Annotated in this window: 182 protein-coding genes and 7 tRNA genes (1 of these 189 running past the window's edge); 107 read left to right on the top strand and 82 right to left on the bottom strand. The window is 65.8% G+C overall.

The window, feature by feature from the left end; all coding sequences use genetic code 11:
• Both fliD and BMX85_RS17350 read left to right on the top strand, forming a co-directional pair.
• On the top strand, window positions 1–248 hold the 3' end of the coding sequence (fliD, locus tag BMX85_RS17345; protein WP_090320852.1) for a flagellar filament capping protein FliD. Its footprint begins 1,138 nt before the window's first position; only the last 248 of its 1,386 coding nucleotides appear in the window; its start codon lies off the left edge, out of view; its stop codon occupies window positions 246–248.
• A 107-nt stretch (window positions 249–355) separates the two neighbouring features.
• Complete coding sequence (locus BMX85_RS17350; RefSeq protein WP_090320854.1) at window positions 356–1,468, top strand: polyamine ABC transporter substrate-binding protein; 1,113 nt, start codon at window positions 356–358, stop codon at window positions 1,466–1,468.
• A gap of 263 nt (window positions 1,469–1,731) precedes the next feature.
• Here the strand turns inward: BMX85_RS17350 and sixA are convergent, their stop codons facing one another.
• Window positions 1,732–2,199, bottom strand: a complete 468-nt coding sequence (gene sixA, locus BMX85_RS17355) for a phosphohistidine phosphatase SixA (RefSeq protein ID WP_090320857.1) — start codon at window positions 2,197–2,199, stop codon at window positions 1,732–1,734.
• Window positions 2,200–2,272: 73 nt separating this feature from the next.
• On the bottom strand, window positions 2,273–4,372 hold the full coding sequence (gene ppk1, locus BMX85_RS17360; RefSeq protein ID WP_090320860.1) for a polyphosphate kinase 1: 2,100 nt from the start codon (window positions 4,370–4,372) through the stop codon (window positions 2,273–2,275).
• A gap of 316 nt (window positions 4,373–4,688) precedes the next feature.
• Here ppk1 and pstS point away from each other — a divergent pair, with 316 nt between their 5' ends.
• From pstS to phoR, 7 genes are all read left to right on the top strand, one after another.
• Window positions 4,689–5,735 (top strand): phosphate ABC transporter substrate-binding protein PstS, encoded by a 1,047-nt coding sequence (pstS, locus tag BMX85_RS17365; protein ID WP_090320863.1) that lies wholly within the window; start codon window positions 4,689–4,691, stop codon window positions 5,733–5,735.
• Window positions 5,736–5,883: 148 nt separating this feature from the next.
• Complete coding sequence (gene pstC / locus BMX85_RS17370; protein ID WP_090320865.1) at window positions 5,884–6,882, top strand: phosphate ABC transporter permease subunit PstC; 999 nt, start codon at window positions 5,884–5,886, stop codon at window positions 6,880–6,882.
• Complete coding sequence (gene pstA, locus BMX85_RS17375) at window positions 6,879–7,787, top strand: phosphate ABC transporter permease PstA (RefSeq protein WP_090320868.1); 909 nt, start codon at window positions 6,879–6,881, stop codon at window positions 7,785–7,787. The genes pstC and pstA overlap by 4 nt, the downstream gene beginning before the upstream one ends.
• Before the next feature lie 42 nt (window positions 7,788–7,829).
• The gene (gene pstB / locus BMX85_RS17380; protein WP_090320871.1) at window positions 7,830–8,633 is read left to right on the top strand and encodes a phosphate ABC transporter ATP-binding protein PstB; all 804 of its coding nucleotides are present in this window, start codon (window positions 7,830–7,832) and stop codon (window positions 8,631–8,633) included.
• Between the two features lie 32 nt (window positions 8,634–8,665).
• Window positions 8,666–9,382, top strand: coding sequence for a phosphate signaling complex protein PhoU (phoU, locus tag BMX85_RS17385; RefSeq protein ID WP_090320873.1), 717 nt, complete (start codon window positions 8,666–8,668; stop codon window positions 9,380–9,382).
• An 8-nt stretch (window positions 9,383–9,390) separates the two neighbouring features.
• Complete coding sequence (locus BMX85_RS17390) at window positions 9,391–10,080, top strand: response regulator (RefSeq protein WP_090320876.1); 690 nt, start codon at window positions 9,391–9,393, stop codon at window positions 10,078–10,080.
• A gap of 24 nt (window positions 10,081–10,104) precedes the next feature.
• Window positions 10,105–11,418 (top strand): phosphate regulon sensor histidine kinase PhoR, encoded by a 1,314-nt coding sequence (gene phoR, locus BMX85_RS17395; protein WP_090320879.1) that lies wholly within the window; start codon window positions 10,105–10,107, stop codon window positions 11,416–11,418.
• Between the two features lie 117 nt (window positions 11,419–11,535).
• On the opposite strand, the gene BMX85_RS30175 is transcribed toward phoR, so the two are convergent.
• The 9 genes from BMX85_RS30175 to BMX85_RS17435 form a co-directional block, all read right to left on the bottom strand.
• Window positions 11,536–12,192 (bottom strand): hypothetical protein, encoded by a 657-nt coding sequence (locus tag BMX85_RS30175; RefSeq protein ID WP_177196798.1) that lies wholly within the window; start codon window positions 12,190–12,192, stop codon window positions 11,536–11,538.
• Window positions 12,119–12,469 carry a hypothetical protein gene (locus BMX85_RS17400; protein ID WP_090320882.1) on the bottom strand — a complete coding sequence of 117 codons (351 nt, stop codon included), beginning with the start codon at window positions 12,467–12,469 and terminating at the stop codon, window positions 12,119–12,121. Before BMX85_RS17400 ends, BMX85_RS30175 begins: the two co-directional genes overlap by 74 nt.
• Before the next feature lie 206 nt (window positions 12,470–12,675).
• Window positions 12,676–13,077 (bottom strand): VOC family protein, encoded by a 402-nt coding sequence (locus BMX85_RS17405; RefSeq protein WP_090320886.1) that lies wholly within the window; start codon window positions 13,075–13,077, stop codon window positions 12,676–12,678.
• A gap of 226 nt (window positions 13,078–13,303) precedes the next feature.
• Window positions 13,304–13,954 (bottom strand): IS110 family transposase, encoded by a 651-nt coding sequence (locus tag BMX85_RS17410; RefSeq protein WP_229210535.1) that lies wholly within the window; start codon window positions 13,952–13,954, stop codon window positions 13,304–13,306.
• Between the two features lie 1,338 nt (window positions 13,955–15,292).
• Window positions 15,293–17,176 (bottom strand): AI-2E family transporter, encoded by a 1,884-nt coding sequence (locus tag BMX85_RS17415; RefSeq protein ID WP_229210536.1) that lies wholly within the window; start codon window positions 17,174–17,176, stop codon window positions 15,293–15,295.
• A gap of 142 nt (window positions 17,177–17,318) precedes the next feature.
• On the bottom strand, window positions 17,319–17,615 hold the full coding sequence (locus BMX85_RS17420) for a hypothetical protein (protein ID WP_090320890.1): 297 nt from the start codon (window positions 17,613–17,615) through the stop codon (window positions 17,319–17,321).
• 129 nt (window positions 17,616–17,744) lie between these two features.
• Window positions 17,745–18,089, bottom strand: coding sequence for a YkvA family protein (locus BMX85_RS17425; RefSeq protein WP_229210537.1), 345 nt, complete (start codon window positions 18,087–18,089; stop codon window positions 17,745–17,747).
• Between the two features lie 202 nt (window positions 18,090–18,291).
• Window positions 18,292–19,167, bottom strand: a complete 876-nt coding sequence (locus tag BMX85_RS17430) for a CPBP family intramembrane glutamic endopeptidase (RefSeq protein ID WP_090320893.1) — start codon at window positions 19,165–19,167, stop codon at window positions 18,292–18,294.
• Window positions 19,168–19,217: 50 nt separating this feature from the next.
• On the bottom strand, window positions 19,218–20,006 hold the full coding sequence (locus BMX85_RS17435) for a MipA/OmpV family protein (RefSeq protein WP_090320896.1): 789 nt from the start codon (window positions 20,004–20,006) through the stop codon (window positions 19,218–19,220).
• Window positions 20,007–20,174: 168 nt separating this feature from the next.
• Between BMX85_RS17435 and BMX85_RS17440 the strand changes: the two genes are divergently transcribed.
• Window positions 20,175–20,837, top strand: coding sequence for a glutathione S-transferase family protein (locus BMX85_RS17440; protein ID WP_090320899.1), 663 nt, complete (start codon window positions 20,175–20,177; stop codon window positions 20,835–20,837).
• 99 nt (window positions 20,838–20,936) lie between these two features.
• Here the strand turns inward: BMX85_RS17440 and BMX85_RS17445 are convergent, their stop codons facing one another.
• Both BMX85_RS17445 and BMX85_RS17450 read right to left on the bottom strand, forming a co-directional pair.
• The gene (locus BMX85_RS17445) at window positions 20,937–21,467 is read right to left on the bottom strand and encodes a phasin family protein (RefSeq protein ID WP_090320903.1); all 531 of its coding nucleotides are present in this window, start codon (window positions 21,465–21,467) and stop codon (window positions 20,937–20,939) included.
• Window positions 21,468–21,625: 158 nt separating this feature from the next.
• On the bottom strand, window positions 21,626–22,945 hold the full coding sequence (locus BMX85_RS17450; RefSeq protein ID WP_218147366.1) for a M24 family metallopeptidase: 1,320 nt from the start codon (window positions 22,943–22,945) through the stop codon (window positions 21,626–21,628).
• Between the two features lie 78 nt (window positions 22,946–23,023).
• Between BMX85_RS17450 and BMX85_RS17455 the strand changes: the two genes are divergently transcribed.
• Complete coding sequence (locus BMX85_RS17455; protein ID WP_229210538.1) at window positions 23,024–23,806, top strand: alpha/beta fold hydrolase; 783 nt, start codon at window positions 23,024–23,026, stop codon at window positions 23,804–23,806.
• A 39-nt stretch (window positions 23,807–23,845) separates the two neighbouring features.
• Here BMX85_RS17455 and BMX85_RS17460 read toward each other — a convergent pair whose 3' ends face one another.
• Complete coding sequence (locus BMX85_RS17460) at window positions 23,846–27,145, bottom strand: discoidin domain-containing protein (RefSeq protein ID WP_090320912.1); 3,300 nt, start codon at window positions 27,143–27,145, stop codon at window positions 23,846–23,848.
• Window positions 27,146–27,303: 158 nt separating this feature from the next.
• Here BMX85_RS17460 and BMX85_RS17465 point away from each other — a divergent pair, with 158 nt between their 5' ends.
• The 6 genes from BMX85_RS17465 to BMX85_RS17490 all read left to right on the top strand — a co-directional run bounded on the left by BMX85_RS17465 (window position 27,304) and on the right by BMX85_RS17490 (window position 34,554).
• Window positions 27,304–28,224, top strand: a complete 921-nt coding sequence (locus BMX85_RS17465; protein ID WP_090320915.1) for a patatin-like phospholipase family protein — start codon at window positions 27,304–27,306, stop codon at window positions 28,222–28,224.
• A 48-nt stretch (window positions 28,225–28,272) separates the two neighbouring features.
• Window positions 28,273–28,683 (top strand): GlcG/HbpS family heme-binding protein, encoded by a 411-nt coding sequence (locus tag BMX85_RS17470; RefSeq protein WP_090320919.1) that lies wholly within the window; start codon window positions 28,273–28,275, stop codon window positions 28,681–28,683.
• A 425-nt stretch (window positions 28,684–29,108) separates the two neighbouring features.
• Window positions 29,109–30,272 (top strand): glutamine-hydrolyzing carbamoyl-phosphate synthase small subunit, encoded by a 1,164-nt coding sequence (gene carA / locus BMX85_RS17475; protein WP_090320922.1) that lies wholly within the window; start codon window positions 29,109–29,111, stop codon window positions 30,270–30,272.
• 1 nt (window position 30,273) lies between these two features.
• Window positions 30,274–33,504, top strand: coding sequence for a carbamoyl-phosphate synthase large subunit (gene carB / locus BMX85_RS17480; RefSeq protein ID WP_090320925.1), 3,231 nt, complete (start codon window positions 30,274–30,276; stop codon window positions 33,502–33,504).
• 91 nt (window positions 33,505–33,595) lie between these two features.
• A complete protein-coding gene (gene greA / locus BMX85_RS17485; protein ID WP_090320927.1) occupies window positions 33,596–34,072 on the top strand; it encodes a transcription elongation factor GreA in 477 nt (158 codons plus the stop codon).
• Window positions 34,072–34,554, top strand: coding sequence for a DUF4149 domain-containing protein (locus BMX85_RS17490; RefSeq protein ID WP_090320930.1), 483 nt, complete (start codon window positions 34,072–34,074; stop codon window positions 34,552–34,554). The genes greA and BMX85_RS17490 overlap by 1 nt, the downstream gene beginning before the upstream one ends.
• Window positions 34,555–34,613: 59 nt before the next feature.
• On the opposite strand, the gene BMX85_RS17495 is transcribed toward BMX85_RS17490, so the two are convergent.
• Window positions 34,614–35,084 carry a YhbY family RNA-binding protein gene (locus BMX85_RS17495; protein ID WP_090320933.1) on the bottom strand — a complete coding sequence of 157 codons (471 nt, stop codon included), beginning with the start codon at window positions 35,082–35,084 and terminating at the stop codon, window positions 34,614–34,616.
• A 43-nt stretch (window positions 35,085–35,127) separates the two neighbouring features.
• Between BMX85_RS17495 and BMX85_RS17500 the strand changes: the two genes are divergently transcribed.
• The 6 genes from BMX85_RS17500 (at window position 35,128) to BMX85_RS17525 (ending at window position 40,547) form a co-directional block, all read left to right on the top strand.
• Window positions 35,128–35,820: an RlmE family RNA methyltransferase gene (locus BMX85_RS17500; RefSeq protein ID WP_090320937.1), complete on the top strand. Its 693-nt coding sequence runs from the start codon at window positions 35,128–35,130 to the stop codon at window positions 35,818–35,820.
• A gap of 211 nt (window positions 35,821–36,031) precedes the next feature.
• Window positions 36,032–37,915, top strand: coding sequence for an ATP-dependent zinc metalloprotease FtsH (ftsH, locus tag BMX85_RS17505; protein ID WP_218147367.1), 1,884 nt, complete (start codon window positions 36,032–36,034; stop codon window positions 37,913–37,915).
• An 82-nt stretch (window positions 37,916–37,997) separates the two neighbouring features.
• Window positions 37,998–38,837, top strand: a complete 840-nt coding sequence (gene folP, locus BMX85_RS17510; RefSeq protein ID WP_090320942.1) for a dihydropteroate synthase — start codon at window positions 37,998–38,000, stop codon at window positions 38,835–38,837.
• 50 nt (window positions 38,838–38,887) lie between these two features.
• Window positions 38,888–40,240, top strand: coding sequence for a phosphoglucosamine mutase (gene glmM, locus BMX85_RS17515; RefSeq protein ID WP_090320945.1), 1,353 nt, complete (start codon window positions 38,888–38,890; stop codon window positions 40,238–40,240).
• Between the two features lie 82 nt (window positions 40,241–40,322).
• Window positions 40,323–40,399: transfer RNA gene (locus BMX85_RS17520), tRNA-Pro, on the top strand.
• Window positions 40,400–40,470: 71 nt separating this feature from the next.
• A tRNA-Arg gene (locus tag BMX85_RS17525) sits at window positions 40,471–40,547 on the top strand.
• 126 nt (window positions 40,548–40,673) lie between these two features.
• Here the strand turns inward: BMX85_RS17525 and BMX85_RS17530 are convergent.
• The 3 genes from BMX85_RS17530 to BMX85_RS17540 all read right to left on the bottom strand — a co-directional run bounded on the left by BMX85_RS17530 (window position 40,674) and on the right by BMX85_RS17540 (window position 45,373).
• On the bottom strand, window positions 40,674–40,883 hold the full coding sequence (locus BMX85_RS17530) for a hypothetical protein (RefSeq protein WP_090320948.1): 210 nt from the start codon (window positions 40,881–40,883) through the stop codon (window positions 40,674–40,676).
• Window positions 40,884–41,196: 313 nt separating this feature from the next.
• Window positions 41,197–43,296, bottom strand: a complete 2,100-nt coding sequence (locus BMX85_RS17535) for a TonB-dependent receptor (RefSeq protein ID WP_090320951.1) — start codon at window positions 43,294–43,296, stop codon at window positions 41,197–41,199.
• Window positions 43,297–43,420: 124 nt separating this feature from the next.
• Window positions 43,421–45,373 carry a CocE/NonD family hydrolase gene (locus BMX85_RS17540; protein WP_090320954.1) on the bottom strand — a complete coding sequence of 651 codons (1,953 nt, stop codon included), beginning with the start codon at window positions 45,371–45,373 and terminating at the stop codon, window positions 43,421–43,423.
• Between the two features lie 318 nt (window positions 45,374–45,691).
• On the opposite strand from BMX85_RS17540, the gene BMX85_RS17545 reads away from it, so the two are divergent.
• Window positions 45,692–46,279: an FxDxF family PEP-CTERM protein gene (locus BMX85_RS17545; RefSeq protein ID WP_090320957.1), complete on the top strand. Its 588-nt coding sequence runs from the start codon at window positions 45,692–45,694 to the stop codon at window positions 46,277–46,279.
• Between the two features lie 365 nt (window positions 46,280–46,644).
• The gene (locus tag BMX85_RS17550; RefSeq protein ID WP_090322109.1) at window positions 46,645–47,268 is read left to right on the top strand and encodes a flavin reductase family protein; all 624 of its coding nucleotides are present in this window, start codon (window positions 46,645–46,647) and stop codon (window positions 47,266–47,268) included.
• 8 nt (window positions 47,269–47,276) lie between these two features.
• Here the strand turns inward: BMX85_RS17550 and BMX85_RS17555 are convergent, their stop codons facing one another.
• Window positions 47,277–48,299 (bottom strand): type II asparaginase, encoded by a 1,023-nt coding sequence (locus tag BMX85_RS17555; protein WP_229210570.1) that lies wholly within the window; start codon window positions 48,297–48,299, stop codon window positions 47,277–47,279.
• Between the two features lie 199 nt (window positions 48,300–48,498).
• Here BMX85_RS17555 and BMX85_RS17560 point away from each other — a divergent pair, with 199 nt between their 5' ends.
• Window positions 48,499–48,858 (top strand): hypothetical protein, encoded by a 360-nt coding sequence (locus BMX85_RS17560; RefSeq protein WP_090320963.1) that lies wholly within the window; start codon window positions 48,499–48,501, stop codon window positions 48,856–48,858.
• Window positions 48,859–48,906: 48 nt separating this feature from the next.
• Window positions 48,907–50,601: an FAD-dependent oxidoreductase gene (locus BMX85_RS17565; protein WP_090320966.1), complete on the top strand. Its 1,695-nt coding sequence runs from the start codon at window positions 48,907–48,909 to the stop codon at window positions 50,599–50,601.
• 12 nt (window positions 50,602–50,613) lie between these two features.
• Here BMX85_RS17565 and BMX85_RS17570 read toward each other — a convergent pair whose 3' ends face one another.
• The gene (locus tag BMX85_RS17570) at window positions 50,614–51,735 is read right to left on the bottom strand and encodes a patatin-like phospholipase family protein (protein ID WP_229210539.1); all 1,122 of its coding nucleotides are present in this window, start codon (window positions 51,733–51,735) and stop codon (window positions 50,614–50,616) included.
• 106 nt (window positions 51,736–51,841) lie between these two features.
• Here BMX85_RS17570 and BMX85_RS17575 point away from each other — a divergent pair, with 106 nt between their 5' ends.
• The gene (locus BMX85_RS17575) at window positions 51,842–52,318 is read left to right on the top strand and encodes a coiled-coil domain-containing protein (protein WP_090320972.1); all 477 of its coding nucleotides are present in this window, start codon (window positions 51,842–51,844) and stop codon (window positions 52,316–52,318) included.
• A 12-nt stretch (window positions 52,319–52,330) separates the two neighbouring features.
• On the opposite strand, the gene BMX85_RS17580 is transcribed toward BMX85_RS17575, so the two are convergent.
• The 3 genes from BMX85_RS17580 to BMX85_RS17590 all read right to left on the bottom strand — a co-directional run bounded on the left by BMX85_RS17580 (window position 52,331) and on the right by BMX85_RS17590 (window position 56,592).
• A complete protein-coding gene (locus BMX85_RS17580) occupies window positions 52,331–54,478 on the bottom strand; it encodes a TonB-dependent receptor plug domain-containing protein (RefSeq protein WP_090320975.1) in 2,148 nt (715 codons plus the stop codon).
• Between the two features lie 114 nt (window positions 54,479–54,592).
• Window positions 54,593–56,200: a M23/M56 family metallopeptidase gene (locus tag BMX85_RS17585; protein WP_090320978.1), complete on the bottom strand. Its 1,608-nt coding sequence runs from the start codon at window positions 56,198–56,200 to the stop codon at window positions 54,593–54,595.
• Window positions 56,197–56,592 (bottom strand): BlaI/MecI/CopY family transcriptional regulator, encoded by a 396-nt coding sequence (locus BMX85_RS17590; RefSeq protein ID WP_090320981.1) that lies wholly within the window; start codon window positions 56,590–56,592, stop codon window positions 56,197–56,199. Before BMX85_RS17590 ends, BMX85_RS17585 begins: the two co-directional genes overlap by 4 nt.
• A gap of 292 nt (window positions 56,593–56,884) precedes the next feature.
• Here BMX85_RS17590 and BMX85_RS17595 point away from each other — a divergent pair, with 292 nt between their 5' ends.
• From BMX85_RS17595 to BMX85_RS17620, 7 genes are all read left to right on the top strand, one after another.
• Complete coding sequence (locus BMX85_RS17595) at window positions 56,885–57,502, top strand: PAQR family membrane homeostasis protein TrhA (RefSeq protein WP_090320983.1); 618 nt, start codon at window positions 56,885–56,887, stop codon at window positions 57,500–57,502.
• A gap of 21 nt (window positions 57,503–57,523) precedes the next feature.
• Window positions 57,524–58,405: a LysR family transcriptional regulator gene (locus BMX85_RS17600; RefSeq protein ID WP_090320986.1), complete on the top strand. Its 882-nt coding sequence runs from the start codon at window positions 57,524–57,526 to the stop codon at window positions 58,403–58,405.
• A gap of 183 nt (window positions 58,406–58,588) precedes the next feature.
• Window positions 58,589–58,750: a hypothetical protein gene (locus BMX85_RS30545; RefSeq protein WP_177196799.1), complete on the top strand. Its 162-nt coding sequence runs from the start codon at window positions 58,589–58,591 to the stop codon at window positions 58,748–58,750.
• 122 nt (window positions 58,751–58,872) lie between these two features.
• On the top strand, window positions 58,873–59,250 hold the full coding sequence (locus BMX85_RS17605) for a LiaF transmembrane domain-containing protein (protein ID WP_090320988.1): 378 nt from the start codon (window positions 58,873–58,875) through the stop codon (window positions 59,248–59,250).
• Window positions 59,247–59,966, top strand: coding sequence for a LiaI-LiaF-like domain-containing protein (locus BMX85_RS17610; RefSeq protein WP_229210540.1), 720 nt, complete (start codon window positions 59,247–59,249; stop codon window positions 59,964–59,966). The genes BMX85_RS17605 and BMX85_RS17610 overlap by 4 nt, the downstream gene beginning before the upstream one ends.
• A 2-nt stretch (window positions 59,967–59,968) precedes the next feature.
• Window positions 59,969–61,051 carry a sensor histidine kinase gene (locus BMX85_RS17615; RefSeq protein WP_090320991.1) on the top strand — a complete coding sequence of 361 codons (1,083 nt, stop codon included), beginning with the start codon at window positions 59,969–59,971 and terminating at the stop codon, window positions 61,049–61,051.
• A 17-nt stretch (window positions 61,052–61,068) separates the two neighbouring features.
• Window positions 61,069–61,812 (top strand): LytR/AlgR family response regulator transcription factor, encoded by a 744-nt coding sequence (locus tag BMX85_RS17620; RefSeq protein WP_090320994.1) that lies wholly within the window; start codon window positions 61,069–61,071, stop codon window positions 61,810–61,812.
• Between the two features lie 6 nt (window positions 61,813–61,818).
• Here BMX85_RS17620 and BMX85_RS17625 read toward each other — a convergent pair whose 3' ends face one another.
• The 7 genes from BMX85_RS17625 to BMX85_RS17655 all read right to left on the bottom strand — a co-directional run bounded on the left by BMX85_RS17625 (window position 61,819) and on the right by BMX85_RS17655 (window position 69,916).
• Window positions 61,819–62,127, bottom strand: coding sequence for a PEP-CTERM sorting domain-containing protein (locus tag BMX85_RS17625; RefSeq protein ID WP_090320997.1), 309 nt, complete (start codon window positions 62,125–62,127; stop codon window positions 61,819–61,821).
• Window positions 62,128–62,252: 125 nt separating this feature from the next.
• Entirely contained in the window at window positions 62,253–64,592 is a 2,340-nt protein-coding gene (locus tag BMX85_RS17630) for an ATP-dependent DNA helicase (RefSeq protein WP_090322116.1), read from the bottom strand.
• Window positions 64,589–66,229: a VRR-NUC domain-containing protein gene (locus BMX85_RS17635; protein ID WP_090321000.1), complete on the bottom strand. Its 1,641-nt coding sequence runs from the start codon at window positions 66,227–66,229 to the stop codon at window positions 64,589–64,591. Before BMX85_RS17635 ends, BMX85_RS17630 begins: the two co-directional genes overlap by 4 nt.
• Window positions 66,230–66,319: 90 nt before the next feature.
• Window positions 66,320–66,874 (bottom strand): phasin family protein, encoded by a 555-nt coding sequence (locus tag BMX85_RS17640; RefSeq protein WP_090321004.1) that lies wholly within the window; start codon window positions 66,872–66,874, stop codon window positions 66,320–66,322.
• Between the two features lie 65 nt (window positions 66,875–66,939).
• Window positions 66,940–67,158, bottom strand: a complete 219-nt coding sequence (locus BMX85_RS17645; protein WP_090322120.1) for a hypothetical protein — start codon at window positions 67,156–67,158, stop codon at window positions 66,940–66,942.
• Between the two features lie 67 nt (window positions 67,159–67,225).
• Window positions 67,226–69,424 (bottom strand): ATP-binding protein, encoded by a 2,199-nt coding sequence (locus tag BMX85_RS17650; protein WP_090321007.1) that lies wholly within the window; start codon window positions 69,422–69,424, stop codon window positions 67,226–67,228.
• Between the two features lie 72 nt (window positions 69,425–69,496).
• Window positions 69,497–69,916 (bottom strand): winged helix-turn-helix transcriptional regulator, encoded by a 420-nt coding sequence (locus BMX85_RS17655; protein WP_090322124.1) that lies wholly within the window; start codon window positions 69,914–69,916, stop codon window positions 69,497–69,499.
• A gap of 125 nt (window positions 69,917–70,041) precedes the next feature.
• Here BMX85_RS17655 and BMX85_RS17660 point away from each other — a divergent pair, with 125 nt between their 5' ends.
• On the top strand, window positions 70,042–70,890 hold the full coding sequence (locus BMX85_RS17660) for an NmrA family NAD(P)-binding protein (protein WP_090321010.1): 849 nt from the start codon (window positions 70,042–70,044) through the stop codon (window positions 70,888–70,890).
• A gap of 245 nt (window positions 70,891–71,135) precedes the next feature.
• On the opposite strand, the gene BMX85_RS17665 is transcribed toward BMX85_RS17660, so the two are convergent.
• Both BMX85_RS17665 and BMX85_RS17670 read right to left on the bottom strand, forming a co-directional pair.
• A tRNA-Leu gene (locus tag BMX85_RS17665) sits at window positions 71,136–71,220 on the bottom strand.
• 196 nt (window positions 71,221–71,416) lie between these two features.
• A tRNA-Leu gene (locus tag BMX85_RS17670) sits at window positions 71,417–71,501 on the bottom strand.
• Window positions 71,502–71,724: 223 nt separating this feature from the next.
• On the opposite strand from BMX85_RS17670, the gene BMX85_RS17675 reads away from it, so the two are divergent.
• The gene (locus tag BMX85_RS17675) at window positions 71,725–73,344 is read left to right on the top strand and encodes an ATP-binding protein (protein ID WP_090321012.1); all 1,620 of its coding nucleotides are present in this window, start codon (window positions 71,725–71,727) and stop codon (window positions 73,342–73,344) included.
• A gap of 73 nt (window positions 73,345–73,417) precedes the next feature.
• Here BMX85_RS17675 and BMX85_RS17680 read toward each other — a convergent pair.
• Window positions 73,418–73,502: transfer RNA gene (locus BMX85_RS17680), tRNA-Leu, on the bottom strand.
• A gap of 344 nt (window positions 73,503–73,846) precedes the next feature.
• Here BMX85_RS17680 and rnr point away from each other — a divergent pair.
• From rnr to BMX85_RS17700, 4 genes are all read left to right on the top strand, one after another.
• A complete protein-coding gene (gene rnr / locus BMX85_RS17685) occupies window positions 73,847–76,363 on the top strand; it encodes a ribonuclease R (protein WP_090321014.1) in 2,517 nt (838 codons plus the stop codon).
• A 3-nt stretch (window positions 76,364–76,366) separates the two neighbouring features.
• The gene (gene rlmB / locus BMX85_RS17690) at window positions 76,367–77,110 is read left to right on the top strand and encodes a 23S rRNA (guanosine(2251)-2'-O)-methyltransferase RlmB (RefSeq protein WP_090321017.1); all 744 of its coding nucleotides are present in this window, start codon (window positions 76,367–76,369) and stop codon (window positions 77,108–77,110) included.
• 147 nt (window positions 77,111–77,257) lie between these two features.
• Window positions 77,258–78,004 carry a serine O-acetyltransferase gene (gene cysE, locus BMX85_RS17695; protein ID WP_090321020.1) on the top strand — a complete coding sequence of 249 codons (747 nt, stop codon included), beginning with the start codon at window positions 77,258–77,260 and terminating at the stop codon, window positions 78,002–78,004.
• Window positions 78,005–78,015: 11 nt separating this feature from the next.
• Entirely contained in the window at window positions 78,016–78,690 is a 675-nt protein-coding gene (locus BMX85_RS17700; protein ID WP_090322128.1) for a YceH family protein, read from the top strand.
• A 225-nt stretch (window positions 78,691–78,915) separates the two neighbouring features.
• Here BMX85_RS17700 and BMX85_RS17705 read toward each other — a convergent pair whose 3' ends face one another.
• The 4 genes from BMX85_RS17705 to BMX85_RS17720 form a co-directional block, all read right to left on the bottom strand.
• On the bottom strand, window positions 78,916–79,869 hold the full coding sequence (locus BMX85_RS17705; RefSeq protein ID WP_090321022.1) for a hypothetical protein: 954 nt from the start codon (window positions 79,867–79,869) through the stop codon (window positions 78,916–78,918).
• Window positions 79,866–80,723 (bottom strand): ABC transporter ATP-binding protein, encoded by an 858-nt coding sequence (locus BMX85_RS17710; protein WP_090321024.1) that lies wholly within the window; start codon window positions 80,721–80,723, stop codon window positions 79,866–79,868. The genes BMX85_RS17705 and BMX85_RS17710 overlap by 4 nt, the downstream gene beginning before the upstream one ends.
• Window positions 80,720–81,091: a GntR family transcriptional regulator gene (locus BMX85_RS17715; RefSeq protein WP_090321027.1), complete on the bottom strand. Its 372-nt coding sequence runs from the start codon at window positions 81,089–81,091 to the stop codon at window positions 80,720–80,722. Before BMX85_RS17715 ends, BMX85_RS17710 begins: the two co-directional genes overlap by 4 nt.
• A 110-nt stretch (window positions 81,092–81,201) precedes the next feature.
• Complete coding sequence (locus BMX85_RS17720; protein WP_090321030.1) at window positions 81,202–81,912, bottom strand: DUF72 domain-containing protein; 711 nt, start codon at window positions 81,910–81,912, stop codon at window positions 81,202–81,204.
• Between the two features lie 573 nt (window positions 81,913–82,485).
• On the opposite strand from BMX85_RS17720, the gene BMX85_RS17725 reads away from it, so the two are divergent.
• The 5 genes from BMX85_RS17725 (at window position 82,486) to BMX85_RS17745 (ending at window position 88,014) form a co-directional block, all read left to right on the top strand.
• On the top strand, window positions 82,486–84,690 hold the full coding sequence (locus tag BMX85_RS17725; protein WP_218147368.1) for a bifunctional SulP family inorganic anion transporter/carbonic anhydrase: 2,205 nt from the start codon (window positions 82,486–82,488) through the stop codon (window positions 84,688–84,690).
• Window positions 84,691–84,746: 56 nt separating this feature from the next.
• Entirely contained in the window at window positions 84,747–85,319 is a 573-nt protein-coding gene (locus tag BMX85_RS17730; RefSeq protein ID WP_090321033.1) for a DUF1439 domain-containing protein, read from the top strand.
• A gap of 53 nt (window positions 85,320–85,372) precedes the next feature.
• On the top strand, window positions 85,373–86,560 hold the full coding sequence (locus tag BMX85_RS17735) for a GAF domain-containing sensor histidine kinase (RefSeq protein ID WP_090321036.1): 1,188 nt from the start codon (window positions 85,373–85,375) through the stop codon (window positions 86,558–86,560).
• Between the two features lie 102 nt (window positions 86,561–86,662).
• Complete coding sequence (locus BMX85_RS17740; protein ID WP_090321039.1) at window positions 86,663–87,169, top strand: DUF6622 family protein; 507 nt, start codon at window positions 86,663–86,665, stop codon at window positions 87,167–87,169.
• A gap of 92 nt (window positions 87,170–87,261) precedes the next feature.
• Window positions 87,262–88,014: a tetratricopeptide repeat protein gene (locus BMX85_RS17745; protein ID WP_090321043.1), complete on the top strand. Its 753-nt coding sequence runs from the start codon at window positions 87,262–87,264 to the stop codon at window positions 88,012–88,014.
• 16 nt (window positions 88,015–88,030) lie between these two features.
• Here BMX85_RS17745 and BMX85_RS17750 read toward each other — a convergent pair whose 3' ends face one another.
• From BMX85_RS17750 to BMX85_RS17760, 3 genes are all read right to left on the bottom strand, one after another.
• Complete coding sequence (locus tag BMX85_RS17750) at window positions 88,031–88,807, bottom strand: UDP-2,3-diacylglucosamine diphosphatase (protein WP_090321046.1); 777 nt, start codon at window positions 88,805–88,807, stop codon at window positions 88,031–88,033.
• A 40-nt stretch (window positions 88,808–88,847) separates the two neighbouring features.
• Window positions 88,848–89,342 carry a peptidylprolyl isomerase gene (locus BMX85_RS17755; RefSeq protein ID WP_090321049.1) on the bottom strand — a complete coding sequence of 165 codons (495 nt, stop codon included), beginning with the start codon at window positions 89,340–89,342 and terminating at the stop codon, window positions 88,848–88,850.
• A 61-nt stretch (window positions 89,343–89,403) separates the two neighbouring features.
• On the bottom strand, window positions 89,404–90,042 hold the full coding sequence (locus BMX85_RS17760) for a peptidylprolyl isomerase (RefSeq protein ID WP_090321052.1): 639 nt from the start codon (window positions 90,040–90,042) through the stop codon (window positions 89,404–89,406).
• Window positions 90,043–90,341: 299 nt separating this feature from the next.
• On the opposite strand from BMX85_RS17760, the gene cysS reads away from it, so the two are divergent.
• The 6 genes from cysS (at window position 90,342) to BMX85_RS17790 (ending at window position 96,541) form a co-directional block, all read left to right on the top strand.
• The gene (cysS, locus tag BMX85_RS17765; RefSeq protein WP_090321055.1) at window positions 90,342–91,733 is read left to right on the top strand and encodes a cysteine--tRNA ligase; all 1,392 of its coding nucleotides are present in this window, start codon (window positions 90,342–90,344) and stop codon (window positions 91,731–91,733) included.
• The gene (locus BMX85_RS17770; RefSeq protein WP_090321059.1) at window positions 91,733–92,392 is read left to right on the top strand and encodes a DNA-3-methyladenine glycosylase family protein; all 660 of its coding nucleotides are present in this window, start codon (window positions 91,733–91,735) and stop codon (window positions 92,390–92,392) included. Before cysS ends, BMX85_RS17770 begins: the two co-directional genes overlap by 1 nt.
• 84 nt (window positions 92,393–92,476) lie before the next feature.
• The gene (locus BMX85_RS17775) at window positions 92,477–93,451 is read left to right on the top strand and encodes an acetyl-CoA carboxylase carboxyltransferase subunit alpha (RefSeq protein WP_090321062.1); all 975 of its coding nucleotides are present in this window, start codon (window positions 92,477–92,479) and stop codon (window positions 93,449–93,451) included.
• A 61-nt stretch (window positions 93,452–93,512) separates the two neighbouring features.
• Window positions 93,513–94,943: a tRNA lysidine(34) synthetase TilS gene (tilS, locus tag BMX85_RS17780; RefSeq protein ID WP_090321065.1), complete on the top strand. Its 1,431-nt coding sequence runs from the start codon at window positions 93,513–93,515 to the stop codon at window positions 94,941–94,943.
• Between the two features lie 143 nt (window positions 94,944–95,086).
• The gene (locus BMX85_RS17785; RefSeq protein ID WP_090321068.1) at window positions 95,087–96,334 is read left to right on the top strand and encodes an aspartate kinase; all 1,248 of its coding nucleotides are present in this window, start codon (window positions 95,087–95,089) and stop codon (window positions 96,332–96,334) included.
• 114 nt (window positions 96,335–96,448) lie between these two features.
• A tRNA-Ser gene (locus tag BMX85_RS17790) sits at window positions 96,449–96,541 on the top strand.
• Window positions 96,542–96,595: 54 nt separating this feature from the next.
• On the opposite strand, the gene BMX85_RS17795 is transcribed toward BMX85_RS17790, so the two are convergent.
• A complete protein-coding gene (locus BMX85_RS17795; protein ID WP_090321071.1) occupies window positions 96,596–97,369 on the bottom strand; it encodes a thioesterase family protein in 774 nt (257 codons plus the stop codon).
• A gap of 234 nt (window positions 97,370–97,603) precedes the next feature.
• Here BMX85_RS17795 and BMX85_RS17800 point away from each other — a divergent pair.
• Window positions 97,604–97,696, top strand: a tRNA-Ser gene (locus tag BMX85_RS17800).
• A 268-nt stretch (window positions 97,697–97,964) separates the two neighbouring features.
• On the opposite strand, the gene BMX85_RS17805 is transcribed toward BMX85_RS17800, so the two are convergent.
• Window positions 97,965–98,750, bottom strand: a complete 786-nt coding sequence (locus BMX85_RS17805) for a PAS domain-containing protein (RefSeq protein WP_090321074.1) — start codon at window positions 98,748–98,750, stop codon at window positions 97,965–97,967.
• Window positions 98,751–99,305: 555 nt separating this feature from the next.
• On the opposite strand from BMX85_RS17805, the gene BMX85_RS17810 reads away from it, so the two are divergent.
• The 9 genes from BMX85_RS17810 (at window position 99,306) to BMX85_RS17850 (ending at window position 112,390) form a co-directional block, all read left to right on the top strand.
• Window positions 99,306–99,716 carry a biliverdin-producing heme oxygenase gene (locus tag BMX85_RS17810; RefSeq protein WP_218147369.1) on the top strand — a complete coding sequence of 137 codons (411 nt, stop codon included), beginning with the start codon at window positions 99,306–99,308 and terminating at the stop codon, window positions 99,714–99,716.
• Window positions 99,713–102,058, top strand: coding sequence for an ATP-binding protein (locus BMX85_RS17815; RefSeq protein ID WP_090321080.1), 2,346 nt, complete (start codon window positions 99,713–99,715; stop codon window positions 102,056–102,058). Before BMX85_RS17810 ends, BMX85_RS17815 begins: the two co-directional genes overlap by 4 nt.
• Before the next feature lie 7 nt (window positions 102,059–102,065).
• The gene (locus BMX85_RS17820; RefSeq protein WP_177196800.1) at window positions 102,066–102,509 is read left to right on the top strand and encodes a response regulator; all 444 of its coding nucleotides are present in this window, start codon (window positions 102,066–102,068) and stop codon (window positions 102,507–102,509) included.
• Entirely contained in the window at window positions 102,506–105,253 is a 2,748-nt protein-coding gene (locus tag BMX85_RS17825; RefSeq protein ID WP_090321083.1) for a response regulator, read from the top strand. Before BMX85_RS17820 ends, BMX85_RS17825 begins: the two co-directional genes overlap by 4 nt.
• A 185-nt stretch (window positions 105,254–105,438) precedes the next feature.
• Window positions 105,439–105,804 (top strand): Arc family DNA-binding protein, encoded by a 366-nt coding sequence (locus BMX85_RS17830; RefSeq protein ID WP_090321086.1) that lies wholly within the window; start codon window positions 105,439–105,441, stop codon window positions 105,802–105,804.
• A 104-nt stretch (window positions 105,805–105,908) separates the two neighbouring features.
• On the top strand, window positions 105,909–106,280 hold the full coding sequence (locus BMX85_RS17835; protein ID WP_090321090.1) for a DUF2946 domain-containing protein: 372 nt from the start codon (window positions 105,909–105,911) through the stop codon (window positions 106,278–106,280).
• A gap of 162 nt (window positions 106,281–106,442) precedes the next feature.
• Window positions 106,443–108,587, top strand: a complete 2,145-nt coding sequence (locus tag BMX85_RS17840) for a TonB-dependent receptor (protein ID WP_090321093.1) — start codon at window positions 106,443–106,445, stop codon at window positions 108,585–108,587.
• 12 nt (window positions 108,588–108,599) lie between these two features.
• A complete protein-coding gene (locus BMX85_RS17845) occupies window positions 108,600–110,177 on the top strand; it encodes a PepSY domain-containing protein (protein ID WP_090321096.1) in 1,578 nt (525 codons plus the stop codon).
• A complete protein-coding gene (locus BMX85_RS17850) occupies window positions 110,174–112,390 on the top strand; it encodes a formylglycine-generating enzyme family protein (RefSeq protein ID WP_229210541.1) in 2,217 nt (738 codons plus the stop codon). The genes BMX85_RS17845 and BMX85_RS17850 overlap by 4 nt, the downstream gene beginning before the upstream one ends.
• A gap of 169 nt (window positions 112,391–112,559) precedes the next feature.
• On the opposite strand, the gene BMX85_RS17855 is transcribed toward BMX85_RS17850, so the two are convergent.
• Window positions 112,560–113,501 (bottom strand): isoaspartyl peptidase/L-asparaginase, encoded by a 942-nt coding sequence (locus tag BMX85_RS17855; RefSeq protein WP_090321102.1) that lies wholly within the window; start codon window positions 113,499–113,501, stop codon window positions 112,560–112,562.
• A 204-nt stretch (window positions 113,502–113,705) separates the two neighbouring features.
• On the opposite strand from BMX85_RS17855, the gene BMX85_RS17860 reads away from it, so the two are divergent.
• The 4 genes from BMX85_RS17860 to BMX85_RS17875 are packed head-to-tail and all read left to right on the top strand — an operon-like array spanning window position 113,706 to window position 117,846.
• Window positions 113,706–114,263 carry a (2Fe-2S)-binding protein gene (locus tag BMX85_RS17860; protein WP_090321105.1) on the top strand — a complete coding sequence of 186 codons (558 nt, stop codon included), beginning with the start codon at window positions 113,706–113,708 and terminating at the stop codon, window positions 114,261–114,263.
• A complete protein-coding gene (locus BMX85_RS17865; RefSeq protein ID WP_218147370.1) occupies window positions 114,260–115,288 on the top strand; it encodes an FAD binding domain-containing protein in 1,029 nt (342 codons plus the stop codon). The genes BMX85_RS17860 and BMX85_RS17865 overlap by 4 nt, the downstream gene beginning before the upstream one ends.
• Window positions 115,285–117,579, top strand: a complete 2,295-nt coding sequence (locus tag BMX85_RS17870; RefSeq protein WP_090321109.1) for a xanthine dehydrogenase family protein molybdopterin-binding subunit — start codon at window positions 115,285–115,287, stop codon at window positions 117,577–117,579. The genes BMX85_RS17865 and BMX85_RS17870 overlap by 4 nt, the downstream gene beginning before the upstream one ends.
• Before the next feature lie 18 nt (window positions 117,580–117,597).
• Window positions 117,598–117,846 carry a hypothetical protein gene (locus BMX85_RS17875; RefSeq protein ID WP_090321112.1) on the top strand — a complete coding sequence of 83 codons (249 nt, stop codon included), beginning with the start codon at window positions 117,598–117,600 and terminating at the stop codon, window positions 117,844–117,846.
• A gap of 251 nt (window positions 117,847–118,097) precedes the next feature.
• On the opposite strand, the gene BMX85_RS17880 is transcribed toward BMX85_RS17875, so the two are convergent.
• Complete coding sequence (locus BMX85_RS17880) at window positions 118,098–118,700, bottom strand: acyl-homoserine-lactone synthase (protein ID WP_177196802.1); 603 nt, start codon at window positions 118,698–118,700, stop codon at window positions 118,098–118,100.
• A 113-nt stretch (window positions 118,701–118,813) separates the two neighbouring features.
• Between BMX85_RS17880 and BMX85_RS17885 the strand changes: the two genes are divergently transcribed.
• The gene (locus tag BMX85_RS17885; protein ID WP_090321119.1) at window positions 118,814–119,518 is read left to right on the top strand and encodes a helix-turn-helix transcriptional regulator; all 705 of its coding nucleotides are present in this window, start codon (window positions 118,814–118,816) and stop codon (window positions 119,516–119,518) included.
• Window positions 119,519–119,639: 121 nt separating this feature from the next.
• Window positions 119,640–120,752, top strand: coding sequence for an SGNH/GDSL hydrolase family protein (locus tag BMX85_RS17890; RefSeq protein ID WP_090321122.1), 1,113 nt, complete (start codon window positions 119,640–119,642; stop codon window positions 120,750–120,752).
• Window positions 120,753–120,769: 17 nt separating this feature from the next.
• On the opposite strand, the gene BMX85_RS17895 is transcribed toward BMX85_RS17890, so the two are convergent.
• Complete coding sequence (locus BMX85_RS17895) at window positions 120,770–121,372, bottom strand: DUF6630 family protein (protein WP_090321125.1); 603 nt, start codon at window positions 121,370–121,372, stop codon at window positions 120,770–120,772.
• A 269-nt stretch (window positions 121,373–121,641) separates the two neighbouring features.
• On the opposite strand from BMX85_RS17895, the gene BMX85_RS17900 reads away from it, so the two are divergent.
• On the top strand, window positions 121,642–123,969 hold the full coding sequence (locus BMX85_RS17900; RefSeq protein ID WP_090321128.1) for a glycoside hydrolase family 2 TIM barrel-domain containing protein: 2,328 nt from the start codon (window positions 121,642–121,644) through the stop codon (window positions 123,967–123,969).
• 75 nt (window positions 123,970–124,044) lie between these two features.
• On the opposite strand, the gene BMX85_RS17905 is transcribed toward BMX85_RS17900, so the two are convergent.
• Window positions 124,045–125,457, bottom strand: coding sequence for a bifunctional enoyl-CoA hydratase/phosphate acetyltransferase (locus BMX85_RS17905; RefSeq protein WP_090321131.1), 1,413 nt, complete (start codon window positions 125,455–125,457; stop codon window positions 124,045–124,047).
• 151 nt (window positions 125,458–125,608) lie between these two features.
• Between BMX85_RS17905 and BMX85_RS17910 the strand changes: the two genes are divergently transcribed.
• Window positions 125,609–127,342, top strand: coding sequence for a PHA/PHB synthase family protein (locus BMX85_RS17910; RefSeq protein ID WP_090321134.1), 1,734 nt, complete (start codon window positions 125,609–125,611; stop codon window positions 127,340–127,342).
• 82 nt (window positions 127,343–127,424) lie between these two features.
• Here BMX85_RS17910 and BMX85_RS17915 read toward each other — a convergent pair whose 3' ends face one another.
• The 3 genes from BMX85_RS17915 to BMX85_RS17925 all read right to left on the bottom strand — a co-directional run bounded on the left by BMX85_RS17915 (window position 127,425) and on the right by BMX85_RS17925 (window position 130,097).
• Window positions 127,425–128,663, bottom strand: coding sequence for a sugar MFS transporter (locus BMX85_RS17915; protein WP_218147371.1), 1,239 nt, complete (start codon window positions 128,661–128,663; stop codon window positions 127,425–127,427).
• 220 nt (window positions 128,664–128,883) lie between these two features.
• Window positions 128,884–129,390 (bottom strand): hypothetical protein, encoded by a 507-nt coding sequence (locus BMX85_RS17920; RefSeq protein ID WP_090321140.1) that lies wholly within the window; start codon window positions 129,388–129,390, stop codon window positions 128,884–128,886.
• 206 nt (window positions 129,391–129,596) lie between these two features.
• On the bottom strand, window positions 129,597–130,097 hold the full coding sequence (locus BMX85_RS17925; RefSeq protein ID WP_090321143.1) for an FxDxF family PEP-CTERM protein: 501 nt from the start codon (window positions 130,095–130,097) through the stop codon (window positions 129,597–129,599).
• 331 nt (window positions 130,098–130,428) lie between these two features.
• Between BMX85_RS17925 and BMX85_RS17930 the strand changes: the two genes are divergently transcribed.
• The 3 genes from BMX85_RS17930 to BMX85_RS17940 all read left to right on the top strand — a co-directional run bounded on the left by BMX85_RS17930 (window position 130,429) and on the right by BMX85_RS17940 (window position 134,696).
• Complete coding sequence (locus tag BMX85_RS17930; protein WP_090321146.1) at window positions 130,429–131,364, top strand: Gfo/Idh/MocA family protein; 936 nt, start codon at window positions 130,429–130,431, stop codon at window positions 131,362–131,364.
• On the top strand, window positions 131,364–132,383 hold the full coding sequence (locus BMX85_RS17935; RefSeq protein WP_090321149.1) for a glycoside hydrolase family 53 protein: 1,020 nt from the start codon (window positions 131,364–131,366) through the stop codon (window positions 132,381–132,383). Before BMX85_RS17930 ends, BMX85_RS17935 begins: the two co-directional genes overlap by 1 nt.
• 156 nt (window positions 132,384–132,539) lie before the next feature.
• Window positions 132,540–134,696, top strand: coding sequence for a hybrid sensor histidine kinase/response regulator (locus BMX85_RS17940; RefSeq protein ID WP_229210543.1), 2,157 nt, complete (start codon window positions 132,540–132,542; stop codon window positions 134,694–134,696).
• Window positions 134,697–134,726: 30 nt separating this feature from the next.
• On the opposite strand, the gene BMX85_RS17945 is transcribed toward BMX85_RS17940, so the two are convergent.
• Entirely contained in the window at window positions 134,727–136,829 is a 2,103-nt protein-coding gene (locus tag BMX85_RS17945; protein ID WP_090321156.1) for an EAL domain-containing protein, read from the bottom strand.
• Window positions 136,830–137,092: 263 nt separating this feature from the next.
• Between BMX85_RS17945 and BMX85_RS17950 the strand changes: the two genes are divergently transcribed.
• The 4 genes from BMX85_RS17950 to BMX85_RS17965 all read left to right on the top strand — a co-directional run bounded on the left by BMX85_RS17950 (window position 137,093) and on the right by BMX85_RS17965 (window position 145,035).
• Window positions 137,093–141,322: an ATP-binding protein gene (locus BMX85_RS17950; protein WP_229210544.1), complete on the top strand. Its 4,230-nt coding sequence runs from the start codon at window positions 137,093–137,095 to the stop codon at window positions 141,320–141,322.
• A 153-nt stretch (window positions 141,323–141,475) separates the two neighbouring features.
• Window positions 141,476–141,769, top strand: a complete 294-nt coding sequence (locus BMX85_RS17955; protein ID WP_090321159.1) for a hypothetical protein — start codon at window positions 141,476–141,478, stop codon at window positions 141,767–141,769.
• On the top strand, window positions 141,766–142,728 hold the full coding sequence (locus BMX85_RS17960; protein WP_090321162.1) for a class I SAM-dependent methyltransferase: 963 nt from the start codon (window positions 141,766–141,768) through the stop codon (window positions 142,726–142,728). The genes BMX85_RS17955 and BMX85_RS17960 overlap by 4 nt, the downstream gene beginning before the upstream one ends.
• Before the next feature lie 21 nt (window positions 142,729–142,749).
• Window positions 142,750–145,035: a Mur ligase family protein gene (locus BMX85_RS17965; RefSeq protein ID WP_143068022.1), complete on the top strand. Its 2,286-nt coding sequence runs from the start codon at window positions 142,750–142,752 to the stop codon at window positions 145,033–145,035.
• A 26-nt stretch (window positions 145,036–145,061) separates the two neighbouring features.
• On the opposite strand, the gene BMX85_RS17970 is transcribed toward BMX85_RS17965, so the two are convergent.
• Complete coding sequence (locus tag BMX85_RS17970; protein WP_090321168.1) at window positions 145,062–145,958, bottom strand: ZIP family metal transporter; 897 nt, start codon at window positions 145,956–145,958, stop codon at window positions 145,062–145,064.
• A 457-nt stretch (window positions 145,959–146,415) separates the two neighbouring features.
• On the opposite strand from BMX85_RS17970, the gene BMX85_RS17975 reads away from it, so the two are divergent.
• From BMX85_RS17975 to BMX85_RS17985, 3 genes are all read left to right on the top strand, one after another.
• Entirely contained in the window at window positions 146,416–146,811 is a 396-nt protein-coding gene (locus tag BMX85_RS17975) for a KGG domain-containing protein (protein WP_090321171.1), read from the top strand.
• A 191-nt stretch (window positions 146,812–147,002) separates the two neighbouring features.
• Window positions 147,003–147,899: an SPFH domain-containing protein gene (locus BMX85_RS17980; protein WP_090321174.1), complete on the top strand. Its 897-nt coding sequence runs from the start codon at window positions 147,003–147,005 to the stop codon at window positions 147,897–147,899.
• 12 nt (window positions 147,900–147,911) lie between these two features.
• Window positions 147,912–148,106, top strand: a complete 195-nt coding sequence (locus BMX85_RS17985; RefSeq protein WP_090321177.1) for a type II toxin-antitoxin system antitoxin — start codon at window positions 147,912–147,914, stop codon at window positions 148,104–148,106.
• Between the two features lie 78 nt (window positions 148,107–148,184).
• Here BMX85_RS17985 and BMX85_RS17990 read toward each other — a convergent pair whose 3' ends face one another.
• Entirely contained in the window at window positions 148,185–150,125 is a 1,941-nt protein-coding gene (locus BMX85_RS17990) for a sensor histidine kinase, YfiR-like protein-associated (RefSeq protein WP_090321180.1), read from the bottom strand.
• Complete coding sequence (locus BMX85_RS17995; RefSeq protein WP_177196803.1) at window positions 150,125–150,778, bottom strand: TOL_0243 family YfiR-like periplasmic protein; 654 nt, start codon at window positions 150,776–150,778, stop codon at window positions 150,125–150,127. The genes BMX85_RS17990 and BMX85_RS17995 overlap by 1 nt, the downstream gene beginning before the upstream one ends.
• A 245-nt stretch (window positions 150,779–151,023) precedes the next feature.
• Here BMX85_RS17995 and BMX85_RS18000 point away from each other — a divergent pair, with 245 nt between their 5' ends.
• Entirely contained in the window at window positions 151,024–152,979 is a 1,956-nt protein-coding gene (locus BMX85_RS18000) for a hybrid sensor histidine kinase/response regulator (protein WP_090321187.1), read from the top strand.
• 33 nt (window positions 152,980–153,012) lie between these two features.
• Here BMX85_RS18000 and cphA read toward each other — a convergent pair whose 3' ends face one another.
• The 4 genes from cphA to BMX85_RS18020 form a co-directional block, all read right to left on the bottom strand.
• Window positions 153,013–155,280, bottom strand: a complete 2,268-nt coding sequence (cphA, locus tag BMX85_RS18005) for a cyanophycin synthetase family protein (RefSeq protein ID WP_090321190.1) — start codon at window positions 155,278–155,280, stop codon at window positions 153,013–153,015.
• Window positions 155,277–156,194 carry a cyanophycinase gene (locus BMX85_RS18010; protein WP_229210545.1) on the bottom strand — a complete coding sequence of 306 codons (918 nt, stop codon included), beginning with the start codon at window positions 156,192–156,194 and terminating at the stop codon, window positions 155,277–155,279. Before BMX85_RS18010 ends, cphA begins: the two co-directional genes overlap by 4 nt.
• Window positions 156,195–156,292: 98 nt before the next feature.
• A complete protein-coding gene (locus tag BMX85_RS18015) occupies window positions 156,293–157,765 on the bottom strand; it encodes an iron-containing redox enzyme family protein (protein WP_090321196.1) in 1,473 nt (490 codons plus the stop codon).
• A 189-nt stretch (window positions 157,766–157,954) separates the two neighbouring features.
• Window positions 157,955–160,585 (bottom strand): NAD(P)-binding protein, encoded by a 2,631-nt coding sequence (locus tag BMX85_RS18020; RefSeq protein ID WP_090321199.1) that lies wholly within the window; start codon window positions 160,583–160,585, stop codon window positions 157,955–157,957.
• Window positions 160,586–160,824: 239 nt separating this feature from the next.
• On the opposite strand from BMX85_RS18020, the gene BMX85_RS30180 reads away from it, so the two are divergent.
• The 7 genes from BMX85_RS30180 to BMX85_RS18050 all read left to right on the top strand — a co-directional run bounded on the left by BMX85_RS30180 (window position 160,825) and on the right by BMX85_RS18050 (window position 167,608).
• Entirely contained in the window at window positions 160,825–161,040 is a 216-nt protein-coding gene (locus tag BMX85_RS30180) for a hypothetical protein (protein ID WP_143068023.1), read from the top strand.
• Window positions 161,027–162,814, top strand: a complete 1,788-nt coding sequence (locus BMX85_RS18025) for a glycoside hydrolase family 2 protein (RefSeq protein WP_090322145.1) — start codon at window positions 161,027–161,029, stop codon at window positions 162,812–162,814. Before BMX85_RS30180 ends, BMX85_RS18025 begins: the two co-directional genes overlap by 14 nt.
• 156 nt (window positions 162,815–162,970) lie before the next feature.
• Window positions 162,971–163,240, top strand: coding sequence for a GlsB/YeaQ/YmgE family stress response membrane protein (locus BMX85_RS18030; RefSeq protein WP_090321203.1), 270 nt, complete (start codon window positions 162,971–162,973; stop codon window positions 163,238–163,240).
• Window positions 163,241–163,386: 146 nt separating this feature from the next.
• Entirely contained in the window at window positions 163,387–164,388 is a 1,002-nt protein-coding gene (locus BMX85_RS18035; protein WP_229210546.1) for a sulfurtransferase, read from the top strand.
• Window positions 164,376–165,506 carry a glycosyltransferase gene (locus tag BMX85_RS18040; RefSeq protein WP_090321206.1) on the top strand — a complete coding sequence of 377 codons (1,131 nt, stop codon included), beginning with the start codon at window positions 164,376–164,378 and terminating at the stop codon, window positions 165,504–165,506. Before BMX85_RS18035 ends, BMX85_RS18040 begins: the two co-directional genes overlap by 13 nt.
• On the top strand, window positions 165,496–166,245 hold the full coding sequence (locus tag BMX85_RS18045; RefSeq protein WP_229210547.1) for a DUF2334 domain-containing protein: 750 nt from the start codon (window positions 165,496–165,498) through the stop codon (window positions 166,243–166,245). The genes BMX85_RS18040 and BMX85_RS18045 overlap by 11 nt, the downstream gene beginning before the upstream one ends.
• 55 nt (window positions 166,246–166,300) lie before the next feature.
• Window positions 166,301–167,608: a right-handed parallel beta-helix repeat-containing protein gene (locus tag BMX85_RS18050; RefSeq protein ID WP_090321209.1), complete on the top strand. Its 1,308-nt coding sequence runs from the start codon at window positions 166,301–166,303 to the stop codon at window positions 167,606–167,608.
• A gap of 41 nt (window positions 167,609–167,649) precedes the next feature.
• Here BMX85_RS18050 and BMX85_RS18055 read toward each other — a convergent pair whose 3' ends face one another.
• The 3 genes from BMX85_RS18055 to BMX85_RS18065 form a co-directional block, all read right to left on the bottom strand.
• Entirely contained in the window at window positions 167,650–169,230 is a 1,581-nt protein-coding gene (locus BMX85_RS18055) for a catalase (RefSeq protein ID WP_090321211.1), read from the bottom strand.
• A 131-nt stretch (window positions 169,231–169,361) separates the two neighbouring features.
• The gene (locus BMX85_RS18060) at window positions 169,362–170,060 is read right to left on the bottom strand and encodes a potassium channel family protein (RefSeq protein ID WP_177196804.1); all 699 of its coding nucleotides are present in this window, start codon (window positions 170,058–170,060) and stop codon (window positions 169,362–169,364) included.
• The gene (locus BMX85_RS18065; protein ID WP_090321217.1) at window positions 170,050–171,378 is read right to left on the bottom strand and encodes a TrkH family potassium uptake protein; all 1,329 of its coding nucleotides are present in this window, start codon (window positions 171,376–171,378) and stop codon (window positions 170,050–170,052) included. Before BMX85_RS18065 ends, BMX85_RS18060 begins: the two co-directional genes overlap by 11 nt.
• Before the next feature lie 196 nt (window positions 171,379–171,574).
• Between BMX85_RS18065 and BMX85_RS18070 the strand changes: the two genes are divergently transcribed.
• The 7 genes from BMX85_RS18070 (at window position 171,575) to BMX85_RS18100 (ending at window position 186,739) form a co-directional block, all read left to right on the top strand.
• Complete coding sequence (locus tag BMX85_RS18070) at window positions 171,575–174,496, top strand: ligand-binding sensor domain-containing diguanylate cyclase (RefSeq protein ID WP_177196805.1); 2,922 nt, start codon at window positions 171,575–171,577, stop codon at window positions 174,494–174,496.
• Between the two features lie 212 nt (window positions 174,497–174,708).
• Window positions 174,709–175,998, top strand: coding sequence for a dicarboxylate/amino acid:cation symporter (locus tag BMX85_RS18075; protein WP_090321222.1), 1,290 nt, complete (start codon window positions 174,709–174,711; stop codon window positions 175,996–175,998).
• Window positions 175,999–176,073: 75 nt separating this feature from the next.
• On the top strand, window positions 176,074–177,066 hold the full coding sequence (locus tag BMX85_RS18080) for a porin (protein WP_090321225.1): 993 nt from the start codon (window positions 176,074–176,076) through the stop codon (window positions 177,064–177,066).
• 54 nt (window positions 177,067–177,120) lie between these two features.
• The gene (locus BMX85_RS18085; RefSeq protein WP_090321228.1) at window positions 177,121–179,016 is read left to right on the top strand and encodes a sensor histidine kinase; all 1,896 of its coding nucleotides are present in this window, start codon (window positions 177,121–177,123) and stop codon (window positions 179,014–179,016) included.
• A gap of 4 nt (window positions 179,017–179,020) precedes the next feature.
• Window positions 179,021–180,352, top strand: a complete 1,332-nt coding sequence (locus BMX85_RS18090; RefSeq protein WP_090322151.1) for a sigma-54-dependent transcriptional regulator — start codon at window positions 179,021–179,023, stop codon at window positions 180,350–180,352.
• Between the two features lie 118 nt (window positions 180,353–180,470).
• Window positions 180,471–182,894, top strand: a complete 2,424-nt coding sequence (locus BMX85_RS18095; protein ID WP_229210548.1) for a beta-L-arabinofuranosidase domain-containing protein — start codon at window positions 180,471–180,473, stop codon at window positions 182,892–182,894.
• Between the two features lie 104 nt (window positions 182,895–182,998).
• Entirely contained in the window at window positions 182,999–186,739 is a 3,741-nt protein-coding gene (locus BMX85_RS18100) for an ATP-binding protein (RefSeq protein WP_090321231.1), read from the top strand.
• On the opposite strand, the gene BMX85_RS18105 is transcribed toward BMX85_RS18100, so the two are convergent.
• Complete coding sequence (locus BMX85_RS18105) at window positions 186,736–187,716, bottom strand: GlxA family transcriptional regulator (protein ID WP_090321234.1); 981 nt, start codon at window positions 187,714–187,716, stop codon at window positions 186,736–186,738. The genes BMX85_RS18100 and BMX85_RS18105 overlap by 4 nt on opposite strands.
• A complete protein-coding gene (locus tag BMX85_RS18110; protein WP_090321237.1) occupies window positions 187,713–188,687 on the bottom strand; it encodes an SLAC1 family transporter in 975 nt (324 codons plus the stop codon). The genes BMX85_RS18105 and BMX85_RS18110 overlap by 4 nt, the downstream gene beginning before the upstream one ends.
• 269 nt (window positions 188,688–188,956) lie before the next feature.
• On the opposite strand from BMX85_RS18110, the gene BMX85_RS18115 reads away from it, so the two are divergent.
• The 3 genes from BMX85_RS18115 (at window position 188,957) to BMX85_RS18125 (ending at window position 191,652) form a co-directional block, all read left to right on the top strand.
• On the top strand, window positions 188,957–190,399 hold the full coding sequence (locus BMX85_RS18115) for a sensor histidine kinase (protein WP_373923829.1): 1,443 nt from the start codon (window positions 188,957–188,959) through the stop codon (window positions 190,397–190,399).
• Window positions 190,377–191,036 carry a response regulator transcription factor gene (locus BMX85_RS18120; RefSeq protein ID WP_090321244.1) on the top strand — a complete coding sequence of 220 codons (660 nt, stop codon included), beginning with the start codon at window positions 190,377–190,379 and terminating at the stop codon, window positions 191,034–191,036. The genes BMX85_RS18115 and BMX85_RS18120 overlap by 23 nt, the downstream gene beginning before the upstream one ends.
• 214 nt (window positions 191,037–191,250) lie before the next feature.
• The gene (locus tag BMX85_RS18125) at window positions 191,251–191,652 is read left to right on the top strand and encodes a response regulator transcription factor (RefSeq protein ID WP_090321249.1); all 402 of its coding nucleotides are present in this window, start codon (window positions 191,251–191,253) and stop codon (window positions 191,650–191,652) included.
• Here BMX85_RS18125 and fur read toward each other — a convergent pair.
• Window positions 191,615–192,067: a ferric iron uptake transcriptional regulator gene (gene fur, locus BMX85_RS18130; protein WP_090321252.1), complete on the bottom strand. Its 453-nt coding sequence runs from the start codon at window positions 192,065–192,067 to the stop codon at window positions 191,615–191,617. The genes BMX85_RS18125 and fur overlap by 38 nt on opposite strands.
• A 140-nt stretch (window positions 192,068–192,207) precedes the next feature.
• On the opposite strand from fur, the gene BMX85_RS18135 reads away from it, so the two are divergent.
• The 3 genes from BMX85_RS18135 to BMX85_RS18145 all read left to right on the top strand — a co-directional run bounded on the left by BMX85_RS18135 (window position 192,208) and on the right by BMX85_RS18145 (window position 198,852).
• Window positions 192,208–195,435 carry a hybrid sensor histidine kinase/response regulator gene (locus tag BMX85_RS18135; protein WP_143068024.1) on the top strand — a complete coding sequence of 1,076 codons (3,228 nt, stop codon included), beginning with the start codon at window positions 192,208–192,210 and terminating at the stop codon, window positions 195,433–195,435.
• A gap of 256 nt (window positions 195,436–195,691) precedes the next feature.
• Window positions 195,692–196,144, top strand: a complete 453-nt coding sequence (locus BMX85_RS18140) for a type 2 periplasmic-binding domain-containing protein (RefSeq protein WP_229210549.1) — start codon at window positions 195,692–195,694, stop codon at window positions 196,142–196,144.
• Window positions 196,141–198,852 carry a bifunctional diguanylate cyclase/phosphodiesterase gene (locus tag BMX85_RS18145; protein ID WP_090321258.1) on the top strand — a complete coding sequence of 904 codons (2,712 nt, stop codon included), beginning with the start codon at window positions 196,141–196,143 and terminating at the stop codon, window positions 198,850–198,852. The genes BMX85_RS18140 and BMX85_RS18145 overlap by 4 nt, the downstream gene beginning before the upstream one ends.
• Before the next feature lie 31 nt (window positions 198,853–198,883).
• Here BMX85_RS18145 and BMX85_RS18150 read toward each other — a convergent pair whose 3' ends face one another.
• Window positions 198,884–201,022: a TonB-dependent siderophore receptor gene (locus BMX85_RS18150; protein ID WP_090321261.1), complete on the bottom strand. Its 2,139-nt coding sequence runs from the start codon at window positions 201,020–201,022 to the stop codon at window positions 198,884–198,886.
• A 259-nt stretch (window positions 201,023–201,281) separates the two neighbouring features.
• On the opposite strand from BMX85_RS18150, the gene BMX85_RS18155 reads away from it, so the two are divergent.
• From BMX85_RS18155 to BMX85_RS18165, 3 genes are all read left to right on the top strand, one after another.
• A complete protein-coding gene (locus BMX85_RS18155; RefSeq protein ID WP_229210550.1) occupies window positions 201,282–202,397 on the top strand; it encodes a polysaccharide biosynthesis/export family protein in 1,116 nt (371 codons plus the stop codon).
• Window positions 202,398–202,404: 7 nt separating this feature from the next.
• Window positions 202,405–204,615, top strand: a complete 2,211-nt coding sequence (locus tag BMX85_RS18160) for a GNVR domain-containing protein (protein ID WP_090321264.1) — start codon at window positions 202,405–202,407, stop codon at window positions 204,613–204,615.
• Between the two features lie 266 nt (window positions 204,616–204,881).
• On the top strand, window positions 204,882–207,230 hold the full coding sequence (locus BMX85_RS18165) for a DUF1565 domain-containing protein (protein WP_090322165.1): 2,349 nt from the start codon (window positions 204,882–204,884) through the stop codon (window positions 207,228–207,230).
• A gap of 64 nt (window positions 207,231–207,294) precedes the next feature.
• Here the strand turns inward: BMX85_RS18165 and BMX85_RS31495 are convergent, their stop codons facing one another.
• From BMX85_RS31495 to BMX85_RS18235, 14 genes are all read right to left on the bottom strand, one after another.
• On the bottom strand, window positions 207,295–209,163 hold the full coding sequence (locus BMX85_RS31495) for a sugar transferase (RefSeq protein WP_090321267.1): 1,869 nt from the start codon (window positions 209,161–209,163) through the stop codon (window positions 207,295–207,297).
• Window positions 209,157–210,368, bottom strand: coding sequence for a DegT/DnrJ/EryC1/StrS family aminotransferase (locus BMX85_RS18175; RefSeq protein WP_090321270.1), 1,212 nt, complete (start codon window positions 210,366–210,368; stop codon window positions 209,157–209,159). Before BMX85_RS18175 ends, BMX85_RS31495 begins: the two co-directional genes overlap by 7 nt.
• 19 nt (window positions 210,369–210,387) lie before the next feature.
• A complete protein-coding gene (locus BMX85_RS18180; protein ID WP_090321273.1) occupies window positions 210,388–211,629 on the bottom strand; it encodes a glycosyltransferase family 4 protein in 1,242 nt (413 codons plus the stop codon).
• Window positions 211,630–211,699: 70 nt separating this feature from the next.
• On the bottom strand, window positions 211,700–212,488 hold the full coding sequence (locus tag BMX85_RS18185) for a polysaccharide deacetylase family protein (RefSeq protein ID WP_229210551.1): 789 nt from the start codon (window positions 212,486–212,488) through the stop codon (window positions 211,700–211,702).
• Complete coding sequence (locus BMX85_RS18190) at window positions 212,485–213,192, bottom strand: hypothetical protein (protein WP_090321275.1); 708 nt, start codon at window positions 213,190–213,192, stop codon at window positions 212,485–212,487. The genes BMX85_RS18185 and BMX85_RS18190 overlap by 4 nt, the downstream gene beginning before the upstream one ends.
• A 7-nt stretch (window positions 213,193–213,199) precedes the next feature.
• Window positions 213,200–213,907, bottom strand: coding sequence for a hypothetical protein (locus BMX85_RS18195; protein WP_090321278.1), 708 nt, complete (start codon window positions 213,905–213,907; stop codon window positions 213,200–213,202).
• Between the two features lie 24 nt (window positions 213,908–213,931).
• On the bottom strand, window positions 213,932–215,203 hold the full coding sequence (locus BMX85_RS18200) for a hypothetical protein (RefSeq protein WP_143068025.1): 1,272 nt from the start codon (window positions 215,201–215,203) through the stop codon (window positions 213,932–213,934).
• Window positions 215,190–216,572, bottom strand: a complete 1,383-nt coding sequence (locus tag BMX85_RS18205; protein ID WP_177196807.1) for an oligosaccharide flippase family protein — start codon at window positions 216,570–216,572, stop codon at window positions 215,190–215,192. The genes BMX85_RS18200 and BMX85_RS18205 overlap by 14 nt, the downstream gene beginning before the upstream one ends.
• A 9-nt stretch (window positions 216,573–216,581) precedes the next feature.
• Complete coding sequence (locus tag BMX85_RS18210; protein ID WP_090321284.1) at window positions 216,582–217,670, bottom strand: DegT/DnrJ/EryC1/StrS family aminotransferase; 1,089 nt, start codon at window positions 217,668–217,670, stop codon at window positions 216,582–216,584.
• Between the two features lie 29 nt (window positions 217,671–217,699).
• Window positions 217,700–218,284, bottom strand: a complete 585-nt coding sequence (locus tag BMX85_RS18215; RefSeq protein ID WP_090322174.1) for an acyltransferase — start codon at window positions 218,282–218,284, stop codon at window positions 217,700–217,702.
• 40 nt (window positions 218,285–218,324) lie between these two features.
• Complete coding sequence (locus tag BMX85_RS18220; RefSeq protein WP_090321287.1) at window positions 218,325–219,386, bottom strand: Gfo/Idh/MocA family protein; 1,062 nt, start codon at window positions 219,384–219,386, stop codon at window positions 218,325–218,327.
• A 77-nt stretch (window positions 219,387–219,463) separates the two neighbouring features.
• Complete coding sequence (locus BMX85_RS18225) at window positions 219,464–221,485, bottom strand: polysaccharide biosynthesis protein (RefSeq protein WP_229210552.1); 2,022 nt, start codon at window positions 221,483–221,485, stop codon at window positions 219,464–219,466.
• Window positions 221,486–221,702: 217 nt separating this feature from the next.
• The gene (locus BMX85_RS18230) at window positions 221,703–222,323 is read right to left on the bottom strand and encodes a helix-turn-helix transcriptional regulator (RefSeq protein ID WP_090321289.1); all 621 of its coding nucleotides are present in this window, start codon (window positions 222,321–222,323) and stop codon (window positions 221,703–221,705) included.
• On the bottom strand, window positions 222,320–223,588 hold the full coding sequence (locus tag BMX85_RS18235) for an MFS transporter (protein WP_090321292.1): 1,269 nt from the start codon (window positions 223,586–223,588) through the stop codon (window positions 222,320–222,322). The genes BMX85_RS18230 and BMX85_RS18235 overlap by 4 nt, the downstream gene beginning before the upstream one ends.
• Window positions 223,589–223,719: 131 nt before the next feature.
• On the opposite strand from BMX85_RS18235, the gene BMX85_RS18240 reads away from it, so the two are divergent.
• The gene (locus tag BMX85_RS18240) at window positions 223,720–224,244 is read left to right on the top strand and encodes a hypothetical protein (RefSeq protein ID WP_090321295.1); all 525 of its coding nucleotides are present in this window, start codon (window positions 223,720–223,722) and stop codon (window positions 224,242–224,244) included.
• On the opposite strand, the gene BMX85_RS18245 is transcribed toward BMX85_RS18240, so the two are convergent.
• The 4 genes from BMX85_RS18245 to BMX85_RS18260 all read right to left on the bottom strand — a co-directional run bounded on the left by BMX85_RS18245 (window position 224,192) and on the right by BMX85_RS18260 (window position 228,360).
• The gene (locus BMX85_RS18245; RefSeq protein WP_090321298.1) at window positions 224,192–224,833 is read right to left on the bottom strand and encodes a Vat family streptogramin A O-acetyltransferase; all 642 of its coding nucleotides are present in this window, start codon (window positions 224,831–224,833) and stop codon (window positions 224,192–224,194) included. The genes BMX85_RS18240 and BMX85_RS18245 overlap by 53 nt on opposite strands.
• A gap of 9 nt (window positions 224,834–224,842) precedes the next feature.
• Window positions 224,843–225,868, bottom strand: coding sequence for a transporter (locus BMX85_RS18250; protein WP_090321302.1), 1,026 nt, complete (start codon window positions 225,866–225,868; stop codon window positions 224,843–224,845).
• Window positions 225,869–225,926: 58 nt separating this feature from the next.
• Entirely contained in the window at window positions 225,927–226,766 is an 840-nt protein-coding gene (locus BMX85_RS18255) for an HDOD domain-containing protein (RefSeq protein WP_090321305.1), read from the bottom strand.
• A 310-nt stretch (window positions 226,767–227,076) separates the two neighbouring features.
• Window positions 227,077–228,360 carry a D-amino acid dehydrogenase gene (locus BMX85_RS18260; RefSeq protein WP_090321308.1) on the bottom strand — a complete coding sequence of 428 codons (1,284 nt, stop codon included), beginning with the start codon at window positions 228,358–228,360 and terminating at the stop codon, window positions 227,077–227,079.
• A gap of 97 nt (window positions 228,361–228,457) precedes the next feature.
• Between BMX85_RS18260 and BMX85_RS18265 the strand changes: the two genes are divergently transcribed.
• Both BMX85_RS18265 and BMX85_RS18270 read left to right on the top strand, forming a co-directional pair.
• The gene (locus BMX85_RS18265; RefSeq protein ID WP_090321311.1) at window positions 228,458–228,949 is read left to right on the top strand and encodes an Lrp/AsnC ligand binding domain-containing protein; all 492 of its coding nucleotides are present in this window, start codon (window positions 228,458–228,460) and stop codon (window positions 228,947–228,949) included.
• A gap of 67 nt (window positions 228,950–229,016) precedes the next feature.
• Complete coding sequence (locus tag BMX85_RS18270) at window positions 229,017–230,573, top strand: hypothetical protein (protein ID WP_090321314.1); 1,557 nt, start codon at window positions 229,017–229,019, stop codon at window positions 230,571–230,573.
• Window positions 230,574–230,686: the final 113 nt, after the last annotated feature.

Raw genomic sequence — 230,686 nt, forward strand, 5'->3', positions numbered from 1 at the left:
TCGCCGATTTGATGTCGTCCAAGGCGTCGGCGTTCACCGCCTCGACCAGCGTGATCAGCAAGGAAGCCAAGCAGATGAACACCGAAATCGCCAGCATCAACGGCAAGCGCGCCGTGCTGACCAAGGCGCTGACGGCGCAGGCCAACGCGCTGGTGGCGTTGTACTCGGCCCAGGCGCAGACCGGCGCCGGCAGCGCGATCAACGGTTCCAGCGGCGGCACCGGCACGTTGTTCGATATGCTGGGCTGACGATCGGGGTCGACGATCGGGGTCTATTTCTAACGAACTCCCTTGCGTGGAAACGGTGGATGCCCGATCATCACGGGTTGTGAATGAATCCACTTTTCGGAGGTGCTATGGCAGGGAAGTTCGTTGGCGCGGCGCTGGTCGCCGCAGGTTTGATGGCCGCCGCGGGGCAGGTCGCCGCCCAGGCGCCAGAGGAAAAAGTCCTCAACATCTATAACTGGTCCGATTACATCGCGGAAGACACGGTTAAAAACTTCGAAAAAGAGACGGGCATCAAGGTCCGTTATGATGTTTTCGACAACAACGAGATTCTCAATTCCAAGCTGGTGGCCGGCAAGTCCGGTTACGACATCGTGGTGCCGACCGCGCCGTGGGCGCGCCTGCAGATCGAAGGCAAGCTGCTGCGCAAGCTGGACAAGTCCAAGCTGCCGAACCTGAAAAACCTCGACCCGGCGATCCAGGCCAAGCTGGCCAGCATCGACCCGGCCAACGAATACCTGGTCGACTGGCTGTGGGGCTATACCACGGTCGGCATCAACGTCACCAAGGTCAAGGCCGCGCTGGGCAGCCTGCCGATGCCGGAGAACGCCTGGGACCTGCTGTTCAAGCCGGAGTATGTGTCCAAGCTGAAATCGTGCGGCGTGTCGTTCCTGGATTCGCCGTCGGAGGTGTTGCCCGCCGCGTTGATGTACCTGGGCAAACCGGCGTACTCTAAAAACGCCGGCGACTACGCCGAGGCCGGCAAGCTGCTGACGGCGATCCGCCCGAGCGTGACGTTGTTCAGCTCGTCGGGCTATATCAACGACCTGGCCAACGGCGCCGTCTGCGTGTCGCTGGGCTGGTCCGGCGACATCAACATCGCCCGCCAGCGCGCGGTCGACGCCAAGAACGGCAATGTGATCGAGGCGCTGATCCCCAAGACGCCGGCGGCGCTGATGTTCGACACGATGGCGATTCCGGCCGACGCGCCGCATCCGAACAACGCGCATTTGTGGATCAATTACATCATGCGTCCGGAAGTGCACGCCAGCCTGACCAACAAGGTGTTTTACGCCAACCCGAACACGGCCAGTTTGAAGTTCGTGCGCAAGGACATCGCCGCCAACAAGACGATTTTCCTGTCCGAGGCGGACAAGCAGCGCATGGCCGCGCCCGAGGCGGTGCCGGCGGATATCCGCCGCGTCATCACACGCACCTACACCAAGTTCAAAACCGGTCGGTAACGCCAGGCCGGCCGTAAACGAACATCGGCGCCAATTGGCGCCGAGCGGGCTTCGTACGAAGCGAAGTGCTATTCGTGATAGCGGTCGGTCAGTTTATGTTTGCTGCCTGCGGTCTCCTGGATCAGTTCGTAGACAACAAGGGCGATCATTCCTCCGAAGATCCCCATCGTGAGCAAGGTAAACATCGTATCCCCCCTGGTTGGTACGATTTAACTTTAGCAGATCATTGCCGGTTTGCAAGCTCGACCATGCTCCCGCCGTCGTTATTTCACCACCAGGTCGGCCGCCATCACCGCCTTCAGATACACGCTCATGGCGTTGCCGGGATCGCGCTGCGCGAACCACCACGCGCTGGCCTTGCGGATGTCCCATTCGAGATCGTCGCCCGTCAACAGCAGCGAGGCGACCTGGCCCAAGGTCGGCTGATGGCCGACCACCAGCACCGAATCCTTGCCGCCGGGCCAGTTGGCCGCCTTCAGGATGTCGGAGGGGTCCGCGCCCGGCGCCAGGTCGGTGTGGATTTTGTACTTGCGCCCCAGCGCCTCGACCGTTTGCAAGGTGCGCACGGATGGGCTGGCCAGGATGCGGCAACTGTCGGGCAATTGGGAATCGAGCCATTGCCCCATGCGGCGCGCCTGCTTGACGCCCTTGGTCGTCAGCGCGCGTTCCAGATCGGACATGCCGGGGGCGGCATCCTCGGCCTCCGCATGCCGCCATAAAATGAGATCCATGCTTTTCTCCTGACTATCATTAGAAAAAGATCCCAGCGGCGGACCTCCCGGCCCGCCGTGCGTTGTTGTTGTTTTAACTGTCGCCGAGGTTCGTCCCCGGCGTGCCCAGTGTTTCCATCAGGTGCTGCTGGGCGCTAAAGCCGATCTGCTTGGCGCGCGTCTTGCGTCGCGTGTAATGTCCGTCGGCTTCCAGCTCCCAGGCGTTGACGTTGTCCTTCAGGTACGGATTCAAACCCTCGGCCAGCACCCGGCGCTTGAGCGTCTTGTCCAGTATCGGGAACGCCACCTCGATACGGCGGAACAGGTTGCGGCTCATCCAGTCGGCGCTCGACAGCATCACGTCGTGCGCCAGATCGTTGCGGAAGTAATAAATGCGGCTGTGCTCGAGGAAACGGCCGATGATCGAGCGCACGCGGATATTTTCCGACAGGCCCGGCACACCGGGCTTCAGGGTGCACGCGCCACGCACGATCAGGTCGATCTTGACGCCGTCCTTGGAGGCCGCGTACAGCGCGCGGATCACCGATTCGTCCACCAGCGCGTTCATCTTCACAATAATACGCCCGGGACGGCCGGCGCGCGCGATCCGCGCCTCGTTGCGGATGCATTTGATGATCTCGTTTTGCAACGCGAACGGCGCCAGCCACAAATGCGTCAGGCGGTGCGGCTTGGTCAGGCTGGTCAGGTGGATGAACACCTCGTTGACCTCCTGGCTGATGCCCGGATGGCAGGTCAGCAGGCCGAAATCGGTATAGAACTTGGTCGTCGTCGGGTGGTAGTTGCCGGTGCCGAGGTGGGCGTAGAAGCGCAGCTTGCCTTCCTCGCGGCGGATCACCAACGCCACTTTGGCGTGGGTTTTCAGGCCGACCACGCCGTAAACCACCTGGGCGCCGGCCTGTTCGAGCTTGTCGGCCCAGTTGATGTTGGCTTCCTCGTCGAAGCGCGCCTTCAGCTCGACGATGACGGTCACTTCCTTGCCCATGCGCGCCGCCGTGATCAGCGACTCCATCAGGTCCGAGTTCATGCCGGTGCGGTAGATGGTTTGCTTGATCGCCACCACGGCCGGGTCCAGCGCGGCGCTGCGGATGAAGTCGATCACCGTCTGGAACGACTGGAACGGGTGGTGCAGCAGGATGTCGCCCTTGCGCAGCGCGGCGAAGATGTCGGCGCTGCCCGGTTTTTGCGCGATGCCCGGGAAGAACGGCGGGAAGCGCAGCGCCGGGTTGTCGACGTGGTCCATGATCTCGGTCAGGCGCACCAGGTTGACCGGGCCGTTGACCGCGTACAGGCGGCTTTGGTGCAGGCCGAACTGGTCGAGCAGGAACTGCGACAGTTCCGGCGGGCAGTTCTTGGCCACTTCCAACCGCACCGAGGTGCCGAACTGGCGGCCCTGCAACTCGCCCTTGAGCGCCTGGCGCAGGTTCTTGACCTCGTCCTCGTCGACCCACAGGTCGCTGTCGCGGGTGACGCGGAATTGCGAGTAGGCGATCACTTCGCGCCCGGCGAACAGGTCCGAGATGTGCGCGTGGATGATCGACGACAACAGGCAGAACGAGACGCCGCCGCTGTCGGACAGCTCGTCGGGCAGGCGTATCACGCGCGGCAGCACGCGCGGCGCCTTGACGATGGCGATCGCGGTGCCGCGGCCGAAGGCATCCTTGCCGTTCAGCGAAACGATGAAATTGAGACTTTTATTGACGACCTGCGGGAACGGGTGGGCCGGATCGAGGCCGATCGGCGTCAGCAGCGGCCGCACCTCGGTGTCGAAGTATTCCTTGACCCAGGCGCGCTGGGCTTCGTTGCGCTCGTTGTGGCGCACCAGGTGGACGCCGTTGGCGGCCAGTTCGGGCAGCACTTCCTGGTTGAGGATTTCATATTGATGCTCGACCAGCACGTGGCATTCCTCGCAGATGCGCGACAGCGTGGCGACCAGGGCCGGGTGGTTGGCCAGCGAGCCGTCGACGCTGCCGGCGGCCAGCAGGCTGGCCACGCGCACCTCGAAAAACTCGTCCAGATTGCTGCTGGCGATGCACAGATAACGCAGGCGCTCTAATAGTGGAATGTTCTTGTCTTCGGCCTGCGCGAGAACCCGCCGGTTGAACATCAGTTGCGACAGTTCCCGGTCCAGAAAAGCAGAGTTCTTGTTTACTTCAGCATGCAAGTCAGGCTTCATGTCTTTTTAATCACTTTGCAGATGGTGTAATTCTAGCCTGTATCGACTGAATAATGATTGCAACAGTGTAAATACAAATTATGACAACTCTGTGACATGGCGTGTCATAAATGGCGCAGGCGCTTGTCACAATTGTGACAAGAGGGCGTAACATTGGCCGTTCCGTTTGTGACATCTTAGATGTTCTCATAGGGAGCAGGGCGCGCGAAACATGGACACATGGTTATTTCCGAGATTTTTTTGGCATGTCATAAACCTGTCATATTGGCCCGGTAGACTGCGCAGCATCCTAACCTGTCATAACAAAGGACTTGAAATGCGAATCAAACAATTGATCTCTTCCCTGGTAGTGGGCGTGTCTGCCGTGATGGCATTCTCGTCGGCCGCCACCGCCGCCGATATGACCGGCGCCGGCGCCACTTTCCCGTACCCGATCTACGCCAAGTGGGCCGAGCAGTACAAAGCCGCCACCGGCAACGGCCTGAACTACCAGTCCGTCGGCTCGGGCGCCGGCATCAAGCAGATCAAAGCCAAGACCGTCGACTTCGGCGCGTCGGACATGCCACTGAAAGCGGAGGACCTGGACGCCGAAGGCCTGATGCAGTTCCCGGCCATCATGGGCGGCGTGGTCACCATCGTCAACCTCGACGGCATCACCCCTGGCCAGCTGAAAATGACCGGCCAGATCGTCGGCGACATCTACCTGGGCAAGATCACCAAGTGGAACGCCCCTGAAATCGCCGCCGTCAACCCTGGCGTCAAGCTGCCGGCCGAAGACATCACCGTGGTGCACCGCGCCGACGGTTCGGGCACGTCGTTCCTGTTCACCGACTTCCTGTCGAAGACCAATCCCGAGTTCAAGACCAAAGTCGGCTCCGGCACCGCCGTGAAGTGGGTGGTTGGCGTGGGCGGCAAGGGCAACGAAGGCGTCGCCGCCAACGTTCAGCGCATCAAGGGTTCGATCGGCTACGTCGAGTGGGCCTATGCCAAGAAGAACAAAATGTCGCACACCCAGCTGAAGAACAAGGATGGCAACTTCATGCAGCCTGACGACGAGTTCTTCAAGGCCGCCGCCGCCAACGCCGAGTGGACCAAGACCCCGGGCTTCGGCGTCGTGCTGACCGACCAGGCTGGTAAAAACTCGTGGCCGATCACCGGCGTGTCGTTCATCCTGATGCACAAGGTGCAGGCCGACGCGGCCAAGGGCAAGGAAGTCGTCAAGTTCTTCGACTGGGCCTTCAAATCGGGCGGCAACGCTGCCGTCGAACTGGACTACGTTCCACTGCCGGCGTCGGTTGTCAAACTGGTGCAGGATTCCTGGAAAGCCAACCTGAAAGACGCTTCGGGCAAGGCCATCTACTAATCCCGACTCCCTTGCCGCCCGGCGTTCAAGGCGGCGAGGGGGTTAGCCTGCTGCGTCCAACCGGACGCCGCAGGCTAGCCTACATCAACGAGATAACAATATGAGCGCTGATATCACTTCCACGCCACGTCCAAAACCGGAGCAGTCGATGCACACCAGCACAGCCCAGGCGACCGCTGCCGAGCAAGCTGCCACGCAAGCGATGCACCGCACCATGCGCAACCAGCGCATCCAGGATTTCTTCTTCCACAAAGTGACGATGACGTTCGCGCTGTCCGTGCTGGCGGTGCTGCTTGGCATCATCATCTCGCTGATGGTCGGCGCCTGGCCGGCCTTCAAGGAGTTCGGCCCGGCCTTCATCACCACCGTCGAATGGGACCCGGTCAACGATAAATATGGCGCCTTGATCGCCATCGTCGGCACCCTGGCCACGTCCGGCATCGCGCTGCTGATCGCCTTCCCGGTCAGCTTCGGCATCGCCTTGTTCCTCACCGAAATCTGCCCGGCCTCGCTGCGCCGCCCGCTCGGCACCGCCGTCGAGCTGCTGGCCGGCGTGCCGTCGATCATCTACGGCATGTGGGGCCTGTTCGTGTTCGCGCCGCTGTTCGGCGACCACGTCCAGCCGCTGCTGAAAGCCGTGCTGGGACCGCTGCCGATCATCGGCCCGTTCTTTTCGGGTCCGACCATGGGCATCGGCATCCTGACCGCCGCGCTGATCCTGGCCGTGATGATCATCCCGTTCATCTCGTCGGTGATGCGCGACGTGTTCGAGATCGTGCCGGCCGTGCTGAAGGAATCGGCCTACGGCCTGGGCTGCACCCGCTGGGAAGTGGTGCGCAAGATCGTGCTGCCTTACACCAAGACCGGCGTCGTCGGCGGCGTCATGCTCGGCCTGGGCCGCGCGCTCGGCGAGACGATGGCCGTCACCTTCGTCATCGGCAACGCCAACAAGCTGTCGTTCTCCTTGTTCGCCGCCGGCAACTCGATCGCCTCGACCCTGGCCAACGAATTCGCCGAGTCCGACACCGTGCTGCACACGTCGTCGCTGTTCGCGCTGGCGCTGATCCTGTTCGTCATCACGTTTATCGTTCTGTCCGCCGCCAAGCTGATGTTGGCCGGCATGTCCCGCAAGGAAGGCATCAAATGAACCAAGCCGCTATCAATTCCGCGAATTCCGCGCACGCATCGATTCCCCCCGCGGCGCCGGTCAACAAGGTCTACCGCAAGCGGCTGCTCAAGCACCGTATCGGCATTGCGCTGTCGGTGTTCGCCATGACGATCGGCCTGGCCGTGCTGTCGTGGATTCTGATCACCTTGATCATCAAGGGCTTCGGCGCGCTGAGCGTGAACATGTTTACCGAAACCACGCCGGCCCCCGGCAGCGAAGGCGGCGGTCTGGCCAACGCCATCTTCGGCAGCTTCATGATCGTCGGCCTGTCGACGTTGCTGAGCACGCCGATCGGCATCCTGGCCGGCATCTACCTGGCCGAATACGGCGAAGAGAACAAGATCGCCGCCATCACCCGTTTCGTCACCGACATCATGCTGTCGGCGCCATCGATCGTGATCGGCATGTTCGTCTGGGCCATGTACGTGGCCACCACCAAGCATTATTCCGGTTACGCCGGCTCGATCGCGCTGGCGCTGATCGCCATCCCGGTCGTGGTGCGCACCACCGACAACATGCTGCGCCTGGTGCCGAACAGCCTGCTCGAGGCGGCCTTCGCCCTCGGCGCGCCGCGCTGGAAAGTGGCCATGCTGGTGCGCCTGCGCGCCGTCAAGGCCGGCGTCATCACGGGCGTGCTGCTGGCCGTGGCCCGCATCTCCGGCGAAACAGCGCCGCTGCTGTTCACCGCGTTGAACAACCAGTTCTTCAGCAAGGACATGAACGGCCCGATGGCCAACCTGCCGGTGGTGATCTACGGCTTCGCGATGAGCCCTTACGACAACTGGCGCGACCTGGCCTGGGGCGGCGCGCTGCTGGTGACGTTTAGCGTGCTGGCGCTGAATATCGTCTCGCGCACCCTGTTCAGCCAGAAAATCCCGAACTAACGCATCGGCACAACCTTCGACCACTAGAAAAGCGATCGACAAATGAATACGCAACTGAGCCCGGAAAACACCGCCGTCTTGAGCGGTAACAAACGCAAGACCATCGAAATCAGCGGACTGAATTTCTTCTACGGTAAGACCCAGAGCCTGACCAACGTCAACCTCGACATCCACGAGCGCCAGGTGACGGCCTTCATCGGCCCGTCCGGCTGCGGCAAGTCGACCCTGCTGCGCACCCTGAACCGCATGTACGACCTGTACCCGGGCCAGCGCGCCGAAGGGTCGATCATGTACCGCGGCCGCAACATCCTCGAAGAAGGCCAGGACGTCAACATGCTGCGCGCCAAGGTCGGCATGGTGTTCCAGAAGCCGACGCCGTTCCCGATGTCGATCTACGACAACATCGCCTTCGGCGTGCGCCTGTACGAAGACCTGTCGAAGGGCGAGATGGACGAGCGCGTCGAATGGGCGCTGAAGAAGGCCGCGCTGTGGGGCGAGGTCAAGGACAAGCTGACCAAGAGCGGCCTGTCGCTGTCGGGCGGCCAGCAACAGCGCCTGTGCATCGCGCGCGGCGTCGCCGTCAAGCCGGACGTGCTGCTGCTGGACGAGCCGACCTCGGCGCTGGACCCGATCTCGACCTCGAAAGTTGAGGAGCTGATCAGCGAACTGAAGCAGGATTACACGATCGCCATCGTTACCCACAACATGCAGCAGGCCGCGCGTTGCTCGGACTACACCGCCTACATGTATCTGGGCGAGCTGGTCGAATTCGGCGAAACCGATCAGATCTTCATGAATCCGGCCCGCAAGGAAACCCAGGACTACATCACCGGCCGCTTCGGCTGATTGCAATTATAATATCGGATACGGAGAAGAATATGATCGGTGAGCACTCATCCAAACAGTACGACAATGAATTAGAAGCCATCCGCTCCAAGGTGTTGCTGATGGGCGGCATCGTCGAGACGCAGTTCCTCGACGCCATGACCTGCTTCCGCATCGGCAACCCCGAGCGCGCCGACCGCGTGATGCGCGAGGACGACACCGTCAACCAGCTGGAAGTGTCGCTGGACGACGCCTGCAGCCACCTGATCGTGCGCCGCCAGCCGGCCGCCAATGATCTGCGCACCATCATGGCGACGATCAAGGTCATCACCGACCTCGAGCGCATCGGCGACGAAGCGACCAAGATCGCCCGCACCGCCAAGGCGCTGCACGCGCGCGGCGCGGTCACCGTCAACCATTACGAAATGGTGCGCGGCATCGCCAACAACACCAGCGACATGCTGCACGACGCGCTCGACGCGTTCGCCCGCAACGACGGCAAGCAAGCCTTGCAGCTGATCGCCCAGGACGCCGTGATCGACCACGAGTTCCGTTCGATCATGCGCAACCTGATCACCTTCATGATGGAAGATCCGCGCACCATCTCGGCCGCGCTGGACACGCTGTGGGTCGCCAAGGCGATCGAGCGCATCGGCGATCACGCCAAGAACATCGCCGAATACGTCATCTACGTGGTTGAAGGCAAGGATATCCGTCACACCAAAACCGTGCAGCCGATCCCTGACGACGTCCCGGCGCAAAGCGAGTAAAAGAAGAAATGGCATCTGATAAAACCACAGTACTGATCGTTGAAGATGAACCGGCGATTGTCGAACTGGTGACGTTCTCGCTGCGCGAGGCTGGCTGGAACTGCTGCGCGGTGCAAAGCGTGGGCGAGGCCTGGGACTTCATCCAGACCCGCACGCCGCAGTTGATATTGCTCGACTGGATGCTGCCGGACCAGACCGGCCTGCGCCTGCTGGCGCGCATCCGCTCGGACCGTCAGTTCAACGAGATCCCGGTGATCATGTTGACGGCCAAGAGCATGGAAGAGGACAAGCTGGCCGGCCTCAACAGCGGCGCCGATGACTACGTCACCAAGCCGTTCTCGCCGCGCGAGCTGCTGGCGCGCGCCAAGGCGCTGCTGCGCCGCAAGAGCCCGGAGCATGCGCAAGCGACGATGCGCGCCGCCAACGTCATGTTGGACCCGGTCAGCTGCACGGTCTCGATGGACGAGCAGAAGATCGACATCGGCCACGCCGAATACAAATTGCTCAAGTTCCTGCTGGCGCATCCGGAGCGCGTGTTCTCGCGCAGCCAGCTGCTCGACAAGGTCTGGGGCGACCACGTCGTCATCGAGGAACGCACCGTCGACGTGCACGTTCTGCGCCTGCGCAAGGCCCTGAAGGAAGCGGAGCATTTGATTAAGACCGTTCGTAGTGTAGGCTACATGCTTTCGGAAAAATAAGTCTCACACATAAGTCTCGCAAAAATGAATCCAAAACTGGTGTTCTGGGTGCCGGCAGCATTGCGCACCGCTCTTATTCTGGCGGTGTGCGCCTTGCTGGGCTGGATGTTCGGATGGATGACCGGTCTGGTGGTCGCCCTGGTGGCGATGCTGGTGATGGTGTTCGTGCAGCTGTCCTACCTGTACCAGCTGAGCAACTGGATGGACGATCCGCAAAGCGCCAAGCTGCCCGACGGCTGGGGCGCCTGGACCAACATCTTCTCGCGGCTGTACCGCATGCGCCGCGACGACGAGAAAAACCAGGCCGAGCTGACCGAATGGCTGGCGCGCTTCCGCCAGGCCATGCACCTGCTGCCGGACGGCGTGGTCATCATGGACGACGTGCTGTTCCTGGAATGGTGCAATCCGGCCGCCGAAAAGCACCTGGGCCTGACGCACGAGCGTGACAAGGGCATGCGCGTGACCAACCTGGTGCGCAATCCCGACTTCATGGATTACATCATCCTCGGCCGCTACGAGCAGCCGCTGACGATCAGCTTCCGCGAGCGCAAGCTGATCGTGCACATCATTCCGTTCGAAAACCGCCGCCAGATCCTGGTCACGCACGACGCCACCGAGACCGAGCGCATCGAGGAGATGCGCCGCGACTTCATCGCCAACGCCTCGCACGAGCTGCGCACGCCGCTGACGGTGATCGTCGGCTTCCTGGAGATCGCCGCGTCGGAAGGGCTGGACGTGGCCACGCGCTCGGCGCACCTGAAGCTGATGACGGAGCAGGGCCACCGCATGCAACACCTGATCGAGGACATGCTGACCTTGTCGCGGCTGGAATCGGTCGATTATCCGATGCGGCCCGAGCACCTCGACGTGCGCAAGCTGATGGAGCAGGTGCTGCGCGACGCCCGCGCGCTGTCGGCCGGCAAGCACGAGATCACGATGGAGTTCGACGGCCCGGACATCATGGGCAGCTACGAGGAATTGCACAGCGCCTTCGGCAACCTGGCGTCGAACGCGGTGCGTTACACGCCGGCCGGCGGCAAGATCAACCTGGTCTGGCGCGAGTTCGACGGCGGCGTCAAGTTCAAGGTCGAGGATACCGGCATCGGCATCAGTCCCGAGCATATCTCGCGGCTGACCGAGCGCTTCTACCGGGTCGACAAGAGCCGCTCGCGAGAGACGCAGGGCACGGGTCTGGGCCTGGCGATCGTCAAGCACGTGCTGCTGCGCCATGGCAGCACCTTGCAGATCAAATCGGAAGCGGGCAAGGGCAGCAGCTTCATCGTGTGCCTGCCGAAGACGGCCATCGTGCAGCGCCAGCCGGAGTTGATGCTCAACTAAGACCCGGGACCGAACAAATCCCCACGGAGACACGTAGGGCGGATTAGCGTAGCGTAATCCGCCATGCATGCGTCACCAGCGGCACACGGAGCACTAGCGGGATGAAAGGTGGCACGTTTACCTTTTTGGTTCGAAATACGGGTTAAATGCCTTTCGCAACTCGGGTGGCAAGGCCTCGAAGTCCACACGCTGGGCTTTGAGTTCCAAGACGAGCCTGTCACGACCGCCGAATGCCCTGACAGTTCGTGCCGCAAGATCGACCGCAAGCATTTTCAACACGCGATCAGGCACGTTCCCGTCGCTGTCGGCGTTTGGGTCGTGTAACCAAAAAGTTTCATCTGCCCCGTCGCCGCCGCACTTGTCGCCCGTTACGGTGAATACTGTTCCTTGTTTGGCAATCTCGTATTTTTGTCTACCAGGGCCAGGATTACTCCGCTTGTAATAACCTGCCAGAACGTAATACGAACTTGCTGCGTCCTTTGCTCGGCCAAATATCCACATATGGGCCGTGTATCGTTGGTCATCATAAAGCTGCGGGCATTTTATCCGTACATCTTCTGGGAGCGGCTCAACGTTTATCCCTTCGAGCGGCACACGTAGGCCCAACACCGGGACCGTTAGGAACTGCGGTGGCTTATCACGCCCTGTTGCCGATGCCGCCGCCGTGCTGATGGCAATTAGAGCCGCAGTGGCGACTCGCTTAATAGCGGTAGACGGCATATTGAGGCCTCTCGCTCCGGTATTTTTTGCCCGCCCAAAAATCAGGTTGGACAAAATCTGAAATCCATTTCTGGCCGTCATAACCGGCGACATGTCCGGCAATACTGCTTTTGTGGGGTTGCATCACCATCACGTCGCCGCGAATAAAATTGTAGTGGTCAGGATCGTCCACCTTAATTTCGTGAAAGCCGAGCCGTTCCAAGGTCAGGCAATAAAGCTTGCCATAATGAGGAGGGCTATATTCAATAAAAATGCGCGCCGCCCGCTTGAAGGGCTTTTCTGACGTATTCGCCGCACTTCCCATGTCCCGGCGGGCCATCGTCAGCCGCATCACGCAAATGGTTGATGAATTTTTCGATATTTACCGGCATGGCGCACCCTTTTGCGATCTTGTTCGACCCGATAAGTATTGCATTCTGGAATGGGCCGCGCATTGTGTGATGTCAAGCGTATGGCACTGCCGGGGAAGACAGCCATCCCGAAGCAGCAGCTGGAGTTGACGCGCAGCTGAGGCATGCCTTCATCTTACTGCTGATGTCAAGTACCCTGGTTGATTTTCCACGGAACGCCAAAACGGTCGACCACGATGGCATAGCATGGCGACCAGAATGTTCTCTGCGGCGAGAGCACGACGTCCCCGTCGGTTTCTAACGCGTCGAAGATGGATCTGACCTTCGCCTCGGAGTCGACACCGAGCAGCACATAAAAGCCTTTCGGCTTCTCGTATCTGGTCGGATCCACATCCGCACCAGCCAACTCAACACCATCGATGCGGATATTCGCATGGACGATTCTATCCCCATGCGACGCCGACGCTGCGGGGAGCGGGGCGTCTTTAACCCGAAGCATCGTGCCGATCGTTCCGCCCAGGTGCTCGGCGTAGAAGTTAAACGCCTCCTCACACTGCCCGTTGTAATCGATATGAAATGACAAGCTCATCTTGAGTGCATCCTTAAAAGTTACGTCCCTTTGCTCTGCAGCGCCTTCACGCAACTCTGCAACGCATCTTCGAACGAATGGGACACGTGATCTGCCTGTTCGAACCTGCACTCCCGTAAGTCCAGCAACGGGGGTCAAGTCTGTCATTCGGACACAAGCTCAGCAACGGGGGGCACAACGGGGGTCAAGTCTGTCATTCGGACACAAGCTCAGCACTGAAAGGCTTCTATTGTTCAGGCTGTGTCCGAATGACAGACTTGACCCCGTCCTGGAAAATCGGCGTCACGCTTGAGCCCGGGGTGGCGGTCGATGTGGTCGTTGATGTCATTTTCAAGCTTATCGATTTCGGCGTCGCGCCAGTCGACATGCTGCTTGACGTGCTAAGCGACCTCGTCCATCCCGCCATGTCCAGCGCCTCAAGCCGATTTTGTTCCTGCTGGCGAATATCTTTCAAGGCCTGCGCGCGCAGCGACCATGTCCGCAGCTGGCGTTGTTCAAGCGGCGGCGGGTTCAAGGGCGCGGGTTTCATCGCGCTGCGGTAGCGCGCGATCAGGGCGGCATCAATGCCGTCATTTTTGTTGCGGATGTTCTCGCTATGGCCAAAGCCTTTGATGCAGGCCGGGTTGACCACGCTCACGCGCAGCCCGGCTTGATGCAACGCCAGCGCCGCCGGTTCGGAATACACTCCCGTGGCCTCCATGCAAACATGCAGTGCCGACAGCGGCACCTTCGCCTTGCCCAGCCACTCGATCAACGTCTGGTGGCCCTTGGCGCAATTTTCCACCACCTTGGCTTTGATTTTTTCGTCTATCAGCAACGCCATATCGAGCTTCTTCTTGCTGACATCTATCCCTACTGCTCCATACATCGTATCCATTTTTGACCTTCCTCGTATGCGGGCTTACGCATGAAGCGATGGCCCAAGATACCGTTCGGACTTATAAAATGAAACAGGCGGAGGCACCTATCTGACCCGCGTGCTCCATGGCACTAAGTCTGGTCGGTGTCACTCTGCCCGGCCGTTTCAACATCGGTATTATCCAATGGCGACGCGGTATGCTCAGTATACGAAGTCTGTCATTCGGACACAAGCTCAGCAACGGGGGTCAAGTCTGTCATTCGGACACAAGCTCAGCACTGAAAGGCTTCTATTGTTCAGGCTATGTCCGAATGACAGACTTGACCCCGTCCTGTGATTTGCGGAGGCGCCGACGGGCCCAGGATTTTGGTATCCTCGCCGCGTGAAGCTACCGATCACCGCATTGCTGGGCGCTTGCGTCCTTCCCGCCTTGGCCGCCGCGCCGGCGGGTATCCGGTTCGTCCATCAGGATTGGGAACTCGCCTGCGACAACACGCGCGCCTGCCGCGCCTGGGGCGCCGTCGCGCCTCATGGGCGCCTGCGTGGACGCCAGGGAATGGGTGTGGGATGGACGCCGCTTTGCGCAAACGCTGGTGGCAGACAGCGGCATGAGTCGGACGCCGGGATTCGAAGGCCTCTGGAACCTGCCGACCTACGTGGCAAAGGTGACGCGCGGCCCGCGCTAATCGCCGTGCGACGCGTCCCGGGAGCTTTCGGCCCTCGCCGCCCAGCGCGATGGCGGACCTTCCCGTGGCTACGGCTCCCGCTTTCGCAGGTCATTTCCCCAACTTTGCCGACCGTCGTCGAGCGACGGGGAAAGGTGTCGATAAGTTCGCATTGCATGTCGACCGAATCAAGGGCCCAATTTTTTGCGGGGTGTACGATACGATGGGATTCCTCGACCGGGGCGGCCGCACCACCAACCCAGTGATATTGCGCCCGCGAGCGAAGCGATCACAAGCGCGTACCCTTGAGGGTTCGTTTCTTTGGAACCGAGAACCGAGCAGTGCAGTCCTGATTTATCACGAGGAGCCAACGCTTCGCACAGTACCTTTTGTCCTGACCTCGAGAGGTATCCTTTGCCTGGCTCGGCAAACGACATGTCAATCAACAATGAAGTCAAAAAAAGAATCGCCACAAACAATAGTAGCTGAACGAGCATCCACAGCGGCCGATAAGGGAGGCCTACCATAGCGATAGGTGGTGGCGGCGCCTCAAAACCGGGTTGGAACTATGCTTCCTGCAAACGAGCATCCAGGTCTTCGTACTCATAAGGTCCGCCTCATAATAATTTCGGTCGTCGATCGATAGTATACAACGCGTAAGCGGACGGCCGGGGCGATCTGGTATCCCCCGTCACGCCCCCTTGCCTTGCAGCGCCTTCACGCAACTCTGCAACGCATCTTCGAACGAATGGGATACGTGATCCGCCTGTTCGAACCTGCACTCCCGTAAGTCCGGGTTCTCGAACGGACTCGGCAACAATACCGCGAACTGCTTGCAATGCGGCAGGTCTTCGCGGAACCGGCGGATCGCCTGGTCCATCTTCTCGCGGTCGTTGAGTGGATCGATACTGACCAGACAGACGATCGACACCAGCTCCGGCGATGCGTCCGGCGGCGGCGGGTCGTCCAGCTCCTCCATGCTCGTGCTGCGGGCATCGATTTTCTGTTCGCGCAGCACGCGCACAAGAATCTCCGTGGCCAGTTCGTCGAACTGCCCGCTGAGCCCGACGGTAAGCACCAGGCTGCCGGCCGGCACGTCGAACGACCCCTGCCACTCGCCGGTGGCGGAGATGCGGCTGTCGCGCAGCTGGCGGCCGATGCCGACCCCGGCCAGCGCCGACGCGCTCTTGCGCCGCTTCCACCACTTCGGATCGCCGCTGAGAGCCTCAATGACGGCGATCACGGCCGTGCTGACCTTGACTTCCTCCTCCGGCGTGATGGCGTTGTCCTTCAGGTCGAAGTGGGCCAGGTGCAGCGCTGGCGCCAGCACGCCGTCGCAATAGGCGGCCAGCGACTTGTGTTGCATGTAGCGCTTGGCGCTGGCGACGATCTCGTGGGCGTCGCCGGACAGGATGCGCTGATAGAAATTCTGCGGCATCGTCAGCGCCGGCAATTCGCCGAACATGATCTCCAGCACCTTGAGCGCGCGGATGTAGCGGCCCGCCACCACCAGGCACAGCGTCAGCGGCGTCGAGAGCACCAGCCCCACCGGCCCCCAGATCGCGCTCCAGAAGATGGCCGCCACCACCACCGACAGCGGCGACAGGCCCGTGGTGTGGCCGTACAGCTTGGGTTCGATGGTCTGCGCGACGATGATGTCGACCACCAGGAACCAGCCGAACGTCATCAGCGCCAGCGACCAGCCCGGATCGATGGCGGCGGCCAGCAAGGTGGCGCAGAACGCGGACATCCAGAAGCCAACGTACGGGATGAAGCGCAGCACGGCGGTCATCGTGCCCCACAGCAGCGCCTGCGACAGGCCGATCACGCTCAAGCCGATCCAGATGGCGATGCCGGTGCAGGCGTTGACGGCGAATTGCGAGATGAAGAAGCGCGATAACCGCTCGCCGGCGTCGTTGACGGCGATGGTGGTGGCGCGCAAGTCGGCGCCGCCGGCCAGGCGGATGAAGCGGTCGCGCAGCGCTTCGTGTTCCAGCAGCACGAAGATCAGCACGATGAAGACGATGCCGGCCATCTCCAGCGGCGGCCAGACCGAGGCGATGATCTTGCCCAGCAATTGCAAGGGTTTGAGCGCGGGCTCGTGGATTTCGACCGGTACCGGCGTGCGGCTGGCCCCCGGCAGGCCGGGCCGCGCTTCGAGCGGCGTGCCTGGAACGTCTTGCGTGAAATGTTCGATCAGCTGGCCGGCCGGCCCGCCGAGGCTGCCGATGGTGCCGCGCGTGAGGCTGTCGAGCGCTTCGACCTTGGCGGCGATGGTGTCCTGGTACCGCGGCAGGCTGGCGCCGAGGCGGCTGACCTGCGAGATCATCACCGCGCCGATCATCAGCAGCGCGGCGGTGACCAGCAGCACGCCGGTCAGCACCGACGCGGTCTGGCCGAGGCCGATGCGGCGCAGCGAGCGCACGAACGGCGCGATCAAGAAGCTGAAGATGAAGGCGAGCGTGATGGGGATCAGCACGTCGCGGCCGAAGTACAGCAGGCCCAGCACGGTGGCGGTACCGACCAGGCCGACGACAGCGTTGGGCAATGCGCGGGCGGGGAGTGAATCTGACACGTGGTCCTTGTGGGTAGTCTGCGGAGGCAGGCTGCAACAGCCTGCTTTCCGAGCCTAAATTAAGGGCTATCGTGTGTCAATGCTTCTTACGTAGTTTGACGCGAGCCGCCGGGCGGATGGGCGCCGGCGGGGCGTGAGGGGGTCAGGTGGTGCTGCGACGCAGGTAGTTGGCCGGGGTCGAAATCGGCAGGTCGGAGACGGTGACCGAACTGGCCAGGGCCACCTGGTCCGCTTCGCGCAATTTGGCGTCGGGGGCGAGGACGCGCGCGATGACTTGCGGGTTGATATTGATGCTCTGTAAAAACTCGACCGCGCTTGGCGTGCCGATATCGCGTTGGACTTCCAGCGCTTGCCGGACGATGAATTCCAACGAATGCCAACCCGCCGTTTCCGACGTCTCCGGCGGCCGGCTCTGACGTCTGTCGTGCTCTGGACTCATGTCGTGCTCCTTGCAACGGGGATGAAATTAGATCGGAAGAAATTCGAATGAGCCCAATTGTAGCCTAACTCGCGGCCGTGCAACACCTTACATCGCGACGATTTGCGGGTCGCCGAAACTAGTCGCTTACTAGTTGCCGAACCATTGTTGCAGCGTGTCCCTGGCCTTCTGCACATGCTCGTCCTTGATGTGCGCGGCCACGGCGGTGGCGGCGGCGATCAGCACGCCGATGTCGTCGGTGTAGCCCAGCGCCGGCAGCAGGTCCGGTATCGCGTCGATCGGCGAAATGAAATAGCCGAGCGCGCCATAGATGGTGGTCTTCGCCCACAGCGGCGTGTCCGGATCGGTGGCGGAGTAGTACATTTTCAACGCCTGCTCGAGCACTTTTTGCCCGGCGGTCTTCGCGTGGGTCTTTATCTTGTTCCAGAAGCCGGCATCGGAATAGTGCGACGCGTACTCGGTTTTGGCCATCATTGTTCTCCCTCAAGCACAGCATTGAACTGCAAAGTGGTAGCCAGTGTAGCTTGCCGCGACGTAAAGCTCAAAATCCTACGGAACATGGGAGCGGCGGCCGCTACGCCCGCCGAAGCCGCCACGGAACTGGACGAGTTGCCGGGAAGGCTGGCGGCGCGCGCGGCGGGCGGTTGACGTGGGGCGCCGGGGTTGCCGGCGCATCTCAACGCAGGGCGGGGTAACTGAAGCCGATGAAATGTGCGGCGTTGAGCGCGATGTGCAGGAAGATCGGCGCCTCGATGCGCTGGGTGATGTGATAGGCATAGGCATAGCCGAAGCCTGCGATGGTGGCCAGCAGCGCATACGCCGCGCCGCCGGGCAGATGGGCCAGTCCGAACAGCAGCGCCGAGCAGACCAGCGCGATCCACTTGCCGCTGCGCCAGCGCGCCAGCGACGCCGCCAGGCGGTGCTGGAGGAAGCCGCGGAAAAAGGCTTCCTCCGCCACCACCGTGAAGAACAGATTGACCGCGATAAATTGCATCGTCAGTTGCGACAGCTTCAAGTCCGGCCGCACCGCGCCGATCGCCGTGGCCAGACCCAGCACGGCCACCAGGGTGGCCAGCAGCACCGGCAGCGACCGCTTGATGACGCCGCCGAACTCGTTCCACGAGCGGGCCCGGCTGCACAGGAACGCCAGCAGGATCAGGCCGACGGCGCCCTTGTCGAAGTTGGCGTACTGCGTGAAAGGCGCTGCGCCGGGGGATATCGTGACGGCGTCGATCACCACCGCGTTGTTGAAGCCGGGCAGCTTGTGGATCGCCAGCGCCAATGCCAGCACCGCCGTGACGACGCCGGAAACCACGCGCACGTATGGCTGCGGCGCGCGCGCCGTCATGTACGCCGTTCCGGCCAGCGCCGCCAACGCGACGATGGCCGGCGACCGCAGCACGCCGGCCGCCATGCCGAGCCCGAGCGCGGCGGCAAAAAACGCGGTCCAGGGCGCGATGGTGACGCGCCCGAGGGCGGCCGGTTTGGCCCACGCGGCGCAAACCGCGGCGGCAAGCAGAATATAGGTGGCGAGTGTGGTGTCGGAGATCATTGCGCGAGGTGGCTAATTTTCGCGCAATAATATCACCCGGGCAACCTCAGTCAAAACTTGTAGCTGATCCCCGACATGACCAGCGGCGTGGTCTTGCGGAAGGTCAGCGGACTGTCGGCGGCGTCCCCGGTCAGGCGGGTCACGCCCACGGCGGCGTAGGACGACCAGTTGCGGTTGATTTCGTGGCTCCAGGTGACGGCGGCGCCGACGCTTTCCAGGCCGGCCTTGGCGCGGTACGGCCGATAGCCCGAGCGCGCGCCCTGGACATCGGTGACGCCGAAATAGGTCTGCATGTGCTTGTTGTCGCCATACACGGCCGACGCGCTCAGGCTGACGTTGTGGCCGCCGCCATTGTAGAGCGGCATGGAGGCGCCCAGCGTGTAGGTCGAACCATTCTCGCGCTTGCCGACGGCCTGCGTCGTGCCAAGGCTCAGGCCGACCGTGCCAAGCTGGTAGCTGGCCGTCAGCACGGCCTGCAGGCCGCCGTCGATGTCGCCCATGCCGCGCAACGCGTCCGAACCGGCGGCGAAGGTGCGCTTCTTCTCGTCGCGCGCGCCGCCGTAGCCGAGCGCGCCGCTCAGGTTGACCGCGCCGACATTGGTTTGGTAACCGAGGCCGCGCCGGGTGCTGATGAAGAAGCCGTTGGCCCACGTGCGTTCCAGGAACGGCAGCGGCACCACGCGGCTGTCGTCGCTGCCGGCGTACTCGGGCACGTAGGCGGCGCCCAGGCCGACCGTCAGGCTGTCGCCGTCGGGCGCGTCGGCGGCGCTGCTGTTGGCGCCCAGGGCGCACAAGGTGGTCAGGGCGAAGGCGAGCTTGAGGTTCAGGGCGTGGCGCATGGTGGTTTTCCTGTCGGTGGTGGATCGAGGTCCGCCGGTGCGTGATTGCCCGGTTCGGAACGGGCTGAAGTGTGGCAACATTTGCGGTCCGCCGCTATCGGCTTGGCTGAAGTATCATTTGCTGAATTCTCCGGTATCGCGTGGCGGTGCCGGCACCCAGGAGCTGACATGTCTTTGACCCTTTACTACCATCCGCTGGCCTCGTTCTGCCACAAGGTGCTGATCGCGCTGTACGAGAACGGCACCCAATTCGACAAGCGCATCATCAATCTGGGCGAGGAGAGCGACCGCGCCGAACTGCAGGCGATGTGGCCGCCGTGCAAGTTCCCGGTGATCCGCGACCACGAGCGCACCCGCGACGTGCCGGAGACGTCGGTCATCATCGAGTATCTGGACCGCTATTTCCCCGGCGAGAAGCCGCTGATCCCGGCCGACTGGGACGCGGCGCTGGACGTGCGCCTGTGGGACCGCTTCTTCGACAATTACGTGCAGGAGCCGATGCAAACCATCGTCAACGGCCATCTGACCGGCTTGCAGTGCGACCAGACCAAGGAGCGCACCAAGCTCAAGACCGCCTACAAGATGATCGAGAAACGCATGACGAGCAGGATATGGATGTGCGGCGACGACTTCAGCATGGCCGACTGCGCGGCGGCGCCGGCGCTGTTCTATGCCAGCACGATCTTGCCGTTCCCGGAGGAGTACAGCCAGCTGCAGGCGTACTTCGAGCGGCTGGTGATGCGGCCGTCGTTCAAGCAGGTGTTGGAGGAATCGAAACCGTATTTCTCGATGTATCCGTTCGTGCAGGATATTCCGGACCGCTTCCTTTAAGCGGGCAGGGGCGGCCCGGCGCCAGCAAAACAAAGGGTCGTACCCGTGTGGGTACGACCCTGGGATGGATCGCCGTGCGGGGTGGGACCAGGCGTTGGATTAGCTCTTGTTGCCTTTGTTTTCGTCGCTCTGCATCGATGCCGGCTGCTGCATCGCGCGGTTTTGCGCCGCGACCTGGGCGAATTGGGTCGCCTGGTCGAGGATTTCCTTGCCGGCGGCCTTCTGCATGCGCAGTTGCTGGTCGGTCTGTGCGGCGGCCTTTTGGGTCACCACGTCGGCCAGCTCGGTGGCGGTGCGCGCCGTTTGTGGCACGTGCTGTTGCGCAACCTGGTTGATGTTCGTCTGGAAGTCGCTGGTGATCTTCACCAGTTGCTGTTGATAGGTCTGCAGTTTCTGCGCGACCGCCTCGACGGATGGGCTGGCATCGGCGCGCTCGGTGGGCGGCGTCAGCAGTGCCGTTTGCAGCATTTGCGTGGAATCCTGCATCCAGCTGCGGCTGAACTGCAGGTTCACTTCTGCCAGTTCGCGCATCGTCTGCACCATGGCAAGCGACACATCGTTAAAGTAAGCGATACGTGCTTCGATGTGATTTTTTGCTGCTGGCGATATGGTTTCCACAAACGAATTCATATTAATCTCCTCATTCAAATAGCGGCCAAAATGTGAGGCGACACAGGCGCTTTGGCCGGACGCCGGAAGCGATATTCTCGCAGGTGTGCGGAAATATTGACACACCAGAGCCTGCCGGCACTATTCGTTTTGCGGAGTCAATAAATGCTATTTTTCACTCAATTGCCGGAAGGCGCGCCGCCAGTGGCGCGCGGGATCAAATACATGCTTTTCTGCCGGCCGTCGAGGTAGCGGATGCCCGATTCGTCGAAGTACGCATCCTCTTCCAACATGATATTCACCGGCGCCGGCCAGCCCGGCAAAACCGATGCCGCGCTCAGTTCGATCGAATACGCGGTGCGTGGGCGAAGGGCCTCGTCGCCGCTTCCCGGTACGCCGTTTTGCATAGCCCACATGCCGATGGCCGGACCGGCGGCATGGCCATGGTAGCCCAGCGGATGGCTGTAGATGGTCGGCTTGATGCCCTCCGCGCGCGCCTGCGCCAGCGCCCCGGCCAGCATCTGGTTGCCGCTGCGGCCTTCCTTGAACTGCGCCAGCAGGATGTCCTGCAAGCGGTTGGCCTGGCCGAAGGCCTGCGCCAGCGCCGCCGGCGCCGCGTGCTCTCCCGGCTTGAGCACATACGCGTGCTGCTGCACGTCGGTGTTCAGGCGCAGGTAGGTGATGCCGATATCGACGTGCAGCAGGTCGCCCGGCACGATCACGGTCGGATCGGCCAAGCCTTTGCCGCTGCGCTGGATTTCCACCGACGGGTGGAACCAGGTGTCGTAGCCGAGATCGCGGATCTTCTGGCGGAACCACCACACCACGTCGTCGGTGGTGGTGATGCCCGGCGTGATGACGCGCTCTGAAAAGCCTTCGTCGATGATCCTGTGGGTGGCGTTGACCAGCTGCGGGTAGATCTGCATTTCGCGCTCGCCGCGCGTTTCGAGCCAGCGGATCGCCAGGGGCTCGGCCGGGACGACCTTTTGCTTGTAGGCGGCGGGCAGCGCCTGCAGCAGCTCGATGTAGTCGGTGTGGTCGATGCCGTCGGCGTGGCCGAAATGGCGCGAGGTGTTCAGCGCTATCTTGTTCGGATTGCGGGTTTTGATGATATCGACCAGCGCGTCCCACTGGTCGGGGAATTTTTTCATGTCCCAGGCGGCGGCGATGCTCTTGCCGACCGCATAGCGCGCCACCGCCAGCTTTTCCACCGTTTTCTTGACCGGATCGCGGTGGAACACGATGATGGTGCGGCGGCGGGCGTTGAGCCATTCGGCCGGCAGCATGGTTTTGAGCACCGGATCTTCGTTGTACTCGCGCGAGACCAGCACCCACATGTCGATGCCGGTCTGCTCCATCATCCCGGGCAGCAGATTGTCCAGCCGGTCGGCCAGCACCTCGTTGACGACGGTGGCCTGGTCGCGCGGCGAGAGCGCGGCGGCCTGGCAGGCGGTGGACATAAGCAGGGGGAGGGCGAGCGCCAGCAGATATTTTTTCATGCTCAGATGTTGACGGCAGATTACAATGAAGTCAACGCTTTGCATACCAACCAACCAACTAAACTGGAGGATCACCGAGTGCAGCCACCGACGATATTCTATTTGCATGGCGGGCCGGGTCTGGGCACCGCGTTCGAGCGCCAGCGCTACCCGGACGCCGACAACGTGCACTGGTGGCAGCAGCCGTCGGCCGTGTCCTGCGCCACGCGCCCGTATCAGGATTTGCTGGCCGCGACCGTGGCCGAGTTCCGGCTCGGCGTCGACATGCTGGGCGGGCCGATGACGATCATGGCCAGTTCCTTCGGCGCGCATCTGGCGGTGCACCTGGCGCGCCAGATGCCGGAATCGATCGCCCGCATCGTGCTGCTGGCGCCGACCTTCAATCCGGAGGAGGCCGCGCTGCGCCTTGCCCGCCACGGCCTGGCGCTGCACGCGCAAGACGCCAACGCCGGCAAGCTGGTGGCGGCGCTGGCGGAGTACGAGGCCGCGCCGGGCCGCGCGCGGTTCTGGGACGTGATGGGGGCATTGTGGCTGCTGCCGAACGTGACGTCGCTGTACTTCGGTCCCAATTCGGGCGATGAGCCGCAGGTGTTCGCCTATCTGCTGCAGCAGCCGGGCGTGTTCGACGGGCCGTCGTCGGTGGCGACGTCGGACGATTTCGCCGCCGGCTCGCTGGAACCGGTGCGCAGCCCTTACCAGGGCCCGGTGTCGGTGATTTTCGGGGAATTCGATCCGATGGTCGATCCGGTTCGCGATTGCGAGATCTGGAAGGAGGTGTTCCCGCAGGCCGCCGTGCATACGCTGCCGACCGGGCATTTCCCGCTGTTGGAGCTGTCGATCGAGGCTTGTCTGAATCCGTGAATCCCGGGGATGCAGGCAGGGCCGATTACGGCGTTCCGCCTAATCCGCCCTGCGTGGTTCCGTAGCGGGTGCGATGTTCTCGTCGATGTCGCTCGAGGCCGACTTTACGCGCCGATACGTCACGCCCGCGCTGTTTTCCGGCAGCGCCGGACCGGTATGGAGCAGCGCCAGTTCGGCGATGGCCGCGGTGTTGTCGCCGCCGAAGCCACTGAGCGCGATGAAGCGCAGCTGGCGCGCTTTGACGTTCTTGCCGAATTCGATGCGTTGCTGGTCGTAGGTGGAGACCAGCGCGCCGCGTTTGATCTCCTTCCAGGTATCGCCATCGTCGCTGGTTTCGATCAGGTATTCGCGCACGTCGCCTTCATGGTCGCGGTGGTTCTGGCGCGGCATCAGCAGCAGGCCGGAGAAGGAGGCCGGCGCCGGGAAGCCGATTGTCAGCGTCTGCGGGGTGCGCGGCGCCGCCTGCGTGCCGGCGCTCCAGAAGGTGTTCGGATCGCCGTCGATGGCGTTGGCCGGGTTGTTTCCGCCGCTGGCCCCGGCGGCCAGCTTCTTCATCACCAGCGTATCGAACAACGCCTTGCGGAAGTCGGCGGCGCTGATGGCCGTCTGCGGATTGAAGCTGTCGCTGGCCATGTAGTCGAGCACCGACTTGCGCAGCTGGCGCGCGACGATGCGCTTATCCAGCCTGGTTTCCAGGTCCGGACTGGCGACCATCAGGCGGCCGTCGCCCACCTTCGCCTCCAGCAGCAGGCCCAGTTTGAAATTGCGGTTCCAGTCGTCGACCGGTTGCACGATCGGTTGCAGCGCCGGCGGCAGCCGGTCCAGATTGACGGTGCGCGCGCCCCTGATCAATTCCGACCATTGCCAGTCGTTGAAGCGGTCGGTGGGGAACTGCGTCAGCGCCGGGTGCTTGTTGTCGATCCAGACCCCGAGCGTGCGGCTCCAGGCGGGATTCATCAAGCGGTTCCAGAACACCGGCACGCTGTCGAGCGGCGGGCCGCTCCAGTCCAGATCCGGCGCCAGCGGCAGGTAGAGCACTTTGCCTCCCGCCGCGAGGCTGGCCTCGGCCGCCGGCCAGCTGTGCGTGACCAGCACGTCGGCCGGTTCCGGCGTGGTGATGTTGGCGGGGTAGAGCCAGATGTTCCAGTCGTTTTCGGCCAGCGGCTCAACCGCCGTGCCGACGCCGACCTGGAGCCGGTACGCCAGTGGCGCCGCCAACTCCTTGAGGGGCAGCTTGATTTGTCCGAGCGGGATGTTCTTGCCGATGTCGATCGTGCGGCGTGCGAATTCGCCGCTGGCGGCGACGCGGCCGGTGGCGTCGATCAGCTTCCACCAAGGCTGCGCGTCGGCCAGGGCGGCGGCGCCGAAGTGGGCGATCTCCACGTCCGCCGTCAGCGTTTCGTTGGTGTTCCAGGTGCGCTTTAGCAGCCGCGCCAGCGGCACGGTCTGGCCGTTGAAGCGCCGGAATTCCTCGGCCGTCGCGTAGCCTTTCGGCTCCCAGAACGCGTCCAGGATGCCGACCAGCGCCGTGCCCTGGCCCAGATAGTCGTGCAGGTCGAGAAGTTGATAGCCCATCAAACCCGGGGTGCGCAGGTTCGCTTCGATCTCCTCCTTGTAGGCCTGCACCTGGAATTTCCCCGAGGCCCAGGCGAAGTCCTTGTTGCGCGCGGCCATGCCGTGGCGGGCCAGCGAGTCGCGGAAGATCTCGTAATTACCCGGCCGCAGATAACCCCTGAATTTGCGGATGATGTCGTAGTCGGGATAGGCCGCCCACTGGCCGGTTTCGTGCGACACCACCGGCACGTTGACGCCGGCCAGCGAAGCGCCGTAGTCGCGGCCGAACCAGCCTTTGTCGCCGCGCAGCGGTTTTGGACCGATGCGCTGCATCGCCAGGAAGTCGGTGCCGTCGGCCAGGCCGGGGACTTCCTTCTCGGTGTGACCGGTGCCGTTGGAGTACAGCCGGCGCGGATCGGCCTTGCGGTAGTGGGCGATCCAGGCGTCGAAGGCTTCCTTCCAACGGCCTTTCGGTTCGTTGGCTGGGCTGAGCAGGATGAAGGATGGATGGTTGCCGTAGGCTCTGATCATGCGCTCGGTCTCTTCGTACAGCATCTTGTCCATCGGGGTGCCTGGCGAGACCTCGTTCCACATGCCCGGTTCCGGCTGCAGGTACACGCCCAGTTCATCGGCGGCCTGGAACGCCGCCTCCGGCGGGCAGAATGAGTGGAAGCGCATGTGGTTGATGCCCCAGTCCTTGTTGATCTGGATGATCTTGCGCCAGTAGGCGACGTCGGTCGGCGGGGAGCCGGTCAGCGGAAAGTCGCCGCCGTGGTGGGTGCCGCGCAAAAACAGCGTTCGCCCGTTCAGCAGGAATTGATTGCCCTTGGCGGCGATCTGCGCGAAGCCGAAGCTGACGTCGCGCGTATCGGCCGCGCCCGGGCCTTTGAGCTGAACGCGGACGTTCTGCAGCGCGGGATTGAACTCGTCCCACGTTTGGGTGTTCGCAGGGAAGCGCACCTTGATCTCGGCACCGCCGCCTTGCGCGCTCCATTTGACCTTGTGCGCGACGCCGTTGGCCGTGACGGTGCCGCTGCCTGCGCGGCCGCTGGCGTTGCCGATGCTGATCTTGACGCGTGCCGTTTTTGTCTTCACGTCCGGGTAGACCTGGGCGTCGTCAAGCCACACCGGCGAGGTGGCGCGCAGCTCCATTTTGCCGACGATGCCGTTCCAGCTCATGCCGAGCGAATCGGAGACGCTGTGGGCGTCGGGCCGGTAGGCCATCAGCATGCGGTTGTCGACGCGGACGGAGATCCGGTGCCGTCCCGGCGCCAGCAGCCCCAGATCGTATTCGTGTCCGGCCACCAGACTGAGATTGCTGCCGACCTTGCGCTCATCGACCCACAAGGTCGATCCCCAGCGCGGACGTTCCAGCAACAGGGCGACGCGCTTGCCGCGCCAGGCGGCGGGAACATCGATGTCGCGTTGGTACCAGGCCGCGCCGAGGTAGTGCTTGGGCGGCTGCGACAGGAAGGGGACCTTGACGTTGCCGGCGGCGGTATGGGTTTTGTAGTCTTCGCGCTGGTCCCAGTTCTTATCGTACAGCGACAGCACCCACGGCGTTTTGGCGGTGATGTCGTCGCCGTAGCCCTGCGCCTGCAGGATGCCGGGGAGGGCGATGCCGTCCTTCAGATCGCGGGAGAACCATGCCTGGTTCACGCCGTCGTCGTTGCGGTCCATGGCAAAGCGCCACTCGCCCGAGAGGTCGCGCGATTCGGCCGCGTGCAGGATGCGGTGGGCGTACAGGGGGAGGCAAAGGAGGGCGATGGCGAGGATGCGGAGCATGGAGTGCCTTGCAAGACAGGGGTAGCGTGAGTTTATCAAGCAATTCAACCAATCCGCATGCGGCGTTCACTCAAATGCGTGCGCGTTTGCAGTCGTCCGGGCCTATTCAGTTACAATCTGCTGCGCCAAATCAGCCACCATAGCCACTATACCAACACATGCAACTACGCCGTCTCACCCTCGCCGCTTTAGCCATCTTCGCCGCAACCGCCATCGTCGGCTGCAAAACCACGCCAGTGATTGAAACGCCGGTCCAGCCGATCGCCTTGCCCGAGCCGCTACCGCCGCGCAAGATCAAGATCGGCCTGGCGCTGGGCGGTGGCGCCGCGCGCGGCTTCGCCCACATCGGCGTGATCAAGGCGCTCGAGGCGCAGGGTATTTATCCGGATATCGTCGTCGGCACCAGCGCCGGCAGCGTGGTCGGCGCCCTTTACGCGGCCGGGAACACCGGCTTCCAGCTGCAAAAACTCGCCTTCGACATGGATGAAGCGGCGATCTCCGATTGGGCCATGCCGCTGTTCGGCAAAAGCACCGGCGTGTTGAAGGGCGAGGCGCTGCAGGCCTACGTCAACAAGGTGGTCAACAACCAGCCGATGGAAAAGCTCAAGGTGCCGTTTGGCGCGGTGGCGACGGATTTGAAGACCGGCCAGCCGATTCTTTTCCAGCGCGGGAATACCGGCATGGCGGTGCGGGCGTCGTCGTCGGTGCCGGGCGTGTTCCAGCCGGTGACGATCAGCGGCCGCTCGTATGTCGACGGCGGGTTGGTGGCGCCGGTGCCGGTGCGCTTCGCGCGCGACATGGGCGCGGACTTCGTCATCGCCGTCAATATCTCCACGCAGGCCGACGTGCAGGCCACCGTCAGTTCGGTCGACGTCATCATGCAGACCTTCAGCATCATGGGCCAGCGCATCAACCAGTATGAATTGAAGGACGCCGACATCGTCATCGCGCCGAGCCTGGGCAAGATGGCCGGCAACGACTTCGCCGGCCGCAATCAGGCGATTTTGGCCGGCGAACAGGCCGCCGCGCTGGCGATGCCGCAGATCAAACAGAAACTCGAAGCGCGGCGCAAGCCGTAGGCGTTACCGCATCCTCTATTATCACCGCTTGAAAAATAAGGAAGAACCATGCAAACCAAACCATATTTGTCGCTCGCCGACGTCAAGAAAATCGCCGCCGCCGCCGAGGCCGAGGCCGCCGCCAACAAATGGGCGGTCGTGATCGCCATCGTCGACGACGGCGGCCATCTGCTGTGGCTGCAGCGCCAGGACGGTGCCGCGCCGCTGTCGTCGCACATCGCGCCGGCCAAGGCGCGCGTGTCGGCGCTGGGCCGCCGCGAATCGAAGATCTACGAAGACATGATCAACAACGGCCGCGTCTCGTTCCTGAGCGCGCCGGCGCCGCAAACCGATGGCATGCTCGAAGGCGGCGTGCCGATCATCGTTGATGGCCACATCATCGGCGCGGTCGGCGTCTCGGGCGTCAAATCGGCGGAAGACGCGCAAATCGCCAAGGCCGGCATCGCCGCGCTGAATTAAGTTCCACGCTGAACTCCAGGGTCAGGTCCGTCATTGCTACACAGGCTCGACATTGGGAGGGCTACACGGGCCGTCGGCGGCGCATGCATGGCGGTTTACGCTTCGCCTATTCCTACGCGGATCTTCGACGGATCAGCCCGTCTAGCGATGGAGGACCGGATCCCGGAGTGTGACATGTTGATCTGGCAAGGAAAAGAAATCGTCCGCTCAGGGCGATTTTTTTTGCCGCGATTTCGCCGGCCTTCCATTGCCAAGCAGGTGGGATTTGGTTATAATTCAAAGGTTTAGCCAATCTCACCTCTACCGTAGCCGACTACCACTCACTCCATATTCAATCTGACCATCCACCCCGGCCTGCGACGGCGGGGGACACACGACGGTCGTCTGACGTGGCGCAGCTACGGTAACTTTATCAGGAGTTACCCTTGCCGCCATTTTTTTCTGGCCCCGCCGTTCCAGCCATACTGGCCCTCGCCGACGGAACCATTTTTAAAGGTTTTTCAATCGGCGCCGCCGGCCATACCACCGGGGAAGTCGTTTTCAATACCTCCATGACCGGCTATCAGGAAATCCTGACCGATCCCAGCTATTGCCGCCAGATCGTCACCCTGACGTATCCACACATCGGCAACACCGGCGTCAATCCAGAAGACGTCGAGTCCTCCAAAGTCCACGCGGCCGGCCTAATCATCCGTGACCTGCCGTTGATGGCGTCGAACTTCCGCTCCACCCAGTCGCTGGCCGATTACCTGAAGGCCGAGAACATCGTCGCCATCGCCGGTATCGACACCCGCAAACTGACCCGCATCCTGCGCGAAAAAGGCGCACAATCCGGCGCCATCCTGGTCGGCACGCAAGGCAACGAGCCGTCCACCGCGCAAGCGCTGGAACTGGCCCGTTCCTTCCCCGGCCTGGCCGGCATGGACCTGGCCAAAGTCGTCTCGACCAAGACCGCCTACGAATTCACCGAAGCGGAATGGACGCTCGGCGAAGGCTACGGCAAACTCGCGGAGCCCAAGTTCCACGTGGTCGCGTACGACTACGGCGTCAAGCGCAACATCCTGCGCATGCTGGTGGAGCGCGGCTGCAAAGTGACGGTGCTGCCGGCGCAAGCTACCGCCGCCGACGCGCTGGCCCTGAACCCGGACGGCGTGTTCCTGTCGAACGGCCCGGGCGACCCGGAGCCGTGCGATTACGCGATCGCCGCCACCAAGGAATTGATCGACAAAGGCATCCCGGTGTTCGGTATCTGCCTGGGCCACCAGATCATGGCACTGGCCTCCGGCGCGAAAACGCTGAAGATGAAGTTCGGCCACCACGGCGCCAACCACCCGGTGCAGGACCTGGACAGCAAGAAGGTGATGATCACCTCGCAGAACCACGGTTTCGCCGTGGACGCCGCGACGCTGCCGGCCAACACCCGCGTAACCCATAGCTCGTTGTTCGACGGCTCGCTGCAGGGCTTCGCCCGCACCGACAAACCGGCGTTCTGCTTCCAGGGCCACCCTGAAGCTTCGCCCGGCCCGACTGACGTCGCTTACCTGTTTGACCGCTTCATCGGCATGATGGAAGCAACGGAGAAAAAATAAGATGCCTAAACGTACAGACATTAAAAGTATTCTGATTATTGGCGCTGGCCCGATCATTATCGGCCAGGCTTGCGAGTTCGATTATTCCGGCGCCCAGGCCTGCAAGGCCCTGCGCGAAGAAGGCTACAAGGTCATTCTGGTCAACAGCAATCCGGCGACCATCATGACCGACCCCGAAATGGCCGATGTGACCTACATCGAGCCGATCACGTGGCAAGTCGTCGAGAAAATCATCGCCAAGGAAAAGCCGGACGCGATCCTGCCGACCATGGGCGGCCAGACCGCGCTGAACTGCGCGCTGGACCTGCATCGCCACGGCATCCTCGACAAGTACAAGGTCGAGCTGATCGGCGCCACGCCGGAAGCCATCGACAAGGCCGAGGACCGCTCCAAGTTCAAGGACGCGATGACCAAAATCGGCCTGGGTTCGGCACGCTCCGGCGTCGCCCACTCGCTGGACGAGGCGTGGGCCGTGCAGCGCGACGTCGGCTTCCCGACCATCATCCGTCCATCGTTCACGATGGGTGGCAGCGGCGGCGGCATCGCCTACAACGAAGAAGAATTCGAAGCGATCTGCAAACGCGGCCTGGAAGCATCGCCAACCAACGAGCTGCTGATCGAAGAATCGCTGCTGGGCTGGAAAGAGTACGAGATGGAAGTGGTGCGCGACAAGGCGGACAACTGCATCATCATCTGCTCGATCGAAAACCTGGACCCGATGGGCGTGCACACCGGCGACTCGATCACCGTGGCGCCGGCGCAGACCCTGACCGACAAGGAATACCAGATCATGCGCAACGCCTCGCTGGCGGTGCTGCGTGAAATCGGCGTCGACACCGGCGGTTCGAACGTGCAGTTCTCGATCAACCCGGCCGACGGCCGCATGATCGTCATCGAAATGAATCCGCGCGTATCGCGTTCGTCCGCGCTGGCCTCGAAGGCCACCGGCTTCCCGATCGCCAAAGTGGCGGCCAAGCTGGCCGTCGGCTTCACGCTGGACGAGCTGCGCAACGAGATCACCGGCGGCGCGACCCCGGCCTCGTTCGAACCGTCGATCGACTACGTCGTGACCAAGATCCCGCGCTTCACGTTCGAGAAATTCCCGACCGCCGACCACCACCTGACCACGCAGATGAAATCCGTCGGCGAAGTGATGGCGATCGGCCGCACCTTCCAGGAATCGTTCCAGAAAGCCCTGCGCGGCCTGGAAGTCGGCGTCGATGGCTTGAACGAAAAGACCAAGGACCGCGAGAAGATCGAAGAGGAACTGGGCGAGCCGGGTCCGGAGCGCATCTGGTATGTGGGCGACGCCTTCGCCCAGGGCTTCACGCTGGAGGAAGTGCACCAGCTGACCAAGATCGATCCATGGTTCCTGATCCAGATTAAAGAGATCGTCGACCTGGAACTGTGGATGGACACGCAGAAACTGGAACAGCTGGACAAGACCGTGCTGTACAAGCTGAAGCAAAAAGGCTTCTCGGACCGCCGCCTGGCCTTCCTGCTGCAGACCGACGCCAAGGCGGTGCGCGCGCGCCGCCATGAACTGAACATCCGTCCGGTGTACAAGCGCGTCGACACCTGCGCGGCCGAGTTCTCGACCAACACCGCGTACATGTACTCGACCTACGATGAAGAGTGCGAGTCCAATCCGACCGACAAGAAGAAGATCATGGTGCTGGGCGGTGGCCCGAACCGTATCGGCCAGGGTATCGAATTCGACTACTGCTGCGTGCACGCGGCGCTGGCGATGCGCGAAGACGGCTACGAGACCATCATGGTCAACTGCAATCCGGAGACCGTGTCGACCGACTACGATACCTCCGACCGCCTGTACTTCGAGTCGCTGACCCTGGAAGACGTGCTGGAAATCGTCGACCTGGAAAAGCCGGTCGGCGTGATCGTTCAATACGGCGGCCAGACCCCGTTGAAACTGGCGCTGGACCTGGAAGCGAACGGCGTGCCGATCGTCGGCACCTCGCCGGACATGATCGACGCCGCCGAAGACCGCGAGCGTTTCCAGAAGATGCTGCAAAAGCTGGACCTGCGCCAGCCGCCGAACCGCACCGCGCGCACCGAAGCCGACGCCCTGGCGCTGGCGCAGGAAATCGGCTACCCGCTGGTGGTGCGTCCTTCGTACGTGCTGGGTGGACGGGCGATGGAAATCGTCCACGAGCAGCGCGACCTGGAACGCTACATGCGCGAAGCGGTCAAGGTATCGCACGATTCGCCGGTGCTGCTGGACCGCTTCCTGAACGACGCCATCGAGTGCGACGTCGATTGCATCTCCGACGGCGAGACCACCTTCATCGGCGGCGTGATGGAACACATCGAACAAGCCGGCGTCCATTCGGGCGACTCGGCGTGCTCGCTGCCGCCTTACTCGCTGGCGCAGGACACCATCGATGAACTGAAGCGCCAAACCTCGCTGATGGCCAAGGGCCTGAACGTGGTCGGCCTGATGAACGTGCAGTTCGCGATCCAGAAGCAGGACGTCGACGGCGTGTCGAAGGACGTCGTGTATGTGCTGGAAGTGAATCCGCGCGCCTCGCGCACGGTGCCGTTCGTGTCGAAGGCAACCGGCCTGCAACTGGCCAAGATCGCGGCGCGCTGCATGGTCGGCCAGACCCTGGCGCAGCAGGGCATCACGACCGAAGTCGTGCCGCCTTACTACAGCGTCAAGGAAGCCGTGTTCCCGTTCGTGAAATTCCCGGGTGTCGACACCATCCTCGGACCGGAGATGAAGTCGACCGGCGAAGTCATGGGCGTTGGCAAGACCTTCGGCGAAGCGTTCGTCAAATCGCAGATGGGCGCCGGCGTCAAGCTGCCGAAGTCGGGCAAGGTGTTCCTGTCGGTGAAATCGTCCGACAAGCCGCGCGCCGTCAAGGTGGCGCGCGACCTGGTCGAGATCGGCTTCTCGCTGGTGGCCACCAAGGGCACCGCCGCCGTGATCTCGGCGGCCGGCATTCCGGTCACCGCCGTCAACAAGGTGGTCGAGGGCCGTCCGCACATCGTCGACATGATCAAGAACCACGAGATCGTCCTGGTGATCAACACCGTCGAAGAAAAGCGCAACGCCATCACCGATTCGCGCGCGATCCGCACCTCGTCGCTGGCCTCGCGAGTGACGACGTACACCACCATCGCCGGCGCCGAAGCGGCGGTCGAGGGCATTCGTCATTTGGACGAACTGCAAGTGTACGATTTACAAGGGCTGCATAAAACCTTACACTAAGGCTTAGCAGTACTTTTGAACCACAGAGCTCGCGCTGCAGTTGGCGTGGCCTCTGTGGTTTTCCATTGTAAAACCAGAGTAAATAAACAACATGACTTCAGTTCCACTTACCAAGTACGGCGCCGAGCTCTTGAAAGAAGAGTTGCACCAGTTGAAGACCAAAGAACGCCGTATCGTGATCGACGCGATTGCTGAAGCGCGTTCGCATGGCGACCTGTCGGAAAACGCCGAGTACGACGCCGCCAAGGAGCGCCAGGCGTTCGTCGAAGGCCGCATCGCGGAATTGGAAGGTAAGCTGAGCGCCGCGCAGATCATCGATCCGACCACCCTGGACGCCGAAGGCCGCGTCGTGTTCGCGTCGACCGTCGACCTCGAAGACCTGGAATCGGGCGCGAAAGTGACCTACCAGATCGTCGGCCTGGACGAGGCGGATCTGAAATTGAGCAAAGTATCGGTGACCTCGCCGATCGCCCGCGCGCTGATCGGCAAGTCCGCCGGCGACGTGGTGGAAGTGCAGGCGCCGTCGGGCCCGCGCGAATACGAAATTCTGGAAGTGCGTTACATCTGATGCTACTTGCGCGTATCCGTTTGCTGGTCGCGACCTTGTGGGCGGGCAGTTTGTGGGCGATCGGCTATCTGGCCGCCCCGACCCTGTTCGCCACCTTGAGCGACCGCGCGCTGGCCGGCACCATCGCCGCCAGCCTCTTTAACAACCTCGCATGGCTGTCGATCGCCTGCGCCGCGATCATGCTGGTGCTGGTGTGGGTGAGCAAGGGCACGGAGACGGCCGGGATCTTCGCCGGTTCGGCCCGCAACTCCGAGGTCAAGTCGCGCCGCACGTTGATGGCGGTGATCCTGGTGATGCTGGGGTGTACGCTGGTGTCGCACTTCGGCTTGCAGCCGATGATGGGCGCGTTGCGTGCCGCGGCGGGGCCGGGCGGTGTGATGGAATCGGCCGCCAAGAACGAGTTCGGCATCCTGCACGGCATTTCCAGCGGTCTGTTCTTGGTGCAGAGTTTGCTGGCCGCGTGGCTGGTGATCAAGCAATAACTAAGCAATAATGTAGTGTTTTCGTCCTTTCCCCGCCGGGGAAAGGACGATGCCCGGGTTTATTTCGAACCCAGAGCGCTCTTCTTCGAGGATTTCTGCTGTGGCTTGGCGCGCTTGATGTTGCCGCCCTGGGTCACGCGTTCATTCCCTTTCAACAGCACCTTGGTCACGGACGGACGCTTGGTGCCGCTCGGGCTAGGCTTGACGATGGTCACTTCCCGCAGGCCTTTGCCCGACGTCGAGCGTTCCTTCGTGGTTTCCACTTTCGGACGGTACAGGACCAGCAGCTTGCCGATGTGTTGCACCGGCGCCGCGTCCAGTTGCTCGCAGATGGTGTCGTACATGGCGGCGCGCGCTTCGCGGTCGTCGCCGAACACGCGCACCTTGATCAGGCCGTGCGAATCGAGGCCCAGGGCGATTTCCTTGAGGACGTTGGCGGTCAGTCCCGCTTCGCCGATCAGAACGATGGGCTTCAGCGCGTGAGCTTCGGCGCGCAGGGCGCTGCGCTCAACGGGTGTAAGTTTTTGCATAATATATTTTTAGTGGTTCCCTTAAAGGCAGTATTCTACGCGAATGAAGAAGAAGAAATTAAACAAAAACTGGTTGCACGACCACATTAACGACCCTTACGTGAAATTAGCGCAAAAAGAGGGCTACCGCGCCCGCGCCGCTTTCAAGCTCAAGGAGATCGACGAGGACGAGCACCTGATCAAGCCCGACCAGGTCATCGTCGACCTCGGTTGCACCCCCGGCAGCTGGGGCCAATACGTGCGCCGCAAGCTGGCCGGCAAGGATGGCGGCGGCATCAACGGCACCCTGATCGGCCTCGACATGCTGCCGATGGAGCCGATCGCCGACTTCCATTTCATCCAGGGCGATTTCCGCGAGCCGGACGTGTTGCAACAGCTCGAAGACGTGGTCAAGGGCCGCAAAGTTGACGTTGTGTTATCGGATATGGCGCCCAACCTGTCCGGCATCGCCAGTGCCGACGCCGCGCGCATGGAACATCTGATCGATCTGGCAATAGAATTCTCGCAGGCGCATTTGAAACCTAGCGGTTCCTTGCTGGTCAAATGTTTTAAGGACATGGGTTTTAACGATATCGTGTTGAAGTTTCGCCAAGAGTTTAAAACCGTGGTGCAAAAAAAACCGAAAGCCAGCCGCGACAAATCGTCCGAGATTTTCCTGCTCGGCCGTGGTTTGAAAAACCCCACCGATGGCATGGCGTCGGCGCAACCGCTCGAATCCGACCAATTCCGTCCTTGATCGCCCTTGTTTTTTACCGTACGGGCCGCACATCCAGCAAGGAAGCGTACTTTTGTCTTGATCCGCACCAAATTTTGATCAAATAATGTGCGTTTCTGCTGGGTTTACACCCCTGCGCACGGGTGGGCTTCTGGCACCGCCTGCTTATTACGAGTAAAATCGGGTTTCTAGCCCTAGGTTAAAAGATGCGCCCCGCATCCAAGGAGTTTTCGTGAATAACATGTTTTCCAAATCAGCCATCTGGGTAGTCGTCGTACTGCTCCTGCTCATGCTGTACAAGCAGTTCGATAGCCATGGCGTTGCAGGCGGCGCCAAACCCATCGCTTACTCCGATTTGCTGGATGACGTGAAAGCCAAGCGCATCAAGGATGTCGTGATCGAGGGTGGCAACATCACCGCGACCCGCACCGATGACACCAAGGTCCGCACCACCGCCACGATCCTCGATCGCGGCCTGGTCGGCGACCTGCGCGACAACGGCATCCGTTTCGACGTGAAACCACCCGAGGAGCCATCGTTCCTGCAGCAGGTATTCGTCTCGTGGTTCCCGATGCTGTTGCTGATCGGCGTATGGATCTTCTTCATGCGGCAGATGCAGGGCGGCGGCAAGGGCGGCGCGTTCTCCTTTGGCAAGTCGAAGGCGCGCATGATGGACGAATCGAACAACACCGTCACCTTCGCCGACGTCGCCGGTTGCGACGAGGCGAAGGAAGAGGTCAACGAGATCGTCGACTTCCTCAAGGACCCGAGCAAGTTCCAGAAACTGGGCGGCCGCATTCCACGCGGCGTGCTGATGGTCGGTCCTCCGGGCACGGGTAAAACCCTGCTGGCGCGCGCCATCGCCGGCGAAGCCAAGGTGCCGTTCTTCTCGATCTCCGGTTCGGACTTCGTCGAGATGTTCGTCGGTGTCGGCGCCAGCCGCGTGCGCGACATGTTCGAGAACGCCAAAAAGCATTCGCCTTGCATCATCTTCATCGACGAGATCGACGCGGTCGGCCGTCACCGTGGCGCCGGCATGGGCGGCGGCAACGACGAACGCGAACAAACCTTGAACCAGTTGCTGGTCGAGATGGACGGTTTCGAAGCGTCGTCCGGCGTGATCGTGGTCGCCGCGACCAACCGCGCCGACGTGCTGGATAAGGCGCTGCTGCGTCCGGGCCGTTTCGACCGTCAAGTCTCGGTCGGCCTGCCGGACATCCGCGGCCGCGAGCAGATCCTGAACGTGCACATGCGCAAAGTGCCGATCGGCACCGACGTCAAGGCCGACATCCTGGCCCGCGGTACCCCTGGCTTCTCGGGCGCCGACCTGGCCAACTTGGTCAACGAGGCGGCCCTGTTCGCCGCGCGCCGTAGCAAGCGCCTGGTCGATATGATCGACTTCGAGGATGCCAAGGACAAGATCTTCATGGGTCCGGAGCGCAAGTCGATGGTCATCCGCGAGGAAGAGCGCCGCAACACCGCGTATCACGAGTCGGGCCACGCGGTCGTCGCCAAGCTGTTGCCGAAGGCCGACCCGGTGCACAAAGTGACGATCATGCCGCGCGGCTGGGCGCTGGGCCTGACCTGGCAGCTGCCCGAGCACGACAACATCTCCGGCTACAAGGACAAGATGCTGGAAGAGATCTCGATCCTGTTCGGTGGCCGTATTGCCGAGGAAATCTTCGTCGGCCAGATGTCGACCGGCGCCTCGAACGACTTCTCGCGCGCCACCAAGGTGGCCCGCTCGATGGTGACCCGCTTCGGCATGTCCGACGCGATGGGCGTGATGGTCTACGAGGACAGCCAGAACGACGGCTTCTTCGGCGGCGCGTCGAAGACGATTTCCGAGGCGACCCAGCAAATGGTCGACGCCGAGATCCGCAACATCCTGGACCAGCAATACAAGCTGGCCCGCTCGCTGCTCGAGGCGAACCGCGACAAGGTCGAGGTCATGACGAAAGCGCTGCTGGAATGGGAAACCATCGACGCGGACCAGATCAACGACATCATGGCCGGCCTGGAGCCGCGGGCGCCGAAGCCGGGCGTGACGATCCGCAAACAGCCGCCCAGCGACGGCGGCACCGGCGTGACGCCAAGCGTGACGGCGCCAGCCTAAGCGGTGGGCCGCACGGTCCGCTAGCAAAGACAAGGGTGAGGAGAAATCCTCGCCCTTTTTCATTCCCCCACCCGTTTTCTTCATGCGATCCACACTACAGTTCGGCCGATTCAATTACCCCCTGCAAGGCGAGTCCGCGCGCGCGCGCGTGATGGGCATCCTCAACGTCACCCCCGATTCGTTTTCCGACGGCGGCCATTACCAATCGCTGGAGTTCGCCATCTCGCGCGCCGAGCAAATGATCCTGGATGGCGTCGACATCATCGACGTTGGCGGCGAATCGAGCCGCCCCGGCGCGCCGCCGCTGCCGCTGGAAGACGAGCTGCACCGCGTGATGCCGGTGCTGTACGCGCTGCGCGACCAGGGGCCGGCGATCTCGGTCGACACCTACAAGCCGCAGGTGATGCGCGAAGCCATCATTGCCGGCGTCGATATGATCAACGACATCAACGGCTTCCGCGCGCCGGGCGCGTTGGAGGCGGTACGCGACAGCGACTGCGCGCTGTGTATCATGCACATGCAATCGGACCCGCAACACATGCAGCTGGCGCCGTCGTACACCGACGTGGTGGCCGAGGTGATCGCTTTCTTGCGGGAACGGATCGATGCCATGATCGCATCGGGAATTGATCCGCGTCGATTGTGCATCGATCCCGGCTTTGGCTTTGGGAAGACGGTGGAGCATAATTACGCCTTACTCCGGGCCACAAGGCGGTTGATTGCGGAACTGGATATGCCGTTGCTGGCCGGCCTGTCGCGCAAATCGATGGTCGGCGCGGTGACGGGCAAACCGGTCGAGCAGCGCATGGCCGGCAGTGTCGGCGGCGCGCTGGCGGCGGTGGCGCACGGGGCGGTCATCGTCCGCGTGCACGACGTCGCCGAAACGGTCGACGCCCTCAAGGTATGGCAAGCTGCACATTGAACCAATAAAGTAATAACATAATAACAACGCGACGATAAAGAGCACACAACATGGCACGTAAATATTTTGGCACCGATGGTATCCGTGGTCTGGTCGGCGAATCGCCGATCACGCCTGACTTCGTTATGCGCCTCGGCTACGCGGCCGGCAAGGTCCTGGCGGGCGTCCCGCGCACCGGCGGCAAGCGACCGACTGTCCTGATCGGCAAGGACACGCGCATCTCCGGCTACATGCTGGAAGCGGCGCTGGAGGCCGGTTTCTCGGCGGCCGGCGTCGACGTCATGCTGGCCGGCCCGATGCCGACCCCGGCGATCGCCTACCTGACGCGCGCGCTGCGGCTGTCGGCAGGCGTGGTCATCTCGGCGTCGCACAACCCGTTCCAGGACAACGGCATCAAATTCTTCTCCGACCAGGGCACCAAGCTGCCCGATTCCGTCGAGCTGGACATCGAAGCGGCGCTCGACCTGCCGATGGTGTGCGTGCCGTCGGAAAAACTGGGCCGCGCCAAGCGCCTCGACGACGCCCAGGGCCGCTACATCGAATTCTGCAAGAGCACCTTCCCGAACGAGCTGGACCTGCGCGGCATGAAACTGGTGGTCGACTGCGCGCACGGCGCGGCCTACAACATCGCCCCGCACGTGTTCCACGAGCTCGGCGCGGAAGTAATTGCCATCGGCAACAAGCCGGACGGCTTCAACATCAACCTCGGCCATGGCGCCACCGCACCGGAAGCGATGGCGGCGGCGGTGCGTGCCCACGGCGCCGATCTCGGCATCGCCCTCGACGGCGACGCCGACCGCCTGATCATGTGCGACGCCAACGGCCGCCTCTACAACGGCGACGAGCTGCTGTACCTGATGGTGATGGACCGCATGGCCACCGGCCCGGTGGCCGGCGCCGTCGGCACCCTGATGACCAATATGGCGGTCGAGGTGGCCTTGAAAGAGAAGGGCGTCGGCTTCGCCCGCGCCAAGGTCGGCGACCGCTATGTGCTCGAAGTGATGCAGGACAGGGGCTGGCTGCTGGGCGGCGAAGGCTCGGGCCACCTGCTGTGTCTGGACAAGCACACCACCGGCGACGGCATCATTTCGGCGCTGCAGGTGCTGTCCGCGCTCAAGCGCGCCGGTAAATCGCTGGAAGAGTGCACGGCCGAGCTGGTGCTGTTCCCGCAGACCTTGGTCAACGTCCGCGTCGCGCCCGGGTTCGACTGGACCAAGAACGCCGCCATGGTGGCTGAAAAGGAAAAGGTCGAGCGCGAACTGGAAGGCAGCGGCCGCGTGCTGATCCGCGCGTCGGGCACGGAACCTTTGATCCGGGTGATGGTCGAAGCACGTAACGCCAAGGACGCCGATTCGATGGCTCAGCGCATCGCCGACAAGGTCGAAGCGCAGCTGGCGGCATAGGGCGGCAACTGAGTTCAGTAATGAAAGATTAAGCTGGCCCTTTCATTGACGGCGAGGGCGCCAGGCGTTAGAATACTGTCTTCGGAGTGTAGCGCAGCCCGGTAGCGCACCTGGTTTGGGACCAGGGGGTCCAAGGTTCGAATCCTTGTACTCCGACCAAGAACTTTTAAAACGGGTTGTCTCTGACAACCCGTTTTTCATTTCCGCGACGAGTTCTCGTCGTGTTATCTCTGCCCATAGCTCAGTTGGATAGAGCATCAGCCTTCTAAGCTGAGGGTCGCAGGTTCGATTCCTGCTGGGCAGGCCAAAACATTTCTTATCTCGTTGCTTATCTCGTTGATCTCACGCCGGTGCCGCGATTCATTAATTGGATCTTGCTGCCGCCGATGCTACGCCTGAAATCGCAACCATTGGTACTAATAAATTCGGCACGTTAGTTTAAGAACTTAGCAGCGGCGAATGCCAAACTCGTCATTGTGATAGCCGTTCCTACAAACCATTTGAGTAAAGTGCCCTCGGATCTTGCGATGTCTTCTTTTGTCGCATAGTTCGCTTTGATCACGGCTACGTCAACCTCAAGCATGGTTAGTCGCTCCAGCGTTTTTTCAGCAATCGATTCGAGTGCGGCTACACGAGCTTCCATTCACGCCTAGTCCCTGTTTTTATTTCCATCGTCAACTAGTAATTCTGGCGGCGGATGTGGTCTCCTGCGTTTATCCGACGGCTTCATGGCTGGACCAATAAGTAAGACATGGTTTAGGCTTTAAAGTTCGAAATACCGTTTGATAATACTTGTAAAGCGGCGCAGGAGTGGTCTCATCAACATATCAGTATCGGACCCACACTGCTAGTGATCGATCAAAGTTTGGCTGGAACTTAACCTCTCGGTACAGGTCGATCGGTCCTGATTGTGCCAAAAATCAGCGCGATTGCACCGATTTTTGGCACGTTTTTCCCTAGAATCGATAGCGGGCGGTGAGTTGTACGGAACGGGGCGCGCCCGGCAGGTTCAGGTTCTTGCTGCTGCCGTGGCCTGCCACGATGTAAGCGCGGTCGAACAGATTTTTAAAGTTCAAGGTCAGATCGACGCCGCCCTGGCGATAATAGGCCATCCCGTCGGCCGTCACGTAACTTGGCAGCGTTACCGTATTACCTGGATTGGCCATGCGATCGCCGACATAATTCACACCGCCGCCGACACCGAAATGCCCAGCCAGCGCTTTACTGACCCACAAATTAGCGCCGTGTTTCGGTGTTAATGTCGGACGCTTTCCCTGAACGGCTTGACCATCATCGCGGGCAATGGACGAAATCATTTCGGCGTTTAAATAGGAATAACCGGCCCAGGTATTCCAGCCATTACCCAGGTCGCCGTTGAATGTCAGCTCTACACCCTGGGTGCGCTGCGTTCCAAGCGGCAAAACTCGCTGCGTCAACGGATCGGTGGTTTTAATATTGGTGCGCTCCAGCCGGAATATCGAAACGCCGGTAAATGCGCGGCCGTTGAATAAATCGTATTTGGCGCCGACTTCCTTGTTTTTGGTAATCTCCGGTGCGATCTGCGCATTGGCAGCGGTTAATGCAAAGCCTTCACCCGATGGCTGGAACGAACGGCTAAACGATGCGTAATACGATTGCACCGCGTTCGGCTGGTAAACCAGGCCCGCGCGCGGACTCCAATTCCGGTCGGTGCGACTGACATTCGGCACGCCGGCGCGTCTTTCGACATTTTCCTGTTCAAACCGGTCGTAGCGGATGCCGGCCAGCGCTTTCCATTGCGGCGCCAAGGTCACCATATCCTGCAAATAAGCGCTGGCGATTTTAAAGATGCCGAGGTTATTCGACGTCGGCGCGCCGCCGGCGGTGAACGGGACCACAGGATTGACCGGATTAAACAACGACACTGTCGCGACATTGGCTTGCGAGCGTACCAGTTGGTTTTTGTTCTGTTTGCCGAATTCCACGCCGTAGAGGATCTGGTGCTGCATGCCGGCCAGTTCCGCCAGTTGTGTCAATTCGGTCTGATTCGAGTAGCCATCTTCGTCGCGGGCGACATTGCCCCGGGTGAGGGAGGCGGTGCGTGCAGTTTCGTTAACCGAGCCGACCAGCGTGTTGTTGCGGTCGAGCGAGTAGTCGTAGTGGCGGAAGGCGTTGCGCAGCGACAGCTGCGGATTGAAGCGGTGATCGAGGGTGAAACCGTAGGCCTTCACTTCCGACTCGCTGTAGTCGAAATCTTTGGCGTTGGCCGCGCCGTAATAGGTGCCGGCCGGAACATCGACCGCGCGTCCCTGATAGGAAGGGATGCCGAAGTCCGTCAGGCGTTTATCTTTCAGATATTCGGCCTGCAACAACAACAGCGTGTCGGCGCCGAGTTTGATTTGCACCGATGGCGCCAGCGCGTGGCGCTTGAGGAACTGCTGGTCGCGATAGCTGTCCGAGTCCTCGGCCGCGCCCGTCAGCCGGAAGGCGGCCCCGTTGTCGGTCAGATTGCGCGCCAGATCGAATTCGCCGCGCTTCTGGCCCCAGCGGCCCACCGTCACGCCGACCTCGCTTCGGTCGATGCCCGGTTTTTTCGTGATGCGGTTGATCATGCCGCCGGACGAGCCGCGGCCATACAGCACCGACGCCGGCCCCTTGATGATCTCGATTTGTTCGACGTTCGACAGGTCGCGGAAATACAGCGCATCATCGCGCATCCCGTCGACAAACTGGTCGCTGATGGCGCTAAATCCGCGAATGGTGACCTGGTCGCGCTGGCCGTCGCCGTGCGACAGGCCGATCCCCGGCACCGCCCTGAGCACGTCCTGCATCGAGCCGGCGGCTTGATCGCGCAACAGTTGCTGCGGTACGACGTTGATGGTTTGGGGAATATCGCGCAGCGGCGCGTCGATCTTTGTGCCGGTGGTTGAGATCGTGGGGCGATATCCGTCCGCCTCGCCGCTGACGGTGACGACCGGCATGGCCTGGTCGGGCACCGCGCCGGTCTGCGCCAGCGCGGCGTGGGAAAAGGAAAGGCTGGCCAGCATCAGGGCCAGCGGTGTCTTGGTCGGTGTCATGTAAGTCCCGTGAAGTAGTTGTTGGCTGGCTACTTGGGTCGCATGACACCTCGCTGGCTAAATAGGAATGATTATCATCTGATTATCCTCCTAAGATGCTAGTAACGCAAGAATCGGCGCCGCATCAACGCGGCGCTGGCAACAACTGCACCTCGATGCCCGAGTACATCGACGGCGCGCGATAAATCCGCTGCGTCGCCTTCTGGAAGTCGTCGGGCTTGGCCTTCGGAATCTCGACAAAGGTCTGAGGATTCAAGTCCACCAGCGGGAACCACGAGCTCTGGATCTGCACCATGATGCGGTGCCCGCGCCGGAAGGTATGGTTGACGTCGCTCATCGTGTAGTTGACCGGCTCCACCTTGCCCGGCGTGAACGGCTGCGGGTTCTCGAAGCCGTTGCGGAACTTGCCGCGCAGCGGATCGCCGCGCACCAATTGCTGATAGCCGGCCATGGTCAGCGCCGGTTTCGGCACGTCGGTGTGGTGCTCGTCGCTTTGGCCGCTGTTGGGATAGCTCGCCGGATACACGTCGATCAGCTTGACGACCCAGTCGGCGTCGGTGCCGGTGGTGGAGACGAACAGGCGCGGCTTGACCGGGCCGCTCAAGGTCACGTCCTCTTCCAGCACCTCGCTGCGGTAGGTCAGCACGTCCGGCCGGGTGGAGGCGAAGCGCTGGTCGCCCACCATGTATTCCTTCGGCACGCCGGTGGCCGGGTAGGCGGTGTACGGCACCGGCTTGCGCGGATCGGCCACATATTCGTCGAAGGCCTGGGCGGCGCCGGCGGCGGGCTGCTTCCAGTCGAGCGTGCCATTCGGGCCTAGATACAGGGTGCGGGCCTGGGCCTGCTTCGGCGGCCAGGCCGCGTAGGTGCGCCAGACGTTGCTGCCCGTTTCAAACGCGTACACCTCGGACACGTCCTTGTTCGGCACGCCTTTCAGATGCTGCTCGAAGAACGGGAATTCGATCTTGCTACGGAAGTAGTCGCCGGTCTTCGAGTCGAACTGGACATGGCCCAGGCTCTTGCCGTCGTAACGGCTCCAGCCGCCATGCGACCACGGCCCCATCACCAGGCCGCTGTAGATGCCGGGATTGTTGCGCTTGATCGTGCCGTAGGTGGTCAACGGCCCTTGCAGATCTTCGGCGTCGTACCAGCCGCCCACCGTCAGCACGGCCGCCTTGATATTTTTCAGGTGCGGTGCGATGTCGCGCGCTTTCCAGAAGTCGTCGTAGGTCGCGTGTTCGATGGTGGGCATCAGCAGCGTGCGCTGGTTGGCGGTCATCGCGTTGGTGATGTTCGACAGCGTCAGGTGCGACAGGAAGAATTCGTAGGCGTCGGCGGTGCCGTAGTCGAAGCGGGTCCAGCTTTTCGGCAGCGGCGTCGGGTTGGGCACGTCGACGAAGGCGGAATAGAAGTCGAAATTGGCCGACAGCATGAAGGCGCCGCCGTGATACGAGTCGTCGTTCATGTACAGGTTGGTCACCGGCGCCTGCGGCGAGGCGGCCTTGATGGCCGGATGCGAATCGATGATGCTGGCCGACGTGTAAAAGCCCGGATATGAGATGCCCAGGATGCCGACCTTGCCATTGTTGTTGGGGACGTTCTTCAACAGCCACTCGACGGTGTCGTACATGTCCTCGCTTTCGTTGCCTTCGCCTTTGGCGCGCTTCGGGTTGACGTGCGGCGTCATCTCCTGCCACTTGCCCTCGGACATGTAACGGCCGCGCACATCCTGCTGGACGAAGATATAGCCGCTTTGCTCGAACTCGGGCGACGGCCCGACATGGTCCGGATAAAAATCGACGCCGTAGTGCAGCTCGTCGTCGATGTCGACGCCGGCGCTGTAGGGCGTGCGTTCCATCAGGAAGGGATAGCGCTTGCCGGCATCCTTGGGCACGTAGACGGCGGTGAACAGGCGCACGCCGTCGCGCATCGGGATGCGGTATTCGTACTTGGTGTAGTGCTCGCGCAGATTGTATTTGGCCGGGGCCTCGACGGCGGCGGCGGCGGCCGGCAAGCAAAGTCCGCCCAGCACGAGCGTGTTGACAGCAAAGGCGAGGGCGGTAAGGCGCGATTTCATGGATTCCTTGTGATCTGAAAGGCAAAGATGCGTAAGTGTAATGCCAGTGGATAACTTTGGCTGCGACAAATTTGCGCACCAACTTAATTCTCTTTAAAAACATCAACTTGCCGGAAGGGGTTGAGGCTTGTTAACAGCCTTATCCACAGAATTTGTTAACAACCGCGCGCATTGTTAATCCGGCAATAATTTGTACTTTTCGACATTTATGTTGGCTACCGCACAGTTGACGCTGAGACAAAATTATATTCTCCGCATCACCGAATAAGGGTGTTCGGGAACTCTAATTGCACAATAACTAACTACGCGGAACTAAAAATGAAAATCAAAAATATCTTGCTCGCATCGATGATCGCCGGCGCCAGCCTGTTCGGCTCGGCCGCTTTCGCCGCGAACGTGGGACAAACCGTCACGATCGACCTGGACGCGGATGGCGCCGGCGGTTACAACGCACACTTCGGCAACACCTACGGTAGCGCCGACCGCACCAACACGTTCACCGACAAGTATATGTTCGTCCTGAACTCCAATTTCGATTCGTCGACTTCGCTGACCTCCAGCTACCTGGCGTCGAGCACCGTCAAGGACCTGCAAATCACCTCGTTCAGCCTGGTGAAATATGACCCGATGACCAGCGCGGTGCTGGGCACCTACGCGGGCACCAATACCACCGGTGGCGGCGCGCATCCGACCGATCGTTGGGAGTTGACCGCGACCGGCCTGTCGGCAGGCAGCTATTTCGTTCAAGTTGACGGCCTGGTGGCCGGCACTGGCGGCGGCGCTTACGGTTCCGACCTGACCATCGCCGTCTCCGCGGTGCCGGAACCAGCGACCTACGGCATGATGGCCGCCGGCCTGGGCCTGCTGGGCTTCGTCGCCCGCCGCAAGCAAGCCAAAAAAGCTTAACCTACTAGGGTAGGTGTTGTCCGACGCGTCTGAGCCTACGAACTCAGACGCGTTTTTTTATGGCCGCAAGCTATCGATCAACGCCCTGCAAGCGGCCGACCTGCGCTCCAGCCCCATCGGCGTGCCCGCGAGTGGCGCTGGACCGCGAGTCGATCACCGGCCAAGATCCGGCGTCGGCGTCGGCTCCGGCGTCGGCGCTGGCGGACCAGCGGCTGGCGCGCCTGAAGGTGGCGCGTGCCGGTCGCGCAAGCTTGGCGCCAGCGGTATTTCGCGCGTGTCCGGACCAGCCCGCTAAAAAGCGCAAGTCGCATGCTTGTGCGAAAATCGGTCATGGCGCCGTGGCGCGCCGCATCCACCGGAACCTTATGACCGAACGTTATTTTTACCAGCCATCCCAAGGCCACGGCCTGCCGCACGATCCGTTCAACGCCATCGTCGGGCCGCGTCCGATCGGCTGGATTTCCTCGCGCGGCGAACAGGGCAACCTGAACCTGGCGCCGTATAGTTTTTTCAACGCCTTCAACTACACGCCGCCATTGATCGGCTTTTCCAGCCAGGGCCGCAAGGATACGCTGCGCAATATCGAGCAGACCGGCGAGTTCGTCTGGAATCTGGCCACGCGCCCGCTGGCCGAGGCGATGAACGCCAGCTGTGCGCCGGCGCCACCGGAGGTGGACGAGTTCGTACTGGCGGGGCTGACGCCGGCGCCGTCGCGCCTCGTCGCGGTGCCGCGCGTGGCGGAAAGTCCGGTCGCGTTCGAATGCAAATGCACACAGATCATCCGCCTGCAAAGCGCGGCGGGCGAGCCGACCAATGGCTGGCTGATCATGGGGGAGGTGGTGGGGGTGCACATCGCCAACGAACTGCTGCGCGACGGCGTCTATGACACGGCGGGCTCGCAAACGATCTTGCGCGGCGGCGGCCCGGCCGATTACTTCGAGATTGGACCGGATAGCCTGTTCCGCATGCGGCGGCCAGACTATCCGTAAGGCTTAAATTAATACGTGTAGTACATCTTTTGCACGGCCTTGCTGTCGGTGGTTTTGGTCAAGGCCAGCATCAGCAGGATGCGCGCCTTTTGTGGATTGAGCGTGTCGGCGGCGACGAAGTCCAGCTCGTCGTCGTTGGCTTCGCCGTTGCGCGCCAGGATGCCCTGGCCGACGCGGCTGGCGCGCACGATCATCACGCCCTGTTTGCGGGCGGCGATGAGCGCGCTCTTGACCGGGGCCGCCAGGCTGCCATCGCCGACGCCGGCGTGGATGATGCCCTTGGCGCCGGCGGCGACCAGCGCGTTCAGCGCGACAGGGCCGACGTTGGCGTAGCCGTAGACGATGTCCACTTGCGGCAGTTTGTCGAGCTTGCTGATGTCGAACTCGGTCTCAGCCGTGTGCTTGCGGGTCGAGGCGCGGTAGAAATACGGCTTGTTGCCCTGGATGTAGCCCAGCAGGCCCAGTTCGGTGGTCTTGAAGCTGTCCGGGGTCGAGGTGTTGGTCTTGCTGACGTCGCGGGCGCTGTGGATCTGGTCGGCCATGGCCACCAGTACGCCCTTGCCGGCGGCTTCGGCACTGCCGGCGAGCAGCACGGCGTTGTACAGGTTGATCGGGCCGTCGGCCGACAGCGCGGTGCCCGGGCGCATGGCGCCGACCAGCACGACCGGTTTTTTGCTCTTCACGACCAGATCGAGGAAGTATGCGGTTTCTTCCAGCGTGTCGGTGCCGTGGGTGATGACGATGCCGTCGACGTCCGACTGCGCCAGCAGCACGTTGACGCGCTTGGCCAGGGTCAGCCAGTGTTCGTTGGTCATGTTTTCGCTGGCGATCTGGAACACCTGCTCGCCCTTGACCTGGGCGACTTTGGACAGTTCCGGCACAGCCTTGATCAGGGTGTCGACGCCGACGGTGGCGGCGGTGTAGCCGACCGTGGTCGTGCTGCTGGCGCCGCTGCCGGCGATCGTGCCGCCGGTGGCGAGGATGGTCACATTGGCCAGTTTGTCCTGTGCCTCCGCATAGCTACCAAGCATCAAGGTGCAGGCCAGCAAGGCTTGGTAGATACGGGCGGGAATATTATGGTTATGTAACATGCGATCTCCTGATCAAACTGTAAAGCTTGGGATAGTAACAAATACACAGTCTGTCAACAATGCGGGGTGTTGCGGCGTTACGGTTGACAGACCTGCTATATTAGAGGTGATTTCGGGGAATTACAAAAGAGAAAACATTATGACTTTAGCAAACACCCTTCGCCGGGGTGCGGTGCTGTCGGTGGCGCTGGCGCTACTGGCCTGTGTGACCGCCTGCGGCAAGAGCCAGGCGCAAAAGCAGCAGGAAGAAGTCCTGACACTGACCAGTTTGGGCGAAAAATATGTCAGGGAAAAAGTCCGCGACCCGGGCTCGGCGCAATTCCGCAACCAGTTCATCGGCAAGGGCGGCGCGCCCTGCGGCGAGGTCAACGCCAAGGATGCCTTCGGCACCTACATCGGCTTCCAGCGCTACATCTCGGTGGCGCGCGAGTTGACCCTGCTGGCGCAGGATGTCGCCCCGGCCGAGTTCGAGGAATCGTGGCGCGAGCTGTGCCGCTAGCCGGTGGCCTCCGGGCCACCCAATATCATCGACCTGTTTAGGACACGCATGGAACAGCAGCCCGGCGCCGGCACGGCGATCAGCCCGCATTTGGCGTCATCGGACATCGGCAACCGCCGCCACCAGATTTTCCCCACCTTGAGCGACCGCCAGTTCGAGGTGCTCAGCCGCTACGGCGAGCGCCGCGCCATCGCCGCCGGCGGCGTGCTGTTCCGCCAGGGCGACCGCCATATTCCCATGTACGTGCTCATCTCCGGCACGATCGAGATCGAACGCGCCTCGGCGCTGGGCACGACCGTCATCGGCACCCACGGACCCGGTTCGTTCACCGGCGAGATGGGCACGCTGGCCGGGCGCGCCGCCGTCGCCACCGCGCGCGTGCTCACCGATGCCGAGGTGATCGTCATCAGCGAGGAATCGCTCGGCACCCTGGTGGTGTCCGAGGCCGATTTGAGCGAAACCATCATGCGCGCCTACATCCTGCGCCGCGTCGCGTATATGCAGGACCAGAGCGGCGGCCTGCTGATGTTCGGCGCGCGCGACTCGGCGCCGACCCTGGCGCTGCGCCACTTCCTGACCCGCAACGGCCAACCGGCCGCTTATTTCGATCTCGACCTGCACGAGGAGACGGCCGCGCTGATGGCGCGCTTCGGCGTGACGGCGGCCGACATTCCCGCCGTGGTCACGCCCATTGGCGAGGTGCTGCGCAATCCCACCTTGCGCCAGCTGGCCGACGGCATCGGCCTGAGTTCCGACCGCATCGACGGCCGCACGTTCGACCTGGTGGTGGTCGGCGCCGGGCCGGCCGGTTTGGCCGCCGCCGTGTACGCGGCGTCGGAAGGCTTGAGCGTGGCGGTGCTGGACGCCAAGGCGCCGGGCGGACAAGCCGGTTCCAGTTCCAAGATCGAAAACTACTTCGGCTTCCCGACCGGCGTCTCCGGCCAGGCGCTGGCGGGGCGGGGGCTGTCGCAGGCGCGCAAGTTCGGCGCCGAGGTGGCCGTGCCGGTCAAGGTCAGCGCGCTCAATTGCGACGGCGCGGAATTCGATATCGCCATCGACAGCGGCGAGCGGCTGCGTGCGCGCTCCATCGTCGTCGCCACCGGCGCGCGTTACCGCAAGCCGGACTTGCCGGGGCTGGAGCGCTTCGAAGGGCGCGGCGTCTATTACAGCGCCTCGTTCATGGAGGCCACCTTCTGCGCCGACGAGGAAGTGGTCATCGTCGGCGGCGGCAATTCGGCCGGCCAGGCGGCGGTGTTTATGGCCGGGCACGCGAAACATGTCCACATCGTGGTGCGCGCCGACGGCCTGGCCGCCAGCATGTCGCGCTACCTGATCCAGCGCATCGAGGCGGCGCCGAATATCACGCTGCACACGCGCAAGCAGATCGTCGAGATGGTTGGCGGCGAGCGGCTGGAAAGCATCGTCTGGCAGACGGCGGGCGGCGCCGCGCGGGCGTCGCCGGTGCGCCATGTGTTCCTGTTCCTGGGCGCCGAGCCCAATACCGCGTGGCTGGGCGACTGCGTGGCGCTGGACGAGAAGAACTTCGTGCTCACCGGATCGGACGTGGCGCCGGGCGCCTGGCCGCTGGCGCGGGGCCGGCATTTTCTGGAGACCAGCCATCCGCGCATCTTCGCCGTCGGCGATGTGCGCAGCGGCTCGGTCAAGCGGGTGGCGGCGGCCGTCGGCGAGGGCTCGGCGGCGGTGCAGGCGCTGCATCAGGCGCTGGCCTCCGACTTCCTCTGATAGGCGCGGGGCTCACGCCTCGCGCAGGCGCTTGCTGTACTTGGTCGCGCGGCGCACCGGCGGATGCTGTCCGGCCGGATGCGCCAGCGCCTCCGTCGCGCGGTCGTAACCGTACTGCCACTGGTCGTTCATGTGCTGCACGAAGATCTCGTAGGTCGACGGCATCGCCAGCTCGATGCGGTTGCGGCGCCAGTGCAGCTTTTGCCGCAACTGCTGTTTGGCCAGCACCCGCGATACATCCGACGAATCGATGCGCAGGTCCGCCAGATAGGTGTTGGCATACCGCAGACGCGCATTGCCGTTCAATCCCAGCACCGCGCGCCAGGCCGGAATCGAGAACACCTGGTCGAACGCCTCCTTGAATTCCATGATCACCTCTTCACCGAGCCGGCGCGCGATTTCGACCGGGAACAGATCCAGCACACCGCCGATATATTCGTCGCCACCATACTGGCGGCAGCGGAAGTAGATCATGTCGGCGATCGAGATGCGGGCCGCCTCGGTGAGTGGCACGCCGCCGTCGATCAGCAGCTCGGGGGAGACCGCGTGCTCGCCCCAGCGCGCGTCGGCCAGGGGCGAGCGCATATCGCGCAGCGCGGCGGCGGCGCGCTCGCCACAGAAAACGGTTTCCGCGAACAGCTTGCGCTGGCCGCGCGGCCGGCCCACATCCGAAGGGTCGAACAGCAGCTTGCCGCCGATGATGGCGACATCGACCTCCGGCGCGCCGCTGGCGGACGGGAAGGGCAGTTGCGGCGGAATGTCGAACAGGTAGTCGCCGAACAGGTCGGGGATGACGGGCACGCTGGCCGGCGACAGCCTGCGCTTGGCGGCGCGCGCCAGGGTGCCGACCAGCGCCGCGTGGCGCGTCGATTTGAGCCCGCACCAGAAGTCGTACATATCGCGCGAGGCCAGCCACGCGCGCTGCTGGTTTGGATCGGGCAGGTTGTTGATGATGGTCGCGGCAATGGCGCCGCCGCAGCTGGCGAGCAGAATGTCCGGCGCCTTGCCGGCCTGGCGCAGCGCCGCGTACATGCCGATGTAGATGCCAAACCGGAAGCCGCCGCCGCCCATGACCATGCAGCGTTTATACGGTTTATAGACTTCTTGTAAAGGTTGGGTTTGTGCGGGCGTCATGGATGAAACCTTACCACAGCACAGCCTCAATCCAGCAATTTGATCCAGTCGATATTGCGGTTCGGTGCCGCTTGACGTTGTATCGTGCGGGGCGAATCATGGAGCGATGGACGATTCCCGATACGTTGCGATTCAAGAAGCTCTGCGCGCCCTGCAAGCGAGCAACGAAGCCTTGCATGCGGGCTCTGTGCTCGTGCGCAACGAGGTCGCGGCGGTGCACAGCACGGTCAACAGGCTTCAAGGCGATGTCAATAAACTCCAGACCGATGTCGACAGGATCCACAGCGATGTCAGCACCATCCAGAGCAATGTGAGCAAGGTCCAGAGCGATGTGAGCAAGGTCCAGAGCGAGGTCGCATCTCAACAGGGATCGTTGACGCAAGTGCAAGCCGAAGTCACGATTTTGAACGGCAAGTTCGATTTTTTCATTGAACATTACGCTAAAAAGGTGGACGTCGAAATGGTGCGCACAGAATTCTACAAGGCGATGGAGGCCCAAACGTGGAGGCTGATTACGTGGATGACCGTGGTCTGTTCGGGACTAACCGCCGCAGTCTACTTTATCGCCCGCAACGTCCATTAGCCGCATGCCCCGTCACAATTGATATTCCAGCATCACGCGCAGCGTGGCGCTGCTGGGCGTGACCGTGACCCGGCGCCGCACGCTGTCGGCGTCGACGTAATCGTGCCACTCGGTCGCGGTTTGCCGCAGCAGGTTGCTGCCGGCGATGCGCAGTTGGGTTTTCCCATCGATTTTCCACAGCGCGTACACATCGAGCTCCCGTTTCGGACTACTGCCCAGCCGTACCTGGCCCGCCTGCCGCACCGCGCCGCCGGCCTGGTAATTCAGATTGCCGCCCAGCGTCAGCGCCGAGTCATCGGGGCGGAAGTCCGCGCCTAGATTGGCGGTGAACGGCGTTTGCGTCTCCAGCCGGTTGTCCGGTCCCGGCACGTTGTCGACGCGCGACCAGTTGCGGGCCAGGTTGGCCCGCAGGTCGACCGCCGGCGCGCCCCGCACCAGGCGGCGCAGCGGCAGCTTGGCTTCCAGCTCCACGCCGCGCACACTGGCGTTGCCGTTGTTGGAGGGCGCCTCGACCCATTCGCCATCCTGCTCGAACAGGCGCGTGATGGTGACGTCGCGTATCCGCCGCAGATAGGTGCTCACGCTGACCAGCGCACCGTCGCCCAGATAGTGTTCGTAGGCCGCGTCCAGCCCCCACGCCAGTTCCGGGCGCAGATTTGGATTGCCCTGTTCATCGGGATTGGTGGGGTTGTTGTTGTTATCGTTGGTGTAGCGGCGCGGCACCAGCTTGGCCAGCGGCGGCGCTTTGTAGGTGCGGCTGATCGCCAGGCGCAGCACGTCCTTGTTCGGCAGCGCATAGCGCGTTTGCAGCGACGGGCTCCAGACCGCCGAGCGCGAGTCCAGCGCATCGGGCGCGTTGGCCGCGTCGGCGCGGCTCGCGGTCTCTAGCCGCTCGTGGCGCAAGCCCAGATAGAGCGAGTAGTTCTTGGTCACCTCCCATTCGTCCTGCACGAAGAGGGCCAGGCGATTGACGTTGGCGCGGTAGTCGGCGTTGTTGGCGCCGGTCTGTTCGCCGCCGGGGCCGAACGTCCTCTCGTTGCGGTCCTCATCGCGCACTGCGCGGCTGACGTCCCAGCCCAGCGCCAGCGCATGGCGCTCGCCAACGGGATGGCGATAAGTGCCGCTGGCCGTCACGCTGGTCTCCGACGGGCCGGAATCGACAAAGTGCCGCGCCTTGGGATTGCCATCGACATCCATGCCGTAGAAGTCGAAGGTGCCGCTGCGACGGTTGCTGTTTACGCCCAGTTTCGTTTCCAGCCTGGCGCCGTTGGACATCAAGTGGGTCCAATTGACATCGCTGCGCAGCATGACGAAGTCGGCGACGAAGTCGGCGAAGTTGCGCGGGTACTCGCTGTTGTCGCCGACCAGCGCCGTCTCGTTGGCGCGGTTGCGATTGTCGACCCGGCGCAAATTGGCGAAGCTTTGCCAGCTCACCGTGTCGCCGCTCGCCAGCGTCCAGTTCAGGCGTGGCGTCAGCGTCAGCGAATCGGTGCGGCCGGAATCGGTTTGCGGGGTGCGCCGCAGCAGCAGCAGGGCGCCATGCGGGTCGCGCTGCTCCTCCCGATCGGTGAAAGGCTTGTCCGTGTGCTTGCGCTGCACCGTCGCCGCCAGGCTGTATGAATAGCCTTGGTCCTGGTCGGACAGCTGCGCCGTGAGCGTCGGCGTGGTCTCGCCGCCCTGGCGGGCGACGCTGGCGCTGAGCGAACGCTGGCCGCGCTTGACGGCCTTTTTCAGGATGACGTTGATGGCGCCGGCCACCGCCTGGTTGCTGAACTCCGCCGTCGCGCTGCGCATGATCTCGACCCGCTCGATCATTTCCGGCGCGATGGAATCAAGCGAAAACCCGGCCGCCACCGGCTCCCCGTTCAGCATGATCTGTGTGTAGCCGTTGCCCAGGCCGCGCATGCTGATGGCACCGCCCTGGCCGGGCGTGCCGGAGATGCTGATGCCCGGCAGGCGCTTGAGCGCGTCGGACAGCGACTGGTCGCCGTGGCGCACCAGTTCCTCGTGCTGGATGACGATGGCGGTGGTTGTTTCACGTTGGCGCTGGTCGGCGCGGGCGCCCGTGACCTGCACTTGCAGCGGCTCCGGCAGGTCGGCGGCGCTGGCGCCGGCGGCGGAGATCAGCAGCATGCTGGCGGCGATTCGGTGTAACGGCATGTCGGTTCCTCGATGGTCGCCGCCAAATTTTGGGCGGCAGTTCGCCTTGCCGCGACCCGGAGGGGACGCGGCTTACCGGCAAAGAATGTTGAAAGGAGAGTGGGAGGGGGCGGCCTAGTAGCCTTGCTGCTGGCGCCTGGCTTTCAGCGCGCGCCGGGTGGCGTGGGCATCGAGGCCGGCGAGCAGCGTCGCCGGATCGATGGTCCGGTCATCCTGGCGCACTTCGAAGTGCAGATGCGGTCCGGAGGCGAACCCGGTTTCGCCGACGGTGCCGATCGACTGGCCGGCCGTCACGCGGTCGCCGGGCTTGACGGCGACGCTGTTCAAATGCGCGTACAGCGTTTGCCGCGCGCCGGTTTCGATGATGACAGAGGTGCCGTAGCGGCCATGGTTTTCCGCCAGCTCGCCGGCGGCGATCACCGTGCCGGCGGCCGCCGCGTGGATCGGCGTGCCTTTGGGCGCGGCCAGGTCGATGCCCGGATGCGGCTTGTCCGAGATGGCGCGCCGCACGCCGAAGAAGCCGGACACGCGCATCCTGTCGAGCGGCTGGCGCCACGCGGCGGCCGGCGCCGCGTTATCGGCGGCAGCCGGTTCGGCCGTGGCCTGCCGCTCGACGTTGAACGCCAGCGCGGGCTGCAACATGGCGCCCGCCGCCAGCACCGCCGCCATCAGCGCCGCGACGGTCCACGCGGCGGCGGTGCCCAGTGCCGGCAGCGAGGTTTTTTGCATGTGCAGGATGCGCGCGGCGATGGTGTCGCCGTGAATGCCGCCGAACGCCAGGCCGCCGCCTGGCGGCATCGCCGCCTGCGCCTGCCACTGTCGCAGCAGCGCGGCCGCATAGCGCTTGCGCTGTTGTTGCGGGCGGCCGGCCAGCACGCGCTGGTCGCACGCCAGTTCCAGCGCCCACGTCATCCTCGCGGCCAGCCAGCGCAGCGCGGGATTGAACCAGAATACCGTTTGCAGCACGGTCGACACGCCCAGGCAAAGTGGATCGCGCGCGCGCCAGTGGTGCAGTTCGTGCGCGACGATCATCTGCTGCTGATCGGCGCCGAACTCGCGCAGATGGCGCGGCAGCAGCAGTATCGGCCGGCGCAAGCCGATCAACATCGGCGAAACCGCGGCCTCGGTTTCCATCACCGCCAGGCGGGAGCGACCGATCTCGGATAGCTGATCGGCGCTGAACGCGCCGTGCGCCAGCAACTCGCGCGGCGTCAGGACGCGCGCGGCCACCAGCAACCGCCGCCACAGCATGCGCGCGCGCAGGAGCCGCGCCAGCGCATGGGCCAGACCGCAGGCATACAAGGCGGCCCACAGTATCGGCAGCCCCACGGCCAACGCCGCCATGGAGCGCAACCGCCACTGGGCATCGACGGCGGCTTCACCGGCCGCGTCGCGCGGCGCGGTGCTGGCATGGACGGATGGCCGCGCGTCGCCGTGCGCATCGGCGCCTTCGTCCAGCGCCAGAATGCGTATGGCCGACGACTGGCGCGCGTTCAGCGTGACCGCCGGCGCCACGCTGATTTGCTCGCCGTGCGGCAGGAAGGGCAGCAGCGCCGCGCCGGCGACGACCAGTTGCGCGGCCAGCCACACCGCGCGCCGCGCCGCCAGCGCCGGCCACACGCGCTGCGCGGCGTGCAGCAGCGAATACATCGCCAGCCCCGCCAGCGCGCAGCTGACGCCGGCCAGCAGCCATTTGAACATCATCACGTAGACCGGCATCATGGCTTGGACGCTTCGTCGTCGGGCCACTCTTGCAGCATCTGCTCGAGCCGCGCCAGTTCCTGCTGGTCGACCAGTTTGCTGCCGGTGAACATGGTGACGGGCAGCGGCGCGTCCATTTCCATCACGCGGCGGCCGAAGTCGTGCGCGAACGCCGCCAGCGTGCCGACTTTTTCCAGCTGCGCGCTGTAGACGTTGATGCCATGGACCGTCTGCAGGCCGACCATGCGTTTTTCCAGCATGCGGTCCAGCGTCTTGCGGGTCGACGAGAACGACCACGCCAGTTCGTCGGCGGCGGCGTCGTGGATTTCGCGCGCGCTCAGCGGCTGTTGCTTCCACAACGTTTTCAACAATGTCAGCTCGCTGACGGAGGGAATCTGGGTATTGGTGGACATGGTTAGACCTTTTCTGCGACGATTGGGATGATTATGCGACATCTGTCGCAAGCGGGTCAACCCCATTTGCATGATTTTGTAACATTGCTTTGAATTAATTCCTAATATGCTACGATTGAGTTTTTGCTAACTGCAAATAAAGTACGGTCGACGCAGAATGGACCAAAGGTATCGCGGCGCGGGGACATGGATGAACGCGTGGTGAGCGCGATCGCGGCGGGCGGCGATGCGCTATACAATGCACGTGGCCACAGCGCTCCCTGCCGTGGCCACACCTGCATTGGAAGCACATATGTATTACGGAGAGCGCTTCAACAGCATCACGCACGTCATCGGCGCGGTGCTGGCCGCCATCGGCGGCACGCTGCTGATCGTGATGGCGGCGCGCAGCGGCGACCCCTGGAAAGTGGTCAGCTTCAGCGTGTACGCGGCCACTTTGCTGGGACTGTATCTGACCTCGACGCTGTATCACAGCACGCGCGGCCGCGCCAAGGACGTGCTGCGGCGGATGGACCACTGCGCCATCTACCTGCTCATCGCCGGCAGCTACACACCGTTTACGCTGGTCAGCCTGCGCGGACCGTGGGGCTGGTCGTTGTTCGGCGTGGTCTGGGGCCTGGCCATCGTCGGCATCCTGCAGGAGATCTGGTATGCCAAGGGCGCGCGCGTGCTGTCGCTGGTGATCTATGTCGCCATGGGCTGGGTCGGCGTGATCGGCGCCAGTCCGCTGATCGACGCGCTGGGCTGGAATGGCTTCATGTGGCTGGCCGCCGGCGGCGTGGTCTACACGGTCGGCATCGCCTTTTTCGTCACCGACCACAAATGGCGCTACGGTCACGGCGTCTGGCATTTGTTTGTACTTGGCGGCAGCGCATGCCATTTCGGCGCGGTGCTGCTGTATGTGGCGTAACGATACTTTTGAGCTGAAAACGTGGATATCAATTCCGACGATCTGAAAACTTTTATCACCGTGATCGACAGCGGCACGCTTAGCGCGGCGTCGGTCCACCTGGGCCAGACCACGTCCGGCGTCAGCCGCGCCCTGTCGCGGCTCGAGGACAAGCTGGCCACGTCGCTGCTGACGCGCACCACGCGCCGCATGGAGCTGACCGAGGAGGGCCATCTGTTCCTCGAACGCGCGCGGGCGATCCTGGGTGCGATGGAGGAGGCCGAGGAGACCATCCGCATCCGCCGCCAGAAGCCGGCTGGCCGGTTGTGCGTGGACGCGGCGTCGCCGTTCATGCTCCATTGCGTGGTGCCGCATATGGCCGAGTTCCGCGCGCTATACCCGGAAATCAAGCTCGAATTGAGCAGCAACGACCAGATCGCCGATCTGATCGAGCACCGCACCGACGTCGCCATCCGCATCGGCGCGCTGACCGATTCGACCCTGCACGCGCGCGCGCTCAGTTCCAGCCCGCTGTACGTGCTGGCCAGTCCCGAATATCTGGCGCAGCACGGCACGCCGCAAACGCCGGAGGACCTGGCGGCCCATTCGCTGGCCGGCTTTGTCCAGTACGAGCAGGGCAACAGCTGGCCGCTGCGCCACGCCACCGGCAACAGCTTGCAGATCACGCCGTCCATCTCGGCCTCCAGCGGCGAGACCTTGCGCCAGTTGGCACTGGCCGGGCAGGGCATCGTGTGCCTGGCCGAGTTCATGACGCGCGCCGATCTCGACGCCGGCCGCCTAGTCAAGGTGCTCGAGGACAGCTACACCGGCTACCGGCAGCAGATCCACGCGGTGTATTACCGCAATACCCAGCTGGCGCAGCGCATCAGCTGCTTCCTCGAGTTCTTGCAGCGGAAGTTGTGAAGGTAGCCGGGAGGTAAGCTTTGATGCCTGCCAGTGTGTGGCGGCGTACAGATATCGATAGCGCGGCGACGTACACTGGCCTTGCGTGCTTGGAGCGCATCGTCAGATGAAAGCTCAGCAGCAGGTAAGCCGGTAGCCTCAAGTACCGGCACCAACAACAGGGTTGCTGACTGGGAGAACATCATGTCGCAGACTACTCATCCATCCAAGCATCTGGTCCGGGCCTACCTCGAGCGCCGCACGCGCGACGTCCAGCCGCCGCCCAAGCCCGAGGAAATCCGCCGCCAGCTTGGCTGGGGCATGTTGATGTTCGAGCCCAAACTGGGCAACGGCGGACGCTCCTGAAGCACGGCGAGCGCGCCCGCGTTTCGCCATTCACCGCCTCTTTTCCGCCATTCGCCGAATAGCGGTTCCCCCGCCCGCGGTTCCCCGGTATTGTTATGTTCATACCGACTTGGGGAACTCACATGAACGCAGAAATTGCTTACCAATGGCGCAAACAGCTGGTCTGGGGATTGCTGATGATCGCCGTCGGCAGCGCCTTCCTGCTGGAACGCGCCGGCTACCTTGACTTCGACGTCGACATCATGCGCCTGTGGCGCTACTGGCCATGGCTGGTCGTCATGACCGGCGTCATACAAATCATTCCACCCACCACGCCGCAGTATCTACTGAGCGGCCTGGCGAACATCTTTTTCGCCGGCTGGTGGTATGTCTCCTTCAACCGCATCTGGGGCTGGGGCTTCGGCGACACATGGCCGGCGCTGATCGTCGCCTTTGGCGTCGGCCTGCTGCTGCGCCCACTGCTCGATAACATCTTCGCCGCCGCCAGGGAGCAAAAATGAACGCCTTCGCCAAAACCGACCCTAAATCGCAGATGGCCATCGGCATCGCCGTGATTGTCATCGGCTTGCTGTTCCTGGTCGATAACCTGGGCTGGATCGACCTCGATTTCCGGCGCCACCTGCTGCCGACGGCGTTGATCTTCTTCGGCATCCTGAAACTGCTGCAAACCCGTACATCGTCGGGCAAGCTAACCGGCGGCGGCTTGATCGCGGCGGGCTTGCTGATCTTCCTGGGCCGCTCCGGACTGTTCGACATCAGCTGGCATTCGCTGTGGCCGATCCTGCTGATCGTGTTCGGCGTCGCGGTGGTGTTCAAGTCTGGCACCGGCCGCTCGGTGTTCAGACAGCACGCCGGCGGCGCCAAGCCGGACCCGGACAGCGAGTTCGATCAAATGGGCGTCGACATCACCTCCTTCATGGGCGCCTTCAAGCGCCGCATCATCACCGCCGATTTTCGCGGCGGCGAGATCACCGCGCTGATGGGCGGCTGCGATCTCGATCTGCGTCAAAGCTCGATCAACGGCGAAGCGGTGCTCAACGTGTTCTCGCTGTTCGGCGGCGTCACCATCAAGGTGCCGGTCGACTGGACGGTGGTCTTGCAAGGCACGCCGATCATGGGCGGCTTCGAGGAAAAGACCGCGCCGCCCGCCACCCCGGGCAAGGTGTTGTACGTGCGCGGCTACGCCATCATGGGTGGACTGGAAGTGCGTAACTAAGGATGCAGGAGAACTCCCCCGGCCCGCGCGGCGCGGCCATCTACATGGTGGTGTGGCTGTTCATAGGCGTCGCGCTGGGCGCCGTGATCGCGCTCTCGAGCGACACGCCGATGGCCAACGCCATGCTGTTCGCCATTCCGATCAATCTGGTGTACGCGTTCGCCGCCGGCTACTCGGCCTACTATCTGTGCCGCGCCTATCCGTTGGGCAGCCGCCGGCCGCTGTCGATCGCGCTGGTGCTGATGGCGTCCGCGGTGGTGTGCGGCATATTATGGCTGCTGCTGGGGCACGCCTGGAACGGCTTGACGTTGCTGCTCGGCGCCGGCTGGGCCGGCATCGTCATCACCGGGCAGCTGTCGGCGCTGATCGTCGGACTGGGCATCCTGCTGTACGGCTTCGCGGCGGCGCTGCATTACATGGTGATCGAATTCCTGCGCGCCAAACACGCCGAGCAGCGCGAGCTCGAATCGCTGCTGATGGCGCAGGAGGCCGAGCTGCGCATGCTGCGCACGCAGATCGATCCGCACTTCCTGTTCAACAGCCTCAATTCGATCAGCGCGCTCACTTCGCAGGACCCGAAGGCGGCGCGCCGCATGACGCTGGAGCTGGCCAGCTTCTTCCGTCAAAGCCTGGGCATGGAAGCGCACAGGAAGGTCACGCTGGGCGAGGAGATGGTGCTGATACGGCACTTCCTCGCGATCGAGCAGGTGCGCTTCGGCCAGCGGCTGCTGGTGGAGGAGGCGCTGGAAGACGCGGCGTTGGCGTGCCTGGTGCCGCCGATGATCATCCAGCCGTTGGTGGAGAACGCCGTCAAGCATGGCATCTGCAATATGCCGGAAGGCGGCACGGTGACGATCGGCGCGCGGCGCGCCGGTTCGATGCTGTACATCCGCGTCGACAATCCGGTCGACGCGGACTCGCCGCCGGCGGCAGCCGACCAAGGCAACGGCATCGGCCTGGCCAACGTGCGCCAGCGGCTGGCGGGCGCTTACAAGCACGAGGCCAGCATCCATTGGGGCTTCAACGAGAACGGCTTCGGCGTGGAGATCGCCATGCCGGCGCAAACGACCGAGGGTGGAGAGTAAACGATGGAGATCGAAGCATGCGTATCGTAATCGTCGACGATGAAATGCTGGCGCGCGCCGTGGTGCGCGAGTACTTGTCCGAGCACGCGGACGCCGAGATCGTGGCCGAATGCGCCAATGGCTTCGAGGCCGTCAAGGCGATCGCCGAGTTGTCGCCCGATCTGGTGATCCTCGATATCCAGATGCCCAAGCTGGATGGTTTCGAGGTGGCCGAACTGGCCGGCGCGAAGACCCGTTACATCTTCGCCACCGCCTTCGACCAGTATGCGATCAAGGCGTTCGAGTACCACGCGCTCGACTACCTGCTCAAGCCTTTCAGCCAGCAGCGCTTCGACCAGGCGCTGGCGCATGCGCGCGCCGCTATCGGCAAGAGCGACGGCGCCGCCGATCCGGCGGTGGAGAACATGGTGCGCGAGGCGGCCGGACGCAACAAGCCGCTCGGCCGCGTGCTGATACGCGACGGCGCCAAGGTGCATGTCATCGGCAGCGACAAGATCGACTATATCGAGGCGCAGGACGATTATGTGCGGATCCTGGCGCAGGGAAAATCCTATCTGAAGAACCAGCGCCTGACCGAACTGGAGGGGCAGCTCGACGGCGAACAGTTCCTGCGCATCCATCGCTCATACATCGTCAATATCGCCTGCGTGGAGCGCATCGAGCAAGCCACCAAGGACAGCCACGTGGCGATCCTGCGTGACGGCGGCAAGCTGCCGATAAGCCGTAGCGGCTATCAGAAAATCAGGGACGCGGTCCGGTAGGGGAGGTTAAAACGGCTTGCTTTGTTTGCGCGCCGCGATGCCCAGCACGCTCAGGCCGAGCATGACGGTCAGCACCGCCGACGGCTCCGGCACGGAAGACACGGGCAACACGAGTAGCGTGTCGTTGCCGGTGGCGATCACGTTGCCGGCGTTGTAGTCGTATTTGGACAGGTAAGCCTGCGGATCGATGCTGGCGTTCCAGACCGGCGAAGGACCGGTGGCGAGTTCGTCGTTGGCGACGATGATCACGGCGGCGAATGACGGCGAGCTGATCAGCAATAGCGCACACAGCATGAAGCGGATTGTCTTCGGCATTGGCATACACCTATTGTCAGTTATAAACATGGGCCTCGTGAGCCCAGTCAGTCATCATACTATGGAATAATTATCATTATATTATTTAATTTTCCCATGGTGACAATCATCGCAATAGTGTGCGGCTATGGTGTGGGGACTGCGGATTCAATCCGCCACCATGCCGGCATCAGTTGCTGGATCTCCGGGCGGCCGAAGCGGTCGTCGATCAGATAGACGGTGCCCTGGTCGGACTGGGTGCGGATCACGCGCCCCGCCGCCTGCACCACCTTCTGCAGGCCGGGATAGGTGTAGGTGTAGTCGTAGCCGGCGCCGAAGATGGCGTCCATGCGCAGGCGGATTTGCTCGTTGACGGGATTGATCTGCGGTAGCCCCAAGGTGGCGACGAAGGCGCCGATCAGGCGCGCGCCGGGCAGGTCGACGCCTTCGCCGAAGGAGCCGCCCAGCACCGCGAAGCCGATGCCCTCGCTCTCCAGGGTGAAGCGGGCGAGGAACTGCGCACGCGCGGCTTCGTCCATGCGGCGCGACTGGCGCCATACCGGCACCTCCGGATAGGCCTCGGCGAACTGGTTGGCCGCCTTCTCCATGTAATCGAAGCTGCTGAAAAAAGCCAGGTAGTTGCCGCGCTGGCGCTGATACTGGCCACCCATCAAGGCGGCGATGGGACGCAGCGATTGCTGGCGGTGCTGGTAGCGCGTGGAGATGTGCGACGCCACCTGCACCGACAGCTGTTCGGCCACGAACGGCGATTCGACGTCGACCCAGGCGGTGGTGTCGGGCATGCCGAGCATGTCGCCGAAGTAGTTCCAGGGGCTGAGCGTGGCCGAGAACAGCGCGGTGGTGTGCGTGCTCTCGAAGCGCGGCTTGAGGAAGGGCGCGGGCACGATATTGCGGATGCACAGCACCGAGTTGGAATGGCTGGCGCGCGCGCCTTCGCTCTTTTCGATGTCGAACAGCGCGTGGTCGCCGAAGCTCTCGGCCAGCCGTGCGAACAGCAGGGCGCCGAAGTAGAACTCCTGCAGGTCGGCGTCGACATAGCTTGGATGGTCGGCCATGTAGTCGGAGATCGCGGTGGCCGCCGTTTGCAGCGCGCCCATGAACTTCTCGGGCAAGGTGGCGTAGCACTGGTATTCGGCCGTCTGGTCCTTTTCCAGCTGGTTCCATTGACGGTGCACGCGGTCCAGCGGCTTTTTCAATTCCTCCGGCACGACCTTGCGCAGCATGCGCAGGCCGGCGTGCTCCATCTCGGCCGAATACATCTTGCGCGCGCGAGAGACCATGTTGTGCGCCTCGTCCACCAGCACGTTGACCTTCCAGTCGTTGAGCAGGGTGAGGCTGTGCAGCATGGCGCTGATGTCGAAGTAGTAGTTGTAGTCGCCGATGACGATGTCGCACCAGCGCGCCATTTCGCTGCTCAGGTAATACGGGCAGACGTCGTGCGCCAGCGCGACGGCGCGCAAGGTTTCGCGGTCCAGCGCAAGGAACGGCGCCCGCGCCGCTTCGGCGCCAGCGGGCGACGGCGCCGGCGGCAGCATGATGTCCAGCGCCGCCTGGCGCGCGGCCGGCAGGCGGTCGTAAAAGCCCTTGGCCAGCGGGCACGATTCGCCGTGGCAGGCCTTGTCCGGATTGACGCAGGCGGTGGACTTGGCCGCCAGCTCCAGCGTGCGCAAAGGCAGCAGCGGCGCGCCCGCGCGGATGATGTCGACGGCGTCGAGCGCCATCTGCCGGCCGGAGGTTTTCGCGGCCAGGAAAAACACCTTGTCGACGCCATGTTTGGCGCTCGCCTTCAGCATCGGGAACAGGCTGCCGACGGTCTTGCCGATGCCGGTCGGCGCTTGCGCCAGCAGGCACACGCCGCGGTTGCTGGCCTTGTACATCGCCTCGGCCAGCTGGCGCTGGCCGGGACGGAAATCGGCGTGCGGAAAACGCATCGCCTTGAGCTGCGCGTCGCGCGCCTCGCGGTGCGCCATCTCCTTCTCGGCCCAACGCAGGAACAGGCCGCACTGCTTTTCGAAGTAGGCGCGCAGGGCCAGCGCCGTATGCTCTTCGTGCAGCAGGGTTTCCTTCTGGCTGCCGATGTCGAAGTAGACCAGCGCCAGATGCACCTTGTCGAGGCCCTGGTCTTTGCACAGCAGATGGCCGTAGATCTTGACCTGCGCCCAATGGAGCTGGCGCTGGTTGTCCGGCATATTCTTCAAGTCGCCGCGATAGGTCTTGATTTCCTCCAGCCGGTTGGCGCGGCGGTCGTAGCCGTCGGCGCGGCCGCGCACGTGCAAGGGGCCGAAGTCGCCGGACAAGGCGATCTCGGTTTCGTAGTCGTCGTCGCGGCGCGAGGTCACCAGCGCGTGGCCGGCGATGCCTTCCTGCGCGGTGGGCGAGGGCGTGAAGCGCAGATCCAGGTCGCCGGTCTTGGCGGTGAACTCGCACAGCGCGCGCACGGCGACGGTGTAAGTGGCGCCGTTCATGCCGCCCATTGCAGATAGCACACCGAGATCGGCATCTGGTGCGTGGCGCAGTATTCGATCCAGCGCAGCTGGTTGTCCTGCAGGCGGTCGCCGGGACCCTTCACCTCGATCATGTTGTAGCGCCGCTCGGCGGGCCAGAACTGGATCAGGTCGGGGAAGCCGCTGCGGTTGGCCTTGATGTCGAGCAGGATGCGCTCGAAGGCGCGCTTCAGGTGCAGCGGCGGGATGCAGTCGAGCGCCAGCCCGATCAAGTCCTCGTCGAGCGCCTCCCAGTACAGGAAGGGCGACTGGATGCCGGTCTTGGCGGCGTAGTTGGCCAGGATGGTGGCGCGGTACTGGTCGCCGTCGAGCTGCGCCAGGCAGTCGGCGAATTGCTGCGCGCGGCGGCGCTGGAAATCGGCGCTGTGCAGGTCGGCCGGCCCGCGATGGTAGGGATGGAAGAAGGCGCCCGGGATCGGGCAAAACACGGCGTCCCAGCACAGCAGGCCGAACAGCGAGTTGATCAGCGAATTTTCGACGTAGTAGACCGGCGCGTCGTCGCGCGCGAGGTGGTCGCGCACGACGAACTCGACGTAGCTCGGTTCCTGCGGCGGCGGCAGGCTCAGGTCGATGCGCAACGCCTGCGCCAGCGGCGTGCGCGGCAGCTTGGCGTGGCCCAGCTTGCGCGCCAGGCGCGGCGCCATGCGCAGCAGTTGCTGGCGCTCGGCCTCGCTCTCGGGCTGTTGCAGCGCGACCTGCAGCAAATCGAAGGCTTCGCGCGGCTGCTCGTCCTTCTCCAGCACGCGGATGGCGCGCGCGCGGGCGCCCGGATAGTGGCAGCCTGCATAGAGCGCGTGCGCGGCCTTCCAGTCGGCCAGCTTTTCGACGTGCTGGGCGATGGTGAAGGTGAGCTTGTCGCGCCGGCTGCGCAGCCACTCGTTATCGTCCGAGCACGGCGGCAGGTCGCGGATCACGCCGGCCGGGTCCTCGCCGTCGACGAAGCGCTCGTGGCACTGGTGCAGCATCAGGAAATCGTCGATGTCGCGGCGGCTGCGGAAGCCGCGCGCGGCCGGCGAGAACGCCACTTTTTCGTACTGGTAGATGCCCAGGTCGGACAACACGAACTCGGTCCAGTCCTGGTGGTAGTTGCCGAAGAAGATAAGGCGCAGGCGGTCGCACAGCTGCTGCGTCAAATGGCTGTAGACATGGTCGCCGGAATTCTCGTACCAGTTGGAAAAGCGGTGCTGGCCGTCGTACTGCTCGCGCAGCGCCTCGAGCTGCTCGCTCTTGCGCAACTGGCGCAGGTACGGCGCCAGCTGGAAGATCTTGCCGATCTCCGGCTTTTGCAGCAGATCGAACAGTTGCTCGAGGTCCAGCAGCGGGTCTTCCTCGATCAGGCCCAGCGCCGCCAGCGGCCGGGCGGCCTCGTGCGCGCTACCGATTTCGGCGTAGGCCAGCTTGCTCGCGCGGAAAAGCGTGCCCTTGCGCATGACCATGCGCACCAGCAGCGCGCGCGACGCCTGTGGCAGCGTGGGAAAGCCGGTGATGAAGTCGCGTTCCTCGGTGGTCAGCAGATCGTCGTAACGGTCGCCTATCCACGTCAGCACCTGATGGAAGTTATCCAGGTAATAAAACGCGTTGTCGAGAACTTTGATCATTGCAGGGGAAACGGAAGCGAGAAGAGCGATAAACTGTATTTATATACAGTGTATCGCTTTCAGCACCGCTTGCCCAGCAAAATCAACCGATCAGGCTTGCTTGGCGGCGGGGGTGTTCTTTTCCACCATTTCGCTGGCTTTGGCGATTTGCGCCTCCACCGACTGCACCGCCTGCTTGGTGGCCTTGGTCACCTGCTCGTAGCCGTTGAAGGCGTTGTCGATGGCGGTTTTGACGATCTGCACCGCGTTTTCCGAGCCGGGACGCACGTTTTTGGTGACGTCGTAGATCAGCGCGCTCAGATTGCTCTTGGCCTCGGCCACATGGGCGTCGGCCGCGCGGGTGAACTCTTCGCGGATCTCGGCGATGATCACGCCCAGCTGCTGGTTGTAGGCGTTGGCGCCGGCGACGCCGGGCTGCAGCTTGGCGGCGGCCAGCGTCATTGCCGCTTTCGGGTCGGCCGCCTGGCTCATTTCCTTGCCGGTGGCCAGGCCTTCCTCCAGCTGCGACTTGGCGGTGGCCATGTTCAGCGCGACCACCTGCTCGACGCCTTGCACCGCTTTGCTGGTGAGCGCGTTAAAAGTTTCTAATTGGAATTCAAACAGGGCTTTGGTCGCGTTGGCAAATTGCTCGGGATTCGTAAACATACAGTCTCCTCATTATGATGATGGTATGTAATGCCCCGGGGTTCTCCCGTGTTGTTGTGGGTCCATTATTTAGCAAGAACTAACTTTTCGCAACGGCTATCTTTGTACGGCCCCGCGACTTTCTCCCAGCCGGCACCGAGCGGGGTTTGCGAACACGCCAGCTTGCCGTCGATTTTGCTGCGGTACTGCCACCAGGGCGCCGGGCCGGCGCTGAGCTGGCCGCAGCACAGCGCCAGTGTCAGCAGTATTAGCAGCGGCGCGGCACGCGTATTGATATTCGTCATGGTTTGAGCGTACAGCAATTCGGCGCCGCTGGCGATGCCTGCCGGTCCGCCATCATGGCCAGCCAGCTCATAGCGGCGCCACCTTGGGCAGCCGCAGGGTGAAGCGCGCGCCTCGGCCCGCTGTGCTGCTGACGTCGATGCGTCCGCCGAGCACGCCGGTGACGATGTTGTGGGTGATGTACAGCCCCAGCCCGGAGCCGCCCGAGCCAAGCCGGGTGGTGAAGAACGGATCGTAGATGCGCGCCAGGTTGGCGGCCGGGATGCCGGCGCCGTCGTCGGCGACCTCGATGACGAGCTCGCCGTTGCCGCCATCGCGGGCCGACAGGGTGATCGTGCCCGAAGTGCGGCCGTCGAAGCCGTGCAGCACGCTGTTTTCGATCAGATTGTGCAATGCCTGGCTGAGCGGACCAGGATAGCTGTCCATCTCCAGCATGTGGTCGACATGCTCCTCTAAGGTCAAGCCGTGCCGGCGCAGGTCGTTGTCGAGCGGTTGCAGCAGCTGCGCGATCGGGTCGCCCAGCACGAAGCGGGCGCGCTGCGAACTGGCGCTGTCGACGGCGATGTGCTTGAAGCTGGCCACCAGCGCCGCCGCGCGGGTCAGGTTGCGCACCACCACTTCGTCGGCGCTGGCGGCCTCGCGCAGATAGCTTTCCAGCGCCGAGCGGCGCAGGCCGGTGTCCATGTCGCGCCGCAGTTCCGCCGTGCGCTCGCTCATGCTGCTGGCCATCACCAGGCTGTTGCCGATCGGCGTGTTGAGCTCGTGCGCGACGCCGGCCACCAGCGCGCCCAGCGCCGCCAGCTTGTCGCGCCGCACCAGCTCGTCCTGGGTCAGGCTGAGGTTGTCGAGCGCGGTGGTCAGCTCTTCGTTGATGTGCTCGGCTTCCTCCTTGGCTTGCAACAGCTCGGCCGTGCGCGCGGCCACCAGTTCCTCCAGGTGCTCGCGGTGGCGCCGCAGTTCCTCCTCGCGGCGGGTGCGGACGATGGCGATGCCGGCGATGTAGGTGGCCGCGCCGATCAGGCTCAGATCCTCGGGGCCGGGCGTGCGCACCTCGCGGTAGTACATCGCGAACGAGCCGAGCACGGTGTCCTTGTCGAGCATGATCGGCATCGACCAGCACGCGCGCAGGCCGTAGTGCGCCGCACCCTCGCGGTAGCCGGTCCACAGCGGATCGTTCATGATGTCGGCCACCACCACCGTTTGCTTGCGGTGGATGGCGGTGCCGCACGAGCCGGCGGCCGGGCCGACCGCCAAGCCTTCGAGCGAGGCCAGGTACCCGGGCGGCATGCTGGGCCCGGCGCCGACCTGGATGTGGACACCGTCCGGCGCCAGCAGCATGGCCGTGCACGTCACGTCCTCGGACTGCGATTCGATCAGCAGCATCAGGCTGTTGAGGATGTCGCGCAACGGCGCGCCGCGGGCGATCATCTCCAGCAAGCGGTTCTTGCCGTCGCGCAGCGCCTCGGCCAGCTTGCGCCGCGTGACATCGACCACCCGCATGTGCATCAACCGGTGCGGCCCGGAGTTGAGCGGCACCATGCGCAGTTCGCAGCACACCGCGCGGCCCAAGCTGTGCCGCATGGTCAGTTCGAACACCTGCACGCCGCCCGCCATCACCTGCTCGACGTGCGCCTCGAACACCTGCGACGACGGGCGTCCGTCCGGCTGCGCGGGCGGGCATAGCGACAGGAAGTGCGCTTGCACCAGTTCCGTTTCGGTCAGCCCGAACAGCTCGCGCGTGCGCCGGTTGACGTCCAGGATGCGGTAGCTGCCGCGCTGTAGCAGCAGGATCGCGTCCGGCGAGCCGGACAGCATGGTGTGGTAATTGACCTCCAGCGTGGACATGGCCGGCAGGTCCGCCATGACCGGCGCCGGCTCGATGACCTTCAGGCGCAGCAGGATTTTTTCGGACAGGTCGTCGGCGTTGAAGCTGAGCGGCAGGTAGGCGTCGGCGCCGACGGCCTGTGCGCGCTCGCGCTCGTCCTCGTTGGGCGCGCTCGACAACAGGTAGATGGGCACAGCGGGGCCGCACACCTGGCGCAGGCGCTGGCACAGCTCCAGTCCGGCGCTGCCGGCCAGGGCCGCGTCCAGCACGGCCAGGGCGATGCCGCCGGCGGCCGCCCTGGCCAGCGCTTCGTCGCCGCGGCCGACGGCGCGCACGTCATAGCCGTACCTGCCGAGCGTTTTGCCCAGGGTGACGTGATCGTACGCGGCGCTGGTGGCAATCAGTATCGTGTGCGGCTGATCGGGTGGGAACGGCGGCATCATGGGCGTGGGTCCGGTTCCGCGAAGCGGAGGAGAAAACCAGTGTAGTACAAGATGGGCGGGACCCGCCAGCGTTTATGCCGCCAGCCCGGTGGCCGCCTCTTGCGCCTGTTTGATTTGTGGGAAGTTGTCCTCTATCCAGTCGACCAGCACCTCCAGCCGCTCGGCGGCCCCGCGCCCCAGCGGGGTCAGGCTGTACTCCACGTGCGGCGGCAACACTTGTTGCGCCACGCGCAGCACCAGGCCATCGCAGGCCAGCGCGTCGAGCGTCTGCGCCAGCATTTTCTCGCTGACGCCGCCGATCGCGCGCCGTAGTTGGCTGAAGCGGTGGGTGCCGTCGAGCAGCACCACCAGCACCAGCACGCCCCAGCGGCTGGTGATATGGGACAGCACGGCGCGCGACGGGCAGTCGGCGGCAAGCAGTTCGGCGCGCTGGGCGTCGTCGAGGCCGGCAAGGCTGTTGCGCAGGGATTTGCTGGTTTTCGGCTCGGTCATCACGGTTTCCAATCGGGGTAGGGGTACTTACTAAATTGTACGTACTTACAATTCGAAAGTATAGGCTCTATGATAGTCCCAACCGCGCGGAATGTCCCTGTGGCGCTTAATTCAAAGGAAAAATCATGATTATTGTTACTGGTGCAACCGGCCAACTGGGCCGTCTGGTGATTGCCAGCCTGTTGAAAACCACGCCGCCGGCGCAGATCGTCGCCGCCGTGCGCGACGTCGCCAAGGCCGCCGACCTGGCCGCGCAGGGCGTGCAGGTGCGCCATGCCGACTACAACGACCCCGCCTCGCTCGACAGCGCCTTCGCGGGCGCCACCAAGGTCCTGCTGATCTCGTCGAGCGAAGTGGGGCGGCGCGTGCCGCAGCACCGCGCCGTCGTCGACGCCGCCGCGCGCGCCAAGGTCGGGCTGTTCGCCTACACCAGCGTGCTGCGCGCCGATAGCAGCCAGCTTGGGCTCGCCGGCGAGCACCGCGAAACGGAAGCGCTGATCCGCGCCTCCGGCCTGGCCTACAGCCTGTTGCGCAACGGCTGGTATGTGGAAAATTACACCGCCGGCCTCGGTGGCGCGCTGGCGCACGGCGCCTTGGCCGGCGCGGCGGGGGAAGGGCGCATCGCCGCCGCCGCCCGCGCGGACTATGCCGACGCGGCCGCCGCCGTGCTGTCGGGCGCCGGGCCGGTCGAGCAAGTATATGAACTGGCCGGCGACACCGCCTTCACGCTGGCGGAGCTGGCGGCCGAGTTGTCGCGCCAGTCCGGCAAGCAGGTGCCGTTCCACAACTTGCCGCAGCATGAATACCGCGAGATGCTGATCGGCGTAGGCTTGCCGGCGCCGGTGGCCGACCTGATCGCCGATTCGGACGCCGCCGCCGCCAAGGGCGCGCTGGACGACAGCGGCCGCGCGCTGAGCAAGCTGATCGGTCGCCCGACCATTACGCTGGCGGACGCGGTCAAAGCGGCGCTGTAGTTGTCAGAAATCGAGCTGAGCGGTGGTGTTACCCGGTAACGCGGCTATTTTCTCGACGGAGGCCGGGCGCGGGTCGGCGCTCGCCTCCTGCCTGGCGTAGGAAGGTTGGGGCATAGCGGCGTTGCGATTTGAAGCGACTATTGTCGTTGGATTGCGTGAGTGCACCTTGCGAACAACCTGGCGCCAATGAAAAAAGCCCCATCGAACCTTTCGGCGGATGGAGCTTTTTTGCGTATCCGGTAGAGTGGTGCCCACGGAGGGACTCGAACCCCCACACCTTGCGGCACATGGACCTGAACCATGCGCGTCTACCAATTCCGCCACGTGGGCACTGAACTGCTTGCTGCTTCTTGCTTACCGCTGCGTGTTCTGCAACAGAGGCCCGAATCTTAAAGGACGGCTGTCACCTCGTCAATAGCAATGTCGGTGCTTGGGTGAAATTATTTCAACGTCGCGGGCGCGGTCACCAATGAAAAAAGCCCCCAGTGCGCCGGAAGGCTACTGGAGGCTTTTTTGCGGAATTTTGTGGTGCCCACGGAGGGACTCGAACCCCCACACCTTGCGGCACATGGACCTGAACCATGCGCGTCTACCAATTCCGCCACGTGGGCACTGTACTGCTTACTGCGTCTTGCTTCGCTGCCGCGTGTTCTGCAACAGAGGCCAGAATCATAAGTGAGCGGCCCACCGCAGTCAAGGGAGAAACCATTTTTTTGTGAAAGAAATTCGCGCGCCACACCGGGCGGGGTGGACGGGATTTCGCGCTTGCTTGTTGAGCCGCACTTTCGTAAGCTCCAGTTTGCTCACTCGGCATCCAAACATACGGAGACAGTCATGGAGATGTTGAACAACTGGTTTAACAGCCAGGGCTTCATGCCGCACGGCCACTGCTTTTTGTGGATACCGTCGATCCTGTGGACCAGCGTCATCGCCGACGCGCTGATCGCACTGGCCTATCTGACCATCCCGGTCACCCTGATCTACTTCATACGCCGCCGCCGCGACATGCCGTTCAACTGGATGTTCGTCGCCTTCGGCGTGTTCATCCTGGCCTGCGGCAGCACGCACCTGGCCGAGATCTGGGTGGTCTGGCGTCCCGACTATGTGCCGCTGGTGATCCTCAAGGCGATCACGGCGGTCGCTTCGGTGGTGACGGCGGTCGCGCTGGTGCGGCTGGTGCCGGTGGCGTTGCTGATACCCAGCCCGGCGCAACTGGCCGCCGTCAACGCCGAACTGCTGCAAGCGAACCAGGACTTGCGCGCGGCGATGGAGCGCGCCGAAGTGGCCAACCGCGCCAAGTCCGCCTTCCTGGCCGCGATGAGCCATGAGTTGCGCACGCCGCTCAACGCCATCCTCGGCTACACGCAAATCTTGAAGCGCGACAAGCAACTGTCGCCGTCGCAGCAAACCGGCCTCGGCACGATTCACCAGGGCGGCCACCACCTGCTGGCGCTGATCAACGACGTGCTGGACCTGTCGCGCGTGGAGGCGGGCAAGATGGAGTTCCATCCCAGGCCGGTGCGGCTTGGCGAGTTGCTGACGGTTGTCGCCGACATCATGCGCGTGCGCGCCGAGCAGCGGCACTTGCATTTCGAGCTGGAACTGGTCGGCGGCCTGCCGCTGGCGATCAGCGTCGACGAGACGCGGCTGCGGCAAGTGCTGTTGAACTTGCTTGGCAACGCCGTCAAATTCACCGATCGCGGCGCGGTGCGCCTGCGCGTGGCGCCCGCGCCGGCCGCGGCGGTCGAACGCTCGGGCGGTGTCGCCGCCGTGTCCGAGGCGACGGCCATGCTGCGCTTCGAGGTGCTGGACGAGGGCGTCGGCATCGACGCCGCCCAGCTGGAAAACATATTCAATCCGTTCGAACAGGTCGGCGAGGCCGCGCGCCGCGCCGGCGGAACCGGCCTGGGCCTGGCGATCAGCCGCCAGCTGGTGCGCCAGATGGGTGGCGATGTAAAAGTGGAGAGCGTGCCGGGACGCGGCAGCCGCTTCTGGTTCGACGTGCCGGTGCCCGTCGTCGACGCGCCCGGCGCCGCCGTCGGTGGCGATGCCATCCCGGGCGGCTATCTGGGCCCGCGCAAAACCTTGCTGGTGGTCGATGACGTCGCCACCAACCGCGCCTTGCTGCGCGATCTGCTCGGTCCGCTCGGCTTCCGCATGCTAGAGGCCGACAACGGCGCCACCGCGCTGCGCCAGGCCAGGCTCGAGCCGCCCGACATGGTGTTGATGGATATGGTGATGCCGGACATGGACGGCATCGAGACGACGCGCCGGCTGCGCGCCGAGCCCGGCACCGCCACAACGCCGGTGCTGATCATTTCGGCCAGTTCGACGCCGGAGGAGGGGCGGCGCGCGCTGGCCGCCGGCGCCGACGCCTTCCTCGGCAAGCCGGTCGACGAGCACGCCTTGCTCGGTGAAATCGGCGCGCGCCTGAACCTGCAGTGGACAACGTAGGGGGGGCGGCTGCGCAATGAAAAAAGCCCCCGGCGCGCCGTGAGGCTAGCCGGAGGCTTTTTGCGGAATTTTGTGGTGCCCACGGAGGGACTCGAACCCCCACACCTTGCGGCACATGGACCTGAACCATGCGCGTCTACCAATTCCGCCACGTGGGCACTGATACTGCTGAACAACAACTGCTATTATAGCGACAGGGTGAGTTTCGCGCCAGATGAACTTGCGTTCCATACTGCGCATCAACCCGGTCTAGCAGTTTCTCGGTTAAACTTTGTTTTTCAACATTGTCGCTGCGAGAGACCAAGATTATAGAGCAATCCTGCGCAATGTCAAACACCAAATTCGGAATCTGTCTGAAAAATCCTGCAGAGGGGCGGCAAATTAGGCTATCGCGGCGTTTCCAAGTACACTACGCCTGTCGTCGTGTCATATATATGCACCCGACGATTTTGCCAGGCCGGATTTCCTCTGAACACTGTCAATAACAACTACAGAAATACTTTTGAACCAAACTACCCACACCATTCCCAGCCGGGAGGAAATTCTCGGCATCTTCCGCAGCGCCAAGGCGCCGCTTGACCTGCTCGCAGTAGCGAAGTCGCTCAAAGTCGCCAACGACGCACAAGCCGTGCTCTCGCGCCGGCTCAACGCCATGCAGCGCGACGGCCAGATTGTCGCCGACGACACCGGCCACTTCTCGCTGGCGACCGAGACCGGCTTTGTCGCCGGCCGCGTCAGCAGCCACCGCGACGGCTTCGGTTTCGTCATCCCGGACGAGCCGGGCGAAGACCTGTTCCTGCCCGAGAAGGAAATGCAGAAAGTGCTGCACGGCGACCGCGTGCTGGCCAAGGTCATCGGCGTCGATCGCCGCGGCCGGCCGGAAGGCACCATCGTCGAAGTGGTCCAGCGCGCCAACACGCACGTCATCGGCCGCCTGCTCAACGAAAACGGCGCCTGGATCGTCGCGCCGGAAGACCAGCGCATCGCCCAGGACATCCTGATCGAAGGTTCGATCGGCAAGGCCAAATCGGGGCAGGTCGTCAGCGTCGAGCTGACCGAGCAGCCGATGCGCTTCAAGCAGCCGGTCGGCAAGATCGTTGAAGTGCTGGGCTCGCTTGACGATCCGGGCATGGAGATCGAAATCGCCGTGCGCAAGTTCGGCGTGCCGCACGTCTTCTCCGACGCCGCGCTCAAGCAAGCCAACAAGCTGCCCGACGTCGTGCGCGAGATCGACCTGGCCGACCGCGTCGACCTGCGCGATATTCCGCTGGTGACCATCGACGGCGAAGACGCGCGCGACTTCGACGACGCGGTCTACTGCGAGCCGGTCAAGATCGGCCGCGCCAACGCCTACCGCCTGATCGTCGCCATCGCCGACGTCAGCCACTATGTCAAGCCGAACGACGCGCTCGACACCGACGCGCTCGAACGCAGCACCTCGGTCTACTTCCCGCGCCGCGTGATTCCGATGCTGCCGGAAAAACTGTCGAACGGCCTGTGCTCGCTGAACCCGGCGGTCGACCGCCTGACCCTGGTGTGCGACGCCGTCATCACCGCCAAGGGCGAGATCAAGGCCTACCAGTTCTATCCGGCCGTGATCCACTCGGCCGCGCGCCTGACCTACACCGAAGTGGCCGACATCCTCGGCAACACCAAGGGACCGGAAGCGGCGCGCCGTCCGGGCATCGTGCCGCATCTGCTGAACCTGTACGACGTCTACCAGGCCTTGTTGAAGGCGCGCAGCGAACGCGGCGCGATCGACTTCGAGACCACCGAAACGTACATCGTCTGCAATCCGTCGGGCAAGATTGAAAAGATCATCCCGCGCACCCGCAACGAAGCGCACAAGCTGATCGAAGAGTGCATGTTGACCGCCAACGTCTGCGCGGCCGACCTGCTGATCCGCCACAAGCATCCCGGCACCTACCGCATCCACGCCAGCCCGACCGCCGAAAAGCTCAAGCAGGTGCGCACCTTCCTCAAGCAGGTGAACCTGAACCTGAACGGCGGCGACAAGCCGACCGCCGGCGATTACGCCGAGCTGATGCGCCAGGTCAAGGAGCGTCCGGACGCGTCGCTGCTGCAAACCATGCTGTTGCGCTCGATGCAGCAGGCGGTCTACTCGCCCGACAACATCGGCCACTTCGGCCTGGCGTACGAGGCGTATGCCCACTTCACCAGCCCGATCCGCCGCTATCCGGACTTGCTGACGCACCGCGCCATCAAGGCGATACTGCTCGGTAAAAAATACGAGCCGAAGATCCCGTCGACCAGCGTACTGAACACCAACGTCTCGAACGCCACGCGCAAGCAGCAGGCCAAGGACAAGGCCGACGGCAAAGAGAAAAAAGCCGCCGTCGACCTGACCGTGTGGGACGCGCTGGGCGTGCACTGCTCGGCCAACGAGCGCCGCGCCGACGAAGCGTCGCGCGACGTCGAAGCGTGGCTCAAGTGCTACTTCATGCAGGACAAGCTGGGCGAGGAATTCACCGGCATCATCACCGGCGTGACCAGCTTCGGCATCTTCGTCCAGCTGGACCAGTTGTTCGTCGAGGGCATGGTGCACATCACCGACCTCGGCACCGACTACTTCCAGTACGACGACGCCCGCCACGAACTGCGCGGCGACCGCACCGGCAAGCGTTTCCAGCTGACCGACAAGGTCGACGTGCAAGTGGTGCGCGTCGATCTGGAATCGCGCAAGATCGACCTGCGCCTGGCCGGCGTCGACGCGCCGCCGCCGCGTCCGGAAAAGTCGTCCAAGGACAAGGATCGCAAGGGCAACATCAAGCCGGGCCCGACGACGTCGCAGCGCCACGAGGTCAAGACCAGCGGGTCGAAGTCGGCGCCGTCCAAGCCGTCGCAATCGGCCCAGCCGTCGCCATCGTCGGCGTCGCAGCCGGCCGCCAAGCCGGCGTCGCGCTCGCGTGGCGGCCGCGGCAAAAACAATGCCGCGGCGGGTGCCGCGGTAGCACCCCGAGCAGCGCAGCCTGCCTCAAAAAGTAAGAAGAAGCGATAAATAATGAAGAACAAAATGATTTTTGGTTTCCATGCGGTGACCTCGCGTTTGCGTCATGAGGCCTCCTCCGTGGAAGAGATTTTCATCGACGCCACGCGCGACGACCGCCGCATGAAGGATCTGGTCGCCAACGCCAAGGCGGCCGGCGTGCGCGTCATGCCGGTCGACTCGGGCCGGCTCGACAAGATCGTCGGCACCCGCCGCCACCAGGGCGTGATCGCCTTCGCCTCGCAGCTGGCGCTGGCGCGCAACCTCGATGAACTGCTCGACGCCATCGAAGGCCCGCCGCTGCTGCTGGTCCTCGACGGCATCACCGATCCGCACAACCTGGGTGCCTGCCTGCGCGTGGCCGACGGCGTCGGCGCCCACGCGGTGATCGTGCCGAAGGACCGCGCCGTCGGCCTGAACGCCACGGCCGCCAAGGTCGCCAGCGGCGCGGCCGAAACCGTGCCCTACATCACCGTCACCAACCTGGCGCGCACCTTGCGCGACCTCAAGGACCGCGACATCTGGCTGATCGGCACCTCCGACGACGGCGAAAAAGGTTTGTACGAAGCCGACTTCACCGGCCCGACCGCGCTGGTCATGGGTTCGGAAGGCGAGGGCATGCGCCGCCTGACCCGCGAGACCTGCGACATGCTGGTCAGCATCCCGATGTTCGGTTCGGTCGAGAGCCTGAACGTCTCGGTCGCCTCCGGCGTCTGTCTGTACGAGGCGCGCCGCCAGCGCCTTGCCAGGGAAGCTTAAACAGCATCCCGGCAAAGCAGTTCCGGCGGCCCGCTTCGAGGGCCGCCGCTGTTTCCACCAGCTTCGTCCCCTCCAAGTCTGCCGCTTCTTAGCAACCTCCAACCGGATACGCTAACATGGGCGTTTCGGTTGTCATTCCGTACAGCTATGTTCAACCACCTGCGACAAGACATCAACAGCATCATCGAACGCGACCCCGCCGCCCGCAACACATGGGAGGTGCTCACGTGCTATCCCGGCCTGCAGGCGATCGTCATGCACCGCTGGGCCAGCTGGTGCTGGTGGCACGGCCTGAAGTGGCTCGGCCGTTTCATCTCCTACCTGGCGCGCATCATCACCGGCATTGAAATCCATCCGGGCGCCACTATCGGCCGGCGCGTCTTCATCGACCACGGCTTCGGCGTCGTCATCGGCGAAACGGCCGAAGTCGGCGACGACTGCACCATCTACCAGGGCGTGACCCTGGGCGGCACCTCGCTGCACGCCGGCAGCAAACGCCATCCGACACTGGCGCGCGGCGTCATCGTCGGCGCCGGCGCCAAGGTGCTGGGCGGCTTCACGGTGGGCGAGTACGCCAAGGTCGGCTCGAACGCCGTGCTGCTCAAGCCGGTGCCGGCGGGCGCCACGGCGGTCGGCAATCCGGCGCACATCGTGCAGAAGGAAGCGGCCGCGGCGGTCAGCGCCAGCGCGCACTTGTTCTCGGCCTACGGCGTCACGCCGAACGGCGACGATCCGCTATCGAAAGCGCTGCACGGACTGATCAACCACGCCGTCCAGCAGGAGCAGCAGATCGAGCGCATCCTGGCAGTGCTGAAGGGGGCGGGCTTGCCCTGTCAGGGAGTAGCCGAATGTGATAAATTGAATTCCGACCAATTAAACAAGCTCGTCGAATAAGGATCATGGACATGGAATCACCCGCAGGCGCAGAAGTACTGGACCCGTTTGAAATTCGCGTGCTGGCCGTGCTGGCCGAAAAGGAAGCGCTGACGCCGGACAACTACCCGCTGTCGCTGAACGCGCTGGTCAACGGCTGCAATCAGTTGTCGAGCCGCGACCCGGTGATGTCGATCTCGGAAGAAACGGTGGCCGACGTGTTGCAGCGGCTGATGCAGCGCAAGTACGTCAACGGCATCACGCAGGCGGGCGCGCGGGTGACCAAGTACGAGCACCGCATGCGCATCAAATGGTCGCTCGAGCAGGACAAGCTGGCGGTGCTGACGATCCTGATGCTGCGCGGCCTGCAAACGGCCGGCGAGATCCGCACCCGCACGGGCAGGTTGCACGACTTCAAATCGGTGGCCGACGTCGAAAACGCGCTGCAATTCCTGATCGACAAATATCCGCCGCTGGTCTCCAAGCTCGCCCTCGCGCCCGGCACCAAGGAACCGCGCTACGGCCAGTTGCTTGGTGGCGAAGACGCGCTGGCGCGTGAAGAAACGGCGGCCGGGCTGGGCGGCTCGGTCAGCTCGGCCTCGTCGGGCGGCCGGGTCGCCGCGCTGGAGCAGGAAGTACAGCAACTGCGGCGCGACTTCGAAGACCTCAGCGCCCAATTCGCCGAGTTCCGCAAGCAGTTCGAGTAACACCAACCCCGGGGTCAAGTCTGTCTTTCGGACACGGCCTGATCCGTCGACATTATTTTGGCGAGATCAATGAACGCCGGGGTCAAGTCTGTCTTTCGGACACGGCCTGATCCGTCGACATTATTTTGTCGAGATCAACGCCTCGTCGGGGCGGGTTGCCGGTCGGGAAGGCGCAGGACTTGCCGCCTCCATATACTTTCAGCGGCAACGGTTGGCCGCCCCGTATCAGCCTTCCTCGCGGCGGCGGCGCATCCAGATGGCCACCGCGATCATGGCAACTCCGGCGGCCACGCCGATCCACACGTTGGCATTGCCCAAGGTCGCCCACGATTCGCTGAAAATCGTTTGCGGCACCGGCAACCGGCGCGGCGCGTGATCCATCGCGATGTGGGCCTCATCGAACAGCAGCCAGGCGCCCGGCACCACGCTGAGCAACAACCGGCTGACGATATTGCTGACGAACCAGGCCGAGTTGATGCCGATGTGCATGGCCTTCTCGGCCCACAGCAACAGCAGCGCCGTCACCAGCGGCGTGCCGACCGCCCACAGGAACACCTTGGAGCGCGCCATGCTCGACACCATCAGCAACCAGCCCACGGTCGGCAGCGCCCACATCACATACAAAGGGAGCAGGCCAAGCATGCGCAGCGGCGTCAGGTACAGATCCGGCGTGAGGAACAGTTCGCCGAACACATTGGTGCCGTGCGTCAGCAGCAGGACGGCGCCGATCAACAGGATCAGCAGCGACAGCACGAAACCGATGCCCAGTGTGATCAGCGGCGCCACGACGGCGGCGAGCAAGACCTTCGACAGCACCGTCATCGAGTCCGACACCGGCAGCGATTTCCAGAACAGCAGGCTGCGGTCGCGCCGTTCGTCGTGCAGCGCGCCGAGGCAGTAGAAGAACACCAGCACGCCAAGCACAAGCAGCACCGGCGCGGCCGAGGCCATATACGCCTGCGCCATCGTTTCGACGACTTGCGTGCGCACCTTGCCCTCCAGCGTGACGGACATCATTTGCGATGGCGAACCGTCGCCGTTGATGCTGATGTTTTTGTCGAACGTGGCGGCGACCAGCGCCAATACCGCGATCAGCGCGGCGATCACCGTCGGCGCCCACACCAGCATGCCCTTGTGTTCCCACATCTCGCGCTTGATCAGCCATTTCATGGTTTTCATGCGTAGGTTCCTTTCATGGTGGCGACAAACAGATCGGCGACGCTGGGCGTGCGCAGCTCGCCGAAGTTCGCCAGTTGCTCGCGCGATACCCCGTCGAACAGCATGATCGATTTGCCGAACACGGTACGCTGGGTCATCGGCCGCAGCGCGTTGGCGGCGGCGATGAACGGTCCCTCGACCATCACCTCGGTGAAGCGCTCGCCGACTTCGTCCATCGTCGCCGCCAGCGAGATCTTGCCGTCCTGGATGAACATCAGGTCGGTCAGGATGTGCTCGACCTCTTCGATCTGGTGCGTTGTGATGACGATGGTTTTGTTCTCGTCGAAATAGTCCTCCAGCAAATTCTGGTAGAACTGCTTGCGGTACAGGATATCCAGGCCCAGCGTCGGCTCGTCGAGCACCAGCAGCTTGGCGTCGATCGCCATGACCAGCGCCAGGTGCAGTTGCACCACCATGCCCTTGGACATGGCCTTGACCTTCATCTGCGGATTCAACTTGGTGATGGCCAGATACTTCTCCGCCTTGCTGCGGTCGAAGCGCGGATGCACGCCTTCGACGAAATCGATCGCATCCCCAACCTTGAGCCACTTCGGCAGGATGGCGACGTCGGCGATGAAGCACACCTCGTTCATCAGCGCGTCGCGCTGGGTGCGCGGGTCCAGGCCCAGCACCGACAGCTCGCCGTCGAACTGGGTCAATCCCAGCAGCGCTTTGAGCGTGGTGGTCTTGCCCGACCCGTTGGGGCCGATCAAGCCGACGATGCGGCCTGACTCGACCGTGAAACTGACGCCGTCCAGCGCGGCCTGCTTGCCGTATTTCTTGCTGAGATTGGTCGCGGTGATAATGGCGCTCATGCCGCACCTCCGGGCGTTGCCGCCTTCAGCAGCGATTCCGGCTCGAGGCCGAGCCGGCGGATCCGTTCCAGCATGGCCGGCCATTCCTCGCGCAGGAAGCGCTCGCGTTCGCTGGCCAACAGTTTTTCGTGGGCGCCATCAGTAACGTACATACCTAATCCCCTTCTTTTTTCGACCAAGGTATCGTCCACGAGCTCTTGATAGGCCCGTGATACGGTAATCGGATTGAGTTGATAATCGGCGGCAACTTGCCGGACCGAGGGCAGGGCGTCGCCCGGCTTGAGGACGCCATCGAGCATCATGCCGATGACCTTGTCCTTCAGTTGCCGGTAGATCGGCGCGTTGTCATTCCAGCCTATCGTGGACATACATGTGGTCCCCTTGATGTGTGTTAATGAAGTGGTGTTGTAGTGAACTATAACAGTGATGCTGCAAAAAGCAAGCGGAAACAGCGAGCCGGCTGCTCGCGGCCGCGCGCCTAGCCGAGTTTGGCGATCAATTCGAGCGCGTTGGGCAGCGCCGCACCGGACGCGGTGTTGTCGAAGATGCACCACCCCGGATGTTTTTTGAGATAGTCGGCCACCTGATCCAGATAATTTTGTTGATACGGCGAATAATAAATGCGGGGACTGCCATGCAAACGCGCGTAAACCATGTCCGTGGTCGGCACGAAAACGCCGGCCTGGCCCGCCGGCGGGTCGGCGATGACGCGCGTGACGCGATGACGTTTCATCAACGCGGTCGCGTCGTCGCCGAACCAACTTCCATGGCGCGCTTCGCAGGCGAAGGCGCAGGTGAAGTTTCCGTGCAGGCGCTCGAAAAAGCCGTCGGCAACGTCCGGATCGAACACCAGACTCGGCGGCAACTGCACCAGGATGCAGCCGAGTTTGTCGCCGAGCGTGCCGGCCTCCTCCGCAAACCTTGCCAATAGATCATCAACGTCCGCCAACTTTTGATAATGGCTGATGCTTCTCGGTAACTTAACCGAAAACCGGAACGTCTCCGGCACGCTGTCGGCCCAGCGCGCGTAAGTCGAGTGCTGGTGCGGCTTGTAGAAGGATGAGTTGATTTCCGCCGCGTTCAGGACGGTGGCGTAACGCTGCAAATGACTGCCTTCGCCAGGAAAGCGCGCCGCCGATTCCCGGTCGATACTCCAGCCGGCGCACCCAATACGTATATTTGAAATCATTATTATCAATCCTGTTCAAAAAAGACCACTCCGGTCCATCGTAAAGCCAGGCTGAAATCGGCAGCGCCCAATTCAGCGGACCGGCCGGGACGCCGAAGCGATCATCTTTTTGATTATTAGGGCCGGCTAGCAATCGCGTACTTTCCGAATATATCCGGTATATGAATTGTATATTATTCGGACCACATAAGTAGAATACCGGACTTGACATATTAAACGGCACCAAATTGGTGCGCGAAATTGAATGTCATTAGGAAAGGATTGTTTAAAATATGAATTATCGAACAATGTTGCCATCGCCGAAAAGTCCGTGCTATATTGTTTTCACCGCCGAAGCCTTTGGTTGTCCTCATTCGCGCTGTTATCAATCACGATAGCGGTGGCGATGAGATAGTCCAATTTTCCATACGCCTGCGCAGGCGTCCGGGTTAATTGGCAGTGCTGCCCTCGATAACCTCGTGTTTAAATCTCTTCCAATTCGATGTCATCTTGATCATCGGTGGATGATGGCTGGCGCCTGTCTGACTAATCATAGTCATCCGTTTAAATCATTCATCAGCATGGATATTGATTATGAATAAACTCAAGTACGATATACCGGCCGCTATCGTGGTCTTCCTGGTGGCGCTACCCCTTTGTCTGGGCATCGCGCTGGCGTCGGGGGCGCCGCTGTTCTCGGGCATCATCTCCGGCATCATCGGCGGCATCGTCGTCGGGATGATCAGCGGCTCGCAGACCAGTGTCAGCGGGCCGGCCGCCGGGCTGGCCGCCGTGGTGCTGGCGTCGATCACCAAGCTCGGAACCTTCGAGATCCTGCTGGTGGCGATATTGATCGCCGGGGTATTGCAGCTGGCAATGGGCCTATTCCGGGCCGGCTTCATCGCTAATTATATTCCCTCGAATGTGATTAAAGGACTGCTCGCGGCGATCGGTATCCTGTTGATACTGAAACAGATCCCGCACGCCATCGGGTACGACAAGACTGATGTCGATAATTTCTCGTTCACGCAGGGGAACGGTGAGAATACATTCTCGGCCATTCTCAACGCGTTGAGTGTCATCACACCCGGCGCGCTGATTATTTCCCTGCTGTCGATTTTGATTCTGGTTTATTGGGATAAAACCCCGTTCAAGCGATTCAAGCTGTTGCCGGCGCCGCTGTTTGTGGTGGCGTTGGCTATTCTGTTGAATATCCTTTTCAATAAGTACGTTCCAGCGCTCGGCATAGAACAAACGCATCTGGTGGATATTCCACCGATCGACACCGATAATCTCGGCGCCTATCTGCATTTACCAGACGTTATCCATTTCGGCAACCGCGACGTCTGGTTCGTCGGGATTACCATTGCCATCGTCGCTTCGCTGGAAACGCTGCTGAATGTCGAAGCGGTGGACAAGCTCGATCCCCACAAGCGTGAAACGCCGCCAAATCGCGAACTGGTGGCACAGGGCGTGGGCAATATCTTCGCCGGCCTGCTGGGCGGCTTGCCGGTGACGTCGGTGATCGTGCGGAGCTCGGTCAACGTTCAGTCCGGAAATAAAACCAAGGCGTCCGCCGTATTGCACGGCGTATTCATGCTGGTCAGCGTTGCATTGTTGAGTCCGTTATTGAATCTCATTCCGCTGTCCGCGCTCGCCGCCATCCTGATCACCACCGGCTATAAATTGGCCAAGGTATCGTTGTTCCGCGACATGTATCAAAAAGGCTGGTCGCAGTTCGTTCCCTTTGTTATTACCGTGCTGGCAATTGTTTTCACCGATTTGTTGATGGGCGTGCTGATCGGCCTGGCGGCGGGCGTGTTTTATCTGATGCGCAGCAATTTCCGCAATCCTTACTCCATGGAGCAATATCGCCTGCACATCGGCGAAGTGGTGAAGATGGAATTGCCCAACCAGGTCTCGTTCCTGAACAAGGCCACGATCAAAACCGCGCTGTGGGAAATTCCGCACGGCTCGAAAGTGTTGATCAATGCCGGCAATGCCGATTTTATCGATCATGACGTTTTGGAAACTATCCAGGACTACCGCGTCGTCGCCGCCGAACGCGACGTCCAGCTCAATATCATCGGCCTGCGCGACAAATACGCGCTGAACGACCCGATCCAGTTCGTGCCCGTGCTGGACCAGGAAACCCAGAAAAAGCTGCGTCCGGATGAAGTGCTGCAGTTGCTGCGTGATGGCAACGAGCGCTTCAAGGCCGGCCGCTGCTTCGAAAAATACTACTTGCATCAGGCCGATGCGACCGCTTCCGGCCAGCACCCGATGGCGGTGGTGGTCAATTGCATCGATTCCCGGACGTCGCCGGAGATCATTTTCGATGCGGGCCTGGGCGATTTGCTGACCATCCGTATCGCCGGCAACGTGATCAGCCAGGAAATCATCGGCAGCCTGGAGATCGCGCACAAGCTGGGCGCCAAGCTGATCGTCGTCAAGGGCCACTCGTCATGCGGCGCCATCGGCCTGGCGATGGCGAACGAGCATGCGCACAGCATCGGCGCGATCACCGGCAAGATCCAGATGGCGATACACCAGTGCTCGGGTCACGGCGTGGCCGGCAGCAAGGAGCTGCGCGATCGGATCGCCCGCCAGAACATCGAGAACTCGCTGTCCGCGGTGATCAACGGCAGCCAACACCTGCGCGACTGCATCCAGCGCGGCGACATGGGCCTGGTCGGCGCGTATCACGATATCGCGGCCAGAACGGTGCAGTTCGGCGAGCTGGTCACCGGCGACAAGGTGCAGCGCTACCGCGCGTCCGATAGCGATCTCGCCGCCTGACCCGGGACGCCGCAGGTCGGTCATAATGTCGACGAGCCCATCTCGAAAAGGACAATATGACCGACCTTAAACGCTCCCTCAAGTTTGCCTTCCCGCTGCTGGCGGCCGCGTTGCTGCTGGCCGCCTGCGCCTCCCTGATCGGCCCGCGCGAGGTCGATCTGCCCCAGGAACGCCTGCAACACAATCTCGACCGGAAATTCCCCATGCGCCAGCGCGTGCTGGGCGTGTTCGAAGTCGAGCTGAGCCATCCTCAACTGGCCATTCTGGCCGAGAACAACCGCATCGCCTTGAACGTCGACGTGAACGTGACGCCGCTGCTGGCGCGCCAGGCCTGGCGCGGCAACATGACCGTGTCCGGCCGGCTCAATGTCGACAGCATGAACAACACCGTCTACCTCAGCGAGGCCCACGTCGATCGCTTCGCCATGGACAACATGGACGCGGGCAAGCAGACGCAGCTCGCCAGCGTCGCGAACTTGTTGGGCGACAATATCGTCAAGGATATCGCTGTGCATACCTTCGACCCGAAAGAGTTGCGCTATGCGGGCGTGCAATTCGTCTTGACCGGCATCGGCACGCGTCCCGGCGGCCTGGTCGCGAGTCTGCGGCCGGCGGAGCAATCGCGCTAGCATCGCGCTGCTTAGCGGGTAAGATGTCACCTCACTCGTCAAGGACATCCTGCATGCAAGCAAAGATCGCCGCCGATATCGCCGTCATCCAGTCAATGGCCGTCGTGCCGACGATACTCGAGACCGTCGCGGCGCTGACCGGTCTGCGGTTTGTCTGCGTGGCGCGGGTGACCGCCGATTCCTGGACCACGTGCGCGGTGCTGGACAAGCTCAACTTCGGTTTGAACGTGGGCGACGGACTCGACGTCACCACCACCATTTGCGAGGCGGTGCGCGACACCCGCCACCCGGTCGTCATCGACCACGTGGCGCAGGACGAGCGCTACCGCGACCATCACACGCCGCGCCTGTACGGCTTCCAGAGTTATTTTTCGATCCCGCTGTTCCGCCGGGACGGCGATTATTTCGGCACCTTGTGCGGGCTCGACCCGGTTCCCAACGAGTTGTCGACGCCCAAGGTGAGCCAGACGCTCGCGTTGTTCGCCCAGCTGATTTCCGCCCAGCTCGAAAACGAACGCGAGCTGGCCGAAACGCGCACCGCGCTGCTGAACGAGCAGGCCAGTGCCGAGCTGCGCGAGCAGTTCATCGCCGTGCTGGGCCACGATTTGCGCACGCCGCTCAGTTCCATCGTCACCGGCGCCGATGTGCTGGGCATGCTCGACATGCCGCCGCAGGTCGTCAAGGTGGTCGAACGCATCCGCCGCAGCGCCATGCGGATCGCCGGCCTGGTCGATGATGTGGTCGACTTCACGCGCGGGCGCATGGGCGGCGGCATCGCGATCGAGCTGAAGCTGGAGGGCAATCTGAAAGCGGCCTTCGAGCAAGTCATCGCCGAGTTGCGCGGCGCCCATCCGGGAACCGAGATCATCGCCGACATGTCGCTGGGCGGCCCGTTGATGGTCGATGCCGGGCGCATGGCGCAGTTGCTGTCGAACCTGCTCAAGAACGCGCTGGTGCATGGCGACGCCAGGCGTCCGGTGCGCGTGCACGTCACGCAGCAGGGCGGGGCGCTGGAAATCATCGTCGCCAACGAAGGCCCCGCGATTCCCGAGGAAACGCTCAGCCAGCTGTTCAAGCCGTTCTGGCGCGGCAAGCCGGTCTACGGTCAAAAAGGCCTGGGCCTGGGCTTGTTCATCGTGTCGGAGATCGCGCAGTCGCATCATGGCGAACTGGATGTGATCTCCACCGACGACGCCACCTCGTTTATTTTTCGCATGAACGAACCAGTTCACGCCGGCTGACGGCATTTCGCGCCGCCGTTCGGCGTTTCGTCGCATCGCGCGTTTCCGGCCCGTGGCCGCAGGCATAGTGGTGACAACTTAACCAGCCCTGCGGAGCCCGCCATGATTCAGCAAATTATTTCCCACACGCCAACCTATGTCTGGGCCTTGCTGGCCTTCCTCGTTTATCGCGGCGTGCTGGCCGCCAAGGACCGGCAAGTACCGCTGTCCAAGATGTTCATCATTCCGGTCGCCATGCTGGTGATGTCGCTTGCCGGCATCAACGGCCACGGCCCGCTGGGCGCCGGCGTCTGGGCGGTGTGGCTGAGCGGCATGCTGGCCACCGTCGCCATCATCTGGACCACGGGTAAGGGCGGCATCGCCGTCGATCGCGCCACCGGCACCGTGCTGCAGCGCGGCAGCTGGACGCCGTTGGCGCTGATGGTCGCCATCTTTGTCACCAAGTACACGGTCGCGGTGCTGTCGGCGATGCATCCCGAGTTGCAGCGGCAGATGCTGTTCGTGGTTGCCGTGAGCGGCTTGTTCGGGGTGTTCAACGGGGTCTTCATCGGCCGCCTGCTGCGCTGCGTGGCAGCGTATGCGCGCCAGCCGGCGGCGGCACTGGCTTAGTTTAGCGAAGCCTTAAACGGAGCGGCCTTCCTTGTGGTCGATGGCAAGAGCTTTTACAATGGGCCGCATCGATGACATTGTTGGGGCGGTTTATGTATATATTCGGGATCGGCATCCACGTGCTGGTGGCGATTTTCTTCGCCATCCACGTGGTCCGCAGCGGTCAGCAGATGTATTGGCTGATGATATTGTTCATGTTTCCCGGTATCGGCAGCGTCGTGTATTTCGTCGCCATCTATTTGCCGAACTCGAAGCTGCAACACGGCGCGCGCAAGGTGGTGACGGTGGCGGCCAAGACGCTCGATCCGGGCCGCGAGCTGCGCGAGGCGCGGCAAGCCTACGAGTACACGCCGACCGCGCAGAACCAGATGCGCCTGGCAAGTGCGTTGCTGGAGGCGGGCGACGCGGACGAGGCGGCGGCGACCTACGAGGCGTGCTTGCAGGGACCGTTTTCGGGCGATCTGGAAATTCGGTTCGGCGCCGCGCGCGCGACGTTGGCGTGCGGCAGGGCGGACGCGGCGGTGACGCATCTGCAAACCATCCGCGCCGCCAATGGCAATTTCCGGCCGGAGCAGGTGTCGTTGTTGCTGGCGCAGTCGCTGGCGGCGGCGGGGCGCCAGGACGAGGCGCGGGCGGAGTTCGATTACGCGCTGAGCCATCACAATAGTTTCACCACGCAGGCGGAGTGCGCGATCTGGGCGGCCGGCGTGGGGGATGCGGCCAAGGCCAATCAGCTCGATCAGGAATTGCAGCGCACGATACAGCGCTGGACCAGCCATACGCGGGAGTTGAACCAGCCGTTGATAAAACGCTTGAATGCCGCGCTGGCGGCGGTGCGCCGTTGATCCCTGCGACGGCGCCTTACAGGACGGCGCCGTTCAGGTCGTGGCGGGTGATGGCGCCGTTGGCGTCGATCGCGATCCAGCCGCCGCGCGGCGGCGTCGCGTCCGGTTCCCAGTCTGGCAGCACGTAGCGGCGCGTGGCGCCGACCTGGTGCAGGGCGGGGCGGTGCGTGTGACCGTGGATCATCACTTCCGTGCCCGTTTGCGTGAACACGTCGCCGATCGCCTGCGGCGTCACGTCCATGATTTCGTACGATTTGGCGCCTTGCTCGCTGCGGCTGCTTTCCCGCATGCCGGCGATGATGGCCTTGCGCTGCGCCAGCGGCATCGCCATGAATTGCGCTTGATAGGCCGGCTGCCGCACCATCGCCCGGAATTCCATGTACTTCACATCCTCGGTGCACTGGGCGTCGCCATGCAACAAGACCAGGCGCTGGCCGCCGATCTCGGTCACATAGGTTTCCGGCAGCAAGGTCAAGCCGGCCGCCTCGGCGAAACCGGCGTTGACCAGGAAATCGCGGTTGCCGCCTATCCAGTAGACGCGCGTGCCGCCATCGCTCACTTTGCGCAGCGCGGCGACGACTTGCGCGTGGAAGGGATCGCCGATGTCGTCGTCGCCGGCCCAGAATTCGAACAGGTCGCCGAGCAGGTACAACTGTTGCGCGCGCCGCGCATGCCGCTCCAGGAAGTCGAAAAACGCTGCACTGGTGGCGGGATGCGCGGGCTGCAAATGCAGATCGGAGATAAACAGCGCGAGAACGTCGTTCACGCGCTCGCCGGTCTGGGGTTGGCTCATTGAGTCTCGCTTACCTGGTGTTCTTACTGGGTAACTGCAATCAAGCGGCCAGCTCGATGCTTTCGATGATGACGTCTTCCGCCGGCACGTCGGCGAACATGCCGCTGCGGGTGGTCTTGACTTTCTTGATGGCGTCGACGACTTCGGTGCCTTCGGTGACTTTACCGAACACGGCGTAGCCCCAGCCGTCCTGGCCTGGATAGTCGAGGAAGGAATTGCCCTTGACGTTGATGAAGAACTGCGCCGACGCCGAATGCGGCGCCGAGGTGCGGGCCATGGCCAGCGTGTACGGCTCGTTTTTCAGGCCGTTCTTGCCTTCGTTTTCCACGGTGGCGTCGGCCGGCTTTTGCTTCATGCCCGGCTCGAAACCGCCGCCCTGGATCATGAAACCGTCGATCACGCGGTGGAAGATGGTGTTGTTGTAGTGGCCGGCGTTCATGTAGGCCAGGAAGTTTTCCACGGATTTCGGGGCTTTTTCGTCGTTCAGTTCGACGGTCATTTTGCCCATGTTGGTGGTGATGATTACGTTGGTCATGTTGTTATCCTGTGTGGTGACGGGTAATAAGTAAGGTGTTTTGATGCCGCAGGCCGCTATTTTACAGTTTTGGCTGGATCGGGGTCTTCAAAATCGTCGCGGACTTCACGACCACCGGAATCACCGGGATGTTCTGGAAGATACCCTTGTCGTCGACCAGCACGCCCTTGATCTTGTCGACCACTTCCTGGCCCTGGATCACCTTGCCGAACACCGTGTAGCCGAAGCCGTCGCGGCCCGGATAGTTCAGCGCCTCGTTGTCGGCGACGTTGATGAAGAATTGCGAGGTGGCCGAGTTCGGGTCGCCGGTGCGCGCCATCGCCAGCGAATAGGTGACATTGGTCAAGCCGTTTTGCGACTCGATCGGCACCGGCTTGTTGGTCGGCTTTTGCTTCAGTTTTTCGTCGAAGCCGCCACCCTGGATCATGAAGCCGTCGATCACGCGGTGGAAGATGGTGCCTTTATAAAAGCCCGATTTGACGTAGCCGAGGAAATTTTCCACCGATTTCGGCGCTTTTTCGCGGTCGAGTTCGACCACGATATCGCCCATCGTTGTCTTGATCTCGACCTGCGGCGTGGCGCTCGCGGCCGTCGAGTTGGCCTGCGCGGCGGGCGTGGCCGCCAGCGCCGCGCCGGACAACGCAACCCCCGCGAACATGGTCATCAGTTTGCCGAACAGCGATGTCTTTGATGTGTACATTCTTGCTTCCCCATATAGATTTTGTTGGTGACGATCGGCCCGACGAGCCAAAATCCTCAGTCATATCGGGCCAATACGATTTTTATCAATGCTATACTTCTCCAATACATTCCATTCTACCCGCTGTCCGGTGGAATGAAATAACGCAACGAGATAACGAAATAACTATACCGAGGGTCTGTCAGTCTCCACGGCATGCGATGAAATATCCGGTGCGCCCCGCTTCTGTGGCGCCGCGCCAGGTTCTCGTATTGCCCGGAGACGGCGGGCGCTTCTATAAAAGAATACCCAAGAGTCCGATGAGCAATTTAAAGATTTACAACACGCTGGCGCGTGACAAGCAGACGTTCGTTCCCATGGAAGCCGGCAAGGTCCGCATGTATGTCTGCGGCATGACCATCTACGATTACTGCCATATCGGCCACGCCCGCATGATGATGGCGTTCGACGTCATGTACCGCTGGCTGATGGCGTCCGGCTACGACGTCACGTACGCCCGCAACATCACCGACATCGACGACAAGATTATCAAGCGCGCGGTGGAAAACGGCGAAACGATCTCGCAATTGACCACCCGTTTCACCAAGTACATGGACGAGGACACCGGCGCGCTGGGCATCTTGCCGCCGACGCTGGTGCCGCGCGCGACCGAATACGTGCCGCAAATGCTGGCGCTGATCGAGACGCTCGAAAGCAAGGACCTGGCCTACCAGGGCACCGACGGCGACGTCAATTACGCGGTGCGCAATTTCCCCAACTACGGCCGGCTGTCGGGCAAGTCGCTCGACGACCTGCGCGCCGGCGAGCGCGTCGACGTCAACACCGGCAAGCGCGACCCGCTCGACTTCGTGTTGTGGAAGGCGTCCAAGGAATCGGAGCCGGAAGAAGTCAAATGGGACTCGAAGTGGGGCAAGGGCCGTCCGGGCTGGCACATCGAGTGCTCGGCGATGTGCTCGGCGCTGCTGGGCGAACAGTTCGACATCCACGGCGGCGGCGCCGATTTGCAGTTCCCGCACCACGAGAACGAGATCGCCCAGTCCGAGGGCGCGTTCGGCCACGCCATGGTCAACTACTGGGTGCACAACGGCTTCGTGCGCGTCGATAACGAAAAGATGTCTAAATCGCTGGGCAACTTCTTCACGATCCGCGACGTGCTGAAGAAATACGATGCCGAAGTGATCCGCTTCTTCATCCTGCGCGCCCACTACCGCAGCCCGCTCAATTACTCGGACGCGCACCTGGACGACGCCCGCGTCGCGCTGACGCGCCTGTACACCGCGCTCGACGGCGTGGAAGGCGATGGCGCGGCGCTGGACTGGCAAGAGCCGCACGCCGCGCGCTTCGCCGAGGCGATGGACGACGACTTCAACACGCCGGTCGCGTTGGCCGTGCTGTTCGACCTGGCCAGCGAACTGAACCGATCGAAATCGCCCGCCGTGGCGCGCCAGCTCAAGGGCCTGGCCGACGTCATCGGTTTGCTGGCGCGCACGCCGCAGCAATTCCGCCAGGCCGCCGTCGGCGACGCCGACGTCTCCGGCGACGCCGCCATCGACGCCGCCATCGCCCGCCGCATCGAAGCGAAGAAGGCGCGCAACTTCGCCGCGTCGGACCAGATCCGCGCCGAGCTGCTGGCCGCCGGCATCATCCTCGAAGACAAGCCTGACGGCACCACCAACTGGCGCCGCGCATAATGGTCACCGCCAAGGATAACGAGGGCGCGGTCAGCCCGGTATCGGCCGTGCCGCCGTACTGGGAGGAGGCCAAGATCGAGCTCATGAAGCGTGACCGCATCATGAAAAAGCTGATCCCGCAATTTGGCGACCTGCACCTGGTCGGCCATGACGACCCGTTCACCACCTTGGCGCGTTCCATCGTCGGCCAGCAAGTCACGCCCAAAGTGGCCGACGCCGCCTGGCACAAGCTGCTGCTGGCCTGTCCCAAATGCACGCCCGCGCAAGTGATCAAGGCCGGCGCCGAGCAACTGTCGGCCTGCGGCCTGTCCAAGCGCAAAACCGAATACATCCTCGACCTGGCCGACCACTTCAAGAATAAGCGCGTCCACAGCGCCCAGTGGGGCCAGATGGACGACGAGGCCGTCATCGCCGAACTGGTGCAAATCCGCGGCATCGGCCGCTGGACGGCCGAGATGTTTTTGATCTTCAACCTGCTGCGCCCCAACGTGCTGCCGCTGGACGACCCCGGCCTGATCCAGGGCATCAGCCAGAATTATTTCTCGGGCGAACCGGTCTCGCGCAGCGACGCGCGCGAGGTTTCCGCCAATTGGGAACCATGGCGTACCGTCGCGACATGGTACTTATGGCGTAGTTTGGACCCGGTTGCTGTAGAATAATCACTCTAATCGCTGCGCGAGGCCTTTTTGTGCGCGTCACAAGATCGCAACTGAGCCGCAGCTGAGAATAAACTCGGAGGTACAATGACCAAAACGACTTTCCTCAATTTTGAGCAACCGATTGCCGAACTCGATGGCAAAATCGAAGAACTACGATTCGTCCAGGATGATTCGGCCGTCGATATCTCGGAGGAGATCGACCGCCTGGCCAAGAAGAGCCAGCAACTGACCAAGGACATCTACGCAAAGCTGACCCCTTGGCAGGTCGCGCAAATCGCGCGTCACCCGCAGCGTCCATACACCATGGACTATGTGAATGAAATCTTCACCGACTTCCACGAACTGCACGGCGACCGCACCTACGCCGACGACCTGTCGGTCGTGGGCGGCCTGGCGCGCTTCAACGGCCAGGCTTGCATGGTCATCGGCCATCAAAAGGGTCGCGACACCAAGGAACGCGCGATGCGCAACTTCGGCATGCCGAAGCCGGAAGGCTACCGCAAGGCCATGCGCTTGATGAAGCTGGCCGAGAAATTCGGCATCCCGATCTTCACCTTCGTCGACACCCCGGGCGCCTTCCCCGGCATCGACGCCGAAGAGCGCGGGCAGTCCGAGGCGATCGGCCACAACCTGTACGTCATGGCCGAACTGAAAGTGCCGCTGATCGCCACCATCATCGGCGAAGGCGGCTCCGGCGGCGCGCTGGCGATCGCCGTCGGCGACGTCGTGTTGATGCTGCAATACTCGACCTACTCGGTGATCTCGCCGGAAGGTTGCGCCTCGATCCTGTGGAAGACCTCCGAGCGCGCGGCCGACGCCGCCGAAGCGCTGGGCCTGACCGCGCACCGCTTGAAAGCCATCGGCCTGATCGACAAGATCGTCAGCGAACCGCTGGGCGGCGCCCACCGCGATCCGAAGCAGATGGCCACCTTGCTCAAGCGCGCGCTGGCCGACTCGCTGCGCCAGTTCCACGGCATGAAAACCAAGGACCTGCTGGAAGCGCGCCACGAGAAGTTGATGAGCTACGGCAAATTCAAAGAAACCACGCCGCAGGAATAATCCAGCCGGCATCGACACCGACCGGGAGCGCTGCTCCCGGTTTTGCATTTTGGAGCAGCACTTGAAGAAGCAGCAAATCCCGACCCTGGCCCATATCTTCGAACTAGCCGCCGACGCCGCGCGCACGCGGCTTGGCGACGCGCGGACGGAAGGCGAGGGCGGACGCATCGCCATCGCCCTCAGCGGCGGCCTGGACTCGTCCGCGCTGCTGCACCTGGCGCACGCCTACGCGCGGGCGCACGGCGTCGCCTTGTACGCCTTCCACGTCCACCACGGCCTGAGCGCCAACGCCGACGCCTGGCTGGCGCATTGCGGGCAAGCCTGCGCCGCGCTCGGCGTCACCTTCGAGGCGCGCCGCGTCGAGCTGGTGCGCAAGGAAAAGACCGGCACCGAGGAAGCGGCCCGCAAGTCGCGCTACGCCGCGCTGGGCGCGCTGTGCCGCGAGCACGGCGTGCAACTGCTGTTCACCGCCCACCACCAGGACGACCAGGCCGAGACCGTGCTGCTGCAACTGCTGCGCGGTTCCGGCACGGCCGGCCTGTCCGGCATGGACGCCGCCAACGCCGCGCCGGACTTGCTGGCCAATCCCGATGTCGTCATGGTGCGCCCGCTGCTGCCGGCCTCGCGCAAGCAACTGGCCGCCTATGTCGCCGAGCACGGCATCGCGTACGTCAACGACGAATCGAACGACGACCCGCGCTTTGCCCGCAACGCGCTGCGCCACAAGGTCATGCCGGCGCTGGCCGAAGCGTTTCCCGGCTTCCAGGAGCGCTTCGCCCGCAGCGCCCAGCACGCGCAATCGGCGCAGCGGCTGCTGACCGAGCTGGCGCAGCAGGACCTGGCGCTGTGCCTCGATGGCGACTGCATCGTCATCGCCAAACTGCGGACGCTCAGCACCGACCGCAGCTACAACCTGCTGCGTTACTGGTTCGGCACGCGCGACCTGCGCATGCCGAGCGCGGCCTGGCTGTCCGAAATGCTCACGCAATTGCTGGAGGCGCGCGACGGCGCCCAGCTGCTGGTCACGCATCCGGACTGCCACGTGCGCCGCCACCGCGACCGCCTGCACCTGACGCCCAAGCTGGCCGACCTCGAAGGCACGCGCGAGGACGAGTTCGACCAAACGCCGGGCACCTCGTTCGCGTGGACCGGCGAGACCGAGATGGCGTTCCCGGCCTACGGCGGCGTGCTGCATTTCGACGTCGCCGCCGCCGGAGCCGGGCTGGACCCGGACTGGCTGCGCGGGCAAAAGCTGGTGATCGAATTCCGCAAGGGGGGAGAGCGGCTCAAGCCGGCGCACAACCGTCCGACCCGCGGGCTCAAATACCACTACCAGGCGCTGGGCATTCCGGCCTGGGAGCGCGGCCGCCTGCCGCTGGTGCGCGCCGACAAGCAGATGCTGTTTGCCGCCGGCATCGGCATGGATTGCAACCAATTGGGCGACGCGGACGAGGGCGCGCCACGTGTCACCCTGCGTTGGCAAGCGACATAAAAATTCCCTTGCATTCGCCGAATTTTGTATGTGCATATGCTTATAAGGTATGACTTTATGAGCTTTTTGACTTGTTATTTTGCACTGCGGCATGTAGAGTTAAGGGTTCCATTTACCTTTATTTGAGCGGAAACCTCACTGTTATGGCTTTAATCGTGCACAAATACGGCGGTACGTCGATGGGTTCGACGGACCGTATCAAGAACGTCGCGCGGCGTGTCGCCAAGTGGCATGACGCCGGGCACCGCATCGTCGTCGTGCCATCGGCCATGTCCGGCGAGACCAACCGCCTGATCGGCCTGGCCAAGGAAATCCAGGCGCAACCGGACCCGCGCGAGCTGGACATGATCGCCTCGACCGGCGAGCAAGTCTCGGTCGGCCTGCTGTCGATGGCCTTGCTGGCGATCGGCAAGAAAGCGGTCTCCTACGCCGGCTGGCAAGTCGCGATTAAAACCGATTCCGCTTTCACCAAGGCCCGCATCCAGTCGATCGACAACGAAAAGGTCAACCGCGACCTCGACGACGGCAAGATCGTCATCATCACCGGCTTCCAGGGCGTCGACGACAACGGCAACATCTCGACCCTGGGCCGGGGCGGCTCGGACACCTCGGCCGTGGCCATCGCCGCCGCCATGAAGGCGGCCGAATGCCTGATCTTCACCGACGTTGACGGCGTGTACACGACCGATCCGCGCGTCGTCTCCGAAGCGCGCCGGCTCAAGGCGATCACCTTCGAGGAGATGCTGGAGCTGGCGTCGCTGGGCTCGAAAGTGCTGCAGACCCGTTCGGTGGAATTCGCCGGCAACTACCGCGTGCCGACCCGCGTGCTGTCGTCGCTGACCGATCCGCTGCTGGATATCGAAGAAGAAGCCAACTCTGGCACCCTGATTTCGTTTGAGGAAGATACAAACATGGAACAAGCAGTCATCTCCGGTATCGCGTTTAACCGCGATGAGGCCAAAATCACCGTGCTGGGCGTGCCGGACCGTCCTGGCGTCGCCTACCACATCCTGGGACCGGTGGCCGACGCCAACATCGAGGTCGACATGATCATACAGAATCAGTCGGTCGACGGTAAAACGGACTTCACCTTCACCGTCTCGCGCAACGACTACCAGCGCGCGGTCGACGTGCTGACCGGCACCCAGGCCGAACTGGGCGCGGCCAGCATCACCGGCGACGCCAAAGTGTCGAAGATCTCGGTCGTCGGCGTTGGCATGCGCAGCCATGTCGGCGTGGCCTCGCAGATGTTCCGCACCCTGTCGGAAGAGGGCATCAACATCCTGATGATCTCGACCTCGGAGATCAAGATCTCGGTGCTGATCGACGAAAAATACATGGAACTGGCCGTGCGCGCGCTGCATAAAGCGTTCGAACTGGAAAAGGCTTAATTTTTTCGAAAAAAATGGTCTGGTTTCCTTGACCAGATCAATCCCGGTCTATACCATTGCGGTCGTCTGCTCTGGTGAAGTTTGACCGGATGGACAAGGTTGAGCAATCAACTGGGAGACGTGGCCGAGTGGCCGAAGGCACATCCCTGCTAAGGATGCATACGGCTTATACCTGTATCGTGGGTTCGAATCCCACCGTCTCCGCCAAGAATCAGAAAAAAAGCCCCGGCGACGGGGCTTTTTTTCGTCCATGCCATCGGCTTAACCGATGTTCGGGCGTACGGTCAGAATTTGGGCCAGCGTGCCGATCGGCCCCGTTTCATCATAAATGGTCGAGCTGGTCAGGCCCAGGCCATCGGCGCCGAACGAGACCGACGTGTCGAAACCCAGCCACTCACCGCGCGGTGTCGCGAACAGGTGCGCCGTCAGGTCCAGGTTGGGGAAGGCCACTTCGGTCGGCGCCGCGCGCACCGCCATGCCGTTGGCGATATCAAACAGCGACGCGGCGCGGGCCAGGGCGCCGACCGGTTCGTCCGCCAGCAGCGGTTGGCGGGCGCGGGCCCAGTACGCCGCCCGGCCGGGTTCCTCCGAGGCGCGGTGAACGTCGATCGAGGCGATGAAGCCGCCCGGCCACACCGTGCTGGCGTCCCAGCGCGGCATCGTGTCGGGACCGGGGATGGGGCGGATGGCGTGCCCCGCGATGGCGCCCGTATCGTTCGGCTTGACCAGCCAGGCGCGCGCCCGCAGCGCCGGGCGCCCGTTGTGCATCAGCGTCGCCTCGACCAATTCGATGGTGCGGCCCGAACGCAGCGACTGGACGTCGGTCTGTACCTCGTCGATCGGGATGACGCCGAGGATATCGAACGCCAGGCGGCCGATCTTGAATCCGTTGCCGCGCCGTGCGCAGTCCGTTTCAATAACGTGCGTTAGCAGCCCCATCGGCGCCGCGATGTGTTGTTCGGTGACGCTCCAGGCCCCGCCGGTATGCTCGGTGGCGCGGAAATTTGTATTGCTGAGGCGGGTAAAGTAGGCCATGTCCGGTATCCGTGTCGAATGCGATCCACAATGGCCGCAGGATTGATTAAATCGCTATCATAAGCCAAGGTTGTCAAAGCGGGAGAACGGCGGCCGGTGCGCGGCGTCGGCATGGCAAGCGCCCGGCGTCACATTTGTCGGGCGTACCCTTGACCAACCGGCTACCGATCTATATCATAACTCGCGTCCACATTGCTGCTTCACGGCAAGTGGTCATAGTTGAGCGATCGACTAGGAGACGTGGCCGAGTGGCCGAAGGCACATCCCTGCTAAGGATGCATACGGCTTATACCTGTATCGTGGGTTCGAATCCCACCGTCTCCGCCAGGTTACTGTCTAGTTAGCCAGATGGACATGAAAAAAACCGCTGTCTCCACTCGGGGGCGGCGGTTTTTTTTGTTTTAAAGTCCGTCCTATGGCTTCCAGCGGAGCCAGCCTATCGGGAGGGCGGTTACCGGGTCGCCAGACCCTGAACGCCGCTAAGTCGGCTGCATTTGCTCGATGTGCTGAAGCATACGTATCGAATGCTGTCGCCCCGATTATCCGCTGGTCGATGCTTCGAATCGTGATGTCCCGGCATAGGCGCGGTCAGCGTTCAGCGCCTCGCGGACGTTGGCGCTATTCCGTCGAGGCTTGCCTTATTTACCGAAAGAGCTGGCGCCTCGCGAGGCGTTATCTCCGCAGGGAACTGATCATTCGCCGGGGTCAGAGTCGTTGCCGTTTCGGGAGCGGCGCTTACCTCGTAAACTCCGTCGATTACGCCGTCTGATCGCGTATGAAACCCCAACGCTTCGTGCGCAAGCACATCGATCATTTTACGAACGCTCGCCGCGCGCGAACTGTCGCGTTCCCCAGAATCCTCTACTCTTCTCACGGTCGACAGTGAGACTCCGGACCTTTCGGCAAGCATACTTGCTGACCAACCCAGCATTGCCCGAGCTGCGCGCACGGCGCCAGGGGTAATATCGACGTAGGTCGTTTTGTCGATAACTGCTGCCAATGCTGGACGCCTTCCGCCACTGGAACCGGAAATAGGGAGCAAAACCCCGATCCATTGCTGCACTTTCCCTTCCACATCGACAATGGAAACTGCGCGCGAGTTGAACCACCGATACATGCCGTCGGCACAGCGCAGGCGGTAGTCGGTGTTGTAGTGTAAGCCGTGCGCGACGGCAGCGGCCCACACCGCTCTTACCCGTTCAACATCTTCAGCGTGAATCGCACTCATCCAGCCGTCGCCAGCGATTTCTTCTTCCGACTGACCGGTTAATGCAGACCACTCAGGCAGATCCACAACGTAGCCGTCGGCGCCCACTACCCATGTTACCGCCGCTGTCTCGCGGATCAGATAGAGGAGCCAAGCAGAATAAAGTGTTTTCATGGTCAAATTTACGGAGCAATCCCAGTAAGTATAGTAATCCGGTTTTTTCGGAGCGACCTAGAAGCGGAGCTGGGAGCGGCCAATGCGCATCACTGCCCGCCAGTACTAGGCCGCACCGCTTTTGAAGGTCGATATTTTAGGGCTGCGCGCGGGCAGTGGCAAATCCCTGCGTATCGGCAGTTGAAAAGGGCGATGAAGACGAATCGTAACGCATAGCGCGGCATGCCCGCGCTCGAATGCTTCTGCTGTGCTGACACGTCAAAAAACGAGGCTCAGCCTTGCTGCGTGGCACTTCTAATGGTGGAATTTCGAATGCATATTTCTGCCTGCAATCTTTCCCATAAGAGATAAAATATTCATTTATATCGTTTTTTTGATTAAAAAAGAGTCATTTTGGCTCTTTTTAATTAGTGTTTGATGTAAAATTGTTCTCGTTGTAGAATGTGCAAAAATGACCATGTGACGATCCGATGGCATTTTCGGCGGCGTGGAACACCCGTTTTAGTTGAGCCCGAAGCGCTTGCTGCGGTTTCGCACGATGTATTCAATTGTTCCATGTCTATGCCCAATGTCGAGACTCTCCGTGCGCACGAAATGACTCAGGAACCTCCTGACGGCTTACTCGTGCGCGTCAAGTTGGAGACCCGGGCCGAGCACGAGGCGCTAGAGCAAACGTTGGGTTTGACCCAGGTGGCGCTCACTGGCGCCGCATACCTGGAGGGGGCGACACTCGGCGGGCAATTCATCAGCCAGCATGTCCGGCAGGTCCTCGGCGTGACACCCGCGACCGGCGGCAGGTTCTTCCACGGCTACGGCCACAGAACCGGCCAGATGTGGCAGCACTTCCGCGCGACCGTGACGGACTTTTCCATGCCACCAGCCATTCAAGATGCGACGGTGGCGGCCGCGAAAGACACCTTCCAGAAACTTCACCGCTGGACCGCAGCGCAAGGCGAATCACCATGACCCACTCCGCGCTTCAAACCGACTCACCTTGGATGCACGCTGGCCAGCCATACAGTATCAAGCGTCACGGCCTCACCCTCAGCAATTGCGACAGCGAACCGGTACAGACGCCGGGGTGCGTGCAGGCGCACGGAGCGTTGCTTGTCCTGCGACTTGCTGACTTGACGGTCCTCCAAGCCAGCGAGAACAGCGAAGACGTGCTTGGCCACGCGCCGGCAGCGCTACTCGGGTGCCCGGTCGGGGCCGTTCTCGGTCCCGAGGGGGAGGGGCAACTGCGCACGTTTCTCGCAGCCGAGAAGGCAGACCGCAATCCGCTCTATCTCCTCACCTTGCCGGTGCGGGGGGCGGTGCCGCCACTCGACGTAACGGTGCATACAATCAACGGCGTTGCGGTACTCGAGTTCGAAGCTACCGGGCAGTCCACCGGTGGCGAGCCGGACTATTACGCGTTGGTCAAGACAACGGTGAGCCGGCTGCAGACCGCCGACACGCTGCGACAGTTCTGCGACATCGCCGCAGAGGAAGTACGTATCCTCACCGGCATGGACCGGGTGATGGTGTACAAGTTCCATCAGGACGGGCACGGTGAAGTGTTTGCCGAGAGCCGACGGGCCGAACTCGATCCATGGCTGGGGCTGCATTACCCCGCAGAAGACATCCCCAAGCCGGCGCGCGACGTGTTCACGAAAATCTGGATCCGCCCAACGCCGGACGTGGACGGTGGACTGAGCGAAATGGTGCCGCTGCTGAACCCCGATGACGGGCAGCCCCTTACCATGACCTATTGCGCGCTGCGCGGGGCGTCGCTGATGTACACCGAATACCTGAAGAATATGACAGTGACGGCCGGACTGACCATGCCGATTCGCCAGGCGGATGAATTGTGGGGGCTGATCGCCTGCCATCATTACGCGGGCCCACGCTTCATTCCTTACCAGGTTCGTGCGGCGTGCGAGTTCCTGGCGCAAGTGGTATCGCTCCAATACAAGGCCGCCAGCGAGCGCGAACACTTCGTCTACCAGCTTAAACTCGACGGCGTGCACCAGCAGCTCGTCGCGCAAGCCGCCCATGAGGGCGGGCTGTCCGCCGTGACCGACGGCGATCCGGTCTTGCTTGACGGGATCGCCGCCGGTGGGGCGGCCCTGTACCACAGCGACCGCTGGTGGCTGATCGGCACTACACCAACCGAGGCCGAGCTCGACGCCCTCGCGACGTGGCTCTTCGCCCGACCAGAATTTGGTTTGACCGGGCTTCCGCTCTACGTCACCGAAGCGCTCGGCCGTGACTACGCGGCCGGGGCGGCGTTCGCCGACGTGGCCAGCGGGCTACTTGCGTTCCCTCTATCGAGAACGGGGCGCAACTTGATGCTCTGGTTTCGCCCGGAGACGATTCACACCATCCACTGGGGCGGAAACCCGCACGAGAAACCAACGGTGCTTGGACCGCACGGCTCCCGCCTTACCCCACGGGTGAGTTTCGACCTATTTGCCGAGTCTGTACAAGGGCGGTCGCTGCCTTGGTTGGCGGTCGAAATCGAAGCCGCGGCCCGATTGCGGGTCCTGCTCATGGAGCTGGTAGTGAACCGGGCCGATCTGCTTGCCAACCTGAACGCCGACCTGACGCGCTCGAACGACGAGCTCGACGCGTTCGCCTACGTCGCCAGCCACGACCTCAAGGAGCCGCTGCGGGGCATCCACAAATACGCGCACCAGCTGCTCGAGGATGCCGCTGTTGTGGAGGAGGAACACCGCAAGAAGCTCGAAGGGCTGATGCGGCTGACCGTGCGGATGGACGGCCTGCTCGACTCCCTCCTGCATTTCTCCCGCGTCGGCCGCACCGCGCTCCAGCTCGAAGAGACGGATCTGAACGAGGTGCTTGCCGAGGCGGTGGAGATGGTCGGCGCGCGTGCCGCTGACGGGCAATCGGAGGTGCACATCCCCCGTCCGCTGCCGCGCGTTCGGTGCGACCGGGTGCGATACCGTGAAATTCTGGTCAACCTGCTGTCGAATGCATTCAAATATACCGACCAGGCACACAAGCGGATCGAGGTCGGATACATCGACGTGAACGAGGACCACCTCCGGACCGGATGTCCGGACGGGTCCGCCCGCCACGCGATTTTTTACGTCAAGGACAACGGCATCGGCATCCACGCGAAGCACCACGACCAAGTGTTCAAGATGTTCAAGCGCCTGCATGGGCGAAACGAGTATGGCGGTGGCACCGGCGCCGGGCTAAGCATCGTCAAGAGGTTGGTCGAGCGGCATGGTGGCCAGGTCTGGCTTGACTCCGCCCCGGGCGCCGGGACCACGTTCTACTTTACGCTGCCTTTCCAGGAGTGAACCTAATATGCGCACCGTATCGAGTCTTCGCACCATCATCGTCGTGGAGGACTCTGACGAGGACTTCGATACCGTCTCCCAGGCCGTCCACCACGCCGGCCTCATGGTCAATGTGCAGCGGGCAATGACCGGGGGCGACTGCCTGGACCTGCTCGGCGCCAGATCTGCGATCCGTCCGGCGGTGGTGCTCATGGACCTCAACACACCCGGCGTCGACGGCCGCGAGGCGCTGGCGGCGATCAAGGGGGATAGCGTCCTCAAACTGGTTTCGGTGGTGGTGTTCAGCACTTCTGACGATCCACGGGACCGGGCGTTCTGTTACGCCGCAGGCGCGAACGCTTACCATGTGAAACCCATACGCTATCCCGACCACCTGCAGCTGCTTATCGATGTTCTCTTGTACTGGCTGAAACGGGTAACCCTGCCGTATCTCGATGGAGCGAGTGCATGACTGCCACCGCCTCCTTGCTAGCGGCGAAAACGTGGCAGGTGTTGGTCGTTGATGACAGTCCCGACGACAGGGCCGAGGTCCGCCGCCTTCTGCTGAGGGGGTCCGAGCGCCGGTATGACCTTGCTCAAGCAGAAACCGGGGCCGCCGGACTGCGGGCGGTGCTCGACGCCGATCGCCTGCCTGATTGCGTCGTGCTCGATTACAACCTGCCCGACATGGATGCGGTGGAGGTACTCGCGGCGCTGGTCGGCCCGGACGGCTTGGCGGCCTGCCCGGTCGTGGTGCTGACGGGCAGCGTCAGCCAGGAATACAGCAGGGCAGTGCTGCAGGCGGGGGCGCAAGATTTCCTCGGCAAAGGGTGGATGACTCCCGAGAGCCTGACGCGCGCGGTGGAGAACGCGGTGGAGCGATGGGCGATGGCCCGGGAGCTGCTTGAACATAAGGCCAACATCAAAGCGAACGCGGAGCGGTTGCAATTGGTGATCGGACTCGCTGGACTCGGTGTCGTTTCCATCGACTATGCCGCCCGCACCTGCACACCGGACGCTACCGCGGCGTTGCTGTTCGGGCTGGAGCCCGGCGTGCCGGTGCCGCCGTCGGCGATCCATGACCGCTTCCACCCGGACGACCGTGCCGCCATCTTGCGCCTCGATGAGTTAGGGCTCGACCCGTCCGGCGACGGGACCATTGCGATGGAGCACCGGGTGGTTCGGCCGGATGGCTCGACCAAGTGGTTGAGCGTCAAGAAACAGATCGTATTTGCAAACACCGCTGGCGTACGCCGGCCGGTGTCGGGCGTGTTGGCGGCAGTGGACGTCACCGCCAAGAAGCTGGCCGAAGCCGAGTTGCAGGCCAGCGAACAGCGGACGCGCATGGCCACGGAGGCGGCCCGTGTGGGCATATGGGAATGGAACCTGCGCAACAATACGATTCGCTGGAATGCGCAGATGTTTTCCCTGTACGGCATCGCCCCGACGCCTGGCGGGATCGTCGATTACACCGATTGGAGCGGCGCGTTGCTGCCGGACGAATTGGACAATAACGAGGCCAGTTTGCAGGCCACCATTCGTAGCTGTGGGTCGAGCACCCGCAGCTTTACGATCCGGCGGCGCACCGACGGCGAGAGCCGCGAGGTCGAGTCGGTGGAAACTGCTCGCAGAAACGCCGACGGCAATGTCGAATGGGTCCTTGGCACCAATCTCGACGTCACCGACCGCAGCCGGTCCGAACGCATCTTGCGCGAGAGCGAGGCCCGCTTGCGCGGCATCCTGCAGCATTCGCCGGCCGGCATCATCCAGACCGACGCCGCCGGCTGTTTCATCCTGGTCAACCCGCGCTGGTGCGAGATGTTGGGTTACGCCGAGGTGGAGATGCTGGGGCGCAGCATCTTCGCGATCACGCAGTCCTCCCACGTGGCGCTCACTCCGGCCGCGTTCGCCCGCCTGGCGGCAGGCGGGCCGGACTTTCACATCGAAGAGATCTACAAGCGTAAGGATGGCTCGGTGCTCAATGCGCAGGTCAACATCGCCGCAATCCGGTCGCCGGCCGGCGAGTTCCTCGGTATCATCGCGGTGATTCTGGATATCTCGGAACACCTTCAATCGAAGGCAAAGCTACACCGGCTCGCTGCCGAATTATCCGAAGCCGACCGGCGCAAAGACTTGTTTCTGGCGACATTGGCCCATGAATTGCGGAACCCGCTCGCCCCGCTGTGTAACGGCCTGCAGGTGATGAAGCATTTGTGGAACAACGACGTGGCGCTTGAGAAGGTGCGCGCCATGATGGACCGACAACTGTCGCAGTTGATCCGGTTGGTAGACGACCTGCTCGATGTGAGTCGAATCACCCAGGGGAAGCTGGAATTGCGCAAAGCGCGGATCGACCTGCGGGCTGTGGTCGAGGCCGCCGTGGAAACGAGCCGGCCAGTCATCGACCAAGCGGGCCACGACCTCGCCATCGATGTACCGCGCGAACCGCTCTTTGTCGTCGGCGATGCCGCGCGCCTGGCCCAAGTCCTGTCCAATCTGCTCAACAACTCCAGCAAGTACACCCACCGTGGCGGGCATATCCGGCTGACGGTTGAGCGTGAGCGTGGTACGGTAAAGTTATCGGTCAAGGACGACGGTATCGGCATTCCGGCGGCAATGCTAGAAAAAGTGTTCGGGATGTTCACCCAGGTGGACCGTACGTTGGAAAAAACGACAGGCGGCCTGGGGATCGGATTGTCGCTGGTAAAAGGGTTGATCGAGATGCACGGCGGTACCATTCAGGCCAGCAGCGATGGCGAGGGAATGGGTAGTGAGTTCGTGTTCCGTCTACCAGTCATGACGGGCATCGGGGCCGCGCCGGATTATGACGGCGAGCAAACCATTGAGGTGGTGCCGAGCGCCCTTAGGCGTATCCTCGTGGTCGACGACAACGTGGACGCCGCGCATTCGCTCGGCGAATTGCTGGCGATGATGGGCAACGAGGTGCGTACCGCGCACGACGGGGAGGCCGGCATAGAGGTGGCGGCACAGTTTCGTCCACATGTCATGTTGATGGACATCGGAATGCCGAAGCTCAATGGATACGAAGCCGCGCGCCGCATCCGGCAGCACGCGTGGGGCCACGGTATGCTGCTGGTGGCTTTGACCGGCTGGGGACAGGAAGACGAACGGAAGAAGAGCGCAGAGGCCGGCTTCGATCATCATCTGGTGAAGCCCGTGCGAATTGACGCATTGACCAAACTGATGTCTGCCTAGTGTGCGGCCTGGAATGAAGCCGTCTGCTGCATGCGACGCGATCGTCGTCACCGAGCCTGGCATGGAAGGGCAAAAGAACGCAGACGGAGGTGCCCACCGGATGCATCCGGCATTTTCCGCAGTTGTCACTATTTTGCTGCTTTCAGTCACTAGCTAGTTGTTCGGAATGCCGTCAAGATAACGTTATGCCCAATATTTACCGTAGCCAGTTCCGTATGCCCATTGCGCTCTTCGAGAAGCTCAAGTCCGAGGCCGGAAAATCGAAACGTAGCGCGAATGCTGAACTGGTGGAGCGGCTCGAACGCAGCCTGGCAGACAGCTCCAACGAGATCGATATCAAGATCCTTTTCGAAACGCTTGAGCGACTTTCCACGCGCAACCCGGAAATGCGCTACAGCTTTGGCGTGAATTTCAACGGTTCGCTACACGAACGCCCCGCTGAGATTATTGCTGGACAATGGGTTTTGGCGAGCGAGCCAAGTAAGGCTACGAATGAACAGGACCACGCTCCTGTCACAGCGGACTCTTCCGCGCGGCACACCAAAAACTGACAACCGTCATATTGTCGGACCGATCCTTTACCGCCGGCGGCGGACGGGGCCACCGTCCCCACGAGGTTCCGCCCGGGCATGGCGCGACGGTGTAAAATAGTCAAATGTTCATTTCCCGACAGCGACGAAGGTACCTCGCATGGCTGCTCTGCGCATCCATGCTGATGACGGCATTGATGCCGGCGTTCTCGCGATCGTTCGCCTCGGATGGCGCGGCGAATGCCGTGCTGCTCGAGATGTGTTCCGCCATGGGCGTCACCTACACCAAGACGCCGGATTCGGACGGCAAGCAAGCCGGTAAGATGAACGACTGTCCTTATTGCCGGGTTCATTTCGACGTGCCCGTGCCGCCGCCCGCGCCGGCGCAGCTTCCACGCTTCGAGATCGCCGCGGAACGGCCCGCGCTGTTCTACCGTTCGCCGACGCCGCTGTTTTCGTGGGTCGTCGCGAATCCCCGCGGTCCGCCCGCCGCCTGATATCCGCCCTACGTGCCGGGGACCGCACCCGCCCGCGCACGCTCGTTATTCCAGACGACGCATGCGACAGCGCCGCCCATGAAGGCAGCCGCTGGCCTGCCACGCCGTCTGGCCGAGGGCCGCCCCATGGCGGCCTGGATATCCATTTCGCGTAGCCATACCATGAACACTACTTCCCGTTTGCCCATCGCCCGCACCCGCGTCGCCACTGTTTGCGCGCTGGCGCTGCCATTATTGGCGGCCAACGCCATCGCCGCCTCCGCCGCCGAGGACGCCACCCTGCCCACGGTCGTGGTCTCCTCGCGCGCCGACGACGGCGGCCTGCGGTCCCAGACCGCCACCGGCTCCAACCTCGACCTGAGCCGCTTCGACACGCCGGCCAGCGTCGACGCCATCACCCGCGACCAGCTCGAACGGCGCGGCGACACCGGTCTGCTGGACGCGATCACCCGCGCGCCCGGCATCAGCGCCATGCCACACCCCGGCAATGGCGGCTCCTCGGTCGCCGCGCGCGGCTTCACCGACACGCTGTCGGTGATGCGCCTGTACGACGGCATGCGCCAGTACGGCGGCGCCGGCCTGACATTCCCGTTCGACACCTGGGCCGTCGAGCGCATCGAAGTGCTGCGCGGACCGGCCTCCGTCATCTACGGCGACGGCGCGATCGGCGCCGTGATCAACGTGGTGCCGAAGAAGCCGACGCGCGGCGCCATCCAGACCGAGTTGCAGGCCGGCCTGGGCACCGAGCACAGCCGGCGCTTCGCCATCGGCAGCGGCGGCGCCATCGACGACAAATGGTCGTACCGCGTCGACGCCAGCACCGACCGCTCGGATGGCTGGGTGGAGCGGGGCGAGTACAGCAACCGCGCCTTCTCGGGCGCGCTGCGCCTGGACATTTCCCCGCGCCTCAATGTGCAGCTCGGCGCGGCCAAGGGCAGGCAAAAGCCGATGAAGTACTTCGGCACGCCACTGATCGACGGCAAGCCCGATCCGGCATTGGCGGAAAAGAACTACAACGTCGGGGACAGCGTGATGCGCTACGACGACCGCTGGATCGATCTGCTGGTGAACTGGAACCCGAACGACAACGTCGGCGTGCGCAGCCGCTTCTACGATATCGACAGCGACCGCCACTGGCGCGATGTCGAGGCGTATCGCTACAACCCGGCCACGCGCCTGATCGACCGCGCCGACGCCACCGAGATCTATCACCGGCAATCGCAAACCGGCAATACCACCGACGCCGCGTTCAAGGGCGTCTTGTTCGGCCTGGCCAACCAGTTTTCGGTCGGCTTCGACGTCAACTCCAGCGACTTCAGACACACCAACAACACCTACGTCGGCAGCGCGCCGTCGGTCGATCCGTACAATCCCGTGCCGGGATCGTTCAGCAGCCCGGTGCCGACCATCCCGCGCTACGACAGCGAGGCGAAGCAGTACGCGCTGTTCGCCGAGGACCGCCTGGCGTTGGACGAGCGCTGGTCGCTGCTGGCGGGCGTGCGCTACGACCACGCTACGTTGCGCCGTACCGACCTGGTCGCCAACAGACTGGCCTACGACAAGACCTCGACCAATGTCGGCTGGCGCCTGGGCACGGTGTTCCAGGTGACGCCGTCGCTGGCGCTGTACGGCCAGTTCGCCAAGGCGGCCGACCCGATCGGTTCCCTGTTCTTCCTGTCGGCGGCCAACAGCCAGTTCAAGAACGCGACCGGCCGGCAACTCGAGGTCGGCGTCAAGCAGGCGTTCGCGCAGGGTGGCGGCGAGTGGACCTTGGCGGTCTACGATATCACCAAAAACAATCTGCTCACGCGCGACCCGGCCAATCCGGCGCGCAGCGTGCAGGTCGGGGAGCGCAGCTCGCGCGGCATCGAGGCGACGGTGATGGCCGTGCTGGCGCCGGGGTGGAGCGTGGAGGCCAACGCTGCGGTGCTGCGCGCGCGCTTCGAGGATTTCAGCGAAGCGTCGGGCGCAAGCCTGGTCTCGCGCGCGGGCAATGTGCCGCCGGATGTGCCGCAACGGCTGGCCAACCTCTGGCTCAACCGGGAGCTGGCGCCGGCGTTGACCGCTAGTGCCGGGCTGCGCTACGTCGGCGAACGCAACGCCGACAACGCCAACACGCTCAAGCTGCCGTCGTATGCGGTCACGGACGCTTCATTGCGCTGGAAACTCTCGGCCGACACCAATCTGACGCTGCGCGTCGCCAATGTGTTTGACAAACGCTATTTCACGACCGCGTATTATTCGGCGACGCAGTGGTTCTATGGCCAGGACCGGCGCGCCGACATCCTCGTCAACCACCGTTTCTGACCGGGAGCCGCGATGCGACGCTATATCTACTTGCTGCACCGCTGGACCGGGATCGCCATGTGTGTGCTGATGGCGCTGTGGTTCTTCAGCGGCGTGGTGATGCTGTTTGTCGGCTACCCCAAGCTGACGCCATGGGAGCGCCTGGCCGCGCTGCCGACATTGCCACAAGCGGGCTGCTGCATCGAGCCCGGGCAAGCGCTGGCGCAGAGCACCGCGCCGGCCGGGGTCCAGCGCCTGACGCTGACCTCGATCGCCGGCCGGCCGCGCTATCTGTTGCTCGAGGAGGACGGGCGCTATACGCCGGTGGACGCCGTCAGCGCGGCCTTGCCCGGCCGGGCCGACGCCCGCGCCGCGATCGCCGCCGCGCGTGGTTTCAAGCCCGGCGCCGATGCCCGCTACCAAGGCTTGATCGACGAAGACCGCTGGACGCATTCGCGCGGCCTGAATCCGCACCGGCCGCTGCATATCGTCGACCTTGACGACGCGGCGTCGACGCGGGTCTATGTGTCTTCCTCGACCGGCCAGGTGGTGCTCGACGCGCCGCGCGCCGAGCGCTACTGGAACTTCGCCGGCGCCTGGCTGCACTGGATGTACATGATCCGTCAGCAGAACACCGATCCGGTCTGGACCTGGGCCTTGATCGGCCTGTCCGCCGCGGGCGTGCTGTCGGCGGCGACCGGTCTGATCAACGGCGTGTGGCGGTGGCGCTTCAGCGGCCGCTACAAAAGCGGCCAGCGCACGCCTTATCGCGAGACATACATGCGGTGGTACCACATCCTCGGCCTGGTGTTCGGCCTGGTGCTGTGCACCTGGACCTTCAGCGGCCTGATGTCGATGAATCCGTTCAATATCCTGGGCGCACAGGGCGCGCGTCCCGACGCGACCGCGATGCAAGGCGGTACGCCGGCGAGGCTGCGCCCGTCGCCCACGGTGCCGCGGGTGCTGGCGCGCTTGCGGGCCGAATCCTTCGCGCCGCGCGAGCTGGAGTGGGGCGTATTGAACGGGCATCCGTTCATCCTGGCGCGCGATGGCCTGAACGAGACCCGCATCGTCGATGCCGCCGGCGACGGCGTGCGGATCATGCCGTCGTGGCCACTGGCGCAACTGGAGGCGGCGGCGCGCCGGCTGCTGCCGTACCGGGTGGCGTCATTCGACATGCTGAACAGCTACGACGCGCAGTATTTCGCGCGCGAACAGTCGTCCATGAACGGCGCCAATGAACGCCGCCTGCCGGCCTTGCGCGCCGTCTTCGCCGATCCGGAGGACACCTGGGTATATCTGGATGCGCGCACCGGTCAGATCGAGCTGAGCGCGGACAAAACCCAGCGGCTCGGAAGATGGCTGTTCAACTTCCTGCACAGCTGGGATGTGCCGGTCTTGCTGACGCCGGCGTGGCCGCGCAAAGCGGCCATCATTGCGCTCAGCATCGGCGGCTTGCTGCTGAGCGCGACGGCGGCGGTCATCGCGCTGCGCCGCTTGCGCGTGATTTTCAGGCATGGCGCGCCGGTTACCGGTTCCCTGGCGGGCGCAACTAGTGGAGAATGTGGTGTCGCCACTCCACCCGTCGAACCACGGAACCGCCAACGATGAAACCAAGCCGCCGCCACGCATCCGCCACACTGTTCGTTCACTGCATCGCCGGCATGCTGCTGGCGGACGCCGGTCCGGCCGCCGCCGCCGAGCCGCCCAAAATCGAGGTGCGCGGCAGCCAGATCCTCGGCCCCGACCAGCAGGACAGCGGCGAGGCGGACTGGCTCGCCCGCCTGAACAACTGGAAGCGCGACACCACCGGCCAGCACGCCCCCTGGCTGGCGGCGATGCGCGCTTGGCGCGCCGCGCAGCTGGCCAAGACCGGCTACGACGACGCCCAGTACCGGCGCCCGGAACTGCGCTGGACGCAGCGCGACTTCGTGCAAACCCAGGCGATGATGGAAGACCGCTACCTGTACGATCCTGTCACCGGACGCTACACCGTCGACCGCTTCCTCGACGATTTGAAGCAACGTTACGGCGGCATCGACAGTGTGTTGCTGTGGCCGGTCTATCCGAACATCGGCATCGACGACCGCAACCAGTGGGACATGCTGCGCGACCTGCCCGGCGGCGTGGCCGGCGTGCGCCGGATGATCGACGACTTCCACGCGCGCGGCGTCAAGGTGTTCTTTCCGACGATGCCCTGGGATACCGGCTCGCGCGATCCCGGCACGACGATCCACCAGGCGACGGCGGCGCTGATGGCCGAGATCGGCGCGGACGGCATCAACGGCGACACGATGTTCGGCCTGCCGCTGGAATACCGCGCCGCCGCCGACGCCACCGGCCACGCGATGGCGCTCGAGCCGGAGTTGTCGTTCAGCGACGACCGCATGCTCGCCTACAACAACCAAAGCTGGGGCTACTGGCCGGCGTCGCCGGTGCCGCTGGTGAGCAAGTGGAAATGGCTGGAGCCGCGCCATCAGGTCCATGTGTGCGACCGCTGGGCGACCGACCGCACCACGTTGTTGCAGGACGCCTTCTTCAACGGCGTCGGCGTGCAGAGCTGGGAGAACGTCTGGGGCTGGTGGAACCGGATCACGCCGCGCGACGGCGAGGCCCTGCGCCGCATCTCGACCATCTACCGGGCCTTCCCCGGGCAACTGGTCAGCAGCGGTTGGCGGCCGCACGTGCCGACCTTGCACCATGGCGTCTACGCCAGCGAATTTCCGCTGCCCGGCAAGACGTTGTGGACGCTCATCAACCGCACCGACTGGCGCGTCGACCAGCGCGTCATGCGCGTCCCGCACGCCGAGGGTCAACGCTACTACGACGTCTGGGACGGCAAGGAAATCACGCCGACGGTGGCCAACGGCTACGCCGAACTGGGCGCCGCGCTGGAAGCGCACGGCTACGGCGCCGTGTTGCGCGTCGATCCCGGTGTCGACGTGGCGGGCCTGCCGGCAACCTTGAAGACGCTGGCGACGCAGGCCGCGCGGCCGCTGGAATCGTATTCGAACGCCTGGACGCCGCTGCAACAGAAGATGGTGGCCATCGCCGCCACCCCGGCCGCGCGCACCGCACCCCCGGGCATGGTGAAGGTGCCGGGCGCGCTGTTCGACTTCCAGGTGCACGGCATCGAGATCGAAGGGGAGAACAAACCGGGCCTCGATGTGCAATACCCGTGGGAGCCGGTGGCGCGCCGGCACCATGTGCGCAGCGTGCCGATCAAGGCCTTCTACATCGACAGGCACCTCGTGACCAACGCGCAGTTCAAGCAATTTCTCGACGCCAGCGGCTACCGGCCGGCGGACGCGCACAACTTCCTGCGCCACTGGGTAGCGGGCGCGCCCAAGGCCGGCGACGCGCGGCGCCCGGTGGTGTGGGTCTCGCTCGAGGACGTGCGCGCCTACCTGCGCTGGGCCGGCAAGCGCCTGCCCAACGAATGGGAATGGCAGTACGCCGCGCAAGGCACGGACGGCCGCCTCTACCCATGGGGCGACCAGTGGAACCCGGCTATGGTGCCGGCGCCGGAACAAGGGCGGGAATTGACCGCGCCGGAGGCTGTGGGCAAGCGTCCGCAGGCGGCCAGTCCGTTCGGCGTCGAGGATCTGGTGGGCAATGTCTGGCAATGGACCAACGAGTTCGCCGACGAGCACACCCGCGCCGCGGTGTTGCGCGGCGGCAGCTACTACCAGCCGCAAAACTCGTATTGGTACTTTCCGCAGGCGTATAAGCTCAACGAGCATGGCAAATACCTGTTGATGGCGCCATCGAAAGACCGTTCGGGCGCGCTGGGATTCCGTGGCGTCAAGGACGCGGCGGACTGAATTTGCACCGGCTGCGAAGCCGCCGGCCGGCTCCGCCGCGTCGAGCGCGCCGGAACCGCTTCCGGTCAGGCCATCATGGCCGGGTCTTCCGCTCGCGCATCCGCCCGAGCACGCCCAGGGTGAAGGCGCGGGAACCCTGCGGCAGGGCCGGGAATGGCCGTAGTGGCCGTTAAGGCAGTTGTGCGTCGCCGGCGGCGGCCCACGGCATGTCGCGGTTGCTGCGCGCGCCGCTCTCGGTGGCGCTGACGGCGATCAGGCCGATGTCGATGGCCGGATCGAACAAGGTCAACGCGCGCTGCAGCGCCTGCGGCAAGCGCATGCCGCCGGCCAGCCAGCCGTGCACCGTGTGCGCCAACAGGTGGCGCACGATGTGCTCGCCGATGCCGGTGACGGCCACCGCGCCGGCCGGCCCGGCATAAAAGCCGGCGCCGATGATCGGCGTGTCGCCCACGCGGCCAAGCAGGGCGGGCGCGCAGCCGCCCGTCGAGCCGGCGACGGCGAAGCGGCCGGCGGCGTCGCGCACCACCGCGCCGACGGTGTCGCACGCCTGGCCGGGTGCGACCGCCAGCGGCGTGGCGAAGTTCCAGTATTGCGCGAAGCTGGCATTGTCCTCGCCGGGAATCAGGCGCTTGCCCTGTTGCAAATCTTTAAGCATCGCCGCGTGCTTGTGCAGCGCTTGCGCGGTGGTCGGATCGTGGTCGGCGGCGCCGATGTGGCGGGCGAACCGCAGCGCGCCTTCGCCGCACAGCAACCAGTGTGGCGTGTCCGCCACCGCCGCGGCGACCTCGACCGGATGGCGCACCCGGCGCAGGCCCGCCACGGCCCCCAGGCGGCCTTGGCTGTCCATGACGGCGGCGTCCATCTCGATGGTGACGCCGTCCATGCGCAGCACCGAGCCGGTGCCGGCGTTGAAGCGCGGATCGTCTTCCAGCACGCCGACGGCGGCCACCGCCGCCTGCACCGCGTCGGCGCCGCCGCGCAGGCGCGCCAGTCCGGCCTCGGCGGCGGCCGCGCAGCCATCCTTGTGCTGGCTATCGGCGCCGGCGCCGCCGTGCGCGACCACGACCGGTGCTTGTGGGGAAGATGGCGGGTAAGAATCAGCAGCTGTCATGGCGGTCCAGGAGTTCGTTGGTGAAGATCGGATGCGTCATCATGCCGGTGCCGCGCGGCGCGCGCTGTAGGCGCTTCGCGAAGGAAGAGGTAGGACTTCGACGTGTGAAGAAGGGTACGCTCAAAGCGGCGCCAGCGTGCGCTGACACACAGTGTGCCGCAGGCGCGCTGGCTACAGTGGTGGCTACCCATTCTAGGAACCACCATGGACGACCATCTCACCGCCGCGCCAGCCGACGCCGCCGTCAACACCTATCCCGTCAACCTGCGCATCAACGGCCAGCCGCACCGCTTCGAAGTCGAGGCCTGGGTGACGCTGCTGGACCTGCTGCGCGAACGCGCCGGCTTGACGGGCAGCAAGAAAGGCTGCGACCACGGCCAGTGCGGCGCCTGCACCGTGCTGGTCGGCGGCAAGCGTATCAACTCGTGCCTGACCCTGGCGGTGATGCAAAACGGCAAGGACATCACCACCGTCGAGGGCTTGGCCGACGGCACCCGGCTGCATCCGTTGCAGCAAGCCTTCATCGCGCATGACGCCTTCCAGTGCGGCTACTGCACGCCGGGGCAGCTGTGTTCGGCCGTCGGCCTGATGAACGAGGGCCAGGCCGGCACGGTGGCCGAGGTGCGCGAGCTGATGAGCGGCAACGTCTGCCGCTGCGGCGCCTATCCCGGCATCGTCGCCGCCGTCACCGAGGTCATGGGGCTGCCCGGGCACAAGGACAATCCCGACCGGCCATATCTGCCGGGGACGGTGCCAGCATGAATCCGATCACCTATGTCGAAGCGGCCGACGTGGCCGGCGCGCTCGGCCACCAATATGCGTCGGAGCGCGCGTTCATCGCCGGCGGCACCAACCTGATCGACCTGATGAAGGAACAGGTGATGCGGCCGAGCACGCTGGTCGACGTCAACGGCTTGCCGCTCGACGCCATCGAGCCGTCGCCGGCCGGCGGCCTGCTGCTGGGCGCGACCGCGCGCAACGCCGACACCGCCTACCATCCGCTGGTGCGCGACGGCTACCCGCTGCTGACGGCGGCGATCCTGGCCGGCGCCTCGCCGCAGATCCGCAACATGGCCAGCAACGGCGGCAACCTGCTGCAGCGCACCCGCTGCCATTATTTCTACGACATCGCCACCGCCTGCAACAAGCGCGCGCCCGGCAGCGGCTGCGCGGCCATCGGCGGCCTGACGCGCCAGCACGCCATCCTCGGCGCCAGCGCGCACTGCATCGCCACCCATCCATCGGACATGTGCGTGGCGCTGGCCGCGCTGGAGGCGGTGGTGCACGTGGTGTCGGCCGACGGCACGCGGCAAATCGCCTTCGCCGATTTCCACCGGCTACCGGAGGACCATCCGGAGCGCGACACCACGCTGGCGCCGGGCGAGTTGATCACCCATATCGAACTGCCGCCGGCGGCGCGGTTCGCGGCCCACTCGGCCTACCTGAAGTTCCGCGACCGCGCCTCGTACGCGTTCGCGCTGGTGTCGGTGGCGGCCATGCTCGACGTCGGCGACGACGGCGTGGTGCGCGACGCCCGGCTGGTGCTGGGCAGCGTGGCGCACAAGCCGTGGCGCGCGCCGCTGGCCGAGGCGGCGCTGATCGGCCGGCGCGCCGGCCCGGAGACGTTCGCGCACGCGGCCGAGCTGCTGCTGTCCGGCGCCCGGGGCCAGGGCGAGAACGATTTCAAGATCACGATGGCGCGCCGCGCCGTGATCCGCGCGCTCGAGCAGGCGCTCGAAGGCACGCATGACAATTCCCATGAATTCGCCGGCAAGGAGCCACTGTGACCGATCTGATTGAAGCTTTGCGCACCCCCGTTGCCGACCAGGGCACCGGCAACGTCAACATCGGCATGGCCGTCTCGCGCGTGGACGGACGCGACAAAGTCACCGGCCAGGCGCGCTACGCGGCCGAGCATTGGCCGCAGGCCGACGAGGGACCGCTGCTGTACGGCGTGGTCGTCAGCGGCAGCATCGCCAAGGGCCGCATCACCGCCATCCACACCGCCGCGGCGTTGGCCCTGCCGGGCGTGGTGGACGTGATCTCGCACGAGAACCGGCCGCGCATCCGTTCCTTCGACATTTTCTACAAGGACATGACGGCGCCCGGCGGCTCGCCGTTCCGGCCGCTGTACGACGACCAGGTGCTCTACAGCGGCCAGCCGGTGGCGCTGGTGGTGGCCGAGACGTTCGAGGCGGCGCGCCACGCCGCCGCGCTGGTGCGCATCGATTACGATGTCGAACCGCACGAGACGTACCTGCTGCAGCATCGCGGCCGCGCCCACACGCCCAGCCGCCTGAAGGCCGGCTACACGCCGCCGCCCGACACCAAGGGCCACCCGGACGACCGCTGGGACAGCGCCGCCGTGAAGATCGAGGGCGAGTACTACAGCGGCGTCGAGCACCACAATCCGCTGGAGATGTTCGCCTCGACCGTGATCCGGGGGGCCGACGGCCACCTGACCATCTACGACAAGACGCAAAGCTCGCAGAACAGCCGCTGGTATGTGTCGCACGTGTTCGGCCTGTCGAAGGACAAGGTCACGGTGCGCAATCCCTACGTGGGCGGCGCCTTCGGCTCCGGTCTGCGGCCGCAGTACCAGCTGCCGCTGGCGGTGATGGCCGCGCTCAAGCTGGAGCGTTCGGTGCGGGTGGTGCTCACGCGCCAGCAGATGTTCAGCTTTGGCCACCGGCCGGAAACGCAGCAGCGCGTCAGGCTGGCGGCGGAACCGGACGGCACGCTGAGCGCCATCATCCACGAGGCGCTGGCCGAGACTTCGCGCATCGAGGATTACGTCGAGGTGGTGGTCAACTGGTCGGGCGAGCTGTACGCCTGCGAGCATATCCGCCTCGGCTACAAGCTGGTCGACCTCGACCACGCCAGTCCGATGGACATGCGCGCGCCGGGCGCGGCGCACGGCGTGCACGCGCTGGAAGTGGCGATGGACGAGCTGTCGTACGCGCTCAAGATGGACCCGCTGGCGCTGCGCCTGAAAAACTACGCCGACGTCGACCCCAGCCACGGCCTGCCGTATTCGACCAAGGAGCTGCGCGCCTGTTACGAGCAGGGCGCGGCCCGTTTCGGCTGGGACAAGCGCCCGCTGGAGCCGGGCACGATGCGCGAAGGGCGCGAGTTGATCGGCTGGGGCATGGCCACCGGCATGTGGGACGCGATGCAGATGTTCGCCCGCGCCAGCGCCGTGCTGCACGCGGACGGCAACCTGGTGGTGAGCAGCGCCGCGACCGACATCGGCACCGGCACCTACACCGCGATGAGCATCATCGCCGCCGACGCCATGGGCCTGCCGCTCGAGCGCGTGCGCTTCCAGCTGGGCGATTCGACCTTGCCGGTGGCGCCGATCGAGGGCGGCTCGTCGCACGTGGCCACCGTCGGCTCGGCGGTGGACGGCGTGTGCGACAAGCTCAAGGAGCGGCTGTTCAAGATGGCCCGCAAGATGGACGGCTCGCCGCTGGCCAAGGCGCGCTTCGCCGATGTCGAATTCGCCGGCGGCGGCGTGCGCCTGGCGGGGCGGCCGGAGGTGGGCGTGTCGCTGACCGAGATCATGGCCGCCAGCGGCGAGGCGCGCATCGAAGAGAAGTACATGATGCTGCCCAATATGCTCAAGCAAATGAAATACCAGCGCGCGACGCACTCGGCGGTGTTCGTCGAGGTGCGGGTGGACCCGGATTTCGGCACCGTGCGCGTGACGCGGGTGGTCAGCGCGGTGGCGGCCGGGCGCATCATCAACGCCAAGACGGCGCGCAGCCAGATCATCGGCGGGGTGGTATGGGGCATCGGCCAGGCGCTGCACGAGGAAACCCTGTGCGACCATCACGAGGGCCGCTTCATGAACCACAATTTGAGCGAGTACCACGTCTCGGTGAACGCCGACATCCACGATATCGATGTCATCTTCGTGCAGGAGGATGACCGCATCGTGAGCAAGATCGGCGCCAAGGGCGTCGGCGAGATCGGCCAGGTGGGGGTGTCGGCCGCCGTCTGCAACGCCATTTACCACGCCACCGGCCGGCGCGTGCGCAGCACGCCGATGACGCCGGACAAGGTCATGCGGCCGTAAACCACACTGGAGAATGTCATGCCGATAAAAACCGTGGACGGATACGAGATCGATTACACGGCCGAACGGCTGGAGGGGTGCGACGACTGGGGCGCGTATGTCGCGGTCTTCGCGCCGTCGGACAATCCGATGCACATGAATAACCTCGTCCCTAAAAAGCGCGTGGCGGCCGATGTCGCCCTGACCAGCGAGGCGATGGCCGAGCAGGAGGCCGAGAAAGCGGCGATGGAGATCTTGCGCCAATTGAAGCCGGAAATAAAATCATAGGCGCCGCGAGTTTTTCAGTTTTTTTTTAGCCATGTTTAAAAAATGCGACCACCGATCAGTTCGGATAGGCCGAACTTGTCGATGGTCGCCGGATAACAATCCGCAGGAAAATGCTTCCGTAGTAATTATTGTCGTTAAGGGTGGCAAGTCTCCTATTTTTAGCTCCTTTCTCTTTGATTCGCCAGCATGCAGCGTAATGCAGACAAAAAGACAATTGGCATAAATACCAACGACTACTGATACAAATCAGATCATGCGGCCTTCGCAGCGATCGAAGAAATCCCCAAGGCATTTTTGGTTATGTCATCGAGGTCGATCCAAAATGCGTAGACGTTGTGTCCATGTAATCGCATGGTTGGACTGGCCCTGCTGGCATTCACGCCGAGCCGCGCCAGGATCCGCTCCATCGCGACGGCGGATACCGCGACCAGGCGGCTCACCCCATGCTCGAGTGCGCATTGCACGGCGGTGCGCAGCACCGCCTGGCACCCCCAGTAATCCGCCTGCCGCCGGCTTTCACCGGCGCTGCGCAGATCCACCGAACAAAAACGCGACAGTTCCCACACCGCCGGGGACCTGGGAATCATGGCCTTGTCCATCAGCTGGGGAAACACCTCGCTGAGCAAATAGGGCTCGGTGGTGGGAAGCAGGCGCGCGTAGCCGATCGTGGCGCCGGCGTCGCGTACGCAGACATGGTAGGTGTCGTCGCGGTCGAATTGGTCGACCTCGAGCCCCGCGCCGGCGCAGGGTAGCGTCCAATGCAAGCGCTCAACAAATACCGAATATCTGTAACGGAAAATCTGATTCAGATCAATTACCTTTAACTGCGATGCCGTAGCGTAGCTGGTGTTCATAAGGGCTCCTTTATGTATAGGGAGCGTCCATTGAACCTGACTTTCCGCTTCTGAGAATTGGCATAAATGCCAGTTGCTTTGTGTCCCGATCAAACCCATGACGCTGGATAGATATGCAAAAGCACGACGATGTGGTGCATGAGATCTCGACGTCGGCGAGCAGCGACGCTGCATTCAAAATCCTGCGGGAAGAGGCGCATCGTCTCGGCATGGAAAACGTGTCATGGGTGATGAAGCCTCCCGTCGCCTTCGAAGACGGGAAGATCGCGACGTTCGACAGCTACGCGCCGGAATGGCGTGCGCATTACTTCGAAAATAATTATCTGGCGTGCGATCCGACCGTTAAACACGGCCTGACGTCGATGCAGCCTCTTCTTTGGTCCCAGACCAAGGCGCTGGCGCCAGAGTTCTGGGAGGATGCCGACTCGTTCGGACTGCGCGTCGGCTTCGCGCAAAGCCTGTGGGATCGTCATGGGTGCTGCTCGATGCTCTCCTTGAGCCGTGACCGCGTGGAGTTCTCGCAATCCGAACTGATATCAAAGCTACCGCAACTTGCCTGGCTCGCCTTGATCGCCCACACCGGAATGATCAGACACATCATTCCGGCCGAGACCATCAATGCGCCCGCTTCGCTCTCCAGGCGCGAAACGCAGACCTTGCAATTGGTGAGCACCGGGCTGACCTCGCAGCAAGTAGCGGACAGGCTGCGCGTGACAAAAGCCACCATCGACCGGCATATGGAGGCGGTGAGATCGAAGCTGCACGCGGAAAACAAGGTCGACGCGGTGGTCAAAGCGATCCGCTGGGGCCTCATTTAGCGGCAGCGCGCACCGACCGCTTGCACACCGTCGCGCGGGAATTTCATTTCGCGCCTTGGTGATTATCGCAATTGCCGTATCATCCTCGCGCTTGGGACAATAGGCGCAGGAGGATTTCAACATGGCATTTGCAAGATTCAACAACAAGCTCGCCGTCATCGGCGTATTCGCGGCCTGGATGGCGGCCGGTTCGGCCTGGGCGGCGGTCGCCGTCGGCGCCGACCATGCCAACCTGCAGTACACGGGCAGGGTCGACCACGCCAATCCGGCCGCGCCGGTGTTGTCCTGGCCGGGCACCAGCATCGAGGGCAATTTCACCGGCGCCACGCTGGCGATCAAGCTCGACGATCAGCTCGGTAAGAATTTCTTCGATGTCTACATCGACGGCGACCTGACGCAGCCGTTCCTGGTGCAGGCGGAGAAGGGCGGGAAAACCTATCCGGTCGCGGCCCAGCTGGCGCCGGGCCGCCATAGCTTTCTGATCACCAAGCGTTCCGAGGGCGAGGAGGGGGCCACCGTGTTCCAGGGCCTGGAACTGGCCGATGGCGGCGAATTGCTGCCACCGCCCGCACGCAAACAGCGGCGCATCGAATTCTTCGGCGATTCCATTTCCAGCGGCATGGGCAACGAATCGCCCGCCGACGGCCCCGACCATCTGGTCAAGGACAAGAACAGCTTCATGTCGTACGCCTCGATCACGGCGCGCGCGCTCGACGCCGAGCTGCATCTGATTTCGCAAAGCGGCATCGGCGTGATGATCAGCTGGTTCCCGTTCACGATGCCCGATTTCTACGACCAGCTGAGCGCCGTCGGCAACAACGACACGGTGTGGGACTTCAAGCAGTGGACGCCCGACGTCGTCGTCATCAACCTGTTCCAGAACGACAGCTGGCTGGTCGACCGCGAGAAGCGCCTGTCGCCGCTGCCCGACGACGCCCAGCGCGTGGCCGCATACCGCAAATTCGTCCGGACGATCCGTTCGAAGTATCCGAAGGCGTACATCATCTGCGCGCTGGGCAGCATGGACGCGGTCCGTCCGGGCTCGAAATGGCCGGGCTATGTGCGCACGGCCGTCGACCAGATGCGCGACGAGAACAAGGACGCGCGCATCGATACCGTGGTGCTGCCCTACACCGGCTTCAACGGCCATCCGCGCATCCCGCAGCACCAGGCCAACGCCTCGTTGCTGAGCGCGGTGATCCGCGCGAAAATGGACTGGCGGCCCTTGCAGTGACAACGACCCCGGCGTGGCTAGGCCTCGCCCTGGGAAACCGCGAAGTCCTGGAACGACGTCACGTCCAGGCCGGCGCGGCGGCCAAGCGCGATCGCTTGCGCGGCGGCCGCGTTGTCCACGATGAGCATGTAGTAGGCATCGTGACCGAAGTCGATGCTTAGCAGCGACAAGGCGTGCTTCGGCAGCCATTCGGCCAGCACTTTCAGCCCCTGCATGACGGTCTTGCCGTCGGAATTCCATTCCCATTGCTCGTCGATGCCCCGGGTCGCGAGCATGTCGTTGACTTGCCAGTCGATCTCATCGCTCGCTTTCCAGTCGATATGCATCATCATCCACTTGCCGCTCTGCTGCCCCTCATCCTCCACCAGCGCTTCCAGGAACAGCTCCCCGACGTCGTCGTCGCTGATCGGATTCGGGCGGCTGTCGAGTTGCTTCAGCACTGCGTTGGTGAGCCGCGCGCTTTCCTGCTCGCCAAGCTGGCTTGTAACCACTCGCATGAAGCCGGCCATCGCTTCCGTGTCACTGGCGGCCCGTGCCTCCACTGCCGAATCATATTCCTGCGCGTCCAGGTAGTCGGGCTCGGGTTGGCGGTTGAGAAAGGCAAACAGGCGTTTAAGCATCGCGGGCTCTCTAAGGTGATATCGACATGCGCAGGATAGCAGGTATGCAATTCTGGAATTTCATATTTGATCTGGTGCGCTTCAGCCCGGCGGTGCCGTATATCAAAGTTCTCTCGATCCATGAATAATTTGTATACGGACCGGCTTTCGGCTGCGTGTCAAAACAATACTGGATATACTGCGCCGTGATAACTGCCGGACGCCACCATGCGCGCCGGCGGTCGCTTGTTCCATTTTTCATCAGGTATTTTTTGGGGGTTCCACGCACTATGACCAGTTTTATTTCGAGGCTACAAAAGCAGGCGCGGGGCTTCCCGACCATCGGTTTGCTGGCACTGGCGGTCAGTTCGGCGGCCAGCGCCGCCACCACCAGCCTCAATCAGTCATGGGACTTCTATCGGGACGACGCCAAGAGCGCCGACACCGTCGACAAGGTCGCGCCGGGCGCCTGGACCAAGGTCGATCTGCCGCACACGGCCCGCCTCGAAGCGAAAGTGCCGGTCAACTCATGGCAGGGCAGCGCCTACTACAAGAAGACCTTCGACGCCAAGGTCGCTCCCGGCGAGCAAGCGGTGCTGCGCTTCGAAGGCGCGATGAACGTGGCCGACGTCTGGGTCAACGGCAAGCACCTGGGCACGCACCTGGGCGGCTACCTGCCGTTCTCGTACGACATCACGCCGCACCTGAAGGCCGGCGGCGGCAACGCGCTGGTGGTGCGCATCAATAACGAGGACAACGCCATCACCGGTCCGAAGCCGTTGAAGGACCTCGATTACATCCAGTACGGCGGCATCTACCGCGACGTCACGCTGAGCATCAAGCCGGCCGTGCATATCAGCGACGAGATGCTGTCCAACACCGAGGCGGGCGGCGGCGTGTTCGTCACTTATCCGCAGGCCGATAAAAAGTCCGCCATCGTGCGCATCAAGGCCGAGGTGTGCAACACCGCCGGCGAAGCGCGCACCGCGCAACTGAGCCAGCGCCTGCTGTTCAAGAACGCGCGCGTCGCCGACGGCGCCGACAACATCCGGCTGGCCGCCGGCGAGTGCCGCCACGTCACCCGCGACCTCAAGGTCGACCGTCCGCAATTGTGGTCGCCGAAGACGCCGAATCTGTATTCGATCCAGACCACCGTGTCGAGCGGGGGCCGGCAAGACGTGGTGACCACGCGCGCCGGCATCCGCCGCATCGCGCTTGAAAAGGGCAAGTTGCTGATCAACGGCGAACCAACCTTCCTGCGCGGCGTGAACCGCCATCAGGAATTCCCGTACGTCGGTTACGCCTTGTCGCCGCAAGCCGATTACCGCGACGCGCTGCTGATCAAGCGCGCCGGCTTCGATTACGTGCGCCTGTCGCACTACCCGCATTCGCCGGCCTTCATGGCCGCCGCCGATGAACTGGGCCTGATGGTGTTGCCGGGTGTTCCAGGCTGGCAGTACTTCAATCCCGATCCGGCGTTCGGCGCGCAGGTGGTGAAGACCTGTAGCGACATGGTGCGCCGCGACCGCAATCATCCGAGCGTACTGGCGTGGGAATGCTCGCTGAATGAAACGCAGATGCCGGATCAACTGATCGAGAAGCTGCACAAAACCGTGCACCAGGAATATCCGGGCGACCAGGCGTATTCGGCCGGTTGGGTGCCGCAGACCTACGACGTGTATCTGCAAGCGCGCCAGCACCGTCTGGACGATAAGAAGCCCTTGCCGAACAAGGCGTTGATTGTTTCCGAATACGGCGACTGGGAATATTACGCGATGAACGCCGGCTTCAACCAGACGGCGTGGGGCGACCTGAAAGAGGCCGACCGCAGCAGCCGCCAGCTGTTGACCGATGGCGAGAAGCGCCTGCTGCAACAGGCGAAGAACCTGGCCGAGTCGCACGACGACAACTTCAAGACCGGTGCCGTGGCCGATGGCTACTGGGTGATGTTCGACTATGGCCGCGGCTACGCGCCGGACCTGGAGTCGTCCGGCGTCATGAGCATCGACCGCCTGCCGAAGTTCTCGGCCGAGTTCTTCCGCTCGCAGCGCGGCGCATCGGAGACATCGGCGAAGTGGGGCGGTGGGCCGATGGTGTTCATCGCCAGCCACTGGACCAAGGATTCGCTGCCGCAGGTGCGCGTGTTCAGCAACACCGACGAGGTCGAGCTGTTCTTGAACGGTAACAGCCTGGGCAAGGTCAAGAGCGGTCCGTCGACGACGCATCCGAACCTGGCGCATCCGCCGCTGGAATTCGACGCCGGCCGGTTCCAGGCCGGCACGCTCAAGGCGGTGGCCTACCTGAACGGCCGCAAGGTCGCCGAGCACGTGGTGCGGACGCCGACCGAGCCGGTCAAGCTTGGCGTCGCGGTCGATGATCTGGCGGTCGAATCGACCGACGGCGACCTGGTGTTCATCCGCGCCAGGCTGCTCGACGCCAACGGCAGCGTGGTGCCGGACAGCGGCAAGGCCGTGACCTTCGCCGCCGCCGACGGCTACGAGATCGTCGGCCCGGGCACGGTCACCACCGAGGCGGGCATCGCCAGCGTGCTGGTGCGCGTGAAGGGCGGCAAGGGCGCGATCAGCGCGGAGGCGGGAGCGCTGCGCGGCCGCTTGTAATGCTCATCGAACACCGCGGCGACACGAATGATCACCGTGTCCGCGGTTTTGTGGCGGTGACGTCTGCGGCCGTTTTCACGGCCGCCGCTCGCGGTAGCGGTGCGCCAGCACCAGCGCCAGCGCGGCCGAAGCGGCGCGCGCCGGCGCCGAGTCGGCGCGGCCGGTCAGCGCGATCGGCACGGCCGCGCCCAACACCACGCCGCACGACGCCGCGCCGGCCATGTATTTGAGCTGCTTGGCCAGCAGGTCGCCGCTTTCCAGGTCGGGCGCGATCAGGATGTCGGCCTGTCCGGCCACCGCCGAGACGATGCCGTCGGCGCGCGCGGCGGCCGGCGAGACGGCGTCGTCGAAACCGAGCGGGCCGTCCAGCAGCGCGCCTGCGATCTGGCCGCGATCGGCCATCTTGCACAGCGCGGCGGCGTCGATGGTCGAGGCGAGTTTCGGGTTGACCGTTTCCATCGCCGACAACAGCGCCACCTTCGGACATGGGTTGCCCAGCGCGTGCGCCAGGGCGATGGCGTTTTGCACGATGTCGACCTTGTCGGCCAGCGCGGGCTGGATGTGCAGCAGGCCGTCCGACACCAGCAGCGCCTTGCCGTAGGTCGGCACCTCCAGCCGGAACACGTGCGACAGGCGGCGCTTGGTGCGCAGCCTCGGCTCGGCCAGCACGGCGTCGACCAATTCCTCCGGGCGCAAACTTCCCTTCATCAGCATCTCCACCGCGCCGGCGGCGGCCAGGGCGACGCCACGCACGGCCGCCGCGTGGCTGTGCGCTTCGTCGACGATTTCCACATCGTCCAGCGACAGGCCGTCGCCGGCCGCGAGCGCGCGCAGGCGCGGCGCCGGTCCCACCAGTAACGGCACCAACCATCGCTGATCGGCGGCCTCCAGCGCGCCGCGCAGCGACACCAGGTCGCACGGGTGGACCACCGCGCAGCGCACCGGCGCCAGCGGCCGCACCAGCTGGCGCAGCGCGGCGTACGGATCGGCGGCCGGGGCCAGGCAGAACGGCGGCAGTTGCGCGCGCGGACGGCGCACTTTTTCGGTCGGCGCGATCACCGTCGCCACGCCGGTCAGCACCACCGCGCCGGTCTGGTTCTTGATGTCGCAGTTGAGCATGACGTGTTTTTTCGTTTCGTCCTTGGCGGCGACCGTGGCCGTCACGCGCAGTTCGTCGCCGACGCGCACCGGCTTGAGAAATTGCAGCGTCTGCGCCAGGTAGATCGTGCCGGGACCGGGCAGGCGCGTTCCGAGCAGGCGCGAGATCAGCGCGGCGCCCCACATGCCGTGCGCGACGACGCCCTTGAACAGCGTGCCGTGCGCGTACTCGGCGTCGACGTGGGCCGGATTGATGTCGCCGGAGACGGCGGCGAACGCGGCGATGTCCTCGTGCGACAAGGTGCGGCCCAGGCGGGCGCTCTGGCCGATGCGCAGCTCGTCGAATGTGACGTTTTCGATGAACTCTCCGGTGTTGTCGGTGTCAGTCATGGCGGCTCTCCGGCGCTGGGGCGCGGGCCCCGATGCGCTGCAGTCTAGGAGCGGGCACCGGGACGACTTTGATCTGCATCAATCCCGTAACAGACGGTGTCTCGGCATAATGGCCTGTCAACGTGTGGAGGCGTGTGTGAATATTTTACCGATGCGTGTCAAACCGGCGTCCGAGGTGGTGCACGAACCGCCCGCGCCCGAGCCGGGCAACGAGTTCGATCTGTTCGTGCAGGCGCAACTGGCGCGCACCACCGGCGGCGTGTCGCCGATCGCGCTGACCCTGGCGTTCGAGGACTGGTGGATGCACCTGGCCAGCGCGCCGGGCAAGTGCGCGGAGCTGGCGTGGCAGTGGCTCGCCGCGTTCTCGCCGTTCGCCCCGGCCGTGGAGGCCGATCCCGACGACCGCCGCTTCGTCCAGCCGCCCTGGCAACAGTGGCCGTTCGACCAGTATGTGCAGGGCTTCCTGCGCTGCCAGCGCTTCTGGCGCGACGCCACCACCGGCGTGCGCGGCGTCGCGCCGCACCATGCCGACGTGGTGCGTTTCGTCGCCCGCCAGTTGCTCGACATGTGGTCGCCGTCCAATTTCGTCGGCACCAATCCGGAGGTGTGGCGCGCCGCGCTCGAGAGCGGCGGCCGCAGCCTGGTCGACGGCGCGCTCAACTGGCGCAACGACCTGTGCCGGCATCTGGCGCCGCCGTGGATGGCGGTGCCGGAACCGCCCGGCCCGCAATACCGGCCGGGCGTGGACGTGGCCGTCACGCCGGGCGACGTGGTGTACCGCAACGAGCTGATCGAGCTGATCCAGTATGCGCCGCGGAGCGCGAGCGTTTACCGCGAGCCGGTGCTGATCGTGCCGTCGTGGATCATGAAGTACTACATCCTCGACCTGTCGCCGGGTAACTCGTTGGTGCGCTACCTGGTGGGGCAGGGCCACACGGTGTTCATGATCTCGTGGCGCAATCCCGGGCCCGAGCACCGCGCGCTGGGCATGCACGACTACCTGTGGCAGGGCCTGTTCGCCGGCCTCGACGAGGTGCGGCGGCGTTGCGCGGGGGCACCCGCGCACGGTGTCGGCTACTGCCTCGGCGGCACCCTGCTGGCGATCGGCGCGGCGGCGATGGCCAATGGCGAGCACGGCCGGCAAGACCATCTGGCGTCGCTGACCTTGCTGGCGGCGCAGACCGATTTCAGCGAGCCGGGCGAGCTGGGGCTGTTCATCGACGACAGCGAGCTGGCCTTCCTCGACGCGCTGATGTGGGACCAGGGCTATCTGGACGGCGACCAGATGGCGGCGTCGTTCCAGCTGCTGCACGCGCGCGACCTGGTCTGGTCGCGCATGATGCGCGAGTATCTGCTGGGCGCGCGCACCGCGTCGAACGATTTGATGGCGTGGAACGCCGACAGCACGCGCCTGCCGTTCCGCATGCACAGCGAATACCTGCACCAGCTATTCCTGCGCAACGACCTGGCCGAGGGGCGCTACCAGGCCGGCGGCCGGCCGGTGGTGCTCGACGACGTGACGGTGCCGCTGTACGTGCTGGCGACCGAGCGCGACCACGTCTCGCCGTGGCGCTCGGTATACAAGATCCACTTGCTGTGCGACGCGCCGATCGACTTCGTGCTCGCTACTGGCGGGCACAACGCCGGCATCGTGTCCGAGCCGGGCCACCCGCGCCGCAGCTACCGGGTGCGGCCGGCGCCGCGCGGTGCCAGCGGTTACCGCGGTCCGGACGCCTGGCGCGAGCAGGCCGAGCGGGTGGAGGGTTCGTGGTGGCCGCACTGGCAGCGCTGGCTGGCGGTCCGGTCCAGCGCTGCGCTGGTGGCGCCGCCGGCGATCGCGCGGCCGCTGGCGCCGGCGCCGGGACGCTACGTGCTGGAGAAGTAAAAAGGCCGATGCGGACGTTGTGCAACGTCGGCATCGGCCTCGGGCCGGGTCGCCGCCGGTGAGGGCGGCGAGCATGGCCGGCTTACGGTGTGGCTGTCTCGTCCGGGAAGGCGTTGGTGGGCTTGGAGCCCCACAGCGCATAGAACAACACATACATTTCGCACAGCGCGGTCAGCAGGAAGGACATTTGCAGGCCGTAGATGTCGGCCAGCCAGCCCTGCACCACCACCAGCGCGCCGCCGGCGATGGCCATGATCAGCAAGCCGGCGCCTTCTTCGGTCATCGGGCCCAAGCCTTTGATGCCCAGCGTGAAGATGGTCGGGAACATCACCGAGTGGAACAGGCCGACCGAAATCAGCGCCCACATGGCGACGTGGCCGGTGGTGAAGGTGGCGATCAGCATCACGATGGCGGCGCCGATGCTGGCACCGGCCAGCACGGTTTCGGCCGACACGGTGCGCATCAGCGCGGCGCCGACGAAGCGGCCGATCATCATGCCGCCCCACAGGATGAACAGGTAGGTCGACGCGGTCTGGTGGTTGACGTTGCCGATTTCGGGCTGCGAGACGAAGTTGATGAACAGGTTGGCGACGCCGATTTCGGCGATCAGGTAGATGAAGATCGCCGGGATGCCGAACACCAGGTTGCGGTGGCGCCACAGCGAGTGCTTGCCGCGCTGTTCCTTGGTCGCGCGGCTGGTGCTCGACGATTTCATTTCCGGCAGCGGGAAGCGGGCGATGATCACAGCCAGTACGATCAGCACGCCGGCGACGATCAGGTACGGCAGCTGCACCGCCTGGGCGTCGGCCAGGCGCTCGGCCTGGGTCAGCACCTGGCCGGCTTCGAGCGTGCCCGAGCTGGAGCGGCCCAGGATCAGGTAACCGCCGAACAGCGGCGCGAAGGTGGTGCCGAGCGAATTGAACGCCTGCACCAGGTTCAGGCGCGCCGAGGCGGTCTGCGGCGAACCGACGACGGCGACGTAGGGATTGGCCGCCACTTGCAGCAGGGCGATGCCGCAGGCGATCACGAACAGCGCCGCCAGCGTGACCGGATACGACGGCAGGCGCGCCGCCGGGATCATCATCAGCGACCCGCCGGCCATGATGGCGAGGCCGACGACCATGGATTTCTTGTAGCCGATGCGCTCGATCAGGCGCGCGGCCGGGATCGACGCGACGAAATAGGCGATGAACCAGACCGATTCGATCAGCGTGGTTTGCGTGTAGTTCAGGTCAAATACGCTGCGCAGGTGCGGCAGCAGCGTGTTGTTAATTACCGTGATGAAACCCCAGGTAAAGAACAAACTTGCAAGCAGCGACATCGTCGCACGGTAGCTGACAACGGGAGGCGAGGTCGTCTCCATTGTGCGAGCAGATGAAATTGGCGCTGCCATAATCTTTCCTTTCCAACAAGCGGGACGAATATGGTAGGGCCAATCCCGTTATCTTGCCAATGAATAAATAACAATGTCCTATATCTTTTTCGATATGGCAGATATCACCAGATCGTAGTACTGGTGAATACGCCGGACGTCCACGCGGTTACGCCTGCACCTTGTGGTCCTCGGACTGGGCTTTTTCCATCGCCTCCGGCTCGAGTTCCTCGGCCGAGCGGTTCAGGTGCACGAACACGCCCCACGCCGCCAGCAGCACGCCGACGCTGCCGACCAGCGCGGCCACGTACACCAGGCCGGACAGGTCGTCGTGCACCGCGTGGAAGGTCGCCACCAGGCCCTCGATGGCCAACGCCACCACCACCACCACGAAAAAGCGCGACAGGAAGCGCCGCACCCGCGTCGGCGCGCTGATGTCGGCGTCGCGCACCACTTCCTCCTCGATGATGGTCTCGGCGATTTGCAGCGCCACCACGGCGGCGGCCAGGATGCCGATCGCTTCGATCACTTGCTGGGCGGCGGCCAGGCCGATCTCGCCGGTGGCGGCGTCCCAGCCGATACGCGCGCTGATGGCGATCAGAAATAGCGCGGCGGCCGCGAACAGGAACGCGATCAGCGCGTGGATCGCGCCGAAGGCCGTCAGTAGCTTCTTCATGGGAGGGTGTCCTTACGAAATTCGTTATTGCCGAATTGTAAGGTGATAGCGCCGCGCCTTATGTTCGCTAGGCAGCATATGGAAAGCAATATCGCCGAGTCCGCGTGATAAGCGCACGGGCCGCAAAAAAACGCGCCGGACGGCCATCGGGGAAGATGGCCGGCAGGCGCGCCGGAGTGCTGCCGAAGAACGTGGGTTCTTCGTGATTATTTCTTTGCCTTGCGACGGGCAACGGCGCCCAGCAGGGCCAGGCCGCCGAGCATCATGGCGTAGGTCTCTGGCTCAGGCACCGGGGTCGGGATGGCCGACACGGTCGAGAGGTACTGGGAATTGGCCAGGCCGGTGGTGCCGGTCACGTTGACGCTGTAGGTGCCAGCGGCCAGGCTGCCGGCCCAGCTCAGGGTCTGCGAACCTGGGCCGAAGGTGTAGGTCAGGTTGGTGCCGCTCAGGACTGCCGAGAAGTCCAGGATCTGGCCAGCGCTCACCGCGAACGTTTGCAGGGCCGAGAACGAGGCGCTCGATGGCTCCACCAAGGTAAAGTTCCAGGTGTCGTCGATGGCGGTGCCGGCGGTCGTGAACTTGGCCGACAGGCCGCTCAGCGTGTCGAAACCTGCTGGATCGAGGGTGCCCAGGTTGTAAACGGTGGCCGAAGCGTTCCACGACGCTGCGGCAAGCACTGCAGTTGCAACAACAGATTTTAATTTCATATTAATCCTCGGCGAAGGTAGGGTGGTTCAATCAGGGGTGGGGTGTAACTGAAAACAATAGTAGCATCTTTTGATTTGCAATTTCAATCACACACTTATCGTTTTTACACTTGCTTTCACTTATTTAAGGTTGAGTTGTACAGACACGTCATTTTCTGTTGCACCGCAGCAATCGGAGCGGAATTTGTCATGCCATTTGAGTATATTTACAACGATAAAAATGATTGGTGGCGCCGCCATGCCCGCTTTAGGATAGCGTCGCAGCTCAGTGGCACGTACTTCGTCGGCACGCAGTCAGCACGCGATTCACTTCTAAGAAAGATGCTTATATATGTCAACTACGTCACCAATCAAACTCGCCATCGTCGGCGTGGGCAAGATCGTCCACGATCAGCACGTGCCGGCGATCACGGCCAACACCGATTTCGCGCTGGTCGCGTCGGCCAGCCGCAACAACACCATTGAAGGCATTCCGGGATTCAAGTCGATCGAGGAGATGCTGGCCGCGATGCCGGAGATCGAAGCGGTCTCGTTGTGCATGCCGCCGCAGTACCGCCATGCCGCCGCCCATGTCGCGCTGACTGCCGGCAAGCACGTATTCCTCGAGAAGCCGCCCGGCGCCACGTTGTCGGAAGTGGCCGACCTGGAGGCGCTGGCCGCCGCCAACGGCGTCTCGCTGTTCACCAGCTGGCATTCGCGCTACGCGCCGGCGGTGCAGCCGGCCAAGGCCTACCTGGCCGCGCATCCGCCTATTAATATGCAGGTGACGTGGAAGGAAGATGTGCGCCACTGGCATCCGAACCAGGACTGGATCTGGCAGGCCGGCGGCCTGGGCGTGTTCGATCCGGGCATCAACGCCTTGTCGATCGTCACCGAGATCCTGCCGTCGCTGGTGTTCCTGACCGGCGCCACGCTGGAATTCCCGGAAAACCGCGACGCGCCGATCGCCGCCGAGCTGCACTTCAACAACGCCGCCGGCGTGCCCGTCCACGCCGAGTTCGACTGGCGCCAGACCGGCAAGCAGAGCTGGGACATCGTGGTCGGCACCGCGCAGGGCGAGGTCAAGCTCAGCGATGGCGGCGCGCGCCTGTGGATCGACGGCAAAGAGCAGCCGCTGGAGAAGGAAGCCGAGTACCCGTCGCTGTACCGCCGCTTCGCCGGGCTGGTCAAGAGTGGCGGCTCGGATGTCGACGTCGCGCCGCTGCGCCACGTGGCCGACGCCTTCATGCTGGGCAAGCGCAAGGTCGTCGACGCCTTCCACGACTGATGACGGCCAGCGCGCGACGCGCCGCGGTGCTGGCGGCCGGCCTGCTGCTGGCCGCACTGCAGCATAATGCGGCCCATGCCGCCGCCGGCGGCTTCGCCAAAGGCGCCGATATCAGCTGGATCACCGAAATGGAGGCGGCCGGCCGGCCCTTCCTCAACCGCGCCGGCAAGCGCCAGGATTTGTTTGCCACGCTCAAGGAGCAGGGCATCGACGCGGTGCGCCTGCGGGTCTGGGTCGATCCGGCGGACGGCTACAACGGCCTGGCCGACGTGCTGGCCAAGGCGCGGCGCGCCAAGGCCGCCGGCATGCGGCTGATGATCGACTTCCATTACAGCGACGATTGGGCCGATCCGGGCAAGCAATTCAAACCGGCCGCGTGGAAGGGCTACGGCGTCGAGCGGCTGGCCAAGGCCGTCGGCGCGCATACCCGCGGCACGCTGGCGGCGCTGCGCGACGCCGGCATCACGCCCGAATGGGTGCAGGTCGGTAACGAAACCACGCACGGCATGTTGTGGCCGGAAGGCGCGGCCGGCACCCATATGCGAAACTACGCGCGCTTCGTGGCCAGCGGTTACGATGCTACGAAGCAAGTATTCCCGGACGCGCAGGTGATCGTCCACGTCGACAACTGCCACGACAACCGCCAGTTCCGCTGGAACTTCGACGGCCTGCTGGCCAACGGCGGCAAGTTCGACGTGATCGGCGCGTCGGCCTATCCGACCACCGTCAAGGGCGTCGACTGGCGCGCGGCGACGGCGGCCTGCCTGCACAACATGAACGATCTGGCCGCCCGCTACGGCAAGCCGGTCATGCTCGCCGAGGTCGGCGCGCCGTGGAACCATCCGGAGGGCAAGGCCATCATCGCCGACCTGATCGCCAAGGTGCGGCAGGTCGAGCACGGCAAGGGCGTCGGCGCCTTCTATTGGGAACCGCAAGCCTACGACTGGAAAGGCTATCCGATGGGCGCCTTCGACCACGGCGGCCGGCCGACCGCGATCATGGACGCGTTTTTGGAATAGGCAGCCACGTGGCCGATGACGTCGCGGTAACCGGCCACGCTGTTTTTTTCCGCGCCGCGCCCCTGTTTAGTTTGCTTTGATGTAGATTGACGAGTTCGATCATCCATCACGCTTTCTATGTCTTTTCTCACCAGGCGAACATTGTCGCTTCGGCACTTGCTTATCATCCTGACCGCGATCGGATTGCTGCCCATGGCCTTGCTGGGGGTGTGGAGCATCCACGCGGCCAGCCAGTACCAGTTGCGGGAACAGGAACGCTCGATGCTCGACCTGGCGCGCGCGCTGTCGAGCGCGGCCGACGCCGAACTGGACGCCTCGGTCGCCATGCTGGCCAGCGCCGCGCGCGCGCCGGCGCTGATGGCCGGCGACGTCGACGGCTTTTATGACGTCGCCTTCCGGCTGGCGGAGGCCCAGGCCGAATGGCAGGCGCTGATCTTGACGGACGACCAGGGCAAGGTGTTGTTCAATACCATGGCCGGGCGCGGCGCCGCGCCGCCCCGGGTGGTCGACACCGAAAGCCTGAAACGGGTGCTGGCCACGCGCCAGCCGGTGGTGGGCCATATCCTGCGCGGCGCCCGGGGCCGCGCCGCCTTCCCGGTGCGCATCCCGGTGATCAACGACGCCGGCGAGCTGTATACCTTGACCGCCGTGATCCGGCCCGACCGCATCGTCCAGATGATCGACCGCCAGAGCATGCCCGAGGGTTCGGTCATTTCCATCATCGACGCCGCCGGCAAGATCGTGGCGCGCTCGCGCAACCACGAGCGCACGGTCGGCGGCGCGCCCAGCGCGTCGCTGCTGCAACTGATCGGCAGCGCCAAGTCCGAAAACGTCGGCACCTCCAACACGCTCGAGGGCGATACCGTGGTCGCGGCCTACACCACGTTGTCGCATTACGGCTGGACGGTGGTGGTGGGGCAGCCGGCGTCGCAGCTGCGCACCGCCGCCTACCAGCGCCTGGCGGTGTATGGCGCCGGCATCCTGGCCTCGCTGGGCGTGTGCATCGGCATCGCCTCGCTGCTGTCGGCGCGCATCGTCACCACCATCAAGGATTTGCAAACGGGCGCCGCCGCGCTGGGCACCGGCGCGCCGGTCACGGTGGTGCCGTCGCGCATCGCCGAGTTCCAGCTGATCGGCGCGGCGCTGGAGGAGGCCGAGCGCCAGCGCGCCGCGCAGGAGCGCGAGCGGGCCCTGCTGCTCGATTCGCTGAAGCGGGCGATGGACAGCCAGGAGGCGGCGCTGACGCGGGCGCGCGAGGCGGGCCGCGCCAAGGACGAGTTCCTCGCGGTGCTGGGCCACGAGCTGCGCAATCCGCTCAGTCCCATCGTCACCTCGCTCGACCTGATGGACATGCGCGACGAGCCGGGCGCGCGGCGCGAGCGGGCCGTGATGCGGCGCCAGACCAACCACCTGCGGCGGCTGGTCGACGATTTGCTCGACGTCTCGCGCATCACCTCGGGCAAGCTGCGCATCGACGCCAAACAAGTCAATTTCGCCGACGTGGTGCGGCACGCGGTGGCGGCCTCGCCGCAGCCGGTGACGCTGGCGGCGCCGCCGGCGCTGTGGGTGCGCGGCGACGACAGCCGCCTGACCCAGGTGCTCAACAACCTGCTGTCGAACGCGGTGCGCTTCGGCAGCGACGACACGCGCGTGTCGCTGACGGCCGACGGCGGCCAGGCGCGCCTGGTGGTGAGCGACAACGGCATCGGCATGGGCCGCGACCTGCTGGCGCGGGTGTTCGAGCCGTTCATGCAGGCGCCGCAGACGCTGGAGCGGCGCACCGGCGGGCTGGGGCTGGGGCTGGCGATCGTGCGCAAGCTGGTCGAGCTGCATGGCGGCACCGTCACGGCCGACAGCGCCGGCGCCGGCCGCGGCAGCCGCTTCGAGGTGGTGCTGCCGTTGAGCGAGGCGGCGCAGGCCGCGTCGCAGGTCGCGCCGCGTCCCGCCAGCGCCGGGGTGCGCGTGCTGCTGGTGGACGACAACGTCGACGCCGCCACGTCGGCCGCGGCGCTGCTCGCACAGCTGGGCCACGAGGTGCGCGTGCTGCACAGCGCGCAGGCGGCGCTGGCGCAGTTCGGCCAGTACGCGCCGGCGGTGGCGATCCTCGACATCGGCCTGCCGGACATGGACGGCTACGCGCTGGCGGCGGCGCTGCGGCGCGCGCAGGGCGGCGCGCCGCTGCGGTTGGTGGCGCTGACCGGCTACGGGCAAAAGGAGGATGTCGAGCGGGCCGCCGGCGCCGGGTTCGACCTGCACCTGACCAAGCCGGCCAGCGCCGAGGAGCTGGCGCGCGCGGCCAGCCTGGCCGGGTGACGGCCCGCCGGCAGCGCCCCGGCGCCCGCCCTAGGCGTGCAGCGCCCGTTCGCGGCCGACCGCGTACCCCTGCGCGTAATCGATGCCGATATTGTTGACGACGTCGAGGGTGGCCGCGTCCTCGACGAACTCGGCGATCGTCTGGATGCCGATCACCCGCCCGACCTTGTGGATCGCCTCGACCATCGCCCGGTGCACCGGGTTGGCGGCGATGCCGCGGATGAAGGAGCCGTCGATCTTGAGGAAATCGACCGGCAGCGATCGCAGGTAGCCGAACGACGACAGGCCGCTGCCGAAATCGTCCAGCGAAAAGCGGCAGCCGAGCAGCTTGAGCCGCGCCATCAGGTCCTGCGCCTTCGGCAGGTTGCGGATCGCCGCCGTCTCGGTGATCTCGAAGCAGAGCTGCGCCGGATCGACGCTGTGGTCGACGAACTGGTCGATGATGAACTGGTGCAGCTTGTCGTCGTTCATCGACGGTCCCGACAGGTTGACCGAGAACATCGGCCGCGCGCCGCCGGCCGGCGGCCCGGCCGCCCCCGGCTCGCGCGCCGGCCCGCGCTCGCGCGCGGCGATGTGGCGGCAGACCGCGCGGATGACCCAGCGGTCGAGCAGCGGCATCATATGATAGCGCTCGGCGGCGGGGATGAAGCGGTCGGGCCGGATCACGTCGCCGGCGGCGTCCTTGAGCCGCAACAGGATTTCCTCGTGGACCAGCCGGTTGCCCTGCAGGCCGGCGATCGGCATCGCGTACAGCGCGAAGCGGTCGTGCTGGATGGCGTCGTTCAGGCGCGGCACCCACATCATTTCGCTGTGGCGCCGCGCCAGCACCGCGTCGCTCTCGGAGTAGACGTGGATGCGGTTGCGGCCCTGGTCCTTGGCCAGGTAGCAAGCCTCGTCGGCGGCGACCAGCAGGTCGCTGACGGACTTGCTGTCGGCGCTGATCTCGACCATGCCGATGCTGGCGCCGATCTCGAAGCTGTGCTCGTCCCAGACGAAGCGGAACCCCTTGATCAGCTGGCGGATCTCCTCGGCGATCAGGCGCGCCTGGTCGAGCTGGCAGTAGCCCAGCAGCGCGCCCAGTTCGTCGCCGCCGAGGCGCGCCAGCACGTCGCTCTCGCGCATCTTCCCCTGCAACAGGTTGGCCAGGATTTGCAGCAGCGCGTCGCCGGCGGCGTGGCCGGCGGTGTCGTTGACCAGCTTGAAGCGGTCGAGGTCGATGTACAGCAGCGCGTGCGTGTGGTCGTCCTGCTTGGACGCGTGCAGCGCGTGGGCGACGTGCGCCTCGAACTCGCGCCGGTTGCACAGGCCGGTGAGCACGTCGTGGGTGGCGTGCCAGGACAGCTGGCTCGACAGCGCGCGCTGGTGGGTGACGTCGCGGAACACCACCACCGCCCCCAGCATGTCGCCGTTGGCCAGGCGGATCGGCGCGGCCGTGTCCTCGACGGCGACGCGGCGGCCGTCGCGGGTGACCATCATCGCGTGCGCCGACAGGCCGACCGCCTCGCGCTTGAGCAGGCATTTGTAGACGGCGTGTTCGAGCGGCAGGCCGCCGACCTCGTCGATCAGCGGCAGCACCTCGCCGACGTCGCGGCCGACCGCGCGCTGGCGCGTCCAGCCGGTCAGCTGCTCGGCGGCGCGGTTCAGGTAGCGCGCCGCGCCGTGCTGGTCGGTGGCGATGACGCCGTCGCCGATGCAATCGAGCGTGACCCCGGCCATGCACTCGCGTTCGCTGGCCAGGCGTTCCTGCTCGACCAGGTCGGTGATGTCCCGGATCAGCCCCAGCGTGCGGTGCGGCCGGCCCTGCGCGTCGCGCAGCACCGTGGCGTCGGCGCGCAGCGAGCGCACCTGGCCGCCGGCCAGGCGCACGCGGTAGCCGACGTGGTAGTGGCCGGCCGCGTCGACGGCGTCCCGCATGGCGCGCAACAGCGCGTCGCGGTCGTCCTCGTGGACCAGCGCCAGGAATTGCGCGAACGGCTGGTCGGCCTCGCGCGCCGCCAGCCCGACCATGGCCGCGCCGGGCGCCGGCCAGTGGACCACGCCTGCCATCACGTCGCCGTTGACGACGGTGGCGTCCCAGACCGCCATGCCGGCCGCCTCGATCGCCATCCGCGACCGCAATTCGTGCTCATCCATGTCCGCCCCGCTCGGTGAATAGCGCATTGCTACGCATCGATGTTGGCGCGCCGGCGCGCGCGGCGATTGATAAAACGCAAACGGACAACGGTATTCGGCGCGGCGCGGCGCGAACGGCAAGCGGCCGCAACGCGGCCGGCCGGTTATACTGCTGGGCATGGAGCGGGCGCGGCCCGCCGGCTAGCGAGGCGTTAGGGGGACAGATGGTGCAGCAGGTGACAGCGGAGGCGGGGGCAAGGGCGGGTCTGGCGGCGGCGGAGGATTTGAGCTGGCTGTCCGGCGGCGGCGAGATGGGGCAGCTGATCCGCTCGATGGACTGGTCGGCAACGGCGCTGGGGCCGCTCTCGCGCTGGCCGCAGAGCCTGCGCACCTCGGTCAGCCTGTGCCTGTCGTCGACGTTCCCGATCCTGGTGGCCTGGGGCCCGGACGACATCCAGATCTACAACGACGCCTACCGGCCGATCTGCGGCGCCAAGCACCCGGAGGCGATGGGCGCGCCGTTCAAGGTCTGCTGGGCCACGGCGCTGCCGGTGGTCGGCGACGCCTTCGACCGCGCCCACGCCGGCGAGGGCGTCTACATCCGCGACCAGCGCATGTTCCTGGACCGCTACGGCTACCTCGAAGAAGCGTTCATGACGTTTTCGTTTTCGCCGATCCGGGTCGAATCGGGCAACGTCGGCGGCATTTTCCACCCGATCACCGAATCGACCGGGCAGGTGCTCAACGCCCGCCGCACGCAGAACCTGCGCGACCTGACCGGCCGCATCGCCCGCTCGCGCACCATCGACGAACTGGCGGGCCTGATGGACTCGGACGGCGAGACGCTGGCGCTGGATCTGCCGTTCATGCTGCTGTACGAATTGGTGGACGGCGGCGCCGGCGACGGTGCGCAGGCGCCGCGCCCGGCGCTGCGCCTGCGCGGACGCACCGGCCTGCCCGCCGACAGCGCGCTGGCGCCGGCCGAGATGGCCGCCGATGCGGTCGACGGCTGGGCTGCCGGCGCCGCGCTGGCGCTGGCCGACGGCGTCCACGTCGACGGCCTGGCGGCCCGCTTCGGCCGCTTCGACTGCGCGCCGTACCCGGAGGCGCCGACCGGCGCCATGCTGCTGCCGCTGTTCGTGGCCGGCAGCGACAGGCCGTACGGCATGCTGGTGGCCGGCGTCAGCGCCCGGCGCGCGCTCGACGACGACTACCGCAATTTCTACGAACTGCTGCGCGCGGCCTTCAACACCGCCATCGGCAACGTGCTGGCCTACGAGCTGGAGCAGCGGCGCGCCGCCGCGCTGGCCGAGATCGACAAGGCCAAGACGGCCTTCTTCTCCAACGTCTCGCACGAATTCCGCACGCCGCTGACGCTGATCCTGGGACCGCTGGAGGACGCGCTGGCCGACGCCGGCGAGCCGCTGGCGCCGCGCCAGCGCGAACGCATCGACGTCACCCACCGCAACGCCCTGCGCCTGCTCAAACTGGTCAACTCGCTGCTGGACTTCTCGCGCATCGAGGCCGGCCGGGTGCAGGCCCGCTACGCCCCGGTCGACCTGGCGCAACTGACGGCCAACCTGGCCAGCGTGTTCACCGCCGCGATGGACAAGGCCGGCCTGGCCTACCACGTCGACACGCCCGCGCTGGCGGCGCCGGTCTACGTCGATCTCGACATGTGGGAAAAGATCGTCTTCAACCTGCTGTCGAACGCCTTCAAGTTCACGCTGTCCGGCGCCGTCACGGTGACGCTGGCGGCGGCCGCCGACGGCCGCGGCGCGCGGCTGACGGTGCGCGACACCGGCAGCGGCATTCCGGCCGCCGAGCTGCCGAAGGTGTTCGAGCGCTTCCACCGCGTCGAAGGCGTGCAGGGCCGCAGCTACGAGGGCACCGGCATCGGCCTGGCGCTGATCCAGGTGCTGGTGCGCCTGCACGGCGGCAGCATCGGTGTCGACAGCGCGATCGGCGTCGGCACCGCCTTCCACGTCGAGATTCCGTTCGGCGCCGCGCACCTGCCGCCGCAGTACGTGGTGGCGCTGCCCGACCGCGGCGACGGCGCGCGCATGGGCGCCGCCTTCGTCGAGGAGGCGCTGCGCTGGCTGCCCGACGAGCCGGCCGACGCGGGCGGCGGCGGCGATGCGGCGACGGCGACGGCGCCGGCGGCGGCGCGCGCGCGCATCCTGGTCGCCGACGACAACCAGGACATGCGCGGCTACGTGCGCTTGCTGCTGGAGCGCGAGTACCTGGTCGAGACCTGCGCCGACGGCGAGGCGGCGATGGAGGCGATCGTGCGCGATCCGCCCGACCTGCTGCTAAGCGATGTGATGATGCCGCGCCTCGACGGTTTCGGCCTGATGCGGCGCATCCGCGCGCATCCGGCGCTGGCCGGCCTGCCGATCATCCTGCTGTCGGCGCGCGCCGGCCAGGAGGCCAAGATCGAGGGGCTGGAGGCGGGCGCCGACGATTACCTGGTCAAGCCGTTCTCCGCCAACGAGCTGCTGGCGCGCATCCGCAACCACATCGAGCTGGCGCGCGAGCGGCGCCAGGCCACCATCGCGCTGCGCCAGCGCGAGGAGTATTTCCGTTCGCTGGTCAACGCCTCGCCGGCGATGATCTGGACCACCGACGCGCAGGGCCGGCGCGACTTCCTGAGCCAGCGCTGGTCGGACTACACCGGCCGCTCGCTGCAGCAGGACCTGGGGCGCGGCTGGCTGGAGCTGATCCACGCCGACGACGCCGCCCGCGTCGACGAGGCCTACTGCGCCGCCTTCGGCAAGGCGGCGCCGTTCTCGGTCGACTACCGGCTCAAGGACCGCCACGGCGCCTTCCGCTGGATGATCGACGCCGGCGCGCCGCGCTTCGACCAGGACGGCAAGCTGCTCGGACATATCGGCACCCTGGTCGACGTCCACGAGCGGCGCCTGCTGCAGGACCGCTTCGCCAACGTCACGCGCGCCAGCGGCATCGGCGTCTGGTACGCCGACGCGCCGCTGACGCTGATGCAGCCCAACGCCCAGCTGCGCCAGCAATTCGGGCTGCCGGCCGAGGGGCCGGTGACGATGGCGCAGTTCTACCTGCGCGTGCACCACGAGGACCGGGCCCGCGTCGAAGGCGACTTCCACAGCGCGATGGTCGAGGGCGTGGCCTACGACGACGAGTTCCGCGTCGCCCTGGCGGCGGCGCCGGCGGCGGGCGCGGCGTCGGCGCGCTGGATCCGCATGATCGCGTGGTGCCAGCGCGCCGAGGGCGGGGCGCGCGACGGCGCCGACGGCGTGACCCATTTCGACGGCGTCACGCTCGACGTGTCGGACCAGAAAAGCGGCGAGCACGAGCTGCGCGCGCTGACCGCCGAGCTGTCGCAGGCCAACCAGGCGCAGCGCGAATTCCTGGTGACGCTGGCGCACGAGCTGCGCAACCCGCTGGCGCCGATCCGCAGCGGGCTGGAAATGATGCGCGCGCACGACCTGGCGCGCGACGAGTTCGAGCGCGTGCGGGCGATGATGGATCGCCAGGTCGGCCACCTGGTGCATCTGGTCGACGATTTGCTGGACCTGGCGCGCATCGCGCGCGGCAAGGAGGTGCTGGTGCACAGCCTGGTCGAGCTGGAGCAGGTGGTGCGCGCCGCGGTCGAGATCAGCATGCCGCTGATCGACGCCGGCGGCCACCGCCTGCTGGTGTCGGCGCCGTCGAACGCGCCGCCGGTGTGGCTCGACGCCCACCGCGTGGCGCAGGTGATCGGCAACCTGCTCAACAACGCCGCCAAGTACACGCCGAATGGCGGCACCATCGAGCTGATGGCCGTGGTCGAGGCCGGGGAACTGACGGTGACGGTGCGCGACAACGGCATCGGCATCCCGGCCGACGCGTTGCCGACGGTGTTCGACATGTTCACCCAGGTGCCCGGCAGCGAGGGCCAGGCGCAGGGCGGCCTGGGTATCGGCCTGAACCTGGTGCGCCGGCTGGTCGAGCTGCACGGCGGCGAGGTGTCGGCGCACAGCGGCGGCGCGGGGCAGGGCAGCGCGTTCACCCTGCGCCTGCCGGTCACGCCCTCGGTGGCGGCGGAGGCGCTGGCGCGGTCGGCGCCGGCGCCAGCGCTGCCCGCCGCCGCCGCGCCGCGGGTCGACGAGGCGTCCGCCAGCAGTCTGCGGGTGCTGGTGGTCGACGACAACGTCGACGCCGCCGAGACGCTGACCGCGTTGCTGGAGTTCAAGGGTCACACGGTGGCGGCCGCGCACGACGGCCCGGCGGCGCTGGCCGCCGCGCTGTCGCTGTCGCCGCAGGTGGTGTTCCTCGATATCGGCCTGCCGGGCATGAGCGGCTACGAGGTGGCGCGGGCGTTGCGGGCGATGCCAGCGCTCGACGGCGTCGCCCTGATCGCGTTGACCGGCTGGGGCACGGACGCCGACCGCCTCAAAACGGACGCGGCCGGGTTCGACCACCACTTGACCAAGCCGGTCAGTTTCGACGAAATCCTGCGCATGTTGACGGCGCTCGAACGCCAGCAAAAGGCCTGATGCGGCGGGCCGGCGGGCAAAAGCGGTAACGGATATGCCGCTATCGTGTGGTGACTCACACATGCCGCATCAATTACCGCCGCGCGCGATTGAACCTGAAGGGTTTTGCCCGATAAAATGTTGATAATAAGGCATTTCTAGCAAGGAGCTTTCATGTCTCAGCCCAAACCCTACGATCCGAACGCGATGCTTGACACCATATTGGCAAAAATGCAGCTGCGCAATGACGCAGCACTGTCGCGCTTGCTCGAGATCCAGGCCCCCGTGATCAGCAAAATCCGCCATCACCGGATGCCGGTCAGCGGCGCGCTGCTGGTGCGCATCCACGAGGCCACCGGTCTCAGCGTGCGCACCTTGCAGGACCTGATGGGCGACCGCCGCAGCAAGTTCCGCCTGTCCTCGGCCCAGGGCCGCGCCGGCGCCCAGACCGGCACCGGTGCCGAATGACATTGCCTGAGACGCGAGCCGCTGACGAGCTGGTGGCGCTGGCCGCGCTGCTGCAGCGGCGCGGCTACCAGTTCACCACCGTCACGCCCGCCACGCACGGGCGCGTGCTGAGCCGCGCGGCGCCGCCCGGCGCCCCGAGCCTGCGCGACGTGTTCGGCTGGAACAAGCCGTTCACCGCCGACCAGATCGACGCGGCGATCCTGGAGCAGATGGGCAAGGCCGGCGTGCTGCGGGAAGAAGCGGGCCTGCTGCGCAGCACCGTGCGCGCCTCGACCATCGGCCAGCAGCTGTACTTCCATTCGGCCTATCCGACCGGCGACGCCGACTCGGTGTTCCTGGGGCCGGACACCTACCGCTTCGTGCGCGCGGCCGGCCAGGTGCTGGACCAGCTCGCGGCCGGCGCCGGCGGCGTGCGGCGCGCGGCCGACATCGGTTGCGGCGCGGGGCCGGGCGCGATCATGCTGGCCAAGCGCTTTCCGGCGGCGGAAATCCACGCCGTCGACATCAACGGGCGGGCGCTGGCGCTGGCCGGCGTCAATTGCCGGTTGGCCGGTGTCACCAATGTCGCCTGCGTGCACAGCGACATGCTGTCGGCACTGGACGGCGAGTTCGACCTGATCATCTCCAATCCGCCGTACCTGCTCGATCCCGGCCAGCGCGCCTACCGCCACGGCGGCGGCGAGCTCGGCGCCGGTTTGTCGCTGCGCATCGTCGAAGCGGCGATCGCGCGGCTGGCGCCGGGCGGCACCCTGCTGCTGTACACCGGCGTGGCGATCGACAACGGCGAGGACCCGTTCCTGCGGCAGGCCGGCATCATGCTGGAGGCGGCGCGGCTGTCGTGGAAGTACGAGGAAATCGATCCCGACGTGTTTGGCGAGGAACTCGATACGCCGGCCTACGGCGGCGTCGACCGCATCGCCGCCGTCATGCTGTTGGCCCGCAAAGGCGGCGCCCGGTGAAGTTAACAGGCTGAAGGTACGATGATGAAGGTATTACGGCAGCGTTTGCTGCGCGGCGCCAATCTGTACAGCCGCTTTCCGTGCATCGCCGCGACCATCGCGGTCGACGCCGGCGGGGCGCCGCTGGCGCGGGTCGCCGCCGTCGTCGCGCGGCAATTGGGCGCGCCCTTGCCGCCGGCGGCGGGCGCCGACGTGGGCGCGCTGGTGGCGCAGGTGGCGTTGCAGCTGCAGCGCGCCTGCGGCCACGCGCTCGAGTTCGCGCATGCGGAAGCGCTGGCGCCCGGTTCGGCGCAGCGCCGCGTCGTGATCCAGTACGCGCTGGAGCACGTGGCGCAACGGGCGCTGGCGATCGCGCTCGAGATCGTCGGCGCCGCGCTGCGCGGCGAAGACCACGACGCCGCCGGGGCGCTGGCCGCGCTGCGCGCGCTGGCGGCCGGCCTGGCGCTGCCGCCGCGCATCGGCGAACTGGCGGACCGGGCGCGCGCGCTGGGGATACCGGTGCGGCGCGCCAGCGAGCACGCCGACCTGGTCCAATTCGGTTGGGGCAGCCGCCAGTGGCGCTTCGTCGACGCGCCGCTGGCCGACACGCCGCTGCTGACCAACACCATCGTGCGCGACCGCTTGCTGACGCGGGCGTTGATGGTCGAGGCGAATATCGATGTGCCGGCCGGCGCCAGCGTCAACCGGCTCGAGGACGCCTTGCGCGTCGGCCGCCGCTACGATTGGCAGGCGGTGGTCAAGAGCCGCCACGCGACCGGCGACGACCGCCAATGGCGCTGCGGCAGCGAGGCCGAGCTGACGGCGGCGTTCGCGCTGGTGCACGCGGCCGGCGGCGACGTGGTCATCGACAGCTTCGAGGACGGCGCGCTCGCCATCGTGCCGGTCGGGCCGGACGGCGCCCGCCACGCGTCGGCGCAGGTGCGCCACCTGTGCGCCGGCGCCGCCAGCAAGCTGGGGCTGGCCGAGGCGCGGGTCGGCGTCGTCGACAGCGCCGCCGGGCCGCTGGTGAGCGCCATCGACGGCGCCGGCGCGCCGGCCGATGTCGCCGACGCCGCCACGCGCGCGCGCCGCATGCTGGCGCAGGCGGACCAGGGCCGCATCCCGCTGATCGCCGTCACCGGCACCAACGGCAAGACCACCACCACCTTGATGATCGCCCACGCGGTGCGGCTGGCCGGGCTGCGCTGCGGCCACACCACGACGCAAGGGATTTTTATCGGCGAGCGGATGGTCGGCCACGGCGATTGCACCGGTTACTGGTCGCACCGCACCGTGCTCGGTTCGCCGGAAGTCGACTTCGCCGTGCTCGAAACCGCGCGCGGCGGCCTGCTCAAGCGCGGCCTGGCGTTCGACCTCTGCGCCGTCGGCGTCATGCTCAACGTCTCGGACGACCACCTGGGCCTCGATGGCGTGGAGACGGTCGACGACCTCGCGCGCGTCAAGTCGACGGTGATCGCCGGCGCGCGCACCGCCGTGCTCAACGCCGACGACCCGCACTGCGTGGCCGCGCGCGCGCGCCTGGCGCCTGGCGCCGCGACCATTTTCTTCTCGATGGACCCGGCCAACGCCACCGTGCTCGCGCACCTGGCCGAGGGCGGCTGCGGCGTGTGGCTGCAGGACGAGACCATCGTGCTGGCCGAGGGCGGCGGCGCCGCGCGGCCGGTCATCGGCGCGGCGGCGATTCCCGCCAGCGTCGGCGGCCTGGCCCGCTATAACATCGCCAACAGCCTGGCGACCACCGCCGCGCTGCACGCGGCCGGTTTCAGCGCCGCGCATATCGCCGCGGCGCTGGCCAGTTTCGTCTCCGACGCCGCGACCAATCCGTTGCGTTCGAATATCTTCGCGGTGCGCGGCTTCCATATCGTGCTCGATTACGCTCATAATCCCGCCGCCTACGCCGCGCTGGGTGGCATGGCGAAGGCCATGGCGGCGCGCACGCCGGGCGCGCGCGTGTTCGGCGTGGTGACGTCGCCGGGCGACCGCCGCGACGCCGACCTGCGCCGCATCGGCGAAACCTGCGCCACCGCGTTCGACGTGCTGTTCGTTTACGAGTCGCTGGCCCGTGGCCGGCCGCCGGGCGAGGCCGCCGCCGTCATCGGCGAGGGCGTGCGCGCCGCCGCCGGGCCGGCAAGCATGCAAACCTTCGGCGGCGCGGCCGAGGCGCTGCGCGGCGCCTACCGCCAATGCGGCGACGGCGATGTGCTGGTGTTCGCCTGCGGCACCGCCGTCTCGACCCTGATCGAAGGGGTGCGCGCCATCGACCCCGAGGGCGCCGCCGCGATCGAGTCGCAGCTGGGCGGCCCCTAGGCGGGGCGCGGTGTGCGGGTGGCGCCTCAGGCCAGTGCCGTGTCGAGCACCATCATCACGATGAAGCCGATCACCAGCGCGCAGGAGGCGGTCTTGCAATGGCCGTGGCGGTGCGCCTCGGGCACGACGTCGTGGCAGATCACGTATAGCATCGCGCCGGCCGCGCTGGCCAGGCCCCAGGGCAGGAAGCGGGCGCTGGCCTCGATCAGCAGCGCGCCGCTGACCGCGCCCAGCGGCTCGACCAGGCCCGACACCGCGCCCAGCACGGCGGAAAACACCCGGCCGTAGCCGACCGAGCGCAGCGCGATGGCCACCACCAGCCCTTCCGGCATGTCCTGGATGGCGATGCCCATCGCCAGCGTGTGGGCCTTGGCCGCGTCGACGCCGCCGTAGCCGACGCCGATGGCCAGGCCTTCGGGCAAATTGTGGATCGCCACCGCGCCGACGAACAGCCAGGCGCGTGTCATGGCGGTGGCCTCGGTGCTGGCGGTGCGCCCGGCGCCGTCGCCCAGCACGTGCCCGGAGCGCACCAGGTAGCCGAGCAGCATCACCAGCAGCATGCCGATCAGGATGCCGCCGCCGACCGTCATGCTGGCGGCGGCCGGGCTGGCGCCGGCGTTCTTGCTGGCGGCAATCGCCGGCAACACCAGCGAGAACGACGTCGCCGCCAGCATGATGCCGCCGCCCAGGCCCAGCGCCGCGTCGTAGGAGCGCTGCGAAAATTTCTGCGCCAGCAGCACCGGCAGGGTGCCCACCGCCGTCGCGGCGGCGGCCCACAGGCCGGCGGTCAGCGCCTGCCGCGCCGGCGGCGGGAGCGCGGCGATCGCCAGTGCCAGCTCGCGTGTCAGCAGCAGCAGCCCGAAGACGCCGATGAAGGCGCCCATCGCGAGGCGCCAGGTGGGGCGGGGGCCGGATCCGAGCATGGGGTTGGGTTCTCCTGTAATGCGGCATCATAGGGCGGCGGCAAAGCCGCGTCTGTCGGTGCGTGCCGCTTGCAGATGTAAGACGGCGCGCGCGCGGTTTCGTTTAGTCCTTCCGTCACCGGCGCCCAAGTCGGCTGCGGTCACTCGATTTCGGGTGGCCGATCTCGCGCGTCATCGGGAAGCCGGGCGCTTGGTTGAGGCCGCCGGAGTCGGTGGGCAGTTCGTCTGCGGCGGCAGGCCCGCCGGGCTCGTGGCGCATGAAATTGTCGAGTAATTCAGGTCACAGGAAATCGCGGACCGCCGGTCAAAACAAGCCAGCCAATTCCTACTTGACGATGTCGCCCGCGCCGATAGGTGCCCTTGCCAGTCACGCTTAACATGACCTTTCTCGAGTTTGTTTTTGCAAAACGGCAGACCGATACCCTTCGTTTTTTCAACCATTTATCAGGAGATAATCATGGCTAGCTCGAACCAAGGTAGTGGCGGCAACAAGGGCAACCAGGGCAACCAGGGCGGCAGCACGGGTAACAAGCAGTCGGACCAGGGCGCCGGCGCGCGCGGTTTCGCGTCGATGGACCCCGATCAGCAACGCGAGATCGCGGCCGAAGGCGGCCGCGCCGCGCACGCCGCCGGCACGGCGCACGAGTTCACGTCGGAAGAGGCGCGCCGCGCCGGCAGCATGAGCCACAAGAATGACGGCAACCAGCAAAGCGATGCGGGATCGGGCTCGCGCGCCGGTGGCGGGAATGAAGGCGGCAAGGGCGGCTCCGGCGCATCGGGCGGCACGCGCGGCGGCACGCCGGAGCAGCACGCCGAAGCCGGGCGTCAAAGCCATAAAAACGACCGCAAATAAATTGTCTGGCTGAAGCGGTTCACAAAAAGCTCCGGCATCGTTGCCGGAGCTTTTTTACACCCGCGTTGCGATCAGGCCGTGCGCCGGCTTTTCTCGGCAGGTCCCATTCTTATCAAAATTACTTGACAATAATCTAAGCTCCTCCTAAAGTGATATCACTTTGATGTCATCTACCTGAGGAGCTAAAAAGCATGAATGGTGCAAATACCCGGCGCGAAACGGCGTTCTCGTCGACCAATGGCTACCTGGCCGCGTGTGCCGGCATTGTTTTACTGGCGGGTGGCGCCTTCCTGTTCAAGACGGCGATCGGCGACCATGGCGGTTTGCCCGTCCTGGTCGGCGCGATCGGGCTGTTGCTGGCCGGGTTGTTCTTCTTGCTGGGCCTGTTCATGTTGCAGCCCAACGAGAGCGCCATCCTGACCCTGTTCGGCAAATACATCGGCACCGACCGCAGCGAGGGCTTGCGCTGGGCGTTTCCGTTGTACGTCAAGCGGCGCCTGTCGCTGCGTGCGCGCAATTTCAACGCCCCCACGCTCAAGGTCAACGACAAGCGCGGCAATCCGGTGGAAATCAGCGCGGCCGTCGTTTGGCGCGTGCGCGACACCGCCCAGGCCGTGTTCGAAGTGGACGATTTCGAGCGCTATGTCGCGATCCAGGCCGAGGCGGCGCTGCGCCATCTCGCTTCCCAGTACGCTTACGACGAGGCCGAGGATTTGTCCCAAGGAGAAACCACGCTGCGCGGCGGCATGGACGTGGTCGTCGACGCCCTCAAATGCGAGCTGCAAGCGCGGTTCGAGGAGGCCGGCGTGCAGGTGGTCGACGCCAAGCTCACCCATCTGGCCTACGCCCCCGAGATTGCGCAGGTGATGCTGCGCCGCCAGCAGGCCGAGGCGATCATCAGCGCCCGCTCCAAGATCGTGCACGGCGCGGTAAGCATGGTCGAATCCGCATTGAAGGGCTTGTCGGAGCGCGGCATCGTCGAGCTGGACGACGAGCGCAAGGCGGCGATGGTCAGCAATTTATTGGTGGTACTGTGCTCCGACAAGGAAACCCAGCCGATCATCAATACCGGCACCCTCTACAACTAGCGGTCAACGAGCATGGCAAGTCCCGGCAAGAAAGCCTATCCGCTGCGTATCGATCCCGCGTTGTGGGAGGAGCTGCAACGCCTGGCCGCGCGCGATTTGCGCAGCGTGAACGCGGAAATCGAATTCCTGCTGCGCGAGGGCCTCGCCCGGCGCGGCGTCAAGATCAAGGAAGGCAAGGACCACCCCGGCGACCCCGAGCAGGAATAACCAGCCCGCAACCCCGGGGTCAGTGCCGACATTCGGACATTCGGGAACTTTTTGCACGCTGAAAGGTTCCGTTTTATTTCAGTTTGTCCGAATGTCGGCACTGACCCCCGGGGTTTTGGCGGTGAGCATTGCTTCGATTTGATCGAAGCTGACCGGCTTGACGAGGTGCGCGTCGAAGCCGGCTGCCTTCGCCAGGTCGCGGTCCTTTTGCTGGCCCCAGCCGGTCACCGCCACCAGCGCCGTGTGCCGCAGCGCGGGCAGGGCGCGCAGCGCGCGCGCCAGGTCGTAGCCGTTGAGGGAAGGCAGGCCGATGTCGAGGAAGGCGAATTCCGGCATGAACGCGGCGGCGTTGTCGAGCGCGCCCTGGCCGTCGTAGGCCACCGAGACCACATGGCCGCGCGATTCCAGCAACGCGCCCATGCTGTTGACGAAGTCGATGTTGTCGTCGGCCAGCAGGATGCGCCGGCCGCGACCGGCAGAGGCCGCCGGCCCGGCCGTGGCGCCGGCGTCGGCCGCGTGGTCGGGCGCAGCCGGCGGCCCCCCGCCGTGCCTGGGCAACGGCAGGGTCAGCACGAATTCGCTGCCGTAGCCCAGGCCGATGCTGTGCAGGCTCAGCTCGCCGCCGTGCAGCTCGGCGAGGCGCCGCGCCAGCGACAGGCCCACGCCCAGGCCGGCCGTGGTGCGCTCGAGCGAGGCGTCGGCCTGGACGAACATCTGGAACACGGCCTCGCGCATCTCCGGCGCGATGCCGATGCCGTTGTCGCGCACGTGGACGCGCACCCGCTGCTGTTCGAGTTCGACATCGACCGCGATGCGCCCGCCGCGCGCGGTGTACTTGGCGGCGTTGTTGAGCAGGTTCGACAGGATCTGCGTCAGCCGCGTGGCGTCGCCTTCGATCGGCAGCGGCTGCGCCAGCGGCGCCGCCGTCAGCACATGGCCCTGCTGCTCGACCAGCGGGCGCACGATCTCGAAGGCGTCGTGGATCACTTGCCGCAGGTCGACCAGGTCGCGCTTGATGGTGAGCTTGCCGGTGTTGATGCGCGACACGTCCAGCAGGTCGTCGACCAGCCGCACCATCTGGCGCAGCTGGCGCTCCATGATGTCGCGCGCGCGTCCGCTGGCGCCGAGGTCGGACGGGTTGATGCGCATGATGTCGAGCCCGGTACGGATCGGCGCCAGCGGGTTGCGCAGCTCGTGCGCCAGCGTGGCGAGGAATTCGTCCTTGCGGCGGTCGGCGATCCGCAGCGCGCGCTCGGCCTCCTGGCGCACCGCCATCTCGCGCTCCAAGGTGGCGTTGGTGGCGAGCAGGCCGCTGGCGCTTTTCTCGACCTCGGCCAGCATGGCGTTGAAGGCGTCGACCAGGGTGCCGATCTCGCCCGGCGCCGAGCCCGGCACGCGCAGGCTGAAGTCGCGCCGCTGGATGACGGCGCGTGCCGCCGACGTCACCCCTTCGAGCGGCGCGGTGATGCTGCGCTGCAGGCGCGAGGCCACCAGCGCCGCCAGCAGCAGGCTGCACAGCATGACGGCGGCCAGGATCGAGCCGTACGAGGCGATCCGCTCGCCGATGCGGTAGCGCGCCTCCAGGTACACGGTGCCGATGCGCTCGCCGTGCTCGACGATCGGGTGGTACAAGGTCAGGCTGCCGTTGACGATCTGGTGGCCCAGCGGTCCAGGCCTGTCGAGGAACACTGGCGTCCGCAGCGCGCTCTGGGTGTAGGAGGCGAACATCGCGCCGCCGCTGTTGTAGATGGCGCCGGCCAGGATCTCCGGCCGCATCCGCAGCATGTCGAGGTTCTTGCGCGCCGCCGGGGCGTCGTTGAAGTTGATCGCCGGCGCGCTCGACAGCGCGAGCAGCTCGGCCTGGGTGCGCATGTCGTCGATCCAGGAGCGCTGGAACGTGCTCAGGTCGTAAAACAGCATCGCGCAGGTGCACAGCAGCAGGGCGGCGGCGGTGGTGGCCAGGGCCATCGCGATCAGCCTGGCGCGCACGGTGGCCAGGGTCGCACCCGGCCACGCCATCAGCCGCCGCCTTTCTGCACCGCGTACGCCACCGACAACAGCCGCGAGCTCAGCTTGAGCCGGCCCTTGTCGGCCGCCGCCAGCGAGACCTCGAAGCGCACGCGCTCGTCGACCAGGCGGAAATTGATGACGCTGCCCGACTCGATGCCGGTGGCCGATTCGGTCACCGTCAGCACGCCGGCCGGCTGCGCGGCCTTGACCAGCGCCGCCTCGTCGGCGCCTTCGGCCGCGCCGATGAACAGCAGGTGCAGGCCGCCGGGCGGCTCGGCGTCGTGCATCTTGCGCACCACCACGGCGTGGTTGTTGACCAGCCGTCCGGCGGTCAGCCGCGTCAGTTCGGCGGCGATGTCCTCGGCGCCGGCCACGCCCACCATGTACGGCGCGCCGGGGTCGAGCGGGCCGCCGGGGAAATCGACATAGCCGAGGAATTTATACAGGAAGCCGGCCTTCACGCTGGTGGTCGAGGCGGTGTCGGGCTCGTCGTGAATGGCGGCGCTCGCCTGGCCGGACGTTTCGCCGGCCGCGGCCGCTTCGGCGCCTTCGCCATCGGCCCACCGGCCGTGCGCGGCGGCCGACGATGCCAACGCCAGCGTCAGCGCAAGGGTGGCCGCGCGCGTCGGCATCGAGCGCGCGCCTCTCACTTTGCCAAGCATTTTGTTTCCTTTTAGATCACATCTGAAAATTATACTGGTGCAAGGTGTCATATGGGTAATTGTGTTAAATAACAACATCGAAGTCGCATGGCGCCCCGCGCGGGCGACGAATGGGGTAGATTCGTGCTGATAAGTGCCTTGTTGTCCTGGACGGACGATTGACCGCCCGCGCCACGGCGTTTCCCGATGGCTCCTTTAGAATTCGGGTGAGAGTACACGACCGTTTCGTGTCACGAGGAAGCCTCATGCAGCAAGAAAATCCGTCGACCGCCCAGGCCCGCGAAGCCGAGCGCTTTCGCCATTTCATTGTCAGCGTCACCGATTACGCGATCTACACGCTGTCGCCCGAAGGCGTGGTCATCACCTGGAACGCCGGCGCCCAGCGGTTCAAGGGCTATCGCGAGGACGAGATCGTCGGCCGCCATTTTTCCGTCTTCTACACGGCCGAGGAGCAGGCGCGCGGCCGGCCGGCGCTGGCGCTCGAACAGGCCAGGACCACCGGCAAGTTCGAGGACGAGGGCTGGCGCGTGCGCAAGGACGGCACGCGCTTCGTGGCCAGCGTGGTGCTCGATCCGATCTGGGACGCCGCCGGCGTGTTGCTCGGCTTTACCAAGATCACGCGCGACGTCACCGCCCGGCGCGCCGCGCAGGACGAACTGCATGCCAGCGAGGAACGCTTCCGGCTGCTGGTGCAGGGCGTGACCGATTACGCGATCTACATGTTGTCGCCGGACGGCGTGGTGACCAACTGGAACGAGGGCGCGCGGCGCATCAAGGGCTACGAGGCGCACGAGGTGGTCGGCCGCAGCTTCGCGATGTTCTACACACCGGAGGACCAGGCCGCCAGCGCGCCGGCGGTGGCGCTGAGCACGGCGCTGGGGGAGGGCAGGTTCGAGCGCGAGGGATGGCGCGTGCGCAAGGACGGCACCCGCTTCTGGGCCAACGTGGTGATCGATCCGATCCGCGACGCCGACGGCAAGCTGCTCGGCTTCGCCAAGGTGACGCGCGACATCACCGAGCGCCGGCTGGCCGCCGAGCAGCTCGAGCGCACGCGCGAATCACTGCTGCAATCGCAGAAACTGGAGGCGATCGGCAAGCTCACCGGCGGCATCGCGCACGATTTCAACAATTTGCTCAACGTCGTCATGAACGGCCTCGACATCCTGCGCACGGTGGCCGACCGCACCGCGCAGCGCCGCGCGATGGACGCGATGGAGCGGGCCGCGCAGCGCGGCGCGGCGTTGACCCAGCAGTTGCTGGCGTTCGCGCGCCAGCAGCCGCTGCGGCGCGAAGCGCACGACGTCGGCCGCGTGATCCGCTCGTTCGACGCGGTGCTGCACCGCGCCGTGCCCAGCCGGGTGCGGCTGCGGCTGCGCATCGCGCCGGACCTGCCCAGCGTGCTGATCGACCCGACCCAGTTCGAGGCGGCGTTGCTCAATCTGGTCGTCAACGCGCGCGACGCCATGCACGACCATGGCGATGTCACGATCGACGTCGACACGGTGCGCCTGGCCGCCGGCGACGTCGGACAATTGGCGGCCGGCGGCTATGTCAGGGTGGCCGTCACCGATTCCGGCACCGGCATGGCGCCGGAGACCGTGGCGCGCGCCGTCGAGCCGTTCTTTACGACCAAGGCCGTCGGCAAGGGCACGGGGCTGGGGTTGAGCCAGGTCTACGGGCTGGCGCAGCAATGCCAGGGCGACCTGGCGATCACGTCGGTGATGGGCGAGGGCACCACGGTGGCGCTGTACTTCCCGGCTATCGTCGATGCCGATGGCGAGCTTGCCAATAACGGGCATAGCAAAGCGGAAAAGGTGCTGCTGGTCGACGACCAGCCGGACGTGCTGGAGACAGCGGTGGCGCTGTTCAGCCATCTCGGTTACGACGTGCTGTCGGCCAACAACGGCGTCGAGGCGCTCGCCACGCTGCGCGCCAGCGGCGACATCGCCATCCTGTTCACCGACGTGGTCATGCCCGGCATCGGCGGGATCGAACTGGCGACGATCGCGCGCCGCGAGTTTCCAAACGTGAAAGTGATACTGGCGTCGGGCTATACCAGGTCCAGTTTGCAGGACCAGAGTCCCGAACTGGACAGCTTCGACCTGATTCCCAAACCGTACCGGCTTAGCGACCTGATCAAGATTGTGCAGACCGTCCATGGCGACAAGGCCGGCGGTGCGGACCAGCCCGTGTCGCAATGACAGACTTGACCCCGGCGGGATGAGCCGGCGGTGTCAGGCCGGCATTGCGGCGCCGGCCTGGCGCACGCCGGCGCGCGGCGGATCGCGGCGCGCGTCCGGGACGAACGAGCGCAGCCCGGCGGCGATCATGGCCGGATCCAGGCCGGCGGCCATCAGCGCGGCGGCCGCCGCCGGCGCGTGGGCGATGTGGCGGCGGTCCGGGGCGCCCGGGATGGCGTCGGCCTCCAGCAGCCGATGGCGCGCCTTGCCGTCGGCCAGCATCAGCGCGCCGTGCTCGAGCCAGGCCGCGCGGCCGCCGCGCGCCAGGTGCGCGGCCAGCACCGGGTGGCGCGCCTCGCCGCTGAAGTAGACCAGTTCGACCGCCGGGTCGACGCCGGCGCCGACCGCCACGCAACGCTGGTCCCCGGCGTCGAGCACCAGCGCGCGCGCGGCCGTCCAGGCCACCACCGCCATCACCCCCATCGCCGCCTCCTCCGGCGCCAGCTCGTCGAGCATGCCGGCCCCGACCCCGTCCTCGGCCGGATGGTGGTCGCCGATGTTGAGCAGCAGCGCGACGTCGCAGCGGTCGAACGCGAGGCCGTGCCGGAGGATGTCGCCGCGCGCCGTTTCCAGCACCGCGAACTCGACCTCCGGCGCGGCCAGCACCGAGCGCGCCGCGCGGTAGCCGCCGCGGTCGCCCGGGGCGATGGCTTCGCCGTTGATCGACACGCCCTCGCTGGTGGCGCAGCCGGTGCCGATGCCGGCCTGGCGCAACGCCCGTCCGATCATTAACGTGGTGGCGGTCGTGCCGCTGGCGCCGCCGACCGCGATGACCGGGATGCGGCCGTCGCCGGCGCCGAACATCGCGTCGACGATGGCCGCGCCGGCGTCGCGCGGCGTGCCCGCGCTCGGGTATTCGTGCATGCGCAGGCCGGGCGCGGCGTTGATCTCGATCACCGCGCCATTCCGGCCGTCGAGCGGCACGCCGATGTCCTCGCACACCAGGTCGATGCCGGCGACGTCCAGGCCGATCTTGCGCACGGCCCGCACGCACATGGCCAAGGTGGACGGCGGCACCCGGTCTGTCACGTCCTCGGCCGTGCCTCCGCTCGACAGGTTGGCGTTGCCGCGCAAGAGCACGCGGCGTCCGGCGGCCGCCACGCTGTCGAGCGTCAAGCCTTGCTCGGCCAAGGTGGTTTCGGCGTGGCCGTCGAGCGCGATGCGGGTCAGGATGTTGCTGTGGCCGGCGCCGCGCGCCGGGTTGGCGTTTTCCCGGTCGATCAGTTCGCGCACGGTCGACACGCCGTCGCCGGCGACCCCGGCCGGACGGCGCAGCGCCGCCGCCACCACGCGCCCGCCGGCGACCAGCACCCGGTAGTCGTCGCCGCGGATATACCGTTCGACGATGATGGTGCGGCCGTGCTCGCGCGCGCGCTCGAACGCCAGCGCCACCTCGTCGGGCGCGCCGCAGCGGGTGGTGACGCCGCGCCCGTGGTTGCCGTCGAGCGGCTTGACGGTCACCTGGCCGCCGAGCGCCAGCGCCGCGCGCTGCGCCTGTTCCAGCGAGCGCACCGTCGTGCCTTCGGGCACCGGCACGCCGGCCTCGCGCAGCAGCGCCTTGGTCAGCGCCTTGTCGGCGGCGATGCCGACGGCGATGTGCCCGGTGTCGCCGGTGATGCTGGCCTGCAGGCGCTTTTGCCGCGCGCCCCAGCCCAGCACGAACAGGTTGGCCTCCGGCGTAAGCCGGGTGAACGGGATGCCGCGCCTGGCGGCCGCCTTGAGGATGGCGCCGGTGCTGGTGCCGATGGCTTGGCGCCGCGCCGTCTCGCGCAGCGCGGCCAGGCCGTCCTCCAGCGCACCGCCCGGCGCCAGCAGCGCCGCCGCCGCGCCGTCCGGCTGTTCGCGGTCCGCCCCGGCCAGCGCGCGCACCAGCGCGATGGCCAGCTCGATCGCGTCGACGCCGAGCTGCTCGAGCGCGTACTCGCACACGACGCGGTAGCGCCCGCCGTCGTGGCCGGCCTCGCGGGTGCGGCCGGCGCCGACCGGGGTGCCGGCCAGGCATTGCAGCGCCAGCGCGACGTGTTCGACCACGTGGGCCAGGTTGGTGCCCTCGCGCAGCGCCCGCGCGAAGCCGCCGTACTGCCCGGCCGGGCCGCGGTCTTCTTGCAGCGACGGCAGGATGTCGAGCAGGCGCTGGTTGAAGCCGGCGATCCCGCTGCTGCGCAGCTCGCGCAATTCCTGCAAGTCAAGCACGGTGAGGATGCAGGGCTGCGTCGAATACAGGTTGGGGCCGCGCAGCACGCGTTGCTCGAGGATGTTCATGATTCGTCGTTCCGGTCGGTGAGGAAGGCGAGGAAGTCGGCCAGCGCGCGCGGCGCGGGCGCGGCGCCTTCGGGCAATTGTCCGATGGCGGGGAGGGGGGCGCCGGCGCGCGCGGCGGGGTCCGGCGGCGCCGCGAAGGCGGCGCCCGAGGGCAGCAGATGCAGGCCCACGCCCACCAGCGTCGGCACGGCGCCGGCGCGCAGGTCGGCGATGTTGGTCTTGGCGCTGCGGCAGTCGAGCACCGTGACGGTGCCTTCGCCCATGACTTCAAAGCCGGCGCGGCCGTGGACGATCAGCGCGGTGTCCTCGTCGATGCCGGCGCCGAGCAGGAACGGCGTTTGCGCGACCACGCTGAGCAGCCGGTGGAGGCGCCGGCGCTGCGAGAAGTGCTGGTCGACCACCACCCGATGTACGAAGCCGAGGCCGGCGCCGAGGCGCACCGCGCCTTTTTCCGGCGCCAGCTCGGCCTTGCCCTCGGCCAGCATGTGGGTGCACATGGCCGACGCGCCGGCGCTGGTGCCGGCGATGCAGGCGCCGCGCAGCGCGTGGGCGTCGCGCATGGCTTGCTCGACGGCGGTGCCGCCGATGTGGGCCACCAGCCGTTTTTGATCGCCGCCGGTCATGAAGATGCCGCTGGCGCCGGCGACGATGTCGGCCTTGGCGGCGTCGTCGGCGTCGACGCGCTCGCCGATGGGCACGTGGCGCACGTTGCGCGCGCCCAGGTCGTGCAGCGCGACGCGGTAGGTTTCCCAGACCACCTCGGGAATCTTGCTGGCGGCGGTCAGCACCACCAGCTGGCGCTCGGGACCGCCGGCCAGCGCGATGAAGCGCGCCAGGATCTCCTTGTTGTCGGTGCGGTCTTCGCCGCCGCCGATGATCATCAGGGCGCCGGGCGCGTGCGGTGTGTGTGGCATGGAGGTCTCGCTATCGGATTGTTCGGTGTGCGCCTTGCCACGCGGCGCCGGCGCGACAAGCGCGCGCCCCGCGCTGCCGGCCGGCGGCGCCCGGCGGATCAGTCGATCAGCTGGCGGAACAGGCGGGTCGCCATCAGGCCGACGGCGCTATGGTGGCGCGCCGGCGTCATCAGCGATTGCAGCAGCCGCATCGCCGCCTGCTTGTTGCCCATCGACGCGACCTGCAGTTCCAGTTGGCGCAGTTCGCCGATATCCTCGCCGTCGTTGGCGCTGCCATCGGCGTGGGCCGCATGGTGGCGGATGATGCCGCGCACGGCGCCGCTACGCGGGCTGTGATGCAGGCCCAGCGTATCGAGCGCGCGCTGGCGGGCACGGAAGCTGGGCGTGCGGGCGGCCGGCGCGGTCGCCTCGCCGGGCACCGTGGCGATCCAGTCGCTCAGGATCTGTTGCTCGTAGGCGCTGAAGACGCCGAACATCTCGGCCCGTTCGCTCTGGATCAGGCGCCAGAAGCGGCTGTTGTCGGCCGGTTGGCCGCGTTGGATCCAGCCGGCCTTTTCCAGCTCGCCCAGCATCGCGGGAATCTGTTGCGGATCGGACAGCCAGTCGTTGATGCCACGTCCGCCGACCCGGCAGTAGTCGGAGTGCATGTTCTTGCCGACCACGCTTTTGGTCGCCATGATGTGCACCAGTTCCGCCTCCAGATCGAATTCCGATATGACCGAGTTGGTGCTGGCGCCCAGATCGTTGAGGCGGTAGCCGTCCTGTACGCGGCGCAGGAAGGCGTTGGCATCGCCGCAGCGCGGCAGCAGTTGTTGCAGCGCCTGGACCGCCTTGAAGGCGTGGCCGGTGCCGCCGTTGTCGACGGTGATGTGCAGGGTGAAGTAATAGGGATCGATGCCCAGTTCGTTCAGCTCGTAGGCGGTGATCAGCAGGTGCAGCGGCAGTTGCTCGTAGCCGAGGTTGTAGCCGATGATCTCCGGCAGGAAATGTTCGGCGTCGTAGGCCAGCGCGAGCTGGATCGCGCCCTGGACGAAGTGGGTTTCCTCGACATCCTGCCACTGGTCGCAGCCGTGGGTGGCCAACAGCTTTTTATACAACACGACGTGGTTTTTATCCGGCACGCCGTCACCCAGCTCTTCGAGGTAGGTTTGGATCAGCGGGCGGAAGTCGGGATCGTCCCAGCGCTCCAGCACGCCGTACAGCCAGGCGCCATCGACCAGCTTGGTCGGGGCGACGTGCTTGAGGAAGAACAGCGCGTGGGCCTTGGTGGTGAAGTAACGGCGCGGGGCGCCGTCGCGGCGTTGCTTGAGGTAGGCGTTGTATTCGGCGCCGATCGCTTCGGAGCGCTCGGTGATCCAGGTTTCCATGCCGGCCGTGTTGTCGGGCAAATCGGAGCTCAACAGGCGAGCCTGTTGCAGCTGTTGCTCCAGGAAGGTACGGGCCAGCGCGCGGTCGTTGCCGACAGGAACGCCGGGCGACAGGGCGCGGTAGACGGCGCTTGGGACTGGTGCGGCGCTGTTGTCGCGGGCGCTGGCGATACTGTCTGGCAATGTTTGAGCGAGTAGGGACATGGTGTTCTTCCGAAAAAGTGAGACGGCATCAAGCTCGTCTATATTGTCGGTGGATTATCCCCGTCGCGGGGCGCGCGCCCAAGGGGCGTTGCCCCTGCGTTTGTGTAAGACAGAGCTTACATCGCTGGTTTCGGACAGTTTTGGTGCCGGGCGGATCACGCGGCGTAATCCGCCCCCGGGTTTCCCCGCTTACGACTCGGCCGTCTTGGCGCTGTCGCCACGGTTCGCTTCCACCCGCTCCGCCGCCTTTTTGCCGGCCAGGAAGGCGTGGTCCGAGTTGTAGTACTCCCACTCGCTGTAGCGTCCCGCCAGCACGATATCGTGCTGCTCCATCCACGCGCGCACCGTCGCCACATTGTCCGCCCGCGCGTGGTCGTACACCACGTACGCGTACGGCATGTCGACCTGGTTGGCGGTGATCACCCGGTCATCCTCGCGCATCATGCCGACCTTGATGCAGTCCTGGATGCAGCGTTCGATCAGCGCTTCGCCATCGAGCGGCAACGGCTTCCACGGCGAATACGAGATCTCGCAGGTGAAGCCGAACCCGCCCGGCGCGTTGCATTCCGGGCTGGCGTTGCCCTGCACGAAGATGCGGTGGAAGATGCTGTCCTCCGGGTAGTAGATCCAGTGCTTGTCGGTGACGCCGGTGCGCGCGATGCCGATGTTCACGCAGCGGATCGAGATGTGTTTCAAGCCCTCGGCCGCACGCCTGACCTCCGGCGGCGCCGCGTTGCCGATCAGCCGCACCAGTTCCGGCAGCGGCATGGTACTGATCAACTGCTCGTACTGCAGGCGGCGGCCGTCGGCCAGCACCACCGTGTGCTCGTCCGGCAGGATGCATACGGCGTCCGCGTTGAGCTCGATCTTGCCGCGGATGTGCGGCAGGAAGCCCGACACCAGCGCCTGGAAGCCGCCGCGCTTGGGGTAGCCGAAGCGGGCGTTCGGCCCCATCGGCTTGGCGACCGGTTCCAGCGCGCCTTCGATGATCTGGTCCAGGTCCGGCAGCGGTACCCGTCCGCCCAGCCACGAGGTTTCCATGTCCTTCAGCGGCACCGTCCACAATTTCTTGTTGTACGGGATGGCGAAGTGGCGCGCGATGCCGGCGCCCCAAACGCGGTAGATGAAGTGTTCGAAGTCCTCGCCCTTGGCGGCGGTCGACATCGCGCTGGCGCTGCTGTTGGCGACGTCGGCGGTGCCGTCGGCGCAGCAATCGTCGACCTCGTTGCCGGCGGTGGCGCAGCTTTCGGCTTTGTCGGCCAGGCCGTAGCGCGATTCGATGGCGCCGACGATGCATTCCTTGATGACGGCCGGCGGCAGGCCGTACAGCGCGCCCTGGAACGGATAGCGCGTGAACACCTGCTTGCTGTAGACCCAGGCTTCACGCATCTGCCAGTGCTGGTTGTCGCCGAGCAGGATGTCGTACAGTTTGAGCACGTACGGATCGTTGGAGAACATGATGTGGCCGGCGTAGTCGAAGGTGAAGCCCTGGTCCTGGATCGAGCGGCACCAGCCGCCGACGGTGGCGTTGCGCTCCAGCAGCACGGTGTCGGCGCCGAGGTGGTAGGCGGCCGACAGGCCGGTCGGTCCGGCGCCGACGATCAGGCAGCCGGTGCGCTGGGCGGCGGAGGCCTGGCGCATCGGATTGACGACGGCGCTGTTGGCGGGCGCGTCGGCGGCGGCGACGCGCGTGCCGTCCTGCTGGCTCAGCTTGGCGCCTTTGCCCGAGGGCGGGGTGCCGGCCAGCAGCGCGCGCATGGCGTCGGCGGTCGCTTCCCACGAGGTGTTGTCGACCACGGCGCGCATCTTCTCGTTCAGCGCCGCGCGCAACACCGGCGTCATCGCCAGCGCGGCCTCGCAGGCGCCGATGAATTCCTCGTGGCTGTGGGCCACCCAGACGATGTCGCTATACGGATCTTCCACGTCCTTGATGGCGGTGCTGACGGACGGCAGTTCGGCCGCCATGTATTCGAGCACCTTGGTCGGGCTGATGTAGCGGGTCGACTCGTTGAGCGCGAACGGCAGCAGGCACACGTCCCAGCCGGCCAAAAATTGCGGCAGCGCGTCGTACGACTGCTGGCCGAAATAGTGGATGTTGGGGCGCTGCGGCAGCGAGGCCGGATCGATCTTGACGACCGGACCGACCATCACCAATTGCCACTCCGGATGGGCGTCGGCCAGCGCGGCCAGCAGCGGGGCGTCGAAGCGCTCGTCGATGACGCCGTAGTAGCCCAGGCGTGGACCCGGAATGCCCGCGTGCAGCGGATGGGCGTTGCCGCGGTCGAGCGCCTGGTGGAAGTGCGCCGCGTCGACGCTGCTGGGGAAGCAGTGGGCGTTGTCGTGGCGGCCGCGCTTGGCCTCGTACAGGCTGGGGCCGCCCGTGAAGACCAGGTCGGCGATCTTGAGCAGCGCCGTTTCGCGCTGCAGCAGCTGCTTGGGCGGGTTCTTGAAGGCGGACAGCTCATCCATGCAATCGTAGACCACCAGGCCGGCGTGCAGCGGCGGCAGCAGCGGCAGCGCCATCGGCGTGTAGAACCAGACGATGGGCGCGTCGTCGCCACGAATCAGGTCGGCCAGCAGCGGTTGCAGCAGCGGGATCTGGTCGTCGTGGAAACCGGGCGCGTGCACCGGCGTGTGCGGGCGGTAGACGGTGACGTTGGGCGCGGGAGAGGAGCTGTGCAGGAAGCTGTCGCCCTCATGGAACACTGGCTCCTCGACAAAGGTGATCTTGTAATGTTGTGCCAGGCGCGACAGGAGTTGTTGCGGCCGCTGGTAGACGAAGTCCCAGCGCAGATGGCAAAAGACGATGATGCTTTTCATGATTTCTCCCTGTGCCCTTGCGGGTCGTTAGTAATTAGCGGGGTAGCGGGGTTATACGCCTGGAACATGGAACGGAAAGCACGACCGCGCGGTTTTTATTGTTGAGCTCGCTCATGCGGCGTCCCCCCGCCAAGCCGGAAAGGCTGATTTGACGGGCGGTATGCGGAGGCGTGGCTGACATGGTCGGATCCAGGAGACGTCGGTTTCGACGCGCGCGCTGGGCCAGCGCGGCGCAAAAGATGTCAGCCAATCCTAGCAATGATCGACTATTTTTTCTTTTCAATTCCGCTAGGAAAAGCAGTTGTAAATCAGCCGCACTTTTGGTTTTTATTTGCGCCGATTTGCGCGTTCCGCTTGAAATTGAAATGCATTGCGCAGCCAAGATTGCTAGCATTATTTTTTCACCGCGCAACCGGCGCGGCACCGATGAAAAGGATGCGCATGAGCCAGTTTGAATATCCGAGACCGCAACTGGTCCGCGACGCGTGGCAGTCGCTGAACGGCGAATGGGAATTCGCCTTCGACCACGAGCAGCGGTTCAGCCACCCGGGCGATCCGATCGACTGGGGCGCGCGCATCAATGTTCCTTTCGCGCCGGAATCGAAGGCCAGCGGCATCGGCGACCAGTCGTTCCATATGGCGTGCTGGTACCGGCTCACGTTCGACCTGGAGCGGCGCGGCGCCCACACGATGCTGCATTTCGGCGCGGTCGACTACCACGCGCGCGTCTGGGTCAACGGCGTGCTGGTGGCCGAGCACGAGGGCGGCCACACGCCGTTCCACGCCGACATCACGGACGCGCTGGCCGAGGGGCCGACCCAGACTATCGTCGTGCATGTCGAGGACGATCCGGGCGACCTGGCCAAGCCGCGCGGGAAGCAGGATTGGCAGCTCGAGCCGCACTCGATCTGGTATCCGCGCACCACCGGCATCTGGCAGACGGTGTGGCTCGAGTCGCTGCCGGCGACCTACATCGGCTCGCTGCGCTGGACGCCGGTGTTCGACGGCTTCGAGATGGGCTGCGAGGTGCTGGCCGGCGGCGACATCCGCAACAACCTGGCGGTGTCGGTGCGGCTGCTGCACAACGGCGTGCTGCTGGCGGCAGACCGCTACCTGCTGGTGGGGCGGGCCGCCAACCGCAAGATCGTGCTGTCGGACCCGGGCATCGACGATTCGCGCAACGACCTGCTGTGGAGCCCCGAGCGTCCGACCCTGCTCGACGCCGAGCTGACCCTGTATTGCGGCGACGAGGTGCTCGACACGGTGCGCTCGTACACGGCGCTGCGCTCGGTGGCGATCAACCGCGACCGCTTCATGCTCAACGGCCGGCCGTATCCGCTGCGGCTGGTGCTCGACCAGGGCTACTGGCCCGATTCGCTGATGACGGCGCCGTCCGACGACGCGTTGCGCCGCGACGTCGAGCTGGCCAAGGAGATGGGCTTCAACGGCGTGCGCAAGCACCAGAAGATCGAGGACCCGCGCTACCTGTACTGGGCCGACAAGCTCGGCCTGCTGGTGTGGGAGGAGATGCCGTCGGCCTACGCCTTCAGCCCGCGCGCGATGACCCGGCTGATCAAGGAGTGGACCGAGGCGATCGAACGCGATTACAGCCATCCGTGCGTGATCGTGTGGGTGCCGTTCAACGAATCGTGGGGCGTGCCCAATCTGACGTCGACCCAGGCGCACCGCAACGCGGTCGAGGCGCTGTACCACATGACGCGCATGCTCGACGCCACGCGCCCGGTGATCGGCAACGACGGCTGGGAGGCGTCGGCCACCGACATCCTCGGCATCCACGACTACGACGCCGATCCGGAAAAGCTGCAACAGCGCTACGCCGTCACCGATCCGGTGCGCACGCTGTTCGACCAGCGCCGCCCGGGCGGACGCATCCTGACCCTGGACGGCTTCCCGCACCGGGGCCAGCCGATCGTGCTCACCGAGTTCGGCGGCATCGCCTTCGATCCGAACGCGCCGGCGCACCACACCTGGGGCTATTCGCGCGTCGGCGACGCCGCGACGTATCTGAACCGCTATCGGACCTTGCTCAAGGTGGTCAACGAGACGGTGATGTTCAGCGGCTTTTGCTACACCCAGTTCGCCGACACCTTCCAGGAAACCAACGGCTTGCTGAACGCCGACCGCAGCCCCAAGGTGCCGCTGGCGCAGATCAGCGCGGCCACGCGCAACTGCGCCCCCGAGCCGGACCGGAGCCACGATGGGCCGTAGTCCTACGTCAACAGCAGCGCTGGGCTGACAAGCTTCTGCTGAGTCAGCCGTAGAATGCAGTGGTCGGATCGTTTTGTCGACGCGGCAAGTAGGGCAACCGACTAAGCCGATGGTAGACGTGTGAAACGCTCACTTTAATAGTCAGGGAGAAGAAAAATGAACTTTATCGGATGGATTGTAATTGGTGGTTTGCTGGGCTGGATCGCTAGCAAGGTCATGAACACGGACGCGCAACAGGGCATCATCTTGAACGTCGTCGTCGGCATCGTCGGCGCCTTCCTCGGCGGCCTGGTGATCGCGCCGTTGCTGGGTACGGGCACGATCAACGATGGCGACTTCAGCCTCGGTTCGCTGGGCGTCTCGTTCCTCGGCGCGGTCGTGCTGCTGGCGATCGCCAACCTGGTCTTCCGTGGACGCGCGCGCTAATAGCCGCCGTCGCATCGCAGGATAAAAACACCGCCTTCATGGCGGTGTTTTCGTTTGGGCGCCGGAAAGCGCGATATTCAGGCGCAAAATCCGGCCGATCCGTCCGGCCAGCGTAAAATACCGTCCGGATCGCCACAACGGCGTGTATGGAAAACCAGGATATGCAGGATAACAAGGTCGCCGCGCAGTTTCGTCCGGACCTGGCGCGCTGGCGCCAGCTGGTCGCGCCCGCCTGGCTGGCGATGCTGATCGACGGCGCGCCGGTCGACGCCCGGCCATCGGCCGACTGGCGTTTGCTGGAGGTCGGATGCGGCGGCGCCGCGCCGTTCGAACACGGCCACATCCCCGGCGCTGCGTACATCGATAGCGGCCAGTTCGAGTGCGAACCGCTGTGGAACAAGGTCGACGACCAGGTGCTGCTCGACCTGCTGCTGGCGCATGGCGTGCGCCACGAAACCACCGTCATCCTCTACGGCCGCAACAACCTGGCCGCCGCGCGGCTGGCGCACCTGCTGCTGTACGCCGGGGTGGACGATGTGCGCCTGCTCGATGGCGGCTTCGCGTCGTGGCAGGCCGCCGGTCACGCCTGCGCGCGGGGAGCGGTCGGCCCGGCGGGCCGGCCCGCCGCCGCCGGGTTCGGTGCGGCGTTTCCCGCGCATCCCGAATATTTGATCGGCACCAGCCAGGCGCGCGCGTTGCTGTCGACGGCCGATGGCGCGCTGGTCAGCATACGCAGCGAGGCGGAATTTCTCGGCAAAGTGTCCGGCTACAGCTACATCGCCGCGCGCGGGGATATTCCGGGTGCGCGCTGGGGCCGGGCCGGTGCCGATGGCGACGTCAACAGCATGAGCGCTTACCATCTCGCCGACGGCCGCATGAAGCCGGCCGCCGAGATCGCATTGCAATGGCGCCGGCAGGGCATCGTCGAGGGTTTGCAGATCGGGTTTTATTGCGGCACCGGGTGGCGCGCGTCCATGGCGTTTTTCTATGCCTGGCTGATGGGCTGGCCGCGCATCAGCGTGTACGACGGCGGCTGGCTGGAATGGAGCGGAGCGGATTTTGTCCGATTGACCGAGATCAAAGGCGGGGCGGGTCGCGATGCTAACGTGGGGGCCTTCCCACGCGAAGCCCCATCATGCATGTTCTAGACATCACCATGTACTACGCCGCCGAGGGTGGCGGCATCAGCAGCTATCTCAACGCCAAGGCCAACTGGCTGGCGCGCCACGGCCACGTACGCCACACAATACTGAGCTCGAGCGTCAAGCCTTGCAGCCTGACGCCGTCGGTGATCGCCTTGCCGGGTATCGCGCTGCCAGGCATTAACGGTTACCGTCTGCCGCGTTCGCTGCGCGCGCCGGCGCGCATCGTCCAGCGTTGCCGGCCCGATCTGCTGGAGGTCGGCGACGCCGGACCGTGCGCGCTGGCCGCGCTGCACGCGCGCCGGCGCCTGCCGGTGCCGCTGGTCGGCTTCTACCATTCGGACCTGCACGCGCTGGTCGGGCAGCGGTTCGGCCCGCGCGCGGCCGCTGCCGCCGGCGCGTATCTGCGGCACGTGTACACGCAGTTCGACCTGGTGCTCGCGCCCAGCAAGCTGATGGTGCACCGGCTCAACCAGCTCGGCGTGGCGGGCGCCGTGCACCAGCCGCTGGGCGTGGACACCGACATCTTCAGCCCGGCGCGGCGCGATGCCGGGCTGCGCCGGCGTCTCGGACTGGCCGACGCCACCCGGTTGCTGGTCTACGCCGGCCGCTTCACGCCGCAGAAAAAGCTGGGCGTGCTGATCGAGGCGGTGCGGCGGCTCGGTCCTCCCTACCATCTGCTGTTGATCGGCGGCGGCGGCGCGTTGCCGGCGTCGCCCAACAGCACGATACTGCCGTTCGAGCGCGATCCCGCGCGCCTGGCGCGGCTGCTGGGCGGCTGCGACCTGCTGACCCATCCGGGCGACGGCGAAACCTTCGGCCTGATCGCGCTGGAGGCGATGGCCTGCGGCTTGCCGGTGCTGGGCACCGGCGGCGGGGTTGCCGAGTTGATCGATGCGGGCACGGGGCTGGTGGTGCGGCCGGACAGCGCGGCCAGCCTGGGCGAGGGCGTCGCGGCGCTGTTCGGCACGGACATGGCGCGGCTGGGCGCCAACGCCCGCCACAAGGCGTGCGCGCAGTTCGACTGGAATCGCATCATGCCGCAGTTGATGGAGCGCTACACCGCTTTGCTGGGCGCGCGCCGGCGCGCCGAGCCGGATCCGCAGGGCTGCCTTGTCGATTGAGCGCAAGGCGCTGTGCGTCGCGATCCATGACGTGGCGCCCGCCACCTGGCCGGCCTGCCAGCGCTTGCTGAGCGCGTTGTCCGAGGTCGCCGACATTCCGCTGACGCTGCTGGTGGTGCCGTGCTATCACGGCGACGACCGCGCCGACCCCGGCTACGACGCGATGCTGACGGCGCTGCTGGCGCGCGGCCACGAACTGGCGTTGCACGGTTATCGGCATCTGGACAGCGGGCCGCCGCCGTCGGGCTGGCGCCAGCGCTGGCTGCGCGGCGTCTACACGCGCCACGAAGGCGAGTTTTCCGCGCTGGGCGCGGCGCACAGCCGACTGCTGCTGGCGCGCGGCCTGCAGTGGTTCCACCGTCGCGGCTGGCCGGTCGACGGTTTCGTGCCGCCGGCGTGGCTGCTGGGCAGCGGCGCCTGGGTGGCGCTGCGCCGGGCGCCGTTTTCCTACACCACCACCTGGACCCGTTTCCACCTGCTGTCGTCCCGGCGCAGCATCTGGTCGCCCAGTCTGGTGTACGCGGCGCGCAACCGCAGCGGACGGCAACTGTCGCCGCGCCTGGCCGTGGCGCAGGCGGCGTGCCTGGCGCCGGCCCCGCTGGTGCGCTTCGGCCTGCATCCGGCCGACGCCGCCCATCCGGCGCTGTTGCTGCATGCCCAGCATTTGCTGGGCGCGTTGCTGGAGGCGCGCGTGCCGATGACGAAGTCGGCGTTCGCGCGGCGCAGCCGATCAGTTTGATGATTTTTCCGGCCGGTGTGGCAATAATGTTCCGGCGCTCTCTACAATAGCAGCGATGAAAAATACTCTCAGCGCGCTGTTGTTCCTCCCGTTCGCCGCCGCGCCGGCGTTCGCCACCAACTATTACGTCGCCCCCGGTGGCAGCGACAACGCCGCCGGCACGCAAGCGGCGCCGTGGGCATCGATCGCGCGGGCGCAAACCCGGGCCCAGGCCGGCGACACCGTCTACTTCCGTGGCGGTAAGTATGCCTACACGGCCGGCGTCGAGGCGTGCGCCAGCCGCACGGCGATCGTCAACGCCATCACGCTCGACAAAAGCGGCGCCGCCGGCCAGCCGATCCGGTACTGGGCGTACCCGGGCGAGACGCCGGTGTTCGATTTTTCCGCGATGAAGGATGATTGCCGCGTCAAGGGCTTCAATGTCACCGCCAGTTGGGTCCACCTGAAGGGGCTGGAGGTCACCGGCGCGCCGCAGCAGCCCGGCAACCGGCTCAACCACGAGTCGTGGGGCGTGTGGAACAGCGGCAGCAACAACGTTTTCGAATTGCTTAATTTACACCACAACATGGGGCCGGGGCTGTTCATCCAGAACGGCGGCAATAATCTGGTGCTCAACAGCGACTCGCACCACAACTACGATCCGTACACGTCGAACGGGGCCGGCCAGAGCGCCGACGGCTTCGGCGCGCACATCAAGGCCAACCAGCCGGGCAATGTGTTCCGCGGTTGCCGCGCGTGGATGAACACCGACGACGGGTTCGACCTGATCAACGCGTTCTCGCCGGTGACGATTGAAAACTCGTGGGCGTGGCAGCATGGCTATCTGCCGGGGACCACCACGCCGCTGGCGGCGGGCAACGGCAACGGCATCAAGGCCGGCGGGTATGGCGGCGCGTATGTCGCCAACGGCGTGAAGCACACGGTGCGGTTCTCGGTGGCGTTCGCCAACAAGGCCGCGGGTTTTTATGCCAACCACCATCCGCTGGCGCTCGATTTCTTTAACAACACGGCGTTCGGCAACGGCGCGAACTACAACATGCTGGGAATCGCGCCGGATGGTTCGGCGGTGAACTTCGGCAACCTGCGCAACAACCTGGCGTACAAGGGGACGGCGACGTCGAACACCGCCGGGTTGGACATGCCGAACAACTCGTGGACCTTGCCGGTGCAGATAAGCGATGGCGACTTCGAGGACGTCTCCGCCAGCGGTTGGGATGCGCCGAGGCAGGCGGACGGCAGCCTGCCCCCGCTGCGCAGCTATCATTTGCGTTCGACCAGCGACCTGATCGGCAAGGGTGTCAATGTCGGGTTGCCGTTCAACGGTTCGGCGCCGGATTTGGGCGCGTTCGAGGCGGCGCGGTGATGGCATGAGCCGCCGATGACGCATGGCGGCCCCGGTCGACATCAATCGGCCAGCTTGGCCGCCAGCTGCTGGACCCTGGCCGGGTCGGCCTTCACCGCCACCGCCAGCGCGCGCCCGTAGTTGGCGTCGGCCTTCTGGAAGTGCGACAGCATCGTGTACTTGACAGTGTCATCCTTCACCTGGCCCAGATCGCCCGCCAGGTTGCTGACCAGGTTGGCCTGCTGCTGCGCGTTCAGCGAGCGGTAGAAGTCTCCGGCCTGCGCGAAGTTGCGCGTCTTGGCGATGCGCGCCTGCTGCGTCGTGCCGCTCAACGGCAGTTGGCTGGATTTGTACTCGGCGTTGTCGGCCAGCGGCGCGTGCGCGCTCGGCTGGTAGTTGACTTCGCCTTTGCGGGCGCCGCTGTTGGTCGCGCCGTCCTGGTTGTAGTTGGCGGCGGGCGCCAGCGGACGGTTGATCGGCAGTTGCAGGCCGTTGGCGCCGAGGCGGTGCAGCTGCGTGTCGGCGTAAGAGAACAAGCGGCCCTGCAGCATGCGGTCTTCCGACGCTTCGATGCCCGGCACCAGGTTCGACGGCGCCATCGCCGATTGCTCGGTCTCCAGGAAGACGTTGTCCGGATTGCGGTTCAAGGTCATCGTGCCGACTTTGGTCTCCGGCACGCTGGCCGGCCAGATCTTGGTGGCGTCCAGGCCGTTGAAGTCCAGCTTGGCCAACTGCTCCGGCGTCATCACCTGCACGTACAAATCCCATTTCGGGAAGCGGCCTTCCTTGATGGCGGCGATCAGGTCGCCCGTCATGTGGTTGAAGTCGCGGCCCTGGATCGCCGACGCCTCCTTGGCGGTCAGCGTCTTTTCGCCTTGCAGCGTCTTCCAGTGGAACTTGACGTAGTTGACCTGGCCCTTGGCGTTGACGAACTTATACGCGTGCACGCTGTTGCCGTCCATTTCGCGGTAGCTGGCCGGCGTGCCCTGGTCCGAGTACACGCGGGTCAGCATGTGGGTCGATTCCGGCTGGTGCGAGAAGAAATCGAAAAACCGGTTCGGGTCTTGCACGTTGGTGTCCGGCGACGGCTTGAGCGAGTGCACCATGTCCGGGAATTTGATGGCGTCGCGGATGAAGAAGATCGGCAGGTTGTTGCCGACCAGGTCCCAGTTGCCTTCCTTGCTGTAGAACTTGGTGGCGAAGCCGCGCGGGTCGCGCAGGGTTTCCGGCGAGTGGTTGCCGTGGATGACGCTGGAGAAGCGCACGAACACCGGCGTTTCCGCGCCCGGCGTGAAGACGGCCGCGCGCGTCAGGTTGGAGATGTCCTTGCTGGCAACGAAGACGCCGTGGGCGCCGGTGCCGCGCGCATGGACCACGCGCTCGGGCTGGCGCTCGCGGTCGAAGCGCTGCAGTTTCTGGATCAGCTGGACGTCCTGCAACAGCACCGGGCCGTTGGGGCCGGCCGTCTGGGAATTCTGGTTGTCGCCGACGGGGGCGCCGTTGTCGCGGGTCATGACGGTGGCGCCGGTGGGGGCTGGGGCTGGGGCTGGAGTGGGGACGGCTTGGGCGGCGGCGTTGCCGATGCCGGCCACGGCCGTCAAGGCCAGCACGGCCAGGCGGCAGGCGAACTGAGTCGATTTCATGGGTATCTCCCTATTGATGATGTGTGAAAGCAAACCTTAACGGCTGTGTCACTATTATCAAAATCAATTATTTGTATGAAATCGATAGCTTTTTTGTTATTAACACCTTTCAGTTACAAAACCGGCGGCGCTCAGCGCTTGCGGCCGCTGCTGGCGAATTGCTCGATCTTGCGCGTGGCGCCGGAAACGATCAGGATGTCGGCCGGCAGCACATGGGTGTCGGGCAGGGCGTGCTGGAAGTCCTCGCCGGGACGCTTGACGCCGACCACCGTGACGCCGAATTTCTCGCGCACGTGCGACTGCGCCAAGGTCATGTCGTGCGTCAGCTCCGGCGCGCGGATCTTGGCGATGGCAAAGCCGTCGTCGAACTCGATGTAGTCCATCATGCGGCCGGTGATCAGGTGCGCCACGCGCGCGCCCATGTCGGCCTCCGGATAGACGATGTGGTGGGCGCCCACGCGCCGGGCGATCTGGCCGTGCTCCGGCGTCAGCGCCTTGACCCAGATGTCCTTGATGCCCAGCTCCGTGAGCACCATCAGCGACATCAGGCTGGCGGCGAGGTCGGTGCCGATGCCGACGATCGCGTGCGAGAACTCGGCCACGCCGAGCTGGCGCATCACGTCCTCGTTGGTGGAATCGGCCTGCACCGCGTGCGTCAGTTTGTCGGCCCACAGCTGCACCAGTTCCGTTTCGCGGTCGATGCCCATGACGTCGTGGCCCATGCGCATCAGCGCTTCGGCGACGGCGCCGCCGAAGCGGCCAAGGCCGACGACGACGATGTTGTCGCTGTTCGGGAATGAGATCTGTTCCGTGAAAATTTTACCCAACAATTGGATGCTCCTCGGGATAACGATAGGGCAGGCGGCGCTCGCCCAGCACCAGCGACGCCGCCAGGGTGACGGTGCCGACCCGGCCAAGGAACATCAGCAGGGCCAGGGTCAGTTGGCCGCTCGGCGGCAGGCCGGGGGTGATGCCGGTCGACAGGCCGGCCGTGCCGAAGGCCGCGACCACCTCGAAAATAATCTGGTCGGTGGGGAAGTCGGACACGTGCAGCAGCACCAGGGTGCCCAGGGCGACCATGCCGCAGCCCAGCACCACCACCGTGATGGCCTGGCGCTGCGCCGACGCGCCGAGGCGGCGGCCGAAGGCCTCGGTGTCGCGGAAGCCGCGCACCTCGGCGATCACCAGCAGCGCGAGGATGACGATGGTGCCGACCTTGACGCCGCCGGCGGTGCTGGCGCTGCCGCCGCCGACGAACATGAGGAAGTAGTGCAGCGCCCACGATTCGGGCGTCAGCGCGGCGATGTCGACGGCGTTGAAGCCGGCGGTGCGCGCGGCCACCGACATGAACGACGCCGACAGCAGCTTGTCGCCCAGGTCCATGGCGCCGAGCGTGCGCTGGTTGTGCCATTCGAACAGCAGCACGCCGACGAAGCCCACGGCCAGCAGCACGCCGGTGCCGAGCAGTGTGAGCTTGGTGTGCATCGACCAGTGGCGCGGGTCGCGCAGCTTGAGGCGCAGGTCGTGCAGCACCGGGAAGCCGATGCCGCCGGCGATGACGGCGATCATCAGCGGGGCCAGGATCAGGGCGTCGCCGGCGTAGCGCGTCACGCTGTCGGCATGGATCGAGAAGCCGGCGTTGCTGAACGCCGACACGGCGTGGAAGGCGCCGCTCCACGCGGCCTGCGCCCACGGCAGGTCGTAGGCATAGTGCATGCGCAGTGTCAGCAGCGTGGCGAGCACCAGCTCCGACGCCAGCGTCACCACCAGGACCAGGCGCGCCACGCTGGTGACGTCGCCCAGGCCGAGCGTGCGGGTTTCCATCTGGCTGATTAACTTGGTGCGCAGGCGCGGAGAGCTGTTGACCAACAGTCCAAGCAGGGTGGCGGCGGTCATCATGCCGAAGCCGCCGAACTGGAACAGCGCCATGATGACGCCCTGGCCGAAGCCGGACCAGTAGGTGCCGGTATCGACGATCGTCATGCCAGTCACGCAGACGGCGGACACGGAGGTAAAGAACGCGACCAGCAAGGACGCGCCCTGGCCGCCCGCGTGGGAGAACGGCAGCATCAGGAGCGCCGTGCCGAAGGCGATCGCCATCAAGAAGGCCAGCGCCACGGCGCGCGCGGGATGAAGCACGGATCGCATCAGGGTGTAGGTCGCAGTGTCAGGTTGTTCCGGGTGGAGGAGTCGATGCAAGTCACATCGGGGTCGGCGCGGCTCGATTATACGTGACGGCGCGCGGCCGGCGCCGGCCGATGCCCGTGTGCTGGACGGATCGGCGCGGCGGTGGCATGCTGGGGGTGTTCAGGACCAGCACGAGGTGGTGATGCGGGGCGCTGCGATGGTGTCAACGATGTTCAGGGTGCCGGCGTGGCTGGCGTGGCTGGCGGGGTTGATCTTCGCCTGGCTGGGCGCGCCCGCCGCCGCCGAGCAAATGGCGCTGCGTTATTTCGGCCAGTCCGACGGCCTGGCCAACCAGGCCGTCACCGCCATCACGCAGGACGGCGCGGGATATCTGTGGGTCGGCACCGAGAACGGCTTGTTCCGCTTCGACGGCGCGCGCTTCCGGCGCTATGGCAAGCGCGATGGCTTGCCGGCGGCTTTCATCACCGCGCTGGCGACCGATGCCGCCGGCCGCGTATGGGTAGGCACCGACGCCGGCGTGTGCGCCTGGCGTGGCGACGGCTGCGGTGCCGTCAAAGGCCCGGACGGCGCGCCCATGGTGCTGTGGGCCGGCCAGCGCTTTGCGCGCAACGGCGGCGACGGCATGCTGGTGGTGGACCAGCGCGATCTGGTGGAGGTGCGGCCCGCCGACGGTGGCAAGTGGCACTCCCGATATTATTTCAGCGAGGCGCAACGGCTCGCCCATCCCGAGCTGCGCCGGATCGCCAGCATCGCGGCCGGTGCGGACGGCGCGCTGTGGATGGGGTGCGCGACGGAAGTTTGCCACTACCGGGCCGGCGGCTTCACCCGCTACGGCCCGCAGCAGGGCGTGCCGGCGGCGAAATGGGGCGCGGTCTTCGCCGCCAGCGGTGGCCAGATATGGCTGCGCAGCCAGGACCACATGCTGTCGCTGGCGCCGGGCGCCGGGCGCGCCGTGGCGCACGCGCCGCCCGGCGTGGCGCAGGCCACCGTCCGGCAGTTGTTTCCGATGGCCCAGGACGGCGACGGCACGCTGGTGTCGAACAACGACTACGGCCTGCTGCGCGGCGTGGCCGGCGCCTGGCGCGAGTACGGCGCCAGTGAGGGGCTCAAGGCCGACGGCGGCATCTCCGCCATCTACGTCGACCGCGACGGCGAGCTGTGGCTCGGACTGGCGGGGCGCGGCCTGGCCCACTGGCAGGGCTATCGCAGCGTCGCCAACTGGACCACCGCGCAGGGCCTGCCCAGCGACGACATCTGGTCGTTCCACCGCGCGCGCGACGGCGCGCTGTATATCGGGACGGGGCGCGGCATGGCGCTGCGGCGCCCCGGGGAGGTGCGCTTCGCCAAGACGGCCGGCGGTTACGAGGGCGCCGACCATCAAATCGGCAGCATCGCCACCGACCGCGCGGGCAATGTGTGGAGCGGGACGTTCTCCGGCGCGCTGGTGCGCCAGGACCGCCTGACGGGGCGCAGCGTCCACATCGCCAAGCTGCCGCTGATCCTGCGCGTGTTCATCGATGCCGCCGGCCGGATCTGGATCGCCACCAACCGCGGCCTGTATGTGATCCGCGACCCGGAACATTCGACGGCGCCGCGGCCGGTCGAGGGATTGCGCCAACTGCTGCGCGAACAAAAAGACGACATCGGCGTGACCGCCGTCTGCCAGACCGGCGACGGCGCCTTGTGGTTTCTCGCCCACCGCGGCTTGCTAAGGCTGGCCGGCGAGCGCTGGTCCGCGCCGGCGCTGCCGTCGAAAATCGATATGCTCAGTTGCGACGCCGGCAACCTGTGGCTGGCGGACGACCGCGAGTCCGTCGTCTGGTACGGAGCGGCCGACGACAGCGCCGACGCGCTGGCCTTGCAGCGGCTGCCGCTGGCGGGCACGCCGATGGCCGGCCGCTCGGTGATGTCGATGCATGTCGACCGCCGCCACTGGTTGTGGATCGGCAGCGACGACGGCGTCGCCGTCTGGAACGGCAAGGCCTGGCGCATGCTCGATCAGCAGAGCGGCCTGATTTGGAACGACAGCAACCAGTACGCGATCTTCGAAGACACCGACGGGTCGATGTGGATCGGCACCAGCAGCGGCGCCTCGCATATCCTGCATCCGCAGGACCTGTTCGCGCCCAAGGAGCTGGCGCTGCGCATCGAATCGGTCGATTACGACGGTAATCCGCTGGGCGTCAGCAAGGCGCAGATGATCGCCTGGAGCGGCGGCGCGCTCGAGATCAGGCTGGCGGTGCTGTCGTTCCGCAACCACGAGGCGCTGCGCTACCGCTACCGCCTCAAGGGGCTGGAAAGCGCCTGGACCGTCACCGACTCCACGGCCTTGCGCTATCCGGCGCTGGCGCCGGGCAGCTATGTGCTGCAGGTGAGCGCGGAGAACACCATGCTGCAGGCGGCGGCCGGGCCGATCGAGCTGCCGGTGGCGATCATGCCGCCCTGGTGGCGCAGCGGCTGGCTCTACTCCGGATGTGTGGTGCTGGCGCTGACCCTGGCCTGGCTGCTGTACCGCTGGCGCCTGCGCGGCATCCTGCGCCGCAGCGCCGCGATGGAGCAGCTGGTGCGCGAACGCACCGTGGAGCTGGAGGCCTCGCGCGAAGAGCACCGCATGCGTTCCCTCAAGGACGGCCTGACCAAGGCCTGGAACCGGGTCGCGATCATGGAAATGATCGGTCAGCAAATCGTCACGACCACGCGCAGCGGCGGCACTTTCATGGTGGTGCTGCTGGACCTTGACCACTTCAAGCGCGTCAACGACACCCACGGCCACCTGGCCGGCGACGCCGTGCTGCGCGAATTCGTGCGGCGCCTGTCGGAGCGCCTGCGCGGCTCCGACACCGTCGGCCGCTACGGCGGCGAGGAGTTCATCCTGCTGCTGCCCGGACTCTACGCCGGTGGCGGCGAGCAGCGCATCCGCGAGCTGCACCGGGAAATCTGCGCCGATCCGGTGGTGGACGAGGGCGTCGCCATCGACATCACCTGCAGCTTCGGCGTGGTGGCCGGACCCCTGCCGGGCTGCACGCCCGAATCGCTGATCAAACTGGCCGACATGGCGCTGTACCGCGCCAAGGAAAACGGCAGGAACCGCATCGAGTACGCCGAGCGCGCATCCTGACCCGGCGGCGGCGTCCAACTTTCCATACAGGCGGCCCGCGACCGTTCCAGTTTTCCATGCCACTAGCGCGCTCCGATCATCATTTCCGTAAAGAATTGTCATTGAAATCAATGGCTTGAGCGGCTATTTTTCGCTGCCGAGCGCTGGCATACCCATTGCTATCTACCCGTACCCCGCGGCGCCGCCGGGGGAACAATACGGAGATGATAAAAGTGAAAAAAAAGCGCCCACTAACGCTGTACATCCTGATCGCCATGGTGTTGGGCGTAGCCGTCGGCTACGCGTGCCACCAGGCGTTCCCCGATAAAAAGGCCGCCGCCGACATCGCCGGCCATATCTCGATCGTGACCGACGTGTTCCTGCGGCTGATCAAAATGATCATTTCGCTGCTGGTGTTCTCGACCCTGGCGGTCGGCATCGCGCACCTGGGCGACGGCAAGGCCGCCGGCCGCATCGGCATGAAGGCCATGGGCTGGTTCGTGATCGCCTCGCTGGTGTCGCTGACCCTGGGCATGGTGCTGTCGAACCTGATGCAGCTCGGGACCCATCTGGGACTGCCGCTGCCACCGATCGACGCCACCACCGGCCTGAAAACCTCGGCTTTCACGCTCAAGGAATTCGTCAGCCACATGGTGCCGAAGTCGCCGATCGAGGCGATGGCCAACAACGAGATCCTGCAGGTGCTGGTGTTCGCGATCTTCTTCGGCAGCGCCCTGGGCGCGCTGGGACAATCGGCGGCCAAGCTGACCGCCGGCGTCGACCAGCTGGCGCAGGTCATGCTGCGCATCACCGGCAGCATCATGAAAATGGCGCCGTTGGCCGTCTTCGCCGCGATGGCGTCGGTGGTCACCACCAACGGCCTTGGCATCCTGGCGACGTTCGCCAAATTCATGGGCGGCTTCTATCTGGGCCTGGTGTGCCTGTGGGCGCTGCTGATCCTGGGCGGCTTCGCCTTTATCGGCAAGCGCGTGTTCCGCCTGATGGTGCTGATCCGCGAACCGTTCCTGCTGGCGTTTTCGACCGCCAGTTCGGAAGCGGCCTATCCCAAACTGCTGGTGGCGCTGGACCAATTCGGCGTGCAGCGCAAGATCTCCAGCTTCGTCATGCCGATGGGGTATTCGTTCAACTTGGATGGCTCGATGATGTACTGCACCTTCGCCGTGCTGTTCATCACGCAAGCCTATGGCATCGACCTGTCGCTCGGCACCCAGATCACCATGCTGCTGCTGTTGATGGTGACGTCCAAGGGCATCGCCGGCGTGCCGCGCGCGTCGCTGGTGGTGATCGCCGCCACGCTCAATCAATTCAACATCCCGGAGGCTGGCCTGCTGCTGTTGATGGGCATCGACCAGTTCCTGGACATGGGCCGCTCGGCCACCAACGCCGTCGGCAACGCCGTGGCCACCGCCGTCGTCGCCAAGTGGGAGGGCGCGCTCGATGAGGAGAAGGCGCCGCTGGCGGAGCAGGGCAAGGACAGCGTCGCCAATATCCGCGCCGCCTGAAGCAAGCCGGTAGATTGAACCAGACAGCACCACCAAAAAAGCAGCACCACAAAAGTAATCTCAGGAGATGCAAAGATGCAGAAAAATTTCACGGGCGCCCTGGCGCTGGGTTTGTTGTCGTCCGCCGCGCTCGCGCAATCGTCGGTGACGGTGTATGGCGTCGCCGACGCCGGCCTGCTGGTCGAGCGCGGCGCGGCCGCCGGCAATACCACCAAGGTCGGTAGCGGCATCGGCTCGGGCTCGCGCCTGGGCATCAAGGGCAAGGAGGACCTGGGCGGCGGCATGATCCTGGCCTTCGGGCTGGAAAACGGCAACAACCTCGATACCGGCATCCCTGCGCAGGGCGGATTGCTGTTCGGCCGCCAGGCCTACCTGTGCCTGACCACCCCGGCCGGCGCGTTCAGCATCGGCCGCCAGTACTCGCCGTTCTATAAAACGCTGAACAACATCGCCGACCCGTTCCAGACCGGCTTGGCGGGTAACTCGCAAAACATCTTCGCCAATAACTCGCGGGTCGACAACTCGGTGGAGTACATCACGCCTAAGGTGGCCGGTTTCTCGGCCGACGTGTTGTACGGCTTCGGCGAGGTGGCCGGCGACACCAGCAAGAACCGCAGCATCGCCGGCAGCGGCACCTACGAAAACGGTCCGCTGACGCTGGTGCTGGCGCACCAGCAGCGCGACAACGCGCTGTCGAGCGCCCGCAGCCGCAACACGATGCTGACGGCGCGCTACAAGTTCTCCAGGGTGACCGTCCACGCGGCGCACGCGCGTAACAAGGACTTGCTGGACAATGAAAGCAAGGACACGCTGCTCGGCTTCACCGTGGCGCTGCCGGTCGGTACATTGCTGCTGTCGTATATCGACCACCACGATGAATCGGCGCTGCGGCAGGACGCGAAGCAGGGCGCGGTCGGCTACCTGTACCCGCTGTCGCGCCGCACGGACCTGTACACCGCCTATGGGCATATCGACAACCGCAATGGCGCCGCTTTCAAGGTCGGCACGGCCACCGATACCGGCACCGGCACCACTGGATTCAACCTCGGTGTGCGGCATGTGTTTTAATAGCCGTGGTTCGAGCGCGGCGTGATCGCGGGTTGAGGTAGAAAAGAGGGGATTATGGCGGCAGCACCATCGCAGACGGTTCCACCATCGCGGCCGGGCCGGCGGCTTTGGGGGCGACTCACGCTGTGGGTTTTGCTGCTGGCCGCCTGTCTGGCGCTGGCGCTTTTTTGCTGGCGCTGGGCCGAGAACGCGGCCATCGAGCGGCTGCGCCTGTCCGGGGCGCAGCGGCTCGACGGCTATGCCCTCAGCCTCGAGAACCTGCTGGCCAAATATGATTTCCTGCCCGGCACCCTGGAGTTGAACAAGGACGTCGTCGCCCTGTTGCAGCACCCCGGCGACGACACGCTGCGCGGGGAAGTCAACCAATACCTGGAGAAGGTCAACCGCCTCTCCAAATCGACCACCATCTATATCGTCAATCTGCAGGGCGTGACGCAGGCCGCGAGCAACTGGCGCGAGCGCGACAGCTTTGTCGGCGACGACGTCTCGTTCCGGCCCTACGTGCGCGATGCGCTGCGGCGCGAGCCGGGTGGCTTCTACGGCGTCGGCACCACGCGCGGCGAGCCTGGCTACTTTTTCGCGCACGGGATTTATCACAACGGCCGCATGCTGGGCGTGGCCACGGTCAAGGTCAATATCGAGAAGCTGGAAAAGGGCTGGGTGCAGGGCGCCGACAAGGTGCTGCTGGCGGACGCCCACGGCGTTGTCTTCCTGACCTCCGTACCGGAATGGAAGTACCGCACGCTGGCGCCGCTGGCGCCGGCGGTGCGGCAGGAACTGGAGGCGTCGCGCCAGTACTTTTCGCACGCGCTCACGCCGCTGGGCTTGCGCGAGCAGCGCCGCATCGACGGCGGCGCCAGCATCGTCGAGGTGCCGGCCGCGGTGCCCGATTCGGGGCCGGGTTCGCGCATGGTGAGCCAGGCGCGCTCGCTGGCGCCGCGCAAATGGCAGTTTGTCTATCTGTCCGATCTGGCGCCGGCCAGGGCCAGCGCGCGCAACGTGTTTTTATTCGCCTTGCTGGTGCAGGCCTTGCTGGTGATGCTGGTGCTGTACACGCGCCAGCGCCGCCGCCTTGGCCTGCAGCGGCTGCGCGCCCGGGAAGACCTGCAGCGCGCCTACGACAACCTGGAAACGATGGTGGCCGAGCGCACCTCCAGCCTGCAGCAGATGACGCACAACCTGAGCGAGGAGAACGTCGTGCGCCGCAAGGCCGAACAAAAACTGCGCCAGGCCCAGAGCGAACTGGTTCAGGCGGCGAAGATGGCGGTGCTGGGCCAGATGTCGGCCGGGATCACGCATGAACTGAACCAGCCGCTGACCGCGCTGCGCACGATGGCCGACAACGCCAGGGTGCTGATCGAGCGCGATCGCCTGGACGAGGCCAAGACCAACCTGGCGACCATCTCGCAACTGGTGGGGCGCATGGGACTGATCACCGGCCAACTGCGCCAGTTCGCGCGCAAGGCCGACGCCAGCCTGCGCCCGGTGCCGGTGGCGGCGGCGATCACCGCCGCGCTGTTCCTGGTGGAGCGGCGCGTGGAACGCGAGCGCGTGAACTTCCGCATGTCGATGCGCAGCCAGGATGTGCATGCGCTGTGCGACAGCAACCGCCTGGAGCAGGTGCTGGTCAATCTGTTTAACAATGCGCTCGACGCGATGGCCGACAGCGAGACGCGCGAACTGAGTGTCGGCGTCGAGCGCACCGACGAACGCGTGATGATCGGCGTGTCCGATACCGGCCCGGGCATCCCGGACGACATCCGCGCGCACTTGTTCGAACCATTTTTCACCACCAAGCCGCAAGGGCAGGGCCTCGGATTGGGGCTGGCCATCTCCGAGCAGATCGTGCGCGAGTTCGGCGGACTGCTGCGGGTCGAAACCAGCGCTTCCGGCGGGGCGAGGTTTATCATTGAATTGCCGCTTGCGGAGCAGGAGACTATAGATGTATGAAACGATGAAAGTACTGTTGGTCGAGGACGACGCCACCGTGCGCGCGGGCAGCGCGCAGGCGCTGGACCTGGCGGGATTCCAGGTCGAGGCCTTCCATGCGGCCGAACAGGCGCTGGCCAAGGTCACCCCGGGCTTCGCCGGCGTGGTGGTCAGCGACGTGCGGCTGCCCGGCATGAGCGGGCTCGATCTGATGGCGGCGGTGAAGGCGATCGACGCCCAATTGCCGGTGGTGCTGGTGACCGGCCATGGCGATATCACGATGGCGGTCAACGCCATGCGCGATGGCGCCTATGACTTCATCGCCAAGCCGTATTCGTCGGAGCAGCTGTCCGAGGTGGTGCAGCGGGCGCTGGAAACCCGCCGCCTGACGCTGGAAGTGGCGGCGCTGCGCCACCGCATCGAGCATGGCGTCGGCATCGAGGCCACGCTGCTGGGCGACTCGGCGCCGATGCGCGACCTGCGCCGCCTGATCCTGGACCTGGCCGACGAACCGGCCGATGTGCTGATCTACGGCGAAACCGGCACCGGCAAGGAGATGGTGGCGCGCTGCCTGCACCAGTACAGCCGGCGCCACAAGCGCAACTTCGTCGCGCTCAATTGCGGCGCCATCCCGGAGAATATCTTCGAGAGCGAAGTATTCGGGCACGAGCCGGGCGCCTTCACCGGCGCCGCCAAGCGCCAGGTCGGCAAGATCGAACACGCCGACGGCGGCTCGCTGTTCCTCGACGAGATCGAGAGCCTGCCGATGTCGTTGCAGGTGAAGATGCTGCGCGTGCTGCAGGAGCGTTACGTCGAGCGGCTCGGCTCAAACAGCCAGGTGCCGGTGGACGTGCGCGTGATCGCCGCCGCCAAGGACGACTTGAAAGAGCTGTCGGACCAGCAGAAATTCCGCAGCGATTTGTATTACCGCCTGAATCTGATCGTGCTCAACCTGCCGCCGCTGCGCGAGCGCCGCGAGGACATTCCGCTGCTGTTCGAGCACTTCCTGCTCGGCGCGGCGGCCCGCTACAAGCGCGCCGCGCCGCCGGTGCCGGGTCCTTTGATGCAATCGCTGATGGCGCACGACTGGCCGGGCAATGTGCGGGAGTTGCGCAACATCGCCGAGCGCTTTGTGCTGGGATTGTCGAGCGGGTCCGACGGCCTGCTGTCGGCGCGCAGCCTGGCGCCGTCGCCGCTGGCCGAGCAGGTCGGCTGCTTCGAGCGCGCCGTCATCGAACAGGAGTTGCGCAAGGCCGGCGGCAGCGTCAGCGAGGTCAGTGTGGCGCTGGCGGTGCCCAAACAGACGTTGTATTACAAGATGCAGAAGTATGGATTGACCTCGGACGTGTACAAATAAGCCGCGAGCGAGTCCGCACGATTGTGCGGATTTCGTCATTCTTTATGATTTGCCGGCGCAAGACGCATTTCCCCGGGCCGCGTATATTATTGGATAACATCGTCTATTCAGGATAACCATGCACGCCTCGTCACCGTTCCGTCACCGTCGATTGATCCTGCAAGGCGCCGCCAGTCTGGGGCTGATATCCGGCTGGAGCGCCAGGGCGAGCGCCGCCGGCGCCGCGAAGGAGGCTGAAGCCACGGCCGCCTCCGCCGGCGCGGTGGCGGCGAGCGCGCCTTCCACGCCGACATCCGCGACGGCGGTGCAGATGTCGGACGTGCGCCTGCTGCCGTCCTTCTACGCCGAGGCGCTGCAGGCCAACCAATCCTACCTGCTACGCCTGAACGCCGACCGCTTCCTGCACAACTACCACCTGTTCGCCGGCCTGCCGGTCAAGGGCAAGATCTACGGCGGCTGGGAGTCCGACACCATCGCCGGGGAAGGCCTGGGCCACTACCTGTCTGCGCTGTCGCTGATGCATGCGCAGAGCGGGCTGCCGGCGCTCAAGCCGCGCATCGACTATATCGTCGACGAACTGGCGCGCGTGCAGCGGGCGCAGGGCGACGGCTACATCGGTGGCTTCATGCGCAAGCGCAAAGACGGCAAGGTCGTCGACGGCAAGGAGATCTTCCCCGAGATCATGCGCGGCGAGATCCGCTCGGCCGGCTTCGACCTGAATGGCTGCTGGGTGCCGCTGTATAACTGGCACAAGGTGTTCGCCGGCCTGTTCGACGCCCAGACCTACGCCGGCAACGCGCAGGCGCTGCAAGTGGCGACGGGGCTGGCCGGCTACATGGCCAAGGTCTTCGACGCCTTGAACGACGAACAGCTGCAGCAGGTGCTGGCGTGCGAACATGGCGGCATCAACGAAAGCTTCGCCGAACTGTACGCGCGCACCAACGACGAGCGCTGGCTGAAGGTCGCGCGGCGCCTCTACCACCACAAGGCGCTGGCGCCGTTGGCGGAAGGCCGCGACGAACTGGCCAACCTGCACTCGAACACGCAGATCCCCAAACTGATCGGCCTGGCGCGCCTGTATGAGCTCAAAGGCCAGCAAAGCGACGCCGACACCGTCAAGTTCTTCTGGAAGACGGTGACCGACCACCACAGCTACGTCATCGGCGGCAACGGCGACCGCGAGTATTTTTCCGGCCCGGACACCATCGCCGCCCACATCACCGAACAGACTTGCGAAGCCTGCTGCAGCTACAACATGCTGAAGATGACGCGTCACCTGTATAGCTGGTCGCCGGACGCCGCCTACTTCGACTACTACGAGCGCACGCACCTGAACCACATCATGGCGCACCAGAATCCGCGCACCTGCATGTTCACCTATATGACGCCGCTGATGTCGGGCGTGGCGCGCGAGTACTCCAGCGAGGAGAACGACTTCTGGTGCTGCGTCTTGTCCGGCATCGAGAGCCACTCCAAGCACGGCGACTCGATCTATTGGGAGAACCGCGACACGCTGTTCGTCAACCTGTACATCCCGTCGCTGCTGACATGGCGGCACGCGGCGGCCACGCTGGAGATGACGACGCGCTATCCGTTCGAGAGCGATATCGACATCAAGGTCAAGCGCCTGGCCGGCCAGCGCTATTACACGCTGGCCCTGCGCATCCCGGCCTGGGCTTCCGGCCACACGCTGCTGGTCAACGGCAAGCCGCACCCCGCCAGCAAGGACAAGGGCTACCTGTTCGTGCGGCGCCGCTGGCGCGCCGGCGACACCGTGCGTTTGACCCTGCCGCTGGAGCTGCGGCTGGAATCGGCCGCCGGCAACGACAAGGTGGTGGCGCTGCTGCGCGGACCGATGGTGCTGGCGGCCGATCTGGGCGCGGCCGACAAGCCGTTCGACGGGCTGGCGCCGGCGCTGGTCGGCGCCAACATCCTGGCCTCGTTCAAGGAGGCCGACAAGGTGAAGGCCGTGTACCGGACGGTGGGCAGCGGGCGCCCCGGCGACATGAAGTTCACGCCGTTCTTCGCGCAGTACGACCGCCGCGCCGCCGTCTACTTCAACGCCTACAACGAGCAGGAATGGGCCGCCTCCGAAGTGGCGTTCCGCAAGGAGGAGGCGCGCCTCAAGGACCTGGCCGACCGCTCGATCGACGTCATGCACCTGGGCGAGATGCAGCCGGAGCGCGACCACGACCTGCAATCGGATATCTCGTATCCGGTCTCCTATCGCGGCCGCATGGGGCGCGACGCGCGCACCGGCGGCTACTTCAGCTTCCGCATGAAATGCGCACCGGGGCAGATGGTGCTGCAGGCCAGCTACTGGGGCGAGGAGCGCAACCGCGATTTCCACATCAGTATCGACGGTGAACGGGTGGCGCGCGTCAAGCTCGATGGCAGCCATCCGGGCGAGTTCATCGACCGCGACTACGTGCTGCCGGAGAAATTGACCCAAGGAAAAAGCAGCATCGTGGTCCGCTTCGATCCGGAACCCGGCCATACGGCGGGGCCGGTGTTCGGCGCGCGGCTGTACGTGCAGCGCTGACGGCAAGACCAGCGGCGATTGGCGCGGTCTCAATCAGACTCCGCCGTTACAGAAATAATGATACGCTGACAAGCATTGTTATGCTGTACCCGAACGAGGCTGTTATGGACCTACCGGCATTGCCCCAGCTGCCGGCCGCGCGCTTCTTGACCGCGCCGGGAGAATTGGGTGCGCAAATTTTGGCGTTCGACTGGGCGCGTACGCCGTTGGGGGCGATCGAGGATTGGCCGCACAGTCTCAAGACGGTCGTCAGCCTGATGCTGAGCTCCCGCCAGCCGATGTGGATAGGGTGGGGCGAGCAGGCCACCTTTTTGTACAACGACGCCTACATCGATGTGCTCAGCATGGCCAAGCATCCGTGGGCGCTGGGGCGTCCGGCGGCGGAGGTGTGGGCGGAGATCTGGGATATCTGCGGTCCGCTGGCCGACCGCGTGTTCGAGCATGGCGAAGCCACGCTGGCCGACGACGTGCGCCTGTTCATGCGCCGCGGCGATTTTCTGGAGGAGACGTTCTTCTCGTTCTCCTATAGCCCGGTGCGCGACGAGTCGGGCAACGTGGCGGGGCTGTTCTGCCCCAACCTGGACGTCACCGCCAAGCACCTGAACGCCCGCCGTCTGCGCACCCTGTCGGACATGAGTACCCGCGTGCTGCAGGAGAAAACCGTGGGCGGCGCCCGCGCGGCGGCGATGGCCAGTATCGCCGCGAACCCGGACGATCTGCCGTTCGCGATGCTGTTCCTGGCCGATGGCGACGGGGACGGCGAGGCCACGCTGGCGCAGGCCACGCATCCCGACCTGCCGCGCCAGCTGTTCCCGATCGGCGACGTCATCGCCGATGCCGCCACCCGCGTCGTGGCGCTGCGGCGGTCGGCCGAGCGCGAGGCGGAATCGGCGTTCCCGCCCGGCCTGGCCCAACAGCCGATACGCGAGGCGCTGGTGCTGCCCCTGATGGGCGCGGGCACACAACAAACCATCGGCGCGCTGGTGCTGGGCGTGAGCGCGGCGCGCCGGCTGGACGCCGATTACCGCCGCTTTCTGGAACTGATCGCGATCCAGACCGGGAACGCGATCCAGCAGGCGCGCGCCGCCGAGGAGGAGCGCCTGCACGCCGAGATGTTGACGGAGCTCGATCGCGCCAAGACCCAGTTCTTCAGCAATGTCAGCCACGAATTCCGCACGCCGCTCACGCTGCTGCTCGGGCCCATGGACGATGCGTTGCGCGACGCCGACGCGCCGTTGCCGCCGGCGCAGCGCGCGCGCATGGAACTGATGCGGCGCAACGGCCTGCGCCTGCAAAAGCTGGTCAACACGCTGCTCGAATTCTCGCGCGTGCAGGCCGGCCGCGCGCAGGCCAGCTTCGCTCCCACCGACCTGGCGGCGCTGACCGCCGATCTGGCCAGCAGCTTCCGCTCCGCCATCGAGGGCGCCGGCATGCGGCTGGTGGTCGACTGTCCGCCGCTGGCGTCGCCGGTGTATGTCGATCCGGGCCTGTGGGAGAAGATCGTTCTGAATCTTCTGTCGAACGCCTTCAAGTTCACCTTCGAAGGCCGGATCGCCATCGCCCTGCACCAGGCGGGAAGCAACGCCCGCCTGACGGTGAGCGACAGCGGCACCGGCATCCCGGCGGACCAGTTGCCGCACCTGTTCGAACGGTTTCATCGCGTGGAAGGGGCGCGCTCGCGCACGTACGAGGGCTCGGGCATCGGCCTGGCGCTGGTGCACGACCTGGTGGCGCTGCACGGCGGCGCGATCGGTGTCGACAGCGAGCCCGGACGGGGCACGGTGTTCGCCGTCGAGATCCCGCTCGGCAGCGCGCATCTGGACCCGGCGCATGTGCGCGAGCAGCGCCTCGAGGGGTGGCGGCCGACGGCGGTGCAATCCTACGTGGCCGAGGCGCAGGGCTGGACACAGCCGGCCGAGCCGCCCGCCGACGCCGACCACGATGCCGGCGCGCGGCATGGCCGCTTGCTGATCGTCGACGACAACGCGGACATGCGCGACTACCTGCGGCGGCTGCTGCGCGGGGTCTGGGACGTCGAGGTGTGCGACAACGGCCGCGAAGCGCTGGAGGCGGTGCGCCGCCGCCTGCCCGATATCGTGCTATCGGACGTCATGATGCCAGAGCTGGACGGCTTCGGCCTGCTGGCGGCCCTGCGCGGAGATCCGGCCACGCGCGATATTCCGATCATGCTGCTGTCGGCGCGCGCCGGCGAGGAGGCCCGGCTGGAAGGACTGCAGGCCGGCGCCGACGACTATCTGATCAAACCGTTCTCCAGCCACGATCTGATGGCGCGCATCGAGGTGCTGCGCCTGCGCCGGCAAGCGCGGATGGTGGACGTGGCCGTGGCGCGCCGCACGCAAAGCATCTTCAGCCAGGCGCCGGTGGCGATCGCCATCCTGCGCGGGCCGGAACACGTGTTCGAACAGGCCAATGCGTGCTATCAGGAGATGGTCGGGCCGCGCGCGCTGGAAGGCCTGCCGATGCGACAGGCCTTCCCGGAGCTGGAGGGGCAGGGCATCTTCGAACTGCTCGATGGGGTGCTGGCCGGCGGCGAGCCATACGTGGGCCGCTCGGTGGCGGTGCGTTTCCGGCGCGGCCATGACGAGACGCTGACCGACTGCTGTTTCGACTTCGTCTATCAGCCGCTGATCGACGACGACGGCCGCATCGAGGGCGTGGCCATGGTGGCCTTCGAGGTCACCGAGCTGGCCAACGCCAAGCGCGCCGCCGACGCGGCCAACCGCGCCAAGGACGAATTCCTGGCGATGCTGGGCCACGAGCTGCGCAATCCGCTGGCGCCCATCGTCACCGCGCTGCAGCTGATGCGTCTGCGCGGCGGCGACTACGCGCTCAAGGAGCGCACGGTCATCGAACGCCAGACCAGGCATCTGGTGGCGCTGGTCGACGATTTGCTCGATGTCTCGCGTGTCGCCGAGGGCAAGATCCAGTTGCGGCGGCAATCGGTGGAGATCGCCGAATTGGTGGCGCGCGCGATCGAAACGGCCAGCCCGCTGATCGAGGAAAAGCGCCATGTGCTGGAGGTGCAAGTGCCGGCCGCCGGGCTGGCGGTGATGGCCGATCCGGGGCGTTGCGCGCAAGTGCTGGCCAACCTGCTGACCAACGCCGCCAAGTACACCGAACCGCAGGGCCGCCTGAGCGTGCACGCCTGGCGCGACGGCGGCCACGCAGTGGTGGCGGTGCGCGACAACGGCATCGGCATCGCGCCCGACATGCTGGCGTCGGTGTTCGACCTGTTTGTCCAGGAGCGCCAGGCCCTGAGCCGCTCGCGCGGCGGCCTTGGACTCGGCTTGACGATCGCGAAGAGCATGATGGCGCTGCACGGCGGCAGTATCAGCGCGCGCAGCGATGGCGTGGGGCTGGGCAGTACCTTCACCATCCGCATGCCGGCGCTGGATCAGGTCTTCGATACGCCACCTGCGGCTGCGCCGGCTGCGCTCCAGGCGTCGTCGCGGCGGGCCAGCTCCGGGTTGAGGGTGATGGTCGTCGATGACAACGAGGACGCCGCGCAGGCCGTCGGCGAGGCGCTCGAGCTGATGGGCCACGAGGTGCACGTGATGTTCGGCGCGCCGGAGGCGCTGGCCAGCGAAGGCGCCTTGCGCCCGGATGTCTGCCTGCTCGATATCGGCTTGCCCGGCATGGACGGCTATGAATTGGCGCAGCGCTTGCGCCAGCAGGCCGGCCAGCGGCCCTTGCGGCTGATCGCCGTCACCGGCTATGGCCAGGATGGCGACCGCCGGCGCGCGGCCGAAGCGGGTTTCGACGATCACCTGACCAAGCCGGTCGATCTGATCACGCTCGACGGCTTGCTGCGGGGCGGCGCTTAGCGAGGGGATGCCGCCACACGGAAGCTGTCGCGGTATTGATTGGGCGTGACGCCGAAGCGCCGGGTGAACACCAGCCGCATGCGCGCGGCGCTGCCGAAACCGCAGCGGTAGGCGATCGCCTTGGGCGCCAGCGCGCCGCCCTCGAGCAGGCTGCGGGCCGCGTCCACCCTGGCGCGCTGCACGAATTCGGCCGGCGTGACGCCCATCTCCTTGACGAACTGGCGGGCGAAATTGCGCGCGCTCATCCCGGCGACGTCGGCCAGCTGTTCCACCGACAGCGACTCGGCCAGATGACCCATCACGTACACCTGGATGACCGTGGACAGCGTCTCCGGCGCGGTGGCGGCGGACAGATAGGGGCTGAATTGGGACTGTCCTCCCTGGCGTTGCGCCAGCACCAGCAGGCGCTTGGCGACCGCCAGGGCCACCGCCTGGCCGTGGTCCTCCGCCACCAGTGCCAGCGCCAGGTCGATGCCGGCCGTGACGCCGGCCGAGGTGACCAGCCGGCCGTCGCGCACGTGGATGCGGTCATGTTCGATCCACGCCAGCGGGAACAGCGCGGCCAGTTGCGCGGCGTCGCTCCAGTGCGTGGTGGCGTGTTTTCCGTCCAGCAGGCCGGCGCGGCCCAACAGAAAGGCGCCGGTGCAGATCGAGCCGTAGCGCGGCACCGTTGCCGCCGCCGCGCGCAGCCATTCCGACAGCGGCGCGTGATCCGGTGCGTGCGCCAGCTCCGGGCCGCCCGCCACCAGCACGGTGTCCCAATCCGAGATATCGAGGCCGGCATCGCCCAGCGTGTGGTCGGCGCCGAGCTGCTGGCCGTTGGAGGCGCGGACCGGATAAGGCGCGGTGCCGACGGTGAGGAGGCGGTAGCCGTCTTGCGGCGCGACGAAGGCGTTGGCCTCGGCGAAGACGTCCATCGGCCCCGATACGTCCAGCGACTGCACGCCCGGGAAGATGACGACTGCGAGCGTCCTCACGATGCCGCCCGCGACGGGGCCACCGGCGCGGCCGGGAAGTAGCCGCCGCGCGCCAGCAGGCGTATCGATCCCGCCGTCACCCCGGCCACCAGCAGCAGCGTGGCGGCGAATACCGCGCCGGCGACCGCTTCCAGTACGCCGCCATGACCGCGCTGCGCCATCAGCATCAAGCCCTGGCCCAGGGTGGCGAGGCCGAAGGTGTAGGCCCAATAGCCGGGCGCGAAGTGCTGCTGCGCCAACCAGCGCGAGGCGAGCGCCAGGCCGGCGAAAACGAATAGCGCGTAGCCGGCCAGGGCGTGGGTGAGGGCGGCGTTGGCGTCGGCGCCGGCGAGCACCTGGTACGCAACCAGCGCCACGACGGGCGGCGCGCTGTAGATGCCCATGAAGTTGCGGGTCTTGTCGGCCAGGCCGCCCGTCATCAGCTGGTGCGTGATGCTGGAGTCGAGCACCAGCCAGGATATGGCGCCGACGCCGAACAGCATCCAGCCGTAGTCGGTGTAACCGAACATGCCGGCGGCCAGCGCGTTCACCAGCACGCTGGCGGTATAGGGCAGAAACAGCGGCGGCACGATCTGCGCCGCATCGCGCTTGACGCTCCAATGCGCGGCCAGGCGCCAGGCGCCGTACAGCAGGTTGACGGCGGAACCGGCCCAGAACACCGGCTTGGCGGCGTCCGGCCAGTGAGGCTGCATGGCCAGCGCGATCAGGATCACCGATTCCGGAATCAGCGCGAGGAAGGCCGATTGCACCGGGTCGCGCGTCTCGGCCAGTGCGGCGGCGCGATGCGCCACCCATTTGTGCGCATACAGCGCGATAAATACGATGAAGGACAGCGCGGCCAGCGCCTGCAGCGCTTCGCCCGCCAGCGGCGGCAGCGACCACAGTTGGTGGGCGAGGCGCCACGCATTGCCGGTTTCGGCCAGCCCCAGGGTCAGGGCGAAGAATGATGCCGGCAGCAGTTTGGATTTCATGATGGGCCGATTCGGTGGTTGATCGATGAAGCGATTGTAGGCCGTCTTGCGCCATGCATAAACCGGTCAAATGGCGCATATCCTGCCAATCCTCGACCGAATCCGGCCTCGACGCCAGTCGCGGCCCGGCCGGCGGCGGATCGCGCGGCCGGTGCGAAAACCTATCCTGAGTATAGGGCCCGCAGCGCGCGATCCTCCCTATAATTGGAGGGATCATCGATTTCACAATTTACAAGGACAGCATGTTTCGGGTACCGAGCACTCCCTGGATGTCCGGGTTGTTGATTTGCTTGACGGTGTCGATCTTCGCGGTCGATACCTTGACGCCGCTGGATATGGCGGTGGCCGTGATGTACGTGGTGGTGGTGCTGCTGTCGGCCAGCGTGTGGCAGCGGCGCGGCGTGCTGCTGGCGACCGGCGTCTGCCTGGCGCTGACGGTCGCCTCCTACCTGCTGACGCATACGGTGGTGTTCTCCGGCGCGGCCGCCGGGCGCATGATGGTCGGGCTGCTGGCCATCGGCATCACCGCCTTCCTGGCGCTGCGCGGACAACGCGCCACCAACGCGCTGCTGGCGCGCGAGCATGCGCTGCGGCGCAGCGAGGCGTTCTTGGCAGGCACGCAGCGCATCAGCAAAACCGGCAGCTTCAGTTTCAAGGCGCCCGACGGCGCGATGTACTGGTCCGACGAGTCGGCGCGCATCTTCGGCTACCCGCTGGACGTGGCGCCGACGATGGAGCGGGTGCTGGAGCGCAGCGCGCCGGACGACCGTGCGCTGGTGCGCGCGGCGATGCAGCGGGCGCTCGGCGCGCAGGGCGTGGTCGACCTGCGCCACCGCTTGCTGCTGCCGGACGGCCAACTGAAATACGTGCACGTGCTGGCCGAGCCGCGCTACGACAAGCAGGGCGCCTGCGAGTATTTGGGCGCGGTGACCGACGTCACGGCGGCGGTGCTGGCCGAACAGGCGCTGCACAGCGCCCAGGCGCAGCTGGCGCACGCCACCCGCGTGACGATGCTGGGCGAGCTGGCGGCCTCCATCGCGCACGAGGTCAATCAGCCGCTGGCGGCGATCTCCACCAACGGCGAGGCCTGTCTGCGCTGGATGAACCGCCCGCAGCCGGACCTGGCCGAGGCGCGCGCCACGGTCGCCAGCATTCTGGAGGCGAGCGGGCGCGCCACTGGCGTCATCAAACGCATACGCGCGCTGGCGCGGCGCAGCGATCCGCAGCACGCGGTGCTGGACCTGAACGCCGTCGCCGAGGAGAGCGTCGACCTGGTGCGGCGCGAACTCGATACCCATCGCGTGGCGCTGACTATGTATCTGGCGCCGCATCTGCCGCCGGTGTGCGGCGACCGCGTGCAGCTGCAGCAGGTGATCATCAATCTGCTGATGAACGCCAGCCAGGCCATGGCCGCCTGCGCGCCGGGCCAGGCGCTGCTGATGTTGCAAACAGGCCTAGCCGGCGACGGCGCGCCGCTACTGAGCGTGAGCGACTCCGGCCCCGGCATCGCGGCCGACGCCGTGCCGCGCCTGTTCGAGGCGTTCTACAGCACCAAGCAGGACGGCATGGGCATGGGACTGCCGATTTGCCGTTCCATCATCGAGACCCACGGCGGCCGCATCTGGGTGGGCCGGCCGGCGCCACACAGTCCCCTGGCCGGCGCCACCATCACCTTCTCCATGCCAGCGTATGAACCGGACAGACCCGCTTGACCCGCACGATCCGAACGAGCCGCTCGACCATGCCGAGGCGCTGGTCTACATCGTCGACGACGAGGCGCCGCTGCGCGAGGCCATTTCCAGCCTGCTGCGGTCGGTCGGCATGCGGATCGCCGGCTTCGGGTCGGTGGCCGGGTTCCTGGCCGAAGCGCGCGCCGACGTCACCAGCTGCCTGCTGCTCGACGTGCGCATGCCCGGCGTCAGCGGCCTCGATTTCCAGGCCGACCTGCGGCGCGACGGCGTGGCGCTGCCGATCATCTTCATGACCGGCCATGGCGACATACCGATGTCGGTGCGGGCGATGAAGGCCGGCGCCATCGATTTCCTGGCGAAGCCGTTCCGCGACCAGGAGCTGCTCGACGCGATCGACGCCGCCTTGCGGGCCGACCGCGCACGGCGCCGGCGCGACGGCGCGCTGCGGGGACTGACGGCGCGCTACGACAGCCTGACGCCGCGCGAGCGCGAGATCATGGCGCTGGCCGCGCGCGGCCTGATGAACAAGCAGATCGCCGGCGAGGTGGGCACCAGCGAGATCACCGTCAAAATCCACCGCGGCAACGCCATGCGCAAAATGCAAGCCAAGACCTTCGCCGACCTGGTGCGCATGGCCGAAGCGCTCGGCCTCGCCTAAACCCCGGGGGTCAGTGCCGACATTCGGACAAAACGGAAAACAGGGGAACTCTTTGGCATGCAAAAAGTTCCAAAATGTCCGAATGTCGGCACTGACCCCCGGGGTTTGTTGGCGGACCTATACGCTTGTATGATTCCGACGGCGTCGGCCAGCGTGTATTGTTGCACCATGCGCAGAACGGCCGCGAGACGCCGTTCGAACATGGGAGTACCCAGTGTCTGACCCGGAACCACATTTTTGTCATATCGCCATCGTCGACGACGACGACGCCGTGCGCGTCGGCTTGAGCAGCCTGCTGCGCTCGTACGGCTACGCGGCCCGGGCCTTCGAGTCGGCGCCGGCGCTGCTGGCCGCGGGCGCGGACGCGCTCGCCCGGTTTCATTGCGTGATCACCGATCTGCAGATGCCCGGCATGAGCGGCCTCGAGCTGCTGGAGCAGTTGCGCCGCCAGGGCAACGCCTTGCCGCTGATCCTGATGACGGCCTTTCCCGAGCCGGCGCTGCGCAAACGCGCGCTGCAAGGCGGCGCCGCCTGCTTCCTGAGCAAACCGTTCGACGCCAACCAGCTGCTGGCCTGCCTCAGGAACGCCGCAGCTTCCGTGCCGCCAGCGGATTGATGTTGTCGGCGCAGTCGCCGCAAAAACCGTACAGCGACAGCGAGTGCTCGTGCAGCACGAAGTTGCGCTCCCTGGCCACCGCTTCCTGGCGCGCTTCGATCTCGGCGTCGAGGAATTCCTCCATCTTGCCGCAGTTGGTGCAGATCAGGTGGTCGTGGTGGCCGCCCTCGTTGAGCTCGAACACCGAGGCCACCGATTCGAAGTGCCGCCGGATCAGGATGCCGGCGTCGGCGAACTGCATCAGCACCCGGTACACGGTGGCCAGCCCCATGTCGATGTTTTCGTCGTGCAGCAGGCGGTAGACGTCGTCCGCGTTCAGATGCTTGCTTTTCGATTCCTGGAACAGTTGCAGGATGCGCAGACGGGGGAGGGTGGCCTTTAGGCCCAGCTTGCGCAACTCTTGGGGGATATCCATGCGTCTCTCTAATGATAATGATTCTTATTCGCACTATATCCGTATTTTATTTCTTTGGCAATGCAGTATTGATGCGTGCGTTGCCTTTTTATGTTCAGGACAAACTATAATCTCCGGACAACATTTATTTTCCGGACACTGTGACTCATCCCTTCCTCCAAGGCGGCGGCCAGCTCGCCCAGATCATCGCTTCCCACGACTGGAGCAAGACCGCGCTGGGCCCGATCGACGCCTGGCCGCAGTCGCTCAAGACGACCGTGGCGCTGATATTGCGCTCGACCGTGCCGATCGTGCTGCTGATGCGCGAGCAGGGGGTGATGATCTACAACGACGGCTACGCGGTGTTCGCCGGCGGCCGCCATCCGCTGTCGCTGGGCGCCAACGTGCGCGAGGCGTGGCCGGAGGTGGCCGCGTTCAACGACCATGTCCTCAAGGTCGGCCTGGCCGGCCAGACGCTGGTCTACACCGACCAGGAGTTGACGCTGCACCGCAACGGCGGGCCGGAACAGGTGTGGATGAACCTCGATTATTCGCCGGTGCTCGACGAGGCCGGCACGCCGGTGGGCGTGATGGTGCTGGTGATCGAGACCACCGACAAGGTCAGGGCCGAGCGCCGCGTGCGCAACGAGGCCGAGCGCATGCGCATCATGTTCGAGCAGGCACCGGGCTTCATGGCGATGCTGTCCGGTCCCGAGCACGTGTTCATGTCGGCCAATCCGGCCTACATGGCGCTGGTCGGCCAGCGCGAGGTGATCGGCCTGCCGGTGCGCCAGGCGCTGCCGGAGGCCAACAGCCAGGGCTTCCTCGGCCTGCTCGACCGGCTGTACGCGTCCGGCGAGACCTGGTCCGGCACCGCCGTGCCGTTCTTCCTGGCCGCCACCGGCGACCGCCCGGCGCGCGAGCGCTTCCTCGATTTCGTCTATCAGCCGCTGCGCGACGCCGCCGGCGCCGTGTGGGGCATCTTCGTGCAGGGCGCCGACGTGACCGACCGCGTGATGGCCGAGAACCTGCTGCGCGCCAGCGAGAACACCTTCCGCACGCTGGCGCAAACCATACCGAGCCAGGTCTGGCAGGCCGACGCCGACGGCGGCCTGGACTGGTTCAACGACCAGGTCTACCGCTACTCCGGCACCCAGCCGGGCCAGCTGAACGACAACGGCTGGGCCGGGATCGTCCATCCGGACGACCTGCCGGCGGCGCGCCAGGCGTGGAGCGTGTCGGTGGCCTCCGGCCAGACCTTCGAGACCGAGTACCGCATCCGCCGCGCCGACGGCATCTACCGCTGGCACATCGTGCGCGCCTTGCCGATCGTCGACGACCACGGCGTGGTGCAGCGCTGGGTCGGCACCAGCACCGATATCGAGGACCAGAAGTCGACCGCCTACAAGCTGCAGCAGCAGGTGGCCGAGCGCACCGCCGAGCGCGACCGCATGTGGCGCTATTCGACCGACGTCATGCTGGTGGTGTCGCTCGAGGGCTGGGTCATCGCCATCAATCCGGCCTTCACCCGCCTGCTGGGCTGGGAGGAGGCCGAGGTCATCGGCACCTCGCTGTATAAGCTGATCCACCCGGACGACATGGCCGCGTCGATGGCGGAGATGGCCTCGCTGGCCGAGGGCCGCAACACCTTCAAGTTCGAGAACCGTACCTTGCGCAAGGGCGGCGGCCACGCGATCCTGTCGTGGACGGCCGTGCCGGACGAGCGCTTCGTGCACGCCGTGGGGCGCGACATGACGGCCGAACGGGCGGCGGCCGACGAGATGCGCCGCACCGCGGCGGCGCTGCAGCAGTCGCAGAAGATGGAGGCGATCGGCAAGCTGACCGGCGGCGTGGCGCACGATTTCAACAACCTGCTGCAGGTCATCTCCGGCAACCTGCAACTGCTCGCCGGCGACGTCAAGGGCAACGCGCGCGCCGAGAAGCGCCTCGAACACGCGCTGGCCGGCGTCACGCGCGGCGCCAAGCTGGCCAGCTATCTGCTGGCGTTCGGGCGGCGCCAGGCGCTCGATCCGCGGGTGGTCAAGATCGGCCGCTTCATCGCCGGCATGGAGGACATGCTGCGCCGTTCGCTGGGCGAGGAGATCGAGGTCGAGACGGTGATCTCCGGCGGCTTGTGGAACACCCTGGTCGACACCGCGCAGGTGGAGAACGCGGTGCTCAACCTGTGCATCAACGCGCGCGACGCCATGAACGGCGTCGGCCGGCTGACCATCGAGGTCGGCAACGCCATGCTCGACGACCAGTACGCCGCCACCCATCCCGAGCTGGCGGCCGGGCAGTACGTGATGATCGCCATCAGCGACACCGGCAGCGGCATGACGCCCGAGGTGCTGGCGCAGGCGTTCGACCCGTTCTTCTCGACCAAGCCGGAGGGCAAGGGCAGCGGCCTGGGGCTGTCGATGGTGTACGGCTTCGCGCGCCAGTCGGGCGGCCACGTGAAGATCTATAGCGAGCCGGGAAGCGGCACCACGGTCAAGCTGTATTTGCCCCGTTCGACCGATGTCGAGGACGCGCCGGCGCCGGTGGAAACGCGCGCCGTGGTGGGGGGCCAGGAAACCATCCTGGTGGCCGAGGACGACGACGGCGTGCGCGCCACCGTGGTCGAGATGCTCAGCGAACTCGGTTACCGCGTGGTCAAGGCGAACGACGCGGCCAGTGCGCTGAGCATCATCGACAGCGGTCTGCCGATCGACCTGCTGTTCACCGACGTGGTGATGCCGGGCGCGCTGCGCAGTCCCGACCTGGCGCGCAAGGCGCGCGAGCGGCTGCCGGGCATCGCGGTGCTGTTCACCTCCGGCTACACGGAAAACGCCATCGTGCATGGGGGCCGGCTCGACGCCGGCGTCGATTTGCTGGGCAAGCCCTACACCCGCGAGGCGCTGGCGCGCAAGGTGCGCCACGTGCTGGCCAACCGCCAGCACCAGACGCAGCTGGCGGCGCGGCCGCCGGCGGCCGCCGTGGCGTCGGCCGTGGCGTCCGCTGAGGCGCCCGCCGACGGCGCCGCCGGGGCGGGCCAGGGCGGCGGACCGGCCGGCTTGCGCATCGTGCTGGTGGAGGACGAGCAGGAACTGCGCGAGACCACCACCGAGCTGCTCGAGCTGCTGGGCCATACGGTACTGCCGGCCGGCAACGCCGCCGCCGCGCTGGCGTTGCTGGAAGGCGACGCGGTGGACGTCATGATCACCGATATCTCGCTGCCGGATCTGTCCGGCGAGGTGCTGGCGGCGCGCGCCCGCGCGCTGCGGCCCGCGTTGCGCATCATTTTCGCCAGCGGCCAGCACCCGCGCTTCCCGCTCGAGGGCGCGCAATTATTGCTCAAACCGTTCAGTGTCGAGAAGCTCATGCAGATGCTGGCATCCGTGGTGTAAAGCATATTATTGATGTAATTTTACTAAAAAATTTATGTGGTTTTCAGCCGCAATTCTTGGTATATTGCTTTACTTCATCTAAAGTTTCTCTAAGGCAGCTTTTGCATGCGGCCCTGCCGCGTAGCGGGGTTGCCACCTTTCCCATTCTGAAGAACAGGTGCCCGTCCGTGGTCGCTGGCGTGTCCACGCCCGAACACGGTGTATCGGCGACCGCGCTATATATATGTACCATCGGGAACACAGACAGGACTTCCGCATGACCGCTCGTTTGTTGACCATATTGTTATTGACGCTGTCGGCCTTGCTGCCGGCGTGGCCGCCGGCGTCCGCCCGCGAGGCCGGCCCGCACGAGCCGCTGATCGTGGTGTCGGCCAGGAATCCGCTGTCGACGCTGCGCAACGAGCAGGTGGCCGCCATTTTCCTGGCGCAGACCGAGCGCTTTCCCGACGGCGCCGAGGCGGTGGCGCTCGACCTGCCGTTAGGCAACGCCTTGCGCGACGCGTTTTACCGGCGCGTGGCGGACCGCTCGCCGGCGCTGATGAAGGCTTACTGGAGCAAGATGGTGTTCACCGGGCGCGGCCAGCCGCCGCGCGAGCTGCACAACAGCGCCGCCGTGCGCCGCATGGTGGCCGACAACCCGGCCATGATCGGTTACATCGACCGCGCCGCGCTCGACGCCAGCGTCAAGGTGCTGGAGGTGAAACCATGACCGGGGCCAGGGCCGGCGACAGCGTGCGCGCGCGCTGGCTGCGGCGCGGACTCGACACGCATATCTCGCTGCCGCTGTTCGCCTTGCTGCTGCTGGTGGCGATCTGGCTGCTGTCGCTGCACGAGATCGATGTCGAACGGGCGCGCGCGCGCGAGGCCGCCGCCGACTCGCTGCGCGAGGTGCTGGGCACCTACGAGGCGCAGGTGGCGCGCGGCCTGGACGGCATCGACCAGACGCTGCGCGTGCTCAAGTACGCGGTCGAACGGCGCGGCACCCTGGGCGCGCTGCCGGAGCTGGGCCGCGAAGGCTTGCTGCCGTCGGGCCTGGTGTTCACCGTCAGCATCGTCGACCGCGACGGCATGACGGTCGCCAGCAGTCCGCACGCGGCGCCGATCCCGGTGGCCGACCAGCACTACTTCAACTTCCACCAGCAGCGCGACAGCGGCACCACCTATGTCGGCGAGCCCACGCGCGACGTCGCCAACACCGAGTGGCATCTGCATTTCACGCGCCGGCTCGACGACGAGAAGGGCAATTTCGCCGGCGTCGTCATGGTCGAAACCGATCCCGCGTACTTCACCAGCGGCTACGAACGCAGCCGCATGGGCGAGCGCGGCATGCTGGGCCTGATCGGCACGGACGGCGTGGTGCGCGCCCTGCGCATCGGCGACCAGGTGTCGTTCGGCCAGCGCCTGGCGACGCCGGCGACGCCGCCGCTGGCGCAGGCGGTGGCCCGGCCCGATCCGCACGACGGCGTGCGCCGCTTCAGCGGCGTGACCGAGCTGCACGGCGTGGCGCTCAAGGTCGTCGCCGGTCTCGACGAGCACGAGCAGATGGCGGCGTTCGAGCGCAAGCGGCGCGAGATCCTGTGGCGCGCCGGCGCCGCCAGCCTGGCGCTGGCGCTCGCCACCGGCCTGCTGTGGCTGTGGTCGTGGCAGGGCGCGCGCCACCGCGCCCGCGTGCGGCGCGCGCAGGAAACCTACGCGGCGGCGTCGGCGGCCAGCCTGGACGCGTTTTTCGTCATGCGCGAGGTGCGCGACGCCGCCGGCGCGGTGGTCGACTTCAATATCGTCGACGCCAACGCGCGCGCCGCCGAGTTCACCGGCGTGAGCCGCGAGCGCCTGTGCCGCACCACGTTGCTGCGGCTGGTGCCGATGGCGCGCGCGAACGGCATGTTCGCCGACCTGGTGCGGGTGACCCAGGCCGGCGGCGTGCACGAGCAGGAGTGGGAGAACACCATTCCCGAGCTCAGCGCGCGCTGGCTGCACCAGCAGGTGGTGCCGGTCGAAGGCGGCGTGGTGGCGATCGTGCGCGACATCACCGAGCGCAAGCTGGCCGAGGAGCGCATGCAGCACCTGGCCCACCACGACACCTTGACCGGGCTGCCGAACCGCATCCTGATCACCGAGCGGCTCGAGCTGACGGTGGCCGCGGCGCGCCAGGACGGCGGCGACGGCGGCGCCACGCTGCTGGTGGCGTTCATCGACCTCGATGGTTTCAAGCTGGTCAACGACGGGCTCGGCCACAACGCCGGCGACGCGCTGCTCAAGGTGGTGGCCGGGCGCATGGCCGCCTGCCTGCGCCCGGGCGACACCGTCGGCCGTTTCGGCGGCGACGAATTCGTGCTGATGCTGCGCGAGGCCGCCGCCGTGGACGGCGCCGACGCCGGTGCGGCGGCGGTGCTGGAACGGGTGCGCGAGGCGGTGCTGCAACCGATCAGCGTGGGCGGCCAGCAGGTGCAGGTCAGCTGCAGCATCGGCGTGGCGGTCCACCCCCACGACGGCGCCGACGCCGAAACGTTGCTGATGCACGCCGACGCGGCGATGTACCGCGCCAAGGAGCTGGGCAAGAACAATTGCCAGTTCTATGCGCGGGAGATGAACGCCGAGATCGAACAGAAGCTGGTGCTGCTCGAGGGCATGCGCCAGGCGCTGGAGCACCGGCAGTTCCGCCTGGTGTACCAGCCCAAGGTGGACTTGCGCAGCGGCCGCATCTTCGGCGCCGAGGCGCTGGTGCGCTGGGTCCATCCGGAGCACGGCGTGATCGGCCCGGACCGTTTCATCCCGCTGGCCGAGGAGAGCGGCATGATCGTGGCGCTGGGCGAGTGGGTGCTGCGCGAGGCCTGCCTGCAGAACCGCGCCTGGCAGGACGCCGGCCTGCCGCCGCTGTGCATTTCGGTCAACGTGTCGCCGCGCCAGTTCGAGGAGGGGCGGCTGGTCGAGCGGGTGGCGCTGGCGCTGGCCGACAGCGACATGGCGCCGCGCTGGCTGGAGCTGGAGGTGACCGAGGGCGTGATCATGCGCGACCTGACGCGGGCGCTCGGCAAGATGGAGCAGTTGCGGACGATGGGCGTGTCGCTGTCGATCGACGACTTCGGCACCGGCTATTCGAGCCTGTCGGCGCTCAAGTCGTTCCCGATCAGCACCCTCAAGATCGACAAGTCCTTCGTGCGCGACCTGGCGCACAGCGCCGGCGACCAGGCCATCGCCAGCTCCATCATCGGCCTGGCGCACCGCCTCAAGCTGCGCGTCATCGCCGAGGGCGTGGAGACCGAGCAGCAGCGCGGCTTCCTGCGCGCCAACGGCTGCGACGAGATGCAGGGCTATCTGTTCAGCGAGCCGCTGCCGCCGGAGCAGCTGGCGGCGTTGCTGAAACGCTCGGCCGGCGCCGCGCCGCCGCTAGCGCGGCGCAGCGAGGTCGCCGCCTAGGCCGTACTCTAAAGCTTCGGCGCCGGCACCGTTACCAGGTCCACGTCAACGTGGCGCTGCCGTTGCGCGGCGCGCCGTACAGGCTTTGCGTCCAATACAGGCTGGTCAGGTATTTTTTGTCGGTCAGGTTGTTGAGGTTGACCGACAGGCTCAGGTGCTTGTCGATGTCGTAGCGGGCCATCAGGCCCAGCAGCGCATAGCTGGCCTGCGTGGTCTTGATGCCGTGGCCCTGGTCGGTGTCGATGGCGCTCTGCCACGCCACGGTGCCGCCGACCTTGAGCGCCGGCAGCGCCGGCACGCGGTAGGTGGTGTTGAGCTTGACCGTGGTGCGCGGGATGTAGGTCTTGACGATCCGCCCCTGGTCGCCGTGGATCGACAGCCGCGTGACGCCGGCGCTGGCCTGCCAGCCCTTGGCCAGCTCGCCGGCCAGGTCGAACTCGACGCCCTGCGATTCGGCGTTCAGGCCGCGATACACGGTCTTGCCGCCGACAAAGTCCGCCTGCTCGGCGGTGTTGTCCTGTTTGGTCTTGAAGACCGCCCCCGACAGATTCAGCTTGCCGTTGTAGAACGCGCCTTTCAGGCCGGCCTCGGTGGTCTTGCCTTCGACCGGCGCCAAGGTGTTGCCGTTGGCGTCGGTTTCGCTTTGCGGGTTGAAAATCGCCGTGTGGCTGGCGTAGGCCGACCAGTGGCGGTCGATGTCGTAGACCAGGCCCACGTAAGGCGTGCTCTTGCTGGCCGAGCGGACTTTGCTGGTGCCGTAGGAGACGCCGCTGCTCTTGGCGCGCGTGCTGTTGATGCCCGTAAGCAGCTTCCAGTCGTCGGCCAGGTTGAAGCGGGCGGCGGCGTAGACGGTGTTGCGGCGGTCCTCATAGCTGCTGCCGTCGGTGGCGGCGTCGAACAGCGGCTGCGGCAGGCTGCCGTCGAAGGCGCTGTTGCCCGGCAACGGGTCGCCGATGCCGCGTCCGTACAGCGATTCGTCGCGCAGGGTCGACTTCGACCAGCTGTAGCCGAAACTCAGGTCGTGCCGGCGGCCGCCCAGGCCGAACTTGCCGTCGACCGACACGTCCAGCAGGGTCTGGCGCTGGCGGGCGCCGTAGCGCGACGGGTAGGCGAACAGGCCGTCGCCGGTGGCCTTGTCGGGCGTGCCGTAGACATATTCCAGCGCCGAATCGGAGCGGTAGGTGATGTGGTTGAGCGTCGATTGCACGCGCCAGCCCTGGCCCAGATCGTGGCCCAGTTCGGCGAAGCTGCTGTTGGTGACGGTGTCCCAGCGCGACCAGTCGGCCGACGTGCTGGCCGAGACCGGATAGTCGGTCGGGCTGCCGTCGGTGTAGAACAACGGCAGCGCCCCCCACATGACGCCCTTGCCGCGGTTGGTCTCGTAGGTGTGGCCGATGGTCAGCAAGGTCGCATCGCCGAGGCGGGCGTCGACGACGGCGTAGCCGACGGTCTTGCGCGGCGCGTAGCGGTCCAGGTAGGAATCGCTTTCCTGGCGGATCACGACGGCGCGGCCGGTGACGCTGCCGCTCTCGTTGAGCTTAGTGCTGGCGTCGCCCTCGACGCGGCGCTGATTCCACGAACCGAGCGTGACGCTGGCGCTGGCGGCCGTTTCCGCCGTCGGGCGCTTGCGGATGAAGTTGACGGTGGCCGACGGGTTGCCGGTCGAGCTCATCAGGCCGTTGGCGCCGCGCACGACGTCGATGCGCTCGTACAGGCCGGTGTCGAGGTTGCCGGCGATGTTGCCGAACACCAGCGGCGTGCCGACCCCGTCGTACTGGAAGTTGATGATGTCGAAGCCGCGCGCGGTGTAATAGGTGCGGCTGGTTTCGACGCGCTCGACGGTGACGCCGGTGGTCGTGGCCAGCACGTCGTTGATATTGTTGAGCCTGAAGTCGTCCATCAGCGCGCGGGTCACCACCGACACCGATTGCGGCGTCTCGCGCAGCGACAGGTCGAGCTTGCCCGCCGAGCGGGTGCGCCCGGCCGTGTAGCCGTCGTCCGCGGCGCTCCCGGTCACCGTCACCACCGCCATGGTCGGCTCGGCGGCGGACGCCTCGGCGGCGCCGCCCGACTCGGTGGCGGCGGCCGCGCGGTCGGCGGCCAGGGTGGTGGCGCAATGGGCCAGCGACAGCGCCAGCAACAGCGGGCGCAGGGGAAGGTGACGGGGCATGCGGAACTCCTTGAGCGGGGTGGTGTCACTGGCTGGGGAATCGCGTTGCCTGGCTGGGACGGTGAATTGGATGAAATGGGCGCGCGGCGCTCAAATCTTAATAAGAATCATTACCGATTATAGTTGATTGGTGACATGTATGCAAAGGTGGCGGCGAGGCGGGGGCGGGCGGCGACATGGCGCCCAAGCGCGCATTTGATGTGCGACAAGACTGCCTTGCGGGACGCGATCTACTCTGGGCGAGCTATTGGAGGCCGTCATGCACACCGTCACACCATCCACCACCGCCGCCGGCGCGTCCGCGCTGATGCCCTTGCTGTTCAGTTTGGCGTTGCTGGGCGGCTGCGCCACCGGCATGCATGGCGCGCCGGCGCCCGACGACGCCGAGGTCATCCCCATCACCGAGCAATGGCTCGACGCCCAGCAGCGCAGTGACGCCGGCGCGCCGGCGGCCGGCCAGGATCCGGGCGGCCTGGCGGTCGCCGCGCCCGGCGCCTATACCTATATCCTCGGCGTCGGCGACGTGCTGGCGATCACCTTGTGGGACCATCCCGAACTGACCGGCGCGGTCGCGCGCGACCAGGGCGTCGACGGCGCCGGTCTGGGGCCGCCGGCGGCCAGCTTCGTCATCGACCAGCAGGGCCAGCTGCATTTTCCGTTCGCCGGCACGATGGACTTCGCCGGGCTGACGCGCGAACAGGCCGGCGCCTTGCTGACCACGCGGCTGGCGCGCTATTTCCGCGACCCGCGCGTCACGCTCAGCGTGCAGGCGTACCGCAGCCAGCGGGTCTACGTCGACGGCGAGGTGCGCACGCCCGGCCTGCAGAGCGTCAACGATATTCCGATGACCCTGCTCGAGGCGATCAACCGCGCCGGCGGCCTGACGCCCAACGCCGACCAGAGCCGCGTCAGCGTCGAGCGCGCGGGCCGGCGCCACCAGGTCGACCTGATCCGGGCGCTGCGCGACGGCCGCCACGGCGCCGCCGTGATGCTGGTCAACGGCGACATCGTGCGGGTGCCGCCGCGCGACGAGAGCAAGGTGTTCGTCGCCGGCGAGGTGCTGCAGCCGCGCGCGCTGACCATGCACGACGGCCGGCTGACCTTGAACGAGGCGCTCGGCGAGGTCGGCGGCATCAATCCGCAAAGCGGCGACGCCGGCCAGGTGTACGTGGTGCGGCAGACGGCGCAGGGGCCGCGCGTGTACCGGCTCGACGCCCGGCCGTCGCGCGCGCTGGCGCTGGCCGAGCGCTTCGCGCTACGCCCCAAGGACGTCGTGTACGTGGCCGCCTCGCCGCTGGCCAACTGGCACCGCGCGATCAGCCAGCTGTTCCCGGGCGAGCTGTCGTCCGTCGTCGGCGCCACCACCAGACCATAGGCCCACCATGAACGACGCTTACGACAACCCGCCACAACTGCGCTCGCTGCGCGGCATCGCCGCGCCGACCCGGCTGATCGAGCGGATCGACCCGCTGCCCGAGCCGGACCCGGCCGCGCTGCCGTGGCGCGCCTACTTCCACACGCTGCGGGCGCGGCGCTGGCTGGTGCTCGGCGTGGCCGCGCTGTGCACGTTGGCGGCGCTGGCCTACGCGCTGGCCGCGCGTCCGGTGTACGAGGCCAACATGCTGCTGCACGTGGAGGAGGACACGCCGAACGCGTCGAAGAACATCCTCAACGACGTCTCGTCGCTGTTCGAAACCAAGAAGGCGGCGATCGCCGAGATGGAGGTGCTGCATTCGCGGCTGGTGGTGGCGCGCGCGGTCGACACGCTGCGCCTGTACATCGACGCCCGGCCGCGCTATTTCCCGCTGGGCGGCGAGTGGATCGCGGCGCGGCGCGGCGGCGCCTTGTCCGAACCCGGCCTGCTCGGGCGCGGCGGCTATGTGTGGGGAGGCGAGAAAATCGAGGTCGCCAGCTTCGACGTGCCGGACGCCATGTACAACCAGGACTTCACCGTCACCGCGCTCGGCGGCGGGCGCTACCGGCTCAGCGACAGCAAGCGGCGCCCCGTGCTCGAGGGCGAGGCCGGGCGGGCGGCGCACGCCGCCGGCCCCGACGGCGCCATCGACCTGATGGTGACGCGGCTGCGCGGCAATCCCGGCGCCCGCTTCACTGTGCGGCGCAGCTCGCGCCTGGCCGCGCTCGAGCAGGTGCAGGGCGCGCTGCAAATCGCCGAGCAGGGCAAGCAGTCGGGCGTGATCTCCGTCAAGCTGCACGGCGCCGAGCCGCAGCAGGTGTACGCCACCCTGACCGAGATCGGCAGCGAATACATGCGGCAAAACCTGGCGCGCCGCACCGAGGAGGCGCAGAAGACGCTGGCCTTCCTCGACCGCCAGCTGCCGGTGCTGCGCCACCAGCTCGAAAGCGCCGAGGCCAGCTACAACGGCTACCGCAGCAGCCACGCCACCGTCAACCTCGAGCACGAGGTGCGCATCGCGCTCGACACCCTGGCGGCGGCGCGGACGCGGCGCAGCACGTTGGCGCAAAAGCGCGCCGAACTGCTGGGGCGCTACACCGACGAGCACCCGCTGCTGCAGGCGCTCAACCAGCAGGGCCGCGAGACCGCGCACGAGATCGACGCGCTCGAGGCGCGCATCAAGCGCCTGCCGCTGGTCGAGCAGGAGCAGGCGCGCCTGGCGCGCGAGGTCAAGGTCAGCACCGACCTGTACACCGAGCTGTTGAACACGGCGCAGCAGTTGCGGCTGGTGGCGGTGGGGCGGATCGGCAACGTGCGCATGGTCGACATGCCGGTGGCGCCGGAGCGGCCGCTCAAGCCGAACCGCTCGCTGATCGTGGCGCTGGGCATGGTCACCGGCCTGTTCCTGGGCGCGCTGGCGGCCTTCGCCAGCAAGGCCGTCGGCGGCGGCATCGACGACCCCGAACGCATCGAGGCGATGCTGGGCGCGCACACGGTGCATGCGACGATCCCGCACAGCCACAGCCAGGACCGCTTGCGGCGCCAGGCGCGCAAGCGGGCGCCGCTGCTGTTGGCGCAGGCGGCGCCCGACGACGCGGCGGCCGAGAGCCTGCGGGCGTTCCGCGCCGCGCTGCAATTCGTGTTGCCGCACAGCCGCAACAACGTCGTCAGCTGCCTGGGGCCGACGCGGCGCGTGGGCGCCTCGTTCGTGTCGGTCAACCTGGCGTTGCTTCTGGCCTCGGGCGGCAAGCGCACCTTGCTGATCGACGCCGACCTGCGCGACGGCCGCCTGCACGAGTATTTCGGCATCGAGCGTTCGGGCGGGCTGGCCGAGTGCCTGGCCGGCGCGCTGCAGCCGCACCTGGCGCTGCGCCACGGAGTTGCCGACCATCTTGATTTTATTCCTTGCGGCAGCGTGCTGCCGCAACAGACGGAGCTTCTGCAGCACCGCCATCTGGGCGCGCTGCTCGCGTCGCTCGGTGCCCGCTACGATGTGGTGCTGATGACGGCGCCGCCGGTGATGGAGGCGGCCGACGCGCTGGTGGTCGGCGCCCACGCCGGCGCCGTGTTCCTGGTCACCCGCGCCGGCGTGACCACCGAAGGCCAGCTCAACGCGGCCGTCAAGCGGCTCAACCGGGCCGGCATCGCGCCGCACGGCGTGCTGTTCAACGACGCCTGACGCGCCGGCGCGGGGACCGCCATCCCGCCGTCCCGCCGTCCCGCCGTCCCGCCGTCCCGCCGTCCTGTGCCGCTCTGCGCGCTGATGTCCCGCGCTGTTGCCCTGCGGAGTTAGCTGTGCTGTTTTTTATATTGTTACCAGCGCGTTTTGACGTGGTTTTTTTGTTGTAATAAAGTCTTGTCAGAATTTTTTTCTAAAAGCATTGAACTATAGAATTTGATTTAGATCAAACCTTCCTCATTCACTTCATGAACGAGGAAAGTCTGATGAACAATTCTGTCAACTACCTGTCCCAAGGGAGCGCCACGACCATCGGTCTGGGCGCCTGCGCGATGCTGCTGGCCGCTTGCGGCGGCGGCAGCGGCGGCGATGAAGGCAAGCCCGTGGCCACGGCGGCGCAAGCGCCGGTGCTGGCCGCCAGCGTCACGTACAACGGCGCGGCCGCTGCCAGCGAGCTCTATGTTTCGACCACAGGTTCAGACAGTAACCCCGGTACCCAGGCGGCGCCGTTCCTGACGATACGGCGGGCGTCGCAAGCGGCCACGCCCGGCGCCATCGTGCACGTCGCGCCCGGCGTTTACGCCGGCGGCTTCGTCACCAACACCAGCGGCACGGCCACTGCGCGCATCAAGTACGTGTCGGACCGCAAGTGGGGAGCGAAGCTGGTGCCGCCGGCCACGTCGACCACGTCGTCGGCGTGGGACAACCGCGGCGACTACGTCGACATCGTCGGCTTCGAGGTCGACGGCGGCACGGCGCGCGCCGGCACGGTGTGGACCACCGGCATCTATACCGGCGGCTCGTTCGGCGGCGTGTACGGCACCCGCGTGCATCACATCGGGCGCGGCGCCTGCGCTTCCGGCGGGGGCATCGGCGCCGACAGTTATTTCAAGGGCAGCGCGCATGACGTGAGCGGTAACATGGTGCACGACATCGGCGCCAACGGCTGTCGCACCATGTACGGTGTCTATGTCAACAGCGCTGGAACGGATGTCAAGAACAATATCATCTACGGCGTCTCGGACGCGGCGGTGCGCCTGTGGCACGACGCCTCCGGCGTGGACGTCGTCAACAACACCATCTTCGCCTCGAACACCGGCGTGGTGGTGGGCAGCGGCGACTATTACCACGCGACGGCGGCGGGGGACAATTCGCGCGTGACCAACAACATCGTCTACGACACCGTCTATGGCGTGGTCGAACAGGGCAATATCGGCGCACACAACACCTATGCGAACAACCTGATGTTCCAGCAGTCATCCCAAGGCTACCTGCTCCTGAAGGGCGTGGCGGTGGCGACCATCGCGGCCGCGCCGCAGTTCGTCAACTACGTGCGCACCGGCGGCGGCGACTACCATTTGCGCGCGAACTCGCCGGCGATCGACAAGGGCCTGGCCGTCGACGCGCCGCCGCGCGACTTCGAGGGCAGGGACCGCCCGGTCGGGGCCGGCGACGATCTCGGCGCCTACGAGTATGCCGGCGCCACGCCGACGCCGACCCCGACCCCAACGCCAACGCCAACGCCAACGCCAACGCCGACCCCGACCCCGACCCCGACCCCGACGCCGACGCCGACGCCGACCACCGCCAACCACCTGTACGTGTCGACCGGCGGTTCGGACAGCAATTCCGGCGCGCAGGGCTCGCCGCTGAAGACGATCGGGCGCGCCGCGGCGCTGGCCTCGCCGAACACCACCGTGCACGTGGCACCGGGCAATTACGCCGGTGGCTTCAGGACCAACGCCAACGGCACCGCGAATGGACGCATCTACTACGTCTCCACCACCAAGTGGGGCGCGAAAATCGTTCCGCCGGCGAACTCGAGCAGCAGCGTGGCCTGGGACAATCGCGGCAACTACGTCGAGATCAATGGCTTCGAGGTCGACGGCAGCGCCTACCAGAGCGGCACCAAGTGGCGCAGCGGCATCTACAACGGCGGCTCCTACGATGTCATCCGCAACAACCGCGTGCACCACATCGCCCAGAACATCGCGTGCGACGGCACCGGCGGCTCGGCCATCGGCGTCGATTCCTACTACAACGGCGTCAAGGGCGATATCATCAACAACTTCGTCTACGACATCGGTCCAGCCGGTTGCAGCCATGTGCACGGCATTTACGTGAGCACCACCGGCAGCGTGGTCGGCAACGTCGTCTACCGCGTCGCGCAGGGCGGTATCCACTTGTGGCACGACGCCACCGACGTCATCATCGCCAATAACACGGTGGCCAACACCGGCATCGGCATCATCGTCGGCGGCGGCGACTTCTACAACAGCAGCGCCGGCGCCGACAACACCCACGTGGTCAACAACATCGTCTACGACAACCGCTACGGCATTTCCGAACAGGGCAAGACCGGCACGCACAACACCTACCGCAACAACCTGGTGTACCAGAACGTCAACTATAACTTCAGTTTGCGTAACGGCCTGGTGGCCAGCGGCACGGTCAGCGCCGATCCGCAGTTCGTCGCGTACACCCGCACCGGCACGCCCGACCTGCACCTGCGCAGCACCTCGCCCGCCAAGGGCGCCGGCACCACCACCTACGCGCCGGCGTACGACATCGAGGGCACGCCGATGCAGCCGGTCAGCATCGGCGCGTACAAGTAACACGCGGATAACGCCAAGAGCAGGCGGGCGGCGGCGAACCAGGCCGCCGCCGGCGGGCCGGCCACTAGCCGGCTTCGCCCGCCGCCGGCGCCCGCAGTTTGCTGCCGACCCGCCCCGGCAGCAATTGCTTGATGAAGCGGCGCAGCCTGGCCGTCTGCGCCTCGAACGGCAGATGGATCAGGTAGGAGAGCGAGACGACGATGGCCAGCATGGCGGCATACACCGCGATGCTGGCCGGATCGCCGGTCGACAGCAGCGCGCCGCCACGGTAGGCCCACAGCATCCGCAGTAGCGGCACATGCAACACATATAAAGTGAACGAGAAACCGGCCAGGAAGGCGCCGGCCGCCGCCAGCGGCCGCATCGCCGCCGGATCGCGGCGTCCGGCGCCGCACAGGCACACCAGGAATACCGCGCTGTACAGCAGGTCCGGCGCCAGCGCGCGGCCGTCGACGTCGCCATCCTGGCCTTGCAGACGCAACACCACGGCCAGTGCGCCGAACAGCAGCCAGCACGCGCCGCGCTGGACCCGGCCGATATCGAGCCGCACGCGCGAGGCGGCCGCGCCCATCAACCACACCAGGAAGTACAGCACGATGCCGGCGCTGAGGCAGAACGCCAGCGCCACCGCCGCGGCGGCGGCGGCCAGCCGCCAGCGCGTGTCGCCGGGACGCATGGCGAACACCAGCAGCGGGAACAGCGCGTAGTACCAGGTCTCGTAGGCCAGGCTCCACAAGGGGAAGTTGCCGCCGAAGGCAGGTACGGCCATCGTCTGCACGCCGGCCAGGTTGCCCAGCAGGGTGGCCAGCGACCACGGGCTGGCGTCGGCCAGCCGCGCTTGGCCCGCGTCCAGCTCGCCGGTGGCCAGGCCGAGCAGCAACATCAGCACGAACGCCGGCAGCAACACGATCCACAGGCGCGTGACGCGGTCGATGGCGTAATCGCGGATGGCGTGCGGCGTGCCGATGCGGTCGAGCAGACTGCCGCCGACCAGCCATCCGCTGAGCACGAAGAACACCACCACCGCCTGATGGGCGAAGCCGGTAACGAACGACAGGCCGAGATACCACAGCGGCGGCTCTTGCAAGGTGCTCAGGCCGGGGAAGACCTGCGCCCGCAGATGCGCTGCCGCCACCTGCAGCGCCGCCAGGCCGCGCAGCAGCGCGATCAGCGGCGACTGCCAGTCGTGCGGCCCCAGCCGGCTCTCGGCGAGCAGCCGCAGGCGCGGCCGGCGCCCCGTGCGCGCATTTGCCGGCATCGCCGCCGGCGTGCCGGCGTGCATGGCGTGCCGGCCGCCCGGCACGGGCGCGGCGCCGTGCGGCGTTGCCGGGGCCGGCCGCCCCGACAACAATGCGCCGACCGTGTGCAACAGGATGCGCAGGTCCGTGGCCAGGCCGCGCTGCTGCACATAGCGCACGTAATAGTCCAGCTTGACCGGCAGCACTTGCTGCACGTACGTGCGCTCCGGATCGGCCGCCCGGCGCAGGATCTCGCCCTCGTCGCGGAAATGGATGGCGGCCCAGTCGGTGATGCCGGGCCGCACCGACAGCACGATGTCGCGCACCGCCGGCGGATAATGCGCGACATAGCGCGGCACCTCGGGACGCGGCCCGACCAGGCTCATCTCGCCGCGCAGCACGTTCAACAGTTGCGGCAACTCGTCGAGCTTATGCCGGCGCAACAGCAGCCCGGCGCGGGTGGCGCGGGCGTCGTCGGCCAGCGACAGCAGGCCGGCATCCTCGGCCGAGGCGTGCATCGTGCGGAATTTGATGATAAGGAACTGCACGCCGTTGCGTCCGACCCGGCGTTGGCGGTACAGCACCGGCCCGGCCGAGTCGAGCTTGATCCACGCCGCCACCGCCAGCATCAGCGGCGCCAGCAGCAACAGGCCGGCCGCTGCGGCCACGATGTCGAACAGGCGTTTGATTAACATAGCAGCTCCGTCAACGTGGCGATGACGCGCGTCTGGTCGGCGTCGCCCATGCGCGTGTACAAGGGCAGCGTCAGCAGCGATTGATAGCTGGCCTCGGCGCGCGGAAACTGCGCCGGCCGCAGCGCGTAGCGCTCGCGCCAGTACGGGTGGCGGTGCAGGGGGATGTAGTGCACGCTGGTGCCGATGCCGCGCTCGGCGAGCAGCTCGATCAGCCGGTCGCGCGCCAGCGGCGCGGCCGCCGTCAACCGCACCGGATACAGGTGCCAGGCGTGCTGGCCGCCGGCGCCGCTGTCGGCGTCCGGCGGCAGGCGCAGCGGCAGTTCGCGCAGGCACTCGGCGTAGCGCGCCGCCAGCGCCTGGCGCCGCGCCAGGAAGCGCTCGATCTTGCGCAACTGCTGGCAACCGATGGCCGCCGCGATGTCGGTCATATTGTATTTGTAGCCGGGCGCGACGACCTGGTAGAACCACGCCGGGCGGCGCGACGTGTAGCGGTCGAAGGCGTCCTCGCTGATGCCGTGCAGCCGCATGACGCGCACGCGCCGCAGCAGCGCCGGGTCGCGGCACACCACCATGCCGCCTTCGCCGGTGGTGATGGTCTTGTTGGCGTAGAAGCTGAACACGGTGGCGTCGCTGTCGAGCGTGCCGACGGCGCGGCCCTTGTACCGGGTGGGGAAGGCGTGCGCGGCGTCCTCGACCACGCGCAGCCCGTGGCGCCGGGCCAGCGCCAGGATGGCGTCCATGTCGCAGGCCAGGCCGGCGTAGTGCACCGGCACGATGGCGCGCGTGCGCGGCGTGATGGCGGCGGCGATGGCGTCCGGGCAGATGCACAGGGTGCGCTCGTCGACGTCGACCAGCACCGGGTCGGCGCCGAGGTAGCGCACCACCTCGGCGGTGGCGGTGAAGGTCATGGTCGGCACGATCACCTCGTCGCCGGGACCGATGCCGAGCGCCTCGAGCGCCAGGTGCAGGCCGGCGGTGGCCGAGTTGACGGCGACGGCGGTGACGCCGCCGCCGAGGGCGTCGGCGAACGCCTGTTCGAAGCGGCGGCTGACCGCGCCGGTGGTGATCCAGCCCGAGCGCAGGCACTCGAGCACGGCGGCGGCCTCCTCGTCGCCCAGGTCGGGCAGCGCGAACGGCAGGAAGTCGGCGCCGGGGGCGGCCGGCGGGCGGGGCGCCGCTTCCAGCGGCGGGCGGGATGAGGGCATGATGTCTCCTTGGTGGGGGTCAGTGCGGCGGCGCGGCGCAGGCGGCCAGGAAGCGGTCCGCCAGCAGCGCGTAGTTGAGGTGGGCGCGCGCGTAGCTGGCGCCGCGCTGGCCCAGCGCAAGGCGGCGCGCGGCCGGCAGCGCCGCCAGGGCGGCGATGGCGGCGGCCAGCGCGGCCGGGTCGTCCGGCGCCAGGCTTGCGCCGCACCCGGCCTCGGCCACCGGATCGTTGGCCGCGTCGACCGCGTGGATGATGGGCCGGGCCGCCATCATGTAGTCGCCCAGTTTGTTGGGGGAGATGCCGAAGCGGTACAGCGGCTGGCGCCGCCAGCCGAGGTAGGCGAGGTCGAAGCCGCGCAGCAGCGCCGGCATGTGGCGCTTGGCCAGCGGGTCGAGGAAGTGGACGTCGCGCAGGCCGGCGGCGGCCGCCTTGCGCCGCAGCGCCTGCTTGTCGGGGCCGGCGCCGACCAGCACGAACGCCAGCGGCCGCCCTTGCAGCAGCGCGGCGGCGTCGATCAGGGTATCGAGCGCGTTGGCCAGGCCGTGGCTGCCGGCGTAGCCGACCACCGTGCGGCCCTGGCGGCGCAGCCCGGCCAGCAGGTCCGCCGCCGGCGCCGGCAGCGGCACCGGCGGCAGGTCCCATTCGTCGAGGTCGACGCCGTTGGGCACCACGTGCAGCTTGTGCGGCGCCATGCCGCGCGCGGCCATGTGGGCGCCGGCCTTGGGCAGGATCGAGATGACGGTGTCGGCGTGGCGGTAGGCGTAGTCCTCGGCCGCCTGCATCAGCACGATGAACGGGTGCCAGGCCGGCATGCCGCCCAGTTCCATCGGCGACAGCGGCCACAGGTCGTGCACCTCGAACGCCAGGCGCGCGCCGGCGAGCGCGGCGATGCGGCGCGCCGGCCAGATGTCGGCCGGATAGGTGCTCGAGGCGATCACCAGGTCGGGCCGGAAGTTGCGCGCCAGCCGCGGCGCGCCGCGGTACAGCGCGGCGACGAAGGCGGCCATGTTGGCCGCGCGGCCCAGGCCGTTGCCGCGGTAGGCCGGCGTCGCGTGCCAGCGGTAGTCGATGCCGTCGATGGTCTCGTCGAGCACGCGGCGGCCGTTCAGTTCGGGCGCGCGCGCGCGCAGGTGCGAGCTGGCCGCCGCCACGATGCGCACCCGGTGGCCGGCGCGCACCCACGCGCGCGCCAGGTAGTACGGCCGGTACTCCATGCCGTGCCGCACCGAGCCGGCGTAGTGGTTAATCAGCAGTATGTTCATCGGCGGGTCCTTGTCGGAGGCGGGTGGTGGCCGGTGGCCGGGTGGCGGTGGAGGTCGCGGCGGCCGGCCGTCACCAGCGCCAGGCCTCGACCAGGCGGCGCAGGTTGTGTCCGCTGCTGGCGCTCCAGTTGGTGCGCCATTGGGCCGGATGGGTCAGCAGGCAGATGCGGCTGTAGGCGCCGAGCGCCTTTTGCGGCGGCATCGGGTGGAAATACTGCGGGTGCGGGCGGTCGCTGATGTACAGGTCAAAGCTCGACAGCAGTTCCCGGTCGTAGCTTTCGCAGGCGATGCCGCAGCGCGCGCGCAGCGGGGCGTCGTCCAGCAGCTCGTGGTTGATCATGCCCAGGCGCCGGTTGGCGAAGTCGCCATGGCTGGCCACCGTCTGTAGTTTGCTGCCCAGCTGCTGTTCGATGCGGCGGAAGTTGCGTTCGAACTGGGCGCGGATCTCGGCCATGTGGGCGCGCACCTGGGCCGGATCCTTCAGGTGGGCTTGCTTGGCGTAGGTGGCGATCTCCTCGTAGTGGTAGCTGGCCTCGCTGCCATAGCGCTCGATGTCGCGCATCAGGCCGAAGTCCAGCGTCGACAGGCGGAAGTAGTAGCTGGCGCGCACGCCGTGCTTTTGTTCCAGCTCGAACATGCGGCGCGCCGTCGGCAGGTCGGTGTCGATGTCGTGGCGGTGCACCAGCACCCGGCCGCCGCCGGCGCGCCCGCCGCGCAACGCCGCCAGCCACGCGCGCACCGACGTCTGCCGGTAGCCTTCGTGGCGCGCGTGTTGCAGCAGCGCCTCGTAGTGCGGCAGCCGCGACGGCATCAGGTAGTCGCTGTAGAGGCGGTTGAGGACGGTGCGCATGATGTTCATCGCAGGCTGTAGCGGGCACGGTAGGGGGTGAAGCCGAGCATGGTCTTGAACTGGCGCAGGCCGGGCTGGGCGCCGAAGAAGGTGTCGTACATCAAAAACTCCGGACCGTCGCCGGCCTGCAGCTCCATCAGCAGCAGGCCGACGATGTCGGTCACCAGCAGGTGCATGACGCCATCGTTGTTGCGGTAGCCCATCAGTTGCGAGAAGGCGGCGAAGTTGCCGAAGCGGCCGATGTTGCAGTAAGCCATCAGCTTGCCCTCCTTGTTGAAGACGCCGAAGTAGCGGTAGTGGCTTTGCGTCTCGTAATGGAACTTCTTTTCCCGGTAGCTGGCGTCCATCGGCCGGCCTTGCCGGCTGTCCAGGCTGGTGTTGATGGCGTGGATGGCGTCGATATGGTCGTTGCGGTCGATCTGGGCCAGCGCGTAGCCGCGCCGTCGCGCCTTGCTGACATAGGTGGCGGCGCGGCTTTGCCCGGTGATGCCGTCAAGGTAGGCGAGCGGTGCGGCCAGCCGGCGCAGGTCGATCAGCGCCACGCCCAGCTGCTTGTAGCCGAACACCTTGTACTTCGGATGCGGACTGGTGAAGCGCCGGTGCGTCTCCCGCACGTCTTCCGGGTTGAAGCTGGTGTCGAAGCACAGCTTGGCGACTGGCAGCCTTACCACGTCGAGCACCAGCTTACATTGGTTGGCGAGCTTGTTGATCATGATGTCCTCAGCAGATGGAGTAGCGAATGCGGTAGGGCTGGAAGCCCAGCTTTTTCTTAAAGTTGCGCAAGCCGGGCAACGCGCCCAGATAGGTGTCGTACATGAGGTAGTTGAGGCGGCCGTCGTCGATCAGGCGGCAGGCGATGTCGGCCAGCAGCAGGTACATGACGCCGTCGTTGTTCTTGTAGCCGAGCAGGCGGTCGGTGGCGGCGAAGTCGCCGTAGACGCCGACGTCGCCGTAGGCCACCAGCCGGCCCTCCTTGTCGAGCACGCCGTAGTGGCACAGCCCGTCCGACGGGTAGCGCTCGGTCCGGGCGGCGTAGGCCGGGTCCATCGGCCGGCCCTGGCGCTCGCCGGCCGAGGTATTGATGCCGTGGATGTCGTCGATGTAGTCGTTGCGGTCGATTTCGACGACGGTGTAGCCGCGTTCGCGGGCGCGGCGGCTGTGGTAGCCGGCGTAGTCGCGCCGCCGCAGCGCGTGCAGATAGGCGGCGCCGCTGGCATAGGCGCGCAGGTCGATCAGCGCGATGCCGATCGACTTGTTGCGCACCAGCCGGTAGCGCGGATGCGGCCGGGTGAACAGGCGGTGGGTATGCCGCACCAGCTCGGGATTGAGGGCGGTGTCGAAGCGCAGCCGCGCCGGCGGCAGCCGGGCGACCTCGGCGGCGATGCGCAGCAGCGCCCGCAGGCGGGCGACGTGGTCGGAGATGTTCATGGCAGCGCGCCCAGGTGGACGATTTCAGGCATCATGGCCTCCGGAGCGGTAGCGGGCGTAGGCGCCGAGCGCGGCGCCGATCAGCATGTCGCTGAAATAGTGCGACATGCTCAGCAACAGCAAGGTGACCCCGAGCATCGACCACGCCAGCACGAAGCGCCGGTCGCGGCTGGCGCGCCCGCCCAGCACGTAGCCGTGCACGGCCATCTGGCCCAGCGGATAGATCAGCAACGCCAGCAGCCCGAGAAAGCCGAACAGGCCCAGGTCGACCCAGGCCGACAGGATGTTGTGCGCATAGTTGCCGGCCGCGTAGCTGGCGTAGTCGCCCAGGACCGGGTGCAGCTCGATGCTGCGCAGCGCCTGCTCGGTCAAATGGTGGCGGGCGCTGACCGACGACGAACTCGACGGATCGAGCAGCTCCAGCGTGCGGTTGCTGGGCACGGCGGCCAGGATGCTGTCCAGGTTGAACTTGAGCAGCAGGAACACCAGCAGCAAGCCCGCCAGCATCGCCATGCGGTGGCGTGCGGCGTGGAACTCGATCAGCGGGATCAGGAACAGCAGCGCGCCGAACTCGCTGCGGGCGGTGTTGATGTACAAGGTCGGCAGCCCGAGCGCGTACAGCGCCCGGCGCAAGCCGCGCTGGCGGGTGCAGGCCAGCATGACCACCAGCGGCATCAGGTAGGAGCGCGAGAAGCCCTGGTAGGTGGCGACGCTGTCGGGATCGCGCGCGGCGCCCAGCACGGCCAGGTAGAACGCGCCGTCGACCGAGTAGCTGAACACCACGGCCGACATCGCGGCCAGGCTGGCTAATTGGGTCAGCCGGAAGCGCCGGCTCTCGAAATCCAGCGTCTTGAAGATGATGAACAGGCTGAGGATATAGACGATGGCCAGCACGTGGGAGGCGAGGATGCCGGCGTCGGCGCTGCCCGCGTTGCAGGCCATCACCGCCGCGAAATAGGCCAGGAAACCGAGCAGGGCGGCGTCGACGGCGTGCAGGCGGTAGGCGTGCGCGCGCAGGCGGCGCAGGTAGCACAGCGACAGTAGCGGAAACATCAGCAGCGCGACGATGGCGAAGTAGCCGCCCAGGAAGGCGCGGATCATGCCCAGCCCCAGCAAGGTCTGATAGGCGAAAAAGCCGGGGAACAGCAGGAAGAAGGCGAGCTCGGCGCAGGCCGGGCCGGGCAGGCCGGTGGGCGCGGTCCGCGCGCCGGCCGCGCGGCGTGGCGGCGCGTCCGGCGCCGCGGCGGCGGCGGCGGCGCCGGCGGCTTGCACGGCGGGACGGTCAACGGGCAGCATGCAGGCCGCCGGTCGGGTTGCGGTTGACGCTGTAGCGGTACGACATGCGCAGATACAGCAGGTACAGCAGCGAGTAACCGATGGTGTAGGCCAGCACGTTCTGCTTGAGCGTGAGCGGGGCGGCGAACACGCCCACGGTCATGACGAACAGCGCGATTTGCCACACCAGCTCGATCTTCTGCCGGCCGGCGACGAAGAACACGTAGCTCAGCGGACTGGCCAGGAAGTTGAGGAAATACAGCGGCGCCAGGATCTGCGCCAGCTCGCCGGCGCCGCGCCAGGCCTCGCCGAAGGCGAAGGCGAACAGCGCCGGCGAGGCCAGCAGCAGGATCAGCGACGGCGCGCAGCCCAGCAGCAGCAACACGCGCAGCGCATGCATGTAGGCGGGGCGGCAATTGCCGGTGTCCTGGAACTGCCGCACCGATTCGCGTTTGAACACCTCGTGCACCGACGCCGCCAGCAGCGAGATCGGCGCGGCCAGCACGCGCTGCGTCAGCGCGAACAGTCCCGCGGCCATCACGCCGTGGCGGGCGCCGATGATCAGCAGCGGCAGCTGGCCGACGCCGGTGTTGAGCAGATTGGCCGGCAAGGTGAAGTTCCACAGCGCGCGGTGGGTGCGCAGGAAGGCGCGCTGGGTTCTGGACGGGAACAGCGCAGACAGGCCGTGGCGCGACAGCCGGCGCAGCAGCGCCAGCGCCCTGGCGCGCAGGCCGTCGCGCCAGGCCCGCCAGTGCGGACCTCGCGTCCACGCGCGCCACGCCGGCGCGCCGGCGCGCCGGCCGAGCGGCGGCTGGAGCAGGATGCGCGCGGCCACTAGGCCCAGCGCCAGTCCGATCAGGTGGCCGGCCTTCAGCGCGTCGGCGCCGGCGCCCACACTGAGGATGCCCAGTTGCGCCAGCGCGATGCCGCCCGCCGCGACGATCCGGGCCTTGGCGGCCGGGGCGAAGGCGTTGTGCGAGGCGGCGTAGGCGAGCGTGGTTTGCATCGTCGCCGTCAGCCAGGCGGCGATGCCCACGGTCAGCGCGCCCATCCAGGACATGCTGGTCAGGCAGCTCATTTTGGCCACGGCGGCGGCCACCGTCAGCAGCAGCGCCAGCCAGGTCGCCGACCAGGCCACGACGCTGAAGCACAGATGCTGGCGCTGGCGGCGCTGGTCGAAGATCATCGCGTTTTCCATGCGCAGGGTGGCGATCACCGACGCGATGGCGACCACGCCGAACCAGACGCTGAAGGCGCCCATCTCGGCCGGCGTGCACAGGCGCGTGATCAGCGGCGCGGCCAGGATCGGCAGCGCCTGCGCCGCCACCGAGCCGCTCATCACGGTGAGCAGATGCTTCCAGAACGTGGGCAGGTTGGACAGCGTAGGCATGGCGCGATCCTAGTTTGCGGTGGCGGCCAGCACCACGTGCGCCACTTTTTCGGCGTCGGCGCTGGCAAGGTAGGGGCCCATCGGCAGGCTCAGCACCTGCTCGGCCAGCAGCTCGGCCACCGGGCAGGCGGCGTCGTCGAAGCGGGCGTAGGCCGGCTGCAGGTGGATCGGCAGCGGATAGTGGACGGCGCTGGGGATGCCGGCCAGTGCCAGCGCGCTTTGCACGGCGGCGCGCCGTGGCAGCACCACCGTGTACTGGGCGTAGGCGCTGTCGCGGTCGGGCGCCGGCGCCAGCGTGTCGACGCGCCCGGCGAACAGCCGGTCGTAGACGGCGGCCGCGCGCCGGCGCCGCGCCAGCTCGCCGTCAAACGCGCCCAGCTTGGCCAGCACGATGGCGCACTGCAAGGTGTCCATGCGGCCGCCGACGCCGATCCGGGTGTGGCGGTAGCGCCGCGACTGGCCGTGCACGCGGATCTCGCGCATCGCCCGCGCCAGTTCGTCGTCGCTGGTGAGGATGGCGCCGCCGTCGCCGTAGCATCCCAGCGGTTTGCTGGGGAAAAAGCTGGTGCAGCCGATGGCCGACAGGTTGCAGCTGCGCAGGCCGCGATAGGCGGCGCCGAAGCTTTGCGCCGCGTCCTCGATGACGGCCAGGCCGTGCGCGCGGGCGATCTCATTGATGGCGTCCATGTCGGCCGGCTGGCCGTAAAGCGACACCGGCATGATGGCGCGCGTGCGCGGTCCGATGCGGGCGGCGATCAGCGTGGGATCGAGGTTGCCGCTGGCGCGCTCGACGTCGACGAACACCGGCCGCGCGCCCAGCAGCACGATGGCCTCGGCGGTGGCGATGAACGAGAACGGCGTGGTGATGACCTCGTCGCCGGGCTGGATGCCCAGCGCCATCAGCGAGATCACCAGCGCCTCCGTACCCGACGAGACGGTGATGCAGTGGCGCGCGCCGCTGAACGCGGCCAGTTTCTGCTCCAGCTGCGCCACCTCCGGCCCCATGATGTACTGGCCGTGGTCGAGCACGCGCTGGATGCCATCGTTGATGTCGTCGCGCAGCAGCTGGTATTGCGTTTTCAGATCGATGAATTCCATGGGGGGCTCCGTGGGGATGGATGGGTGGCTCAGGGCGCCGGTATCAGCGCGCAGACGCCGTCGCGCAGCACATACGCATCGCCGCTGTGCGGGCAGGCGGCGCGGCCGTCGCCGGCCAGCGGCAAGTCGAGCCGCTCGCCGTGGCGGCTGATCCAGCCGATCTGGCGCGCCGGCACGCCCGCCATCAGCGCGAAGTCGGGCACGTCGCGGTTGGCGACCGCGCCGGCGGCGAGGAAGGCGTGCGCGCCGATCGTCACGCCGCACACCACGGTGGCGTTGGCGCCGATGGTGGCGCCGCGGCGCACCAGCGTGGCCCGGTACTCGCTCTTGCGGGCGACCGCCGAGCGCGGGTTGTAGACGTTGGTGAATACCATGCTGGGGCCGCAGAAGACGTCGTCCTCGATGGTGACGGCGTCGTAGACCGAGACGTTGTTCTGGATCTTGACGTTGTCGCCGATCACCACGTCGTTGCCGATGTAGACGTTCTGGCCCAGCGAGCAGCCGGCGCCGATGCGGGCGCCGCCGCACACGTGGCTGAAGTGCCAGACCCGCGTGCCGGCGCCGATGACGGCGCCGTCGTCGACGATGGCGCTGGGGTGTACCGTCGAATCCATGGCGTGCTCCCGGGGCGTGTCCATATTGATAGTGTCCATGTCAGTAATCCAGCGGCAGCGCCACGCGGCGGCCGTCGCGCGCCGAGCGGTAGGCGGCGATCAGCACCTCGAGCGACTTCAAGCCCTCGCGGCCGTCGGTCTCGGGCTCGGCCTCGCCGCGCAGCACCTTGATCACGTTGTCGTAGTACAGCGGATGGCCGAAGCCGTACACCGAGGTGGTGGCGTAGCTGGCCTCGCGCACGCGCGCGTCGTCCTCGTCCGGCTCGGCGAACTGCCACTGCTGCACTTCGTTGACGGCGACGCCGCCGATGCGCGCCGTGCCTTTTTCGCCGAGGATGGTGATGCTGCCTTCGAGGTTGTGCGGGTAGGCCAGCATCGTCACGTTCATCGAGCCGAGCGCGCCGTTGCGCCAGCGCAGGCTGATGACGCCGGTGTCCTCGACCTCGATGTCGCGCGCCAGCGTGGCGGTGTACGCCTGCAGGCTTTCGACCGGGCCGACGATCCAGTCGAGCAGGTCGACGTAGTGGCTGGCCTGGTTCATGAACGCGCCGCCGTCGAATTCCCAGGTGCCGCGCCAGCCGGCGCTGTTGTAGTAGCTTTGCGGCCGGGTCCAGAACACGTTCAGGTTGACCATGTAGATGCGGCCGAAGCGTTTCTTGGCGACCGCGCTTTTGAGCAGCTGCAAGGTGGCGTTGCGGCGGTTTTGCTTGACGACGAACATGCGCACGCCGGCCGCGTCGCAGGCGCCGACCATGCGCTTGGCGTCCTCCCAGCGCGTGGCCATCGGCTTTTCGGTGATCACGTGGCGCCCGGCGGCGGCGATTCGCACCGCCTGTTCGGGATGCAGGCCGGACGGCGTGGTGATGACGACGGCGTCGACTTCGCTCTCGGCCAGCATCTGGTCCAGGCGGGAGTAGGGTGTTGCCCCGGTCTGGGCGGCGGCGCGCGACAGCGCGGCCGGATCGACGTCGCAGACGGCGACCAGCTGGCAGCGCTCGGCGTGCTGGGCCAGCGCGGCGAAATGGTTTTGCGCGATGCGGCCGCAGCCGACCAGCGCGAAACGCATCTTGCGGCCGACGACGGCGGGGGTGAACTGGCGCATGATGAACGCTCCTTACAAAGGTTGAGGGGACGCGGCCGGCGCGGGTAGGCTGGGCGCGCGGCCGGATATCGATGTGGTCAGGACGCCTGGGCCTGCGCCGGCGCCGGCGGCGCCATGCTCAGTTGCGCGATCGCGCGCAGCGCCGCCTCGCCGTCGCCGGCGCGGGCGCCGGTTTGCGGCGTGAACTCGCTCATGATGGTCTTGAGCATGGCTTCGATCAGCCAGCGGTCGTTGGTGCCGCAAGTGATCAGCAGCAGCTCGATGTACTGGTCCAGCACCGCCGGCGGCAGCGCCTGCTCCTTCATGCGCAGGATGCGCGGGTGGCGGCTCGGCTCGGCGCCGTCGGCAATCAGCAGCTCCTCCTGCAGTTTCTCGCCGGGGAACAGGCCGACGTAGCTGATCTCGATGTCGCCGTGCGGACGCTCGGCCGTCTTCTCGGTCAGCCCGGCCAGCGCGATCATGCTGCGCGCCAGGTCGACGATGCGGATCGGCTGGCCCATGTCGAGCACGAACACCTCGCCGCCCTCGGCCATCGCGCCGGCCTGGATCACCAGCTGCGCCGCCTCGGGGATCAGCATGAAGTAGCGCTCCATGGCGGCGTCGGTGATGGTCAGCGGGCCGCCTTCCTGCAACTGGCGGCGGAACAGCGGCACCACCGATCCCGACGAGCCCAGCACGTTGCCGAAGCGGACCATGCTGAAGGTGGTGGCGCGCCCGCCGCCGGCGTTCCAGGCCGATGCCTGCGCGGCGGCCTGGAACACCAGCTCGGACAGGCGCTTGCTGGCGCCCATGATGGTGCTGGGCCGCACCGCCTTGTCGCTCGACACCAGCACGCAGGTCTCGACCAGGTACTTGGCGGCGATGTTGGCGACGGCGCGCGCGCCGACGACATTGTTGCGCAAGCCTTCGACCAGGTTGGTCTCGACCATCGTCACGTGCTTGTAGGCGGCGGCGTGGTAGATGGTGTCGATGCGGTCCTCCTGCATCACGCGCTCGAGCAGCTGTTCGTTGCACACCGAGCCGAGGTGGGCGCGCACCGACAGCTGCGGCCAGCTGGCCTGCAGCTCCTGGCGTATCGTGTACAGCGCGTACTCGGAATGGTCGAGCAGGTGCAGGCGGCGCGGTCCCAGGCCGGCGACCTGGCGGCACAATTCGCTGCCGATCGAGCCGCCGGCGCCGGTCACCAGCACGCTCTTGCCGCGCACGCAGCGACTGAACAGCGCGGCGTCGGGCTGCACCGGCGGGCGGCCCAGCAGCTGTTCGAGCGGAAAGTCGGGCAGGTGGGCGGGCGACGCGCCGCGCGCCATCGACTGCCGGCGCAGCGCGTGGTCGGCCAGGTCGAGCAGGCCGTGCAGGAACTTGATGCTGACGCCGGACGTGCGCAGCATGCGCACCACCGCGCCCAACCGGTCGCCGGAGGTGGCCGGCAACGCGACGACGATCAGCCGGATCGCCGAGGCGGCGACGATCTCGCCCAGCCGCTCGGGCGGGAACACGCGCAAGCCGCCGACGGTGCGCTGCTCGCCGGCGCACTTCTCGTCGATGAAGCATACCGGGCAGTAGCGGCTGTCGCCGCGCATCGCCTGCGCCAGCCGGGCGCCGGTGTCGCCGGCGCCGTAGATGGCCACCGCTTCGCGCGCCTGCGCCGGCGCGCGGGTGTGGCGGCGCAGGAAGGCGCGCACCGCCACCCGCGAGGCGACCAGATAAGACATCGCGATCAGCCAGTAATTGAACAGCGCGCCGGACGGCATCGGCTGGTCGTCGCGGTCCATGGTCAGCGCCGACACCGCCAACACGGCGCCGCCCAGGCCGAGGCCGGCGATGGTCAGCATGCGCTGGTCCAGGTAGCGCACCACCGCCGAGTACAGGTCGCTCATGGACAGCGCGGCGATCGACATCGCCGTCAGCAACAGCATCAGCGCCGGCGGCGCGCCGGCATCGGCGCCGGCGCCGGCCAGCAGCGCCAGTTGCAGGCACAGCGGCAGCGCCACGCAGTCGGCGCCGAACATCAACAGACTCTTGCCGGCGCGGCTGATGGCGATCAACTTCTCGCTGAGGGCGCGGGCAAGCGGGACGGGGCTGGGGGTGAAATAGAGCATGGTGCGCCTTCAACGAAGCAATCATTGTGGTTGGCAACGCAATGGTGCGTGGCATGCACTGATTGTCTTCTGACCAGCGTATTGCGGCTTGACTGCGATCAAACGGCCGAGCGTAGCCCAACGGTCATGCTTGACTTCTACATTTCCTGTGACACTCTATTTTCTTTGGAAATCATTTAAGCCTTATGGCATAAGGCTTACTTCAAGATGGGACCGATCAAATCGGCTTGATGACGTACACGCAGCGGCGCGCGCCGTTGAGCATGTGTTCGACGCGGCCGACCGAGCAATCGGGGCCGAGCACGCGCTGGAACAGGTCCAGCTCGGAGCGGCAGAACTGCTGGCACTGGCGCGCGGCCGCGCAGATCGGGCAATGGTTCTCCACCAGCAGCAGGCTGCCGTCGTCGCGCGTTTCGACTTCGGCCATGTAGCCATCGCTGCTGCGCGCCTGCACCAGCGCGGCCACGCGCTCGGGCAGCGCGTCGGCGTTGCGCAGATGGGCGCGGTACTGCTGCTCGCTGACGGCCTCGCGCGCGGCGATCAGTTTGTCGAGGCCGGCGTCGCCGAACAGGCCGCGCACCTGGTCGATCAGCTGCACCGTCAGGTCGGCGTGGCGGTCGGGGAAACGCGCGTGGCCGGCCTCGGTCAGCAGCCAGCGGCGCGAAGGGCGGCCGCGCTTGTCGGCCACTTCCTCGTACGTCAGCATGCCTTTTTCCTGCCACGCCTCGAGCTGGCGGCGCGCGCCCATCGAGGTCAGGTCCAGCAAGGCCGCCAGCTGCTGCGCGGTTTGCGGGCCGCGCGTCTTGATCAGGAAGAGCGTTTGTTCGGCGGTGTTCACGGCAGCGCTCCCTCGATGGCACCGTCGTCCTCGTCCTTGTCCTTGTCCTGGTTCTGGTCCTGGCCCTGGTCCTTGCGGCGCATGCTGGCGTGCCAGCCGCCCATGCGCCACGCCGACCACGTGGTCAACGCCGCGCCCAACAGCAGGATCAGGCGCGTGTCGATCAAGGTCAGCACCGCGCCGATCAGCGCCATCAGGATGTTCGCCAGGCAGAACGTGGTCGAGATCAAGCCCATCACCGCGCCCTGGCCGTGGGCGCCGAAGCGTTCCGCGCACCAGGTGGGCACGATGCCGTTGTAGAACGCGTGGGGAATGCCGAACAGGACGATCGCGGCGATGCCGACGGTCGCGTTGCTGGCGGCGAGCAGCGTGATCAGCCCGGCCGTGACGAAGGCGAAGGCGCGCGCCCGCAGCAGCGGCTCGCCCTTGAACGGGCGGCCGGCGAAGAAGGTGGTGGCGGTCATGACGGCGCACAGGCCGGCCGTGGTCCAGGCGATGCCTTGCGAGCCGTAGCCGGGCACTTCCACCAGCCACAACGGATAGAATTCGTAGAACGCCGTCACGCCGCTGGTGTAGGCCAAGGTGACGATGAACAGGTTGCGCAGGTCCGGTTCGCGCAGCAGGTTGAGCGCGTGGCGGTCGCGCGCCACCTGCCACCACGAGGTGGTGGCGTCCGACGGCGCTTCGGCCGGCAGCGCGATGGCCACCAGCACGGCCGTCATCAGCAGCAGCGCGACGGCGATCCAGAACGGCACCGTGATGCCCCACACCAACGTGAAGCCGGCCAGAAGCGGGCCGGCCAGCCAGCCCAGGTAGAAGGCGCCGTTGAGCCACGACAGCGCCTTGCGGCGCAGGTCGCCCTCGAGGCGGTCGGCCAGCATGGCGCGCGCGACCGAGCCGTTGCCTTCGAGCAGACCGGTGAAGAAGCGCGCGGCGATGAACAGCGGGTACGATTCGAACAGCAGCGCCAGCGCGGTGATGGCGTGGCCGAGCGCGGCGCCGTACAGGGTGACCAGCAGCACCGGGCGGCGGCCGTAGCGGTCGGACATCGGGCCCAGCAGCGCGGAGCCGATCAGCAGGCCGAGCGGGTTGATCATCAGCGCCAGGCCGAACAGCAGCTTGGGCGGCAAGCCGAGGAAACTGTTTAGATCGTTTGTGACGCCGGCGGCGAACAGCGGCGGCAGGATCGGGTAGGGCAGCGCGGCGCCGATGGTCGAGAGCAGGGCCAGCAGGCAGGCGGCGCTAATCAGTAGCGGTGTTTTCATTGAGTGTCGGTCGGTTGGCATAACCGATAATGTAAGCGGTCCCGGCTATTAAGTAAACGAAAATGTTTATTAATCCACGGGCGGAAGGGGGCCATGTATGATGGCGTTCATCACAACACGAACGACGCATCATGGGAAAGTGGTACCAGGACCGCCGCGGCGGCTATTTTTTTCTGCTGCTCGGTATCGGCCTGCTGCTGGTGTTCGGCGCGCTCGAGTGGCGCTTCCCGGCGGCCGACCGGCTCGAGCGCGTGACCGGCCGCGTGACCTGGAGCTACACCGGCATGGGTGCGCTGTATTTCACCGTGGCCGGCGACGCGCGCCAGTTCGCGCTGCTGGAAAAGGGCGACAGCGACGGCCGCATGCGCGCCGCCGTGCGCGACGCCACGATGCTGTATCCGGTCACCGTCAAATTCGATCCGCGCCAGACCACGCGCCCCGGTTTCGTGCCCGGCTTGTTCTACACCGGCTTCGGCGTGGCCGTCGGCGGCAAGGACGTCACCGCCTTCGACGCCGTGCGCGCCGCCCATCGGCGCGACAACCTGATCGCGCTGGTGCTGGGCCTGGTCTTCGCCACGTTCGGCGCGCGCCGCCTGTATCTGCTCAGGGGCGAGGCCGCGCCCGCTCCAGCGCCGCCACGTCGGCGCCGGCGATGAGCGCCAGGTGCTCGGTGATGTGCTCGACCGGCCAGTCCCACCACGCGATCGCTTGCAAGGCCGCCGCCACGCCGGCCGGAAACCGTTCCTTGATCACCCTGGCCGGATTGCCGCCGACCACCGTATAGGGCGGCACGTCGGCCACCACCGTGGCCCGCGACGAAACGATGGCGCCGTCGCCGATGGTCACGCCCGGCATGATCAGCACGTCGTAGCCGATCCAGACGTCGTTGCCGACGACCGTGTCGCCCTTGTAGGGCAGTTCGCCCTCGGCCGGCATCACCTTTTCCCAGCCGTTGCCGAAGATCTGGAACGGGTAGGTCGAAATGCCCGACAGCTTGTGGTTGGCGCCGTTCATGATGAACTTGACGCCGCGCGCCAGCGCGCAGAATTTGCCGATCACCAGCTTGTCCCCGATGAAGGGGAAGTGGTACATCACGTTGCGCTCGAAATTGCCGCTGTCCTCGGGATCGTCGTAATACGTGTAGTCGCCGACGACGATGTTGGGGTTGGTGACGATGCTCTTCAGATAGCAGACCTGCGGGAAGCCTGCCATCGGCTGCGGATTGTCGGGCGAGGGGCCGTGCATGGTGGCTCCTTAACGGACGTCGCGCTGGCGGCGGAAGGCCAGGAAGCCGGCGATGACGGTGAAGCTGGCGACGATCGCCACCACCACCCAGAAGCCATGGGCGGCGTCGGCCAGCGGGATGCCGCCGACGTTCATGCCGAACAGGCCGGCGATGATGTTGATCGGCAGCGCGAGCACCGTGACCACGGTCAGCACGAACAGGCTGTGGTTGTTGCCCTCGTTGACCAGGGCGGCGATCTCTTCCTGGATGAGCTTGATGCGTTCCTGCAGCGAGGCCATGTCGGCCAGCACCATCGAGAATTCCTCGGTCGACTGGCGCAGCTCCTGGGCGTCGATCTCGGCCACCCAGGCCGGCGGCCTTTGCAGCAGCCGGAACAGCGCGGCCGGTTCCGGCGCCAGCAGGCGCTGCAGCCGCACCAGCACGCGCCGCAGGTGGCCGAGGCTGGCGCGTTTGGTGTTGAGCTTGCCCGCCAGCAGATTGTCCTCGATGCCGTCGACGGTGGCGATGGCGTCGCGCACGATCTTGATCAGGGCGTCGGCCTGGTCGCGCAGCAGGTGGATCAGCAGCTCGACCGACGAGCGGATCGGCTCGCCGCCCCGCACCGCGTTGCGCAGCACGTCGACCGCCTTGAGCGGCTTGCGCCGCGCGCTGATGACGACCTGCTTGTCGACGCTCAGCCACAAAGTCGAGATGTCGGACGGGTCGAACGTGAAGTCGTGCAGCACGTCGTTGACGACGGCGATCAGGGTGTTGTCGGCCAGCTCGATGCGGGTCGAGCGCGGGCCCTCATGCAGGCTTTCGTAGAATTCCTCGGGCAGCGCGGTGTGCTCGTGCAGCCATTTCTCGCTGGCGGTGTTGGCCAGGTTGTAGTGCAGCCAGATGAACTCGGTCGGATGGTGGGCGCGGTTCTTCAGCCAGACGCGCGCTTCGTCGGTGTCCAGCGGCCGGCCGGTGCCGTCGGCCTCGCGGCCGAACACGTAGCCGCAGACCAGGCCGGATTGGTCCGACCCGTAGGACGGGGGGGCAGTCTGCATGCATCATCTCCATGGGGAGGGCCGGGCGCGCGACCGCGACACGCCGGCCCGGTGGCGCTCAGACCAGCAGCGCGGCGTTCATTTCGGCGGCGTCGTTGGCCGCCTCCTTGAGCATCTCGGCCAGCTTGTCCTCGTCGATGAACAGGTCGATCGCCGAGTCCGAGTGCGGCGGCAGCTCGCGCTGCGGCTCCTGCAGCGGCGAGCGCACCGGCGTCAGGTGGTTGGCCAGCAGCAGCGTGTCGAGCAGCGAGTCCGGCGGGATCGACATGAAGCTGTCGCGCAGGCCTTCGATGGCGTCGGCCACCGGCTCGGGGATGCACAGCTTGCGCATGACCTCGCGGGTGATGATCTCCTCGCTGGCCGAGTGCCAGTTCTCCGGGTCTTCCTCGAGCAGGCCGGGGAACTCGTCGGCGCGCGACAGCAGGTAGAAGCCGCCCACCTCGTGCACGATGCCGGCGAACAGCGCGGTGTCCTCGTTGACGCCGGTGACGTGGCGGGCGATCAGGCGCGCCAGCGCCGAGACGGCGATGGTGTGGTCCCACAGCGCCTCGGCCTTGGCGCGCAGTTTCGGGTCGGTGATCTTGCTGCCGAACTGGCGCACCACCATGGCGGCGGCCAGCGCGAACAGGTTCTGGTAACCGATGCGCATGATGGCGCCACGCACGTTGGTGATCACCGGCGCGCCGGAGCGGTTGAACATCGCCGAGTTGGCGATGGCGACGGTGCGCGCGGCCAGCAGCGGCTCGGCCAGCACCAGGCCGATCGCCTTGTCGACCGGGCATTCCGGATCGTCCAATGCCAATTGAACGCGGAGCGCCGCGTTTACGCTGGTGGGGAACACCAGTTCGCCACGGATGGCCAAGGCCGCAATGTGGCCGAATGCTTCAAGTTTGTTCATGATTAAAATTATACGCACGCTACGGCCCATTCTCAACGCCATGATGACGATGTTTTGGGTTCCGGGGGCGATATAGGCGGGGATGCGACAGTGGCAAATGAATATGTGGTGCGATCGACCACGGACGCGCACATGATCCCGTGCGCGAGACAACCGCGCAGACAGGTTGGGCGGATTGGCGCGCGGCGCTTATTTAAGCGTGCAAGTTGAGCGTGCAAGTTGAGCGTGCAAGTTGAGCATGCAAGCCGGACCATGCAAGCCGGCCATGCAAGCGCCGCCACCGGCGCCTGCGACGTCAGGAGAAGACGCCTTAAGCGCTGGCCAATTGCGGCTGGCGCGGCGCCGCGGCGCCGCTGTAACGGGCCACCGACAAATCATCGGCCTGGATTGCCGGCCGACGTGCCGAAATAATATCGGACAGCAGCTGCGCCGAACCGCACGACATGGTCCAGCCCAAGGTGCCGTGGCCGGTGTTGACGAACAGGTTGCGCAGCGCGGTGCGGCCGACGATCGGCGTGCCGTCCGGCGTCATCGGCCGCAGGCCGGTCCAGAAGCTGGCCGAGGCGGTGTCGCCGGCGCCCGGGAACAGGTCGTTGACCACCATCTCCAAGGTCTCGCGGCGGCGCGGGTTGAGGCGCGTGTCGAAGCCGGCGATCTCGGCCATGCCGCCGACGCGGATGCGGTCGTCGAAGCGCGTCACGGCGATCTTGTAGGTCTCGTCGAGAATGGTCGACACCGGCGCGGCGGCGGCGTTCACGATCGGCACCGTGATAGAATAGCCCTTGAGCGGATAGACCGGGATGGCGACCAGGTTCTTGAGCAGGCCGGTCGAATACGAGCCGAGCGCGACAACGTAGGAGTCGGCGGTCACCACCTCGGCGCCGCAGCGCACGCCCTTGATGTCGTCGCCGGACGCGATCAGGCCGGTGATGTCGACGCCGTAGCGGAATTTGACGCCGAGCTTTTCGGCCATCGCCGTCAGCCGGGTGGTGAACAACTGGCAGTCGCCGGTCTCGTCGTTGGGCAGGCGCAGGCCGCCGACCAGCTTGTTCTGGTCGAGGCCAGGCTCGGCGCCGGCCAGCTGTTCGCGGCCCAGCAGTTCATAGGCGACGCCGGTTTCATCGAGCACGGCGATATCCTTGGCGGCGTCGTCGAGCTGCTTCTGGGTGCGGAACAGCTGCGTCGTGCCTTGCTGGCGGCCTTCGTATTCGATGCCGGTGGCCGCGCGCAGCGTCTTGAAGCAGTCGCGACTGTACTCGGCCAGGCGCACCATGCGCTCCTTGTTGACGGCGTAGCGTTCGGTGGTGCAGTTTTGCAGCATCTGCCACATCCATTGCAGCTGGAACAGGGTGCCGTCGGGCGTGATCGACAGCGGCGCGTGGCGCTGCAGCATCCATTTCATCGCCTTGAGCGGAATGCCGGGCGCGGCCCAAGGCGAGGCGTAGCCGGGCGAGATCTGCCCGGCGTTGGCGAAACTGGTCTCCAGCGCGGGGCCGGGTTGGCGGTCGAGCACGGTCACGTCGTGGCCGGCCTGGGCCAAATAATAGGCGCTGGTGACGCCGATAACACCGCTACCAAGGATGACAACGCGCATACGAACCCCTATTATTTATGAACCAGATATTCCACTATGGTATGCTTGTACAGCTAGCAATTGTTACTGTATAACGCCAATTATTTAGTGGATTATCATGCGAATTCAAAAGGAATCGGTCCGCGCCCTCGACAAGCTCGACCGCAAGATCCTGCAGATCCTGCAGCAGGACGGCCGCATCTCGATGAAGGACTTGAGCGAGCAGGTGGGCTTGTCGATCACGCCGGCCATCGAACGGGTCAAGCGCATGGAGCGCGACGGCGTCATCACCGGCTACCACGCGCGCATCGACCCGCCGGCGCTGGGCGCCAAATTGCTGGTGTTCGTCGAGATCACCTTGAACCAGAAGTCCGGCCCGGTGTTCGAGCAGTTCCGGCGCGAGGTGCTGCGCATCCCCGAGGTGCAGGAGTGCCACCTGGTATCGGGCGACTTCGATTACCTGATCAAGGCGCGCATCCACGAGATGGCCGAATACCGCAAGTTGTTGGGCGATATGCTGCTCAGCCTGCCCGGCGCGGCGCAATCGAAGAGCTATGTGGTGATGGAGGAAATCAAGGAAACCCTTTTCCTGGCGACCGGGACGCCGTAACCGGCACGCGGGTCGCCGCCGCTTCAGTTAAAATCGTGGCCAGGTAATCTTATGAATCGGAGCAAGTGTGAATAGTCACCACGGTACTCCACCGACCGCCCACGCCGTGAGCGTCCGCTCGCTGGACGAGCATCTGTCGTCGGATCAAAGCTTCAGTTCGGCCTATGCGCGCGCGGTTGGCGCCATCGCCGGCAACGAAGGCAGCCTCACGCTGGCGCAATTCGCCGCCGTCACCGACATCGCCGGCGACGGCAAATCCTCGGCCGTGTTCACCGCGCTGGTGCTCAACGCCATCGAGTCCGGCATCGACGTCGACTGGGCCTTCAACGCGCTGGCGCGCAGCTGCGCCGGCATCGACCAAGCCGCGCGCGAGAACGCGCTCGGCATGACCATCCCGCTGCTGGCCCTGCACGGCGGCGACGCCCGCCTGCTGGCGCAACGGCTGGCCAAGGCGCTGGCGGTGCGGCTGTCGCCGGACGACTTGAACAAATTGCCGGCGACCGAGCAGCGCGGCATCCTGGCCAATATCGGCGAGCAGGCGCGGCGCCTGGTGCGCGGCCGTTCGCTGGCCGACACCGTGGCCGAGTTCGGCCGCAACGCCGGCCAGCCCGAGCTGGTCGAGCACGCGCGCAATTTCCAGTCCGGCGACATCGACCACGACCAGCTGCGCCAGCTGGTCGTCAGCACCACCGCCTCGATCACCAGCGACATCAGCGCCTACCTGGACCAGGCGCGGCTGCTGTCGATGGGCGAGGCCACCGCCGCCACCCTGGTGAACGCGGCCAACGATCTGAAAGGCCAGGTGCTGCAACGGCTGACCTTGGTCGACCAGCGCATCGCCCACGAGCGCCGCCTGCTGGCCGAGGAGATCGACGACGCCGTGCACGACGCCGGCAACGCCATCGAGCTGGCCATCGGCGAGCGCCTCAACACCGATCAGTGGAAAGAGGAGGAGGTGTGGGCCAGCATCGGCCGCCAGCAGTTCGGGCAGGAGATGGAGCGGCGCCTGGACCGCATCGTGCGCCGCAAGGAGCAGTCGCTGCACTTGCTGCAGGAGGACTTGCGCCTGTTCCAGGCGGCGATGCGGCTCAACCAGTCGTCGGTGTTCCAGCGGCAGCACCACTCGACCCTGGCCAAGCTGATGCCGCGCCTGCGCATCGGCACGCGCCTGGTCAACAAGGTCGACACGGCGGCCAACGTCACCTTGATGAGCGGGGCGGTGGTGGCGGCCGGCACCGGCACGGCCGCCTATCTGATCGGCGCGGCGGTGGTGTTGCCGGTGGTGGCGCCGGCGGCGCCGTTCGTCGGCGGCGCGGTGCTGCTGGCGGGCGCCTTCAAGTGGTTCACCGATGGCGGCAAGCGCAAACGCACCGAAATCCGCGACAAGCGCGCCGCCTTCGAGCAGGAATTGCGCAAGCAGTTGCAAGCGGCCGAGCAATCGTTCAACGACCAGTTGAGCCTGGTCGCGCAGGGCTTCCACGAGTCCGCGCTGCAGTTGCTGACGCCGTTGCTGCTGGAGGCGGAGGCGGCCGCGCGCGTGCCCGGCATGCGCCAGCGCATCGCCGACCGCGTCATCACGCAGGCGCAGACGGCGATCCGCCAGCTCGACGCCGAATTGCGCTAAGCGGCGGACGCCGATCGTCGCGCTTGTTCGCAGGGCAAGCTTGCGAAAGACTATGTACGCTGGCGAACGGAAGTAGTGCTCCACAGTTGATACTATGTTCCTTGAGCAACTTC

It is taken from the genome of Duganella sp. CF517, from assembly GCF_900110275.1.
In the GTDB taxonomy this organism is placed as follows: domain Bacteria; phylum Pseudomonadota; class Gammaproteobacteria; order Burkholderiales; family Burkholderiaceae_D; genus Rugamonas.

Excerpts from the sequence above, each read along its gene's own strand:
- BMX85_RS17350 (WP_090320854.1), top strand. The coding sequence starts at position 356 with ATGGCAGGGAAGTTCGTTGGCGCGGCGCTGGTCGCCGCAGGTTTGATG.
- sixA (WP_090320857.1), bottom strand. The coding sequence starts at position 2,199 with ATGGATCTCATTTTATGGCGGCATGCGGAGGCCGAGGATGCCGCCCCC.
- ppk1 (WP_090320860.1), bottom strand. The coding sequence starts at position 4,372 with ATGAAGCCTGACTTGCATGCTGAAGTAAACAAGAACTCTGCTTTTCTG.
- pstS (WP_090320863.1), top strand. The coding sequence starts at position 4,689 with ATGCGAATCAAACAATTGATCTCTTCCCTGGTAGTGGGCGTGTCTGCC.
- pstC (WP_090320865.1), top strand. The coding sequence starts at position 5,884 with ATGCACACCAGCACAGCCCAGGCGACCGCTGCCGAGCAAGCTGCCACG.
- pstA (WP_090320868.1), top strand. The coding sequence starts at position 6,879 with ATGAACCAAGCCGCTATCAATTCCGCGAATTCCGCGCACGCATCGATT.
- pstB (WP_090320871.1), top strand. The coding sequence starts at position 7,830 with ATGAATACGCAACTGAGCCCGGAAAACACCGCCGTCTTGAGCGGTAAC.
- phoU (WP_090320873.1), top strand. The coding sequence starts at position 8,666 with ATGATCGGTGAGCACTCATCCAAACAGTACGACAATGAATTAGAAGCC.
- BMX85_RS17390 (WP_090320876.1), top strand. The coding sequence starts at position 9,391 with ATGGCATCTGATAAAACCACAGTACTGATCGTTGAAGATGAACCGGCG.
- phoR (WP_090320879.1), top strand. The coding sequence starts at position 10,105 with ATGAATCCAAAACTGGTGTTCTGGGTGCCGGCAGCATTGCGCACCGCT.
- BMX85_RS17400 (WP_090320882.1), bottom strand. The coding sequence starts at position 12,469 with ATGCGGCTGACGATGGCCCGCCGGGACATGGGAAGTGCGGCGAATACG.
- BMX85_RS17405 (WP_090320886.1), bottom strand. The coding sequence starts at position 13,077 with ATGAGCTTGTCATTTCATATCGATTACAACGGGCAGTGTGAGGAGGCG.
- BMX85_RS17410 (WP_229210535.1), bottom strand. The coding sequence starts at position 13,954 with ATGGATACGATGTATGGAGCAGTAGGGATAGATGTCAGCAAGAAGAAG.
- BMX85_RS17420 (WP_090320890.1), bottom strand. The coding sequence starts at position 17,615 with ATGAGTCCAGAGCACGACAGACGTCAGAGCCGGCCGCCGGAGACGTCG.
- BMX85_RS17425 (WP_229210537.1), bottom strand. The coding sequence starts at position 18,089 with ATGATGGCCAAAACCGAGTACGCGTCGCACTATTCCGATGCCGGCTTC.
- BMX85_RS17430 (WP_090320893.1), bottom strand. The coding sequence starts at position 19,167 with ATGATCTCCGACACCACACTCGCCACCTATATTCTGCTTGCCGCCGCG.
- BMX85_RS17435 (WP_090320896.1), bottom strand. The coding sequence starts at position 20,006 with ATGCGCCACGCCCTGAACCTCAAGCTCGCCTTCGCCCTGACCACCTTG.
- BMX85_RS17440 (WP_090320899.1), top strand. The coding sequence starts at position 20,175 with ATGTCTTTGACCCTTTACTACCATCCGCTGGCCTCGTTCTGCCACAAG.
- BMX85_RS17445 (WP_090320903.1), bottom strand. The coding sequence starts at position 21,467 with ATGAATTCGTTTGTGGAAACCATATCGCCAGCAGCAAAAAATCACATC.
- BMX85_RS17450 (WP_218147366.1), bottom strand. The coding sequence starts at position 22,945 with ATGAAAAAATATCTGCTGGCGCTCGCCCTCCCCCTGCTTATGTCCACC.
- BMX85_RS17460 (WP_090320912.1), bottom strand. The coding sequence starts at position 27,145 with ATGCTCCGCATCCTCGCCATCGCCCTCCTTTGCCTCCCCCTGTACGCC.
- BMX85_RS17465 (WP_090320915.1), top strand. The coding sequence starts at position 27,304 with ATGCAACTACGCCGTCTCACCCTCGCCGCTTTAGCCATCTTCGCCGCA.
- BMX85_RS17470 (WP_090320919.1), top strand. The coding sequence starts at position 28,273 with ATGCAAACCAAACCATATTTGTCGCTCGCCGACGTCAAGAAAATCGCC.
- carB (WP_090320925.1), top strand. The coding sequence starts at position 30,274 with ATGCCTAAACGTACAGACATTAAAAGTATTCTGATTATTGGCGCTGGC.
- greA (WP_090320927.1), top strand. The coding sequence starts at position 33,596 with ATGACTTCAGTTCCACTTACCAAGTACGGCGCCGAGCTCTTGAAAGAA.
- BMX85_RS17490 (WP_090320930.1), top strand. The coding sequence starts at position 34,072 with ATGCTACTTGCGCGTATCCGTTTGCTGGTCGCGACCTTGTGGGCGGGC.
- BMX85_RS17495 (WP_090320933.1), bottom strand. The coding sequence starts at position 35,084 with ATGCAAAAACTTACACCCGTTGAGCGCAGCGCCCTGCGCGCCGAAGCT.
- BMX85_RS17500 (WP_090320937.1), top strand. The coding sequence starts at position 35,128 with ATGAAGAAGAAGAAATTAAACAAAAACTGGTTGCACGACCACATTAAC.
- folP (WP_090320942.1), top strand. The coding sequence starts at position 37,998 with ATGCGATCCACACTACAGTTCGGCCGATTCAATTACCCCCTGCAAGGC.
- glmM (WP_090320945.1), top strand. The coding sequence starts at position 38,888 with ATGGCACGTAAATATTTTGGCACCGATGGTATCCGTGGTCTGGTCGGC.
- BMX85_RS17530 (WP_090320948.1), bottom strand. The coding sequence starts at position 40,883 with ATGGAAGCTCGTGTAGCCGCACTCGAATCGATTGCTGAAAAAACGCTG.
- BMX85_RS17535 (WP_090320951.1), bottom strand. The coding sequence starts at position 43,296 with ATGACACCGACCAAGACACCGCTGGCCCTGATGCTGGCCAGCCTTTCC.
- BMX85_RS17540 (WP_090320954.1), bottom strand. The coding sequence starts at position 45,373 with ATGAAATCGCGCCTTACCGCCCTCGCCTTTGCTGTCAACACGCTCGTG.
- BMX85_RS17545 (WP_090320957.1), top strand. The coding sequence starts at position 45,692 with ATGAAAATCAAAAATATCTTGCTCGCATCGATGATCGCCGGCGCCAGC.
- BMX85_RS17550 (WP_090322109.1), top strand. The coding sequence starts at position 46,645 with ATGACCGAACGTTATTTTTACCAGCCATCCCAAGGCCACGGCCTGCCG.
- BMX85_RS17555 (WP_229210570.1), bottom strand. The coding sequence starts at position 48,299 with ATGCTTGGTAGCTATGCGGAGGCACAGGACAAACTGGCCAATGTGACC.
- BMX85_RS17560 (WP_090320963.1), top strand. The coding sequence starts at position 48,499 with ATGACTTTAGCAAACACCCTTCGCCGGGGTGCGGTGCTGTCGGTGGCG.
- BMX85_RS17565 (WP_090320966.1), top strand. The coding sequence starts at position 48,907 with ATGGAACAGCAGCCCGGCGCCGGCACGGCGATCAGCCCGCATTTGGCG.
- BMX85_RS17570 (WP_229210539.1), bottom strand. The coding sequence starts at position 51,735 with ATGACGCCCGCACAAACCCAACCTTTACAAGAAGTCTATAAACCGTAT.
- BMX85_RS17575 (WP_090320972.1), top strand. The coding sequence starts at position 51,842 with ATGGACGATTCCCGATACGTTGCGATTCAAGAAGCTCTGCGCGCCCTG.
- BMX85_RS17580 (WP_090320975.1), bottom strand. The coding sequence starts at position 54,478 with ATGCCGTTACACCGAATCGCCGCCAGCATGCTGCTGATCTCCGCCGCC.
- BMX85_RS17585 (WP_090320978.1), bottom strand. The coding sequence starts at position 56,200 with ATGATGCCGGTCTACGTGATGATGTTCAAATGGCTGCTGGCCGGCGTC.
- BMX85_RS17590 (WP_090320981.1), bottom strand. The coding sequence starts at position 56,592 with ATGTCCACCAATACCCAGATTCCCTCCGTCAGCGAGCTGACATTGTTG.
- BMX85_RS17595 (WP_090320983.1), top strand. The coding sequence starts at position 56,885 with ATGTATTACGGAGAGCGCTTCAACAGCATCACGCACGTCATCGGCGCG.
- BMX85_RS30545 (WP_177196799.1), top strand. The coding sequence starts at position 58,589 with ATGTCGCAGACTACTCATCCATCCAAGCATCTGGTCCGGGCCTACCTC.
- BMX85_RS17605 (WP_090320988.1), top strand. The coding sequence starts at position 58,873 with ATGAACGCAGAAATTGCTTACCAATGGCGCAAACAGCTGGTCTGGGGA.
- BMX85_RS17610 (WP_229210540.1), top strand. The coding sequence starts at position 59,247 with ATGAACGCCTTCGCCAAAACCGACCCTAAATCGCAGATGGCCATCGGC.
- BMX85_RS17615 (WP_090320991.1), top strand. The coding sequence starts at position 59,969 with ATGCAGGAGAACTCCCCCGGCCCGCGCGGCGCGGCCATCTACATGGTG.
- BMX85_RS17620 (WP_090320994.1), top strand. The coding sequence starts at position 61,069 with ATGCGTATCGTAATCGTCGACGATGAAATGCTGGCGCGCGCCGTGGTG.
- BMX85_RS17625 (WP_090320997.1), bottom strand. The coding sequence starts at position 62,127 with ATGCCGAAGACAATCCGCTTCATGCTGTGTGCGCTATTGCTGATCAGC.
- BMX85_RS17630 (WP_090322116.1), bottom strand. The coding sequence starts at position 64,592 with ATGAACGGCGCCACTTACACCGTCGCCGTGCGCGCGCTGTGCGAGTTC.
- BMX85_RS17635 (WP_090321000.1), bottom strand. The coding sequence starts at position 66,229 with ATGATCAAAGTTCTCGACAACGCGTTTTATTACCTGGATAACTTCCAT.
- BMX85_RS17640 (WP_090321004.1), bottom strand. The coding sequence starts at position 66,874 with ATGTTTACGAATCCCGAGCAATTTGCCAACGCGACCAAAGCCCTGTTT.
- BMX85_RS17645 (WP_090322120.1), bottom strand. The coding sequence starts at position 67,158 with ATGACGAATATCAATACGCGTGCCGCGCCGCTGCTAATACTGCTGACA.
- BMX85_RS17650 (WP_090321007.1), bottom strand. The coding sequence starts at position 69,424 with ATGATGCCGCCGTTCCCACCCGATCAGCCGCACACGATACTGATTGCC.
- BMX85_RS17655 (WP_090322124.1), bottom strand. The coding sequence starts at position 69,916 with ATGACCGAGCCGAAAACCAGCAAATCCCTGCGCAACAGCCTTGCCGGC.
- BMX85_RS17660 (WP_090321010.1), top strand. The coding sequence starts at position 70,042 with ATGATTATTGTTACTGGTGCAACCGGCCAACTGGGCCGTCTGGTGATT.
- BMX85_RS17675 (WP_090321012.1), top strand. The coding sequence starts at position 71,725 with ATGGAGATGTTGAACAACTGGTTTAACAGCCAGGGCTTCATGCCGCAC.
- rlmB (WP_090321017.1), top strand. The coding sequence starts at position 76,367 with ATGAAGAACAAAATGATTTTTGGTTTCCATGCGGTGACCTCGCGTTTG.
- cysE (WP_090321020.1), top strand. The coding sequence starts at position 77,258 with ATGTTCAACCACCTGCGACAAGACATCAACAGCATCATCGAACGCGAC.
- BMX85_RS17700 (WP_090322128.1), top strand. The coding sequence starts at position 78,016 with ATGGAATCACCCGCAGGCGCAGAAGTACTGGACCCGTTTGAAATTCGC.
- BMX85_RS17705 (WP_090321022.1), bottom strand. The coding sequence starts at position 79,869 with ATGAAAACCATGAAATGGCTGATCAAGCGCGAGATGTGGGAACACAAG.
- BMX85_RS17710 (WP_090321024.1), bottom strand. The coding sequence starts at position 80,723 with ATGAGCGCCATTATCACCGCGACCAATCTCAGCAAGAAATACGGCAAG.
- BMX85_RS17715 (WP_090321027.1), bottom strand. The coding sequence starts at position 81,091 with ATGTCCACGATAGGCTGGAATGACAACGCGCCGATCTACCGGCAACTG.
- BMX85_RS17720 (WP_090321030.1), bottom strand. The coding sequence starts at position 81,912 with ATGATTTCAAATATACGTATTGGGTGCGCCGGCTGGAGTATCGACCGG.
- BMX85_RS17725 (WP_218147368.1), top strand. The coding sequence starts at position 82,486 with ATGAATAAACTCAAGTACGATATACCGGCCGCTATCGTGGTCTTCCTG.
- BMX85_RS17730 (WP_090321033.1), top strand. The coding sequence starts at position 84,747 with ATGACCGACCTTAAACGCTCCCTCAAGTTTGCCTTCCCGCTGCTGGCG.
- BMX85_RS17735 (WP_090321036.1), top strand. The coding sequence starts at position 85,373 with ATGCAAGCAAAGATCGCCGCCGATATCGCCGTCATCCAGTCAATGGCC.
- BMX85_RS17740 (WP_090321039.1), top strand. The coding sequence starts at position 86,663 with ATGATTCAGCAAATTATTTCCCACACGCCAACCTATGTCTGGGCCTTG.
- BMX85_RS17745 (WP_090321043.1), top strand. The coding sequence starts at position 87,262 with ATGTATATATTCGGGATCGGCATCCACGTGCTGGTGGCGATTTTCTTC.
- BMX85_RS17750 (WP_090321046.1), bottom strand. The coding sequence starts at position 88,807 with ATGAGCCAACCCCAGACCGGCGAGCGCGTGAACGACGTTCTCGCGCTG.
- BMX85_RS17755 (WP_090321049.1), bottom strand. The coding sequence starts at position 89,342 with ATGACCAACGTAATCATCACCACCAACATGGGCAAAATGACCGTCGAA.
- BMX85_RS17760 (WP_090321052.1), bottom strand. The coding sequence starts at position 90,042 with ATGTACACATCAAAGACATCGCTGTTCGGCAAACTGATGACCATGTTC.
- cysS (WP_090321055.1), top strand. The coding sequence starts at position 90,342 with ATGAGCAATTTAAAGATTTACAACACGCTGGCGCGTGACAAGCAGACG.
- BMX85_RS17770 (WP_090321059.1), top strand. The coding sequence starts at position 91,733 with ATGGTCACCGCCAAGGATAACGAGGGCGCGGTCAGCCCGGTATCGGCC.
- BMX85_RS17775 (WP_090321062.1), top strand. The coding sequence starts at position 92,477 with ATGACCAAAACGACTTTCCTCAATTTTGAGCAACCGATTGCCGAACTC.
- BMX85_RS17785 (WP_090321068.1), top strand. The coding sequence starts at position 95,087 with ATGGCTTTAATCGTGCACAAATACGGCGGTACGTCGATGGGTTCGACG.
- BMX85_RS17795 (WP_090321071.1), bottom strand. The coding sequence starts at position 97,369 with ATGGCCTACTTTACCCGCCTCAGCAATACAAATTTCCGCGCCACCGAG.
- BMX85_RS17805 (WP_090321074.1), bottom strand. The coding sequence starts at position 98,750 with ATGAAAACACTTTATTCTGCTTGGCTCCTCTATCTGATCCGCGAGACA.
- BMX85_RS17810 (WP_218147369.1), top strand. The coding sequence starts at position 99,306 with ATGTCTATGCCCAATGTCGAGACTCTCCGTGCGCACGAAATGACTCAG.
- BMX85_RS17815 (WP_090321080.1), top strand. The coding sequence starts at position 99,713 with ATGACCCACTCCGCGCTTCAAACCGACTCACCTTGGATGCACGCTGGC.
- BMX85_RS17820 (WP_177196800.1), top strand. The coding sequence starts at position 102,066 with ATGCGCACCGTATCGAGTCTTCGCACCATCATCGTCGTGGAGGACTCT.
- BMX85_RS17825 (WP_090321083.1), top strand. The coding sequence starts at position 102,506 with ATGACTGCCACCGCCTCCTTGCTAGCGGCGAAAACGTGGCAGGTGTTG.
- BMX85_RS17830 (WP_090321086.1), top strand. The coding sequence starts at position 105,439 with ATGCCCAATATTTACCGTAGCCAGTTCCGTATGCCCATTGCGCTCTTC.
- BMX85_RS17835 (WP_090321090.1), top strand. The coding sequence starts at position 105,909 with ATGTTCATTTCCCGACAGCGACGAAGGTACCTCGCATGGCTGCTCTGC.
- BMX85_RS17840 (WP_090321093.1), top strand. The coding sequence starts at position 106,443 with ATGAACACTACTTCCCGTTTGCCCATCGCCCGCACCCGCGTCGCCACT.
- BMX85_RS17845 (WP_090321096.1), top strand. The coding sequence starts at position 108,600 with ATGCGACGCTATATCTACTTGCTGCACCGCTGGACCGGGATCGCCATG.
- BMX85_RS17850 (WP_229210541.1), top strand. The coding sequence starts at position 110,174 with ATGAAACCAAGCCGCCGCCACGCATCCGCCACACTGTTCGTTCACTGC.
- BMX85_RS17855 (WP_090321102.1), bottom strand. The coding sequence starts at position 113,501 with ATGACAGCTGCTGATTCTTACCCGCCATCTTCCCCACAAGCACCGGTC.
- BMX85_RS17860 (WP_090321105.1), top strand. The coding sequence starts at position 113,706 with ATGGACGACCATCTCACCGCCGCGCCAGCCGACGCCGCCGTCAACACC.
- BMX85_RS17865 (WP_218147370.1), top strand. The coding sequence starts at position 114,260 with ATGAATCCGATCACCTATGTCGAAGCGGCCGACGTGGCCGGCGCGCTC.
- BMX85_RS17875 (WP_090321112.1), top strand. The coding sequence starts at position 117,598 with ATGCCGATAAAAACCGTGGACGGATACGAGATCGATTACACGGCCGAA.
- BMX85_RS17880 (WP_177196802.1), bottom strand. The coding sequence starts at position 118,700 with ATGAACACCAGCTACGCTACGGCATCGCAGTTAAAGGTAATTGATCTG.
- BMX85_RS17885 (WP_090321119.1), top strand. The coding sequence starts at position 118,814 with ATGCAAAAGCACGACGATGTGGTGCATGAGATCTCGACGTCGGCGAGC.
- BMX85_RS17890 (WP_090321122.1), top strand. The coding sequence starts at position 119,640 with ATGGCATTTGCAAGATTCAACAACAAGCTCGCCGTCATCGGCGTATTC.
- BMX85_RS17895 (WP_090321125.1), bottom strand. The coding sequence starts at position 121,372 with ATGCTTAAACGCCTGTTTGCCTTTCTCAACCGCCAACCCGAGCCCGAC.
- BMX85_RS17900 (WP_090321128.1), top strand. The coding sequence starts at position 121,642 with ATGACCAGTTTTATTTCGAGGCTACAAAAGCAGGCGCGGGGCTTCCCG.
- BMX85_RS17905 (WP_090321131.1), bottom strand. The coding sequence starts at position 125,457 with ATGACTGACACCGACAACACCGGAGAGTTCATCGAAAACGTCACATTC.
- BMX85_RS17910 (WP_090321134.1), top strand. The coding sequence starts at position 125,609 with ATGCGTGTCAAACCGGCGTCCGAGGTGGTGCACGAACCGCCCGCGCCC.
- BMX85_RS17915 (WP_218147371.1), bottom strand. The coding sequence starts at position 128,663 with ATGTCGCTGCTTGCAAGTTTGTTCTTTACCTGGGGTTTCATCACGGTA.
- BMX85_RS17920 (WP_090321140.1), bottom strand. The coding sequence starts at position 129,390 with ATGAAGAAGCTACTGACGGCCTTCGGCGCGATCCACGCGCTGATCGCG.
- BMX85_RS17925 (WP_090321143.1), bottom strand. The coding sequence starts at position 130,097 with ATGAAATTAAAATCTGTTGTTGCAACTGCAGTGCTTGCCGCAGCGTCG.
- BMX85_RS17930 (WP_090321146.1), top strand. The coding sequence starts at position 130,429 with ATGTCAACTACGTCACCAATCAAACTCGCCATCGTCGGCGTGGGCAAG.
- BMX85_RS17935 (WP_090321149.1), top strand. The coding sequence starts at position 131,364 with ATGACGGCCAGCGCGCGACGCGCCGCGGTGCTGGCGGCCGGCCTGCTG.
- BMX85_RS17945 (WP_090321156.1), bottom strand. The coding sequence starts at position 136,829 with ATGGATGAGCACGAATTGCGGTCGCGGATGGCGATCGAGGCGGCCGGC.
- BMX85_RS17955 (WP_090321159.1), top strand. The coding sequence starts at position 141,476 with ATGTCTCAGCCCAAACCCTACGATCCGAACGCGATGCTTGACACCATA.
- BMX85_RS17960 (WP_090321162.1), top strand. The coding sequence starts at position 141,766 with ATGACATTGCCTGAGACGCGAGCCGCTGACGAGCTGGTGGCGCTGGCC.
- BMX85_RS17965 (WP_143068022.1), top strand. The coding sequence starts at position 142,750 with ATGATGAAGGTATTACGGCAGCGTTTGCTGCGCGGCGCCAATCTGTAC.
- BMX85_RS17970 (WP_090321168.1), bottom strand. The coding sequence starts at position 145,958 with ATGCTCGGATCCGGCCCCCGCCCCACCTGGCGCCTCGCGATGGGCGCC.
- BMX85_RS17975 (WP_090321171.1), top strand. The coding sequence starts at position 146,416 with ATGGCTAGCTCGAACCAAGGTAGTGGCGGCAACAAGGGCAACCAGGGC.
- BMX85_RS17980 (WP_090321174.1), top strand. The coding sequence starts at position 147,003 with ATGAATGGTGCAAATACCCGGCGCGAAACGGCGTTCTCGTCGACCAAT.
- BMX85_RS17985 (WP_090321177.1), top strand. The coding sequence starts at position 147,912 with ATGGCAAGTCCCGGCAAGAAAGCCTATCCGCTGCGTATCGATCCCGCG.
- BMX85_RS17990 (WP_090321180.1), bottom strand. The coding sequence starts at position 150,125 with ATGGCGTGGCCGGGTGCGACCCTGGCCACCGTGCGCGCCAGGCTGATC.
- BMX85_RS17995 (WP_177196803.1), bottom strand. The coding sequence starts at position 150,778 with ATGCTTGGCAAAGTGAGAGGCGCGCGCTCGATGCCGACGCGCGCGGCC.
- BMX85_RS18000 (WP_090321187.1), top strand. The coding sequence starts at position 151,024 with ATGCAGCAAGAAAATCCGTCGACCGCCCAGGCCCGCGAAGCCGAGCGC.
- cphA (WP_090321190.1), bottom strand. The coding sequence starts at position 155,280 with ATGAACATCCTCGAGCAACGCGTGCTGCGCGGCCCCAACCTGTATTCG.
- BMX85_RS18010 (WP_229210545.1), bottom strand. The coding sequence starts at position 156,194 with ATGCCACACACACCGCACGCGCCCGGCGCCCTGATGATCATCGGCGGC.
- BMX85_RS18015 (WP_090321196.1), bottom strand. The coding sequence starts at position 157,765 with ATGTCCCTACTCGCTCAAACATTGCCAGACAGTATCGCCAGCGCCCGC.
- BMX85_RS18020 (WP_090321199.1), bottom strand. The coding sequence starts at position 160,585 with ATGAAAAGCATCATCGTCTTTTGCCATCTGCGCTGGGACTTCGTCTAC.
- BMX85_RS30180 (WP_143068023.1), top strand. The coding sequence starts at position 160,825 with ATGTCAGCCAATCCTAGCAATGATCGACTATTTTTTCTTTTCAATTCC.
- BMX85_RS18025 (WP_090322145.1), top strand. The coding sequence starts at position 161,027 with ATGAGCCAGTTTGAATATCCGAGACCGCAACTGGTCCGCGACGCGTGG.
- BMX85_RS18030 (WP_090321203.1), top strand. The coding sequence starts at position 162,971 with ATGAACTTTATCGGATGGATTGTAATTGGTGGTTTGCTGGGCTGGATC.
- BMX85_RS18035 (WP_229210546.1), top strand. The coding sequence starts at position 163,387 with ATGGAAAACCAGGATATGCAGGATAACAAGGTCGCCGCGCAGTTTCGT.
- BMX85_RS18040 (WP_090321206.1), top strand. The coding sequence starts at position 164,376 with ATGCATGTTCTAGACATCACCATGTACTACGCCGCCGAGGGTGGCGGC.
- BMX85_RS18050 (WP_090321209.1), top strand. The coding sequence starts at position 166,301 with ATGAAAAATACTCTCAGCGCGCTGTTGTTCCTCCCGTTCGCCGCCGCG.
- BMX85_RS18055 (WP_090321211.1), bottom strand. The coding sequence starts at position 169,230 with ATGAAATCGACTCAGTTCGCCTGCCGCCTGGCCGTGCTGGCCTTGACG.
- BMX85_RS18065 (WP_090321217.1), bottom strand. The coding sequence starts at position 171,378 with ATGCGATCCGTGCTTCATCCCGCGCGCGCCGTGGCGCTGGCCTTCTTG.
- BMX85_RS18070 (WP_177196805.1), top strand. The coding sequence starts at position 171,575 with ATGGTGTCAACGATGTTCAGGGTGCCGGCGTGGCTGGCGTGGCTGGCG.
- BMX85_RS18080 (WP_090321225.1), top strand. The coding sequence starts at position 176,074 with ATGCAGAAAAATTTCACGGGCGCCCTGGCGCTGGGTTTGTTGTCGTCC.
- BMX85_RS18085 (WP_090321228.1), top strand. The coding sequence starts at position 177,121 with ATGGCGGCAGCACCATCGCAGACGGTTCCACCATCGCGGCCGGGCCGG.
- BMX85_RS18090 (WP_090322151.1), top strand. The coding sequence starts at position 179,021 with ATGAAAGTACTGTTGGTCGAGGACGACGCCACCGTGCGCGCGGGCAGC.
- BMX85_RS18095 (WP_229210548.1), top strand. The coding sequence starts at position 180,471 with ATGCACGCCTCGTCACCGTTCCGTCACCGTCGATTGATCCTGCAAGGC.
- BMX85_RS18100 (WP_090321231.1), top strand. The coding sequence starts at position 182,999 with ATGGACCTACCGGCATTGCCCCAGCTGCCGGCCGCGCGCTTCTTGACC.
- BMX85_RS18110 (WP_090321237.1), bottom strand. The coding sequence starts at position 188,687 with ATGAAATCCAAACTGCTGCCGGCATCATTCTTCGCCCTGACCCTGGGG.
- BMX85_RS18115 (WP_373923829.1), top strand. The coding sequence starts at position 188,957 with ATGTCCGGGTTGTTGATTTGCTTGACGGTGTCGATCTTCGCGGTCGAT.
- BMX85_RS18120 (WP_090321244.1), top strand. The coding sequence starts at position 190,377 with ATGAACCGGACAGACCCGCTTGACCCGCACGATCCGAACGAGCCGCTC.
- fur (WP_090321252.1), bottom strand. The coding sequence starts at position 192,067 with ATGGATATCCCCCAAGAGTTGCGCAAGCTGGGCCTAAAGGCCACCCTC.
- BMX85_RS18140 (WP_229210549.1), top strand. The coding sequence starts at position 195,692 with ATGACCGCTCGTTTGTTGACCATATTGTTATTGACGCTGTCGGCCTTG.
- BMX85_RS18145 (WP_090321258.1), top strand. The coding sequence starts at position 196,141 with ATGACCGGGGCCAGGGCCGGCGACAGCGTGCGCGCGCGCTGGCTGCGG.
- BMX85_RS18150 (WP_090321261.1), bottom strand. The coding sequence starts at position 201,022 with ATGCCCCGTCACCTTCCCCTGCGCCCGCTGTTGCTGGCGCTGTCGCTG.
- BMX85_RS18155 (WP_229210550.1), top strand. The coding sequence starts at position 201,282 with ATGCACACCGTCACACCATCCACCACCGCCGCCGGCGCGTCCGCGCTG.
- BMX85_RS18160 (WP_090321264.1), top strand. The coding sequence starts at position 202,405 with ATGAACGACGCTTACGACAACCCGCCACAACTGCGCTCGCTGCGCGGC.
- BMX85_RS18165 (WP_090322165.1), top strand. The coding sequence starts at position 204,882 with ATGAACAATTCTGTCAACTACCTGTCCCAAGGGAGCGCCACGACCATC.
- BMX85_RS31495 (WP_090321267.1), bottom strand. The coding sequence starts at position 209,163 with ATGTTAATCAAACGCCTGTTCGACATCGTGGCCGCAGCGGCCGGCCTG.
- BMX85_RS18175 (WP_090321270.1), bottom strand. The coding sequence starts at position 210,368 with ATGCCCTCATCCCGCCCGCCGCTGGAAGCGGCGCCCCGCCCGCCGGCC.
- BMX85_RS18180 (WP_090321273.1), bottom strand. The coding sequence starts at position 211,629 with ATGAACATACTGCTGATTAACCACTACGCCGGCTCGGTGCGGCACGGC.
- BMX85_RS18185 (WP_229210551.1), bottom strand. The coding sequence starts at position 212,488 with ATGAACATCATGCGCACCGTCCTCAACCGCCTCTACAGCGACTACCTG.
- BMX85_RS18190 (WP_090321275.1), bottom strand. The coding sequence starts at position 213,192 with ATGATCAACAAGCTCGCCAACCAATGTAAGCTGGTGCTCGACGTGGTA.
- BMX85_RS18195 (WP_090321278.1), bottom strand. The coding sequence starts at position 213,907 with ATGAACATCTCCGACCACGTCGCCCGCCTGCGGGCGCTGCTGCGCATC.
- BMX85_RS18200 (WP_143068025.1), bottom strand. The coding sequence starts at position 215,203 with ATGCTGCCCGTTGACCGTCCCGCCGTGCAAGCCGCCGGCGCCGCCGCC.
- BMX85_RS18205 (WP_177196807.1), bottom strand. The coding sequence starts at position 216,572 with ATGCCTACGCTGTCCAACCTGCCCACGTTCTGGAAGCATCTGCTCACC.
- BMX85_RS18210 (WP_090321284.1), bottom strand. The coding sequence starts at position 217,670 with ATGGAATTCATCGATCTGAAAACGCAATACCAGCTGCTGCGCGACGAC.
- BMX85_RS18215 (WP_090322174.1), bottom strand. The coding sequence starts at position 218,284 with ATGGATTCGACGGTACACCCCAGCGCCATCGTCGACGACGGCGCCGTC.
- BMX85_RS18220 (WP_090321287.1), bottom strand. The coding sequence starts at position 219,386 with ATGCGCCAGTTCACCCCCGCCGTCGTCGGCCGCAAGATGCGTTTCGCG.
- BMX85_RS18225 (WP_229210552.1), bottom strand. The coding sequence starts at position 221,485 with ATGCTCTATTTCACCCCCAGCCCCGTCCCGCTTGCCCGCGCCCTCAGC.
- BMX85_RS18235 (WP_090321292.1), bottom strand. The coding sequence starts at position 223,588 with ATGAAAACACCGCTACTGATTAGCGCCGCCTGCCTGCTGGCCCTGCTC.
- BMX85_RS18240 (WP_090321295.1), top strand. The coding sequence starts at position 223,720 with ATGGGAAAGTGGTACCAGGACCGCCGCGGCGGCTATTTTTTTCTGCTG.
- BMX85_RS18245 (WP_090321298.1), bottom strand. The coding sequence starts at position 224,833 with ATGCACGGCCCCTCGCCCGACAATCCGCAGCCGATGGCAGGCTTCCCG.
- BMX85_RS18250 (WP_090321302.1), bottom strand. The coding sequence starts at position 225,868 with ATGCAGACTGCCCCCCCGTCCTACGGGTCGGACCAATCCGGCCTGGTC.
- BMX85_RS18255 (WP_090321305.1), bottom strand. The coding sequence starts at position 226,766 with ATGAACAAACTTGAAGCATTCGGCCACATTGCGGCCTTGGCCATCCGT.
- BMX85_RS18260 (WP_090321308.1), bottom strand. The coding sequence starts at position 228,360 with ATGCGCGTTGTCATCCTTGGTAGCGGTGTTATCGGCGTCACCAGCGCC.
- BMX85_RS18265 (WP_090321311.1), top strand. The coding sequence starts at position 228,458 with ATGCGAATTCAAAAGGAATCGGTCCGCGCCCTCGACAAGCTCGACCGC.